This is a genomic window from Aquirufa salirivi, assembly GCF_045310485.1.
In the GTDB taxonomy this organism is placed as follows: domain Bacteria; phylum Bacteroidota; class Bacteroidia; order Cytophagales; family Spirosomataceae; genus Aquirufa; species Aquirufa salirivi.
In genome coordinates, this window is record NZ_JBEWZH010000001.1 from 173015 (window position 1) to 345039 (window position 172025).

The following is a 172025-nucleotide window of genomic DNA, read 5'->3' on the forward strand; positions in this document are numbered from 1 at the left end:
TGGAAGAAACGCCATGTTCAAAAGAGAAATCTTGTAAATGACATTCTCCTGCTTGATCACAAACAGGACAATCCAATGGGTGATTTAACAATAAAAACTCCACAATGCCTTTTCTAGTCTCCAATACCTGCTCATTGATGGTATTCTCCACAATCATGCCCTCTTGAACCGTAGTTATGCATGAAGGAACTAATTTAGGCATAGGACGAGGGTCTTTTTCAGAACCAGCCGTCACTTTCACCAAGCAACCGCGGCATTTACCACCAGTTCCTTTCAATGGCTCATAGTAACACATAGCAGGCGGAGCAATCTCCGGACCAATCATCCTTGCTGCCTGCATGATGGTAGTACCTGGTTCTACCTCTAAAGTGATATTATCAATTGTTACTTTCATTTTCTATTTTTAAGGGTTTAAGCCCTTGATCCATGTTCAATTAAAGATCTTTTTCTAGTTCAGCCCAACGTTCCATAAACGCTTTTACGGTATATTGAGTAGATCTAATTTTTAATTTTTCACCTGTTGCTAAGCGATCAGTTTCAGAAGCATTCAGCCAATGTATGATTAAATCCGCCATTTGACCTTCATCCATATAATCAACTAACAATCCTTCTAAACCCTGTGTGAAATCGGCTATGCCTCCACTCTCCTGAAAACCTAACACAGGTTTCGCTTGGTGGCCAGCTTCTAACATCACCAATGGAAAAGGATCTTCGCGAGAAGATAGAAAAAATAAATCCATGGCTTCAAAATAAGCTCTAGTATCTGCTTTAGCTGGAATCAAATGCACTTGTGCACCCACATCCCATTTTTCTTTTTCTTCTATAAGCTCTGCTGAATACAGGTTATCTCCCATCCCTAACCAGACAAAATGAACTTCAGGTTTCAAACGAATTACCTGTCTGGCAACTCGAATAAATACATCCGTTCCTTTTCTCCATTCGGCCAATCCGCAACCCAAAACCATAGGGCTGGAGGCTGGGATATTCAACTGTTCCCGAACTTGCTCGGAAGTGCTGGATTTAGCTTTGGCTAATTCAGCTACCGGAGGCAACAAGGCCAATTTTTCGCTAGATATTTCGTATTTCTCCTTCAATAATAGCCTCACTTGTTCTGAAACCGCATACACATGCTTCACTTTCTGAGCCAAAAACTGCATATCTTTTTCCGAGGCATACGTCTCGCAAGAAAATTTCAATTCATGCACATAAGCGCCAAAAGCAATTTTTAGGGAAGACAGCTGTTGCATCAAGGATAAAGATGCCACCGTATTTCCTAAAATTAAATCAAATTTTTGCTGGCGAAACTCGCTCAGCATTTTTTTAACTTCGGCTTTATTGGGTTCTCGATCTGGTGAACTTTCCTCTCTTTTGAGAAAAGGTATTTTCTTTAATATATTTCTAGTCTTGCTATGCTCTCTCTTCCAAATCCATACTTCCGCATATTTACGGTAGCTAGCGAGTAAATCCCCTCCTTTTTCTAATAACAAATATCCCTTATTCCCGTTCGCCGCATTTTCCTTAAGCCAATGCAATAAAACCAATTGTGCACCAGCACGGTTGGCATCATGCCCTACAAAAAGAATTTTGGCTCCCATCATTAATTAGACCAGCTAGCACCAGGACGCATATAAACAGCACCAGGTTGAGTCGCTAATTCAGGATGATCAATATGCCATTCAAACTCATCTCTAAAATGACGAATTGCTGCTGATACTGGCCAAGCAGCCGCATCACCTAATGGGCAAATCGTATTTCCTTCTATTTTCTTAGCTACATCCACTAACAAATCAATATCTTCTTTTCGTCCTTGGCCTAATTCAATTCGCTTAATAACTTTATCCATCCAGCCCGTACCTTCTCTACATGGAGAACATTGTCCACATGATTCATGGTGATAAAAACGGGCAAAAGTCAAGGTATTATGTACGATACAAGTCGTTTCATCCATCACAATAAATCCACCTGAACCTAACATGGTTCCTGTAGCAAAACCACCGTCCGACAAAGACTCATACGTCATTAATCGCTTTTCGCCTGTTGCGGTTGTTAAAATCATCTCCGCAGGCAGAATAGGCACCGAAGAACCTCCAGCTACGACTGCTTTTAATTTATGACCATCTCGTATTCCGCCACACCATTCATCTGAATAAATAAAATCTTCTACTGTAATTCCCAATGGAATTTCATACACCCCAGGCTTACGAATATGCCCTGAAGCTGAAATCAATTTAGTACCAGTACTTCTTCCCACACCAATCTGTGCATAGGCATCACCACCGTTATTCACAATCCAAGAAGTAGCGGCAATAGACTCCACATTGTTTACCACGGTAGGGCATTGCCACAAACCTTTTACAGCTGGGAATGGTGGCTTATTACGCGGGTTACCCCGTTTCCCTTCCAATGACTCCAATAATGCTGTTTCCTCACCACAGATGTAAGCACCTCCGCCCGACTGAACAAACAAGTCCAAATCGTAGCCAGAGCCTAAAATATTTTTACCCAATAAACCTTTATCATAAGCTTCTTGGATTGCTTTTTCTAAAATATGAATCACATACATCAATTCACCACGAACGTAGATATACGATGTATTGGCACCTAAAGCAAAGCTGGACACAATCATACCTTCAATCAAGGTATGAGGCGATTTCCACATCAAATAATGATCCTTAAAGGTACCTGGTTCAGATTCATCGGCATTACATACCAAATAACGAGGGACGCCTTCTGGTTTTGCCAAAAACGACCACTTCATTCCTACAGGGAAACCTGCTCCTCCACGACCACGCAAACCTGATTTTTTTACTTCTTCAGTAACTTCATCGGGAGTCATTTTTTTCAATGCTTTTTCCACCGCTTGGTACCCACCATGCTTACGATAAACATCAATCGTCTCTATTCCTGGTACCTCAATATGTTCGGTTAATATCTTCATCCTCGCTTATTTTCCTAATTCATCAATGATTTGATCTACCTTCTCCTTGGTCAAGTGCATGTAAAACTTCTCACGAATCTGAAATACAGGTCCCCAACCACAAGCTGCCAAACACTCTACTTCCTTCACCGTGAACTTTCCATCGGCGGAAGTTCCACCCGTTTCCACACCCAATCGTTTTTTCAAGTGGTCATAAACTTCTACTCCACCCATTAAACAGCAAGGACCAGTTCGGCAATACTCGATTACATGTTCTCCTACCGGTTCTAAATGGAACATGGTATAAAAACTAGCCACTTCATATACCTCAATAGGCTTGATGGACAACAAAGTAGCCACATAATCCATCACTTCTGGACTACACCATTTCCACTCAGCTTGGGCTAAATGCAAAATAGGCAGAAGTGCCGACTTCTGTTTCCCTTCTGGGTAACGAGCGATGATTTTCTTCACTAAATCCAGCGTTTCTGCCGGGAAAACTATGTTATTCTTACCTTCCATGTATTATGTATCTAACTCTCCTGCAATCACGTTCATCGATGACATCGTCACAATGGCATCAGATAAAGTTGAACCTTTGATCATCTCTGGGAATGCTTGGTAATATATATATCCTGGTCTACGGAATTTCAAACGATACGGTGTACGTCCTCCATCCGAAACCAAATAGAATCCTAATTCTCCATTACCCCCTTCTACCGAGTGGTAAACCTCACCTACGGGTGCATCAATTTCTCCCATCACAATTTTGAAATGGTAAATCAATGCTTCCATGTTGCGATAAACCTCTTGCTTAGCTGGCAAATAATAATGCGGCGCATCAGCGTGGTAAGGTCCTTCTGGCAAATTATCCATCGCCTGTTGAATGATGCGCAAACTCTGCCACATTTCCTCTTCACGAACTAAAAAACGATCGTATGTATCTCCTTTGGTGCCTACAGGAATTTCAAAATCAAAATCCTCATAGGACGAATATGAGTTTAATGAACGAACGTCATAATCCACACCAGCTGCACGTAAATTAGGTCCTGTAAAACCATAGTTCAAAGCACGTTCTGCTGAAATAGCACCCACGTTTTGTGTACGATCCATGAAAATACGGTTACGAACCACCATGCTCTCAAATTCCTTCAATGCCGCTGGTAACTCCGCCAATATTTTCTTGATTTTTTCAATGGCTACCGGGCTTAAATCCCTTTCCATGCCACCAAAACGACCCATATTAGTCGTTAGACGAGCTCCACATAGCTCTTCATAGATTTCGTAAATAAACTCTCTCCACTGGTATACATACAAGAAACCCGTTAAAGCTCCTGTATCTACTGCTAAAATGGAATTACAAATAATATGATCCGCCAAACGAGCCAATTCCATCATGATCACACGAATGTATTGTGCACGTTTAGGAACTTCAATCCCCAATAATTTTTCTACCGTCATGTGCCAGCCCATATTGTTGATAGGTGCTGAACAGTAATTCATGCGGTCAGTTAATGTGGTAATTTGATAGAAAGGACGACGTTCCGCAATTTTTTCAAATGCACGGTGAATATATCCCACCGTTTGTTCGGCATCCACAATGGTTTCCCCGTCCATCGTCAAGATATTTTGAAAAATACCATGCGTGGCTGGGTGCGTAGGCCCCAGGTTTAGGGTAGTCAACTCGTTCACATAAGGACCGCTTTTAGGCGTCCTATCTAGACCTACGTTGGGGTTATTTACAAATGCTACTTCAGACATGTTTCGCTGGTTGAAGGTAGATTATCTACCAAATAATTCATCTATTTTATCGTGACGAGTGGCATCCTCCAAGGGATATTCCTTACGCATAGGATGGTAATCCATGTCCTCTACGTTCAAAATACGGATCAAATTGGGGTGACCCTCAAAAATAATGCCATAAAAATCAAAGGCTTCACGTTCCATCCAATTGGCGGTAGCAAACAAACCTGTCACGGTAGGAACTTCTGGCTTTTCAATGGGTACATAAATTTTGATCCACAAACGCACATTATTCTCTAAACTATGCAAATGGTATATCACTCCCAATTCTTGTCCTTTTGCTTCAGGAAAATGAATTCCACCTAAATCAGTCAAAAATTGAAACTTCAATACCGGATGTTGATATAGAAAATGAAGCATTGGAACGATGTGTTCCACTTCAGTAGTTACTTGTAAGATTCCATGGGATTCAGCGATACCATAAATGGCCTCTTCTCCGAATTGCCCCTGTAAGGCATCTATAATTTGTTGATTACTCACGTTTTCCATGCTCGATTTACTTATTCAATACCATAAGATTCCAACAAAGCTTTATATTCAGGTTGGTTTCTACGACGAATAGACTCATTTTTTGCTAGCTCTTGGATTTGCATAAAACCATCCAAAATTTGCTCTGGACGTGGCGGGCACCCGGGTACATAAACATCCACAGGAATGATGCGGTCAATTCCTTGTAATACCGAATAGGTATCAAAAATACCTCCAGAACAAGCACAAGCTCCCACAGATAAAACCCAACGAGGCTCTGCCATTTGCAAATACACCTGCTTTACTACCGGAGCCATCTTCTTGGCTATCGTACCCATGACCATCAACACATCGGCTTGGCGAGCAGAAAAACTTAAACGCTCTGCACCAAAACGACCAATGTCGTAGTGAGAAGCCATCGTCGACATGAATTCAATACCGCAGCAAGATGTAGCAAAAGGCAATGGCCAGAGCGAATTTGCTCTAGCCATCCCTACTAATGAATCTAAACTGGTAGCAAAAAATCCCTGACCCTCTAAACCTGCCGGCGCTTCTACGATATTAATTTTTGCGTCACTCATATATCATCTTCTTTTCTATTAAAAATAAACCAAGCAAAAAGCTAAAAGTTTATTTTTCCCAGGTTAAAATACCTTTTTTAATTACGTAGATAAATCCAGCTAATAACAAGCCCATGAACACGATCATTTCATAAAAACCGTTCCATGCTAATTGCTTGAAATTTACTGCCCAAGGGTACATAAATACAATCTCCAAATCAAACAAAACAAACAAGATAGCCACCAAGAAATACTTCACTGAAATAGGTGTACGAGCATCTCCGATGGACTCAATACCACACTCAAATGAATCATCTTTTTTCGCGGAATGACGCTTAGGACCTAAGGAATGTGTCAGGACCATGACCAATACGATAAATGCCAAAGCCGCTGCTAATTGAACGAAAATGGGTAAAAAATCTTGAGGTTGATAGTTCATCTTGTACTTCGCTTAATTTGAAGCGGCAATTTACTCACTAAAATCTAATTTTGAAGATTATTTTATTAAAAATACTTGGTTTTCCCTGGCACAGCTACTGGGTACAAACCATTCGCATCTGGCTTCAATGGCATATCTGCATCCCATGCGAAGCGGCTTGGTGTAATATTGATCCCTGAGTTAATCGCCTTGTCCCACTCGATAATCTGTCCTGAATAGGTAGCCATCCTTCCTAAAATAGAAGTCATGGTAGAATAGGCCCCATTTTCAGCATCCGCAAATTTGTATTCTCCCGCTGCAACAGTTGCCCACAATTCATCATGTTCCGTTTGATATGGATTATTCTCTTTTGTCTTTTTATCAAAAGCATAATTCACATTCCCTTTCAAATCCAAAATTTTGGCTGAATCAAATAGCACTTTCCCCTTCGTTCCCACTAAATGCTCATCTACCTTTGTCCAGGTACCTGGAATATGACGGCATTGACTATTCAAAATGGTTCCATCGGCATATTCAAATTCGACGATATGGTGATCAAAAATTTCACCGTACTCTTTTCCTTTCCTCACTTCTCGTCCACCTGTACCTCTTGCTCGTACAGGATAACCATTTTTCGCCCAGTTGATAACATCAATATTGTGAATGTGTTGCTCAGTGATATGATCACCACAAATCCAATTGAAATAATACCAGTTTCTCATTTGGTATTCCATTTCTGTTTGCCCCTCCTTACGAGGCTTCACCCATACGCCATCATTATTCCACCAGCATGAGGCCGAAACCACATCTCCAATTTGGCCATCTTGCACCCGTTTCATCAAATCACGGTACGAATTTTGATAATGACGTTGTAAACCTACCACGACATTCAACTTTTTCTCTTTGGCGATTTTAGCTGCGGCTAACACCCGTTGTATACCGGCAGGATCCGTAGCCACGGGTTTTTCCATGAATATCTGCTTTCCTAAGCGAACCGCCTCTTCAAAGTGATAGGGACGAAAACCCGGAGGCGTTGTTAGAATTACCACATCAGCTAATGCCATAGCTTGCTTGTAGCCGTCGAAACCTACGAATTTATGATCCTCTGGTACGTTGACTTTCTGATTCACGGGCACGGCTTTAGCTGAGGTATCTTTGGCACGAGAATTCATGACACTCTTATAACAATCATCCAATCGATCTTTGAAGGCATCAGCCATGGCCACTAACTGGATATTTTCTTTCGTACTTAAAGCTTGAATAATTGCCCCTGTACCTCTGCCTCCACAACCAATCAAGGCTACTTTTAAGGTATCTCCCACATTACTTTGACTGAAACTGACACCTGGGTTAGCCTGAGCCACAAGCGGAGCGGCTAGTAGCGCTCCCGCACCAAGGCTCGACTGCACAATGAATTCTCTACGTGAATTTTTCATGTTATTTAGGTATATATTTTGAAGGTTAATAATCTTTTAAATACTTGTCAAAAAAGGCCCGAACTTCTTCAGGACTAGGTTGCTTAGCAGGTCGCATTATACGGAAACCCACGAAAGGGGCATCGGCATTCCACCATTTACTCTTAGGTTCTTGTGGATCTCTTCGGTTCCAAACAGGATCGGCAGCTAATCGACTTGCACTTCGGGCCATTTTGGCTTCATCCCGATAGCTACCACCTTTCACTACGGCATCCGCATATTTATCTTTAAAGATAGCTTGATGCGCTTGTTTATTAGTGGAATAGCTTGGTTCATAGTGATCTAATACCCATTCATGGACATTCCCCAGCATATCATATAATCCCCAGGCATTGGGTTTTTTCTGAGCCACTAAATGGTACTTATCTCCTGAATTGGACGCAATCCAAGCATAATCCTCTACTTTCTCATTGGCATTCTGAGAAGAATATGCGCCTTTGCCGCCTGCTTTACATACATATTCCCATTCCGCTTCCGTAGGCAAACGATAAAATATTTGGGTTTTGGCATATAACCATTTACAATACATGAGGGCTGCAAAATGCTGCATGGAGTTGGCAGGAAAACCTCCTACTTTTCCCATACCTAAAGTAAAATCGATGTAAGGTGGACTAGGGCGAGTAATGGCATCTGGGCCTTCTTTGGCTGGCTTAGGCGCAGGATCTCTATCTTCCTCAAAAAACAATTGGTATTCATCATAGGTCACTTCAGTTTTTCCCATCCAAAAAGCCTCTATGTTGATTTTTTGTTGAGGCCCTTCATCTACATTTCTACCAAGCTCAGAATTAGGACTACCAATGACCAAGGTTCCAGCAGGTATGGCCTGCATATCAAAAGCAACGGTAGAATTTGGAATGATTTGTCGGTAAGATTTTAATGTTTGCCCTTTCCCAATTTGACATATTCCCACACAGCAGGCAAGTACTAATACATGTATTTTTATATTCATTCTTACATTAATTCTAATCGACCTTCAAGATACCATGATTCAATAATATTTCCAATTCCCCTTTTTGGTATTCCCACACAAGTACTTGCACTTGAGGGAAGCTTTTAAGCATCACTTGTAATTCATCCAATTCCATGATGGTGGCAGCAGTAGCTATCCAATCGGCTCTAGCTCCATCAGGTGCTATGGCAGTTGCTGAACGAGCATGTTCTAAACCGATACCCGTTTTGGGATTAAGGACATGGGAATAATTTTTTCCAGCAATTTCAACTTGTTGGTACGTTTTGCCTGAACTAGCAATCGACTGGTTTTTGATTTCTATCAAATCAGTCGAGGTTTTTTTTGAATTAGGCAATTCCAATGCCACTTTCCACGCATCACCTTGAGGATTTACTTGACTTGCACTGATTTTTCCACCGGCATCCACCAAAGCATAGGGATATCCTGATTTCACTAAATAATCCAAAACCCGCTGAGCAACAAAACCTTTTCCAATTGACCCCACATCCAATTGACAATCAGAATTTGTTAATCGAATGGCACTACTATCGGCATTAAATTCCAAACAAGGACTTTGAATGGCTTTGGCCCATTTTTGAAGCAATGCTGGATCAGGCAAAATTTGAGCCTTGCGGGCAATTCGCCAAGCTGCGACTAATTTGCCTATGAAAATAGTAAGGTCTCCTCCACTTTGTTGCTTGGCCCACAAAGATTCTTTCAAAATGGCTTTAAATGGCTCTTGAATGGGGTAAAATTGGCCTGAACCAGCCCGTTGATTCACTTGACTTAGATCGGATTTTGCCTGATAATCACTCAGCTGCATTTCCAAATCTTGGGCCAATGATTGAGCCTTTTGTATGGTTTGTGAAAGGCCTACGGTATCTTGACAAGAAACAATGATGCGAAAGGGAGATCCCATTCGGGCCGTTTCGAATCGATATTTGGTCCATTGGGCTTGGGTTAAAAAGCCACAACAAATGAAGTAGAAGCTGATGAGAAGGGTTTTTTTATTCATCATTCAAATATTACAAAAAAAATCTGTACTTTTGTCTGGCAAATAAGGGTACGGTTCGCCTTCATCCGATAAATCCAATTCCCATTCAATTTATTTGCCATGCTTGATTCATCCAAATTTCTTTTCGAAGCACTTACTTACGACGACGTCCTGTTGCTTCCTGCCTATTCTGAAGTCTTACCTCGCGATGTAAAGACTCAAACTCGACTGACCAAAAACATCAGTTTGAATATCCCGATTGTTTCTGCCGCCATGGATACTGTTACAGAAGCTGATTTAGCCATTGCTTTAGCACAAGAAGGGGGAATCGGAATCATTCATAAAAACATGACCATACAGCAACAAGCAGCACAAGTTCGTAAAGTGAAGCGTTCTGAATCGGGAATGATTATTGATCCTATTACTTTACATGATACTCAAACTTTAGGTGACGCGCAGCGCATCATGAAGGAATTCAAAATCGGAGGTATACCAGTCATTGATACACAAGGAATTTTAGTAGGGATTTTGACAAACCGTGATTTACGTTTCCAAAAAGAAACGGCCAGACCGGTACATGAAATCATGACTAGGGTGAACCTGATTACAGCGAATGAAGGAATAAGCATGGAAGCGGCTGAAAGTATTTTGCAAGAGCATAAAATTGAAAAATTACCCATCATTGACAAGAATGGTCGATTGATTGGATTAATTACGTATAAAGATATTTTAAAACGCAAAAGCCATCCCTTAGCTTCTAAGGATCCTTTGGGACGCTTACGAGTTGGGGCCGCTGTGGGAGTTACACCTGATTTATTAGATCGGGTGCAAGCCTTGGTTCAAGTAGGTGTAGACGTAATTAGTATAGATACTGCCCATGGGCATTCCAAAGGAGTCATTGATGCCCTAAAAGCAGTAAAAACTTCGTACCCTAGCTTGGATGTGATTGTGGGAAACATTGCTACAGGCGAAGCAGCAAAAGCTTTGGCAGAAGCAGGAGCCGATGCCGTAAAAGTAGGTGTAGGACCTGGAAGTATTTGTACAACCCGCATTATTGCAGGTGTGGGAATGCCCCAATTAACAGCCGTTTATGAGGCAGCTAAGGCCCTAGAACCTTATAATGTTCCATTAATTGCCGATGGTGGTATTCGTTTTTCAGGAGATATAGCCAAAGCCATCGCTGGTGGAGCTAGTACTGTGATGATTGGTTCACTATTAGCAGGTACCGATGAGGCACCAGGTGAAATGATCATTTTGGAAGGCCGTAAATTTAAATCTTACCGAGGAATGGGTTCATTAGAAGCTATGGAAGATGGATCTAAGGACCGTTATTTCCAAGATGCAGAAGATGATATTAAAAAATTAGTTCCAGAAGGAATCGTTGGTCGTGTACCATTTAAGGGTTCTGTAACGGAGATTTTATACCAAATGGTGGGAGGTTTGAAAGCTGGAATGGGCTATTGTGGAGCTGGAACCATCAGCGACATGCAACAAGCCAAATTTGTCAAGATTACTTCTGCTGGAGTAAAAGAAAGTCATCCGCATGACGTTAGTATTTCCAAAGAAGCACCTAACTATAGTGCTAAGTAAAAAAAACAAGCTCTGGATTTAAATCCAGAGCTTGATCATAGAAAATAACTGAAATTCTGTACCGAATAGCAGATGGTTTAAAACCATGATTGACTTTATCAAACAAGCTCTGGATTTAAATCCAGAGCTTGATCATAGAAAATAACTGAAATTCTGTACCGAATAGCAGATGGTTTAAAACCATGATTGACTTAATCAAACAAGCTCTGGATTTAAATCCAGAGCTTGATCATAGAAAATAACTGAAATTCTGTACCAAATAGCAGATGGTTTAAAACCATGATTGACTTAATCAAACAAGCTCTGGATTTAAATCCAGAGCTTGATCATAGAAAATAACTGAAATTCTGTACTCAATGGTAGATGGCTTGAAACCATGATTGCCTTAAACAAACAAGCTCTGGATTTAAATCCAGAGCTTAATAATAGAAAATAACTGAAATTCTGTACTCAATGGTAGATGGCTTGAAACCATGATTGCCTTAAACAAACAAGCTCTGGATTTAAATCCAGAGCTTGTTTGTTTATCTACAAATTCAATTACTTATACAGGATAATTATGTACCGTATCCACAAAACATTTCACCTTATCCGGGTGAATATCGGGATAAACACCATGACCTAAATTGGCAATGTAGCGCTGAGTGCCGAATTGATCAATCATCTTTTTGGTCTCAGTTTCCACCGTTTTAAAATCTCCATATAAAGCACATGGATCCAAATTACCTTGAAGAGTTCTATTGGGTCCCACCAACTGTCGAGATTCCTGAATATCCATATTCCAATCCAAACCTATGGTAGCACAGTTTAATTGAGCCATTTCTTCTCTGGCAAAAAATGCACCTTTGGCAAATAAAGTAAGAGGAACTTCCGTCAAAGCATCACAAATTTGCTTGAGGTAAGGAGTAGAAAAAGCACTATATTGGACTGGGGATAAAATACCCGCCCATGAATCAAATACTTGAATCAAATTAGCACCAACTGCTACTTGTGCTTTCAAATAAGCGATGGTCGAGTCTGTAATCTTTTGTAATAATGCATGAGCCAATGCCGGTTCGGCATAAAGCATTTTCTTAGCTTGCGAAAAAGTTTTTGAGCCTTTACCTTCTACCATATAACAGAAAATTGTAAATGGTGCACCTGCAAAACCAATTAAAGGAATTTTGCCAGACAATTCCCGCTTGACAATTTTAATAGCATCTAATACATAAGCCAAATCCTCTTCAGGTACTGCCGTTTTCAAAGCATCAATATCCGCTTGTGAGCGAATCACCTGCGGAAAAATAGGTCCCTTTTGCTCCTCCATGACATAGGGTAAACCCATGGCTTCTGGAACAACCAATATATCAGAAAATATAATGGCAGCATCCACGTCAAAACGATTTACAGGCTGAATCGTTACCTCTGCTGCCCACTCTGGATGTGTCGCCAAACCAATGAAGGACCCAGCTTTAGCTCTCACCTCTCGATACTCTGGTAATATTCTTCCTGCTTGACGCATCACCCATACTGGGATTCTATCAACAGGCAATCCTTTTGCAGCCCTTATCAGGCGATCATTTTGTAAAACTTCCATATCTTTAATCAAGCCACAAAGGTAGGGAAGAAATGGTAAATGATAAATGATAAATTTTGAATTGTGAATGCCTGAATGACGTTGATCGTTTTGTCTACTTTTGGATTCTACATGTTTCTTAATTAGGTTAATCAAAACGAAAGATTGGAGCGAAGCGAAAGGCGGATATTTGACCTTGCGCATAGGCCATGAGCGTCGGCGTCAAAGATTAAAGCCGTAAGCGGAGAGACAATCGGTTCTTCCAAGCAGAATTCGTCTTGGATTAAACGTACACCTGCTTTTTTTTTGTTTCTTTTTTTTCGTAAAAAAAGAAAATCCTAAGATAGAGCTGTTACGGTAAAGATAATTTAGTACGATAAAGTAAGGTCTATTTCTTAACATTAATAAAATAGTATTTAATCCACTTTATCGTGTTATAATTCCCAAGACCTTTCTTTTTTTATGAAAAAAAGAAAGGCCAAAGGAAGTATTAGTAAATAAATCACTAAACTATTCAATTTTACGGAACATCATTTACTTAGGCTTTTCTCGATTATAATGTAATACAGCACGGCCAACTTCCTTGAATAGCGTTTCGAAATTATTGATTTTACGATGCCGTAAATAATATCTAATCCCTAATAACTACTAATATCCTTGTATCTTTGTGGTTCTTTAATATGTACCCTATGCAAGTTATTAGTGCTCAATTCATCACCAGTAATACCGATTACTTAAAATGCCCCCCCGACAAATTCCCTGAATTTGCCTTTATTGGCCGTTCAAATGTGGGTAAATCTTCCTTAATCAACTCCATCACCTTTCATAAAAAACTGGCTAAAACCTCTCAAACACCCGGTAAAACGCAGTTAATCAATCATTTTTTGATTAATGATAACTGGTATTTAGTGGACTTACCCGGCTATGGTTATGCACAGGTAAGCAAAGAAAAGAGAAAGGAATTCGAAAAAATGATTTTGGATTACTTAATCAATCGTAAAAGCCTAACTTGTTTGTTTTTACTGGTCGACTTACGTTTAAAGCCTCAACCCGTGGATATTGCTTTCATGGAAAGAATGGCAGAAGAGCAAATTCCTTTTTACCTCGTGTTCACTAAGGCTGATAAATTATCTCAAAAACAGGTAGATGATCATTTCAAGCATTACCAGGAATTCCTACTACAATCATGGGAGGCTTTACCAAGAATGTTCATCACTTCTGCTGAAAAACACCAAGGAAGAGAAGAAATCTTAGCCAGTATTCAGGAATTAATTGACACATCTCCCTATAAATCAAGGAAATCTTAATATTTTTGCGACCGAATTAAACATCACACATGGAATTATTAAATGAAATTGCCCACATCTCAGGCAAAAGCGGATTATTTAGAGTATTGAAACCCACACGTACCGGGGTTATTGTAGAAACATTAGATGCTCTAAAGCAAAAGTCTGTTGTTAGTGGTCAAACACGTATCTCGGTTTTAAAGGACATTTCCCTTTACCTTGATGATCATCAAGACAGCACATTGCCTTTAGGTGACTTATTTCAATTGATTCATTCCGTTTGTCAAGGTAATTTGAACATTGAACCTAAAAAAGCAAGTGATTCGGAATTATTTGGATTATTAGCTAGCATCGTTCCCAACTACGATTCAGACCGAGTATATGCTTCGGATATCAAAAAAATCCTTTCTTGGTATTTGATTTTGGTCAACAATACACCAGATATGTTTCAAACAGCTCCTGCTGTAGAGGAACCCAAAGCTGAAAAAGTGGCTAAAGCACCCAAAGCGGTGAAAGAAGTAAAAGTAGCGACAGAAGCAACAGAAGAAAAAGTAGCTAAAGCTCCTAAAAAAACAAAAGCGACTAAATAAGTCGCTCAGAATACATAAATAAAAAAATCCCGAGCTATTCGGGATTTTTTTATTTGATTATTTCAATGAGTTGATCCAAACAGCAATCTTCATGGCATCCGCCTTTGGCACATTTTTCAATGCCATCATCGGTGGATAACCTGGCCAGTTCTCAGGCTTTGGATTCGCGATTAATTCTACAATTTTTGCATTACTATACTTTTTCTTAGCTACATCCGTATAAGCCGGACCAACTAAACGAGCATCTACCTTATGGCAAGCAAAGCAAGTATATTTTTGCATTAATGGCTTGATATCAGCAGGAAAATCGTCGGCATTAGCTTGGAAACCAAATGCAAATGTTCCTAAAGTTACAGCCAAAATAAATTTTGATATTTTTTTCATTTTGATTGAATGTTTAATTGTACGCAAAATAAGGGATTAAAACGTTATTTTCTATATGCTCCTACGCATATTTCTCCCTTTTTATTAAATAGAAGCATGAAATGCATCCACTGCTGCTCTAACACTTCCATGCTGATCCAATAATTCGGATGCTTTATCCTCAGAAACTCCAGTGGCTTCTTTCACCATTCTAATAGCTCGTAATACCAATTTGTGGTTACTTAACGCCATATCCACCATTTTATTTCCTCTAACCCGTCCCAAACGAATCATCACCGCCGTAGAAATCATATTCAATACCAATTTCTGTGCAGTTCCTGATTTCATTCGTGTACTTCCCGTTACATATTCAGGCCCTACAACCACTTCAATGGGATATTGGGCTACTTGCGCTATGGCACTTCCTTTATTGCATACAATGCAGGCCGTTAAAACACCATGGGTATTAGCATCTCGTAAACCTCCTATGACATAGGGTGTTCTACCTGAAGCGGCAATACCAATTACGGCATCGTTTTCATCAATACCATATGCCTTCATATCCAACCATGCCTGCTTTTCATCATCTTCGGCATTTTCTACCGCCTTACGAATAGCTCCATCTCCCCCCGCAATCAACCCTATCACCCAATCGTGGGGAACACCATAGGTAGGCGGGCACTCAGAGGCATCTACAACGCCCAACCGACCACTTGTTCCAGCACCAATATAAAACAAGCGCCCCCCCCTTTCCATGCGAGCTACGACCTGCTCCACTACTTTTTCAATTTGTGGAATCACCATTTCCACCGAATAGGGAACAGTCTTATCCTCCGCATTGATTTGTCGTAAAATCGTATCAACAGACTGTTTATCCAAATCCAAATAATTGGAGTCAGATTCGGTTGCTAGCTTACTTAAATTCTCAGTCATTATTTCGTAGAAAGTGCGTAAAAGTGCTTGAAAAAGTGAGGGATGGTTTCAATCCCTTTATAAAAATTAAACAAACCAAAATGCTCATTCGGAGAATGTATCGCATCCGAATCTAAACCAAATCCCATCAAGACCGACTTGATTCCCAATTCCTTTTCAAAAACCGTAGGAACAGGTATACTTCCTCCTCCTCTAGTAGGTACAGGTTCTTTCCCAAATGTTTCTGCTAAGGCTTTAGAAGCTGCTTGGTATGCGATGGTATCTGTAGGCATCACATAAGCCTCCCCTCCATGATGTGGAGTCACGGTTACCTTTACTCCTTTCGGTGCAATGGACTTAAAATGATCCGTAAACAATTGAGTAATCTTTTCGGAACTTTGATTTGGAACCAAACGCATGGATATCTTAGCATGTGCTAAGGATGGTAAAACAGTTTTAGCTCCTTCTCCAATATATCCTCCCCAAATTCCATTCACATCCAAGGTTGGACGAATGGATGCTCTTTCCAATGTGGAATACCCTTTTTCTCCATGTACTGAAGCTATCCCTAAATCTTTTTGATATGCCTCTAAATCAAAAGGTGTCTGAGCCATAGCAGCTCTATCGGTAGCTCCTAATTCTTGTACAGCTTCGTAAAATCCAGGTATGGTTATTTGATTAAATTCATCATGCATCGAGGCAATCATCTCACACAAAATGTTGATGGGATTGGCCACCGCTCCTCCATAAACTCCCGAATGTAAGTCGCGATTAGGACCTTGTACCGTAACTTCCAAGTAACTTAAACCTCTCAATCCCACATCAATAGAAGGAATATCATTAGCTATAATGGCCGTATCTGAAATCAAAATGACATCCGCTTGGAGTAACTCTTTATTATTTGCCACAAAAATGGCCAAGTTATTGGAACCAATCTCTTCTTCGCCTTCGATCATAAACTTGATATTACAGGGCAAGTTATTGGTAGCTAACATAGCTTCAAAGGCTTTTACGTGCATGAAGACCTGACCTTTGTCATCGCATGAACCACGGGCATAAATAATTTCATCTTTGATAACTGGCTCAAAAGGTGGGCTTTCCCACAATTCCAAAGGATCGGCTGGCTGCACATCATAATGCCCATATACCAAGACCGTAGGAGCCTTGGGGTCAATCATCTTCTCTCCATAAACGACAGGAAAACCTGCTGTTTCTTCCAGTCGAACCTGATCAGCACCGGATTGACGTAAATTATTGGCTATAAACTCCGCTGCTCTGCGTACATCTCCGGCATAGGTTGGGTCCGCAGAAATAGACGGTATGCGTAATAAATCAAGAAGTTCTTCTAAAAATCGCTGTTGATTAGCTTGAATATAAGCTTGTGTTTTTTTCATATCGATAGGTGAATGGGAGTAAATCATCCACGTGCAAAGATAAAAAAAAACGACTTAGGATTGTTTCTTTCGGGGGATTAGATACATCCGATTTTCTGTACCTTGAAGGATGCGGGCAATATTTTTACGGTGCATAAAGATCACCAAAAAAGCGACTATGAAACCAAAATAGATCAAAATTGGGAATTCATCTCCAAATACCTTAAAAACCATCAAGAATGGAAAAACCAAAGAAGCAATCATGGAACCTAAGGAGACGTAATTTGAAACATAGAATACCAGTAAAAACACCGCTATACTGACTAAAGCTGCTTCTGGATGTAAGGCCAAGACCATACCCATCAATGTTGCTACGCCTTTACCTCCCTTAAAATCACAAAAAACAGGTAGTAAATGACCTAAAACGGCCAAAAAGCCAAACACGATTTTTAATGACACACAAGTTTGCCAATCAATCAAATGAAGGTAAAACAAAAAAGTAGAAAGAGAGGTGGCTAAAAACCCTTTAAAAGCATCCACAAATAACACAATGCTTCCCGCTTTTTTACCTAATACTCGGAATGTATTGGTGGCCCCAGCATTACCACTTCCTAAGGTACGTATATCCACCCCATGGTAGGCTTCACCATACCAAATGGCCGTTGGAATTGAGCCCAAAATATAGCTCAACAAACAAAGTCCAATGAGAATCAAAATCATAATAATATTAAAGGTCACCATAGTTCAAAAAGGCGCAGAACCCAAATATAGGGGTGCAAAAAGCCAAAATCAAGAAGATTAAAAACATTCTTGAAATGTTTAAATTTTCATCTTAATAATATACCAAAAATGCCTAAAATGAGAAATTAACCGAAGCCATCAAGCGAAAAGCCTTAGGTGAACCATGGTCCATATATGTCAAACGATGGAAGGCTTGAATCCTAAATAATTTAAAAATATTATCGATCCCATATCCCACCTCAGCATAGGGTATATTGGGATTTAGAGAATCAAAGGAATACATATCTAAAAACTTCGATTTCAATGGATTATTTACATCCTTCATGATGTCTTTATTTTCCTTTCTTTGACTACCCCAAAGTAAATTTCCACTGGCAATAAATCTCCATTTTAATTTCTTGATTAATGGAATTCGATTAAACAACAATCCTTCAAAATTATGATTGTATTGCAAGGAGACGAATTGATCGCTGACAAACTCAAAATAATTCATAGTAGAGAAGGCGCTTCTCACAAAAAATAAGGTCTCATTTCCTAAATGAGGAAATAATAAAGGGGCAGGTAAATTTGATGGTGTGTACCCTAAGGAGAGGGTATAATCAGACCGACCAAATGTTCCTAACCTAAATGTTTGATAGGCTTTCAAAGTAAAGCGCTCATAATCAAAATCACCTCCTAAAAAGCCTTTGAATCCTCGCTGGTAGCGGAATGTAACTACCGGAATCCGCTTAGTAGAAAGCGTAATTCGCTCATTCCCATTCATAATGAAGGTCTCCCCTTTGGCAAATCTAGCCTCTAAGGTGACGAAGGACTCTTGATAATAATCTTGTACAGGAGATGCATCTCCTAATTCCGGATTTAAACGATACTGGAATCTAAACAATGGATCAAATGAACGCGTGTTCATTTGTGCCATAAAACTCAATCCCTTGGTCACTTCTGTACTAAAAAACGCCTCACTTTCTCTTCTAAAAAAGGCACCAGAGAATGCACCCCAGCGAGTGAAAGCATAAAATAAGCGATTATCTCCAATCAACTCAGGCGTTAAACCAACCCGTTCTATATCATAGGAATGCCGCAAACCAGCAATTGTCCACTTAGCTTTAGAGAAAAGATAATTGACTTCAATTGAATATTTAGGAACTAAATCTCGGGTACCAAAACCCACATTGCCTCGTAAAATCCAATGCTTATCAAAATTGGAGTTTGTTCTAAACCCCAATCTAAATCGAGCTCCTTCCAATCGATTCACGGCAATACTGCTCAAATATGGCCCAACTTCAATATCATTGAATTTCTTGTAACCACTCAGTGCAATCTCCGCAATTTCAACATAAGTCCGAACAATCGGTAGATTCTTCACCGAATCAATTAAAGCAAAGGCCGTTAAATCTTGTCGACTCAAGGGCTCATACCGTGCATGTTTCCAAAACTCTGGGTCAGGTTCTTTAGCATCCTCGGCAACCTCCGAAGTTAAATCATAAAAATCCAGCGATTTAGGCTGATTCACCACAAAACCTTTATTGGAAATATACATCTTCAACAACATCCCAGCTGAACCTTTGGTCAGCTCTTCAATATCAATCAAAAAACGGGTACGGGAAGGTAACCAAGCTCCTTCTCCCACCTGTTCTAATTCCTGGGATATTTTAATTTTATCTATGAAATTCAAATTGGCTTGCTTATCGATAGCCGCATCTATTTGAACCAAAGCAAAACTCGTGGTATCTATCCACATTTGACCCGTAAACACTAAATCCTGTGGATTTCTAGGATCAAAATCCAATTGATAGCAAACATGGCCATCCACATTGACGGTATCCCCAAGAAAGAACTTGTAATTCCCTTTCCAATTATCTCCAATGGGACTGGCAAAATCCTTACCAAAAAAAGGAACATAATTTTGGTAAAAATTATAATTAGCTATCAAATTCCCCCCGACCAATTGGGAAATAAAACCTCCATCCTGAACACCAACACCTTTTATATTGGTCTTGATAATTTTCTCCTTCTTTCGTTTAGGCGACTCTCGATAATAAAATTTACTGATGGACTCGGATATATAGGTCGGAATGACAGGCTTTCCATCCTCCCCCGCTTCTTTCTCAAACTTCTTAATGGAAGATTCTATCTGTTTCATGATTTTCGAATTCCTCAATTTCTCCGAAATGTTATCCACATCCAGCTCCATTTTGGTATAAGAATCATACTCGTAGGCCGTCAATTTATTGCGATCATTCACGTCACGCTGCTTGACCACTTGACGTAATATTTTAAAAGCGGGATTCTCACCCGAATACACGATAACCTCTTGTAAGGACCTTTGTGCAGGATCCATTTGAAAATTTACTTCCTGAAATGCTTTCTTTTTGTCAATGAATTTGACACGTTTTTTATACCCAACAAAGGATACAAAAAGAGAATCCGTTAAGACTTTGGAATGAAAGGTATATTCACCTTGAAAATTAGTGGTCGTCCCTAAATTTAGACCCACCAAGCCCACCGATGCAAAGGGTACTGGATCTCCATTTGAAGCATCAGTTACTCTTCCCTTGATCACAAATTGTGCCTGAGCCCAATGTACACCCACCAAAAGAATCAGCAGAGCCAAAAATACACGACTGCTCCAATTCATTAATCTACCGTTGAACAAGGTTAAAGCTTATATGATACTGAAACAAAAATACAGATTGATTGGAACAATTCTACTATTTGTCGTGAGATTTTCGACTTTCGTCGACAAATATCTTGAATTTTTGTAAAGCGCGGGCTCGATGAGCCATTTGATTTTTCTCTGTCAAGCTCATTTCAGCAAATGTTCTTGACAATCCTTCGGGTTGAAAGACAGGGTCATACCCAAAACCTGATGTTCCTCGGGCTTCATGCGTGATTTGACCTTGTATTTCCCCCTCAAACTGCCTGTATTGTCCTTGAGTGTGGTAGGTCAGAACCGTAACAAATCGAGCATTCCGATGTTTTTCGGTACTCAAATTATGCAAAAGTAAATCAAGATTTCTTTGGTCATTTTTAGGCTCCCCAGCATACCTAGCTGAATAAACACCAGGAGCGCATCCTAAGGCTTCCACTTCTAATCCTGAATCATCCGATAAACAAGTAACCTGATAACGATTGGCTATGAATTGTGCTTTCAACAAGGAATTCTCTGCCAAGGTGCTTCCCGTTTCTGGTATTTCTTCGGTAAGTCCTAAATCTTGAACTGTTCTTACTTCAAAAAGTCCTTTCAATAAGGCCTCAATCTCTTCCACTTTATGGAGATTTTGCGTGGCTAGATACAATTTGGGCAGCATAAAATTATTGAATAGGAACTTCTATTTCAAAACACAATGGGGAGTTCGCAGGAATTGAACCTTGATTATTAGCACCATACCCCAATTTTGAAGGTATGATGATCATGGCCTTTTCACCCATTTTTAATTTCATGATTCCTTCATCAAAACCTGAAATTAGCTGACCCGCACCTACCAACATAGAAGCGCCCGTACGGGAATCAAAAATTGGATCAAAAATAACCTTTCCAGCAGCATCTAATTTTAAATAACTAAAGCCTAACCGTCCTGTATAATTTACCAAATAAGTTTGTGCAGGAGTTAATACTTTACCAGTAGGATTGGAAATTGTTTTTTGAAAAATCAAACCTGTGGCTGTCACTTCTGGATTATTGACATTATAGGTTTTCTTCATTTCTTCGATCACCTGATTTTCCGTTTGAATGGAAAGCAACTCTATATCTATTTTAATGACTGAAAAGGCGGGAATTAATCCATTACCATAAGAACTACCACCAAAGGCTAGATTGGCTGGTAAAATAAATACTCCCTTGTCCCCTTCTTTCATATAACGCAATGGAAGTGAAAAAATACTTTCAAAACTTCCGGTCACAAAGCCCCTGGGTTGTTTTAATACGCGTGAAGTGGAATCTACTTTAGAGCCATTTAATAAGGTCATCACATAGTGAAACTTAACTAAATCCGTATAATTGGCTTGCTTGCCAGAGGTTCCAGCAGATAAAATGGAATAATACATGCCTTCAGGTGACTTCTGGGCATTTAACTTATTATTCGTAATGTATTTTTGAATTTCACTATCGTTATTTTCAACTTGTTGGTCTATGGCATTAAAATTGCAACTTGAAAATCCGAAAATTGCCAGTATGAAAACTAAACTTAGGTAAATTGTACTTCTATTCATGGTAACTACTCATTAATTTTGGCTAAATAAACTTCAAACATCAGAGGTGTATAACCTGGAATGGATCCAGAACCTGATTGACCGTAACCCAAGGTGGAAGGAAATACTAAAATTGCTTTTTCACCCAAACGCATTTTTTCAATTCCTTTTTGGAATCCCTGTACTGTTTGTGTCCCACCAATGGTCACAGAAAGGCTATCCGTTTTCAACATATTACCATCAAAGGCAAAACCATTTAGGAATCTACCCGTATATTTAATCTTCACTACTTTTCCTGTAGCTGGTAATTCTCCCGTTCCTTTCACGAGCTGAATGAAACGTAAACCTTCTTCGGTAGTTTCTGTTACAACATATTTTCTTGCTGCAATAAACTCATTGATATTATCTGTTTGTGAGCGAACTTTGTAGGACTTAATCGTAACTTTCATGGGTGTATAAGCAGGAAGACCTGGAAAATCCTGAGATGTTCCTGGCAAAGCCATGACAGCTTCTTCCCCTTCCCGTACAAAAGCCATCAAACGACTAAACACTGGATTGGTAAAACCATAACGGTAAACGTAAGGCGCGTTTAACTTGCGATCTGTACTATCCAAAACTTGACCCGTGACCAAATTTGCGAATTCGTAATGGACCGAGAGCGTATCGCCTTTGGTCGCTAATTCGCCTCCTTGATTACTCTTGGTGACCACATAATAAGCCCCATTTTCCATGACAATCGGGCTTTGTCCAAGTTTAGAAAAATAAGAAGCAATCTGAGCTTGATTTTCTTTGGCTCTAATTTCATCTACCAATTCCACATTGCTTAAGCAAGCCCCCAAACCCAAAGTCAAAGCTAAAAAAGCACTAATTCTAACAAACATTCGATTGACCATCATCATATACATTCACTAATTCACTCCATTTTATTCCATACTAAACGAAAATGCTATCGGATTCGTATGGAATAAATAAGAAAGGGGACCGAAATCCCCTTAAAATTTATTTTTTGTTCAATAACTCTACTTCAAATACCAATACCGAGTTGGCTGGAATAGGACCACGCTCTTGATCTCCATAACCTAAGGCAGACGGAATCACAAATACGCCTTTCCCTCCTTTTTTCAATAAAGTCAACGCCTCATTAAAACCTGGAATCATTTGACCTAATGGCATTTCAGCGGCACTGCCTTTATCAAATTCTTTACCGTCTAAGAATGAACCACGGTAATTTACAGTCCAAGTCTCACCCATTTTAGCCGAAACACCAGCACCTGGGCTAAGGATAGAATAATATAAACCTGAAGCAGATTTTTGGAATGTCTTACCTGATTTGGCTACATAGTCAGCTATCACTTTAGGCTCTTGCGCTAATTTTCCTGCCGCAGCTTGCTTATTCACAGCAGCTTCTTTTTCCATTTCTTTTTCAAACTCCGCACGAGATTGCACTTTTAATACCTTCACGGTGTATTTCAAATCAGAACCTGGCTTCAAGAATGGAGGCAGGGGCGCTTGAATGTTCTTGGTTAAGCTATCAATAGGAACCAAAATGGTCGCACTGTCGCCTAATGCTAATAAACGTAAACCATTTTCAAAAGTTCCCTTGAAAGAACCTGGAGCGTTATTCGGCGCTTGGATCATTCCTTTACCTGGTTTTCCTTCTTTGTATGTGTCCTGCAAAACAGAATCCGTTGAATTTTTAATTACTAATCCAAAAGTAATGATGTCTCCATCTTTTAATTTTTTGGCTTTGTCGTCATGACTGTGAAATTGAATTTTCACTCCGTCGATCACCTCGACTTTGTTTTGATTACATGCAGACAATAATACGACTGCGGATAAAAGACCAATGAGTTGTTTACGCATGATTGTTTTGTTGAGACCTAAGTCTGTTATGGATTGTTTTAGATTGTTTCGTTTATAAATTTTTAACTCGATTTATTTCAGAAAGATACAAAGGTAACACTTCTTGCAATTTTTCCTTCGCTCCCTCGATGGAGCTAGAAGAAAATCGACCACCGGAAGCATTTTTATGCCCACCACCCTCAAAATACTTAGATGCGAATTCATTCACAGCAAATGGCTCAATGGAACGAAAAGACAGTTTAATCCCATCTGGCCTCTGAATCAATAAGATGGCCCAAATGGCACCCGCTATTTGCAGTCCATAATTCACAATTCCCTCTGTATCTCCAGCTTGTGAATTATATTGTTTCTGATCTTCCTCGGTGATCCACATCAAAGACAAATGATATTCTGGCAAATAATCCAATCGGTTCGCCAAGACATGTCCTAAAAATCGTAAACGATCTAAACTAGCTGAATCAAAAATCTTTCGATGGATGGCATTGGTATTGACTCCCTTTTGAATGAGCTGGGCAACGACTTCATGCACATGAGCCGTGGTGTTCGGATGTCGGAATGAGCCCGTGTCGGTCATAATACCAGAATACAAACATGAACCCATTTCTTCATTGATACAGGCATCATCTCCCCATTCTTGAATTAAATCAAAAATCAGCTCACAGGTAGAAGCAGCCGTGATGCGGTGGTAATAATAATCTCCAAAGTCCTCAGGATTTAAATGATGATCGATCACCACTTTTATTCCCCGCGCTGCCTTGATGGGGTGACTTAATCCATGCAAACGTTGCATACCTGAAAAATCCAAACAAAAAATAAAAGCGGCTCCCTTCAACAAAGCCTCGATTTGAACTCGATGCAAGGTATCTTCAAAATTCAGAATTTGCTCGGCACCTGGCATCCATGTTAAGTTCGCCGAAACCGCTGATGGTACGATGACACTTACTTCTAAACCCAATTGGTTTAAATAATTTTGCCAGGCGAGTGATGAACCGATGGCATCTGAATCAGGATTAAAGTGCGTCGTAATGACTGCCTTAGTACCAGAGGTTAATTGTGCGTGAAGCGCCGAAATGGAAGACATAAAATTAATAAAGCGCCATAATAAATTTGGGCGTTCGCAAAGTTAAAGATAAATTTGAATAAAAATTTTACTATGCCTACAAATCGCACCTTTACCATGATTAAGCCGGATGCTGTCGCTGATGGATTCACAGGACCCATCATTCAACAAATTGAAGCTGCCGGATTTAAAATCATTGCTCTTAAAAAAGTACAATTAAGTAGTGAAGAAGCAGGTGCGTTTTATGCCGTTCACGCGGAGCGACCATTCTTCCAAAGTTTGTGTGATTACATGTGCTCAGGAGCCATCATTCCCATGGTTTTAGAAAAAGAAAATGCTGTGGAGGATTTCCGCAAACTTATCGGTGCTACCAACCCAGCACAAGCAGCCGAAGGAACTATTCGTAAGCAATTTGCGAGATCTTTGGAATCCAATGCCATTCATGGTTCTGATTCAGACGAAAATGCAGCCGTTGAAGGGGCATTCTTCTTTACGGAAAAAGAATTAGTTTAACCTAAGTTCGGGTTAAGTCCAAAGTACAAGTTGGTTTGTTTTTTCAGTTTGAATATTCAAAGATGCCTTTGGGGGAAAGTAGCTTTAGGCCGTTGTATGCGAACATTATCTGGTAAATAAAATGGCTTAGTGTTAGACAATACAGGGCTGTGCTTAGAACATGGCATTTCTTATATTGATAGAGATTGGTCATTGGAAGGAATCAAAAAACACCACAAAGTTACCAAGCCCAAAGATGTTGTAGCCATAGATGAAGAAGGTATAGTGAGAGAACTAAAAAGACCATCAGAACTCGTTGGTTTAGAATTAGTAGAACTTACCGAAGAATTAGAAAGGATTTTCGTTTCTATCCCTAATGCGAAGAAGCCACAAATACAAATTTGTGGCTTCTTACTAATATATTCAAATCTTACCTCATTCCCCCTGAAATATCAATCTCTTGGCCTGTAATCATAGTAGCCTCATCAGAAGAAAGAAAAACTACTAAATCGCCTACATCTGTTGGTTTCGCTAATCGCCCTAAGGCAACCCTAGCAACTAATCCTTTAAGCATATCAGAATCTTTTTCAATACCTAAGTTAATCAAGCCTTCTGTATGAATCGTACCAGGCAAAATAGAATTCACACGAATATTTTTAGGCCCAAGTTCCTGTGAACTCGCCTTTGTCAACATACTTACAGCTGCTTTTGATGCTGAATATAGTGACACAAAAGGTTCAGGATTTTTGCTAACTACCGAGCTAATATTGATGATACTTCCACCCTTCCCTTCAAAGTGTTTTACGGCCTCTTGCGATGCAATCAGTGTTCCTAGCACATTAATATTAAACATTCTGTGGAATGCATCCTCCGTTGAAGCTTCATAAGATGCTACCTCAAATACCCCAGCATTATTTACTAAAATGTCTATGTTGCCAAACGCATTGTTGGTTTCTTCAAATAGCCTTTTTACATCAGTCGCTTTTGATACATCCGCTTGAATGGCCATAGCAGTGCCACCATTAGCTGTAATTTCACCAACTACTCTTTCGGCATCTGCCTTGCTCGATGCATAATTCACGATCACTTTTGCACCAGCTGTACTCAATTGTTTTGCTATTCCTACACCAATTCCTTTTGATGCACCCGTGACAATGGCAACTTTGTTTGTTAAATCTTTATTCATTTTTTTATATTATTTTTATTTGTTTCATAAAGGTACTTTTAATTGTTTCGTTATGATACTTATAAGAAAATAAAGTAGTTACTTTGCAGTAACATTTAAATAAAATCAAAATGAAAGATGAACGATTTAGTTTTTCGGATTGTACGCTTACAAGGTCAATGGCAGTAATTGGCACAAAATGGAAGCCCATCATTGTTTGGGTTATACAAGATAAAAAGGTTCGTTTTGGACAACTAGATGCTTATATTTCTTTAATTACTCGAAAAGTTTTAACAGAGCAGCTCAAAGAATTAGAAGAAGATGGTATTGTAATTAGGCAGTCATTTAGCGAAACCCCGCCACGAGTAGAGTATTCACTTACTCAAAAAGGTTTAGATTTATTACCCATCCTTGGCCATGTAGTAGCATGGTACGATACCTATGAACCTAATGAAAAGTACAAGTTGATCAAGAATTAGATTAAGACTATTGGGGCATTTCCCTGCGGGTCGGGCTATTCAAAGCAATCTTTGTTCGTACCTCAAAAAGGATTTTCATTACTATCCCTAATGCGAAAACTCACAATCCTCATTTCACCTACACAATACCCCAATTTGGCTACATGTAGGAAAGACAATCTTTTGACCTTTGCATATCAAATAGTTAAAAATATAATTAAAAATGACAAAGGAGAATAAAAAAGTAGCATTAGTCACAGGAGCTAACAAAAGCATTGGCTTAGAAGTAGCAAGACAGCTTTTACAAAACAACGTGTTTGTTTATCTAGGAAGCCGCAATTTAGAAAGTGGGCAGAAAGCCGTTGAAGAACTTAAATCAGCAGGGTTTAAGAGTGTTGAAGCAATTGCAATAGATGTTGACAATGACGAATCCGTGCAAAAAGCACGAAAAATAATTGGCGACCAAAGCAATGTATTAGACATTCTTGTAAACAACGCAGGTATTAATGGTGGAATGCCTCAATCAGCACTTTCTGCAACCATGCAACAATTTAATACTGTTTACGAAACAAATGTGTTTGGTGTTGTTAGAGTTACGCAAGCATTTATAGACTTAATGCAAAAGTCTGACGAGCCAAGAATTGTCAACGTAAGTTCCAGTCAAGGTTCTATAACCTTATCATGCGACCCAACATACAAGTATTACAATTTCAAAGGGGCAGTTTACCATTCATCAAAAGCTGCCCTAAACATGTACACGGTCATATTAGCTTATGAACTTAAAGACACGGCTTTTAAAGTCAATGCAGTTAGTCCAGGATTTACCAAAACTGATTTCAATGCACATCGTGGCACAGGTACAGTTGAAGATGCAGGAAAAAGAATTGTAAAGTATGCCTTACTTGAACAAGATGGTCCAACAGGGAAGCTTTTTTGCGAAGAAACCAATCCAGTAACAGGAGAAATACCCTGGTAGAAATTTTCATAATCTATTAAAAATAAAAATGAGTAAGAACACAAAACATAAAACAACATTTCTGATTTGGCTTGCGATATATCCATTAATAACATTGATTTTCTATGTTTTCGGAGAGTATTTAATAGAAATTCCTTTGCCTTTGCGAACATGTATACTTACAGGTTTTTTAGTTCCTGTTATGGTTTATATACTATTGCCATTTTATACTCGGATATTTTCAAAATGGTTGAATAAATAGGCATTACGTCCAGGGCAAGTGCATTCGAAAATATTAAATAATGTTTATGTCATTCAAAATTAAAATTTTACATAATGAAAAAGGAAGAAGATATACCATATAGATTTGAATCCTTGTCTCAATTACATAGGATGCTTGAGCTACCAAAGCCCAAGCATCCTCTAATAAGTTTAATAGAAAACTTAGACAATCGTTTTGATCTTTCAAAGCTACCAAAGTCATTTATTCATAACTTTTATAAAATTTCCTATAAAACAAATCTAAAAGGCAAAATCAAGTATGGTCAAAGCTTTTATGATTTTGATGAAGGTGGCATGTTATTCACCCAGCCTAATCAGTTAGGTGGCACAAATGGTGATCATAATAGCGACTATTCGGGATATACGTTGTTCATCCATCCCGATTTTTTATTGAAATACCCACTTTCAAAAAACATAAAACAGTATGGGTTTTTTTCATACGATGTAAGCGAAGCTTTGCATTTATCAGATAGTGAAAAAGATATCATCTTTTCTGTTTTTGAAATCATGCAAAAAGAGCTCAACGAAAGAATTGATGACTATAGCCAAGATGTCGTAGTGTCTCAAATTGAATTGTTATTGAATTATAGTAATCGTTTTTATAAACGACAATTCATTACTCGCAAAGCGATAAATAATGATTTAATACAAAAGTTAGAAGCTATTTTGGACGGCTATTTCAATTCCGATACATCTTTAATGCAAGGAATTCCAACAGTACAGGTCCTTTCTGAAAATCTACACCTTTCCCCAAATTATTTGAGTGATTTATTGCGTAGCCTTACAGGTCAAAACACTCAACAGCACATCCACAATAAACTCATCGAAAAAGCCAAAGAAAAACTATCAACGACTAATCTTACGGTTTCGGAGATTGCTTATGAATTAGGCTTTGAACATAGCCAGAGCTTTAGCAAGCTGTTTAAAAGTAAAACCAACGTGTCACCATTAGAGTTTCGGGCTAGTTTTAGTTAGAGTGGCCCCATCTCTTAAAGTGTGTAAGTAGAAAATAGTGTTGGTTTTGGCCTTCATTATTTTTTTTTACATTTAAACACATAATAGGATGGTACCGAAATGAGTAAAAAATTCTTGGAATAAGGTTGGAATAAGGATTGTATTCTGCAGTCCTATTCCCTTGTTTTCAAAATTAATATCTACTACCTACTGTATCTTTTGGAATAGATTTTTCAATCAATTCTAAATCAGATAAGGTTAGCTCAATATTGTATGCACCTAAATTTTCTTCCAATCTATGTATTTTTCTTGTACCAGGTATAGCTATGATTTCTTCATATTGGCTCAATATCCAAGCTAGGGCTATTTGGGCTTTAGTTACACCTTTGCCATTTGCTATTTGATCAATTATTTCTATAAATTTTAAATTTCCTTGAAAGGCTTCTTCGGTAAATCGGGGATTGTCCAATCTAAAATCGCCAGCTTCAAAATCGGCCCTACTTTTATAAGCACCTGTCAAAAATCCTCTACCTAGCGGGCTGTATGAAACAAAGGTTATTCCAAGCTCTTTACAAACTTCTAAAATCTCTTGTTCGGGTTCACGAGACCATAGTGAAAACTCACATTGGACTGCACTTATCGGATGCACCTTATGGGCTCTACGAATGGTTTCGGCATTTACTTCAGATATGCCTATGTATTTTACTTTTCCTTCTTTTACTAAATCAGACATAGCACCTACAATCGTCTCTATATCCACATCAGGTGCTTGTCGATGCATGTAAAATAAATCAATAGTTTCAACGCCTAAATTTGTCAAACTCAGCTCACAAGCTTCTTTGATATACTCAGGTTGTCCATTCAGTCCTAACCATTCGCCATTTGGCCCACGCAACACACCAAACTTAGTAGCCACCACTATATCGTTCCATTTGCCTGAAAAAGCTTTTCCAAGTAATTTTTCATTAGCCCCACTACCATACATGTGGGCTGTATCAAAAAAATTTACACCTAATTCAATCGCCTCCTGCAAAGTTTTTATAGACTCTGCTTCATCAAAAGCACCATAAAACTCTGACATCCCCATACAGCCAAGACCCAGTCGGTTTATTTGAAGTGTGCTATTTCCTAATCTTGTTGACTTGTTCATTTTTATATATTTTAGTTAAGTGCAAAGTTCAACCAAAATAAATAAGTAACCTTTGCAAAGGTCAATCTATAATTTACAAAATTCAATCATTTCTATATTTCAGTGGTGAAAAAAGAGTGTGTTTCTTAAAAAAATTAGAGAAATGGGCTACTTCTTCAAAACCAAGCGTATAAGCAATCTCAGAAATATTCCATTGGGTTTGTTTGAGTAGAATTTTAGCTTCTTCAGCAATTCTTCCATTTACTATTTCAGTAGTGCTTTTGCCCGTAGCTTCTTTCAATACTTTATTTAAATGATTGATATGTATACCTAACGTTTTAGCAAAATCAGTGGGTGTTTTGAGTTGAATTACCTGAGAATGATTTTCAATTGGAAACTGCCTTTCTAGCAGCTCAATAAAAAGCGAAGTAATTCTACTAGAAGCGTTTGTGGCGTTGGATAAACTATCTATGGGTTTCAATTTTTGGCCAGCATGAATAAGCTCTAACACGTAGTTGCGTATCAGGTCATACTTATATGCATAGTCAGCAGATAATTCTTCATCCATTTTTTTGAATATAATTTCAAGCTTAGCATACTGCTCGTCAGAGAGTTGATATACAAAATCACTATTGATTTTATAAATTGGAAAATCATCTAAACTCTGCCCAGTCAATGATTTTGACAAAAACTCTTTAGTAAAGACACAAAAAAATCCCCTTTGTTCCTTGTCTTGTGGAATGTATCTATAAGGTATCTTTGGTGTGGCAAATAAAATACCTTGGGTTTCTATGATTACCGATTTGCCTGCAAACTCTACAAGATTTCTCCCTTTTATTAAACTGATTTTATAATACAACCTTCGATTATAAGCCATTTCGGCCTTGTTTCTGCTGCTATGGTAAAACTTGGCACTATCAAAAACATTAAAATGCCCAAGATCCCTAGCATTTTTGGGATTGAAAAAATTCTCTAAAGTAAAGCCGATATCTTGATAAAAAGCCTTGATACTTATATTTTCCATTTTTGTAAAATTCAAATAATTGCAAATTTACACATTCTTAAAATACTTGGGGCATTCCTTTACTAACCTGAGTTCGGATTAAGCCCAAAATACAAGCTGGTTTGTTTTTTCAGTTTGAATATTCAAAGATGGCTTTGGAGGAAAGTAGCTGTAGGCCGTTAAAATTGAAATGATATTGAACAAAAAGCCATTAAGTGATCTATGTCTTGAATGTTCCAGTTAATAGAGATTTTTCAGTTCGTCATTAACAGTTTCAATAATTGCTCTTTTTCGGAGTAGTATTTTATCTTTCAGACACATCAAATGATTCTTCCAATTTTTCTTTACTTTGGTGTAGTGCTGTATTCCAGCTTTGAAATTGTGTCGAACAAGGCTTTGCTTAAATAACCCTTGTTTCAAATAATTTACCAAAAATGTTCTTAGTCAGTTCTTGAACAACTTTAATAATTCGATCATCAACATTGCCTTGCGAGAGGTGAAATGCAAATATTTTTTCCTTTTCATGGATGATTAAGTGCAATTTAAAACCATAAAACCAGCCCATACTACTCTTCCCTCTTTTGGCAGTGAAAGGTTTTGTGCCAAGTAATCCTTTGATTTCGACAAACTTTATATTGTTGTGGAGTCAATAAAGCTAACACTGCTACACTTTGCTAATCTACATTCTTTCAAAAAAAGCATAAAAGGCACTACCACCTTTACTTGAAATTCAATAAAACGATTGTAAAAACCAATTTTGGAAACAAATGGCCGTAATGCTCTTTAATGACTTGAAAGTATCATGTTTTAAACAACGATGGGCTCCAAGGCAAAATCCAATCATTATGGTAATAATTTCGGAATCCGACATTTGAGAAGCTCTATTTCTAGCTTTTTTCTTGGATTCTAAAGCCAATTTCTTTGCTTTTAAGATACTTTTTGAATTTTTTGACAAAATCATCACCTTCAACGAAGATTTCAATAATTTTATCTTGGTACATAAGAAGAATAAATACTGTTAATTAACTGATTATCAACTACTAATAAACACAAAAACCTCTTATGAACCAGCTTTTTTATTCTATTTCTTAACCCGAATTCAGGTTAGTTTTTTAGTTATTTGTGCTTAAAAAATAGAAATCCATTCTCCTCTTTCATAAAGGTGATGTTGGGATGATATTTCATCGCATCATCCACATCGTTTTTCATGATAAAATAGGTAGGCCTATCTACACGTTGAATCCTTAAGAGTGTTTCCCCATCTGGGGAGGCACTCAATTTTTGAAAATACAACAGGTGTGCAAATGATTTGAAACCAACGGTTTCAATGTACACGTTTTGTCCCACCTTGGATTCGTAAAAATCAATGACTGTCGCCTGGGTATAGCCTTCAATTTTGGGTACTACCAAAGCCATGTATAACATAATAATGGCAATCCCTGAAATCATCAATCCATAGATTCGCTTGGAAGAAACAGCTCCTTTGCGAGCAATCCAATAGATGATAGCCAAAGCAAAGCCTATTCCTATCAAGATTTCAAAACCTGACCAATAAACGGGTGCCTGCAAATTTCCTTGTACGAATTTGTCTTGAATCAAAGGAATAAATTCAAAAGAATGCGTTCCAATATAGGGTATTAAAGATAGGATGAAGGAAAAAAGCAAGCCAATAACCAAAAGGCCAATGCTATACCATTTTTTCCAAGTTCCCAAGCCCGTCTCCCAATCGCACAATACACGAGCAGAAAAAAAGCTCAATGGAATCCAACACATGGAGGAATAATGGACAATCTTGGTTTTAACCAAACTGAATAAAATCAAGACCACCCAAAATAATATTCGAAACCAAACACTTAGATCACGCTCTTGTAGAGTTGCCAAATTGACTTCCGATTTTCGAGAAATTAAAGGACTTATGGCCCAAATGGAGATTGGAAAACATCCAAAAAGTAAAACGAGTGCATGGTAATAAAAAGGTTGCCCATGACCTGCGTCACCCGTTGTTAATAGGCGAATTTGATAGGCAAAAAAGTCGGAAATAATCCCCGATCCAAATTTCAATGCGATGATTCCATACCAAGAAATGAAGAAAAGAATCGCAATGATGCTCACCCATGTCAAGGCTTTCAACCAGGCTAGTAGTCGGCTCCACTCCTTTGGATTCAATACCACATAAGTTAGGGCGCATAATCCCCAAATTAATAGCGCTACGGGGCCTTTGGTCAATAAAGCTAAACCGATGAAAATGGCTGAAATGAGAAGTTCTTTGATGGCAAAATTTTCCCAATAGGATAGAACCAAATGATAAATACCCAAGAAAATCAACAAATTGAATAAAGGATCGATGATTCCTGAGCTAGCATAAACATGAGGAGTGATGGCTGCAAGATAAGAAAAGGCCCACAAATGCCCCATTTTGGAGGAAAAATGTGTCGTTCCTATCCGATATAAGATTAAAAGTGTCGCTATTCCAATGAGGGCATTGGGAAAGCGAGCAGCAAATTCCATGCTAGTCCAAGCTGTGTCGGTAAAAGTTCCGAAAAACTGAAAACTCAAAGCCTGAAGCCATATAAATAAGGGAGGTTTCTCCCAAAAAGGCATAAAATTAATCTGCACACTGAGGTAGTCGCCCGTTTTAATCATTTCCCTAGCGGACTCAGCAAAATTGATTTCATCCCAATCGAATAAATGACTAGCACCTAGAAAAGGAATATATACCAAGGCGCCGATCATGAACCAAAAAAGGTAAGGTTTACGCAGAAGGATTGGACTCATGAGCCGATTTTTTAAAGATGGTCAAATAATATAGGATGGCAGAGCTAAGTACACCGATGATAGCTCCAACGGCCGTATCGATGGGAAAATGCTGAAAAAGGTAAACGCGCGACAGGGCTACTCCAGCGGCCAGACAGGCCAAGAAAACACCCCAGCGAGCTGATTTTGCCGCCAAAGCCATCCAGAAAAACATAAACCATGCTGCAGCTGTATGACCAGAAGGCATGCTATTAAATTCATTGATAAATACCCCAGGCACCATGTACCAGTCATAACTTTCATTTCGAAAATAGGCAAAGGGCCTCAAGTTCCCAGCAAAGACTAAATGCTTTAAAGCTTGGGTAATCAAGGTGGATAGCAAATAGGATCCCAAATAAGGTAAAACCCATTTACGCTTTTGGAAGTATAGAAAAAGAGCAAAAAGCAAGGGTAGGAATACTTCGGCTAAACTGGTAAAAAACTTAAAAATGAGATCCAACACAGGTTGATGCCACTCATTAATCCAGCGCATTTGATCAAACCGAGAAAAAGCAAGGACATAAATCCAAACAAGAACTTCAAAGAACAGCCAAGTGCGGATAAATGAACGGATAGAAGCAGGTAGTTGAATCATGAATTCAAAGGTCGTAAGATTTTATCAAATTGTTCCAGCTTGGCCTTGCTGTTTCCAAAAAAATGACTAATTTTGCAATCCTTTTTACGCAAGAGACAATGAAAGTATTGGATGCCTATCAGATACCCATCATTTCCCTAGAAGACAAATCGTACCGATATAGTTTTGAGGGCGGAGATGACTTCTTAAAGGCTTTTGAGCAGGAATGGGTACAAAAAGGCAAGTTTCAGGCAGAAATAGAGTTATCTAAATCGGCTACCATGATTCAGGTTTTGATGAAAATCAAAGGCTATTTGAATTTAATTTGTGATCGATCCAATGAGGAATTTGAATTTCCCATTGATATTCAGGAAAAGTTAATTTACAAATACGGGGATCATTTTGAAGACTTGGGCGACAACCTGTTTATGATTGACAGGAAGGAGCCAAAACTTAATTTATCGCAGGATTTGTATGATTTCATAGCCTTACAAGTACCTATGAAAAAATTACATCCTAGGTTTATAAAACCAGAAGATGAATTAGCAGAAAATGAATTTTTATATACCACAGTTAAGGATACAGATATCCCCAAAACAGAGGAAGAAAGTATAGACCCACGCTGGGCAGCATTAAAAAAATTAACAGACAATAATTAGAAATTAATTCAATTTACATACAATGGCACATCCTAAAAGAAAAATTTCAACCACACGCCGTGACAAAAGACGTTCTCACGATTTTAGCACTCCAAGACAATTATCTGTGGATAGCCAAACAGGAGAAACTCATTTATTCCACCGTGCACACGTTCACGAAGGAAACTTATTCTATAAAGGAAAGATGATTGTAGAAGGTTATTCTTCTTAGTCTTATTTCTCTTTATCAAGGAAAAGAACTTATTTTTGCTTCTAGCGAAAATATCCCGTTAAAATGCTATTTTTTGACTAAATTTAATACTATTTTTGCCTCAAGCTTTAGTAATTAAACATAATTAGATGAAAATAGCGGTCGACGTGATGGGTGGAGATTTTGCTCCAAAAGCAGTATTAGAGGGTATACTTTTAGCACTTCCCAGTCTTTCCAATAATGAAATAATTCTAGCCGTAGGTCCGCGTGATATCATTCAATCGATTTTGGATGAACATCAATATGTGGGAACGCAAATTCAAATCATTCACGCAGATCAAGTGATTGAAATGGGTGAACACCCTACTCGAGCTTTATCCCAAAAACCCAATTCCTCCATCGGAATTGGGTTTGGTCTTTTAAAGGAGGGCAAAGCCGATGTCTTTGCTTCGGCAGGAAATACAGGCGCCATGATGGTTGGCTCTTTGTTCTCAGTAAAAACCATTGAAGGCATCCAACGACCTGCGATCGCAGGTTATGTTCCACAAACAAATGGTCAATACGCGGTGATGTTGGACATTGGTGCCAATGCAGACTGTAAACCAGAAATGTTGGAACAATTTGCCTTATTAGGCTCCGTTTATTTCGAAGCCACCACAGGTATTAAATCTCCTCGCGTAGGTCTAATCAATATTGGTGAAGAAGAACAAAAAGGTTCTATTTTAGCCCAAGCTACCCACGCTTTATTGAAAGCAAACAACAGCATTAATTTTATCGGTAATATTGAAGGAAAAGATTTCTTCAAAGGAAAAGCTGACGTCATTGTGACGGACGGCTTTACGGGAAACATCATGTTAAAAATGGGTGAGTCCATCTATAACATCATGAAGGACCAAGGGATGACCAATGAGTTTGTAGAAAACACCAATTACGAAAAGTACGGAGGGAGTCCTATCATTGGAATCAATGGCAATGTGATTATTGCACATGGTGCATCAAGTCCAGTTGCCATTAAAAACATGATTGGACTGTGTAAGTCCGTTGTGGAATCGAAAGTCTGCGAGAAAATCAAGGGCATCATCGAGAACAAATAAAAAAAAGATTTAGGTTAAAGAAACATGACCCATAAAATAAACGCAGCCATTACCGGAGTAGCAGGATATGTACCGGACTATGTGCTGACCAACGAAGAATTAGAAAAGTTAGTAGAAACTAACGACGAATGGATCACCAGTCGTACAGGAATCAAAGAACGTAGAATTCTAAAAGGGGAAGGCTTAGGTACCTCCTACATGGGAGCCAAAGCCGTTACGGACCTTTTGGAGAAAACAAATACGAAGCCTGAGGAAGTTGATTTACTAATTTGTGCCACCGTCACGCCCGATTATTTTTTCCCTTCATGTGCCAATCTGATTTGTAAATCAGTCGGTATTCGTGAGACAGCTTCTTTCGATTTAGCAGCGGCTTGTTCTGGTTTTTTAAATGCATTAGGAACAGGTACTGCCTTTATCGAATCAGGTCGTTATAAGAAAGTCATTGTGGTGGGAGCCGATAAAATGTCGGCCATTGTAGATTACGCTGACCGTACCACCTGCATCCTTTTTGGAGATGGGGCTGGAGCAGTGATGTTGGAACCTACAGAAGAGGGTACCGGAGTTCAGGATTTCATTTTAAAATCAGATGGTGAAGGATGTGAGAGTTTGATGCAAAAAGGGGGTGGAAGTGCTTACCCTCCAACACATGAGACGATCGACCAAAAACTACATTATATTCGCCAGGAAGGTCAATCCGTTTTCAAATTTGCAGTAACTCGCATGGCAGATATTTCTGCTGAAATCATGGAAAGAAATCATTTGACTGGGGACGATATTGCATTCTTGGTACCTCATCAGGCCAATAAGCGTATTATTGATGCTACGGCAAATCGCATGAACATTGGGGAAGATAAGGTGATGTTGAATATACAGCGCTACGGTAATACCACGGCAGCCACGATTCCCTTATGCCTTTGGGATTATGAAAACCAATTAAAAAAAGGAGATAATTTAATTTTAGCAGCTTTCGGTGGAGGCTTTACTTGGGCCTCAGCTTATGTGAAGTGGGCTTACGATCCGAAATAATTTTACATTACATACATGGCAACTACAGCAGACATTAAAAATGGAATGGTCATCAAATACAACGATGACTTATTTTCCATTGTTGAATTTTTACACGTAAAACCAGGTAAAGGTCCTGCTTTCGTTCGTACGAAATTGAGGTCCTTAACTTCTGGTAAGGTGATTGATAATACCTTTAACTCAGGAGTAAGCATTTACCCGGTACGTGTGGAAAGAAGAAAGTTTCAATTCATCTACAAAGATGAATATGGATATAACTTCATGGACAATGAATCATTTGAGCAAATCTTGTTAAACGACAATTTGGTGGTGATGGCAGATTTGATGAAAGAAGGTCAAGAAGTTGAAATCTTAATTAACACGGAGAATGATGAAGCTATTTCATGTGAATTACCTCCCTTCGTTGAATTAAAAGTAACTTACACAGAACCTGGTGTTCGTGGAGATACGGCAAACTCACCTAAAAAACCTGCTACAGTAGAGACGGGCGCTACGATTACCGTACCCATTTTTATTGAACAAGACGAGGTGATCAAAGTAGATACACGTACTTATGCGTATGCGGAACGAGTAAAATAAACAGCTTATCTCATTTTTATTACATTTGTACCATAAGTACAAGCAGGTAAACCTAATACTATCAAGAATGGACACCAAAGAAATACAGCGATTACTGGATTATATCGCTAAATCACCTCTAGCAGAGGTTAGTATCGAAACTGAAGGATTAAAAGTTTCTGTTAAAAAACATGGAGAAGCTGCTCCAAGTGTATCATTTGTACATACTCCCGCACCAGTGGCGGCGGTAGCTGTGGCGGCACCTGCGGCAGCTCCAGCTCCAGCTCCAGTTTCAGACAATTTATATACGGTAAAATCACCCATGATCGGAACTATTTATTTAGCTCCTGGTCCTGATAAGGGAAATTATGTAGAAGTTGGATCAAGCATCGAACCTGGTAAAACAGTTTGTATGATTGAGGCGATGAAATTATTCAATGAGATTGATGCAGAAGTATCGGGTAAAATCGTTAAAATTTTAGTGGATACTGCCACGCCTGTTGAATATGACCAACCTCTTTTCTTAATAGAAAAAGCATAATAAACGCGCCACTTCTAGGAGTCAAGAGCGCGCCAAAAAAGAATTACTATGTTTAAAAAAATACTCATTGCGAATCGTGGGGAGATCGCCCTTCGTATCATTCGTACCTGCAAGGAGATGGGCATCAAAACGGTGGCTGTATTTTCCACGGCAGATCGCGATAGCTTGCATGTTCGTTTTGCGGATGAGGCGGTTTGTATTGGCCCCCCTCCTAGCAAGCTATCTTATTTAAGTATTCCAGCCATCATTTCAGCGGCAGAAGTTACTGGTGCTGATGCGATTCACCCTGGTTATGGCTTTCTATCAGAAAATGCGGAGTTTTCTCGTATTTGTGAAGAACATGGAATCAAGTTCATCGGAGCATCCGCTGAAATGATCAATTCCATGGGAGATAAAGCTACCGCTAAAGATACCATGAAAAAAGCAGGTGTTCCTGTCATTCCTGGTTCGGATGGTTTATTGGATACCGTTGAAGAAGCGATTGAATTAGCCAAAATAATTAAATATCCAGTCATCATCAAAGCTACGGCTGGAGGTGGTGGACGAGGAATGCGTATCATCCGGGAAGAATCGGAATTTGCCAAACTTTGGGATGATGCCAAAATGGAGGCAGCAGCTGCCTTCGGAAACGACGGTATGTACATGGAGAAATTCGTGGAGGAACCTCGTCATATTGAAATTCAAGTAGTTGGAGATAAATTCGGAACGGTTTGTCACTTATCTGAACGAGATTGTTCCATCCAGCGTCGTCATCAAAAATTATGTGAAGAAACACCTTCACCTGCCTTAACGGATGATTTGCGTACCCGTATGGGAGCTGCGGCTGTGGCTGGTGCTTCGGCTATTCGATATGAAGGCGCTGGAACCATCGAGTTTTTAGTGGACAAAAATGGCGACTTCTATTTCATGGAAATGAATACACGTATTCAAGTAGAACACCCGATTACGGAAGAAGTAACGGATTTCGACTTAATCAAGGAACAAATCAAAGTAGCGGCTGGAATTCCGATTACGGGTCAAAACTATTTCCCGAAATTATTTGCTTTGGAATGTCGGATTAATGCGGAAGATCCAGCCAATGGCTTCCGCCCATCACCTGGTAAAATTACCAATTTGCATTTACCTGGCGGACATGGCGTACGTATTGACTCACATGTTTACTCGGGCTATACCATTCCTCCCAATTATGATTCCATGATTGCGAAGGTTATTGTGAGCGGCCAAAGTAGAGAAGAAGTCTTGTTACGTATGAAACGGGCTTTACAAGAGTTTGTCATTGAAGGAATTAAAACGACGATTCCATTCCATATCAAATTAATGGATGACCCTGGTTTTCAATCGGGTAAGTTCACAACTGCTTTTATGGACAGCTTTGATTTAAGCAATCTATAAGAGCAAAAATAGTCATTCAAGGAAGGAGGCATGTGCCTCCTTTTTTGTTTATGTACATATATTATAATTTTTTGAGATGTCGCTTGGATATTAGTCTTTGAATTTCTAAATTTGCACTCCCATTTTTTCGATTGAATGCCCGTTTAGTTGCAAAATAGGTCATAATCAAATCCTTAAGACAAATTCCGTGGTCTTGATGGTACGATTCAACAGTTAAACAATACTATAGTGGATACTTTAAGTTACAAAACCATCTCCGCCAATAAGGCTACAGTACAGAAAGACTGGGTGGTGGTAGATGCTGAAAATCAAATTTTAGGACGTTTATGTTCTGAAATCGCAAAAATTATTCGTGGCAAGCACAAGCCTTCATTTACTCCACACGTAGATTGTGGTGACAATGTCATTGTGATCAATGCGGAGAAAGTTCGCTTGACAGGAAAGAAAATGACTGACAAGGTGTACATCCGTCACACAGGATATCCAGGTGGACAGCGTTTTGCTACTCCACGTGAGGTGTTAGTTAAGAACCCACGCGGTGTGATAGAATCTGCGGTGAAAGGTATGTTACCAAAAAATCGTTTAGGACGTGATTTATTCACTAACCTATTTGTATATGCTGGTACCGAGCACCCACATGCAGCTCAACAACCAAAAGAAATAAAGTTTTAACGGACAATATGACCCAAAAATAGGTCAATCCTCAATCAAATGGCAGAATTAACAAGCAAAATCGGTAGAAGAAAGACGGCAATCGCCCGTATTTCTATGACCCCTGGTAAAGGCCAGATTAAAATCAACGGCCGTACGATGACTGATTACTTCCCATCTGAAATTCTTCAGATTGTCGTTAATCAGCCTTTCGCATTAACCAACACATTAGGTTCTTTTGACGTAACCGCTAACGTAGATGGTGGTGGAATCAAAGGACAAGCTGAAGCTTTACGCTTAGCTATTTCTCGTGCATTGCAAACGCAAGACTCGGAATTACGTTCACCTTTGAAAAAAGAAGGTTTCCTGACGCGTGATCCACGCATGGTAGAACGTAAGAAACCCGGTAGAAGAAAGGCGCGTAAGAGATTCCAATTCTCTAAACGTTAATCCCAAATTGCGTGGAAAGGGCTTGTCTGTTGCCGATGCCTTTTCCACATTTTCATTTTTCCTCATTCTTAAACTCAAAAAATGGCACAATTAAGCTACAATGAATTATTAGATGCAGGTGTACACTTTGGACACCTTACCCGTAAGTGGGACCCTAAAATGGCTCCTTACATCTTCATGGAGAAGAACGGGATTCACATCATCGATCTTAATAAAACTCTTTCTTGTTTAGACGAAGCTACTGCAGCCATGCGTACGATCGTTCGTTCTGGTCGTAAGATCATGTTCGTTGCTACTAAAAAGCAAGCTCAAGAAGTGGTATCTGCTGAAGCAGAAAAATTAAAAATGCCTTACGTAACCGATCGTTGGTTAGGTGGTATGTTGACTAACTTCGCGACGGTACGTAAGTCCATCAAGAAGATGTCTAGCATCGACAAAATGTTAAAAGACGAAGTAATTGTTAAAACTCTTGCTAAGCGTGAGCGTTTAATGATGACTCGTGAAGAAGAGAAATTGAAGCGTGTATTAGGTGGTATCACTGAATTAACGCGTCTTCCAGCTGCTCTTTTTGTCGTTGACGTCAAGCGTGAGCACATTGCTGTTGAAGAAGCAAAAAAATTGGGTATCCCAGTTTTTGCGATGTGTGATACCAACTCTAACCCAGATTTAGTTGATTTCCCTATCCCTGCTAATGATGATGCTTACAAGTCAATCGCGGTTATTACGGCTGCTATTGGTAAAGCCATTGAAGAAGGTTTAGCTGAAAGAAAACAAGATAAAGATGACGCTCGTTTAGCTGAAGAAGAAGAATCAAAGCGTATTGCTGATGAGGAATCACAAGAAGCAGCTAAAGTAGCCGCTAAGTACGAAAAAGAAGCAGAACAAGAATAAACATATTCATAAAATGTCAATTACAGCCGCAGACGTTAATAAATTACGCCAAATGACTGGCGCCGGAATGATGGATTGCAAAAAAGCCTTGACGGAAGCCGATGGTGATTTCGAAGCAGCCATTGATTTTCTTCGCAAAGCTGGTCAAAAGGTAGCCGCAAAACGTGCTGAAAACGCAACCAACGAGGGAGTAGTACTCGTTGCTCTTTCAGCCGATCATTCTAATGGTAAATTAATCGCACTAGCTTGTGAAACTGAACCAGTTTCTAAAGTGCCCGATTTCAATAACTTAGCTCAAAGCATTTTAGACGCTGCTGTGAAATCACACGCTCCTAGTGTTTCTGCACTTTTAGCTGAACCCCTTTCAGATGGTCGTTCAGTAGAAGGTCACATCATTGAATTAACAGGTAAAATTGGTGAAAAAATCACTTTAGCTGCTTATGAAAACATTGATGCAGAGAAAGTTGTATCATATATCCACTCCAACAACAAAATCGGTGTTTTAGTAGCATTCGAAGGTGTTGAAGGAACAGACGTAACAGAAGTAGGTAAAGATATCGCGATGCAAATCACTGCGATGAAGCCTGTAGCTTTAGATAAAGATGGTGTTGATGCGGAAACGATTCAACGTGAAATCGAAATCGGAAAAGATCAAGCTCGTCAAGAAGGTAAGCCTGAAGCGATGTTGGAGAAAATTGCCGTAGGTAAATTGGAGAAATTCTACAGAGAATCTACTTTATTGAACCAACAATTCGTGAAAGATTCTTCGATCAACATTCGTCAGTTGTTAGAGCAAACTCAAAAAGGTTTGACTATCTCAACTTTCAAACGTGTGGCTTTGGCTTAATTCCAAAACTGTCGAAATATCAAAAGACCAGCTCTTGGAGCTGGTCTTTTTTTTGGGCTTTTACTTCTCAAAAATAGACTAAACAAATACATCATTCTTATATAAGTTTGACTAGCTGAACCACGATACTATTTGAAAGGGCTGGACTAAAAAATGGCAATTTTTATCCAGGAACTAAGCTCTTCTATTTTCATTAGTCCAAGACATTTTCTAACTTGTATTAGTTTATATCTTTAATTTTCCTTTCTTTTTTAAGCGAATGTCAAAAATCGTAGTCCTAGGCGGAGGTGAAAGTGGCGTGGGGGCTGCCCTGTTGGCCAAACATAAAGGCTTCGACGTATTTTTATCCGATCAAGGGCAATTAAAACCCGAATACCAACAAAGTTTATTGGATGCCCAAATTCCTTTTGAACAAGGAATGCATTCTATGGACAACATACTTGACGCTCAAGAGATTATCATCAGCCCGGGCATACCCGAGAAAAGCCCCATCGTCAAAGAAATTAAGCAAAAAAACATTTCATTAGTATCAGAAATTGAATTTGCTTCCCGATATACCCCAGCTAAAATTATCGCTATCACAGGTAGTAATGGAAAAACAACTACCACGCTTTTAACTTATCATTTATTGAAAGAAGCGGGTTTAAAGGTAGGCCTAGCTGGTAATATTGGACATAGTTTTGCCAAACAAGTCATGGAAAACCAACATGATTATTATGTCTTGGAGATTTCCAGTTTTCAATTAGATCGTTGTTTTCATTTTGCCCCAGATGTAGCTGTTTTATTAAACATTACACCAGATCATTTAGACCGCTACGAATACCAATTCGAAAATTATATTCAATCAAAATTTCGGATTTTTCAGAATGCCATTCCGCAAACTACTTGCATCTTTTGGTCTGATGATCCAGTATGGCAATCACATGCTAACTCGATGCCCCATCAAGCTCAGGTAAAAACCATTAGCTTCGACAATGAGCAAGCCGACATGCTGATTCGACCTGATGAAATCAAAGGATCTTCCCATTTCCAACTAACTCTCGATGACGCTCCACTAAAAGGACCTCACAATGCCATTAACATGTCGGCCGCCATCCTGGCTGCCGAATCTGTTGGTATCACTGCCGAGTCCATACATCAGGCTTTAAAGACTTTTGAAAATGCTCCGCATCGGCTAGAACCTTGCGGTACATGGAAAGGAATTCAATTTATCAATGACTCCAAAGCGACCAACGTCGATGCCGTATTTTATGCTCTAAATAGTTTCAAACAGCCTATTATTTTGTTGATCGGTGGAGTGGATAAGGGCAATGCGTATGAGGTCTTAGATGATTTGGTTAAAGAAAAAGTGAAAGGTATTATTTGCCTAGGAACAGACAATCAAAAATTAGAAACACATTTTGGATCCATCTGTTCTTCCATATTTTCAACAGACAATTTACAAGCTGCCGTAGAAAAAAGTTTGGAGTGGGGACAAGCTGGAGATATTGTATTGCTCTCTCCTGCTTGTGCAAGTTTTGATTTATTCAAAAACTATGAAGATCGGGGAAATCAATTTAAAGCAATGGTAAAATCACTCACCGATGGAAAATAGAATCACCGAATACATCAAGTCCAAACTCGCTGGTGATTACCAAATTTGGTTCATCGTCTTTGTCCTAAATGCCTTTGGATTACTGATTCAGTTTTCTGCCAAAGGAAGAATGGTCATGATGAATCCCATGGACCCTATTTTTAGTTTCATCAAATCCATGGTGATTTTGATTTTTTCTTTCATTTTGATGTCCTGGTTTTCTCGACAGAACTACCTGAAATTTGCCCAATACAGCCATGTTGCTTTGTTATTCTCTTGGATATTGATTCTTGTCGCCTTTGTTTTTGGTGAAAGTAAAGGTGGAGCCAGTCGCTGGTTAGAAATAGGCCCCATCTCCTTCATGCCTTCTGACATGGCTAAATTGTGCCTGATTGGGAGTCTTGCCAAAGATTTCTCCACACGCCAATCCAACCCTGAAGCCTATAATTGGCAGTTTTTCCTTTGGTTATTAATTAAAATTGGAATCACTTGCTTTCTCATTATGCTATCGAACTTCTCCACCAGCATTTTGATCTTCTTAACCAGTATCATTCTAATGATTTTCGGTCGGGTACCTTGGAAGCAAATTGGCTACATCATAGCCTCAGTAGCTATTTTAGCAAGTTTAGTCGTTACTTTAGAAATAGGTCAAAGAGCCAAAACAGTTAAAGCCAGAATTGCCAACTTTAGTAATCGTGTCGGAAAAAAAGACGGTAAATCCGTCGATAAAAAGGATGAGGATTACCAATTGTACCGCAGTTACTATGCCATTGCCACCGGCGCATTAAGCCCTAAAGGCCCTGGTCGTAGCCAGCAACGCTACTTCCTTTCTCAAGCTGAATCGGATTTTGTCTATGCGATCATCGTAGAAGAATATGGCATTGTTGTGGCCATTTTCATCCCGCTATTTTTCCTTTGGCTCATGTACCGAGGTGCCAATGCCGTCCGGCATAGCGGTAAACCTTTTGGGGGATTACTGTCGGCTGGCCTCACCTTTTCCATCGTATTTCAAGCATTCATCAACATGCTGGTAGCCGTTGGTGCTGGTCCCGTGACAGGTCAACCCATGCCCATGGTTTCTGCAGGTGGTACTTCCTTGATATTTACAGCCATTAGTATTGGACTTATCTTATCCGTAAGTCGGGATAAAGAACAAGAAACCAAAGATTTAAAAACAATTATTTAGTGAAACCAAAAAGAATCATCATTTCAGGAGGGGGTACTGGTGGACATATCTATCCGGCCATTGCGATTGCATCTGCCATACAAGAAATAGTACCTCGTTGTGAATTTCTTTTTGTTGGGGCAGAAGGCAAAATGGAAATGGAAAAAGTACCCAAAGCAGGCTTTAAGATTGTGGGTTTACCCATTGTGGGGATTAACCGACAACACATAATGAAAAACTTATTGTTTCCTTTCAAATTATTAAAAAGTCTAACCAAGGCCTTGGCCATTTTAAATGAATTCAAGCCTGATATGGCGGTAGGTGTGGGTGGCTATGCCTCCAGCCCCATGTTATTGGCTGCTTGGATAAAAGGAATTCCCTATGTGATCCAAGAACAAAATTCATTTGCTGGTATCACCAATAAGTTTTTAGCTTCCAAAGCCCAGCGCATATTTGTGGCCTATCCCAACATGGAAAAATTCTTCCCAAAAGAAAAAATCCAATATTTAGGTAATCCCGTACGAAAAGACCTTATTGATCAAGTTGGTAAAAAAGAAAAAGCCATTGTGCATTTTGGTTTACAGCCCAACAAGCCTTGTATTTTAATCATTGGCGGCAGCCAAGGGGCTAGAACCATCAATTTAGCTATTCAGGCAGGACTGGAGCCATTGACCAAATCTCAGGTGCAAATCATTTGGCAGACTGGTATTCACTTTGAGAAAGAAGCCCAAGCTTCTGCACAAAGTCAAGCCGGCCTACATGCTTATGTTTCAGCCTTCATCTATGAAATGGATTTGGCCTATGCAGCAGCAGATTTAGTCATTTCTAGAGCTGGAGCCTTGTCTGTTTCTGAAATCTGTTTGGTGGGGAAAGCCAGTATTTTAGTTCCTCTACCTAGTGCAGCAGAGGACCATCAAACCCAAAATGCTCAAAATTTAGTAAGTGAAGGAGCTGCTATTTTGGTCAAAGATGTCGAGGCAAAAAACTCCCTTGTTCATGAGGCTATTACTTGTCTTCAAAACAAAGAGCTCATGGCTCAAATAGAAAAACAAAGTAAATCCATGGCCAAACCATCGGCCGCTCACGATATAGCCACCAACATTCTAGCCTTGTTGACCCTACATGAAAAGTAATATTCAACTGAAAGATTTAAAATATGTGTACTTCCTAGGTATAGGAGGAATTGGTATGTCGGCCATAGCCCGTTGGTTTTTACACAATGGTTTTCCTGTGGCGGGTTACGATAAAACAGAAAGCCCACTGACTAAAATATTAAGTCAGGAAGGCATGCAAATTCATTATACCGATGATATTTCCTGTATCCCAAGCGACATTTTAGCCGATACTGCCCATAGTTTATTCATTTATACGCCCGCCATTCCGGCGAATCATGTAGAGAAAAACTACCTACTGGATTTGGGTATCCCTTTGTATAAAAGATCAGAAATATTAGGTTGGATCACGGAACAAATTCCTACTTTAGCCGTAGCGGGAACTCATGGAAAAACAACGACCTCTTCCCTATTGACGCATTTATTGATACATGCCAACAAAAATGTAACTGCTTTTTTAGGGGGTATTACACAAAATTATGGCACCAACTTTATTCCCAATAAGGAAAAAGATAACATTATTTGCGTGGTAGAAGCAGATGAATATGATCGTTCATTTTTAACTTTACATCCCTATGCGGCGGTGGTGACCTCCACGGATGCCGACCATTTGGATATCTACGGAGCTTCCGAACAAGTGCTTGAATCCTTTCAATTATTTGTCAGTCAAATTCAAGACAAAGGCTTTTTTATTCAAAAAGTAGGATTAGATTTAGGTTTCAACCATAAAAAAGCCACTTTTGGCATAGAATCAGGCGATTTCCAAGCAGTTAATATCCGTATTCAAAACCACCGAATGGTCTTTGATATGCTTTATCCTGAAGGTGAAATCAAGGACATTCCTATGCGCATTCCTGGATTTCATAACATCGAAAATGCCTTAGCTGCTGCAGCTTTAGCTATGCAAGTAGGTTTAACAGGTGAAGAGGTCAAAGAGGGGATTGCAAGCTTCATGGGGGTTAAAAGAAGATTTGAATACCATGTGGAGACGGATGAACATGTCATGATTGATGATTATGCACATCATCCTACGGAAATTGCGGCCTGCCTAAATTCAGTCAGAGCCTTATACCCCAATGAAAAAATTGTGGTCGTTTTCCAGCCCCACTTATTTTCTAGAACGAGGGATTTTTTAGCTGATTTTGCACAAAGTCTTTCTTTGGCAGATGAATTATATTTGCTAGATATTTATCCAGCTAGGGAGCTACCTATTCCAGGTGTCAGTTCTGAAAAACTATTGGAATTAATTAATTTAGAAAAGAAACAATGTATTAGTAAGGAAGCCTTAAAACTTGCGATTCAAGAGCAAAAGCCTCGATTATTGGTAACGATGGGAGCAGGTGACATTGACTTATTATTGGCCGACTTAAAAGGCTCATTACAATAAAATAAAACAGGACACATTACATGGCGCTAATCAACACAAGTAAGTGGGCACTAATCAAACGATTAATCAGCTTAATCATCTTGTTGGGTATGGGTATTGCAGCGGTCATTTATTCGGATCTGTCCTATCATGATATCAAATGCACGGGTATAGTAGTCAAATTAGATTCTGAAAATGAAAGACCGCTTCTTGGAAAAAAGGACATCAACCAGGTAGTCACTGAACAAGGAACTCGGTATTATGTCGGTAAATACTTACAAAATATTTCCTTGCACCAAATGGAAGAGCGCGTCAAACGTATCCCTTTGGTGAAATCCTGTGAAGCACATTATGATTTTTCGGGCAAAATCATCATTTCTGTTAAGGAATATAGTCCCATTGCCAGGATTCTAAGAAATACCGTAGGTGAGTCTATTATAAGTGACCAATACGTTACCCAAGATGGGAAATTCATTGGGACTAGTCCACTTTTTACTCCAAGAATTTTAGTTGTTTCAGGGGCATTTTTTAAGACAAACCGTAAAAACTTGAGTGATGTCAAGGGGAAACATTTGATTGAACTATTTGAATTCATCAATAACAATGAATTTTGGAGAGCCCAAATTTCTCAATTGGAAGTGGCTGAAGATGGTGGAGTGGTGATGATTCCTACATTGGGGATCACGCGAGTGGACTTTGGATTACCGATCAACATTGACACAAAATTTAAAAAGCTTGCCTTATTTTATAAGAAAATTATACCGAATAAAGGTTGGAATACCTATCGCTGGGTACGCTTAAAATATAAGAATCAGGTTATTTGCGATTATTAGGCAAAATAGCTATTTTTAAACCTTTATGGCTTCCTTGTAGGCTTGAGTAATCTTCAATAACAAATTATGCGGAACGATTTAATCATCGGATTGGACATTGGTAGCTCCTTCGTTAGAGCTGTAGCTGGCAGACAAAATGCCTCTGGAAAATTAGAGATCATAGCCTCTGGCAAAGCCAATACAGTTGGACATATTTTACGTGGTGAAATTGTTAACATCAATAAAACCTCTGCGGCAATAGCAGAAGCCTTAAAAAAGATTTCTGGAGCCCTTGAAGGGAAAAATACCGATTATTACTTCTCCTCAAATTTATCAGGAAGTCACATTAATGTGCAGCCCTATACGAGCATTAAAGTTCGCAAAAATCCAAGAGAAGCCGTTTCCATCCAAGAAATTCATGCGCTGATTGAAGAGGCTAAAAAGCCTGTTTTAGAAAAAAATCCATGCTTGTTACATACCCTACCGATTGGTTTTAAAGTAGATAATTTACCTACCACGACTGATCCAGTTGGACAAATTGGACAAAAAATCCAAGCCGATTTCATGGTGGTTACAGCTAATCCAGACAAATATGGTTTACTGGTACAATGCTTAGTAGCTGCTGAGTCTGACCATATCAAGAAGGGAAATGTGTATTTCAGTCCGATTGCCGCTTCTACGGCAGTTTTGAGCCCTGAAGAAAAAGAAGAAGGCGTTGTTTTAGTCGATATTGGAAGTGGTACAACTGAAATCAGTGTGTATCAGAATAAAGTCTTAGTTCAAGCCAGTGTATTAAACTGGGGGGGAGATCGCTTAACAGAAGACATTCGCATTGGTTTAAATGTTTCGCTAGAAAATGCCGAAGCATTAAAAACTACCTTTGGCTCTGCTATCAGTAAATTGATTGATATCAATGAAGTAGTCATGATTCCAGGCATTGCAGGTCGTAAACCTACACCTGTGTCTGTAAAAAACTTGGCTATCATTTTAGAAGAACGCTTGAAAGAATTAGCCGCAAAAATATTGGCAGAAATCAGTAAAATTGGCGACCCTCAATCCTTCAAAAGTGGTATCGTACTTTGTGGTGGTGGTGCTCAATTACCCGATATCGCTGAGCTTTTCCAAAAAATAACAGACCTAGAATGCCGTGTCGGTGTTCCCATGGTCGTTCAAAATTCACAAGCTTCTGAAGAAATCCATGATCCTTCCTTCGCAACTGCGATAGGCTTAGTTCAAGTGTATTATGAACAATTAGATCAAGCTATTCCAACAGAAGACCATGAACTTACTACCATAGGAGATGCCAGTGGAGACTCTGGAAAAGGGGGGAAAGGTAAACCAGGAATTAAAAACATTTTCTCTCGTGTGGTGGATGTCCTTATGGGAAGCAATGAAGCAGAAGGAGAATACTAGAAATTTTCAACTATCTCGAAAAGCCTCTGATGTAACAGGGGCTTTTTTATGGACAACATAGAAATTCTTTGACATAAAAAAGCCTTAGATCATCCAATCTAAGGCTTCATGTATCTGACTTCCTTTCTATTGTCGACCAAAAATATGATACTCCACCAATTGTATCATAATATGTATCACCTTGATGTGAATTTCTTGAATGCGGTCTGCAAAACCTTCATGCTCCACCCGTATTTCCGCATCTCCTAGATGAGCTAGTTTACCACCATCTTTACCCGTAAGTAAAACGACTTTCATTCCCTTTTGTTTTGCGGCGGCAACAGCCTCGATGATACTGGTTGAATTACCACTGGTAGATATACCTACTAAAACATCGCCCTCCTGTCCTAAACCTTCAATGAAACGAGAAAAAACATAGTTATATCCAAAATCATTACTCACACAAGTGATGTGAGATGGATCTGAAATCGCCATTGCCGCCAAAGCTGGACGGTTTTCACGGTAACGCCCCGAAAGCTCTTCAGCAAAATGCATGGCATCACAATGACTCCCACCATTTCCACAAGAAATAATTTTATGTCCATTTTTTAGCGCATCCACCAATACTTGTGCTGCTGCTTCAATGGCCTGTATTTGTTTAGGGTCATTCACAAATCGATCTAAAACCGACTGTGACTCTGCCAATGAATTTTGTATTATTTGTTGTACCATAATAAAGTCATCTTTTAAAAATCTCCTCCTGCTCCTCCACCACCAAAATCACCTCCCCCAAATCCACCAAAGTCAAAACCGCCACCGCCTCCATTTCCACCAAAGCCTCGACCTGAATGTCCCCCTCCTAAGAAAATAGGTGGGAAAAACATCCCGCCTCCACCGTTGGAGCCTGGACCAGAACCACCACCTCTATTTTTGATGGCCCGAATGATTGTGATGATAATAAATACTAGTAAAATAATGAATACCAGAGGTATTCCATCTTGTTTTTCTCCATCCCCTTCCGACTGAAAAGTACCACTCGCCCGCTGCATCATTTCCGTCGTGGCCGCATCGATACCCCCATAATAATCACCTTGTTTTAATGCAGGCTTCAATATTCGGTTGATGATACGTTTACAAGTAGCATCTGGCAATACAGATTCTAAACCTCTACCTGTAACAATCCTAATTTTACGGGTTTCTGAAGTAATCAACAATACTAAACCATTGTTTTTCCCCTCTTGACCTACACCCCAAGATTTTCCAATTTCCATGGCATAATCGTAAGGATCAGTATTGCCGGTAGTGGGTACAATGACTATTTCCAATTGAGTGGATGTGCTATCGGCATAGCCCCTCAATTTCTGCTCTAAGTTTTGTTTTTCCTCCGGACTTAATTTATTAGACAAATCAACCACATAGCCATTGGGCTTTTCGGGAATGCCAGATTGTGCCCAAAGTAAGGGCGTAGACAGGCTTATCAAAGCCATGCCCAACATAAATAAGCGTATAATTTTAAGCCCCAAAGGACAACTCATCCGTGAGCTCATTGATATCGTCTTTTTGGTAAGGAAAACTCCTGGTTAATACTTCGCCGATGCGACGAACACCCCAAGCTAATCCTGCTCCTATTTCATTCTTTGCCAAATATGGCCTCATTTCATCGCGTATTGTTTCCCAAAACTCTGGGGCTACTTGGGCATCTATACCTTTATCCCCGATAATGGCATATTTACGATCTTTAATGGCTAGATAAACCAAAACCCCATTTTGCAAATCGGTTTGATTCATGCCTAATTGAAAAAAGAGCACCTTCGATCGTTCGATCGGGTGCCCTTCACAATGACTCTCTATGTGCACACGAATTTCACCAGAAGTTCCTAATTCAGCTTCTTTAATGGCTTGGATAATCTCAGCTTGCTGTTCCTGGCTAATGTGCATCCTTATTTCTTCTCGTCAAAATTTACCTCTGGAGCTTTATCAGAACCAGCCTCTGCTTCGAAATATCCCTTCTCCGTAAACCCTGAGAAAGAAGCAATCAAATTATTAGGGAATGTAACCACCTTACTGTTATAAGATTTAACCGATTCATTGAAACGATCTCTTTCTTCTTTAATACGGTTTTCGGTTCCTTCCAATTGAGCCTGCAATTCTGAGAAATTCTCTGTCGCTTTCAACTGAGGGTAGTTTTCTGCCACAACCATCAAACGAGATAAAGCTCCACCCAAAGACGATTGAGCGGCTTGGTATTTCTGCATATTTTCAGGACTCAAATCCTTGGCATCCAATTTCATTTGAGTAGCACTAGCACGTGCCTGAATCACCGCGGTCAAGGTCGACTTTTCAAAATTGGCCACTCCTTGTACGGTCTTAACTAAATTAGGAATCAAATCAGCACGACGCTGATATGCTGACTGTACATTAGCCCATGACCCTTTTACTTCTTGGTCACTAGTAGCTAATCCATTACGCACTCCGACTCCCCAAAAAATCACAAGAGCAATGACGCCCAAAGCAATCCAAAGTTTTCTGTTCATTGTTGATATTGTTTTAAATTTTTTGCTCTGCAAAGGTATACAAATTAACATCTGTCCTTCGCAAATTTCCATTAAAATGCTTTTTAAAGGATAAATGTTCCATTTCCCTGACAAATGTAAGATTCCTTATTTAATTGTCCCTCTGGGCAATGACAAAACGATCTTTCCCATGAAAATCTTGTTTCAATTCCACCTTTTTCCATTGATTAGCTGAAAAAAGAGCTTTCGTTTCCTTACCCAATGCTTGATTAATCTCTAGCATGATCCATCCATCCTGTTTGAGATGCTTAGATGCCATCCTTTCTAATACTTGGTAAAAAATCAAAGGATTCGCATCCGGAACAAACAAAGCTAATCCTGGTTCAAATTCAGTCACATGTTTTTCCATTTGAGATGCTTCTTGAAACATCACATAAGGAGGATTAGAAACTATGATATCCCATGTTTCGGAATCACTACGAGTAGACCATTGAAACACATCTTGTAATTCGATGGAAACCTCTGCCCCAAGAGATTTCGCATTCTGCATCGCTTGCTTTTGGGCCTCAGGGGATATCTCCCAAGCCGATACCTGGGCTTGCGGAGCTTCCAATGCTAAGGAGATCGCAATACAACCTGATCCAGTACCCACATCTACTACCTTACAGGTGGTCTTATCAGGAGTTATTTTTTCCATAACCAAATCCACCAATTCCTCCGTTTCAGGCCTTGGAATCAACGTATGTGGATTTAATCCAAAAATACGATCTCGAAACCAGCCTTTCCCAAGCACATATTGCCAAGGTTCATGTGTGGCCAATCTAGCCAACACTTGTTCCCAATCCTTCGGCTGTTCCACTTCTTTACCTAGATGACAATTCATGCGTGTGGAACCCGTACACATTTCCACCAATAAATAGGCAATTGCTTCTACTTCTTGTATGGAATATAAGGATTGAATGGCTGACTTCACTTGGCGTACTAAATCAGCAGCTAAAATGGGCATATACATGAATTATAGCCACAAATTACGCAATATTTTTTTTAGAAATGACCTCCAAGACCCACTAGTATTTTTGCTATAATTGTATATATTTGAAATCCGTATGGAAAAAATTGAACTATTTCAATGCAATAACCTTGAATCCTTATAAATTAATTTGAATATGAACATTAACCGTAGAGAAGCTGTACAGCGTGTGGTCATGTTAATGGGTGGTGTTGTTTCTGCCCCTGCCATGGCTGGACTGCGTGGAGAAAAGTTAAACCAGGGTGCATTTGTCCGTGTTACTGCCGAACAAGAATCTTTGTTAGCTGAAGTGGCCGATGTCATTATCCCGAGCACGGGTACACCTGGAGCCAAAGCCGCTGGCGTAGAAAAATTCATTGTTCGTGTGGTACGCGATTGTTATCAGAAAACAGACCAAGAACATTTTTATGCTGGTTTAGCCAAATTAGAGGCTAATTGTCAGGCCAAAACAGGTAAATCATTTGCAAAAGCCAGTGCTGTTGAAAAGAAAGAAGCCTTAACAGGTATTATGTTGGAATCTGATGCAGAAAGAACCGCTAACCGGGGCAAAAAAGCGCCAACTCCTTTCTTTTTCATGATGAAAGAATTAACCACTACGGGTTATTTCACTTCTGAAATAGGCGCTACCAAAGCCTTGGAATACCTTTCTATCCCAGGAAAGTTTGATGGCTGCTTGCCAATGACACCAGGACAAAAAACGTGGGCTCTTTAATTTTCATGTCAAGACTAGAATAACGATGAACTTAAATATAGATTCAATAAAAAATCAAACCTACGATGCCATCATTGTAGGATCAGGAGTATCAGGTGGATATGCTGCCAAAGAATTAACGGAGAAAGGTTTACGTGTGTTAGTCCTAGACCGCGGTCGTCAAATGGAGCACGTAACCGGTTATACTCCGAGTTACAAAGACCCTTGGGACTTTAAATACAATGGTTTACTAACCAACGAACAAAAGGCTAGTCACCCGAAATTAGCGCGTGATTATCCATACAATGAGATGACGGAAACCTATTGGTTCAATGATTCCGACTCGATGTATAAAGAAGAAAAACGTTTCGACTGGTTCCGTCCGAATATCGTAGGAGGAAAGTCCATCATGTGGGGACGCCAGACCTATCGTTTAAGTGATATAGATTTTGAGGCTAATGTAAAAGATGGCATTGCGGTAGATTGGCCTATTCGTTATAAAGACATTGCGCCTTGGTATTCTTACGTGGAAAAACACGTGGGTATTTCAGGAGAAGCCTTGGGTTTACCTCAATTGCCTGATTCGGAATTCTTAAAGCCGATGGACATGTATTGCGTAGAAAAAGAAGTAAGAAAACGCATTGAGAAAAACTTCCCAGGACGTAACATGACGATCGGTCGTGTGGCAAACTTATCTGAAGCGAAACAAGCGCAATTGGGTATCGGACGTAGTGCTTGTCAATACCGAAATAAGTGCCGTTTAGGTTGTCCATATGGCGCCTACTTTAGCTCTCAATCTTGTACCTTGCCTCCTGCAGCTAAAACAGGTTTAATGACACTTCGTCCAGATTCATTGGTATCGGAGATTCTATATGATGAGCAAAAACAAAAAGCCAAAGGCGTACGTGTGATTGATACTGTTACCAAAGATGTGCGTGAATATTATGCGAAAATCATCTTTGTTTGCGGATCTACCGTAAGTACTACTGCCTTATTATTGAATTCTAAATCGCGCCGTTTCCCGAACGGTTTTGGTAATGATTCTGGAGAATTAGGCCATAACTTGATGGATCACCACTTTAAAATTGGTGCTAGTGGAGTTTGGGAAGGAGATGAAGATAAATACTACATCGGTCGTAGAGCCAATGGTATCTACATTCCTCGTTACCGCAACATTGGCAACGATAAGCGTGATTATTTACGTGGATTTGGATACCAAGGAAGTGGTTCTCGTCAGGGCTGGAACCGTGGAGTAGGTGATTTGAACTTCGGTATTGACTACAAAGAATCCATGACTAAACCAGGTCCGTGGATGATGGGCTTAAGTGGTTTTGGGGAGACCTTACCGTACCATGAAAACAAGATGTATTTAGATACAAATACCAAAGATAAGTGGGGTATACCGGTGGTGGTCTTTGACGCAGAATTCAAGGAAAACGAGAAGAAAATGCGTAAAGATATTATGGAAGATGCTCGTGAAATGTTGGAAAGCGCAGGCTTGAAAAACGTGAGAGCCTTTGATAATGGCTCATATCCAGGTATGGCCATCCACGAAATGGGAACGGCACGTATGGGTCGTGATCCTAAAACGTCGGTATTGAATGGCAATAACCAAGTACATGCGGTGAAAAACGTTTTTATCACAGACGGAGCAGCCATGACATCCGCATCTTGCGTAAATCCTTCCTTAACTTATATGGCATTGACAGCCCGCGCGGCCGATTTCGCTGTGAAGGAAATGAAGAAACATAATTTATAAGTTGATTTTTTCAATGAAATGTGGGCCATACCAGCCCACATTTTTTTTCACGAGACCATGAAAAAAAACATCTTTTACCTCTTTTGCTGTTTAACAGGCAGCCTTTTTAGCATGAATGCACAGGAAAAAAGCTATCCAACCATTGGTAAAATTCATCGATTGGATCCCGCATTGGACAAATTACTAGACATCAGTTCGCCCATTGAAATCTTAGGAACAGGTTATACGTGGTCAGAAGGACCAGTATGGGTGAAAAAGGGGAACTATTTACTCTTCTCGGATGTACCTGAAAATGTCATTCACAAATGGGCTCCTGGCAAAGAAGTAGAAGTGTTTTTAAAACCGTCTGGCTATACGGGAACTGTTCCATATTCGGAGGAGCCTGGAGCCAATGGATTGATTATCAACAAAAAAGGGAATTTAGTTTCTTGTGAACATGGCGACAGAAGGATAGCTGAAATGCCTTTGGACAATCCCGCCAAAAAGAAGACCTTGGCTCACTTATTTGAGGGTAAAAAATTGAATAGTCCAAATGATTTGGTGCAACACAGTTCGGGGGATTATTACTTCACAGATCCTCCTTATGGTTTACCCGGTCGTGGCAAAGATGAACCAGCCAAAGAATTGCCCTTTCAAGGAGTTTATCGATTAAACAAAAAAGGTGAGTTGAGCTTGCAAATCAAAGACATGACCCGTCCGAATGGCTTGGCCTTTAGTCCTGATGAGAAAATCTTGTATGTGGGCCAATCGGACCCGAAAGGTTTAATTTGGAAGGCATTCCCGGTTGACAAAGACGGTAATTTAGGCGAAGGAAAAATCTTTTTTGATGGTGCGGAATTAGCTAAAAGCGGCTGGCGCGGAGCACCTGACGGATTTAAGATTGATAAATCGGGTAATTTATGGGCTACAGGACCAGGTGGGGTGCTAATTATTAGTCCTGAAGGTAAACTTTTAGGCAGAATAGAAGCGGGCAGTGCCACGGCTAACGTTGCTTTTGGTGAGGATGGCTCTACCCTATTCATCACGGCAGATATGAATTTATTGAGGGTAAGAACGAAGACCAAAGGGATGGGCTGGTAGGAAATTATAGATTATAAGTTTTAGATGATTGGCTTGAGAGGTATCTCAAGCCATTTTTCAATTACCGCTGTTCGACATATGCTATTTCGAAAACAGATTCAAAGGATTTATAATCTATCGCTGTTCGACATATGTTATGTCGAACCACAGATTCAAGGGATTTATAATTCCAATCAATGGTAACATTAAACAGCTTCTACAAAGATGAAAGCGAATCAAAGATTCTTTTTTATCTATAATTCGACATGCCTTTCAGAACATGTCGAATAGCATACTAAGGAAATTATAATTTATAGATTATGAATGCCTGAATGAATCATTCATACCGCTGTTCGACATATACTATTTCGAACCACAGATTCAAGGGATTTGCAATCCCAATCAATGGTAACATAGAACAAAATCTATAATGATGAATGAGAATCGAACGAACCCGCTGTTCGACATATGCTATGTCGAACCACTGATTCAAGGGATTTATAATCCCAAACAATGGTAACATAGAACAAAATCTATAATGATGAATGAGAATCGAAGATTCTTTTTCATCAACAATTCGACATGACTTTTAGAATATGTCGAATAGCATACTAAGGAAATTATAATTTATAGATTATGAATGCCTGAATGATTTCATTCATATCGCTGTTCGACATATGCTATTTCGAAAACAGATTCAAGGGATTTACAATCCCAATCAATGGTAACATAGAACAAAATCTATAATGATGAATGAGAATCGAAGATTCTTTTTATCTACAATTCGACATGCCTTTCAGAACATGTCGAATAGCATACTAAGGAAATTATAAATTATAATTTATAGATTGTGAATGCCTGAATGATTCACACATCTAAAATTCAAGGTAGGTCTTTTGTGAAAAGGTATTGTTAAGTCATTTAATTCAAAATAACTTTAGAATGTTTTTTCATACCAAATCAAAGTTTTGATTTAAAGCGCTGAATTACAAACATTTAATTCTATTTTTAAGGATTATGCCAGCTTGGTCCTACCCATTTGGCCGATTGAGAAAATGCATTCAAACCCAGAGGATAACAAAAAAATATGTCTAAGAATCAAATCATAGCTAAGTGGAAATACATTTTAGCAGGTTCCCTCCTGTTTTTGTTGTCAAAATATACTTATGGACAAGGCTGTAGCGATGCTGGCTTTTGTACGATCAACAGCTTTAAACCGAATGGCGGAGAGCCAATTAAAAATCAATTTAAAATTGGGGCTTTTGTGGGCAAAGGAGACAACGCTATTTCTGTCTATGGAAATTATGTAGAGTATAATAGGCAGTTGAGCAAGAATTTTGGACTAGATGCAAAATTGACTACAATTGCGCAAAGCGGAAATGGAATATCCACTTTTGGAATATCCGACTTTTTTTTAAATTCCAATTATCAAGCAAGTGAAAAAGTGAAATTCACTTTAGGTGCTAAAATACCTTTGTCGAACGCCAATAAAACCTCTTCTCAAGTTCCTCTTCCGATGGACTATCAAGCTAGTTTGGGAACATTTGATGTGATTTTTGGGATAGCTTATGAATGGAAGAAAATTCAATTGGTGGCAGCTATTCAACAACCTGTAAGTCAAAACGACAATCAATTTATTGCGACTAATTTTCCAGCAAATTCCATGTTGAGAACATTCCAAACAACGAATAAATATCAAAGAAGTGGGGATGTTTTATTGAGGATATCCTATCCTGTACATGTAAGTTCGAAGCTAAAATTGACAACCAGTGTCTTACCTATTTATCACTTGGCTAATGACAAGTATAGCGATGAATTGAATGTGATAAAAGAAATTAAAGATTCACAAGGACTTACGCTCAATGGCAATGTTTATTTTGATTATGAAATAAACAGTAAAAATTTCCTTCAACTCAATCTGGGAGCGCCTTTCATTGTAAGAGATGCACGACCAGATGGTCTGACAAGAAGTTTTATCGCGAATATTGAATACAGGATAAAGTTTTAATAACCTTACTCCTTCTATTGATTATCAGGATTGGTGAATGATGCATTTAATTGCAAAAATTCCGCTGTTCCACATGTTCACCTCCCTACGTTTCGGTGTAAACCGCAGGGTCATGTCGAATGACAAATAAACGGGATTTGAAATCCAATTGTATTAATTTTAGAAACCCATTTATTACTCATCCCGGCTTTTCATTTCCATTCATTTTACCTCATCATGAAAATCAAATTTTGCTCAAACTTCTTTATTGGGATATTATTAATAAGCTTACCTCTCTCCGTATTTTCACAATCCACAGACATTGTCATTCAAGACATTAAGTTTGAAAGTCAGGGCATCACGCTTGCTGGCTCAGTTTTAATTCCTAAAAATCCATTTGCAGCCGTAGTCATTGTTCACGGTTCTGACCCGGTAAAAAGAGAAATGGAATTCGCAAAACGACTAGCAAAAGCAGGTATTGCCGTTTTAACCTATGATAAACGAGGAGTTGGAGAATCTGGTGGTATCTATGTAGGACCATCCGTTGGCACGAATAATATTGACACCACTAATCTTAATTTGTTATCTCACGATGCAAATTCAGCAGTAAATACGTTTCGTACCTATTGGAAAGGTAAAAAAATGCCCATTGGATTAGTTGGTTTCAGTCAAGCAGGATGGATCATTCCAATGGCTGCCAACAAAAATTCACACGTAGCATTTATGGTTTTATTTAGTTGTCCAACCATCACAACCTTGGAACAGCTCCGCTTTCAGTTTTATACGAATGGAAACAATCGCTTTTGGGAAAATCATACGGAAGAAGATGCTCGTGAGCATACTAAAAATGACCCAGACAAGTATCAATTCGTAGCAACTGACCCAAAAAAATCTCTAAATACGCTTTCCATTCCTGGACTTTGGCTTTTTGGCGAGAAAGACATACAGATTCCCGTCAAGTTGTGCATCGAACAATTAAATACGTTTAAAACTCAAGGCAAACCTTTTGATTATACTTTGTTTTCAAGATTAGGGCACAATACGGTATCTGATGACCGTGATACGGCACCTTTTGACATTTCTATACAATGGATAAAACAGAAAACCTTAAATATTAAGAAGGCTAAGGATTCAAAATAATGCGGTACCAGCAAACCCGCTGTTCGACATATGCTATGTCGAAAACAGATTCAAGGGATTTACAATCCCACCCAATTGTAACATAAAACAGCCTCTACACTGTTGAATGCGAATCCGCTGTTCGACATATGTTATGTCGAAAACAGATTCAAGGGATTTACAATCCCAATCAATGGTAACATAAAACAGCTTCTGCACCGATGAAAGTGAATCGAAGATTCTTTTATCTACAATTCGATTGAGCATAGAATACTATGGTCTTTCTTTTTTTCATAAAAAAAGAAACAAAAAAAACGGAAGAAACACGGTTAATCCAAAAACGAATTCTGCTACGCAGAACCGATGTACACTCCGCATACGGCAGTTAGAATGAAAAATGTAGAATGTAGAATGCTACATCCGTTTATAATTTATAATTCATCATTTACAATTTCCTTCCCGCCTGCCGCTTCGCTCATGCTGCGTTTCCATCTTTCGTTGGGATTAACCGTTCAACAAAGAATAAAGAATTTTAACTAGAAATTCTCGTCGGTCAGCACGACCCGCTGTTCGACATATGTTATGTCGAACCACAGATTCAAGGGATTTGCAATCCCACCCAATTCTACCATAAAACAGCCTCTACTCGGAAAAAAGCGAATCGAAGATTCTTTTTATCAACAATTCGACATGTCTTTTAGAACATGTCGAATAGCTTTAAAAAGTTTGGGAGAATTCTCAAGCCTTTTTCTTATTTCACCGTCAAGCGAATCATTGGATTCAAAAACATATTCATTTTAGTCTTTTGAAAATGAGGTAAATAATCCCCATTAAAATTCCATGAGCTGAATTCTGTCTTTGAAAATCCCAAATAACCCTTGCCATAATCTGCTAAACCCAATACTTGAGCTTCGTATTTTTCATGATAAAATCGCTGGTATACATCATCAAAATGATTCTCAAAATTCAACCATTCCATCGCCACTAAACAGCCTCCATCGGGTACAAAATAGGCATATTGACTTAAATCAAACTCATTCCAACCGCGGTGTTTGGCATGAACAATGATACTTTCCTGCGTAATTTCCTGGGCTGGTTTTCCATGTTGGAGGCTATATATTCTAATTCGAAATGGAAAATGTCTATTCCCTAAATTGCTGATGTAAAAGTGGGCCTTTTGTATCTGACGAAAAAACAATCGTTGATCTGTCAATAACAAACCACTTTGAGAGCCCATTCCACCTTGTTGAAATGAATGTCCCGTTTTTTTGATGGGTTTCATACTGGTGTAAGGCTTATTATCAGAAAATACCTTAACCTCAGCTAATATGAATGCTTTCGGTTTCAAAAACACCTTCATTTCGCCCTTCATTTCCGAATAATTAACAATCATCAAGGTATCTCGAAAACCAATAGCCCGAATCTATATGGTGTCAATGGACTGTTTAGACTTTAAAGTAAATTGCCCCAAATCATTTGAATGAAAGCCTATTTTTTTATGTTCAAATAATATAGAAGCAAAAGGTACAACAGCGCTATCGGCCCGACTAAGCAATTGGATAGAATGGTTCTGAGCATGAGCGCTTAGCCTTAGCAAGAGTAAAACAACATACATCAAGTATGTTCTTTGGGTGGAAATGTTCATCCGCATAACATCATTTTGAAATCCTAAAATTGATGAAAGTAATTTGAAGAATACTTGCTCTGGAGCAATAAAACCAATTCTATAAGTATCAACAAATTGATAATCCCCAAAAAATAAAAAAAGGCCTGAGATTACTCTCAGACCTTTATCAACTATCTATTTCAACTACAATTTCTTGATCTTGATATTTCTAAACCATACGGGATTGCCATGGTCTTGCAAAGAAATACGTCCTTTCATATTCACACCAAAACCTGGCATGTTTTTAAACTTAGAACCTGCAATCATCTTTTTCCAGTTCTCATCGTCATAGCGTGTCTCCACTACTTTCTCGCCATTTAAATACAATTGCAATAAACCATGGTTATTCACAATGCGTGCTGTATTCCACTCGCCTACTGGCTTAGCGGTCTCCTTCGAAGAATGAATTAAATCATATAAATCTCCTGCACGGTGATTGAAAATCTTTCCATCTGGGTGTCCATCACTGTCCAATACCTGCATTTCAGGGCCTGTATTATATGAACTATGGTATTTAGCATCTTCTGTTACATTGAAAATAATACCTGAATTTCCTTTGGGTGAAATCTTCCAATCCACTGATAAATCATAGTTTTCAAACTCCTGATCTGTGGTTAAATCCCCACCATCCTTTTTGGTCACATCAAATCCAATCTCTCCATTCGTTACTGACCAAGATGTCCCCACAGTACCTGGCTTATTATATGCATGCCATCCTTTTAAGCTAGTTCCGTCAAACAATAACTGATAACCTTCTTTCTTCTCCTGGCTAGTCAATGAATTAGCTGTCTGTGCCAAGCTAACAATGCCCAAGGCCATCAAAGAGCAGGTTAAAATAAATTTCTTCATAATTAACATTTAGATTTTGTGAACTGCAATACTATAAAAAGAATCTAAAATTTGTATCCCGAAAAGAATAAATTAAACAAAAAAGGTAAAAATCGAGGTTTCGTTCTTTCTTCGTAAATTGCATGTTCATTTAATCATGCTTCATGAAAACTAAAGTTGTCGCCAAACCTTCCATCAATATCATTACCCTAGGTTGTTCCAAAAACCTGGTTGACTCGGAAGTGCTATTTACCCAGTTAAAAGGGAATGGCTTGGAAGTAACACATGAAGCTAAAAAAGATAAGGCCAACATCGTCGTGATTAATACTTGCGGCTTTATTGATAATGCCAAACAAGAATCCATTGATACCATTCTTCGCTATGCCGATGCCAAAGAAGCGGGCAAAATAGACAAGCTCTATGTGACAGGCTGTCTTTCTCATCGCTACAAGGATGATTTGGAAAGAGAAATCCCGATGGTGGATTCCTTCTTTGGTACAAATGAATTACCTCGCTTACTGAAAGCCCTAAAGGCAGATTATAAACATGAATTAGTGGGTGAACGCCTGTTGACCACGCCTGCGCATTATGCCTATTTGAAAATCGCGGAAGGTTGCGACCGCCCTTGCTCCTTCTGTGCCATTCCTTTGATGCGTGGGAATCACGTTTCTCGTCCCATGGAGGAATTAATCAAAGAAGCTAGTTCCTTAGCTAAGAAGGGCACCAAGGAGCTTATCCTGATTGCCCAAGATTTGACCTTTTATGGTTTGGACTTCAAAGAGGCTGGAAGCTCAAGTGGACGCAAATTAAAAGAATTATTAGAGCGCCTTTCTGATGTAAATGGCATTGAATGGATACGTTTGCAATATGCTTATCCAGCAGGTTTTCCCGTAGAAATCTTGCAGACGATGGCAGAAAGAGAGAACATTTGTAAGTACTTGGATATGCCCCTACAAAGTGGCTCAGATGCCGTTTTAAAGCGTATGCGCCGTGGTATCACCCGAGAAAAAACAGAAGCATTGATTGAAACCATCCGTGGAACGGTGCCTAACATTGCTTTGAGAACTACTTTGATTTCAGGTTATCCGGGAGAAACGGAAGCAGATTATGAAGAAACCTATTCCTTCGTGGAGCGTATGCGTTTTGATCGTTTGGGGATTTTCAATTACAGCCATGAGGAAAACACCCATGCTTTCTCTGTTCAAGATGATGTACCTGAAGAGGTGAAGCAAGAGCGTTCGGACGAAATCATGGCTTTGCAGCAAGGCATTTCGGAGGAGTTGAACCAAGCTCGCGTTGGGAATACCTATCAAGTGATGGTTGACCGCAAAGAGAGTGGTTATTTCGTTGGCCGAACCGAATTTGATTCTCCCGAAGTGGATAATGAAGTATTGATTCCAGCGGAACAATATGCTCGATTAGGGGATTTTGTTCAGGTTAAAATAGATCGTGCAGAGGAGTTTGATTTATACGGAACCATCGTTTCTTAATAACGAGGAATGTCGGGATCAATGCGCCTTGACCAGGCGTCGATGCCACCGGCTAGATTAAAAACATGTTTAAAGCCCGCTTGCTGCTGCAAGTAAACTATCACATGGGCAGAGCGCATGCCGTGGTGGCAAAGCACTAGACCTTTGGAGGCTTTAGGCAATAATGACAGCTTGGAAGAAATGTCATTCATAGGAATGTGGATGGCTCCTTCGATGCGAGCAAAATCCCATTCATCTTCCTCACGTACATCCAACATATAGTCAATCTGTCCATCTTGCCATTGGGCAAATGCCTCCTCAGGACTTAATTCTTTGACTAGACTACTGTCTTCGGTGATTGGAAAAATCTTTTCTTCGGCCAGGGGATCTCTTTCTAAAGCAAAAAAGTAGCTTCGCATTTCCTGAGCATCCCAGGTCATCAAGGCCCCTTGGGCAGGAGAAGGCATACCAGCCAAACAAAAAATAGCTTCTTTAGCTTGCATAATGCCTAAAATACCCGGCAAAAAGCCTAATACACCCGCTTCATCACAGGTAGGGATTTCATTGGGGCCCGGTTCATTGGGAAAGAAACAGCGGTAGGTGGGGCTCATTTTACCCGATGCCATGCGCATATTGCACACACTTAAATGCCCTTCCCAGGTATGAATGGCGGCATAGATAAAAGGTTTCCCCATGGCTACACAGTGGTCATTAATTAAATACCTTGTTTTGAAATTATCGGTACAATCAATCACTAAATCCACGGATTGGATGAGCTTTTCCGCATTTTCTTCCGTCAATTTCTGTGCTATTCCTTGAACTTGGATACTGGGATTTAAGGCTTGTAGATAGGCTTCAGCCTTTTTTGCCTTAAACTCGCCCAAATCTGCTTGTTGATATATGACTTGTCGACCTAAATTGGATAGATCCACCGTGTCTCCATCGATGATCGCAATATGTCCAATGCCTGCCGCTGCCAAGTAAGGTAATGCCCCACTGGCGAGTCCACCAGCACCCACTACCAAGAGTTTTGCTCGAGATAGAGTTAGCTGCTGCGCTTCTCCCCAATCAGCCATTTTAAGCTGTTTTTGATAGCGTATGTTATCTTCAGATGAAAGCATGAGAAACAAAAAAAGCCTCTTTGATTTTCAAAGAGGCTCTAATTTCGTAAAAATTTTACAATCTATACAGATAAAGTTCCTTTACGTGCAGCAGCAATTAAAGTCTTTTCGAAACCATTCTTATTGATGGTACGAATTGCTTTAGCGCTTACTTTCATACGTACCCAAACACCTTCAGATTCTAAAAAGAATTTCTTCGTTTGTAAATTTGGGAAAAACTTACGTTTTGTCTTATTGTTTGCGTGAGAAACATGGTTTCCTACTCTTGTTCTCTTTCCTGTTAGTTGACAAACCTTTGCCATAATATTTGCTTTTTATTTGAGACTCGCTCTTGAATTATATTTGTTATCAAATCGGATGGCAAAAGTACTCATAATTTTATAAAATCACAATCATCATTCTAAAATTTATAAATTATCCCCGCTATATTCTTTCAATTGTTATCTTTGAGCATGGGTAAGCGCAAATCCTCTGAATCTCTTCCTAAGAAAATAATCTCCTCCATCATCTGGTTAGGTACTTTACCCTTGTGTTTATACACCCTATTAACCTATTTACTTAGCTATTCCCTCATCATAGATCACTGGTTGGCCGGATTCATCATGATGAGTATGCCGGTGGCTCAGATACTCTGTTTCGTTTCGCTGGTATATTGGATCTTCCAACGAGCTAAAAGGGCCTTATTACCCCTAACCGTCTTACTCTTAGGCATTAGTTTTATCCAGCGAAGCATAGCCATTAATAATCCAAAAGAAAGCCTAGAGAAGCCCATTAAAGTATTGAATTACAATGTATATGGGATGTATTCCAATGCCTATGAGGCCAATGAAGCCAATGTGGAGAAATTGAAAAAATTCATGTTGGATTATGAGGCCGACATCAAATGTTTCCAAGAGTTTTATTCCAATGCTGATCGGCCAGCCTATAAAAGCATTAGCATGATGAAGGAGCAATATCCTCATTATGCTATTCTACCTCTAAAAAAAGAGATTTTTGATTCACGTGAAAAAATGGGTCTAGCTATTTTTTCTAAATATCCCATCATTCATCAAGAAGGTCAACAGTTCAAAAACTCGGCCAATGGATATCTATTTGCGGATTTAGTCAAAGAAAAAGATACCATTCGAGTCATCAATTTACAGCTTTGGTCCATGGGAATCCGCGTAGGTAAAGTCACTGGAAAAATACGAGATCAAGATTACGAAGATGCCAAGAAAGAAGGACGAGGCATCATCGCTTCCCTTAAAAAAGGTTTCATTCGACACAAAGAAGAAATTAGCCAAATCAATCGCATCATACAACAAAGCCCCTATCCCGTCTTGGTTATGGGTGATTTAAATGAAACGCCTTATGGATGGGCCTATGGAACTCTGCGGGAAAGAATGGACAATGCTTTTGAAAGTGCGGGACGTGGGTTTGGATTTACGTTGAATCGCAGTCCGTATATGGTGCGGATCGACAATCAGTTTTTCTCGAAAGAATTTGAGATTTTACAATTCACAACCCTCCGAAAAATCACTTATTCAGATCATTTCCCGATTGTAGCTACTTACGTGATTAAGAAACATTAGAATAACCTTTTGAGGGTGATTTCCTTCAAATGAATTTCGGTTCCCCTTTTAACCAAAAACAATACTTTATCCCCTACTTTGGTTTGAAGTAATCGGTTCAACTCATCCAACCGGTATTCCGTTGCCTTACGATTATTCACCATCCAGATTTCATCCCCTGCCCTAAAATCGACATCGTCTGCGGGAGAACCGTCTTGTACGGATTCTACTTTAAAGCGTTTGAATTCGGGGGCGATGGACACCAGCGTGAGACCCGAAAGCCCTTCTTCAAAAGGTCGATTTAATCGAGAAGCGATCGGCTTGAAAACCACGTAGTTGTCTAAATAATGAAAGGTTAATTTAAATCTTCGCAAAAACTCTCCTCCTATACTTCCAGATACCGGGGATATACCTTGCATTTGTTTCACTTGATAGGATAAAGAATCAGGGAAAGAACTTACTACTTCTTTCCATTTCCATGGACCTAAGCCCACTTGTTTTATCCTTCCTAAATGCCCTAAAATTATCCCATTTAAGCCTTTACCTAGTTGAAACTGATACTCCGACAAATGAAATTTAGTGGTATCACCCGTTTGACCTTCAATGGAAAATGCATGACCTGCACCCGAATCTAGCAACAATAAATCAGAGGTTACACCTTGCTTATTCGTTAAATTTACGCCTCTTATATAAGGTTTATTATCCAGCAACGTGATGGGGAATTTGAGCCCTTTACTGGCCCTGTATTTATAATTAATTGGATAGCGTAGTTCAATTTTACGATTCAAATAATCCATCGTCACCACCAAATTATTGAATAAATCAGACCCAATAATCCCATGAATTTTAGTGCCAACAAAACTAGATAAATCCAATACATCGGTATCCAAAAAAATGATACTTTGTCGGTTCGCTTGTGCCTCTCCAATGCTCATTCGAACATCGATGACAATGTTGGCGGTAATAGGGTCTCCCATTCCCACGCCATTGACACGGATTTTTCGAACGGATTTCAAACCCAGTTTTTTAGCTACGGCAGGATCCGATAAAATGGTAGTTCCTACACCCGTATCTAAAATAAACTTGAGGGTATCTGATTCATTGATGATTAAGGGAATAATCACTAAATTGGAATACAAATCAAAAGGAATGTAAACGGTCTTTTTGGTTTTTTTCCAATGGAAACTAATGTACTCTTCCTTCACTACTTTAGGCTTTTGAGCAAAAAGAGCGGCAGAAATTAGTGATAGAACACACAGCTTAATGAAAAAGCTATTTTTCATTCATGTTAGGGTAAGCCTTGCAAGAAACTAAATTTATTTACTTTTGTTCTATAATGTCGAAAAATAAGCCAACAAATCAACTTTGGAAAGTTTTGGGTACGGGCTTCGGAGTGGCGGTCACTTTGGGTGGAACGGTGGGAACGGGAATACTCCGCAAGCCTGGACCTATTGCAGATCAGTTGGCTAATCCTTATTTAATTATCGGCTTGTGGATCTTGGTAGCGGCTTATGCCCTATTAGGCATCAGTTCTGTATTAGAACTAAGTTTATCTATTCCCAAAGCGGGAGCTTGGTATGGATATGCAGAAAGGGCATTTGGGCGATATATTGGATTTTTAGTCGGGATTAGTTCTTGGTTAGGCACAGTTACAGCCTTGGCCTTTGGCTCTTATACATTTAGCGAATATGTAGGGATCCTATTCCCATTTTTTGAACATCAGGAAAACTATGTAGCCGTAGGGACATTAATGCTCCTTTGGTTTTTCCATCAATGGGGTGTGGTCATGGCAGGGAAATCTCAAGAATGGCTCTCTGGAATCAAGGCAATAGCACTTCTTGGCTTTATTATCCTTTGCTTGGTGTATGGTTCTGGTGGCATGTGGCTTGAAACCCATGCTAGCCCTAAAGGACTTCCTCTGTGGTCTGGCATCACGACAGCCTTATTGTCTATTTTTTACGCCTTTGATGGCTGGCATACTGCCGCTTATTTCACGGAAGAAAATGCTGACCCAGTCAAAAGCATGCCGAAGTCGATGTATATCGGAGTCATTTCTGTGGCGACTATTTATCTATTCATCAACATCGCTATACTGTATGTACTTCCCTTAGAAGAGGTTCGACATTCCAAATTAGCTGCTGCAGAGGCCATCACTTTACTATTTGGCATTAGTACAGGCCAATGGATTACCGCTTTTTTAGCTCTCAGTATTTTTGGCATATTGAACACCCAAGTGATGTTTGCTCCTCGGGTGCTCTATTCGATGAGTCGCGATGGCCTTTTTTGGAAAAAAGCGAGTAAGGTCAATAGCTTAGGTAGCCCTAGTTTTGCTACACATTTAACCGTAGGTATGTCCTGCCTGCTCTTATTAACAGGCAAAACCTTGAATGAACGCTTGTCGGATATTGCTACCTTTTTCTTTGTAGCCAGTTATATTTCTGGTTTCGCTTCTTTGTTGAGATTACGACATACGGAACCCCACTTGCACCGACCTTATCAAGCATGGGCTTATCCCTATGTTCCTAGCCTTTTGTTAGTAGTTTCCATCCTATTTTTAGCGGGCACATTGGTCCAAAATCCTAGCAGTGGCATCTATGTACTCCTTTTCGTGGTGGGCACCTATGTTTTGTATCGAAGTCTATTTGAATCGAATAAGTTAGATTTTTAACACTATGATTTTTTCTTAACATAGATTTAATTCAACGATTCTCATGGCTTAACCTGTTGATTTTCATCTGTTCCATGATAGATTTCCCTGAATTGTTTATATTTAGTTGAACTTTAACCTAAAATCCCAGAAATAGGCCTAGGTTTCTATCTGTTTGATCCAACATATAACCTATTAATTATGTCAGATTTGTTTAAATCAATTTCTGAAAGTGAACATGTAGAAAAAGAATCGGTTGTTGACCTAAAGAAGAACAAACTTAAAAGAAAGCTTCTTCTACATCTTTATACGCATGACAGCTTTACCATAGCTCAATTGGCCAAACACTTACACACTAGCGTTCCTTCTGTAACCAGTTTGATTGAAGAGTTAATTACTGAAAAATGGATTGTAGAAATTGGGCCAGCCGAAGTACAGTTGGGCCGAAAGCCTGCTTTATATAGACTCAATCCCCGAGATAGGTTTGTTTTGGCGATCGACATGAACACCTATTCAAGTAAAGCCTATCTATTAAACTTACATAATGAGGTGATATTTAGTCAGGCGATTTCCCTCGTTATTGAAAATAAACCTATTATAGAATCCCTTACCAAGGAAATAAGTGCTATACTTCAAGCTGCTGCCTGTAAAATAACGGACTTGGAAGCCATCAGTATCTCCATGCCTGGATTAATCAATCCCAAAACAGGGATTAATTATACCTATCCCAATCTTTGTGTCAAAGGGAAAAGCCTTCCTTTGGAACTTGAAAAGTTCCTTCATGTACGTACCTATGTCATTCATGACACCAAAGCTATCACCCTAGGAGAGCATCATTTTGGCCTTGCTCAAAATATACAACATGCGATCACCGTCAACATGGACTGGAATGGTGTAGGATTTGGTTTGTTGGTGAATGGTCAAGTGGTATTAGGGGAGTCTGGATTTGCTGGAGAGTTAGCCCACATACAAGTTAGGCCTCAAGGTGAATTATGTTATTGCGGAAAAGTGGGTTGCTTGGACACCGTTACTAAGGCTTCTTATTTAATCAAGAGAATCAAAGAACTTATTAAAGAAGGAAATGTCTCTTTGCTGGCTAAAGAGAATTTTGAAAATATAGACATCGAGATGGTCATTGATGCGGCCAATCGCGGAGATGAATTAGCCATTGATTTATTGCAAGACATGGGTCATGAAATGGGAAAAGTACTAGCCATAGCTGTTCACTTATTAAATCCCAAAACCATCATCATCCATGGTGTATTAGCTCATGCAGGCAAGTTTATTAGTAACCCCATTGAACAAGCCATCTACAAATATTGCCTTGCCGATTACAAAGAAAATCTACAAGTAGAAATTTCTGAACTCGGTGAAAGGGCCAAAGTACTAGGATTGCAAGCTTATGCCATTCACAAGACCTTAGCTGAAAGTGATTGAGATCCTTAGCTAATTCAATACATTCAAAAATTCTAAGATTTGTTTTTTATTGACACTCACCGATTGATTCGCTAGATTGGTCATAACGGTAAATAAATACCATTTATCTTGAGCATTTTGGTAATAGCCAGACAAATTATAGGTATTTCCAAATGACCCAGATTTAGCCCAAGCATGAGATTGAGGATTGGCTAATTTCATGGATTTCAAGGTGCCTGACTTCCCTATTTCTGGCAAGAGGTATTTCCATTGAGAGTCACTCACCGTTTCATGCAAATGACTCAATATCAGAATAATATCTTTAGGTCGAAACAAATTATAACGCGACAAACCTGAACCATCCACCCATTTAATTTCCTTCAAAAACTCAAAACCAGGCTCCTGCAACAAATTGTGAATGATGTTAGCCGTAGGGCCATTCCAGCCCCTTTGAGTGCCCATCAAATAAATTAATTGTTCCCCAATCATATTGTCGCTGTTATGAAGCAAAGGAACCAATAAACTGTCCAATTTCCCGGCATACACCAATTTTGATTGAAGTGGATCGCGTTTGAGCGCACGGTAATGTACGGGTTTATGTAAGGTATCAGCCAACAATCTGGCGGTCAGCTCTGGCGAAGTTAAGTAAGGAATGGTGATGCTTTTGGGAGCATTTTTGGCATCTGTTGCGGGGAGAAAAAATTGATTACTTAATCTATCTCGTGATGCATCTTTCTCGGAAGTAATCCGAATGCTCGATTGAAAATAGGAAGGATGGGCCTTCCAAGCATTTCCTTGGTTCATAAAATAAACCAAGTTCCCATATAGCGGCAAGCTAGAAATTTCAGCCGCATAATAATCTTGATAATCATCCCAAGCCCAGCCCGCCCCTTGAGGAAGGGTTAGTTTAGCATCATCTGCATAGACCAAGTTTTTTTGTGAAGCTTGTAAAAAATCCAACATTGCCTTATTCTTTAATTTGGCATGTAAAGTTGATGGATCACCCGTTCCCCAAAAATACAAGCTATCTCCTTGCTCTTGATAAGCAAAAGCAGGAATTGAATCTGGCAGTATAGTTTTAGCTAAAAGAAAGGTCAGTAATTTAGCATTGGATGCCGGCATAAAATACTGATCCGCTTGTTGGGAAAACACCACCTTTCCATTTTGATCCTGAATGAGAATGCCTGTATGAAATTGATTCAGTCCGGATTTTACATATGCTTTTTTGATTTTAGCTGTTTGGCAAGAAGTAAAAAACAGGCAGGTCAAGAAAAGGAATAGGTAAGCAGGACTTTTGATAAACATACGTTTAAGGCTAAGGTGATTGGAAAGCTTACACGAAAATTACGTATTTTTAAGCTCATTCTTTTCATCATGTTAATCGCATTTGTTCTTTTTTATTTGGCATTGAACCTGGCAGTAGGCTGGTGGGCGAGTAAAAAAGTGCATACCACCCAAGATTTTGTTTTGGCAGGAAGAAACCTTCCCTTCGCCTTAGCCACCATGGTCACCTTTGCTACCTGGTTTGGATCTGAGACCATTTTAGATGCTCCCCGAGAATTTGTACACGGAGGGGTTTTATCCATCATTGAAGAGCCTTTCGGAGCAGCTTTGGGCTTAGTCATAGTAGGTACAATCTATGCCCGTAAATTATATCCACTCAAGGTCTTGACGTTTAGTGATTATTTCCGACAAAGGTTTGGCAATTTCTCAGAAAAGCTTTCTGCTATCGTGATGGTACCCTCCTATTTTGGCTGGATATCAGCCCAGTTGGTAGCCTTGGGATTGACCTTGCACTTGCTTTTACCTATCAGTACAGAATGGGGAATTGTCATGGGGGCACTCTTAGTCATGACCTATACCTTGCTAGGCGGTATGTGGTCCATTTCCATTACCGACTTTTTACACAACATCATCCTCATCATTGGATTGGTATTTTTGGCTTTTCTCTTGTATCAAAAAACGCCTGACCTAGGAGCCATTATACAACATCAGGAAGCTGATTTTTTTAAATTCACACCTAAAAAACACGATACTGTTTCTTGGCTTAGTTATCTGGCTGCTTGGATAACCATAGGTTTAGGGTCTATTCCCCAACAAGATATATTCCAACGAGTGATGTCGGCCAAATCCGCCCATGTGGCAGGAATAGCTAGCTTTTCGGCAGGAATTATGTATTTGAGTGTCGCCATGCTCCCTTTACTGATTGCCTTTTTAGGGGTGAGCTTATATCCTAGTTTATTGTCGGACGACATGCTCTTGATCCCACACCTGGTTATGAAATTCACGCCCACTGGAGTGCAAATTTTATTTTTGGGAGCTTTACTTTCAGCCTTATTGAGTACCACCAGTGGTGCCATTTTAGCCCCTGCTTCGGTATTGGGGGAAAACTTGATTAAACCGATGATGAGGAATCCTTCGGATCAAAAAGTGCTTCGCATCATCCGCTTCTCTGTGGTTATAGTCACCCTGTCTTGCATTTACATGGCCGTTAAGCGGCAAAACATTTTTGAGCTCGTGGGAGAATCCTCGGCTTTTGGATTGGTCTCCTTGTTCATTCCTCTCAATGCTGGATTATGGTGGAAAAAAGCCAGTTCCATGGGCAGCCACTTGAGTATGATATTGGGTTTAGGCGTTTGGGGCTATTTTCAGTTTGTTGCTCCCTCAGAAATCCCCTCTATTTGGCCAGGACTAGCTGCCAGTTTACTAGGCTTATTGCTAGGAACCTATGTGTGGCCTAATTCACCCAAGGCTGTTGAATAGCCCCAAGGTAAATTCCTTTCTTATGTAAGAAAACCAAATCTTGCAATGCCTCCCCAACGTTTGGATATAAATGAAGGCTAGATAGTTGAGCTATGGGAACCCAACAAACTTCTTGGGCTGTGGTTTCTTGTGCTTGTAGGAAGGGAATTCCTGAAATAATTTTGCCTTCAAAAAGAATGTGTAAGGCACTTTTTCTTTCCTCTTGACTGGGTATTTCGCCCATCAAGAGCATGCTCCCAACTTCTACTTCAACGGCTAATTCTTCACGACATTCTCGACGAATGGTTTCGGGGAAAATTTCTCCTGGATCGGGGTTGCCTCCCGGAAAATTATACACCATTCCTGAACCAAATTGGTAGCGCATTAATAACACATGATCATTTTCCATAATCACTATGGCGGGTCTACATCGCATATATTTAAATCAATTAGATAGGGTTTATCTGCTTAAATATAGCCATTTTTTTCAAAGCTCCCGAAAGAATTTTACCTTTGCTACACTAAAAAAAGAATATGAAGCTTGCAGACGTTTGCCGCAGTATGGAACAATGGGCGCCTTTGGCCTGGCAAGAATCCTATGATAATGCTGGATTGCTGGTGGGAGATCCTTCGATGGAGGTAAAAGGGGTATTAATCAGTTTGGATTGTACTGAAGAAGTAGTCGAAGAAGCCATCCAAAAAGGCTGCAATGTGATTATTTCACACCATCCCATCGTGTTTAAAGGTCTCAAATCTTTGACAGGAAAAAATTATGTGGAAAGAACCGTCATGAAGGCCATCAAACACGATGTAGCTTTATATGCTTCTCATACCAATTTAGATCATGCACCCAAAGGAGTTTCCTATCATTTAGCCCAACAATTGGGTATACGTGGGAAAGTATTGTTAGCGGCTGAAAATGCATTAAAACAAATTAGTTATTTTGTACCCATAGCCCAGCAAGAAGCAGTGAGGATTGCGTTACATGCAGCAGGAACAGGCAATATTGGAGAATATTCGGGATGTAGTTTTAGCTCCGAGGGCATTGGTCGATTTACTCCTTCAGCCGAGGCGAATCCGGTGATAGGCCATCAAGGCATTCCAACCGAAGTACAAGAAGTAAAAGTGGACATGATTTTCCCTAGTTATTTGGAATCTAATATCCTTCAAACTTTAAAGAAAGTACATCCCTATGAAGAGGTTGCCTATTACATTCAGTCCTTAGATAATAGCTGGAATGAGGTGGGGGCTGGTTTTATAGGTGAATTAGACGAGGCTATGTCGGGTGAAGATTTTATTCAATATGTCAAAAAAACACTGGGACTATCCGCCATACGGCATACTCCTATATTGGACAAAGCCATAAAAAAAGTAGCGGTATGTGGTGGAGCAGGAAGTTTTTTAATTTCGGAGGCCAAACGTCAGGGAGCGGATGCATTCTTGACAGGTGATTTAAAATATCATGAGTTCTTTGATGGTGAAAATAGCTGTATGCTTTGTGATATAGGGCATTATGAATCCGAAGTTATGATAAAGGATGCCATCCATACTTATTTATCAAATATTTTTAGTAATTTTGCCGTTCTGAAAAGCGAGACCTTGACCAATCCGGTCAGGTATGCATAAGAATAAAGAGAGTTAGACACTTTCAAACGTAACAATAATAATGGCTACAGCTACCGAAACTACGATTGCCCAAAAGTTAGAAGCATTATTAAAGCTTCAGACCATTGATTCAGCCTTAGATAATATCAAGAAAGTTAGAGGTGATTTACCCGAAGAAGTACGTGATTTAGAGGATGAGATTATGGGTTTAGAGACTCGTTTGTCAAAATTCCAACAAGAAATCGCGTCTTTTGAAGAGCAAATTTCTAACTACAAAAATTCTAAAAAGGATTCTGACAAGTTAATTGTGAAGTACAAAGAGCAACAAATGAACGTGCGTAACAACCGTGAATTTGAAGCTATTTCGAAAGAAATTGAACTTCAAGGATTAGAAATGGAGATCGCTGATAAGCGTATCAAGGAAATTGATTTCAAAGTTTTGAATAAAAATGACGAAATCGCTTCCGTAGAATCTACTTTGTTTGAACGCAAAAAAGATTTAGAACAAAAGCAAAAAGAATTAGAGGTTATCATCAACGAAAGTGAAGAAGATGAGCAAAAAGCGATGAAAGATCGTGAAAAGGCTTTGAAACTGGTTGACCCTCGTTTGTTTAAGTCGTATGAGAAATTACGTGACAACGCCCGCAACGGTTTAGCCGTAGTGATGGTGAAGCGTGGTGCTTGTGGTGGATGTTTCAGTTCTGTACCTCCACAAAGACAAACTGACATCAAAGACAAAAAGAAGATTATTGTGTGTGAGCACTGTGGTCGTGTTTTTGCCGGAGTAGAAGACGTTATTCCTCCTCCAGAGAAAGAAAAGAAAAGCCGTAGCAAGGCAGCGGTTGCCGCTCCTGTTGCTGCTCCAGCTGCTGAATAATAAAAAAGTCTCCCGAAATTCTTCGGGAGACTTTTTTTATAAGAATTGATTGGGAATTATTTCTGCAACATGCCCAACAAGGAAGTCAATTTATCTTTTAGGTCTTTACGATCTACAATAAAATCCAAAAATCCATGCTCCAATACGAAGTCGGCACTTTGGAATCCTTTCGGTAAATCTTTACCAATAGTTTCACGAATAACACGTGGTCCTGCAAAACCAATTAATGCTCCTGGTTCAGCAATGTTAAAATCCCCTAACATGGCAAATGAGGCTGTTACCCCACCTGTCGTTGGATCTGTCAACAAAGAGATATAAGGAATCTTCGCTTCATCTAGTAAGGCCAAACGAGCTGAAGTCTTGGCCATTTGCATCAAAGAAAAACCCGCTTCCATCATACGTGCTCCACCAGAACGGGAAATCATCAAGAAAGGTTGCTTGTGCTCCAAGGAGTAATCAATAGCTCTTGCTATCTTCTCTCCCACCACAGAACCCATGGAACCACCAATAAAACTGAAATCCATAGCTGCTACCGTAATGGGCAAGCCATTCATCTCACCATAAGCAGAACGAACCGCATCTTTAAGTCCGGTTTTTAATTCGGTGGCTTTTACCCGATCTGGATAATTTTTGGTATCCACAAAATTCAATGGATCACCTGAACTCATTAAGGCATCTAATTCAGTATATCGAGTTTGATCAAAAAGCAATTCAAAATAATCTTGAGAACCTATTTTCTCGTGGTAATTGCAATTGGAGCAAGTATAAGCAAATAAACGATGTTCTCTTGTATGGATAGCCTTCTTACAGGAAGGGCATTGATACCACAAACCATCTGGAGCTTCTCTTTTGAATTCGGTAGGAGTTTGAATTCCCTTATCTTTTCTGGTAAACCAAGACATATTTTCTTTTTTCTAAAGGACTGCAAAGATAATTAAAAAGAGGTGGCATGGAAAACTAATTCCCTATTTGATACTTATTTCAATAAAAATACTCGTTTTACAAACTGCTGTTTGCTTGTTTTGACCACACAAAAATAAGTCCCTGTTGGCCAATTGCCTGCCTGAATTTCCGTATCCAACATGGACCCTCCCACCGTCATATTTTCTTGATATACCACTCTTCCTTGCAGATCAATCACATGAAGCTCCACCGTTTGACCCATTTGTTCCAAAGGTAATTGCACCCGAAATAAACCTTGACTAGGATTAGGCCGAATGTGTAGGCCATCTGCTTCCGTTCCATTTTCTACCGCCAAAACCAATTTAGGTGGCGTGATTGCCTGAGCACCTTGGATATTTAAATTATCAATGGCCCAGCCCCAGCCATAAGCTCCTATATCGGAATGTAAGCGGAATCGTAACAATACTTTATCTCCCGGGTTAAATTTGCCCGAACCCAAAATATCAATTTCTCTTTTTTGGTATAATGCTGCTGATCCTTTTAAGGTTGAATTTCCATTTTTATCCACATTCGCTCCAGCCCATCCGCTTTGCCATTCGGTAAAATCATTGGAATCCCATCCATCCCGTAAATTACTCCAAGTTAATCCTCCGTCTTTGGAACCTTGTACTATGACATAATCATAAAACGAGCGATTGACTGAACCGTCTGCATTTAAAAAGGAAGTACCTGTTGTCTCGGCAGGTTCCACCAAAACGACTTCATCAAAAAAGATTCTAGCGGTATCAGCCCGCACAATGATGGGCTTCAATAAAATGGCATCGTAATTAGTAAACTTATCTGAGCCTCCTGAATTATCGTAGGATTCTTCCGAACCATTGGAATAAGGATGCTCTGTATTCAAACCTAAGGACGTAAAATTCGCAGGTTGATTGATAGCAAATCCTTTCAAATAAAAATCCGCTGAAGGCTTACTTTCAAAATCCGTTTTATAATTATTTACCGCATCCATGGAGGTCAAGACCACAAACTCGTAGTTACCCGTACTAGGGAAATAAACATAGTTAGCAAGCTTTGCTTTGTCTTTGACCACTACCCGATATTTAATAATATCACCTGCTTTAATTTGGCCTGTGGTAAAGTTAAATGCTCCATTAAAACTAAAAGACTCTGTTGCAGAACGCGTAAATCCCGTTTTAACCACGGCACCAGTACCAATACTGTATTCCATATAAACCGTATCGATACCAATGTTATCGTTGGCCAATAAGGTTGGCAAGGTAATTTTAGTCTGATTCGAAAAGATATATTTAAGTGGATTGGAATAAATCGCTATAGGTTTCACGGTATCCTGTCCAATCGTAAACTTATAAAAACTAGAAGTCGTGGTACCCGCTATCATGGGCGCTTGCGCAGGTGTGGTGAATTTCTTCCCACTGGCTTCTTCTGCCACCCAATAATAGGCTATGGTTCTTAATTTACTGTCTTTAGGTAAGGTATAAGAATAAGTGGTCCCAGATAAAGTCAGAGGCCGAGGTGTGACATTTTGAATATTTCCATCAGTAGAAAGCATCAATTTCAACGAATTATCTTTCACGAGCGTATCCGAATACACTTTAACACTGAATACGTAATCCTTGGTCACATCTTCTGCGTCTGTAAATAAATCAGCTGTGGGAACGATACTCGAAGAATACCATCCAAAATCATTGAATGCAGCGGGCACAATTGTCCCCAGTTCTCGCGTAATCTCTCCTTTGGCAATACTGGGCGTCATCAAAGCATTGGGGTCCTTAGGGCGGTATTTAGAGGCATCCACGTGGTAGATGGATGAACCTTGTGTGTAGCTGGTGGGGGCGTATAACTTGGCTTTTTCTTTATTATTAACGGCCAATACCTTGGAGGTACTAAGAAATAAATTGCCTGAAGTTAATTGAGCTTTTAGCTCTGGTGAGTCATTTTTAAAGGAAAGAGTGTCTGTCAAACTGCTTCCTGCACCATTCACCATAAACTGATCAAAAATTCCGGGATAGATGTAATAGGCTGTCGAATTATCCACCGATACCTGACCTATAAATCCAAGACCGTGGCCAAATTCGTGCAAGACAACCGAATATAAGTCGATTTGGTTAATGGTAGGCACGCCATCTAAACCTTTATACCAGTTGGCATAATCCGCATTAAAATTAGCGACTATATCATAATCCGTTCCATTGAGATTTTTATGAGCCATTTTTTCAGCCAGCGCAATCGGGTAAAAGGTATTCACTTTAGCTGCACCGGGGAAGTTGCGGACATTAGCCGTAGCTCCTGCACTTCCTAAAACATTTGTAGCTAAGTTTCTCCAGCGGCAAAGTATCTTAACTTCTACATCCGAATTTAATATGGCGGCCCAAGATTCAGCTGCTTTTTCAAAAATAGCTCTCACATCTGCTGGAGGTGGCGTTTCAAAACTTAGGGTAAACTTGGCGGCGGTAGCAGAGGTTCTATTTTGGGTGCCTTTACTTTCTATGTTCTTTTTCTTCACCCAGTCTTGCATCTCTAGGGTATAGCCTTCTGGAAGCTCACGTTTTATTTTAGTGAATTCAGGGGTATATTCCTCAATCATTTTGCCTGGAATCATTTCCATTTTATGATCTTGGGAATAGCTTACATGCCAGCTAGTCAGCACTCCTAATATGAGGTATACAATTTTCTTCATGAGTGGTAATTATCCCTAAATATAAAGATGTTCTGCTAATATATAAATCAAAAAAGTCCCTCAAATGGGGACTTTTTCGATTAACACACAAAATACGTCGATTAATAATTCGGATTTTGTTGAATATTGGAGTTAACACGCAATTCATTACTTGGTAATGGTAATTGCAAACGATAATCCGTAGCGGCTAAAGTCAAGAAACGAGCAGGAGTACCTGTTCCATCTGCTTTATCTCCACGAGAAGAACGAGAAATTCCAGCTCCTTTGCGCTTCAAATCAAACAAACGATGGCCTTCAAATGCAAATTCCAAGCGGCGCTCTAAGTCGATAGCTGATTTTAATGCATTTCCACTTTCTGCAAAATTACCTGCGTCAAAATCGGTATATCGGTTTTTACGAAGATTATTCAATGCCGTTAAAGCTTCTGCACTTTTACCCAAATTGGCTAAAGATTCTGCTAGGTTCAACCAAACTTCTGCTACACGAATTACTTTAGAATCCGTTACGTTGGCATTTCCTGTTGCTCTTCCAAACCATTTTGCAATGGAATTGTAGGGCTGACCGTTGAAGGTAGTCAAACGAAAGGACGCCGCTGTTCTAACATCATTCGCTTTGAATGACTGTAAGAATAAATGATCGACAACGTATTCATTACGAACGCCTGAAGCAGAGCTTTGACTGTATTCAACACCTGGAGTAATACGGTCTTTATCGACGATTTGTAATTTCAACAATACCCCTGTATTCACGGCATCTGTCCAAATTCTGGCATAATCAGCTAAACCACCAGGGTTTGAACTTAAAGCCAAAGAACGGGTGGCAGCATCCGCTGATTCTTGCCATTTACCTTCATATAAATACACGCGAGATAATAAGGCTGCAACAGCTGATTTATTGAAACGATAGATGCCATTCGCGGATCCGATCGCTGCCTCCGCTGCTTTCAAATCAGTCTCAATTTTACTGAAATTGGTTTTGACAGATTCACGACTTGGCTTCAAGGTAGCATCCGTAGACGTTACATAAGGAACACCTAAATCAGTATCTGATGCTTGTGTGTAAGCTTTTCCATACAAACGTACCAAATCGAAATGAGCCATAGCACGAAAAGCCAAAGCCTCTGCTTTGTAATTTTCTTTAGATGCTCCTGCAGGTAAACGTTCGATGTTTTCCAAAATAGCATTGGCACGACGAATACCTGAATAGGCCGTAGCGAATAATCCCCAGGTTCCATCGGCAGTATAACGCCACTCATGGAAAGAAAGGTTAGATAAACGACCCGTACGAGCTACTATAACATTGTCCGACAAAATATCGGGTAAGCTTATCATGGAACCACCATAGTAAGTGCCTCCCAAAGCTGATCCATACATACCTCTGACTGCATTAGCAAAATCAGAATCTGATTCAAACGCTTGTGCGATGGTTGCTGAGTTATATGGTCCCAGTTCCAATCCTTTTTCACAAGAGCCTAGTCCCACTAGGCAAACACTGCATATCGCTAGAATGAATTTTTTCATTTTCATGTCTCTACTAATTAAAATGTGATATCTAATCCTACATTGACTGTTCTTGTTTGCGGATAAGAATAAGCTGCAAACAATCCTTGAACAGTACCACCTGTGCTTTCCGCCTGGCCAAATCCAACTTCTGGATCTCCTTTAAATTCTGGAGTCCAATAGAACCAGTTTTGTGCTTGTGCATACACACGTACCGACTGCATCTTGGCTTTCTTTACCCAGTTGCTTGGTAAGTTGTAAGCCACAGTCACGTTACGCAAACGGATATAATCTCCTTTTTGCAAGAAGCGATCAGAAGAAAAGGATTGATATAATTGACGTGGATCTGGCAAGACATTTACATCTCCTGCTTTTTTCCAATAATTCAAAGCAGCTTCTGCTTGGTTTTGGTATACGTTTTCTCCATCTGATGTCAAGTCTTGCCATCTGTAGTTCATCACATAATGACCTCCTTGATACACCGCATCCGCAGACAAAGTCACTCCTTTGTACGTTACTGTAGTTCCTAAACCTCCGAAAAACTTGATTTGACGAGATTTGCCACTTAATATAACGGCATCTCCTGCGCTCCAAGTTTCTGTATTAGATCCGTTTTTATCAAGGTAAATAGGCTTACCGTTTTCTTTGTTTACACCTACATAACGGTTTAAATAATACACGTCGATAGGCTCTCCGATTTTCAACTTAGAAACTCCACCTGAACGGTTTAAGTTATCTTCTGTCAACTCCACCACCTTGTTATTGTTGTTCGTAAAGTTGGCTGAGATATCCCAATACAAATCTTTGGTTTGAATAACTTTGTAGTTCAACGTTAACTCAAAACCGTTATTTTCAACCGCTCCTACGTTTTCTGTACGACTAGAAAAACCAGTAGTAGAAGAAACAGGACGATCAAATAATAAGTTGGATGTTTTCTTTTGGTAGTAATCCACCGTACCAGTTAACTTGTTATTCAACAAAGCAAAGTCGATACCAATATTAGTCGAAGCTGACTTTTCCCAAGTTAAGCTAGAATTAGGCAATTGAGAAGGGAAAGTAGCTGAGGTAGTACCATAACTTGAGTAACGATACAAACCTAGGGAAGTATAGTTACCAATACGATCATTACCAGAGGTACCATAACTAGCACGCAATTTCAATTGGTTGACGAAAGTCAAGTCTTCCATGAAAGCCTCTTTACTGATTTCCCAACCCGCACTTACTGATCCAAACAATCCATAGCGGTTGTCCACTCCAAAGCGAGAAGAACCATCACGACGAATCGATGCGTCTAAGAAATAACGTTGGTTGAAATCATATCCAATACGACCGAACAAAGAGAACAATGACCAATCCGTTTTGAAAGAAGTAGCTGATACTGGAGTGGATGCATTGTCTTGTGTGCTAACTTTTCCATTGGGGAAACCTTTAGTTCCAAAGGAGAAAGAACGGTAGTTGTCGTTGGTATACTCCACACCCACTAAAGCACGAACATTGTGTTTATCAGCGATGGTGTTATTGTAATTAATGGTATTTGAAAACACATAATTGAATGACTGGTATCCATTATCTGTTTTAGAACCACGTGCTGCTGGGTCACCTACATATTGGTCTAGGATGGAGTTCGGCTTGATGTATGACTCACGGTAGTAATCTACCCAAGTAATACCAGCTTGTGATCTAAACTCAAAGTTTTTCACAGGAGTTAAAGAAACATAAGCACTAGAAATACCTGTATTAGTTGTTAGGATTTCAGGGTTGTTTTCTAAAGCTTCAGAAATAGGGAAACCTTGGTGAGTCAAGTTAAAAGTCCCATCATCTAAACGCTCAGGCTCATAAGGATTGTATGCATAAATAGCAAAAGCTGGGTTCTGTGCATTGTAACGGTCACGAATCTCATTCGTTTTGTTGTTAGAGAAATTCACATTGGTACCAATTTTGGCCCAACTGTTTGGTTTGAATTCCACATTCACACGACCTTGCTTTCTCCATAAATCAGAAGCTAATTTGAAGATACCTTCATTAATCTGATTTTCTAGAGACAAGTTATACGTAAATGTATCGCTTGCTCCGCTCACACCTAAACGGGTTACTTGATTCATTCCGCGACGCAACAAGGTATTGAACCAATCCGTTTTTTTAGATTCCAAGGTAGCCCACACTTTATCCAATTCGGATTGTGTTACACTAGCTGGACTGGTAATTCCAGCGGCATCTACGTATTCATTGGCATAATCCAAGTCTCTTTCATATTCCAATTTTTGACGCATATTCATCATTTGGAAATTGTCAGGAGTCTTTTCATTGATACCATAGGATGTAGAAAGAGTCACTTTAGCATTACCTTTCTTACCTTTTTTGGTAGTAACCAAAATAACACCGTTCGCACCACGGGAACCGTAAATAGCTGCAGATGAAGCATCCTTCAAAATGGAAATATCTTCAATGTCATTTGGGTTTAATGAACTAAGCACATTGACACTTCCGATAGTACCTTCGCTATTGGCTGTTGGCACACCATCAATCACCACTAATGGCTGGGCACCTGCAGTCAAGGTTCCTTCCCCACGGATACGTATAAACGCAGGAGCACCTGGGCGACCATTTTGAGCTGTTACTTGAACACCGGCTGCTTTACCTTGTAATAAATTTTCGAAGCTGGCCACGGGTTTATTTTCCAAAGCTTTGGAAGTAACATTCACCTGAGCACCTGTTAAGTTTTGCTTTTTGGCAGTACCGTAACCGATTACAACCACTTCGTCTAGGCTCGACGATTCTGATACAAGCGATACATTGATGACTGTTTTATTACCTACAGGGACATCTTGTTTGGCAAAACCTACAAAACTGAAGGATAAAACGGCGTTCTTTCCTGGTACGGAAAGACGGTAACTACCATCACTACCGGTAGTAATACCACGTGAGCTTCCTTTGATAGCAACACTCACACCTGGCAAACCTGCTCCATCTTCTGAGGAGCTTACTTTTCCAGAAATTACTTGGTCTTGGGCTAGTACTGGAACTATCCAGAGCAGCAGCAGTCCAAGGCTGAACAATAATTTTCTTTTCATAAGGTACGTTTTTGATGAAATAATAAATTTTAAACAAGAAACAGTAAAGAATAACCGTTTACTCACGTAAAGGTTTTGAAAATTAGGAAATATCCTTTTCTTACCAAAGAAAATTTAGATTAATCTAAAATAAACAGTGTATTATTTGGCTTGTAATAAGCTAAGCAGTCCTTCGAAATTAGGAACTTGAATCTGCGTATGGGATAATTCCGCAGCAGTATGTGAGGTGGTCATGCCCACGACTTGCATGCCGGCCGATAAGCCCGCTTGAATACCTTGAAGGGAATCTTCTACCACCCAGCAGTGGGCAAAGGGTACTCCTAATAAATCAGCGGCTTTCAAATAAATTTCCGGATCAGGTTTTCCCTTTGTCACTTCGGCTCCACCCACGATGGTTTGAAAAAAGTGACGGATACCTAAGCCATCCACGATGAAATCTATATTTCCTTGGCCTGCTGAAGTGGCCAAAGCACAAGCTATTCCTTGCTCTTGTAAACCTTCCAAAAAGGTGATTAAACCCAGTGCTGCAACTCGGTGAGTGGCATAAAAATTACGGTAAATTGTTTCTTTCTTTTCTTCAAAATGCGCTATTTCCTCACGAGACATGGAACGGCCATATAGCCATTCAAAGGTATCTTTGGAATTCATCCCATTCAGCTCTTGGTAAAACACTTCTCGAGTTAATGGAATACCGTGTTGCTCACAAAACAATAACCAAGCATCTACATGGTAGGGTAAATTATCTACCACGACTCCGTCCATATCCAATAAAATCGCTGCAATAGGCATCTTTATACTGTTAGTTGTAGGCCGTCATAAGCCAAATATACATGAGGAGGTAATTCTTTTTGAACTTCGGCATGCAAGCCCATTTGATGGCTAATGTGAGTAATGTAGGCACGCTCTGGCTGTACTTTTTCTATCACCTCTATGGCCTCATCCAAGGTAAAATGTGAAATATGGGATGTCTTTTTTAGGGCATTAATGACGAGTACTTTTGAACCTTTCACTTTTTCCAATTCCTCATCTGAGATATAATTGGCATCGGTGATGTAGGTAAAATCTCCAAAACGAAAACCTAGCACATCCAACATATAATGACGTACCAAAATAGGCTGAATCTTGACACCCATTATTTCAAAAGCATGGTGACTGATAGGGAAAGTTTCAATTTCTGGAACTCCAGGATATTTATTCTCTCCAAAAGCGTAAGCAAATTCTCTTTTCAGCTGATCAATTACATTGACCTGAGCATACAAAGGAATACTGGATTTTTGAACATAATTAAACCCCCGTAAATCATCCATGCCAGCGGTATGATCTTTGTGTTCGTGGGTATAAATGACGGCATCGACACGTTTAATCTGTGCGCGCAGCATTTGCTGGCGAAAGTCGGGGCCCGTATCAATGATAAAACTTTTTCCTTGGGTTTGAATGTGCATGGAAACCCGCAAACGCTGATCATGCTGATCTGAAGAAGTACAAACTTCACAAGAACAGGCAATCATGGGTATCCCTTGGGAGGTACCCGTACCCAAAAATTCTACCGAGATCGGCGACATGCCGTTATTCTGTTAATGCTTTAACTTGAGATACAAGTGCATCAAAATTCAAAGGTTTAGCTAAAAAGTCATTAAATCCTGCTTCTTTGAAATCTTCCATACTGTAATTTCTAGCATTACCTGTGATAGCAATCATCGGGATGTTGGATTTAGCTGAATCTCCCAAAGCACGTACGGCTCTTGCGCATTCCATTCCATCCATTACGGGCATGTTAATATCCAAAAGAATAATATCGAAATCAGCTTTGGCTAATTCGTCCAATACTTGTTGTCCATTCTTCACTGCATGAATTTCAAAGTTTTGAAACTCCAATATTTTTCTAGCTAAATTTTGAATGACCGAACTATCCTCTGCAATCAATACTTTTTTCATAACACAATCTTGTTAAAATGGCTTAGGGGCATATGCCCATAATGGGGTAAAAATAACCAAAGCATTGAGGAATTCAAATGAATTTTTGACATAAAAAAAGCGAACCTGTTGGGTTCGCCTTTTTTTATAATTCAATTTATCTATTTTACATAGAAAGAAACCGAAGTTTTATCCCAATCTAAGGTCACCTGACCTGTTTCTGAAACTCCAATGGTGAACTGCTCTGTCTTAGCATGCTCACTTGGTTTAGCTGTCACTCGTAAAGCATCTTTATCTGCTTTATATGTATAAGCTCCCCACATTTTTGCCTCTTTATTGAAAATAATTGTCCACTCGCTAGAACCAGGGATGGATAATAAAGAATAAACACCTTTAGCTAATGGCTTACCTTGAACTAAGACATCATTTGAAAATTCAATGGTCGTAGCTTCGTTGGCACCCGTTCTCCAAACTTCTCCATAAGGGACTAAAGCTTTTTGTTCTTTAGTACCAAATACCAAACGGTCTTTCACGGATGGTTTAGCGTACTTAATCAAAACCTGGGTATTTCCCACTTTTTGAGAAGCTACAGCTGGTGGCGAAGCAGGGCTTTGTGCCAAGGCTCCAAAACTTATAATACAAGAAAGAATAACAAGAAGTTTTTTCATGGTAGTGTTTGTTAATTTTTAGACCTACAAATTAAGCCAATAATTTAATTTTAATACTATGGAACGATTTCTAATATGAAAATTCTCGGGTAAATAGTTGTCCGTATATACTAAAAATAAGTCCGAAGCTGGTTTATAACGCCATTGTAAACGAGCATTTAAGTTCATGTTCTTGGTTTGTTGATTCAACTGAAAAAAGGTGGTTAAAAATAACTTATTCGTAAAAGTAATGTCCACTTTAGGTCTTACTATCCAAAATTCAGAGGCTGAAATGATTTTCTTCGTACTGCCATCTGCTTGTAATACAGGCACTTCGACGGCCCAAATATCATTGTAATCCAAGGCTACTGAAATCCCGACATGTGGCTGAAAACGGTATCCTAATTCACCCGTAATACCCGTTCTATATCCATTGCCATAATAACCCCCAAAACGAGAAGTCATGGAGTAGGTAAACAATTTGATGGGTGAAGAGATGTATCCCAAACCCACCGATCTCCAGGTGTGTTCAGACCCTTTTTTCATAGGAACATTTCCCATACGGGTAGGATCAAAATCATATAATAAACGAACGTAGTCGTAGCCATGGAAAGCAGAGAAGCTCGACTGATCTTTCATTCTACCTTCTAAGGCTATATAGGTTGTATTATCTGTCAAACCTCCCGAATTATTCCAAAAACTTAAGCTATTCAAACGAATTTGGGCATAAAACAAGGGGCTTATTTTACTTTTTGGATAATATATTTTTCCTATTTCCGGGTTGATATTGGTGTAATTTACACGAGGCACATAACCCACTTCAGGATTGTAACTATCCCCTACCCACTGGTGTTTCCAACTCATGATCCAGTTATTGTCTTTATATGCCAAAGAGGCTGCATGAGCAAAATTATTGGCTTTGGCATCTGGGCTTATCGACTGGTAATAAAAGATTTTTCCTGTCCAAAAATTATTGGATGAAGCTAAATTATACTCCACTCCTATGTTTCTATTGAATTCAGCGAATCCATTTTGACGCTGTAATTCAGTATCAATGAAGGATTGTTTATTGATCATGAATATTCCAATATTGGAACGAGCAAATAATTTTCTTTGCAAGGCCACCATGGAATAATTTTGCGTCGGTACTCCTTTATCGTCGATTCGCTGAGATTGCACATTCAATAAGCCGATTCTCCAGTCGTTGGTTAATTTACCACTCACGCGAGCTCCATAAGTAATGGGCGTTTGTTCATAAATCCCTGTGCGGGTGTTTAATGCTAAACCAATCCGACGAGAGAAAAATGGTCGAATGGTTTCCGTTCCAAAGCCATCAAACAAATCGGAATTTTCAATGAAGAATTGGCGTTTTTCTGGATAAAATAATTCAAAACGATCTAAATTGGTTTGTTGACGGTCCACATCCACTTGTGAAAAATCGGGATTGATGGTTAAGTCCATGTTCATACTGGAACTTAATGCCACCTTGATATCTCCTCCAATCTGTTTTCTAAAGCTCGTCGGGTCTTGGGTTTCATAATTACTGGTCAACCCGGATAAGACATAAGGAATCACTGAAATATTTTGCTTAGGAGCTGGAGGAGGCGTTTCCCACAACAAAACACCTGAATAGGCCAATGAGGCCGTAGGGAATTGTCGTGGTACAGGTGCCCATGCCGATTTTTCCTTGGCTTGTAAGTCCAATCGACTGAAATTGATTCCCCAGCGAGTACTGTTGTTTTTGTAACGAATGGATTTAAAAGGAATGGCTGCTTCCCAGATCCACGATTCTTTATTGTAGGAGGTAGAAGACTCCCACTTATTATCCCAGTTCAAGTTTACTTTGGCTCCTTCCGACATTTGCCCGTCCCACTGTGCGCCGGCGGCATTGGCACCAAAGGAAAAACCTGTGGTTTTATCATCAAAGGTGTCTATAAAGACCAAAAAATTATCATTAATCCCAAAACTAAAATCACGCTTTAGTGATTCTACCACGTAGCGAGATTGGTCTTTCAAAAAACATTCAGCAGAGATGTATAAGTATTTATCGTCATAGGTCATGCGAACATCGGTACGGACATTGGAACATAAGGTATCTGTCGGGTTGCACATCACAAAATCACTCACTTTGGCGGCTTCTAACCAAGCTGCCTCATCCAACTTGCCATCCATTTTCAGGGATCCTTTGGCTGGCTTAATGAGCATTTGAAATATTTCGTTTCGTTTGGCTGTTTGAGCTAGAGAAGAAAAAGTTGTCAGCGTAACTAGTAAGAGGAAAAGTTGCTTCATATATGGTTTTTGTAAATCAATCAAGCGCAATTTAGCCAAATTAAACGGAAGCCTAGGTAGGTCTTATGGGGCAAAGTCTGGCGGAACATGGAAATAATTCTAGAGTTTTTTTAATCCAATCGACAAAAATCCTTTTGCTTGTTTTATTTTTGTAGCTAGTACTACATTATCGCAACGAATTATGGGAAGAGCTTTTGAATTTAGAAAGGCAAGAAAGTTTAAACGCTGGGGTCAAATGGCCAAAACGTTTACAAAAATCGGTAAAGACATTGTTATAGCCGTGAAAGCTGGTGGAGCAGATCCAACTGGAAACTCACGCCTAAGAGCCATCATTCAGAATGCCAAGGCAGTGAATATGCCGAAAGACAATGTGGAACGTGCCATTAAAAGAGCCATTTCAAAAGATCAGGAGGATTACAAGGAAATTGTTTACGAAGGATACGCGCTGCATGGCATTGCTATTTTGGTAGAAACCACGACGGATAATATCAATCGTACGGTCGCGAATATTCGCTCATCCTTTACTAAATGTGGAGGTAGCTTAGGGACTCAAGGTATGTTGGATTTTATCTTTACCCGCAAATCTGCCTTCAAGATTGCTTCGAAGCCGGAGATTGATTTGGAAGAGCTGGAATTTGAATTGATTGATTTAGGTGGGGATGAAGTATTTTTAGATACGGAAACCAACCAAATCAATATCTACGGGGAGTTTACGGCTTTTGGTGCTCTTCAAAAATACCTTGAAGAAAAAGGATATGAATTGTTAGGGGCTGATTTTGAGCGTATCCCAAATGAGACAAAAGAATTAACAGATGAACAAGTGGCGGACGTTGAAAAATTAATTGAACGCTTGGAAGAAGATGATGATGTTCAAAATGTTTACCACAATATGGGCTAAACCAAGCCTTAAAAAGCACCTCCTGATAGGTGCTTTTTATTTTTTACCCTCTTGCATCTTGTTGGGTCAAGTCCCGACTTATCAATTTCAATCTTTAAGCGGCGTCAACACCGCCGCTCAGGCCTATTTTAAAAAACAGCTCTTAGGAACTAAGGGAAATGCAGATTTTTATCTGCAAATACTCCTCAAAGAATTCGACTTCCAATCGAAGGATACATTCAAGTTCCAAGCCGAAATTTATGTCACCCGTGATTCTATTTTAGGTCCGCAACTACTGTATACTTATAAAAGCCAATTTAAAACCCAAGGATTTAAAACGAAATCGGGTCATTGGGAAGAAATGGCACAATTAAGTTCTCAAAGTCTAAAATCACAATTTGCCATTTGGTGGAAGAACAATTGGGATAAAGACCCCAAATTAATCCAAGAAGTTCAGGTAGAATTTTTACCGGATTATGTACCAAAGTCCATGGACAAAGACACGGTATTTTTTGGACAAAAAAAATTGGATTGGACCGATTTTACCGCCAAACCCTATCCTGGATCCCGTTTTGCGGCACAAATTTTCAGCAACTTTGAGTACCATGCGGTACCCAGAATAGAACTAGGAATACTCTACCTACCTATACAAGTAAAAGTGTACATGCTTCGCTCCTATTCCTGGAAAAAAGAAAATCTTCCTGATAGGGCCTTGGACCATGAGTCTACCCATTTTAATATCACCCAAAAGGCTGCCAATCAATTTAAGGAAGAAATCAAGCAAAAGAAATTAAGACCGCTTTGGTATGAAAGTGAGCTACAATGGTGGTTTTTAGATGCCTATCGTTGGATGAACAGTATGCAAAAAATGTATGATGAAGCTACGCAACATGGCATCAATGCTTCAGAGCAAGAAAAATGGAATGAAAAATTTAAATAATTAGATAAATTTCTACATTATAGTTCTACTTCAGATAGATATGCTTTAGCTTTCTTCGCATCAAATCGGTATAAATACGGTGCTTTATGAGCCCCTCCCAGATAACGCTTCTCTAGTCGAACCAAAATATCCATGCTTAAAATCTTTCTTTGGAAATTAGTCCGCACCAATTTTTTTCCTAAAATGGTTTCATAGACCTGTTGCAATTCCGACATAGTAAAAGTTTCCGCCAATAAATTAAAGGCCAACAATTTTTGGTCCAAAGACCAGCGTAATCTTTCTAAAGCTCTATCGATGATGGCTCGGTGGTCCAAAAACATGGGAGGAATGTCGTAAATATCATTCCAAGAAAACTTATCAGACATTTGACCCAAACTAACCTTGACTTTGGAGAAATCGACCAAAGCATAATAACCAATGGAAATGTAGCGGTCAGAAAGAAAGGATGTATCTACGCCTGAATCGCCTATTTTCTCTTGAATTTTAGCATGCTGCTGGATCGCATCATGGTTTCTCTTAACATCACCAAAGGTATAAAACTGCTCCAGGTATATATCTTTTAAGCCTGTTCTTTCAAACAAAACTCTACTTGCCGCTTGATCAATATCTTCATTGGATTTCACAAATCCTCCAGATACAGACCAAACATCCGTATTCTTAAACTTTAAAAGAAGCACTTTTAGTTGATTTTCATGAAATCCAAAAATCACACAATCCACCGAAATATGAGGTAACCAATTCACTCCTGAATATTCTTTCGTCATAAACGTAAAATTTAAGGATGTTTTTGAATAAACTCATGAATTTGCTTCACGAATAGTAGGTATCCCTTTTCATTCAAATGCAAGCGATCCGCAACAAATACATCATCCATCAAACTGCCATCGCCACGAAAAAATGGGCTCTGCATATCGATATAAAAACGACTCTTCTCTTTGGAAACTATTTGTTGAATTCGGGAATTCAAATCTCTTTGCTTATCCAACATGCTTAAACGGGCTAAACTTGGTCTAGCAGCAATAAATACCAATTTTGTGTTTGGCAATTTTTCTTTCAGCCTTCTAGAAAACTCAACAAATTCTTGTGCGATAAATTCTGGGCTTTGGCCTTTGGCTAAATCATTATCTCCCTCATACATAAATACCCAAGCTGGTTGGTACTTGACTACCATGCGATCAAAGTAATACAAGGCTTCTTCTAAGGTAGAACCACCAAAACCTCGGTTGATGGAAGGATAGGCTGCCATGTCTTGATCAAAACTTTTCCAGAGTCTAAAGCTTGAACTTCCTAGAAACAAACGCAGGTTTTTAGCTGGCATAGCCAATGAATCTTGAACTTCATAGGCCTTTATTTCTTTTTCAAATTTGTTGATTTGTGCAAAAATGCTGGTGCTGATAAGTAAAAAGCAAGCAAGCAAAAGTTGTTTTTTCATGCTTATTCGTTAGGATAGACTAAACCTATCTGTTTTCTAATGTCATCTAATAATCCCATTAACTCTTGACTAAACTGATGCGTCATCCATTTGTTTTCTAGTCGATCTGCTCGTAAATCCGCTTGCACCGCTTCTGCTTCATAGGAATAACCCCAGCCCTTGCGCTCACATGCAAATTCTTCTACTTCTCCGTTTTCTAAGGTCAACGTGATACCAAAGGTCTCATGAAAGCGAGAATGCATCAATATTTTACCTTGACTACCATAAATAGCGCATGTGGTATCCGTCTGCGCTGCTAAGGTAGAAAATAAGGTCGCCGTAGCACCACTTTCATAACTCGTTGCGATGGAACAATTCATATCCACTCCCGTAGGTGCCATGGTTCCAGTCGCTAATAAGGTTTTAGGCTGTCCTAAAAGCAATTTGGAAATAAATAAAGGGTAAATTCCAATGTCCATCAAAGACCCACCCGTTAAAACGGGGTTGAATAAACGACTCTCTACATCGTATTCCGCTTTAAATCCAAAGTCGGCCGCCACATGGCGAATTTGACCAATCTTACCTGACTCGATGATCTCCAATACTTTGGCTACTGATGGATGGAATCTGGTCCATAATGCCTCCATTAAAAACAAGTTCTTTTCCTTGGCTTTTTGTATCATTTCTGAGACTTGTCGGCCGTTTACCGCAAATGCTTTTTCGCATAAAACGGGGATTCCTGCCTCCAGGCACAACAATGTATGTGTATGATGTAAACCATGTGGAGATGCCACATACACCACATCAATCAATCCACTGGAAAGCATATCTTCATATGAACCAAAGGCCTTTGAACCAGGATAATGAGAAGCAAATTCTTCTGCACGATGTATATCTCTAGAGGCCACAGCTGTGAGTTGGGCATCCGACACAAAAGCTAAATCATCAGCAAATTTGCGCGCGATTTTTCCGCAGGCGAGTATTCCCCAACGGATGGAATTTCCAGGATTAATCATTTTCTTCTAATTAAATAGCGTTCAAGGTTTGTATCAATATCTCCACCTGTTCACTAGAAACGGCAGGGAAATTTGCAATTCTTATTTGTGTTTCTTTCATTTTGCCATATCCTGCCCCCACGATCATACCAGAGGTATCTTTCACTTTTTGAATGACAGTCCCGGCTGCTTCATGGCAATTCAAAACTACAACAGTTTGAGAACGATGTGATTCATTCTCAACAAAGGCTTCAAAACGATCTGATTTCTTCGCAAAATCATAGAGAGCCTTCGCCTTGCGATCGGTTTCCTTGCGGATTTGGTCCACACCGATACGATTAAAATCTTCCGCCACTTTACCCAACACATAAATACCCATGACATTGGGAGTCTCAGGCGTTTCAAACTTCCTGTAATTTTCCCAAAGACTAGGTAATGAATGGTAGGTCCCTATCACACCTTCGTGTTTTTTCATTCGTTCTGCTTTCTCCAACATGGCCTCATTGGCTATCCATACCCCTAAACCAGCAGGCATACCAAAGGCCTTTTGAACAGAGAAAAAAGCCGTATCCACTACATTAAAATCTAGATTGGTATAAGGTGCTGAAGATACCATATCCACCGCCAAGAACTTATCCTTATTTGCTTTTTTCAGTTTATGGATTTCTTGAGATCGCATTTGCACGCCAGAACTGGTTTCATTGGCAGTTGCACAAATTAACTCGGCGTACTCGGGTACTTGCACATCAGAAGCATCGAAACCCTCACCAAATGGCTTGTGGGCAGCATGTGCATATTTATGAAGCTCGAGTGCAAAATCAAAAAACTTTTTAGAAAATGAGCCATTCACTAAGTGAAAACATTCATGCTCCACCGTATTCATGATGATACGTTCCCAAATTTCTGTAGCTGATCCCGTAAAAAGTATGGCATTGTTTTGCTTAGGTAAATTAAATAAAGTCCTTAATTGCTCATCGGCATGTTGGTAAATTTTCCTAAACTGGGCTGAACGATGCGAAATAGAACCAATGGACAAGCGAAAAGCCTCCTCATAATGTTTTTGAACAGTAGGGTAAAGTGCCGCTGGGCCAGGGGTAAAAAATACGGGCTGCATCATAAATTTTAATAAAGCATTCTAAACTTAATGGTATTCTCAATCAATTTCAATTCATTGACTATTTCTTCGGAATATTCTTTGGCTACATCCGTAATCACATAACCTGTTTTTTCGGTTGTTTTCAGGTATTGACCAATGATGTTAACCTGATATTTAGCAAACACATTGTTTATTTGTGCCAAAATTCCTGGCATATTATGGTGGATATGCAAGAGTCGATGTGCGTTTTCCAATGGAGGTAATTGTAATTCAGGGAAGTTCACCGACCCATAGGTACTACCATTGTTCATAAACTGCAACAATTTGGCAGGAACAAACTCGCCAATATTCGCTTGTGCTTCCTCTGTAGAACCTCCAATGTGCGGAGTCAAAATAACATTGGGTAAACCGCGCAGCTCATTGATGAATTCTTCATCGTTGGTCTTTGGCTCAAGCGGAAACACGTCAATCGCAGCTCCCCACACTTTACCCGATTTTATAGCCTCTACCAAAGCAGGGATTTCAACCACATGACCTCTCGAAAGATTCAAGAAAATCACATTGTCTTTCATCCAAGAAAACTCTTGCTGACCAATGATGTTGCTATTCACCTTTCTACCATCCACGTGCAAGCTCACAAAATCAGCCAAGTTCAATAATTCTTTCAAACTCGAACATTTTTTGGCATTACCTAAGGCCAATTTGTCGACGGTATCATAAAAATACACTTCCATACCTAAGGCTTCGGCAATCACGGAAATTTGAGTACCTATATTTCCGTAACCTACTAATCCTAATTTCTTTCCACGAATCTCGTAAGAATTTGTCGCTGATTTATCCCAAACACCAGCATGCATACGTGTGGATTTCTCGAAGATATTACGAGTCAGCATCACCATTAAGCCAATGGATAATTCCACTACAGAACGTGTATTGGAATATGGTGCGTTGAAAACAGCGATACCCCGATTTTCACATTCTGATAAATCAATTTGGTTAGTGCCAATACAGAAAGCTCCCACGCACATTAAACGAGCTGCGTTTGGATGTTCCAATACTTTTTTGGTCAAATTGGTTTTGGAACGTAAACCTAGAATAGACACGTCTTTGATTTTTTCAATCAATTCGGCCTCATCCAAAGCTCCTTTTAACAATTCTACTTGGAATCCTTCTTTCTTAAATGCTTGTACTGCATGAGGATGCACATTTTCCAAAAGGAGAACTTTGATCCTAGATTTTGGATAAGACTGAGCGCGGCTCAATCCATTGATATATAAAAACTCATCTAATGAGGGCACCACATGGTCAGCTTTCTCCACCACCACTTTGCGAGATACGTTTTCCGTAAAGGCAAAAAACTTATTGGCTAAACCCGCCTCACGCAATTCATAGTCGGTATACCCATCTCCAATCACATATACTTCTCCTTCTAATTGCAAGGATTGCAAAAGGCTTACTTTACCACGGTCCTTCGACAATAAATTATCGTGATCGTAGCCCGTGATATTGCCTTCAGCATCGTAATTAAAGGTATTGGCAAAAACATTGTCAGCCGGTATGCCTAATTCTCGAACAACAGGTACGATGAAATCCTTAAAACCGCTAGAGACAATTAGAATTTGCTCCGCATGTTCTTGAATAAACTCTTTATTTCGATTGAAAGAATCAGAAATTTTACCTTTCAAGAAAGTGATTAGTTGATCTACGTGGCTACGGTTGGCCGACAAAAGGGCCACACGATCCCGTAATGAATCAGCGAAAGAATAGGAACCTGTCATCCCTTTTTCGGTAATTTCCCGAATTTTGGAGACAATCTCCTTCTGTTTCGGGTTTCCTTGTAAGGCGATATTCGCCAACTCATCTAGCCCTTCTACTTGGGTAAAAGTGCTATCAAAATCAATCACAATGTGCAATGGCTCCAACTGTTTATTAGACATAATTAATCGTTTCTTTATTCAAAAACCAATTCATTGCCCGTTGTTCCGACCACAAGGTTCCTCGATAATCTGAAGGATAGAATCCACAATGCCCACCTTGAGTGGGTAATTCCAAAAAGACATTTTCCCAGTTTGATGCCTGAGATGCGGGAAGGCATTCGGGCGATAAAAATGGATCATTTTGGGCATTCACTACCAGTGTAGGAACCTGAATTTTATCTAAAAAATACAGCGCACTATTTTGTTCATAATAGTCTTCCGCATCTTTAAAACCGTGCAATGGACCCGTAATCACATCATCAAACTCCCTCAATGTTTTGATTCTTCTCAGAATAGCCACATCGACAGCCGTGGGAAATAGCACGGCTTTTTCTTTTGCTTTAGATAGAAGAGTTTGTAAAAATCGATGAGTGTAGAGTCCATTTTCTCGTCGTGCCAACTTTCGGCTACTACTTGAAAGGTGCAAAGGTACGGAAAATGCTACAGCTTTTCGAATCAAATTTGGATGATTTTGCCCCTGTTCACCTAACCATTTTAAGGTGAGATTTCCTCCCAAACTAAAACCTGCCAAATAGATATGTTTAGCACCTCGGTTAACACAGGTTTGAATCACTTCTTCTAAATCATCGGTGGCACCGCTGTGATAAAAACGCAACTTCGTATTCATCTCTCCAGAACAAGATCGAAAGTTCCAGGCCAAGGCATTAAAACCCTGAGCTACCATGGTTTTCACTAGTCCTCTCACGTATTGCGCTTGACTACTTCCTTCTAAACCGTGAGAAATAATGATCAAAGGCTTGTCTGACAAAGGTCCTTCGACATACCAATCCAGATCTACAAAATCCTGATCGGACAAAATCAATCTTTCCCGATGTGGAATCGGTTGGGAAATTTTACGAAATAAAGCCGTATACATACTTTGTGTATGTCCTTCGGGTAACCAAAAAGGTGGCTGATAGCTAGGTTCTGATTGAATTAAAGGCAAGGTATTAAATAAAAAAGTCAGGAATTAATTCATGGTCCCCTAAACTAGGATTGACTTTATAAACATCAAAATCTGTGTAATTGGCAGCCCGCAAAACCTCTTCATCAATAAAAAACTGACCTGTAGTGCTGACGTGATCTTGCTTAAATATCTCATAAGCGGCATCCGCCATGATGCTGGGTTTTCTAGCCCGATCCAACATATCTGAATTCCCCACGGCAAATTCAATGGCTGCGGTAGCTATGATGGTTTTAGGCCAAAGGGAATTAAAAGCTACTTTATTTTTAAACTCAGCTGCCATACCTAGGGTACAAAGTGACATGCCAAATTTGGCCATGGAATAGGCCACATGGTTTTCAAACCAACGGGCTTCTATGTTTAAAGGAGGTGAAAGCGTTAATACATGGGGGTTTTTCGACTTCAATAAATGAGGTAAACAGGCTTTGGAAGTCAAAAAAGTTCCTCGGGCATTCACTTGATGCATCAAGTCATACTTTTTCATGTCGGTCCAAAGAGTCCCCGTTAACGAGATAGCTGAGGCGTTATTCACCAAGATATCGATTCCTCCGAAGGTCTCCACTACTTTTTCTACGGCTTCAAAAACATGATTTTCATCACGAATATCTAAGACCAAAGGTAAGGCTCGACCACCTAAACGCTCAATTTCCTCGGCCGCAGAAAAAACGGTTCCTGGTAATTTGGGATGAGGTGTAGCCGTTTTGGCGGCTATAACCACGTTTGCACCCACAGAAGCCATTTTTTTGGCAATCTCAAATCCAATACCTCTTGAAGCACCGGTAATAAAAACTGTCTTGTTGCTGAAGTCCATCTTGTGTTATTTAAACTTTGTCTAATTTACTATTTTCTTGTCAAGACAGTATATAAAATAAATTTTGGTTTGTACTTTTGTTAATTATTTTTCAAAACCACCGAATGTCAATTCCGTTTAAGTCTATTAGTATATCTCATCGCTCTGCTCCTCTCACGATTCGTGAGCAAGTGGCATTAAATGAGGAAGAAAGTAGAGCCTTTGCTATTAAATGTAAAGACCTTTTTGGATTACAAGAAATGTTGATTGTATCTACCTGCAATCGTACAGAGGTGTATTACAATACTCCAGAAGATATTTCCCGCAATTTAGTCAAGAGTTTATTGATTGAAAAAGGCTTGCATCAAACCCAAGAATACACGCCTTATTTCCATCATGAAGCTGACGCGGAGGCATCTTTAAGGCACTTATTTGAAGTAGCTACGGGTTTACAATCCAAAGTGGTAGGTGATTTACAGATTCCCAATCAAATCAAAAAGGCCTATCAGCAATCGGCCGATTTAAATTTAGCGGGTCCGTATTTGCATCGTTTGATGCATACCATCTTTTATGCCAATAAAAGGGTGGCACAAGAGACTTCGTTCCGTGATGGAGCGGCTTCTGTTTCTTATGCGACAGTAGCCTTGGCAGAAGAGTTATCCCAAGCCATTGCTCAGCCGAAAGTATTGATTTTAGGTTTAGGGGAAATTGGTTTAGATGTGTGTAAAAACATGGAGGATAAAGATTTCGCGGAAATCACCATCATGAACCGTACCTTAGAAAAGGCAGAAAAAATTGCCCACGATAAACCTTTCCGTGTGGCTCCTATTGAAGATTTGTGGAAGGAAATTGCGCAGGCAGATATCATTATCTCTTCCGTACGCAATCAAGAGCCCATCATCACCCAAGCAGAATTAAAGAAATTATCCATTTTGACTTTCAAGTATTTCATTGACCTTTCGGTTCCAAGAAGTATCGAAGAAGGTATTGAAAAAATATCAGGCGTATTACTTTATAACATTGATACGCTGAAAGAACGGGCTGATGAAGCCTTGCGTATTCGGATGGCATCCGTGCCCGATGTTCGTAGAATCATCGATGAGTCCGTGATTAGTTTCAATGATTGGTCAAAAGAAATGGAAGTTTCACCGACCATCCATAAATTGAAAAATGCGCTAGAGCAAATCCGTAAAGAAGAAATCAATCGCCACTTGAAAGGTCTTAATCCTCAAGAGGCTGAAAAATTAGAAAAAATTACGGCTAGCTTGGTTCAAAAAATCATCAAACAACCCATCATTCATTTGAAAGCTGCCTGTAAACGAGGTGAATCAGATAGTATGGTGGATGCCTTGAATGATTTGTTCAATTTGGAGGCTTATGAGGCGGTCGATTCTAGCACTCCAAATCCATAAATTCCCATGAAATCGGAGGTTTTACAGAAACTGGCTCGCTACTGTGCCTATCAGGAGCGCTGTGTTTGGGAAATACAAGTCAAATTGGAAAGCTTTGCCATTTTACCTGAAGATCAAGCCACTTATTTGGATTGGTTAGAAGACAATAATTACCTCAATCAAGAGCGCTTTGCAAAGCTCTTTGTTCGTTCTAAATTCAATCAAAAATCTTGGGGTAGAAATAAAATTAAATTTGAGCTTAAACGATTACAAGTGAAAGACGCTTTGATTCAAAAAGCCTTGGAAGAGCTAAAAGAACTCCCTTATGATGCCAGGTTGGAATCCTTGTTGATTGAAAAATTCAACCATGTAAAAGACCCCAACGAATGGGCCAAGAAACAAAAGTGCTACCAATATGCGCTAAGAAAAGGATTTGAGCCAGATTTAATTTCCCTGTACATTCAGCAGCTTAATTAAAAAACTCAAATCCATTCCCATTATTTCGCTAATCGATTGATGTACACGAAAGTTCTAATATTAGGATACTTACCAAAAAAATCAACCATATAATAATAAGTCCCATCAGGCAATCTCCCATCGTTGGTCAAAATTCCTATGGTTTTATCCGTTAAACCTCCCCAATTATTCTGATAATTATCCATTTCAAAAACGACCTCTCCCCAACGGTTATAAATAACTAATCGATTGGGTTGCATCCTAAATATTCCAGGGATGACAAGCACATCGTTTAAACCATCTTGATTGGGTGAAATAGCTTGCGGTGCAAAAATCTCGCAAATGTCTGAATCCACTCGATTATCGATTCCATCATTGTCACAATCTGGTAATCCTCCATAATTGATGTCATTTTCTAAGGTGTCAATTATTTCATCATTGTCATCATCTGTATCTCGATAATCTGCGATTCCGTCTACATCCGTATCCAAAGGTTGTAATGGATTGGGGCCTGCCTCCACTGTATCCGTTAATCCATTATTGTCAGAGTCCACGTCTCGGTAATCAGGAAGCATATCCTGATCTGAATCTATCGGAATAAGCACATTAAGCCCGACTTCCACTTGATCAGGGATGCCATCATTATCAGAATCCACATCTCGAAAATCTTCTTTCCCATCTAAGTCGGTATCCCAAGGGTGATTCACATCTGGATCCACTTCCCGCATATCGGGAATCGTATCATTATCTGAGTCAAGATCCCAATAATCTGGGTAACTATCACCGTCGGTATCTACTGGATTTAATGGATTAGAGCCCGCCTCTACCTGATCAGGAATACTATCTCCGTCAGAATCCAGATCACGGTAATTGGCTAAGCCATCTTGATCGGTATCGACAGGTATGACAGGATCAAGCCCGGCTTCTATGGAATCTGGAATCGTGTCATTATCTGAGTCCATATCTCGAAAATCTTCTTGACCATCCTTGTCTGTATCCAAAGGATTCCTTGGATCTGAACCAGCCTCAACGGTATCAGGAATACCATCGTTATCCGAATCCTTATCGCGGTAATCCGAAGATCCATCTCCATCACTATCCACCGGTTTCGTCAAATCTTTCCCCGCTTCTAATCCATCCAGCATACCATCGTTGTCAGAATCAATATCTCGATAATCTACTCGTCCGTCTCCATCAGTATCCAAAGGTTTACTCGAATCAGGACCAACTTCTATGGCATCTAAAATACCATCATTATCAGAGTCAACATCGCGGTAATCTGGTTTTCCATCAGCATCGCTGTCTATAGGCTGCAAGAAATCACCTGCTTCCACTGCATCGGGGATGCCATCGTTATCTGAATCCAAATCTCGAAAATCTTCTTGACCATCTAAGTCACTATCGATAGGATTTTTGGGGTCCAATCCTGCCTCCAATTCATCCGACATCCCATCTTGGTCTGAATCCAAGTCTAGATAATCAGCCATTCCATCCGAGTCTGTATCTACTGGCTTAATTGGATTCAATCCGGCCTCTACCGAATCAGGTATCGTGTCATTATCTGAGTCAAGATCTTGATAATTCGCTTTTCCATCACCATCCGAATCCACAGGTTTGCTAGGATTTGATCCTGCCTCTACCGCATCTGGAATTCCATCCCCATCCGAATCCACATCCAAATAATCTGCTTTCCCATCCATATCCGTATCCACTGGATTAGTCGGATTTGGTCCAACTTCTACGCTATCTGGAATGGTATCATTATCCGCATCAGCGTCTTCAAAGTCATATAATCCATCCGAATCACTATCTCTAGGTTGTTGACAATCTCCTGCTTCTTGTGAATCCAACATTCCATCATTGTCCGAATCCAAATCTCGAAAATTCGGAATTTCATCCCCATCCCCATCGGCTCCCAATTCGATTCGATCAGGAATACAATCATTATCTGAATCCAAATCTAAAAAATCCGAAGTACCATCAGAATCAGTATCTATGACCTTAACATATTGCCCACGGTCGTCCCATCCATCATCTAAATCGTCTTTCATTTGTTGACACGTGGCACACTTATTTTTCCCTTCCCAGGCATCTGGAATACCATCGCCATCGGAATCCAAATCTAAGTAATTAGGAATTCCATCCAAATCATGATCAATATTCCGCTCATCTTGATCTCCTAACCAATCCCCATCTGAATCTAAATCACGGTAATTGGGAAAACTATCACCATCTATATCCTTAGTCCCCTCCGAGGCATCTAAAATTTGGTCATTGTCTGAATCGAGATCAACATAATCTGGCTTAGCATCTTTGTCTGTATCAGGTATGGGGGCAGGTCGACCGCCAAAACCTGTTTCTAAGAAATCCGCCAATCCATTTCCATTGTTATCTGGCAATAGTCCATTTTTATCCACGCGACCATCATAATTATCATCTAGATTCCCGCGGGAATTATTGCTGGCTTCCCAAACATCCATGATGCCATCATTGTCTGAATCCAAATCCAAATAATTGGGTATTCCATCTCCATCTGGATCAAATTCTGCTTCAATGGAATCCAATATCCCATCATTATCCGAATCTAGATCGAGGTAGTCAGCATGTCGATCACCATCCGAATCTCTGTTCTTTTCTCGTTCATCGGGTATCCCATCACCATCTGAATCGGTATCTCTGGAGTTCACTAAGCCGTCACCATCAAAATCTTGACAGTTCCCTTGTAGCGTAAAGGTTTGATAGCATTCCATGGCATTGGGGATTCCATCACCATCAAAATCTGCCATCAAGATTTCAATCAGATTACTCGTAATTTGAATACCCGAACTGCTTTTGAATGTAAAAAATCCTTTCCCCTCAGCACCTAAGTATAGCATCCCCAACGCACTCAAATTCGCAATTCCCTGCACAAAATCTCCGGAATTAGTTAATTGATCTCCACCAGAAAGGCCAAAGATAAATCCAGGCAAAGTACTCGTTACTTGAATAGGCTGTAAGGCTGCGTTAAAATCAGTAACAAGATTCCCGTAGGCATCCAAGGCACTCAATGTATTTACGCCCACAAATGGCGTTTCTGTGGTTTGAGGGCTAGTCATTTGCAAATCAAACTTGGCCAAAGGACCTGCTTTCACCAAGACAGGCAGAATACTTGAAATTAATGTATCTTCCAATATGTGAACTTGAATCTGGGCCAAAGAGGCATGAAATAATTTCATGGATATTTGGGCTATTCCTCCTACAAAATCAACATTCGTCACCGAACCAAAATTTCTGATTTGTGATTGATTGTCTAGAACCTGCGGAAAAAGAACAGGGTTGACGGAGTTCTGTGCTCCACTAAAAAGTAAGCTTTTGGTCCCTGTATAGGTATCAACTAGCTCCCCCAAATCATTCAAAACCTGTATGGTAACTAATTGCAAGCTGCCTGCCACTTGTACCGAATCGCCCGATAAATGTAATTGAGAAGGCTTAATTAGTTCCGACAAAATATCCATTCTCGCCTTGGTTCCCAAACCTGTTACAGGCTGAAAAATCAAGGTATCTGAACCTATATTACCTGTATAAGTTATTCCCAGTTGGGTTAAATTAGCTCTACCTAATTGAAAATCGCTGGAACTCGTTAATCGATTTCCTCCCGATAAGCCTGAAATTACTCCCCCTTGATTAGAACTGATCGTGATCGGGTTTAAGGATGCATTAAATGAGCTTACAGTATTATCATATTCATCTTGGGCTATCAGCGTATTGACCCCATAAAAAGGAATTTGATTGACTTGTGGACTTTGCAATTGAACGGCTAAATTATGAAATGCTTTGGCCGAAACCAGTACTCCCAACCTATCAGACCCATTGGTCTGAATATAGGTATCACGAGCGCTAATGGAATCCAAACCCGATTTGTATATCACTAAATTTGCCTGGGCAATACCATTGACAAAATCAAGGGCAGTATTTTGCCCAAAATCAATTCCATTCACCTGTGATTTATACGTTGGCGCTGAAGATGAATTAGTTCCAGAAAATAACAATGTCTTGGTTCCTGTATAATCCGTGACGATCGTTCCATTTTTGGTGGTAGCATGAATGGTCATTGTTTGACTCGTTCCTGCCACCTGACTAGCGCTGCCACTAAGAATAAATTTAGAAGCCTGCAAAGTATTTAATAGGACAACTTTAGCAGTAGCACAAATTCCTGTTGGGAGAAAACAAACCTGATAAGTCAAAGAAACAGAATCTGCATCTGCCACCGAAGGGGTATAAGTCATGAGGCCTGTAGAAGCTTGAAAAGCAACACTGCCCAAAGCCGTACCTGAAATCTTAGTAATGCTTAGGTTTGAACTTGGCAAAAAATCATCATTACTTAAAATATTAAGCGATATGGGACCTGCATTAAAATCTTGTTGGATGACATCATCATTGGCTAAGGCAATCAAAGGATTGGGATCTGTGCTATTGGGATTCCCATCATTATCTAGGTCATCATCACAAACATTTCCTAAGCCATCGTTATCTGTATCTAATTGATTGGGATTATAGGTACTGGGGCAATTATCTTCAAAATCCACTAAACCATCCCCATCGGTATCTGTTACATCTTGATAGAGTAAATTGGAAAAATAAGCCTTTTGACTGAAACCTATGGACTCGACCCCCACATTGACTACGCTCAATTCAGCTCCCGATTTTAACATATTTTGAGAATAAGCATACTGATTTAGTGTAAAATCATTCGCTGTAATATTTTGACCTATATCATAACCTAATCGAAGGGAACCCGTCCCATAAAAAGTACCTCCTGTCACTAAGGTGGTATAATTAGTAACGACACCTGCCTGAAAATTGGGGCCTATCCTCTGCATCGTGCTCGTAAAACGCATCGTACGATTTTTTACGATTCTGAATGGGCGTCTTAAAAGCCCATGATCAAAGAGTGTAGGACTTAAGTTCTCAATCACTACTTTTCCTGACTCTTGAATGATTTTTGAAGAGCGATTCGCTAAATAAAATGCATGTAATTCCTCTGGGTAATCGAATAAATTAATTTGATGCCTTTTCTTTACCGTGATGGTATAGGAATCTAATACTTGCTGATTGGCATCTTGCATTTCGATTGTCAGATTCACCTCATTTTGATTGCCCAAAATAGAATAAGGAATCTCGTTATTTCCATGTTGGCTTGATGAAACAAGGAGATTCCCTTTTTTAATCACATACCAATTTTGATTATTTAGATAGTTGATACTCCGAATATTGATACGAACTGTATGAAATGGAGACAGAAACCATAATACATTTTCATAAGGAATTAATCGATCTGCATGAATGGGTAAAGCATTTATAGCTGCTTCAGTGGATGCATTGAGGTTAAACTTGAGTACATGCTTAAAAAATGGCACTACATTGCTTTGGGTACAATTGGCAGTAGCTTGAGCTATATTACTTAGCGCATCTTCAATGGTATTGACTTTTGACATTTTTCTCAATTCCAGAAAGAATTTGGGAAAAATGGTGGACTTACCAAAGGTGTCAATAATGCCCTGCAAAAGCCCCACTGTTTTCCAGGCAGGTTCATCATCCGTATTGGTGCCAGTACCTCTATTGTAATCATTGTAACCCACACGATCCCATTTGGCCAAAACATTGTAGGGGTTTGCCTGTACATCATTGATATAGCCAATAAAATTCTCCTTAAACCAATGAATATTGATGAGTGACTCATTATAGCGTCTTTGATCAGAATCCGTTATGATTTGATCAAAGGCATACGCCGTAAATAAACTAGCAAAGGCCTCTGCCATTCCTCCATTTTTTTCATTGGTATTGGGAGAAAAAGGAAACAGAACTTTACTGCTAAAATCAAAGAAATTTCGACCAAATTCATAGGCTAAAATCACATCACGGTTAACATTGGTATTATTTTTTAGATTGAAATACATATTGTCAAAACCACTGACTTCAATTCCTTTGGCTCCTACCAATCCACAACCAGAACCACAAGAAGGAATCCCTAAAAACACACTGGTTTTGTAGCCAAAATTCGGGTTGCCTCCTGAGGGTTCATAACCTAAGCTATTTTTATAAAATTCATAAATAGCATCTGTTCTTTCTACTAATTTGGCCATGGTCTGAGAATCGGCCAGCTGTTCATTCGTGATTTTGCTCTTATCAATTCGTAAAACAACATTTCTCCCCTGAATGGACCAAACAGGGATTTGTCGAGCATCAAATGAGAAATAAATATCTTCCGTTACTTCATATTGATTCCCTGTTATTGGGTTGCTGACATTCCCTAAAACTACTTGAGTCACTAATTTATCTGAAGGCAAATCACTGCCTATGTATCCATCGTGGACATGTATGGTGTCTTTTATAGCCAAATTATACACGATTAACTCAACTGTGGCTGTGCCTTCAAAAAACTCAATGGGACTAATAGACCCAAAGGGTGTACCTTGAGTAGAGGCGATAGTGCCTGGATTGCCTGTGGCTGCTGATTCTGAAAATTGCAGGTTTTTTATTCCAGAATAGGTTCTTACTAAAACTCCTTGAGCATCTTTGGCTTGAATGTTGATATATTGACTTTTACCTGAAAAATGTAAGCTTGATCCTGTAATCACTAATCGCTCCTCTTGACCAGAAATGAGTACATTACTAGCAGAAGTACTTATCAAATTGGATTCAAAAGTCAATGAAAATATAAAACTAGGAGCAAAAGGATCTGCTTGACTATTTTTCGATTCTTGAACTTGTTTCGCGGAATTGACCCATTTATTGGCAATTTTAGAGGTAATAGAAGGACTATAATAGATCAGCCCTAAAGCTGTTAAATTGGCTACTCCATTCTCAAAATCCGTAGACTGATTTAACACATTTCCTCCTTCTAAACCTAATCCAGTGATACTAGCATTGGCAGAAGTCGTCACCATAATCGGAGTTTTTGAAGCATCAAAATCAAGGCAAATATTCCCATAAGCATCTTTAATCGTTAGGGTATTAACTCCTACAAATGGGCGACCATTGGTTTGTGGACTACTAATACTGGAAACTAGTTGAGCTACCTTGTTTGCTCTTACTTGAATTGCCCATGAATCTCCAGCAATGGCACCCGTATTAATAGACTCTCTTGTTGTTAAAAAAGCTGTTTCAGCCAAAAATAAGTTCATTTTTACACGCGCTTTTCCTCCTATAAATTGAACCAAGACAGGTTTTCCAAATTCTACTTGAATGTTACTTAATGAGTCCTGAATGGTTGGCACATATTGATTAGCAATAGTAATCCCCGCACCAAAAAACAAGAGCGATTTACTTCCTGCATAATCAGTTACTAGTTCATTGTTGGCATCAAGAGCTTGAATTTGAAACCACGAAGACTCACCCGCTATTTGGGTTGAATTACCTGAAATTTGTAAAAATACCGATTGGGCAGACTTAACTAGTTGAACGGGATTAATGGTTACTGTAATTCCTGTTTTACTAGTAAAAACAAAGCTCTTATTTCCCTCTAAACCTGAATAATAAAGGCCTAATTGGCTTAAATTGGCAATACCTTGACTAAAATCCGTTGTACGAGATAATATCTTTGTGTTACTTAAACTCTTAAAGCCTACACTTCCATCACTTGTCAAAGAAAGTGTAATGGGATTGTTTGCTGCATTAAATTCCAAACAAACATTACCATATTCATCCTTGGCTGTTAAGGTATTGGTTCCAGAAAATATTTGCCTTGTATATTGTGGACTCTCTAAAGCAGGGACTAATTGATATAAATCCGCTGCTTTAACTTGAATGGAGAGTTTATTCTCATCTAATGGAATGACATTCGTACCCATTTCTTTAGCTCCAATAGCAGCCAATTCCGCTCGATACAGGGTCAATTGTGCATGCGCAATCCCTCCTTCAAAATACAATGCAGTCCGATATCCAAATGAAATAGGTGTATTTAATTGGTTATAAACAATAGGTTTGACACTATTGGTAAGGGAAGCATTTGCACCTGAAAATATAACCTCTAGGTTTCCACTGAAATTGCTTAATGCATTTCCCAAGGTATCCTGAATAGCAATAGTTAGCACTTGACTTCTTCCTGCCACTTGAATAGATTCTCCCGATATTTTAAAGCGATAATTACTTTGCTTATTGGGGTAAACCACAACTAGAGCACTTTTGACTTGGATACCCGAAGCTGTTGAAAAAGTAAATGTTCCTTCTCCTGCCTCACCCAAATAGTTAAATCCTAATACTTTCAGATCAGCAATACCTTGTGCAAATTGTGTGGATTGATCTATGACAAGAGAGGAATTTCCCCCCATTCCTACAACGGTCCCTTGAAGGTCTGTACTTACTTTTATTGGATCTAAAGCTGGATTAAAACTAGTAGCCACATTTCCATACGCATCCAAAGCTATTAGTTGATTATTTTCTCCAACAACTTGATTTATTTGAAACTGATTTTGTATTGCTAGATTAAATTTATTTATGGGAGCCGCACTTATTTGAATTCCTAGTGGACTACTAGATAATATTCCATTCGAAACAGTAATGGCTGCCTGTTCTACTTTATACAATGTCAGGTCCACCAATGCGAGCCCTTGATTAAACAATACAATCAATCCTTGATTCAATGTTCCAGTAACATATCGACCTTTAACTAAAGGATTCAATATAGGATCAATGGAGGCATTTGCTCCCGAAAACGTCAAATTCACGTCAGAAAAACCACCCCTAAATCCTGCATCTACATTTCCATAGTCATCCACAGCTTTGATGCTTAAAGTCTGAACACTGCCTGCTTGCTGGGTGGTGTTGCCACTGACGTCAAATCGACTAGCTGAAGCTGGATTAACTTGAATGGATAAAGGGGAATTTGTTAAAATGTTGCCATCAATAGCTTTAATTTTAGCTTGTTCTGCCTGATACACTTTCAAATCCACCCGAGCTACTCCATTCGTAAACTCCACCTGAACAGGCTGACCTAATTCAATACCTGAAACCGTAGGTTTTCTTGTTGGATTACTCGTTGAACTCGCCCCAGAAATGGTCAATGTTTTCTTGCCAGAATATTGACTATCTACATTTCCATAAGCATCCAATCCTTGGATACCCAAAGTCTGAGAAGCTCCTGCTAGTTGAGTAGTACTTCCATTAATTTCAAAATAAGTAACAGTTCCCGAATTTACTTGAATGGATAAGGGGGAATTGGTTGACATGGAACCTTCGCTAGCTATGATTTTAGCTAGTTCTACCTTATATACTATCAAATCTACTTGAGCAATTCCATTCCTAAACTCCACCTGAACAGGCTGACCTAATTCAATACCTGATACAGTAGGTTTTCCCGTTGGATTACTCGCTGAACTTGCCCCAGAAAAGGTCAATGTTTTTGTTCCAGAATATCGATTATCCACATTTCCATAGGCGTCTACCACTTGGATATGCAAAGTCTGGGGAGTGCCCGCTTGTTGAGTTGTATTTCCGCTGATTTCAAATCGATCTGAGGTTGATAGAATAACTTGAATGGATAAAGAATTAGATGAAATTGTTCCATCACTAGTAATAATCGAAGCCTGCTCCACTTTATACAGCGTTAAGTCGACTTGAGCAACTCCACTGTTAAACATAATTAAGAGACTTTGATTCATCGTTCCAGTAGCATATCGACCTTTAACTAAAGGATCTAAAACTGGATTCATGGAGGCATTCGCTCCTGAAAAAACCATATTAACATCAGCAAGACCGCCCTTAAATCCTGTATCCACATTTCCATAATCATCCACAGCTTTGATGCTTAATGTCTGAACACTGCCTGCTTGCTGGGTAGTGTTGCCACTGATGTCAAATCGCCTGGCCAAACCTGGATTTACTTGAATGGATAAAGGAGAACTTGTTGTGATTGTCCCATCACTTACGGAAATAGACGCCGACTCAGCTTTGTATAAAATCAAATCTACTTGGGCTACTCCATTCGTAAATACTGCCTGAACAGCTTGTCCAAAATCTACCCCAGAAACGCTGGGTTTACTTGTTGGATTGTTCGCTGCGCTAGCTCCTGAAAAAGTCAGCGTTTGGGTTCCTGTATATAGTGAATTCACATTTCCTTCACTATCAACAAGTGCGATACTTAATTTCTGAGAAGTTCCCGCTTGATGAGTCGTATTTCCACTGATGACAAAATGATTCGACTGGTTAAATTTTACTTGAATCGACAAAGCAGATTTTGCAGATATGTTGCCATCACTTACATGGATATTCGCTGTTTCCACTCGGTATAATATCAAATCCACCTGCGCTACTCCATTGGCAAACGCCACTTGAACAGGCTGCCCAAATTCAATACCTGATACCGTAGGTTTTCTAGTTGGATTACTCGTTGAACTCGCCCCAGAAAAGGTCAATGTTTTTGTGCCTGTATATTCAATAGCATCATTACCATACTCATCAACTGCTTTAATACCCAAAGTCTGGGTGGCACCTACTTGTTGAGTGGTATTTCCACTAATGACAAAATGACTAGATTGGTTAGATTTTACTTGAATCGACAAAGCAGATTTTGCAGATATGTTGCTATCACTTACATGGATATTCGCTGTTTCCACTTGGTATAATATCAAATCCACCTGCGCTACTCCATTGGTAAACGCCACTTGAACAGGCTGCCCAAATTCAATACCTGATGCCGTAGGATTTCCAGTCGGATTACTCGTTGAACTTGCCCCCGTAAAGGTCAAAGTTTTTGTGCCTGTATATTCAATAGCATCATTACCGTAAGCATCTACTGCTTTTATACCTAAAGTCTGGGTGCTACCTACTTGTTGAATACTGTTTCCAGTAATTTTAAATCCGCTGGCCAAACCTGAATTTACTTGAATGGCTAAAGGAGAACTTGTCGTGATTGTCCCATCACTGGCGGAAATAGACGCCGACTCCACTTTATACAATGTCAGGTCCACCAAAGCGAGCCCTTGATTAAACAATACAAGCAATCCTTGATTAAATGTTCCTGTAACATATCGACCTTTAACTAAAGGATTCAATACAGGATCAATGGAAGCATTTGCTCCTGAAATCGTCAAATTCACATCAGAAAAACCACCCTTAAATCCTGTATCTACGTTTCCATAGTCATCCACAGCTTTGATGCTTAATGTCTGAACACTGCCTGCTTGCTGGGTAGTGTTGCCACTGATGTCAAATCGACTGGCTGAAGCTGAATTTACTTGAATGGATAAAGGAGAACTTGTTGTGATTGTCCCATCACTTACGGAAATAGACGCCGACTCAGCTTTGTATAAAATCAAATCTACTTGAGCTACTCCATTGGTAAATACTACCTGAACAGGCTGACCTAATTCAATGCCTGATGCCGTAGGATTTCTAGTTGGATTAATCGTTGAACTTGCCCCAGTAAAGGTCAAAGTTTTTGTGCCTGTATATTCAATAGCATCATTACCATACTCATCAACTGCTTTAATACCCAAAGTCTGGGTGCTACCTGCTTGCAGAGTTGTATTACCACTGATCAAAAAATGAGCGACTGAACCAGAATTTACTAGAATGGTTAAAGGGGAACTTGTTGTGATTGTCCCATCACTGGCGGAAATAGACGCCGACTCAGCTTTGTATAAAATCAAATCTACTTGGGCTACTCCATTGGCAAATACTACCTGAACAGCTTGTCCAAAATCTACCCCAGAAACGCTGGGTTTACTTGTTGGATTGTTCGCTGCGCTAGCTCCTGAAAAAGTCAGCGTTTGGGTTCCTGTATATAGTGAATTCACATTTCCTTCACTATCAACAAGTGCGATACTTAATTTCTGAGAAGTTCCCGCTTGATGAGTCGTATTTCCACTGATGACAAAATGATTCGACTGGTTAAATTTTACTTGAATCGACAAAGCAGATTTTGCAGAAACAATACCATCAGTTACATGGATAATTGCGGTTTCTACTTGGTATAGAATCAAATCTACTTGAGCGATTCCATTCGTAAAGGCTACCTGAACAGCTTGTCCCAATTCTACCCCAGAAACGCTGGGATTTCGAATAGGGTTGCTCGTGGAGCTGGCTCCTGAAAAGATGAGGGATTTAGTGCCCGAAAAGAAACTGGCTACATTACCATAGATATCTATCGCGCGGATACTTAAAGTCTGTACACTCCCTGCCTGTTGCTTGGTTGCCCCCACAATTTCAAAATGAGTAAGCGGGCCAGGTATCACTTGAACAGATAAAGGTGAATTCGATGCAATAGTACTATCAGTCACTATGATACTGGCTTGCTCTGCTTTTCTAAGAATTAAATTGACTTCAGCTATCCCAGAGATAAAATTCACTTCTATTTCCTCTCCAAAATTGACACCATTGGCTGTTGGATAATAAATCCCACTTGTAAGGGCTCCTCCAAACCGCAATTTTTTGATACCCACATAATTTGATTCTGTAAATCCCAATATATTTTTAGCCACTACTTTTATAGGGAGAACTTCACCCACATGGACCGAATTTGAACCTTCAAGAACAAAGTAATTGTTTTCCAAATCCTGAGGAAGTATTTCAACAGGCTCACTGTCCACATAAACTCCATTATCCGTAGAAACATTTAATACATCGGTATTAATATTTTGTCCAGAATAAATCATCCCTAAAGCTGTTAAATCAGCAATACCGTCAACAAAATCCGAAGATTGATCTAATACATTATTTCCTTTTGAACCCAATCCACTAATTACTCCATCTAATGCTGCACTCGCAATGGTTACAGGATTTTCACTTGCATCAAAATCTGGAACAACATTACCAAAACCGTCAACTGCTAAAATTTGATTTTCACCTCTGACAGGTGATTGATTCTTAAAATTGGGCTCTAATTTAATTTGAAAACTATACCATACTCCATGAATAACTTGAATGGAAAAAATATTGGAAACCATTCCAGAATCATTCGCTTGAATAGTTGTTAAACCTGCCCTAAAAAACACCAATTCGACTTGAGCTTTACCATTAATAAAATTAACAGATATAAGCTCTCCGAAGTTGGAACCATTAACTATTGCTGGATAATCCAATAATTGATTTTCAAAAACAGAAAATGCCACTTGTTTGGTGCCATGATACGTAAGATCAACTTGGCCTTGGGAATCAATAGCTTCGAGATTAACATTCAAAAAATCACCTGCCACCGAGGTAGAGTTTATGGAAGTTAATCTGAACTGTGTCGCAGCTTGACTTTTAGGCAAAGTATGCGATAAAGCCTGTTTGGGGAATTTATCATTTTTGTAAATTCCTACTGAATAAACTTTTTCCGAATGAAAAAGAAAAATCAAAAAAATCAGGTTTGTCAGAATAGCCCCCATTCTAAAAGAATAGGAAATTCTTAGTTTATTAGTGGTATACATCGCGATTAGAGCAACAAAGCTTTACACCTTGAATTCAGAAATTAAAAATAATTTGAAGCGGACAAATGTGGAGATTGAGCTATTAAACTCCTTGATTCACAGCGATAAGTCGACTAGAAAAACATCAAATTAATGGCTTTGAAATAGCCAAGGCTAATAAGCACGACATAGAAAACAACAAAACTCTTGTTGTTTAAAAGACCAAAATGCAAAAGTAGAGGTACCCATTTAGGGCTGAATGAAGAACTCATGGTATATATTTTAGTGGTTAGATTGCCATTAGGCAATGCTAAACTAGGAAATCACACGTATGAATCCAATTAATTGGCTAGAAGATTTGTACTCAATTTGGAATGTTGCTTTTTGGGTATCTCATTTACATGGGTTTGCATAAAAACTTTTTTTTTATACCTTTGACACATGATTATGCATTCAACTACTTATTACTACGCTTATTATTACGCAGGATATCCATCCTGCCAATAGGCTATTGTAGGTATAGATTTAATTTAAACTTATTATGAGCCGGCCCAAAGTCGGTTTTTTTGTTTTATGAGCTTCACCATTTCTCCAGCTTCTCGGTTACAAGTTGTACAAGAATACTACTTTTCTACCAAGCTAAAACAGATTGCAGCCTTGAAAGCATCAGGTATCCCTGTGCTTAATCTTGGTATTGGTAGTCCTGACCTAGCACCCTCAGATGTCACCATTCAGGCATTGATTGCTAGCGCCCAGAAAAAAGAAAACCATGCCTACCAAGGTTACCAAGGTATTCCCGCATTGCGTGAAGCTTTTGCTCAATTTTACGATAAACAATATCAAGTAACCCTTGACCCTAATTCCGAAATATTGCCTCTGATGGGCTCCAAAGAAGGCATCATGCACATTGCTATGGCCTATTTGGAAAAAGGAGATATCACCTTAATCCCCAATCCTGGATACCCAACCTACCAAGCTGCTTGTGCCCTAACAGGTGCAGAAGTGCAAAGTTATGAGCTGTCGGAAACCAATGGCTGGTTACCCGATTTAGATGCATTAGCGAAGCGGGATTTATCCCAAGTGAAAATCATGTGGGTGAATTATCCCCATATGCCTACGGGTGCTAAGGCCAACAAAGCATTTTTTGAAAAGCTGCGTGATTTTGCCGTCACTCATTCCATCTTATTGGTCAATGATAACCCATATAGCTTCATCTTAAATGAGGAGCCCATCAGTATGTTAAGTATACTAGGGATGAAGGATGTGGCCTTAGAATTAAATTCTCTTTCCAAATCCCATAATATGGCGGGTTGGAGAATTGGGGCTGTCATGGGAAAACAAGAATTCTTAGCGCCCATTTTGACTTTTAAATCCAACATGGACTCTGGTATGTTTTTACCGCTACAAGAAGCAGCGGCTGAGGCATTAAAAGCTGATTCTGCTTGGTTTAAACAACAAAATGAGATTTACGCTGCACGTCAAAACGTAGTATTTCAGTTAATGGACTTATTGAACTGTAGCTATGATCCGAAACAAAGCGGCATGTTTGTTTGGGCTAAAATCCCCCATACTTATGTTGATGGATATGAGCTTTCCGACAAAATTCTTAGCGAAAATGCTGTCTTCATTACCCCAGGTGGTATTTTTGGAAGTCAAGGAAATAATTACATCCGCATCTCACTATGTGCCCCCATTTTCCTTTTTGAAACAGCTATCAAGCGCATAAAATCACAGTCGAATGGAATCTAACAAAGTCGTAGGAATATTAGGTATAGGATTAATCGGTGGTTCCATGGCGCTAGGTCTACGTAAAAGTGGATGGGCCAAAGCGTGTATTGGTATTGATACGAATCGCCCGAACCAAAAAAGAGCTTTGGAATTAGGTTTAATCGATCAACTATTACCTTTGGAAGAAGCTTTACAAGTGATTGATATCCTTATTATTGCTATTCCAGTAGATAATTTGGTAGAACAATTACCCAACATGTTGGACCAATTCAACGATAAGCAAATCGTCATTGAAGTGGGATCAACCAAAAGCCCGATTTACGAAGCGCTAAAAAATCATCCTAGAAGAAAGCAATTTGTCTCAACTCACCCGATGGCTGGAACCGAATTTTCTGGTCCAGAAGCGGCTATTGATGGACTTTTTGAAGGGAAACGTTGTGTGATTTGTGACCAAGAACTTAGTGATCCTGATGCTGAAAAAACGATTGAAAGTTTATATCAAGACGGTTTACACATGAACTTAATCTATATGGATTCCATCAGCCATGATGTCCATACAGCCTATATTTCCCATATTTCTCACATCTGCTCATTTGCCTTAGCCAATACCGTTTTGGAAAAAGAAAAAGATGAAAAACGTATTTTCGAATTGGCTTCCACGGGTTTTGAGTCAACCGTCCGTTTGGCCAAATCATCGCCTGAAACATGGATTCAAATCTTTCACCAAAATCAAGAAAATTTGATGGATGTATTGGATGAATACATCAACACGCTATTGAAATACAAAGGCCTGATGCTTTCTGGAAGTTATGAAAAACTCAAAGAAGAATTGGCCAAGGCGAATGAAATTGGTCGGATTCTAAACCGTAAATAAAATATAAGCTCCAGACTTCTTGCGATGTCTGGAGCATTTTAGTTGTGCTGATGAAAGCATAAAACAAAAGTATTAATAAATAGAACACAGGATTTGAATTTCACAAATTCCTGTTAATTGGCCTTAGGTACTCGATAGGAATACGGTTTCCAAGTATTATTTTGAGGGTTCAAATCAGGAAATACATGATCTGGATCAATAGTAACTGATCTAATGGGCAAGGTGGTATTGGTCTTAAAATCCCAATTGCCTCCTCGCTGCCAGATCTCCACAGGGAAAGTATAACGCTCCTTTTTACCATCAGATAATTCTACCTCGACGATTCCCGGCATGATCATTTTATCCAAATTCTTAATCGTCACAATGGCTCCATTGGTAGGATTTTGATCCACATACACCACATCACTTACACTTTGATCCAGCTTCCATAATTCAAAAAACCACTGTCTCCAAAACCACGTTAAATCCTCTCCGGCTCCATCTTCCATAGCATGGAAAAAGTCGTAAGGAGTAGGGTGCTTAAAGGCCCAGTTCTTGATATAATTCTTAAATGCATAGTCAAAACGGTCGGCACCCAAGATTTGTTCACGCAAAATCTTTAATCCAAAACCCGGTTTGTTGTAGGCTTCCCATCCTAAGTTTCTAGGTTGAACCACATCAGGAATCGACATGATAGGATCGGCATTTTCTCTAAACATGGCTTTAGCGATTTGATGCATATCAAACTTGCGGTTCTTGTATTCCCCATCGTTGAATGCATCCGTGGAATAAAAATTGATGAAGGTATTAAATCCTTCATCCATCCAAGGAAACTTGCGCTCATTGGTTCCTACGATCATCGGGAACCAGTTATGACCAAATTCATGGTCTGTTACCCCCCACAAAGCTGCTGTTTGATCACGAAATCCGCAGAAGATTATTCCCGGGTATTCCATGCCTGATACGATACCTGCTACGTTAGTCGCGCTAGGATACGTGTACTCATACAACCATTTAGAATAATACTCAATAGATGCTTTTACATATTCCGTGGATCTTCCCCAGGAATTTTTACCATTGGACTCTTCTGGATAAACCGATATCGCCATGGATTTTTTTCCGCTAGGCAAATTGATTCTGGCCGCATCCATGATAAATGATTTTGATGTTGCAAAAGCCACATCACGGGCATTCTGACATTTAAATTTCCATGTCAAGCGGTCTTTTGCTGGTCGAGAAGCTGGATTTTTCACTTCATCTTCCCCACGAATGATAACTGTTATTTCAGAATTGGCTGCTGCATTCCAACGTTTTACTTGCTCGGCGGTAAATACCTCAGTTGGATTTACTAACTCTCCAGAACCCACCACTAAATGCGAAGCGGGTACATTAATGGCATATTCAAAATTGCCATATTCCAAATAAAATTCACCAGCACCTAAATAAGGAAGAACATTCCAACCCTCAATATCATCGTAGACACACATGCGAGGAAACCACTGAGCTACCTGAAATATCATGCCATTTTTAGTCTCCTGCAAACCCATACGATCAGATCCATTTTTAGGAGAAGTAAATGAATAAACAATCTTAATTTTAGCTTGACCTAATTTTTCTGCCAAAGGCTGCGCCAAGCGAATTTGCATGCGAGTATCTTCCACGATAAATGGACTTGCTTTACCATCCACCAATACGCTTTCAATTTTATAGCCTCCATCAAAACCCACATTACCAAAACGTCCACCAGAAATGGGAGTCGTTTTACCGCCACGTGATTGGGTATTAAAGGAATTTTGATCCAATTGTAACCACAGAAAACTTAATTTATCTGGAGAATTGTTTTTGTAAGTAATCTCTACATCTCCTGAAATTTTTCTAGCCTCCTCATCCAAACTCACTTGAATTTTATAATCAGCGGAGTTTTGCCAATAAGATGGACCTGGAATACCAGCACCCGAACGATACGGTGAGTTGGATTGAAAATTCCATAAAGGGTGAAATAATTCGTAAGCACTATATGTCGACTTTGTCTGGGCATTTGCTGCCCAAGTAATGCTCAATAAAAGACAAGCGTAAGCCAATATTCTATTCATATAAATCATCATTTTAAGATTCAAATACAGTTAAATTTTCCGTATCCAGTAATCGTTTATTTAATCCCAAAGCCTTAGGCACCTCATAGTGATAAAAGAACTTCATGGTATGTAACTTATCCTGATAAAACTCCTTATCTAGTGCAGAAGGGCTTTCTGCTAAAGCTTTACTAGCCACTGTTCCTTGCTTTAACCACTGCCATGCTACCACATTCAGTCCGAACAATTCCATGTATAAAGTAGAATCCGCTAGGAATAATTCTGGTTTTCCCCCGGCCGCTATTTTTAGTTTATGCATCGTCACTTGACCTAATTTGGCAACTTCATTCTCCAGCTCTTCTGCATAAGTATGGATAGCAGAATGTTTTTTAGCTTCCTCTATATCCTTCTGTATCAGATTCACCAATAACTTCAAGGCTTTACCTTGATTGGCTGGAATTTCTCTACCTAATAAAGTTAAACCATGAATACCGGTAGTCCCTTCGTAAATGGACATAATCCGCACATCGCGAGCCATTTGCTCCAAAGGAAAGTCTTCGGTATATCCATAACCACCTAATACTTGAACTCCTTGATTAACTGCCTGCAATCCCATTTCGGCAGGATATGTCTTAGCCACCGGCGTCATCAAATTCAATAAAGTATGGTAATTTTCAGCTTCTTCCCCTGTTAAACATTTGGAATAATCTTCCCACATAAAACTTTGAAATAACAATCCCATAGCTCCTTCTACGATGGCCTTCTGGAAATAGAGCATACGCTGAACATCCGGATGGTTTTTGATCAAAGTGGGTGGTGTTTCTGGGTCTTTATTACTCAACTTGCGTCCTTGAGAGCGCTCATTGGCGTATTGTTTGGAGAAATGATATGCCGCAGAAGCGATGTAAGCGCCTCCCATTCCTACTCCCAAACGAGCTTCATTCATCATTTGAAACATATAGGATAGTCCTTTGTTGGGCTCTCCAACCAAATAACCAATGGAATCTCCTTTATCACCGAAAGATAAATGCAATGCTGGCGTTCCTTTTTGCCCCATTTTATGGTAAAGTCCCAAAGAAGTCACTTCATTGGAAACCCATGCTCCATTTTCTTTTCTGCGCTTGGGAACCACAAATAACGAAATCCCCTTGGTGCCTTTAGGCGCTCCTTCTAATCGAGCTAATACCAAGTGAATGATGTTTTCTGAGAATTGATTATCTCCTCCAGAAATAAAAATCTTTTGGCCTTTAATGGCATAAGATCCATTGCCTAGATCTTTGGCTTGGGTAGACACATCATTCAGTGAGCTTCCTGCCTGTGGTTCTGTTAAACACATGGTTCCTGTCCAGCGGCCATTCAACATATTAGGTACATATTCCGCTTTCAATTCCTCGGATCCGAAAGAAGCAATTAAGTGTGCTGCTCCATTGGTTAATCCCGTAAACATGACAATGGAATTACTTGCCGCGCCACGAATAAACTCATGGGCACCTCCTACTGTACTAGGCAATTGCTGTCCCCCTTTTTCATACGAAAATGTGGCGCCTATCATTCCTGACTCACCCATTTCTTTAACATAGGCCTCTGTAGATGGATGTACGTGTACCGTTCCATCAATCAATTCAGCAGGATGCCTGTCGGTATCCACAAAATGAGGGCGTAAATAGCGCTCAGCAATGGATTCCGCTGAGTCTAAAACCATGTCGAACATGTCGGGTGTATAATCCGCAAAATAAGGGTGTGAACATAAGGAACCGAAGTCCAACACTTCTTTTAAAATAAAGTCGAGATTCCGACGATCATATTCTTTTGCCATATAGAAACACATTAGAAATTCAAAAATGCAGAAAAAAAATATATTATGCAAGCATACTAGTTTGTGTTTCAATGAGCCGATTCTCCAGACCTGTATGGATTGCCGAAATTAAAGGGGAAAATGAATATAAAAATGGTTAATGATTAATACACCGGTAAGGTCAATCCCACGTTGTACGGAATCCAAGCAGCAAGACGGCAATCCCACAAAGGGGTATTTTGATGTCTCAATTTGTTGAAATCGATATAACGAACCAGCTTTTGATACGATTCGGATGGAATCCCCTGATACCGATCTACGAACTTGCGCTCTTTCGATTTTCCAGCGACCATAAAATATCCTAATACCTGCCGATCTGGCTTGTTTAAACAGGTCAAATTTCCAATGATTTGCGCGGGTATCTTATCAAAAATCCCACCGTCCAAGATACGCTGGTCTTCCTGGCGTTTCCAGTACTGATACGTCAATTTATCTACGTGGTAGACCTCCAGCTGTACAAACCATTCCGTAAAATCATCATAGGGAATCGGTTCCAAGGGTAAATCTATTTCTCGTCCATCTAAAAAGGTATCTTCCGCTAATATGGGTTGCGTATTTTGGGTTGCCTGCCAGCACTTATTGTAACAAATTGGTACTGGAGCCGGTGGCGGTGGAGGGCTAGGGCAAGTAGTCAAAAACTGAATGAAATCTTGGCGTTTAACAAAATAATAATCTTCCGTTCCGCGAGTATCTTGTAAACTGGCCTGCAATTTAAAATACATGTCCTTTACCTGATCAGCATTTTTATAGGTGGAAGTAAATGACTTCATCCCAACAGGTACTGATAGTTGCTGCCAATTCGATACAATTTCAAGTCCGTCTGCTGTCCTAATTTCTAAGCGATATTTCTTCCCAATCTGACCCTGAAATGTCGCTGGTGTTTGATACATTCCTTTTTGCATCTCTTTTAACGCAATGACTGACCCGCTATCATCCACAATCCGTACAGCCGCACCGGGAATCGGCTGCCCCTGAAATTCGGTAGGATCAAATGGCGAGTAAGCAGAAGTATAGTTTAAACGAACGGTATAAGGGCCAGCCAAATTTGACATCTCTCCATATACAACAAGCGCGTCACTCAAGTTTTTCGTCTTGAAATCCGTGATTTCCGTCTCACAAGAGAACAAACCCAATAAGCCCAACAATACCAATAATCTCTTCATCAAAATTTAAAATTATAGGTCAGGGACGGAATTGCTGCACCCAACACGGATAATTGATACGTGCGCGCTTGGTTTATCAAACCTGTGGATGACCTAAAAAAAATCGAATAGGCATTTTCTCGGGCTAAAAGGTTATAGATGGAAAAATTCCAACTACCCTGCCATCGTTTAGCTTCCTTCGGTTCAATTGTGAACCCAATATCCAAGCGCATGTAATAAGGTATACGCTCTTGGTTACGCAAGGTGAAACTGGGACTCGAATATCCGTCCAACAAGGGCTGTATACTTGTACCTGTCAAAGAGGTATTGCTTGAACTTCCATTTGAATTAGTGGAAGGAGCCAAGCCCGGCCGAGGAAAAATTCCACTTGCATATCCATAATCAAATAAATCATTGAACGCATATACCTTATAGCGGGCGTTCGGATAGGTTATCGGCCGGCCGGAAGTATAGGTAAAATTCGCATTAAAAGAGATTCGTTTAGATAAACGATTATTCAACACAAATTTAAAATTGTGCGGCATGTCAAAGTTGGCCGGAAACTCCTTCCCAAAATTGGCCGCCAATTGATTTTCGTTGGCTTCAATCAACCGAAACGAGCGCGCATAGGTATAGGAAATCCAACCTGTCAAACGTTTTCCCCGCGCCTTTTTCAAGAAAAACTCAGCCCCATAGGCACGGCCTTCCCCTACTAATAACTCTGTCTCCACCGTTGGATTCAAATAAATAGCGGCCCCATCGATGTAATCAATAACATGAGATAAACGCTTGTAATATACTTCTGCTGATGCCTCGAAAACTGCGTTTTGTGCATTGCTGAAATTTCTAAAAATCCCGATCGAATATTGATCGGCTACTTGTTGGGGCAAATAAGGATTTGAATTCTTCCAAATATCCACGGGTGATACTGCCATGGTATTGGACAACAAATGCATAAACTGCTGCATGCGGTTGAAACCCATTTTAATGGACGTATTGGTGTCCAATTTTATGGCGAATGACAATCGCGGTTCAAAGCCTCCGTAAGATTGTATTACATCGTTTGACAGAAAGCCTAAAGTGTCTGTAATTGCGTTTATGGCACGGGGTAAACCTGGTTTATAGCGATAAAACTGCTGCGGACCGCGTAATTGATAATAAGCATACCTTAAGCCAACATCCAGACTGAACCGCTTATTAATCTGCAGGTTATGCCCAAGGTATACAGACATTTCACGCGAATATTCCGCTTGCATGGGAAAAGTATTCACAACAGAATTGTTTGTACTAGGCTGAAAAGTTCCGGCATCATTCCGGTAAGCTGTAAATTCTACTCCAAGATCACCCCGTCCCCACTTTTTCAAATCAAGGCTTAGATCTTCCCGCAGGGTCTTTTGAGCAATCGACGGTCGCCAAATAAACTCATAGCCTGATTTCAAGCCCTCAATACCATAAGCATATTCACTCGCAAAGGCAATGAAATGATGTGACCAATTTCGCCATAAGGCAACATGTTGAAAGCTTAAAGTCTTGGTTTGCCAAGCATAAAGGGTATCTGCCGCAAATTTGAAACCGTCATTACTAACATAAGCAGATAAGGAAAAACGCTGGTTTCTACCAATGCGGTGCGTCAATTTGACATTGACATCATAAAATTTGGCTTTACTTTTTTGAAGCGCTGGATTGGGAAAATAACCCAAATAAAAATCTGACAGCGACCCTCGGGCACCCAAAATCAAGGACGTTTTCCCCTTACTCAATGGCCCATCTACTAACAGTCGACTGGAAATGGGACTAATTCCCCCTTGAATTTGCCATTTTTCAAAATCACCTTCTTTCATGCGCACATCTAACACGGATGAAGCACGACCTCCATACTTACTTGGAATTCCTCCTTTGTACAAACTCAAATCTTGCACCATGTCGGCATTAAAACTCGTAAAAAAACCAAATAAATGGGAAGTATTAAACAGCGGCACTCCATCTAGCAAGACCAAATTTTGGTCCACGTTACCACCTCGCACATTAAAGCCGGAAGCCCCCTCTCCCACGGTTGAGACACCGGGAAGCAACATGATGCTTCGAATCACATCTGCCTCTCCCATCAAATTGGGCAATTTTTTCAGCGTCTTACTGGTCATCTTTTCCACCCCCATCAAGGTTCTGCTCACATTGGCATCTGACTTCTCCTCCGATATGACCACTTCATCTAACATTTGTTCCGACTTCTCTAAATAAATCGAAATCCGTATATTTTCTTTTAAATCAATTTTACTCGATTTAAATTTATACCCAAGGCTGCGAAAAACCGCTTGATAGGAACGGGAAGGCAATGTGAGTGAAAAATACCCAGATGAATCCGTTCTTGCTCCAATTGTAAGACCAGAAAAAAAGATAGAAGCCCCTTCGATAGGAGTCTTTGTTTCGTTATCTTGGATCGTTCCTGAAAAAATGAAATTCCCTTTTTTTTGACCCAAGGTGGCAAAGGATAACAGAAAACAATACACCAGTAATACCTGTTTCATCGCTTCTGATTTCGTAAAATCAAAACTCCTTTTGCTTGTTTCCAAGCAGGGTCAAAGCTTCCTTCTGGGAATTTAGCGACGGCATGACTGCCCAAAGTGATATCAACATCTCCATCCCCGTCTAGATCACCTACATCCATCACCGACCAGCGACCAAGATGCTGAATAGGTAAACTCTTTGTCTGGAAAGTATTACCCATATTTTCCAAATACAAAAATCCTTCTTCGCTTCGTTTCTGAACATCCGGAAAAAGAGCAATGGAAACTAAATCTTGATCTCCATCCATATCAAAATCAGAGGCCAGTACTTTCGTGGCGCCATTTTGAGGAAAAAATGCGCTCTGTTTAAACTGAAAATTCCCTTGATTACTGAATACATAAATACCATGATAAGGCTTCAAAACCGTAGAAAAATCAGCATTGTCTCCAGCTGTACAGACTATATCCCAATCTCCATCTTGATCCAAATCCGCGATATCAAAAGAACTAGTTCCATAAATAGGAGGAAAACGCAATAGGATTTTACGACGAAACTGTAGCTTACCTTGGTTCAAATAAAGGATTATCCGCTCATCTCCTTGAGCAAACAAAGCCAGCATATCTTGTTTCCCGTCTTGGTTAAAATCCTTTATAATAACTCGAGTAGCCCCAGTTTGCGCCTCTACTACTTGTTGCGCCCAAGTCCCTGATTTCCCTTTTTTCCAAATGGACAAGCCCCCCACTTGAAAGCCAAATTCACAAGAAACCAACTCTTCATCAGAATCTTCATCCATATTGGCAGCACTCACTTGCAATGGCCTATTTAAGTTTTTTAAATCCTGTTGATTGACCAGCGATTTGTTGGAAGCAAATGTCACCAATTGGCTTACACCATTCACATTGGGATTCGCCTGGGTCGTTGTGCCAATGTAGGTGAAACGGTATTTTCCAGCACTCCCATCCACATGGGTTAAGGCATTTTGGTCCTTCCATTGCTGAATAGCTTTCCCTTGTTTATCCAATAACCAAATGATACGGTTCGACTGGTCTCCAGCGATGATCTGTCGATGAGCCCCATCTATTTTTATTGCGGTAAAATTAGGGAAAGTTCCTCCTTCCAATTTCACAGGTAAATCTTCCACAGTAAACAGGTTTTTAAGTGGAGTAACTGGATTGGGTTTTGTTTCAGGAAATTTGGCAGGAGATTCCGCTAAATAGTAAGCCTTTATCTTATCCCAATCTTCGTCGGAAATGAGGGCTTGAGGAGATTTTAACATGGCATAATCCGACAAAGGCTTCTGCAATTGATCTATTTCTTTCTGAACCCCCATGAGTGTTCCCATGTATGGCAAAGTACTGTATTTCCAGACATTGTTGGGCAATACATCAGGACTTGGCAATGCATGGCAAGTAGCACAATGTTTTTGGGCTAATGCCTTACCCTCGGCCACTTGTGTATCTTGACAACTCCATTGGAATAGTGAAATATACACGACAGCCAAGCCAAGTAGGACCCTAAAGCATAGGGGCGAAAACCACAAAACAAGAAGTCTATCTTGGTTAAGCCCCATGGATTATTTCAGCTTTTTGAATATTTGCAATTGGTCGTTATTCCTACTCACCAAATATAATAGTCCCTTCGCCGTTTTGATTGGCTTGATATCTCGTATGTCGCCCTCTAAGAGTAAACCTGTATCGGTTGGAACCAAGGCTTTAAAATCTCCTCGACCATTTCCGGCTAAAATCAGTCCGAAGAATGCGTCATATCGAGCCTGATACATGGATGCTCCATTAAAATTTCCGCCAATAATCACATCTAAATTCCCATCCTGATTCACATCCTCGGTCTTGATCACCATGATTTTGGATACTTGGGCCAGGCTTGGCAAATCCTTTCTTTTAAACTTGCCTCCACCTAGGTTTTCTACGTAAATAGATTCAAAGGTATTAATTCGTTTTTCGAGAGCTCCTTCCAGCTCCTCCTTTTCAAATAGTTCATCAATGCTTAAACCCGCAAATTTCTTATAATCTGTAAAGCGTTTATTGATGATGCTTGGAATCTGTTTCCCCATTTCATCTTTACTGTTGATCGGATACCATGTATCTTTTCCAGCTCGGTTATAGGAAACAATATGTTCTTTGGTTTCATTATGATCAATATCCTTAATCAACATCTTCAGCTCTCCACCCGGATCTCGTCGTAGCTTGGAATTGGTTCCCAAATTACCCACCACTAAATCCATATCGCCATCTTTGTCGAAATCTCCCACACTTAATCCTCCCCAGAAGCCTGTCAAATCCGACAATTCATTTTCCTTCAATGTCAGTTTTCCGCGGTCATAATAAAACATTTTAATGGGCATCCAATCTCCGATGACTACCAAATCTTGATCCCGGTCATTGTCTAAGTCGACCCAAACGGCATCAGTGATCATACCTGCTTCTCTTAATTCAGGTGCTAACAACTGTGTTTTGTCCGTAAATCTCCCTTTCCCATCGTTGATCAATAAATAGGATTTAGGAGAAAGGCCATACTGATAAGCCAAAACCCGCCCACCTACAAACAAGTCTATATCCCCATCTCGGTCAAAGTCGATAGGTCGAACAACCGATTTATTATCAAACATGGGTGGTAGAGCCGCCAAATTACGCGTGAAGTTTCCCTTCCCGTCATTGATGTACAAGCGATCAAATTGCTCAGGCATGTTGTCATAAAACTCATTACCCCCGCTAACCACATACAAATCTAGGTCTTTGTCTCCATCTGCATCAAAAAACAAGGCATCCACATCCTCTTGCAAAGAATCTACTAAAAATGCTGTTTGCTTTGAAAGCACAAATCCTGTACTATTTTGTAAGTACAATTGTCCAGCTTGGTATTTGGCCCCTCCTACATAAAAGTCGTCTAATCCATCTCCATTGACATCACCAAGGGCCAATTTTGGCCCCTCGATGGACACTTTGAAAGGAATCAACAATTCGCGGTTAAAGTCGAAATAGGTGTTTTCTTGATGCTTGTAAGGAATATTCATAACCTTACTCATCTCTTCAAAAAGAGGCTTGGGCTTGGTCACAAATGAAAAATCTTTTACCCAGATAGTCGCATTTTTTTGTTCGACTGTCAAGGTCGTATTGATGCTAGGCTTGGTCAAGATTTGCATTTTTTCATTCTCCCATATTACCAATACCGAGTCTATTTGAGTTAGTTTTCCTATTCCAAACAACAGACTTGGCTCCACCGAACTCATAAATCCTCGAGTGGGTACTAATTGTTGCAATTGTTGACCATCTTTGGTTTTCAGAATAACCTTGGCCCCAATTCCAAAGGTGTTTTTACCTGAGCCCTTGAATTTGATTTTGATGTAATTATTCTTTAATAACTGTCGGGCATTATTTTGATAGATTCCTGCTGCCTCATTCAGGTTATTCGTAATTAAGTCCAAATCGCCATCATTATCTAAATCCGCATAAGAACTTCCATTGGATATACTAGCTGCTTCAAAACCCCATGCTGTAGATTTATCCTTAAATCGTAAATCTTTAGAACCTTGAAAAAGGTAATTGTGCCACTTTCCGCTAGGCATTAGATCGATGGCCTTTTGATCCAACTGATGCGAAGTGGGTAGACCATAATGCAAAGAATCTCCAATAACAAATTTGAGGTAATCTAAGTCATTCGGTCTGCGTAAAATACCATTGGAAACAAAGATGTCTTTGATGCCATCTCCATCATAATCGGCCATCAAAGTACTCCAAGACCAGTCGGTGGCAGCTACCCCCGAAGAAACAGCCACGTCACTAAATTTCTCCCCACCCATGTTTAACTGTAGGCAGTTGCGACTATACTGATTGAAATAGCCAAATTGTAATTTGTATAAATAAATATCTAATGGATCTTCTCCTACGGATGATTTTTCTACTTTTTCATCTTCTGGGTACATATCCAAGGTCATAATATCTTGGTATCCGTCGTTGTTGATATCTGCAATATCTGAACCCATAGAAAAGCGACTCAAATGCTTAAAATGCTCTTTGATACCCTCATGAAAAGTACCATTTTTCTGGTTGATGTAGTAGTAATCATCTTCATGAAAATCATTACTTACATAGATATCCATCCAACCATCATTATTCAAATCAGCCACTGATATTCCCAATCCATAGCCCATGGCTGCTTGGTAAATTCCTGCTTCTTTGGACACATCCACAAAACGCCCACCATCATTTCGGTATAGATAATCCCCCGCTTCATTGTCTTTCAGCATACGGGTATTTACACGGTCATAGGAACGTGTATTATGAACGGCATGATTCAATAAATAACAATCCAGATCCCCATCTTTATCGTAATCAAAAAAGGCGGCTTGAGTAGAAAAGCCTGTAAAATCCAAACCAAACTGACTCGCTTTTTCCGTAAATGTTAGGTCTCCATTATTGATGTACAATTCATTGGAACCTTCCATTCCTTTGAAATTACCTACGGCACAAACATAAATATCCAGCAAACCATCACCGTTGACATCAGCCATGGTTACACCCGTTTTCCAATCCGAAAATCCTTCGATGCCTGCCTTTTGAGAGATATCCTCAAACTGCATGTTGCCTTTGTTCAAATACAATTTGCTTTTCCCTTGATTTGAAACAAAAAATAGGTCAACTAATCCATCATTATTGATGTCGCCAGATGACACCCCTCCCCCATTATAAAAATAGAGGTAATCTAAAATATTAAAATCTTTCGTTTCAGTAATCTGGTTGATGAAGTTGATGTTGGTTTGACTAGGATCCAATTTCTCAAACAACACCACATCGGAATCATTCGTCCGACAAGCGAACAAGATATAAGATAAAAAAAGGGCTACTAAGGCTTTATTCACTACTTTCATGTAAAAAAAACAGGTCATTTATTCCATTGAAACAACTGAGCGGCTTCATTGTTTTTGGCTAAAACCAGTAAGGTTCCTTGTTTTGCCGATTTAATTTTGGCCATATTTCGAACCTGGCCTAAGGTCTTAAATCCAGAATTTTTGGATGTAAGCACATCGAATTTTCCTTGACCTTTTCCTAAAAGAAGAAGGCCATAATTGGCATCAAACCTTCCCCATTCTGGAAGAGTATCAAAGAAATTTCCGGCCAAGAGTATGTCCAGTTTGCCATCTTGATTAAAGTCTCCCGTTTCTATCGCTTTAATCGGAGAAAACTGTGCTTCCACCGGCATGGCCGCCAAGGTGAAATGACCTTTCCCATCATTAATCATAAAAGAAGAAGAAGTAGTCGTTATTTTTTTGGTCACCATATCTTGTCGCTGATCTTCATCAAACAATTCTTCTATGGTCTTATTGGCATAATCCTTGTACTTGATAAATTTCTTTTTAATCAATGGCAAAGCACGTTGAATTTCACCTTTAAGCACCATCGGATAGGTATTACCATCTTCTGTGATGCATGAAATGATTTGTTCATAGCTACCATTTTTGTCAAAATCGTTTATATGCAAAAAGGCCGGTTTCTCTACTGTGGCTTTAATCTTAGAGTTCAATCCCAAATTTCCTACGATTAAATCCATATCTCCATCACCATCAATATCCGCTGACTTCATGGAACTCCATAAACCTTCAGAGCCCTTCACATCTTCCATCAAGCTAAGCTGTCTTCCTCGTTCATTTTTAAATACCTTAATGGCACCCCAATCTTGAGCAACCACTAAGTCCAAATAATGATCTCCATTCACATCCACCCATTCGGCATCGGTAACCATACCCAGCGCAGATACATTTGGCAAATAACGCTTACTTTGATTTTTAAATCCACCTGTGCCATCATTGACATACAAATTACTCACAGGATTCAAGCCATATTTAGTGGAAAGCATGCGAGAACCTACAAATAAATCGAGGTCTCCATCATGGTCAAAATCTCCAGCAGCCACAGATGATCCATTTTCATTAATCGCTGGAAAGCGAGTATCTCGTTTAAACTGTCCTTTACCATCGTTTAAATACAATAAATCATGCAATTCAGGAGCATTGATCTCAAATTCATTACTGCCTGTTACTACGAACAAGTCTAAGTCACCATCTTTATCCGCATCAAAAAACAGCGCATCTGTATTTTCGGTGGTTCTGTCAAAAGCAAAATCAGCTTGTTGAGATTCTTTAAATGCACCAGAGGATTGCTGGATAAATAGTTTTTTATCCTGACCAGCCGCACCCCCCAAATAAATGTCATCCAGTCCATCTCCATTCACATCACCCACAGCCATGGCTGGTCCCATGGTAGAAAACTTTTGTTTCAATAATACGTCTCGGTCGTAGTCGTTGAAAATACTTTCTTGATGTACATAATTCAATTTACCAGAAGTCACATCTGCAAAAAGCAAATGCTTATTAGCTTCCTTCATGAACCACTTATCCTTGGCAGCTGATTGATTCAAAACGACCAATTGATCTACTTTGACTGACTTAATCACTTGATAGGAATCATCGGGCCAAACTACTTTTAGCGAATCAATTATTGATTTATTTCCGAGCCCAAAGACCATTTGATGGTCACAGGAAGACTGAAACCCCCGGTTAGGCATTTGTTGTAAAATTCTAGTTTGGCCTTGCTGATAAACTGTCACCGTAGCGCCAATTCCATTTAAGTTTTTTGCTTTGCCTTTGAGCGCAACGCGTAAAAAATGGTGCTTCAGCTTTTCGGTAGATTTATTTTTATAAACAGACAAAGGGGAATTCACATTATTCACGACCAAATCCAAATCACCATCATTATCTAAATCTCCGTAGGCCGAACCATTGGAAAATCCTGGACCTTCTAAACCCCAAGCTTTCACTTGATTGGTAAATTTTAGATCTCCTTGATTTTGGTAGGCATAATTTGGAATCGGTACCGAAGATATCTTATCGGTAAACTCTTTATAATCAAATTTCTTCCCATTCAGCATTTGTTGCATGGTGTTTCGGTCACCTAGAAAATCGACAAAATCCTGATCTGTCAAATCTTTGGCGATTCCATTGGCTACAAAGATGTCTTTTTTGCCATCATTGTCCATGTCAAAAATCAATGCTCCCCAGCTCCAATCCGTGGCATGTACTCCCGACAATTGGCCAATTTCACTGAAGGTTCCATCCCCATTATTTAAATGTAGGTTGTTTCGCATGTATTGATGCCAAAAACCTTGTTTCAGCTTCAGTTCCATGAGGTTATAGCCTTCAAAAATACTGGTCGTTTTTAAGCGACGATCATCCCCTGGCAACATATCTGTTACAAAAATATCCAGGTTCCCATCGTCATTGATATCCGCAATATCTGCTCCCATGGAGCTTAAGCTAATGTGGGGCATTGATTTCTCTAAGTCTTCCTTGAAAGTGCCATCCTGTTGATTGATGTACAAATAATCCCTTTCATAAAAATCGTTGGAAATATAAATATCTGGCCAATTGTCATTGTTGACATCGCCAATGGTGATTCCTAATCCAAAACCAATCAAACTTCCGTAAATTCCAGCTTCTTCTGAAACATCGGTGAATTTGATCTGACCCTCGCTATCATTTCTGAATAGTTTATCTCCTCCTAATTTATCGCGTTGTTCACGCAAATTCATATACCCTAATTTACCAATCGGAGTGAAGCTATTGTTGAGCAAATACATATCTAAATCCCCATCGCGGTCATAGTCAAAAAATGCCGCATGGGTAGAAAATCCACCATCTTCCAAGCCTGCCTCTTTGGCTATTTCCTTGTACTGAGGAATCCCCGCTTTAATGCCTTGGTTAAGATAAAGCTGATTCCCGCGTTGATCTCGTGAGCCTGAATTACACACATAAATATCCATCAGTCCGTCGCCGTTGATATCGGCAAAAGTGACACCGGTGGACCAAAATTTCTTTCCCGTAATTCCTGCTTGCTGAGAAATATCCTCAAAATGCATATTGCCTTTGTTGAGGTACAATTTATTATCCTCAAAATTGGATGTCACAAATACATCAGACAATCCATCGTTATTAACATCTCCGATGGCAACGCCTCCTCCATTATAAAAATTTCGGTAATTAAAGATATTGAAATCTTTTCTATCCAAACTTCGATTGACAAAATCGATCCCAGTTTCGGAAGCAGGTAGTTCTTCGAATAACGTGTCTTCTTTGGTAGAACAAGAAAACAGGACAATTGAAAAAGAAAAAAACAGGAAATACTGCTTCATGCTTAAGGATTTCTAATTAGGGCTGCAAATTACAAAGGGAATAGACAGAATAAAATAAAAAGGCAGAACCAGGGGCTCTGCCTTTTTATCATTAAATTATAAATTAATACCCAGGGTTTTGTTTCAACAATGGGTTCGCGTCAATACGTGGTTGAGGTATTGGGAATAATTCACGCGATTTATCCGTTACTTTCATGAATTTACGAACTTGAGAGAAAGTTCCGAAACGAATCATATCGTTACGTCTCCATCCTTCCCAAGCAAACTCACGTCCACGCTCAGCTAAAATATCTTCAGCTGTAATCGCTTTTAATGGATCTACACCAGAACGAGTTCTGATGGTATTCAAGTCAGCTAATGCCTGAGCCGTATTTCCTAAACGGAAAGCAGCTTCAGCACGCATCATGATCGCATCTGCCAAACGGAAAACAACGTAGTCATTCGACTGGTCTCCATTCGGGTTATTGCGTTGGATCTCATATTTCTGAGAACGAATACCCGCAATTTGGAATTCAGGATCCGCATCCGTCATCTGATCTTTTTGGAAATCAGCTACGAAAGCCAACGGTGCTCCTTTAGCGTCCGTCAAAGGAGCTCCAGAAGCAGCAAATTGCTGACCTTTGATCCACATCGATTGACGCAAATCTTTGGATTCAAATGAGTTATAAAAATCTGCTAAAGTACAGAAACCATTCCAAGGTGAGTTACCTAAACCGTATGTCTGCTGGTTCGCATAGTGTAGGGTTCTCATTTGGAAGTTCATACCACCTGCTTTGAAGCTATCAAAAGGAATAGTCCAAATATTCTCGCCTGAACCTTGGTTCTGAACAATGAAGTTAGAGGCCGTAGAAGATGATAAGCTGTAGTTGTTAGTTGATTTAATGACTGCATCAGCAGCATTAAAAGCACCTTGCCAATCCGCAGTTCCAGAATAAACAGCAGCATTCAACTTCAACTTGGCTAACAAAATCGTCGCTGCATCCTTTGTCATACGAGAATATGCCTTACCTGCAACTAAATTAGGAATCGCAGATTCCAATTCAGATTTGATGAAAGCGTACACTTGAGCACGTGGCTTAGTATCACTTTTCGAAGTAGGGTCGGTGATAATAGGTACATTACCAAATGCGTCAATGGCCATGAAGTAATAGAATGCACGGATAGCACGAAGCTCATCCACCGCTTTCTGATTTGTTTTTACAACTGGAATCAATTGATTCACTTGAGAAATGTTACCAAAAATGAATCCCCACATACCATTGATAGGACCGTGTTGTGGAGTCCAAGTATGACGTGAATAAGCTAACCAATCTCCTCCATCGTACCAGTCACCACCACGGGTAGGTACGATTAACTCATCAGAAGACGCTTCACTAGGATTGAACCAATCCCAAGTAATACCTCTCAAACCTCCATAAGCAGGTCCAAGTGCCGCCGCAATCTGTGCATCCGTTTTCAAGAATTGATCTGCCGGAATAGCATCATACACTGGCTCAGTTAAATCTGTACAAGACGATAGGGCTAACGATGAAATTACACCTACTGAAAGTACTTTATATATGTATTTTTTCATATTTCAATGATATTAATTAATGTCTATAACTAATCTATTTGTATATCTAGAACGTAAGATTAATACCCGCAGTTAATGCACGAGTTTTGTAATAGGTCTCACGAACGTCAATTCCCGGAGCAGCAGAACCGATTGATAATGCTTGACTAACCTCAGGATCTACACCAGTATAACTAGTGAATACAGCTAAATTATTACCTGCAACATAAATACGTGCTCTCTTAAATACTCCTTTTACCGGTAAAGTATAACCCAAAGAAGCATTGTTAATACGGAAGAAATCTCCTGACTCTACATAATAGTCCATTGGGATGGTACGCTCATCATTGATGACAGAGGTTAAAGCTGATTTCAAAGCTCCTGATTCAGCGATACGTCCATCCTGACGACCTAACAATAATGCGTTCGTATTAACAATTTTTGCACCTAGTTGACTAGTTACTTGGAACTGGAAATCAAAGGCTTTGTAACGAACGTTGGTCGTAAGACCACCCACGAAAGTTGGGTTTGGATTTCCTAAATACGTTCTATCTTTTGCGTTTGGATCTACAACTCCGTCACCATTAAGGTCTTGGAATATGTATTTACCATTCTCAATTTTAGCAATCTTAGCTCCGAAGAACTCTCCTACTGGGTGGCCCGCCTGTAACACCGAGAAATTAACAGCTGATGTACCACGGATAAAGCTACCTAATGAAGTGGATAAGAATACTTGGTCTGGCGCAGCAAACTGATCATTTCTTAAGCTAACAATTTCATTTTGGTTAAATGAACCTGCCAATGTTGAATAAATAGACCAATCTCCTTTGTCAATCCACTGGTAAGTTAAGGTTAACTCAAGCCCACGATTTTGCATCGTTCCAATATTGGCTAACATGGAAGGATAAACGTAACCTTGCTCTTGTGGCACGTTAACGGTGTACAACATGTCTTTTGTTTGACGTGTATACCAATCTAATGAACCTGTTAACTTTCCTTTGTAGATAGAGAAGTCAATACCTGCTCCGTAGTTTTCGTTTACTTCCCATTTCAAGTTCGGATTTGGGTTTGATTGAATGGCGTAAGCTGGCAAGAAGTCGTCCGCAGCTCCGTCATAATAAGAACCATTGGCTCCGTAAAATGATTTAGATAACAAGGGACGAATACCTTCCGAGTTACCAGTTCTACCCCAGCTAGCACGAATTTTCATGTTATCCAAAGTACTTGATCCTTTTAAGAAATCTTCTTCACTGATGGCCCAACCCACAGAAACAGATGGGAATAAACCCCATTTATTGTTATCTCCGAATTTAGTAGAACCATCACGGCGCACATTCATTGTAGCGAAATACTTGTTCATTAAGCTATATTGAGCACGAGCCAAGAAAGAAACCAATTTGTACTCATTCTTGTATGAACCTAATAAGTTCGGGTTAGAGCGGATACCTAAACCAGCTCCCAAATTGTTCGCTTCAAATGCATCGGTTAAGAAGTTATTGTTTGATGCACCAAAACCATCATTCACCACATCTTGATACGTATAACCAGCTAAAACAACCAAGTTAGACACATCGTTTAATTTCTTCGTGTAGTTCAATGTAGCCTCAAATTGCTGATCCGTAACCGAGTTCAAGAATCTTTGAGCCGAGTTACCTCCTACTGTTAACAACAAGTTACCTGGAGTAGAACGAGCAAAAGCCGAGTTATCTGCTGTCTGAGTACGTAAAGTACCTGACACGTTGAATACTAAACCTGGCGTAATGGTATAAGCAGCTTGTGCATTGAATAAAAAGTCATGCAAACGTTGCTTGTTCGATCTGTTTTCTAAAGTAGCCAATGGATTGAAGTTGGCAAATGTTCCAGGAATCTGGAAATATGTACCATCCGCATTGTACACAGGATCTGTTGGACGCATGTTCATGGCAAAACCAATCGCGCGGTTATCCGTAAATTGACCATCCGTTTGAGAAGCTGACATATTGAACTTCATGTTCAATTTTCCGTCCATCGCTTTGGCATCCAAATTCAAACGACCTGTTAAACGCTTTTTACCTGATCCAATCAAAGTACCGATTTGATCTAAATAACCTATAGAAGCACGGTATGCTAAATTTTCTGATCCACCAGAAACTCCTAAGTTGTGGTTCTGAGAAACTGCATTACGAGTAATCTCTTTTAACCAATCCGTATTGGCTCCACGATCATCAAAAGTCTGATTATATTTCTTGGCAGCAGCACGGAATTCAGCACCGTTCAACAACTCTGGACGCTGAGAAATAGACTCGCTACCTACGTAGGTAGAATAATCTACGGTAGGAATACCTGATTTACCCCGTTTTGTGTTGATCAAAATAACACCGTTAGCTCCACGAGAACCGTAAATAGCAGCCGCAGATGCATCACGTAACACGTCCATAGAAGCGATGTCCTCTGGAGCAATGTTTTCAATAGGAGCACCAATCACACCGTCAATCACATACAAGGGCTCAGAACCTGCGTTCAATGAACCTGTACCTCTCAAACGTACGGTAGGGCGAGCATTAGGATCACCACTCGATTGAGTAATTACCAAACCTGCCACTTTACCTTGCGCAGCAGCTAATGGGTTTGTTACAACCCCAGCATTAAAATCTCTAGCACCTAAACTAGTTACTGTTCCAGAAATTTCTTTTCTTTTTTGAGTACCGTAACCTACTACAACTACCTCCTCCAATGATCTAGCTTCTTGCGAAAGCTTTACTTCTAAAACGGATTTTCCTGCAACAGAAACTTCTTTAGAAGAATAACCAACAAAAGAAAATACCAAAGTCGCATTGGACGCAGCATTAATTTTGAAGTTACCGTTAACATCTGTTTGAGCACCTTTGGTGGTACCTTTGATTAAAACAGACACTCCAGGGATACCTGAGCCATCACTAGCATCAGTCACTTTCCCTGAAACTGCATCCTGAGCGTAAGAACTCAAGGATAATAATAGTGCAAATGCAACACCAAAAACCTGTAAAAGGCCAAGCTTGCATGCACCTGATCGCACTAGGCGACCCACTCTTTTGTAAGAATGCATCATAGGTGATTAATTAAGGGTTTAAAATGATAAATGATTATAAAACCTAGAACAACTAAGAGTTTATTGGGAATGATTTAACGTATTCAAACACCGGAGTAAGCTCGCAATAATGGTTCGTTGTTGTTTCTAAATTTTTACAAAAAAACTAAGAATAAATGAGAAAAAAAATGATTTAACGGTAAAAGGTAGAATAATTCGACAAATAAATTGTACAATAGGTATAGTAAAATGCCCCAGGGAAGAAATGAGCACATCCGAAAAAAAGAGCACTCGTAGTCTATATTAATCATTTAACCATCATAAAATGGGAGAAATCAATTAAAAATTTGACCAAAGACATCCCTTAATTATTATATACATTTTTTGAAAATGAATATAATTTTATCCTAATTCCCTACATTATTGATGGAAATTTGAGCCAAAAGCAATGCGGTATACACTAAATGATTGAAATATTAATCTTCCGGCACCGGATCATAGCCACTTCCTCCCCAGGGATGACAACGGGCTATGCGCTTGGCCGCCAGCTTACTTCCTTTCCAGATTCCATGCTTGATTAAAGCCTGTTTGGCGTATTCAGAACAGGTGGGAGTATAACGACAAGCATTGGGCAAAAAGGGAGAAATCATTCCTTGATAAATTCGAAGGAGGATTAACATGAATTGACGAATGAGGTTTGAAATTATTCCCATTTTGAACAAAGATTTCCCAAAATAAGTCTTTTTACTCCAATTTTATTGGTTTTTACTGTATTTGAGTTGAATTAACTATACATTTCTACTATATTGTGAAGCATAAAAAGACCCAACCGTTCATGAAATTGAATCTCACAAAATCCATCTTTTTATTCTCCCTAAGCGCATTTATCGGGATTCTGTCTTGTTCTCATCAACCAGGACACCTATTTGAATTCAGTTCTGCCACGGAAAAAAGAAATGATAGTATTGCTTCCTTATATAATCCCACGGTAGCGAAACAGAAGGCGGTTAAATTAGATACCTTTTTCCAAAAGCTTCATTCCAAAACTGGTTTCAATGGAGTCGTACTTGTATCCCAATACGGTAAAATAATTTATAAAAAGGCTTTTGGCTTTGCCAATTACTTCACCAAAAACCCATTAACTACTCAAACGCATTTTCAGCTGGCTTCGGTGTCCAAACAGTTTACCGCCGTGGCGATTATGCAATTGAAGGAAAAAAACCAACTGAATTACGATGATCCTATCTACAAGCATATCCCCGGATTCCCTTATGATTCTAGCTTAACCATCCGCAGTTTATTAACTCACCGCTCAGGTTTACCGAATTATGCCTATTGCTTGGATAAATTTTACGATAAAAAAAGCCCGCTCACAAATAAAATGGTGGTCGATATGATGATTCGTTTGAAACCTAGAATCGACTACCGACCAAATGCCAAATTTAGTTATAACAATACCAATTACCTGCTCTTGGCACATATTGTGGAGCGGTTAAGTGGGGAGGATTTCCGTGGATATTTGAAGAAACACATTTTTGAGCCTGCAGGAATGCACAATACTTTTGTGTATGACCCCATGCATCCAGAAATGTTAAAAACGGCTGCCACAGGTTATTCTCCAAGAAGAGGACAACCCGCTGTGGTGGGTTTTGACCATTTGGATGGCGTGGTAGGAGACAAAGGGATTTATTCGACAGTTGATGATATGCATCACTGGGATATGGCTTTAAATGATGAATCCATGGTCAAATTAAGTACGCTGGAAGAAGCTTTTTCTCCTCAGCATCGTACTCCCAATGTATTACCAAAAAACTATGGGTTTGGTTGGAGATTAACTCAATTAGATAATGGAGAATGGCTAACCTACCACACGGGCTGGTGGCATGGTTTTAAAAATTATTATTTACACAATGCCAAAGACAATTCGGCCATCATCATTCTTGGTAATATGGCTAACCATTCTTTGGGAAAAGTAAACATCGTTCAATCGATTCTATATCCCGAAAAAACAGCATTGTTCATGAAAGGTGAATCTCTGCCCATGGAATTTACGGGTGGCATATAATTAAATTTGACAAAATCATGAAAATCAAAACTACTTTACTCACCTGTCTAGCCTGCCTATGTTTTAGTACATTGGCTTGGTCGCAAGACGACGATGCCATTAAAAACACGGTCAATGCCTATTTGGATGGTATCACAAAAGGGGATACCGCTTCATTAGGTAAAGCCTTCCACCCAACCGCTATTTTACGAACCTTTAATGCTGGCACGGGTAAAATCCAAGATTTTCCTGTTAGAAACTTCATTCGAAATACACCGGTAGGTGGAGCTAAAGCCACCACCAAATTAGTAAGCTATTCCTATGCTGGTATTTCTGCTACTGCGACAGTTGAATTAGAATTTCAAGATTTCAAATACATTGACTTATTGAGTTTATTAAAAGTCAACGACGAATGGAAAATAGTATGCCGCGTATTCAGTCGGGTAGACCACGATGTACAAGTAAAAGGATCGGCTGGAACAGCTGGGAAGACTCCTGCTAGTGCGACAAAGAAAGTGGTAAAACCGAAAAAGGATGATGGCTGGTAAAATTACAGGTACTCCATAAAAAAAGGTCTGAAAAAATTCAGACCTTTTTTTATTTATATCTATGATGAAACTACCAATAGATAGGACCTTTTCCTAGGTACTTCTCTACGATTGGCTCATAATAGGGCTTCAATTCGTTGTAATCAGGTACTTTAGGAGATTTGGTATACAAATCGTATTTATTAAAATCCTTGATCCAATCTAGGTACTGCTCATCTTCGGCAGTCATAAACTGCTTGTAAGCACCACCTGTATGCCAAGGGTAGAATGAGTGATAACGAATCATCACCATACCTTCATGAGGGATTTTATTGTCTTTATGGTTTTTCAATACTTGGTACAGATACTCATCATGTCCCCAAGCTAATTCCAAATTATCTAAACCACAACCTGGAGCATAAACACCTAAATCAGTATTGTACAAATCCACTAAGGAATCAGGATTTAAGGCATTGAATTCTGGGTAAACACAAGAATCAGGGAATTTACATCCGACAGCAAAAACATCTCCTACTAGGCCCCACTGCTCGGCTTGAGAAGTACCATCTTCATCACTTCCGAATAAATACATGGCTTTCCCCAAGTCATGAATCAATCCTACTAATTGCATCCAATCAGGACGACCTTCTGCGCGAAGACCCTCAGCTGTTTGCAATAAGTGTATCACATTGGGAAGATTTAAATCTGGATCACTTACGTCCACCAAGGCATTTAAACGCTCCATCATGTCCCATAAGTCCATTGGACGTTCAAAAGTCAAATACTTTTTCTTCATCTTCTGAACATAATCATAGGTTTGACGCGAGCGCATCTTTCTATAATGCTCTTTGACAGCAGCAGTAATATCTCCCTGCTCGTAATTTCTAAATTCACTTTTTTCCTTGGCAATAGTAGTTTCCATGGTGCTTTACATAATTTGGATTACAAATTACTAACTAAGATTTTAAAAATAAAAATTAGGGATGTATTACTGATAAAATAATCGCACTGATTAACATCAGTATTCCAAGGATAAAAAACACATTTGGACTCAAAACAGGCACAGATTGCTCGTTTAATGATGCCTCATAAGGCTTTTCAGACAAATATCGAACTGGGATTTCCTGACCAATCTCATAATTTTTCATCAAACCTCTTTCGGCTTCCCGACGAAATTCTAGGCCATTAACATAATAAGATACGATGGGGAAATAAATAGGAAAACGACCCGCATGATCTCCGCGGGCGTAGCGACGAGAAATCTCAACCACCTTTCCGTAAGTTAATTTACTATGCTCAATCCAAGCTTTACGTTTTTGGTATAACCTTCCTCCTACTCCTAAAAGTACCAAGGCTATAACAGCAAACAGAGCCATGAACAAGGCTGTTGAACCCTGAAAATTGCCAGTTGGTCTTGCTGAAATCAAAAAAATGAAATTCAATTCCATGTGAAATTTAATCAAAAAGGGATTTTCTACCCTGAATTTTGGCCAAACTAACAACAAATATCACTGAAAATCAAATACTTAAGGAGTTGCCAACAAAAGGCTCATTATCCTTTTTAGGGCTATTTTTTGATATATTTTGATACATTTCAATTTTTGAGGTTTAAATTTTTGGTAGTGAAATCAAAAAAATGTAAAAACGGTAATTATTTCGTTCAAATTTATCACCGAATGAGTCTAAAAAATATTTTCTAAAAGAAGTAAAATTCATTCAAATTTGTATTTTTGGTTAACTCAAAATACGCTAAAATGAAAAACAGCACTCGAATTCAGTTGATGACCATGATGTTCCTTATGTTCTTTTCTTGGGGATCATGGTACGGTCAAATGAGTAAATACCTTTTAACCACCTTGCATGCCACTGGAGATCAAGTAGGTAATGCTTATACTACATTTTCGATAGCATGTATAACAGCCCCATTTTTTGTGGGATTAATTGCTGACCGATTTTTTTCTGCCCAAAAAGTGATGGGTGTTTTAAATATTTTGGGTGGTATCATCTTGTTTTTCTTAAGTCAAAATAAAGACCCTGAAACTTTCTTTTGGTATATCCTGGCCTATACGCTTTGCTTTGCTCCTAACCTAGCCTTGTCTAATTCTATCGCCATGAACCAAATGAACAATCCAGAAAAAGAATTCCCGAGTATACGAGTAACAGGAACTGTAGCTTGGATTGTGGTAACCAATATTATCGGATTTTTAGCTTTAGGAGATCAAGTGGCCATATTCCAAATCTCTATGATTAGTTCATTTATCTTGGGCATTTACGCCTTTTTCCTGCCCGACACACCTCCTAAAGCGGACAAAAACTCCTCGATTGCTCAAATCATAGGACTAGATGCCTTGAAATTATTTAAAGATCGCTCTTTCTTAATCTTCTTTGTCTCCTCCATTTTAATCTGCATTCCATTATCTTTTTACTATGCCATGGCTAATCCTTCCTTGACAGATTCACACATGCAAAATGTGGAGAACAAAATGTCATTTGGTCAGGCTTCCGAAGTCGTATTCATGTTATTAATACCTTTGGCATTTACTCGTTTGGGAGTGAAAAAAATGCTAATTGTGGGCTTGATTGCTTGGGTTATCCGCTTCCTTTGCTTTGGTTATGGAGATGGAATCAGTTCTGAATGGATTTTATTCATCGGTATTATTTTACACGGTGTTTGTTATGATTTTTTCTTTGTGACGGGCCAAATCTATACCGATCAAAAAGCGGGCGAGAAAGTGAAAAACGCGGCGCAAGGATTAATTACACTTGCCACCTATGGCGTAGGTATGGGTATTGGTTCCAAATTATCGGGAATCGTATTAGACCATTACACCGTAAATGGTGTACATGATTGGCAAGCCGTATGGATGGTTCCAGCGGCAATTGCAGGACTGGTATTAGTCTTGTTTATTTTATTCTTTAGTGATAAAAAAGAAGCCGCGAGTGCTTAAGTATTTTTGATCTTTCTGATCATCCAAAACAATAATGATGGACTGAGGCGCTTGACGAATAAACCGAGCGCCTCCAGTTTTCCTCCGATAAAATATTCCTTCTTTTGAACAAAAACAGCCTGAACGATGCCTTGAGCAGTGATGCTAGGCTCTAAACCTTTCGCTTGATTGGGATCCATTTTACCATAGGCTTCTCCATGTTCGTTCATGGCATTCAAGGAGATATTCGTTTTGATATAGCCTGGCAATATGGTACAAACGTGTATTCCATAGTCGTAAACTTCTGCCCGAACCGAATCAAAAAAACCAATCAAAGCATGCTTGGATGCCCCATAGGCTCCTCTCCTTGGAGTTGAGATTCTTCCTGCTACGGAAGCGATCGGGACAAAAGTCCCAGAACCTTGTTTTTTAAATAAGGGTAATAACTTCTGGGTCAAAGCCACGATGGAAAAGAAATTGATTTCAAACAATTTCCGATATACTTCCAAATGTGTATCCTCTACAAAGGATCGTTGACTCACTCCTGCATTCAAGACCATGACATCGATACGTCCAAAGGTAGCCACGACCTTTTCTAGCATCAAATCATGTTGATCCAATTGTGTCATATCAAAAGGCAAAACCAACACGGAATGTCCATACACTTGACAAAGATTCGCCACACGCTGGAGCTCATCCTCTCTTCTCGATGATAAAACCAAATGTGCTCCTTCTTGCGCAAAGGCCTGAGCTAAAGCTTCACCAATGCCGGAAGAAGCACCCGTGATCCAAACAACTTGATCGGTAAATTTCATGATTAAGAAGCGTAAGAAATATGTCTAATTTCTAATTCTTTGAAAAATTCGGCCATAGGGTTCACTTCCAAACGAAGTAACTTTTGCCAAAGGCGTATCGCCTTGGTCATCAAACCACTTTCGATTAAAAAACCATCATGACCATAAAGGGAATCGATCACTTGAAAAGATGCCCCAGGGATATGCTTGGCCAAATATTCTTGTTCAACAATTGGGAACAAGGCATCTGATTTGATACCAATGACCAAGGTTTTGGACTTCACAGACTTTAAGGCTTTAATGACACCTCCCCGGTTTCTCCCTACATCTTGAGAGTCCATCATTTTCGACAAAATATAATAGGAATAGGCATTAAATCGGCCAGCTAATTTTTCTCCTTGATAACGTTGATAGGATATCGCACGAAGGGATTCGCCAGTTGTATTTTCTTGTCGTGCCTGAGTAATTTGATAAGTTTCATAATTACGGTAAGAAATCAAGGCCGTAGCACGTGCCGCCTTCATGCCTTCAATACCCGCTTTGGGCTGAGATTCTTTCCACGTAGGATCCACTTCGATGGACATTCGTTGGGACTCATTGAAAGCGATTCCCCAAGGTGAATGAACGGCATTGGTGGCAATTAGGATAAGATTTTCAATTAAATCTGGTTGGATGATAGACCACTCTAAGGCTTGTTGACCACCCAAAGATCCTCCAATACAGGTTTTGATACGATCTATACCTAAATCCTTTCTCAGTAATTCAAAACTATTGACCACATCCCGAATGGTGATGCTTGGAAAGGTATGGTAATAAGGCTCGCCAGTCAAGGGATTAGTGGATAGCGGGCCGGTGGAACCGTAATGAGAACCCAAAATATTGCAACAAACAATAAAATGGTTTTCCGGATTAAACAGTTTGCCTGAACCTACGAGTCCTTGCCACCAATCAGACACTTCATGACTTCCGGTGAAGGCATGACAAATCCAAACCACATTATCTTTTTGGGCATTTAATTTGCCCATGGTTTCATAGGCCAATTGAACGGAAGGAAGAACGCCACCCATTTCTAGGTCAAAAGAAAAAGAAGAATGAAAATGATGAAATTCAGCTTGCATGAACTAATCGTTTATATTTCCCTAAACAGGCATTTGCCTGGGGTAGGAGTTAGCACCTTAGTTTTTCAACTGGTTGCCAGAAGTTCGTTGAGCCTAGTCTCTCCCTTCTTCTTTATAAATCAATGCTGCTTGTGCGATTGACTTGGGACTGCAAAGTAAAGGATGAAATGGAAGAATTCCAAAAGGATAAGATTTGTCGGTTTAGATTTGTCGGTTTTGCTGAGACGATTTTGCTTCGACGGTTTAGCTTCATTCAGTATTGCGTACATTTAATTCATTACTTGATAATTATTACCTACCTATTGGCAAAAGAATAATTAAGTATGGTTATGGAATAACATTCTAAGACATAATTCAGATATTTGCAGCATGCTTAAATTAGTCAGTTTTTACGGAGGATTAGGTTTGGTACTTTGGGGACTCCATCAAAGTAGTTTAGCGAGCTGGTTACATTCAGATGTAAAATTCATTTGGGCCTTCTTCTTCTTTTTAGCCTATTTAAGTCATGCATTACATCAACTGGGTTGGAAAAATGACCGTGAAAAATTTATTCCTTTCCACATGGCTTCCCTAGCCATCCGCTTCATAGCTAGCCTTATTTTTATCGGTGTTTTTGGATATATGGGTACTCCTGAAATGATCTTATTTGTGGGGAATTTTTTTGTACTCTATTTATGTAGTACAAATTTTGAAATAATTGGTTTGCTTCGTAACTTGCGACGTTTTTAGAAAAGACTAAGGCCAAAAGTCATAAAAATCCTTTTCTACATCCAGCTAATCAACGAATTAGCTTTATTAATCAAAGAAATTAAAGTAAAAGCGAGCATTAAGATGTCGGGTAAGTCCATTTTCAAAAAAGTGTATTTTTCAAATATAATCCTCGGATTATTCATTTCCCTTTTTAGTTTCTCCGCATGGGCCAATGAGCCTGCTGCTGCAGAAGCGACCGAACATGCTCCTCAGCAAGAGGAGAAGTTCGATGCAGGAAAAATGATCTTACACCACATTGCCGATGAGCACGAATGGCATTTCTTTACCATCGGACATTTTCATGCTACTATACCTCTCCCGTGCATCGTATACACTGAATCGGCTGGCTTACAAGTATTTTCTTCTTCTAATTTCAAAAACGAACATCATGAAGAAGTGCCTTACCAAGGTTTAAAATTAGAACATGGAAAAATCCATGCGGAAAATGGTGAGACCGTTTATGATATATCCATCACTAAAAACGTAGCTTCCTTATTACTTTCTGCCGTTTTATTACTCAGTATTTTCATCGGTATCGGAAAAACCTACAAAGAAAATCCTCACCGTGCACCTAAAGGAATTCAATCCCTATTTGAACCCATCATCATTTTTGTGCGCGATGAAATCGCTAAAAACAACATTGGCGAAAAACACTACCGTCGTTTTATGCCTTATTTATTGACGGTATTTTTCTTCATTTGGTTCAACAACATGCTGGGCTTAATTCCAGGTGGTGCTAACGTTACAGGAAATATTGCGGTAACAGCTGTTATGGCTATTATTGCCTTTTTTGTAACGAACTTAAATGGTAAAGCGACCTACTGGACACACGTTTTTGCTATGCCAGGTGTACCAAAATGGATGTTAATCATCATGACTCCGGTAGAAATAGTAGGAGTTTTCATGAAGCCATTCTCTTTAATGGTGCGTTTATTTGCTAACATGACAGCAGGTCACATCATTTTATTAAGTTTGGTTTCCTTAATTTTCATTTTTGAAAATGCAGCTTTAGGAATTGCAGTTGTACCGTTCTCTTTATTCATGAACGTGATTGAATTGATTGTGGCCTTCATTCAAGCCTTTATTTTCACCATGTTAGTTTCTACTTACATTGGTGCAGCCATTGAAGAACACCATCACTAGAATTTGTATTTTAATTTTTATTCATAAACCCAATTAGTATGTCTCTTTTATCAATTTTATTGGAAGTTTCTGTAGGAACTGGTCTTGCAGGTGTTGGAGCTGGTTTAGCTGCAGTTGGTGCTGGTTTAGGTATCGGTAACATCGGTGGTTCTGCTATGGAATCTATCGCTCGTCAACCAGAAGCTTCAGGAAAAATCCAAGGTGCGATGTTGATCGTAGCTGCTTTCGTTGAGGCGGTTGCTCTTTTCGCAGCAGTAATTTGTTTGTTGGTTACTTTAAAGTAATTCAACACCAGGTCATGCCTCGGGTTAGCCTTGGCAAATGACTCCCTTATTTTCAAACGCAATTTGGTCGCACTAGGCACCAAATTGCGTTTTTAAGAAGATTCTAACATCTTAATTATACACAAGTATGGAGTTAATTACCCCAGATTTTGGACTTATCTTTTGGCAAATTCTCGTATTCGGAATTTTGTTTTTTCTTCTAGCAAAATTTGCTTGGAAGCCCATCATTCAATCATTACATGAGCGCGAAGAGTCGATCGACCAAGCAATCAAACTTTCGGAGGAAACAAAGAAAGAAATGGCTGAGCTTAAAGCAGGAAATGAGCAATTGCTAGTTTCTGCACGTGCTGATCGTGATGCTTTAATCAAGCAAGCAAAAGAAGCTGCTGATGCCATGATTTCTCAAGCTAAATTAGATGCTCAAACCGCCGCTAATCAAGAAATTGAAAAAGCGCGTGTCGCATTTGAACAAGAAAAAGTAGCCGCTGTAGCCTCTATTCGTAAAGAAGCAGCTAGCCTATCCCTTGATTTAGCGGAAAAAGTATTAAAAAGCCAATTGAAAGACAAAGCTGCTCAAGAAAAATTAGTTTCTGAGTGGATAGCCGATGTCACATTAAAATAAGAAGCAACACCTTAAATTTGATCAAATGTCTGAGTTAATTGTTGCCCACCGTTACGCTAAATCTTTGCTGGATTTAGCCATTGAAAAAAAGGTGGTGGAAGATGTTTACCAAGATATGGTGAGCTTCCAAGAAACCTGCCAAAACAGTAAAGAATTGGTACTAGCGTTTAAAAGCCCTATTATCAAGCACGGCACGAAAATGACTATCTTGAGTAAATTATTCAAAGATAAATTCCATGCTGTGTCTTATTCTATCTTTGAAATTATCACACGAAAAAATAGAGAAAAATTCTTGCCTGCTATTGCCAAACAATTCATTGAATTATATACTTCTTATAAAGGAATCCAAAAAGCAGATGTGGTGACATCTTCTACTTTAACAGAAGAACAACGTAAACAAGTGATTGCCATTGTAAAAGAATATTCTGGCAAAGATGTTCAATTGCATGAGTCCATTGACGAATCATTAATCGGTGGATTTATCCTACGTGTAGGAGACAAGCAAGTCGATGATTCTATCCGACGGAAACTAAATGATTTAAAAGTTTCTTTCGCCTCATAAATTAAAAAGCCTTGTTCATCAAGGCTTTTTTTATCCATTTATCATGAAACGATTTTGCTTACTTTCAGGATCTATCCTAGCAACTTTATCCGTAGCCATCGGTGCCTTTGGCGCGCATGCTTGGAAAACATATTTAGTGTCGACACAGCGACTAGATACCTTTGAAACGGCCTCTACCTACCAAATGTATGGAGCTTTAGCATTATTGCTTTTAGGTATTTGGCAAATCAATTCAGGAAATCGCTTTTTGAAAATAGCCTCTTATCTCATGTTGGCAGGGAGTATCATTTTCCCAGGTGCTTTGTATTTGATATGCATCACCCAACAAAACATCTGGGGAGCTGTAGCTCCGATTGGCGGACTTTCCTTGATTTTAGGATTTTCTTGTATGGCCATGGCAGCCTACCAAAAAGCTTAATGACGCATGACCAGCTCTAAACTACTCCAGACAATTTCACCCATCGTTTTACAGTTCAAAAAACGATCATCATTGTAATGTCGAGCTAATTCCAAACGTAATTGCTCCATATTTTCTACGGGTGCGATATCATCCTTGGCCATCACTGTCATCAAATCATATACCCGCTGACTCTCCGATTTCAATCGACTAGCAATCATCGATCTTTCTTCAATTTGGTACTGCCAAACAGATTCGGGCGTCATGAACTTCATGCCCAACTCAACCAAACGATTGTTTTGTTTGAAATATTGCGGCAAATACACCGACCGCTTGCCTTCATAGCATTGCTGGTCAAAGTCGATCGGTCTAATCCGATAATAAATATCATCAAAATCCGGGGTGGTAATAACCACATAATTGGTACTGTGCATATCCCCCAAAAGCTGCACCAAACAGCGCTCATTGAATTTCACAAACTCCTTGGCCAAGCGAATCGGCGACTCCAAATCATTCTCCAAATCTTGCTTTAAAAAAACATCTCCCGGCACACCTGCGATATGTTCTTCTACCAAGGTATTGTCGTAAGTCACATAATTGATTCGATTGGGAGAAAGAATATGCTCTAATTCCAAACCATAAACCCGAGAAGCATCCGCCACTTTGATGTAGAAATAATCAAAAATGTCATTGACCTTATTGACAATCCGAATGCGAAATGGATGCGTATTCCCATAAGTACAATAGTCCACTCGATCGATCACCAAGTGCTTAATAACTCCCTCATTACCGTCGGTCTTTAAATCCGCATAAATATTTTTCAATGACTCATGGACTTCTTCTTGATCGGCTGGAGAATAAAAAACCGTTTCCCATAAGGTATCAAGGCCATTTTTATCATACAAAGTAATCGCATTATCATAACGAATTAAATCCTGATAACTAATATTCATCGCATGCTCACGACCATACTTATGCAAGTAGCGCCTCAGCTGGTTATTAATCCGATACAGGTTTTTCTTCCTAGATATTAATGCCATTATTCTTCTATAAAATCCAATGATTTACCAAATGTCTCTTTCAATTGACTAACAGACCAAATCGATAATCCAAAACATAAAGCACCCACGATGGCCGCCGAATTCACCATACCCACGCTAGGTATCAAAAACTTAAACAATAAACTAATGGGAATTAAAGCTCCGCGTACAAAATTTGGGACAGTGGTGGTCACTGTCATACGCAAATTAGTGCCAAACTGCTCAGATGAGCTAGTCAAAAATACTGCCCAATATCCCCCAAAGAATCCTAATAGTGTGATCATGATGTTTCCATAAACGACAGAAATGTCCGACATCGCATATAGGAAATAAATGGTCAAGACCCAAGCTATAATTAGGTAGCTCATTACGGCCTTATTCCTACTTTTCAATACCTGACTTAAATAGCCACTAGCAAAATCCCCCACAGATAAGCCTAAATAACAATACATGATAGCATCACCTCCTGTTATCACCCCCTTCAAACCCATACTCTGTAATAATTCTGGTGATGAAAAAACCAAAATGCCTATGATGTACCAAATCGGCAAACCCATTAGAATACAATACAGGTATTTCTTGAAAATTTGTCCATGGGAAAACAATTGGAAGAAATTACCTCGCTTAACATCCTTTTCCAATTCCAAAAACATACCAGACTCAAAGGTGCCTAATCGCAACAGCAATAAAGCTAATCCCATACCACCTCCAATGTAATAACATGTTCTCCACCATTCAGGATCCGAACTAAAATTAGAAACAATCGGAGCAAAAATAGCCCCTGAGGCACCAACCCCTGCAATGATTAAGGTTCCTATACCGCGCTTAGAAGGAGGAAGTGTTTCGTTGACTAAGGTAATTCCAGCTCCTAATTCACCTGCCAAACCTATCCCTGCCAGAAATCTTAACCAGGCATAAGTATCTAGATCATGTACCATTCCATTCAAGGCATTGGCCACAGAATACAATAAAATAGAGCCGAATAAAACCGACTTCCTGCCCTTTTTATCGCCATAAATTCCCCACAAAATACCTCCTAACAACATTCCTCCCATCTGAATATTCATCAGATTCAGTCCTTGATTCAATAAATCAGGGCCCACCAAGCCCAAACTTTTTAAGCTGGGATTACGTACCACTGAAAACAGAATTAAATCATAGACATCTACAAAATATCCTAGGGCTGCAACAGCAATTAACAGTTTAGCTTTAGAACTTAGTTTTTCTTCTATCATAGGTTTAGGTAATTAACGCGAAAGCATATCCGAACGATGCGAATCTAATTTTAGAAATATAAACAATAGTATGGTAAATGACCAAAGAGAAGAGCCTCCATAACTAAAAAATGGTAAAGGGATACCAATGATGGGCATTAAGCCTATGGTCATACCAATATTCACTAAAAAGTGGAAAAAGAGAATTCCTACCACGCCATAACCATAAGCTCTAGCAAATCGGGACCTTTGCTGATCAGCCAAATACATGAGTCGCCATAAAAATGCCATGAACAAAACTATCACTACCAATACACCAAAAAATCCTTGCTCCTCACCGATGGTACAAAATATAAAATCAGAGCTTTGTGCTGGCACAAAATCAAATTTAGTTTGTGTCCCTTGAAGGTAACCCTTACCCCAAAAACCACCCGAACCAATAGCAATTTTGGATTGTGTTAGCTGATAACCCAAACCTCTAGGGTCAAATGAAGGATCAATCAACACTTTAATTCGATTTCTTTGATGCTCTTTTAATACCGTATTTACTGCGAAGTCGACCAAAAAAACCATGAACATGATTCCTACAATGAACATGGCTGCTTTCATGTAGGTTTGTTTCAAGCGTTGTACATAAATTGGAGATAGTCCAATGATGCAACCTGCGATAACGATTAGCGTAACAAGAATGGTCCAGGGGCTCAACAACAAAGCTGACACAAAAATAGTCACAGAAGCAATGAATAAACCCGGGTATTCACCAGGCAATCCTTCTCGATAAAGCAAGATTAAAAATGAGGCAAATACCAATGCGGAACCCGTTTCATTGGAAGCAATAATCAATATCATGGGTAATCCTATGATAGCCGCCGCAAACCATTGATTTTTCCATTTGGTCAAATTCACTTGGGGTTCATTGATGTATTTCGCCAATAACAAGGCCGTGGCTGTCTTGGCAAATTCAGCAGGTTGAATGGTGATAGAACCAAACTTAAACCAAGAATGAGAACCGTTGACGGTCACTCCCAAAAATGGCACTAAGATTAATAATCCAATAAAACTTGCATAAATGATGGGTGCAAAAGCCTCAAAAAAACGAAAATCAATGGCAAAAATACATATGATGAGTATCAGACTTGTACCAATCCAAATCAGTTGTTTTCCAGCATTGGAATCATAAAACTTAGCATCAAAAATCCAGTTGTGTGTTTCTGGATTGTAAACCGCCGAATAAATATTCATCCAGCCCGCTAATACAAATAATGCGTACAAGGATATGGTAATCCAATCAACCTTACTCACTAATTGGTTTTGATTACTCATTTCAAGCTGTCTTTTTTAGTTTTTGAAGGCCTTGGACCTGTCACGGATAACACATTTGGAAGATAACTTTTATTCATAAATTTCTCCTCCACGGCCTTACGATCAACCTTACCTTTCAAATATTTCTCAATGATTAAAGATGCAATAGGCGCTGCAGCAAAACCTCCAAAACCTGCGTTTTCGACAAAAACAGCAATGGCAATTTTAGGATTATCCTTGGGGGCAAAAGCAATAAATACCGAGTGGTCTTCTCCTTTGGCATTTTGTGAGGTCCCTGTTTTACCACACATGACAATATCTGGAATTTTACCATCGCCACCCACCGTTCCATGCAATACCGCATCTTTCATGCCCTCAATGACTACCCCAAAATGCTTTGAATCAATACCCACATAAACGGGTGTTTTATAAAATGGATCCACCACTTTATTATCCCCAATGGCTTTTACTAAATGAGGAGGTTTATACCAGCCCCGATTGGCTATAATAGCCGCAACATTAGCCATTTTTAAAGGATTTACTACCAATTCACCTTCCCCAATACTCAAGGAATAAATATTGGAAAACTTCCAAGTATTTTCTCCTTTATACACCTTATTGTAATATTCAACATTGGGCAATATCCCCTTTTTCTCATTGCCTAAATCCACGCCTAACTTCCTTCCAAATCCAAAATTGGCCACTAACTCTGACCACCGCTGAAGACCTTGAGCCGATCGCTCATAGGTATTCCCTTGTGTATCTTCATACAAGATCTTCCGAAATGCATGGTAAAAATAGGGGTTACAAGACCATTGTATGGCATTGTGTAAATCATTGTGTGAGGTATTGTGCGAGTGACACTTGACTGGAGCGCCTGCATGTGTAAATACGCTACTGGGTGTAATGATGCCTAATTGTAAACCTACCAAGGCTTGAATCAATTTAAAGGTAGAGCCTGGTCGATAATACGCTGAGGGTGGACGATTCAGCAAGGGTTTCATCGGATCCAATGCCAAATCCTGGTAATACGTAGAAAAATTACGGCCTGCTAATAAGCTTGGGTCATAAGAAGGGGCTGAAACCATAGTCAAAATCTCCCCAGTAGCTGGCTCTATGGCCACCACGGAACCTACCTTATGTTGCATTAAACTATCGGCATATTCCTGTAATCGAATATCTACTCCCGTATATAAATTCTTCCCCGCAATGGGCTGAATATCTAGACGTCCTTCTTTGAAATCGCCCTTTTCTACTCCATTACTATTGACCATTCGATATTTGACACCCCTTTGTCCACGCAAATCTTCTTCATAAAAACTTTCTATTCCAGAAACTCCCACATAATCTCCCTGCCGATAATAATCATCTTTTTGATTCTGCAAGGTATTGGGATTGATCTCTGCCACATAACCCAATGCATTGGAAAATGCTTTAGATTGATAGGTTCTAAAGGCCGTTGTGGTAAAAGTAAATCCCGGAAAATCCACCATGGCATCTTGTACACGCGCAAAATCTTCTTTCGACAAATGTTTCAAAAACAAATAAGGCTTCACGCGAGAATAAGCTTTGGCTTGTTTACATGTAGAATCAAAATAAGCCCTCGTTATTCCAAAAAGTTGACAAAACTGCAAGGTATCACGAACGTGTGCCTTACGCGGTGTCATATATAAATCATACACAGGCGTATTATAAACGATGAGTTTATTGTACCTGTCATATACTTCCCCTCGAAAAGGAATTTGTATAATTTTACGAATGGCATTATTGTCGGCCGCCTTTTCGTAACTATCATCGATTACTTGAAGGAAAAACAACTTCCCTATAAACACCAACCCAATGATGATAAAGAACAACAAAAGAATTTGTCTGCGACCCTCGAACACGGAAAATTTGAGTTAATATGGAAAATCTCAGCAATTTACAGAAATATATCGGCTTATAAATCGAGCTAATTCGCAATTATTTTGGCAGACTTCGAATCAATCCTACCATAGAAATGGCAATGGAGCCTAAAGAGAAAACAATGGTTAACCAAGGCTTTTCCATGTGAAAATACCCATCCAAATACCGACCCAACCAAACTCCCAATAAGATGGTTACCAACATTTGAAAAGCTGCTCCAATGTATTTTTGGTAAGAGTTCATCGGTTTGAATTAAATTAATCGTAAAGCCACGCTAAATTTATCCCTTTTTCGTTGAGATAAATTGTAAATTTGAACAATTTTGGTTTTCTGCATGATTAGAAGATATTGGCTTCTCGGATTATTGGCACTTGTAAGTGCCTGTTCTCAACAGAGCACAAAGCCTGCTGCCGTGGCATTTCATAATCTAAATGCCAAGTACAATGCCATTTGGCAAGCTGATCGCTTAAAAAAGACGATCCAAAAGAAGTTTTGGGAAGAACATAAGGAGGATTACAAATCCCTACTTCCCATCATTCCAGCCATTGATTCTGCCTTTGGTCAACAGCATGCTGCTGATATTGACTTAGTCATTAAGAAAGCCTCCTTGGTGATTGACCGCCACCAAAATTCCCATTTTGTGGATGATGCCTATGCCTTGATTGGTTGGGGTCGCTACATCAAAAAAGACTTTAAAAATGCCCTAGAGACTTTCAAATTTGTCAATTCCATTGATAATGACCCTCGTTCTCAAAGTACTTCGTTGATCCATTTATACCAAATTTACATTCATCAGCATGATTTCACTTCGGCAGAAAAAGTAGGTGAATTCATCCAAAGTCTAGACCTCAATCAGACACAAAAAAACAATTATCTCTTATCCAGAGCATATTTCCACCAAAGTAAAAACGAAATAATCCCGACCATTGCACTCTTGGAGGAAATCCTACCTTCGCTTTCATCAGGAGAAGAAAAAGCGCGACTTCGCTATATTTTGGGTCAATTATTTGAGTCGCAAGGAAAAAATAAATTAGCTCTGGAAAATTATGCTGCTGTAAAAAAATCCAAGGCTAGCTATGATTTACAATTCCATGCGACTTTGGCAGTACATCAATTAAACAATGCACCCGAAGAATTAGAAAAAATGATTCGTGAACCTAAAAACGAGGATCAGGTCCCTGCCTTATACGCAGCTTTAGGAGAAATCTATTTTAGAAATAAGGAATTTGATAAAGCCAAAGACTATTGGACCAAAGGTGGTAAAAGCGGTAGCGACCGAGGAGAACTTTATTTACAATTGGGAAATCTTTTTGCCAAACAACTGAAACGTTTTGATGAAGCTGCCAAATACTATGATAGTGCCGCCACTTACCTTAACCCAAATCATCCAGCTTACACCAATACGCAGAAATTAAAAAAGACGTGGTCTAGCTATTTACAATTAAGCAAAGCACTAAGTCAGGAGGACTCTTTACTAAAATTAAGCAATATGTCCTTGATGGAATTAACGGACATGTACCAAAAGACACAAAAAAAGCAACAAAGAAAAGCGGATTCATTATTGAGCAAATCGGTGCAAATTCAAAGTAATGTCGTTTTTACGCGCAGACCTCCAAGTCCAGAGCAACAAAGTTTTTACTTTAACAATGACCAAGCTAGAATCCAAGGTCAGCAAGAATTCAGCAATAAATGGGGAGTTAGGACCTTAGAGGATTTTTGGAATCGTAAAAATAAAAATAACAACCTAAGTAACCGGATTGTGGATTTGACACAAAATACGGCCAATGCCCCTTCAGAAAATGCGAAGACAAACAGCCCTAATCCTGTTGAAAACGATTCTTTGAAAATTTGGCTAAACACCATTCCTAAAAGTCCGACTCAGATAGCTCAAGTAAAAAAACGGGAAGAAGATGCCTTATTTGAGTTAGGTAAATTTGTGCGATTGGAATTGGGAGAAAAGGAACAAGCCAGTAGCTTATTGAAAAAATTATTGGCCAATTATCCAGGTACAAGCCATGAAGCGGAAGCGCTCTACTTGTTATATTTAAGTAGCGACAAAGATTCCCCAGATCAAAAAAACTACCGTATTCAATTATTTGATCGCTTCCCAACGGCCTATTTCAAACAATTAATTTTAAAAATTGAACATGGCAGTTTGACAGAAAGCAATGAATTGGCAGCACAAAAAGCCTACGAATTGGCCTATGAGCAATTTAAAGCTCATCATTATACCGAGGCCTCGCGTCAATGTCAACAAATCTTACAACAGTTTCAGGGTAGTAACTTAGAAGATAAAGTCGTATTTTTAAAAGCGCTTTGTTATGGTGGATTAAAGGAATTCACCAGCTACCAAGATAATTTGAGAAACTTCATACAGGCTTTCCCAAAAAGTCCATTAACAACGGAGGCTGAAGCTTTATTAAAAGCCTACACCAAAAATAAAAACTAACATGTTCGAATTTGAAGAGGGAAAATATCTAAAACTGATTCGATTTACCTATAAATTTCTATTGGGTTCCACGCTGTTTGTTGTTCTGTTTATTACAGCTGTCAACTTTAATTTCCTTTGGCTCTTTGGTGGAATGCCTAGTCTCTATGAATTAGAAAATCCCAAAAGTCAGGAAGCTTCTCTTTTGATTTCAGAAGATGGACAGGAAATAGGTAAATACTTTAGAGAAAATAGAAATCCTGTGGAATTCGAAGATCTCTCTCCTACCATTATCAATACCTTGATGGCCACGGAAGATGCTCGATTTACCACGCACTCTGGCATTGATATGCGTTCCATGATGAGGGTTGTGTTAAGTTTTGGAACATCGGGTGGAGGAAGTACCATTTCGCAGCAGCTGGCCAAAAATCTATTTCATACCCGTTCGGTGGAGTTTGGAGAAGATGATCCTCTTTACATGGGTTTACTCATGAAAATTGGAGGATTAAAAACAGCCATAGCTAAAGTCAAAGAGTGGATTTTAGCCATCAAATTAGAAAGACGCTACACCAAACAAGAAATCATGGCCATGTACCTCAATGAGGTGAGTTTTGGAAATAATGCCTATGGTATACAAGTGGCTTGTCGGACTTATTTCCAAAAAGATGTTAAAACAGTTTCCTTACCTGAAGCTGCTACCTTGATAGGCTTATTACAAAACCCATCTCTTTATGATCCGCGGATCAGACCGGAAAAAACATTAGAAAGACGCAATGTGGTCCTAGGACAATTAGCCAAATACGATTATTTGCAGGAAGATGACGCTCGTAGCATGATGGAGAGTCCTTTGAACTTGAAGTTTAAAGTAGAAAATCAAAATACAGGCGCCGCTCCTTATTTCAGAGAAAGTATCCGAAAACAGATTTTATCAGTCATCAAAGAAATCAATGCCGACCGTCCGGAAGACCAACAAATCAACCTGTATACTTCAGGATTACGCATTTATACCAGTATTGATTCCCGCATGCAAAAATATGCAGATGAATCCATTCGAGAGCATATGAAGGCGGAGCAAAGCTTGTTCTATTCACATTGGAAAGGAAGAAACCCTTGGGTGAATGAAGAAATGAAGGAAATTAAAGGCTTCCTGAGAGATGCCATGAAACGTACTGACCGTTACCGTGAGTTAATGGCAGCATACAACAATGATGAATTCAAAGTTTGGGAAGAATTGAATAGAAAAGTAAAAATGACCGTATTCTCCTACCAAGGGGATATTGATACGACCATGAGTTCCATGGATTCCTTAAATTACTACAAGCGGATTTTAAATTGTGGCTTTATGGCCATGGACCCAACTAACGGCCACGTGAAGGCTTGGATTGGTGGCATTAATTATAAGTATTTTAAGTTTGATCACATTACCCAAAGCAAAAGACAACCCGGCTCTACTTTCAAACCCTTTGTTTATGGAGCTGCCATAGAAAATGAGATTGCTACCCCATGCGATGAATTAATTGATGAACCGGTAACTTTTGGAGAAGAAGACGGACTTACTAATGGGACATGGACGCCACAAAACTCCGATGGAAAATACAGCTATGAAAAGCTCAAATTAAGAAGAGCCATGGCCTTGTCCATCAATACCATTTCTGCCAAATTAATGAAAGAAATGGGTCCACAGAAAATTGCTGAATTTGCCCATAAAGCTGGGATTTCAAGCGCCCTGTATGAAGGCCCATCCCTTTGCTTAGGAGCCTCAGAAGTATCTGTATTTGAGCAAGTGTCTGCCTACAGCACTTTTGCTAACGCAGGCGAGCGAATTGAACCCATTTTGATCTTGAAAATAACAGATAAGGTAGGAAATGTCCTGCGTGAATTCTCTCCAACGGCCAAAGCAGCTATTAAACCCGAAACCGCCTACCTCATGACCTACATGTTACAAGGTGCTGTGCAGGAACCAGGTGGAACAGCAGAAGGATTAAAAAGAACTTCCATTGTAGCGGGTAATGAAATAGGGGCAAAAACAGGTACAACTTCCAACTACTCCGATGGCTGGTTCATGGGAGTAACGCAGAAATTAGTGGCGGGTGTATGGGTTGGTGGTGATGACCGAAGCATCCACTTTAGATCATTAGCCCTTGGTCAGGGAGCCAAAATGGCCATGCCAGCCTATGCCAAATTCATGGAAAAAGTATATTCCGATCAATCATTAGCCATTGAAGGGTATCGAAAAATGCCTTTCATAAAGCCTGAAAAAATCGTATTCGATTTCACCTGTAGTGGAAAAGTGGACATCGATTCTACGGCTGTTCAAAATACCAATGTTCAATAACATGCGATTAATTGCCGCCTTAATTCTTTTTTCAACCGTATTTACGGCATGTCAACAAAGTGCTGAAGAAAAAAGTGAAGCTCTAGCCAAAGAGACCTGTTCGTCTTGCCATAAATTCCCTGACCCTTCTTTACTCGATAAAAAGACCTGGAAAGATGGTGTGTTACCCGAAATGGGCTACCGTCTTGGAATTGGTGATCGTTTTCAACTAATGACACGTATCTCCGAGGAGCAATACCAAAGCGCATTGGCCATGGACATATACCCACTAGACCCTAAAATCAGCGAAGAAGATTGGCAATCCATTGTGGATTATTATGTCAAAAATGCTCCTGAAAAACCGCTTCCTCAAAAGCAAAGAAGTCCAATTAGTACTTCCACCTTGCATTTTAAAGAGGAATCATTTATTTCTAAGACTGACCAACTAGGCGTGGTTATTTCTCTTCGAATTCATCCCAATAAACCAGAAGTTTGGGCTGGAACGCGTAACCGCACACTATGGGTCTTGGATGCCAATAAACAAGTAAAAAAGACCATTGAAACCAAAAGTCCAGTGGCTCTAACTCAAATTTTAGCCAACAAACCTTACTTATTGGCCATTGGTAAAATGTATCCCAATGATGAGAAAATTGGAACCATGTATGGAATCAATCCACAAGGTAAAATGGAAGCGGAGGTCGATTCGCTCAAAAGACCTGTGGATATTCAAATCAGTGATTTTAATAGCGATGGTGTACAAGATTTTGTCATCTGTGAATATGGTTTTGAACGAGGTCAATTAACCTGGATTGATGGTAAAAATAAAAATCGACATGTATTAAAAGCCCAAGCAGGAGCTCGTAATGTCGTGATTAAAGATTACACCGGTGACGGAAATCCTGATTTATTGGTATTAATGGCTCAATCGCGAGAGGGAGTGTCCTTATTCATCAATAAAGGCCAAGGTATTTTTGTGGAAAAACCTTTATTACAATTTGACTCAGTATTTGGCAGTAGCTATATGGAAGTGGCTGATATGAATAAAGATGGGCATGATGATATCATTGTTTCCAATGGGGATAATGCCGATTACTCCAGATCTAAAAAAGCCTTTCATGGAGTACATGTATACCTAAACGACGGAAGAAATAATTTTAAAGAAGGCTACTTTTACCCTTCCTATGGTGCATCCAAAACGGTAGCTAGGGACTTTGACCAAGATGGTGATTTAGATTTAGCTATGATTGCTTTTTTTGCTGAAAACGACAAAGGACGAAATGAGAATTTTCTCTATTTTCAGAACCAAGGAAATATGACCTTTCAAGTTAGTAATTTAAATATTGGAGCAGGAGGGCATTACATCTGCATGGATGCAGGTGATGTGGATAAAGACGGAGATATCGATATCATCTTAGGGAATTATCAATTCGGTGCAGTGAAACCAGGAACCAAATTGACTCCTGGACTTCAACTGACCTATTTCAAGAATTTAATTCGCTAAACTAGCCCCTTTAGGTACAAAACCCTGAGCAGAAGCACTTTGACTCAGGTAAGATGAGCCATAATTCCAGTTTACTTTTTGCTTCTTACCCATGAACTGGTAAGTAAAATCTTTACCTGCCTTGGCTAAAGGAACAAAGCTTTTAACAGGTTTAAATACATGCATAGCCCCTCTATTTTGGAGCGCAATAAATCCTAATTGATCCTTACCTAACTGAATACTTACTAAAGATTTAGCATCACTTGGTACGAATAAACCTGAATTAGACTGGTATCTAAATTTCCCTTTCCCATCTCCCAATAACACTCCTCCATTGGAAGCATCATATCTTCCCGTAGAAACTTCATTCCCATAATTATTTCCTACAAACAAGACATCTAAATAACCATCTTGGTTAATATCAATCACTTGCATACCATTCAAAGCCGAAACCTGTGCCATAACGGGCAATTCATGCATTACAAACTTTCCTTTTCCAGCATTTTCAATATAGACGGAGGCATTTTCTGTTATAGAAACTTTAGACGATTTCTTCTTTTCGGCATCCGTAAAGAGGTTTTCTTGTTTGGCCTTAGCAAAGTCTTTATAATACACATAGCGAGCACGAGTGGCATTCAATTGCTTATGTGTATCATCTTTACCAAACAAAGGATAAGACTCGAATAAACCTTTAGGACCTTGGAAATAGACAAAAGGGAATATATCGTATAAGCCATTTCCATCTAAGTCACCATGGACAATTTCTACTGGTTGTTTATTAGAAGCCCTTAAAATAGTGTTTTTACCCATATTCCCCGCTATAAAATCCATATCGCCATCTTGGTCAAAATCAGCACTTGTAATGGATGCCCACAAGCCCGTATATTTTTCTAATCCCGTTTCATTCAGTTTTTTCAATTTAGCTTTCTGGTTTTCAAATATCTGAATCGGTGCATACTCTCCCGCTAATACCAAATCTACCCAACCATCTTGATTGACATCGGTCCAAATAGCATCACAAATCAAAGATTCCTGCAATAATTCGGGAGCCCATTGAGCCGTTTGATCGGTAAATTTAATTTGGCCAGACTTCGAATCATTCCGTAATAATCGCGAAACGGTTCCTTTAGGATACTCGAATGGCACATTTCTTCCACTGACAAATAAATCCAAGTCGCCATCACGATCAAAATCGATGGACCTAACCGCTGAATTACTCTCTAAAAAAACAGGCAATGCTGCTACATCTAACGTGAAGTTCCCCTTGCCATCATTCTTGTACAATACATCTTGAAAACTTGGTGAGTTGGCCTTATCCTCTGTTCCTCCTCGAGTGATATATAAATCTAAATCCCCATCTCGGTCAAAATCAACTAATAAAGAGCCTAAATCTTCCCCCATCTTTTTGGGCTGATCAACAATTCCGTCCAATGGTTTCGATACAAATTTGCCATTAGCTTGCTGTATATAAAACAGTCCTGAATAAAACTTAGCCCCACCTACAAAAAAGTCTTCTAAGCCATCCCCATTGATATCTCCTACCGAACAACCCGGACCTAATTGAGATAATTTAAAAGGTGTTAAAGTTTGAAAATTAAAATCAACAAAATCGTATTCTTTATGTACATCTGTCACTTGTAGGCTTTTACTTATATCTTCCAAAAGAGGCTTTTCATAATCAAACATACTTTGAATAGGCATTTTGGCTTCCCCTATTTTCACGGTCATCACCTTATTTTTACCCGGGTTTTTAATCACCTGCATGGAATCATTCGGCCAAAAAATACGCATTTCTTTGATGGCTAATTTAGATCCTAAACCAATATGGGCAACTGTTTCTACACTAGACAAATATCCTCGATAGGGTGTATTTTCGTAATAAAAGCGAGATCCATCCGCAAAAACACCTTCAATTTTTGCTCCAATACCTAACACATTTTTTCCTTTTCCCTCAAACTTAACCCGTAAAAACTGTGACTTCTCTTTTTCTTGATCGATGGTATTGTTTTTATAAACAAAGGCTTCATCGTTGATATTGTTGACAACATAATCCAAGTCGCCATCATTATCCAAGTCGCCATATACGGCTCCGTTAGAAAAAGAGGCAATATTGATTCCCCAATTGGCACTTACATCCTCAAATTTCAAGCCTCCCATGTTTTTAAAGGCATAATTATTGATTTTAATAACGGGTAACTTTTCCAACATGATAGCTTCCGAAGTCAAGCGCTTTGATTCAGCTTGATACGACATAAAATCCCTATCTGTTACATCTTTAGGGAAACCATTGGTAATCAATAAATCTCGGTAACCATCATTATCAAAATCGGCTAAAGAAGGGCACCAGCTCCATTCTGTCTCGGCAACACCAGCCATCAAACCGATCTCTTGGAAGGGATAAGGTTTTCCATTCGCTTGTTTACCAGCATTCAATTGCAAGGAATTGCGCATGTATTGGTAAGTATAACCATAGGTATCACTGTTCAAATAAGTTTGATAATGATTTCCTGGGGCTAACTGCTTTTTACGATCATTACTTTTAGGAAGCATATCTAAGGCAATGATATCAGCCAAACCATCATTATTGATGTCGGCCACGTCATTACCCATAGCACTTAAACTAGTATGCTTAAAATAGGCCTTAGATTGATCCGTAAAAGTCCCATTTTGGTTATTGATATACAGTATATCATCCGATACATAATCATTGGTCACATAAATGTCCGGCCAATTATCTTGATTGATATCGCAAATATTAATCCCTAATCCAAAACCCTCAATGGTAATTCCTGCTTCTTTGGATACATTCGTAAAAACAGGATGTTTCAATGATGCTGACCAATCATTTCGATACAAACGATCCGTGTTAGGATAAGAGCCATCCGTGACTTTAGGACGGAAGAGAGAAGGGAATTCCGTGATTTTATCTGTTAACACATATAAGTCTAAATCTCCATCTTTGTCATAATCAAAAAATGCGGCGTGTTGGCTATGACCAGAATCATTGATACCATATTCCATGGCCATTTCCTTAAAGGTTGGAATACCTTCTTTGATACCTTGGTTAACAAACAATAGATTCTCTCGATCTTTGTCGCCATTTTTCAAGGTTACTGACACATACACATCCAGCAATCCATCTCCATTGATATCCACCACACTAACTCCAGCACACCAACGGTTCTTGGTATCAATTCCCGCTTTTTTAGAAACATCCTCAAACTTCATTTCCCCTTTATTGAGATACAAAGCTCCATTGGCTTGATTGCCTGAAAAGAACAAATCCAATAAACCATCATTATTAAAATCACCCATTCCAACCCCACTACCATTATACAAGTATTCATACTTCAAAATGCTCAAGGTGTCGTTTTCAACAATTTGATTTGAAAAATGAATGCCAGTTTGATCACTAGGCAGTAGTTCGAAAGTGGTCTTACTTTTACAAGAAATAATTCCAAAAAAAAGTAGACTAAAATAAAGTAGTTGTCGAGAATTCATCATTTTATAATTACTAGGCTAAAATTAAAAAAGGTGGGAACAAGTTCCCACCTTTTCAAGAATAAAATACAATCAATTAATAACTAGGGTTCTGCTTCAAGATAGAAGATCCTTGGATATCAATTTGAGCTTGTGGGATAGGAAGATATTCCTTGCCAGTATTGAATTTTGCACCACCAAACATTGTAACTAAAATACCACCTTCGTAAGCTAGGTATGCATTTAACACTTTGCTGGCATCACCCCAACGAACTAAGTCGAAGAAACGGTGACCTTCTGTTGCTAACTCCAACATACGCTCCATTTTAAGCGCTTTCATAGCTTCATCTGCGTTAGCAAATGCTGCATAAGGAGCGATTGAATAATTTGCCTCTAACTCACCAGACTTAGCATTTCTAACAAAGCTAGCTGGGTTAGCTGCACGGTTACGAACTTGGTTGATATAACCTAAAGCAGTAGCTAAACTTCCACCACCTTTGATTTCAGCTTCTGCAGCCATTAACAATACATCAGAAAAACGAATGATGTTATAGTTAAGTGTTGCATAACCACGTGTCCAACCAGAACCATCAGTCAATGTGTTCTCCTGAGTTTTATAATACACATATTTCTTAGGAGAATAAGGACCTGCATAAGTTTGGTCACGAATCCAGTTTTTACCTGGGTGCTCGATCCAGTCTAAGTACTGAATACCACGACGACCGATCGTATGGTCAATACGTGGATCCAAAGGACCTTTATCTTCTGTAAATGATTCACTAGAAGCTAACTTATAGTCATGTTTTACTGCATTTTCTGGAGCATTATAAACTGGAGCACCATTCGACTCAGTCAATAATGGTAAACCATCTTTCGTACGGTAAGCATTCGCTAAAGAGAATGAAGGTTGGAAGAATCCACAGCAGTTACCTGGACCATCAGTACCTGTGTTATACGGGTAGTTCAATACGTCGAAAGCATTCGAGTTAGTAACACTACCCGAATTCATAGATGACTGAATGGCAAATATGGCCTCTTCATTGTTATCGTTCGCTGCATTGAATACATCTTGGAATCTTGGAACCAAGCCGTATTTCTTACCATTGGTTGTTTTGCCACTAGCAATTACAGTAGTGAATAGAGCTTTAGCCTCTGCAAATTTTCCTTGGTACAACAAAGACTTAGCTAGGTAAGCACCTGCTGCCCATTTGTTAGCACGACCTGCTGAAGACTGAGTCTCAGGCAAATTATCGTATGCAAATTTAAAATCTGTATCGATTTTACCCCAAACATCTGGAGTATTACCTACCTTCTCGATTCCTTTACCATAATCCATTGTCTCGTCAACGTATGGAACTGAATTGAATAAACGCTTCAATTCAAAGTAAAAGTGAGCACGTAAGAAACGAGCTTCCGCAATGATACGAGTTTTTTCTGCAGCTGAAAGAGCCTTAGACTCATTTGCTAAATTAATCGTAGCATTAGCACGCGCAATACCTTCGTATTTTGCTTGCCAAGTACCATTTACCTCTCCTTGTACTGGTGAGGTTTCATAGCGCTGCATTGGGTTAATCGCAGAAAAGTCTCCAGCATCTGTTCCTTTGTTGTTCTCTCCACCAAGGATTGAACCCCAAAGCCAGTTGTTAGAAGCGGCTACCTGAGTAAAGTTTTTTGCTGCTAAAGCAGAATAAGCTCCAATCAAAGTACCCTCAACACCAGCCTTAGAAGTCAATTGCGCCTGAGCTAATGAGCCAGTAGGCAAAACCTCTAAAAACTGATCCTTACAAGCGAATGTCAAGGTAAATGCCGATGCACTTACTAAGGCTAATCGTTTTAAAATATGATATTTTTTCATTTTATTTTAATTTAAATTGGCTTTCGCGGATTAAAATGACAAGTTGATAGCAGCGTTGAATGAACGAGTAACAGGGTAGTTACCTACGTCAATACCAAAACTAGTATCGGCTGCACCACCAACACCTGGATCTAAACCTTTGTACTTAGTAAAGGTTAACAAGTTGTTAGCAGAAAGAGTCAACTTCGCACGTTTGATACCAAGCTTAGAAGAGAATTTCGAAGGAATGTTATATCCGAAAGAGATATTCTGGAAACGGATGTAATCTCCGTCCTCTACATACCATGAGTTCTCTGCACCGTTGGTTGAGATATTAGATGCTGATTCCCAAATTGGAGCTAAAGCACTGTTTCCTAAAGCTGGAGTCCAAGATTGCTTAGCACGCTCTCCTTTACCAGAACCTTCGAATGAACCGTGGAAATCAGTAAACCACTTAGACTGGTTCCAGATTTTGTTACCAGCAGAAGCATATACATACATGTTCAATTCAAACGCTCTGTAAGTTAAACCTACGTTGATACCTCCTGTATAAGTTGGTACTGGAGAACCTAAATAAGTACGGTCATCTGGAGTGATTTTACCATCTCCATTCATATCAGCATAACGGAAACGACCTACACCTGCACCTGATTGAGACGGTGCACTAGTCACCTCAGCAGCTGTATTGAAGTATCCAAGTACTTTGTAACCATAGAAAGAAGACAATGAACGTCCAATTTCCATACGAACTGGAGTAATACCACGGAAACCACCACCTGTTAAGTTAGTAATACCTGGAGCAAATGCGATGATTTCGTTTTTCAAGAATGAATTATTGAAAGTCAATTCGTATTTCAACTCGTTAGTAATGTTACCACGGTTAATCACTTGGAAGTCGATACCCTCGTTACGCATTTTTGCTACGTTAACGGATGGTGCTGATGCGTTAGGACCAACAACCGCAGGAAGAGGTACGTTGAATAACAAATCACGTGTATCTTTTCTCCATAAATCAAATACCAATTCCCACTTACCATTTAAGAAAGTCGCATCAATACCGATGTTAGTTGTTTCTGAAGTTTCCCATTTAGCAGCTGGGTTACCAATACGTGAACGGATATAACCTTCGTTAGCTCCTGAGCTCTGACCATCTATTGGATAGAAAGAAATATCACGTCTTGCAGCGTACAATGAATACTGGTTAGCTGGGTCTACGTTGTTTGAGTTACCCATTTCTCCCCAACCTCCACGAATTTTCAAATCCGTAATACCTGGAAGATCTTTCATGAACTCCTCCGATGTTACACGCCAAGCTGCAGAGAATGCAGGGAAAATACCATAACGGTTTTGAGAACCGAAACGAGATGAACCGTCACGACGAACCACAGCTGTTAAATAATACTTCTCATTGAAGTTATAATCAGCTTTACCGAATAATGAGTAGAAATTAACTCCACTGAATAAGTTAGAGTTAACTACTGGCGACTGAACAGCATTCAATGTAACGAAGTCTAAGTCCATCGAGAATGGGTTGATACCCGATCCTGAGATACCGCGACCACGGCCTGTGTTCAATGACTCAATACCAGCTAAAGCTTTAATACCATGTTTTCTCCACTGGTATTTGTAAGCAGCCGTATTTGAGAATACCCATGCAAAAGAATAACCTGAACCTTCAGAGAAACTATCAGAAGCCTCTGGCTCTGAATCTCCTAAGTACTTGTAGTTGTAGTTAACAAAGTATGAGTTATTATACTGACCTCCGATACTAGATTTGATAATTAAATCTTTAACGGGCTCAAATTCAACATAAATATTACCTACAGCGTTAGCATTGTAGTTCTGGTCATTGATTTGGTTTGTCATTAATGAACGAACCGGGTTACGAGGGTTGTTGAAACCTGCAGCTCTTGTCGATGCAAAACTTCCAAAATCATCATAAACAGGAATAACGGTTGGCATACGATAGGCTGATAAGATCACTGACTCATCACCAGCAATACCTAATCCACCATTACCACCTGCTTGACCTCTTACTGAACGGTAAGTGAACTGTAAGTTCTCTCCAATTCTTACGTGCTTTCCTAAATCAAACTCAGAGTTAAAACGAGCTGAATAACGACGGAAATCATTTTCTAATAAGATCCCTTGTTGCTCTTGAGCAGATAAGCCAATGTAGAAACGACCGTTGTCTGTTCCGCCAGAGAATCCTAACGAATGACGTTGTGTATTACCAAAACGAGTAATCTCGTCATACCAGTTAGTACCAGCTAAGTTTGGACGAATAGCGAAAGTAGTTCCTGGACTTGCAGCATAAGCAGCTTGTGCAGCAGCCATGTCAACAGCTCCTCTTACACCGTTTGCTCCATTAAAGTGCAAATAAGTTGGTAAAGATGCCTGTGCTGATGTACCATATTGTGGGTGAGAATAAGACGCTGCCGTTCCGTTCGCTGCCGCATTATTACGGTATGCTACGTGAGTCCAATCTGCTTGCTCTTGTGGAGTTAACATTTTTGGAGCTCCTCCAACGTTAGGGTCTGTACCTCCGTACAATCCATCATAAGTAATCTGTAAAGGTTTCTTTCCTTTAGTACCACGCTTCGTAGTATAAACGATTACACCGTTAGCAGCACGTGCTCCATAGATAGAAGCTGCAGCTGCATCTTTTAATACGGTAGTACTTTCAATATCATCTGGTGATAAGAAATCAGTAGATCCTACTGGTACTCCATCAACAATGTACAATGGCTCATTACCACCGAATGCACCAAAACCACGTACACGAATAATACTGTTCGTTCCTGGCTGACCGTTCGTGATCAATGTAACACCGGCTACACGACCTTGTAATTGTTGCTCAACGTTTCCTGAAGGGGCAATTTGTAAATCTTTTGCTTTAACAATAGATGCTGCAGCTGTCGACTCTTTTTTGTTAGTTACTGAATAACCTGTTACGATAACCTCGCTCAATTGGCTAACATCTTCTTCCAATGTAACCGAAATAGAGGCTTGTGAACCTACAGTAACATCTTTCGTTTTGTAACCTACAGCAGAAATAGATAATACTGCGTTTCCAGATTTAACTGAAACCGAGAATGCCCCATTAATGTCAGTAGTAGTTCCTGTATTGGTTCCTTTTACCAATATACTCACGCCCGGGATACCTTGTGAATCAGTACCAACCACTTTACCCGAAACCTTGCGGTCTTGAGCAAATGACGCAAAGCTTCCAAGCACCATAATGGCTAGCAATAAGAAGCTTTTGAAAATTTGATAATAATTGTGTTTCATAAGTAATAGTTGATTAATTATTTATTTAAAATTATGCGTTTAGTTAATCGCCATTTTTTAAACCATTAGACCTCCTTTCATTTTTTTATCATTTACCATGTTAGAACTAGAACAGATTCTTTAAAAAATACCAGAAATATGCCTGTCACTAGTTGACATTTGACATTACTTAAGATATAATTCTTCTAAGAACTTAACTATCCTACACTATCCTACTAGGTAGGACACTTCCAAATATGTATAATTCAATACTTATCTGCAAATAATAAATGCAAATTTTTAGCGGTAAAATATCATTTGCCACCATACGCTTCAAAATAGCTATATATTATATTATGTTGATACAATAGGACTGTGTTAAGAATACATTATTTTATGATTATGAGTTAACGTAGTACCCACCTTAACTTTTGTAGCAAAAAAATAAACTAAAAAAGCAAATAAAAGTTTACATCAAAATAAAGATTCTTTGAAAAATCCTAAAAACGATATTCGAAATGAATTTATTAAATTTGAGATATGAATAGCTTCGACCCTAAAAGCATACTTCCTTCTCTACCAGAGGAACCTGGTGTATATCGATATTTTGATGTGAATGATACCATCATCTATATAGGGAAAGCCAAAAACCTAAAAAATAGAATAAGTAGCTATTTCGTCAATCCAAAAAACCACGATACTAAAACAAGGAGGCTCGTCCAGCAAATCAACAAATTAGAATTCACCATTGTGCATTCTGAATTTGATGCTCTTTTATTGGAAAATACCCTCATCAAGCAATTTCAGCCCAAATACAACATTCTCTTACGAGATGATAAAACCTATCCTTTCATCTGCTTGAGCCATGAACGCTTCCCTCGCCTATTGACAGCCAGAAGAATCGACCACAAGATGGGAACCTATTATGGGCCTTTTGCTAATCCTAAATCCATGAATGCCCTACTGGAAATGTTGCACCAGCTATTTCCAATCAGAACCTGTTCTTTGGTATTAAAACAAAGTTCCATCAATGACGAAAAGTTTAAAGTCTGTTTGGAATACCATATTGGCAATTGCAAAGGACCCTGTGAAAATTTGCAAAGCGAAGAAGACTATTTGCAGTACATCGAACAAATAACTCAAATACTCAAAGGGCACTACCAAAAACCCAAACAGTTTTTTGTGGAGAAAATGCAAGCCGCAGCAGAAAAGCTTGCTTTCGAACAAGCCCAAGAATGGAAAGAAAAGTGGCAACTCTTAGAAAACTTTCAAGCGAAGTCCACTGTCGTGAATCCTGCCATTCATGATGTCGATGTTTTTTCCATCGTTTCAGATGAGCAGCTTTCCTACATCAATTTCATGAAGGTAATCAATGGTACGATTACTCAATCCCAAACTTGGGAAGTAAAGAAAAAATTAAATGAAGAGGAAGCCGATGTATTAACGATGCTCATCTGGGAAAAAAGAGATGAATTTCACAGCAGTGCCAAAGAAATCATTTCCAACATTCCCATGGCCATTGAATTTCAAGGTGTCAAAAACAATATTCCTCAAATGGGGGATAAAAGAAAGCTGCTAGACATGTCTTTAAAAAATGTCTTGTATTTCAGAAAAGAAAAAGCTGATCGGAAAGCTGCTGAAGAAAGTGGAGGAGACCGAAAAATGCGCATTCTCTTAACCCTTAAGAACGATTTGCACCTAAGTAAACTACCTCAGAGAATTGAATGCTTTGATAACTCCAATTTACAAGGTACAAATCCTGTTTCAGCTATGGTCTGCTTTTTGCAAGGGGTCCCTGCCAAGAAAGAGTATCGACTGTTTACGCCAAGAACCGTGGAAGGACCTAATGACTTTGCCACCATGACGGAAGTAGTGGGTAGAAGATATTCTCGCGTATTAGAGGAAGAAGCTGAGCTTCCTGACCTAATTATCATCGACGGAGGAAAGGGTCAATTAAGCGCCGCTTGTGATGCCTTGAAAGCCATTGGAATATATGGACAGATTCCCATCATTGGTATTGCGAAAAGGTTAGAAGAAATCTATTTCCCTGAGGACAGTCTTCCTTTATACATTGATAAAAAATCAGAATCCCTTAAACTCATTCAGCAATTACGTGATGAGGCTCACCGCTTTGGGATTACTGCCCATCGAAATAAACGGAGTAAACATTTTATCGTAAGTCAATTAGAAGAGTTGGATGGGATAGGAAAATTAACGGCACAAAAACTATTGAAGAAATTTGGCACGATCAAACAAATCAATGAAGCACCCATGGAAGAGCTAGAAAAAGTCTTAGGAAAAATGAAGGCCTTAAACCTAAAGAACCAAATCAAAAATTGGGTCGATTAAAACCTAGATTTCTCCGCTCCTAAATCTATGTTTTTGAAATGACGATAAATCTGTAAAATGATCGCCAAGGCTACCGTCATTTCACATACACCAATCACTAAGACAAATACAGAAAAGACCATTCCTTGTAATTGATCATCCTGACGAGAAAAAGCAATTAAATTTAAGTTTGCGGCATTCAGCATTAACTCGATCCCCATCAACACAAAAATCATATTACGTTTCAACAGCATAATGCCTACTCCTATGGAAAACAAGAAGGCACTTACAATCAAAAAATAGCTTAATGGAATATCATTCATGGTGTTTCGCAATATATGTGGCCCCCACTAAGGCGATTAAAAGAAATACCCCCGCTAATTCAAATGCAAAGGAATATTCCGTCAATAAAGCCAAGCCTAGTTGTGTCAATTTAGAAGATCGCTGTATCTCCCCAGAAAGCATGCCAAACGAGGCCATGGATTGATTTAGAATCCAGAGTAAACCTAGGAATATGGAAAGACTAATCGACAAAGCCCAAAAACGACCCGACTGCTTGGTCCACAAATCATTTGAGGCCTCATATTGGTGGGTTCGAGGAGTATGCGTTAACATGATTCCAAATAGAATCAATATCAAGACTCCCCCAACATAAATAAGTAAATGTGCCACGGCCATCACATCAGCATAGGCCATCACGTATAAACCTGCCATGCCCAACATGCACAGAAACATAGCTAAGGCAGCATGTAATAAATTTTTTGTCCAAGCCATAGCCAAGGCGCTTGCGCATGTCAATCCAGCCAATACCAAAAACGAGGCGATCATTGGATTCATGATTCTGTGGTGGGTGGCTTAGGTTTGAAACTTGGTCTAAATACAGGTTTAACAACTGGTTTTTCTTCGTCGATCGACTTTTCCTCCTTCGGAATCTCGGTCTTCGGTTTAAAGCTTGGTTTAAAAGCAGGCTTTGCCACAGGTTTTACTTCTTCGGTAGCTGCCTCCTCCGAAATGACTTCTGCCTTCGGTTTAAAGCTTGGTTTAAAAGCGGGCTTTGCCATAGGTTTTACATCTTCGGTAGCTGCCTCCTCCGTTTGAGCTTCTGCCTTAGGTTTAAAGCTTGGTTTAAAAGCAGGCTTTGCCGCAGGTTTTACTTCTTCTGTCTTTACTTCCTCTGAACTAGTTTCTGCCTTAGGTTTAAAGCTTGGTTTAAAAGCAGGCTTTGCCGCAGGTTTTACTTCTTCTGTCTTTACTTCCTCTGAACTAGTTTCTGCCTTAGGTTTAAAGCTTGGTTTAAAAGCAGGCTTTGCCG

The 172025-nt window shown here is 39.4% G+C and carries 137 protein-coding genes, 2 pseudogenes and 1 riboswitch (1 of these 140 cut by a window edge); of the genes and pseudogenes, 56 read left to right on the top strand and 83 right to left on the bottom strand.

Annotated features, from left to right (window positions below; all coding sequences use genetic code 11):
• From U0R11_RS00660 to U0R11_RS00710, 11 genes are all read right to left on the bottom strand, one after another.
• Nucleotides 1–394, bottom strand: partial view of a 2Fe-2S iron-sulfur cluster-binding protein gene (locus tag U0R11_RS00660; protein WP_406749331.1) — the 5' portion only. The gene continues 638 nt to the left of window position 1, outside the view; only the first 394 of its 1032 coding nucleotides appear in the window; its start codon is at nucleotides 392–394; its stop codon lies beyond the left edge, outside the window.
• 40 nt (nucleotides 395–434) lie between these two features.
• The gene (locus tag U0R11_RS00665) at nucleotides 435–1595 is read right to left on the bottom strand and encodes a glycosyltransferase (RefSeq protein ID WP_406749332.1); all 1161 of its coding nucleotides are present in this window, start codon (nucleotides 1593–1595) and stop codon (nucleotides 435–437) included.
• Between the two features lie 2 nt (nucleotides 1596–1597).
• Complete coding sequence (gene nuoF, locus U0R11_RS00670; RefSeq protein WP_406749333.1) at nucleotides 1598–2938, bottom strand: NADH-quinone oxidoreductase subunit NuoF; 1341 nt, start codon at nucleotides 2936–2938, stop codon at nucleotides 1598–1600.
• 6 nt (nucleotides 2939–2944) lie between these two features.
• Complete coding sequence (locus U0R11_RS00675) at nucleotides 2945–3439, bottom strand: NADH-quinone oxidoreductase subunit NuoE family protein (RefSeq protein WP_406749334.1); 495 nt, start codon at nucleotides 3437–3439, stop codon at nucleotides 2945–2947.
• Nucleotides 3440–3442: 3 nt separating this feature from the next.
• Nucleotides 3443–4678, bottom strand: coding sequence for an NADH-quinone oxidoreductase subunit D (locus U0R11_RS00680; protein WP_406749335.1), 1236 nt, complete (start codon nucleotides 4676–4678; stop codon nucleotides 3443–3445).
• A gap of 21 nt (nucleotides 4679–4699) precedes the next feature.
• Entirely contained in the window at nucleotides 4700–5209 is a 510-nt protein-coding gene (locus U0R11_RS00685; protein WP_269002543.1) for an NADH-quinone oxidoreductase subunit C, read from the bottom strand.
• An 11-nt stretch (nucleotides 5210–5220) separates the two neighbouring features.
• On the bottom strand, nucleotides 5221–5769 hold the full coding sequence (locus U0R11_RS00690) for an NADH-quinone oxidoreductase subunit B (RefSeq protein WP_109322264.1): 549 nt from the start codon (nucleotides 5767–5769) through the stop codon (nucleotides 5221–5223).
• A gap of 49 nt (nucleotides 5770–5818) precedes the next feature.
• Nucleotides 5819–6187, bottom strand: coding sequence for an NADH-quinone oxidoreductase subunit A (locus tag U0R11_RS00695; protein ID WP_166374667.1), 369 nt, complete (start codon nucleotides 6185–6187; stop codon nucleotides 5819–5821).
• Nucleotides 6188–6252: 65 nt separating this feature from the next.
• Entirely contained in the window at nucleotides 6253–7602 is a 1350-nt protein-coding gene (locus U0R11_RS00700) for a Gfo/Idh/MocA family protein (RefSeq protein WP_406749336.1), read from the bottom strand.
• Between the two features lie 25 nt (nucleotides 7603–7627).
• The gene (locus U0R11_RS00705) at nucleotides 7628–8590 is read right to left on the bottom strand and encodes a formylglycine-generating enzyme family protein (protein WP_406749337.1); all 963 of its coding nucleotides are present in this window, start codon (nucleotides 8588–8590) and stop codon (nucleotides 7628–7630) included.
• Between the two features lie 13 nt (nucleotides 8591–8603).
• A complete protein-coding gene (locus U0R11_RS00710) occupies nucleotides 8604–9605 on the bottom strand; it encodes an FAD:protein FMN transferase (RefSeq protein WP_406749338.1) in 1002 nt (333 codons plus the stop codon).
• 99 nt (nucleotides 9606–9704) lie between these two features.
• On the opposite strand from U0R11_RS00710, the gene guaB reads away from it, so the two are divergent.
• Nucleotides 9705–11174: an IMP dehydrogenase gene (guaB, locus tag U0R11_RS00715; RefSeq protein WP_406749339.1), complete on the top strand. Its 1470-nt coding sequence runs from the start codon at nucleotides 9705–9707 to the stop codon at nucleotides 11172–11174.
• A 544-nt stretch (nucleotides 11175–11718) separates the two neighbouring features.
• Here guaB and hemE read toward each other — a convergent pair.
• The gene (hemE, locus tag U0R11_RS00720; RefSeq protein ID WP_406749340.1) at nucleotides 11719–12750 is read right to left on the bottom strand and encodes a uroporphyrinogen decarboxylase; all 1032 of its coding nucleotides are present in this window, start codon (nucleotides 12748–12750) and stop codon (nucleotides 11719–11721) included.
• Nucleotides 12751–13418: 668 nt separating this feature from the next.
• On the opposite strand from hemE, the gene yihA reads away from it, so the two are divergent.
• Nucleotides 13419–14036, top strand: a complete 618-nt coding sequence (yihA, locus tag U0R11_RS00725; protein ID WP_406749341.1) for a ribosome biogenesis GTP-binding protein YihA/YsxC — start codon at nucleotides 13419–13421, stop codon at nucleotides 14034–14036.
• 29 nt (nucleotides 14037–14065) lie between these two features.
• Nucleotides 14066–14605: a DUF5606 family protein gene (locus U0R11_RS00730; protein WP_406749342.1), complete on the top strand. Its 540-nt coding sequence runs from the start codon at nucleotides 14066–14068 to the stop codon at nucleotides 14603–14605.
• A 57-nt stretch (nucleotides 14606–14662) separates the two neighbouring features.
• On the opposite strand, the gene U0R11_RS00735 is transcribed toward U0R11_RS00730, so the two are convergent.
• The 10 genes from U0R11_RS00735 to U0R11_RS00780 form a co-directional block, all read right to left on the bottom strand.
• The gene (locus U0R11_RS00735) at nucleotides 14663–14989 is read right to left on the bottom strand and encodes a c-type cytochrome (RefSeq protein WP_406749343.1); all 327 of its coding nucleotides are present in this window, start codon (nucleotides 14987–14989) and stop codon (nucleotides 14663–14665) included.
• 84 nt (nucleotides 14990–15073) lie between these two features.
• Nucleotides 15074–15901 carry an N-acetylmuramic acid 6-phosphate etherase gene (gene murQ, locus U0R11_RS00740; RefSeq protein ID WP_406749344.1) on the bottom strand — a complete coding sequence of 276 codons (828 nt, stop codon included), beginning with the start codon at nucleotides 15899–15901 and terminating at the stop codon, nucleotides 15074–15076.
• On the bottom strand, nucleotides 15901–17274 hold the full coding sequence (locus U0R11_RS00745; RefSeq protein ID WP_406749345.1) for a dipeptidase: 1374 nt from the start codon (nucleotides 17272–17274) through the stop codon (nucleotides 15901–15903). Before U0R11_RS00745 ends, murQ begins: the two co-directional genes overlap by 1 nt.
• A gap of 54 nt (nucleotides 17275–17328) precedes the next feature.
• Nucleotides 17329–17973 (bottom strand): glycerol-3-phosphate 1-O-acyltransferase PlsY, encoded by a 645-nt coding sequence (gene plsY / locus U0R11_RS00750; RefSeq protein ID WP_406749346.1) that lies wholly within the window; start codon nucleotides 17971–17973, stop codon nucleotides 17329–17331.
• A gap of 133 nt (nucleotides 17974–18106) precedes the next feature.
• The gene (locus U0R11_RS00755; protein WP_406749347.1) at nucleotides 18107–20629 is read right to left on the bottom strand and encodes a DUF5686 and carboxypeptidase-like regulatory domain-containing protein; all 2523 of its coding nucleotides are present in this window, start codon (nucleotides 20627–20629) and stop codon (nucleotides 18107–18109) included.
• A 73-nt stretch (nucleotides 20630–20702) separates the two neighbouring features.
• The gene (gene rdgB / locus U0R11_RS00760) at nucleotides 20703–21302 is read right to left on the bottom strand and encodes an RdgB/HAM1 family non-canonical purine NTP pyrophosphatase (protein WP_406749348.1); all 600 of its coding nucleotides are present in this window, start codon (nucleotides 21300–21302) and stop codon (nucleotides 20703–20705) included.
• A gap of 4 nt (nucleotides 21303–21306) precedes the next feature.
• The gene (locus U0R11_RS00765; RefSeq protein ID WP_406749349.1) at nucleotides 21307–22203 is read right to left on the bottom strand and encodes an FKBP-type peptidyl-prolyl cis-trans isomerase; all 897 of its coding nucleotides are present in this window, start codon (nucleotides 22201–22203) and stop codon (nucleotides 21307–21309) included.
• A gap of 5 nt (nucleotides 22204–22208) precedes the next feature.
• Entirely contained in the window at nucleotides 22209–23063 is an 855-nt protein-coding gene (locus U0R11_RS00770) for an FKBP-type peptidyl-prolyl cis-trans isomerase (protein WP_406749350.1), read from the bottom strand.
• A gap of 118 nt (nucleotides 23064–23181) precedes the next feature.
• Nucleotides 23182–24045 (bottom strand): FKBP-type peptidyl-prolyl cis-trans isomerase, encoded by an 864-nt coding sequence (locus U0R11_RS00775; RefSeq protein ID WP_406749351.1) that lies wholly within the window; start codon nucleotides 24043–24045, stop codon nucleotides 23182–23184.
• A 52-nt stretch (nucleotides 24046–24097) separates the two neighbouring features.
• On the bottom strand, nucleotides 24098–25126 hold the full coding sequence (locus U0R11_RS00780; protein WP_406749352.1) for a DHH family phosphoesterase: 1029 nt from the start codon (nucleotides 25124–25126) through the stop codon (nucleotides 24098–24100).
• Nucleotides 25127–25198: 72 nt separating this feature from the next.
• On the opposite strand from U0R11_RS00780, the gene U0R11_RS00785 reads away from it, so the two are divergent.
• Together U0R11_RS00785 and U0R11_RS00790 are read left to right on the top strand one after the other, a co-directional pair.
• Nucleotides 25199–25618, top strand: coding sequence for a nucleoside-diphosphate kinase (locus tag U0R11_RS00785; RefSeq protein ID WP_406749353.1), 420 nt, complete (start codon nucleotides 25199–25201; stop codon nucleotides 25616–25618).
• 129 nt (nucleotides 25619–25747) lie between these two features.
• Nucleotides 25748–26068 carry a hypothetical protein gene (locus U0R11_RS00790; RefSeq protein ID WP_406749354.1) on the top strand — a complete coding sequence of 107 codons (321 nt, stop codon included), beginning with the start codon at nucleotides 25748–25750 and terminating at the stop codon, nucleotides 26066–26068.
• Here the strand turns inward: U0R11_RS00790 and U0R11_RS00795 are convergent.
• Complete coding sequence (locus U0R11_RS00795) at nucleotides 26028–26783, bottom strand: SDR family NAD(P)-dependent oxidoreductase (RefSeq protein WP_406749355.1); 756 nt, start codon at nucleotides 26781–26783, stop codon at nucleotides 26028–26030. The genes U0R11_RS00790 and U0R11_RS00795 overlap by 41 nt on opposite strands.
• A 110-nt stretch (nucleotides 26784–26893) precedes the next feature.
• On the opposite strand from U0R11_RS00795, the gene U0R11_RS00800 reads away from it, so the two are divergent.
• From U0R11_RS00800 to U0R11_RS00810, 3 genes are all read left to right on the top strand, one after another.
• Nucleotides 26894–27241 carry a winged helix-turn-helix transcriptional regulator gene (locus tag U0R11_RS00800; protein ID WP_406749356.1) on the top strand — a complete coding sequence of 116 codons (348 nt, stop codon included), beginning with the start codon at nucleotides 26894–26896 and terminating at the stop codon, nucleotides 27239–27241.
• Between the two features lie 202 nt (nucleotides 27242–27443).
• Entirely contained in the window at nucleotides 27444–28196 is a 753-nt protein-coding gene (locus tag U0R11_RS00805) for an SDR family oxidoreductase (protein ID WP_406749357.1), read from the top strand.
• A gap of 315 nt (nucleotides 28197–28511) precedes the next feature.
• On the top strand, nucleotides 28512–29432 hold the full coding sequence (locus tag U0R11_RS00810; protein WP_406749358.1) for a helix-turn-helix domain-containing protein: 921 nt from the start codon (nucleotides 28512–28514) through the stop codon (nucleotides 29430–29432).
• Nucleotides 29433–29604: 172 nt separating this feature from the next.
• On the opposite strand, the gene U0R11_RS00815 is transcribed toward U0R11_RS00810, so the two are convergent.
• From U0R11_RS00815 to U0R11_RS00835, 5 genes and pseudogenes are all read right to left on the bottom strand, one after another.
• Nucleotides 29605–30561, bottom strand: coding sequence for an aldo/keto reductase (locus tag U0R11_RS00815; protein ID WP_406749359.1), 957 nt, complete (start codon nucleotides 30559–30561; stop codon nucleotides 29605–29607).
• Between the two features lie 82 nt (nucleotides 30562–30643).
• Entirely contained in the window at nucleotides 30644–31564 is a 921-nt protein-coding gene (locus U0R11_RS00820) for a helix-turn-helix domain-containing protein (RefSeq protein ID WP_406749360.1), read from the bottom strand.
• A 219-nt stretch (nucleotides 31565–31783) separates the two neighbouring features.
• Nucleotides 31784–32108: pseudogene (locus U0R11_RS00825) on the bottom strand (transposase).
• A 551-nt stretch (nucleotides 32109–32659) separates the two neighbouring features.
• Complete coding sequence (locus U0R11_RS00830; protein WP_406749361.1) at nucleotides 32660–34318, bottom strand: ArnT family glycosyltransferase; 1659 nt, start codon at nucleotides 34316–34318, stop codon at nucleotides 32660–32662.
• A complete protein-coding gene (locus U0R11_RS00835) occupies nucleotides 34296–34931 on the bottom strand; it encodes a phosphatase PAP2 family protein (RefSeq protein WP_406749362.1) in 636 nt (211 codons plus the stop codon). The genes U0R11_RS00830 and U0R11_RS00835 overlap by 23 nt, the downstream gene beginning before the upstream one ends.
• A 62-nt stretch (nucleotides 34932–34993) precedes the next feature.
• Between U0R11_RS00835 and U0R11_RS00840 the strand changes: the two genes are divergently transcribed.
• From U0R11_RS00840 to ftsA, 17 genes are all read left to right on the top strand, one after another.
• Nucleotides 34994–35569 carry a YceD family protein gene (locus U0R11_RS00840; protein ID WP_406749363.1) on the top strand — a complete coding sequence of 192 codons (576 nt, stop codon included), beginning with the start codon at nucleotides 34994–34996 and terminating at the stop codon, nucleotides 35567–35569.
• 22 nt (nucleotides 35570–35591) lie between these two features.
• Nucleotides 35592–35780, top strand: coding sequence for a 50S ribosomal protein L32 (rpmF, locus tag U0R11_RS00845; protein ID WP_109322243.1), 189 nt, complete (start codon nucleotides 35592–35594; stop codon nucleotides 35778–35780).
• Between the two features lie 128 nt (nucleotides 35781–35908).
• Nucleotides 35909–36853 (top strand): phosphate acyltransferase PlsX, encoded by a 945-nt coding sequence (plsX, locus tag U0R11_RS00850; protein ID WP_406749364.1) that lies wholly within the window; start codon nucleotides 35909–35911, stop codon nucleotides 36851–36853.
• A gap of 24 nt (nucleotides 36854–36877) precedes the next feature.
• A complete protein-coding gene (locus tag U0R11_RS00855) occupies nucleotides 36878–37879 on the top strand; it encodes a beta-ketoacyl-ACP synthase III (protein ID WP_406749365.1) in 1002 nt (333 codons plus the stop codon).
• Nucleotides 37880–37894: 15 nt separating this feature from the next.
• On the top strand, nucleotides 37895–38458 hold the full coding sequence (gene efp / locus U0R11_RS00860; protein ID WP_109322240.1) for an elongation factor P: 564 nt from the start codon (nucleotides 37895–37897) through the stop codon (nucleotides 38456–38458).
• A 67-nt stretch (nucleotides 38459–38525) separates the two neighbouring features.
• Nucleotides 38526–38978 (top strand): acetyl-CoA carboxylase biotin carboxyl carrier protein, encoded by a 453-nt coding sequence (accB, locus tag U0R11_RS00865; protein WP_406749366.1) that lies wholly within the window; start codon nucleotides 38526–38528, stop codon nucleotides 38976–38978.
• A gap of 48 nt (nucleotides 38979–39026) precedes the next feature.
• The gene (gene accC / locus U0R11_RS00870; protein WP_406749367.1) at nucleotides 39027–40370 is read left to right on the top strand and encodes an acetyl-CoA carboxylase biotin carboxylase subunit; all 1344 of its coding nucleotides are present in this window, start codon (nucleotides 39027–39029) and stop codon (nucleotides 40368–40370) included.
• 228 nt (nucleotides 40371–40598) lie between these two features.
• Nucleotides 40599–41042, top strand: coding sequence for a 50S ribosomal protein L13 (rplM, locus tag U0R11_RS00875; RefSeq protein WP_406749368.1), 444 nt, complete (start codon nucleotides 40599–40601; stop codon nucleotides 41040–41042).
• A 39-nt stretch (nucleotides 41043–41081) separates the two neighbouring features.
• Nucleotides 41082–41471: a 30S ribosomal protein S9 gene (gene rpsI, locus U0R11_RS00880; RefSeq protein WP_109322236.1), complete on the top strand. Its 390-nt coding sequence runs from the start codon at nucleotides 41082–41084 to the stop codon at nucleotides 41469–41471.
• 81 nt (nucleotides 41472–41552) lie between these two features.
• Nucleotides 41553–42362, top strand: coding sequence for a 30S ribosomal protein S2 (rpsB, locus tag U0R11_RS00885; protein ID WP_166374641.1), 810 nt, complete (start codon nucleotides 41553–41555; stop codon nucleotides 42360–42362).
• 13 nt (nucleotides 42363–42375) lie between these two features.
• Entirely contained in the window at nucleotides 42376–43209 is an 834-nt protein-coding gene (gene tsf, locus U0R11_RS00890; protein ID WP_406749369.1) for a translation elongation factor Ts, read from the top strand.
• Nucleotides 43210–43468: 259 nt separating this feature from the next.
• On the top strand, nucleotides 43469–44803 hold the full coding sequence (gene murD / locus U0R11_RS00895; RefSeq protein WP_406749370.1) for a UDP-N-acetylmuramoyl-L-alanine--D-glutamate ligase: 1335 nt from the start codon (nucleotides 43469–43471) through the stop codon (nucleotides 44801–44803).
• Nucleotides 44793–45968, top strand: a complete 1176-nt coding sequence (locus U0R11_RS00900) for an FtsW/RodA/SpoVE family cell cycle protein (protein ID WP_166374638.1) — start codon at nucleotides 44793–44795, stop codon at nucleotides 45966–45968. The genes murD and U0R11_RS00900 overlap by 11 nt, the downstream gene beginning before the upstream one ends.
• Nucleotides 45968–47080 carry an undecaprenyldiphospho-muramoylpentapeptide beta-N-acetylglucosaminyltransferase gene (gene murG / locus U0R11_RS00905; protein ID WP_406749371.1) on the top strand — a complete coding sequence of 371 codons (1113 nt, stop codon included), beginning with the start codon at nucleotides 45968–45970 and terminating at the stop codon, nucleotides 47078–47080. Before U0R11_RS00900 ends, murG begins: the two co-directional genes overlap by 1 nt.
• Nucleotides 47070–48446 carry a UDP-N-acetylmuramate--L-alanine ligase gene (gene murC / locus U0R11_RS00910; RefSeq protein WP_406749372.1) on the top strand — a complete coding sequence of 459 codons (1377 nt, stop codon included), beginning with the start codon at nucleotides 47070–47072 and terminating at the stop codon, nucleotides 48444–48446. Before murG ends, murC begins: the two co-directional genes overlap by 11 nt.
• 20 nt (nucleotides 48447–48466) lie before the next feature.
• On the top strand, nucleotides 48467–49258 hold the full coding sequence (locus tag U0R11_RS00915) for a cell division protein FtsQ/DivIB (RefSeq protein WP_406749373.1): 792 nt from the start codon (nucleotides 48467–48469) through the stop codon (nucleotides 49256–49258).
• Nucleotides 49259–49324: 66 nt separating this feature from the next.
• Entirely contained in the window at nucleotides 49325–50650 is a 1326-nt protein-coding gene (ftsA, locus tag U0R11_RS00920) for a cell division protein FtsA (RefSeq protein WP_406749374.1), read from the top strand.
• Nucleotides 50651–50776: 126 nt separating this feature from the next.
• Here ftsA and lpcA read toward each other — a convergent pair whose 3' ends face one another.
• The 5 genes from lpcA to prmC all read right to left on the bottom strand — a co-directional run bounded on the left by lpcA (nucleotide 50777) and on the right by prmC (nucleotide 54148).
• The gene (gene lpcA, locus U0R11_RS00925) at nucleotides 50777–51361 is read right to left on the bottom strand and encodes a D-sedoheptulose 7-phosphate isomerase (protein WP_406749375.1); all 585 of its coding nucleotides are present in this window, start codon (nucleotides 51359–51361) and stop codon (nucleotides 50777–50779) included.
• A 14-nt stretch (nucleotides 51362–51375) separates the two neighbouring features.
• Nucleotides 51376–52116 carry a TPM domain-containing protein gene (locus U0R11_RS00930; protein WP_406749376.1) on the bottom strand — a complete coding sequence of 247 codons (741 nt, stop codon included), beginning with the start codon at nucleotides 52114–52116 and terminating at the stop codon, nucleotides 51376–51378.
• Nucleotides 52117–52141: 25 nt separating this feature from the next.
• Nucleotides 52142–52567, bottom strand: coding sequence for a TPM domain-containing protein (locus tag U0R11_RS00935; protein ID WP_406749377.1), 426 nt, complete (start codon nucleotides 52565–52567; stop codon nucleotides 52142–52144).
• A 2-nt stretch (nucleotides 52568–52569) separates the two neighbouring features.
• On the bottom strand, nucleotides 52570–53163 hold the full coding sequence (locus U0R11_RS00940; RefSeq protein WP_406749378.1) for a LemA family protein: 594 nt from the start codon (nucleotides 53161–53163) through the stop codon (nucleotides 52570–52572).
• A 130-nt stretch (nucleotides 53164–53293) separates the two neighbouring features.
• Nucleotides 53294–54148 (bottom strand): peptide chain release factor N(5)-glutamine methyltransferase, encoded by an 855-nt coding sequence (prmC, locus tag U0R11_RS00945; protein WP_406749379.1) that lies wholly within the window; start codon nucleotides 54146–54148, stop codon nucleotides 53294–53296.
• 166 nt (nucleotides 54149–54314) lie between these two features.
• On the opposite strand from prmC, the gene U0R11_RS00950 reads away from it, so the two are divergent.
• The 5 genes from U0R11_RS00950 to U0R11_RS00970 all read left to right on the top strand — a co-directional run bounded on the left by U0R11_RS00950 (nucleotide 54315) and on the right by U0R11_RS00970 (nucleotide 60808).
• Nucleotides 54315–54884 (top strand): gluconate 2-dehydrogenase subunit 3 family protein, encoded by a 570-nt coding sequence (locus tag U0R11_RS00950; protein WP_406749626.1) that lies wholly within the window; start codon nucleotides 54315–54317, stop codon nucleotides 54882–54884.
• Between the two features lie 25 nt (nucleotides 54885–54909).
• Nucleotides 54910–56622 (top strand): GMC oxidoreductase, encoded by a 1713-nt coding sequence (locus U0R11_RS00955; protein WP_406749380.1) that lies wholly within the window; start codon nucleotides 54910–54912, stop codon nucleotides 56620–56622.
• Between the two features lie 57 nt (nucleotides 56623–56679).
• The gene (locus tag U0R11_RS00960) at nucleotides 56680–57702 is read left to right on the top strand and encodes an SMP-30/gluconolactonase/LRE family protein (RefSeq protein ID WP_406749381.1); all 1023 of its coding nucleotides are present in this window, start codon (nucleotides 56680–56682) and stop codon (nucleotides 57700–57702) included.
• A 1066-nt stretch (nucleotides 57703–58768) separates the two neighbouring features.
• Nucleotides 58769–59689 carry a hypothetical protein gene (locus U0R11_RS00965; protein WP_406749382.1) on the top strand — a complete coding sequence of 307 codons (921 nt, stop codon included), beginning with the start codon at nucleotides 58769–58771 and terminating at the stop codon, nucleotides 59687–59689.
• A 216-nt stretch (nucleotides 59690–59905) separates the two neighbouring features.
• Nucleotides 59906–60808, top strand: coding sequence for an alpha/beta hydrolase (locus tag U0R11_RS00970; protein ID WP_406749383.1), 903 nt, complete (start codon nucleotides 59906–59908; stop codon nucleotides 60806–60808).
• A gap of 730 nt (nucleotides 60809–61538) precedes the next feature.
• Here U0R11_RS00970 and U0R11_RS00975 read toward each other — a convergent pair.
• Together U0R11_RS00975 and U0R11_RS00980 are read right to left on the bottom strand one after the other, a co-directional pair.
• The gene (locus U0R11_RS00975) at nucleotides 61539–62180 is read right to left on the bottom strand and encodes a hypothetical protein (RefSeq protein WP_406749384.1); all 642 of its coding nucleotides are present in this window, start codon (nucleotides 62178–62180) and stop codon (nucleotides 61539–61541) included.
• Between the two features lie 417 nt (nucleotides 62181–62597).
• Nucleotides 62598–63302, bottom strand: a complete 705-nt coding sequence (locus U0R11_RS00980; protein ID WP_406749385.1) for a 3-keto-disaccharide hydrolase — start codon at nucleotides 63300–63302, stop codon at nucleotides 62598–62600.
• 143 nt (nucleotides 63303–63445) lie between these two features.
• Between U0R11_RS00980 and rimO the strand changes: the two genes are divergently transcribed.
• Nucleotides 63446–64771, top strand: coding sequence for a 30S ribosomal protein S12 methylthiotransferase RimO (gene rimO, locus U0R11_RS00985; protein WP_406749386.1), 1326 nt, complete (start codon nucleotides 63446–63448; stop codon nucleotides 64769–64771).
• Here the strand turns inward: rimO and U0R11_RS00990 are convergent.
• A complete protein-coding gene (locus U0R11_RS00990) occupies nucleotides 64768–65871 on the bottom strand; it encodes a ThiF family adenylyltransferase (protein ID WP_406749387.1) in 1104 nt (367 codons plus the stop codon). The genes rimO and U0R11_RS00990 overlap by 4 nt on opposite strands.
• A gap of 62 nt (nucleotides 65872–65933) precedes the next feature.
• On the bottom strand, nucleotides 65934–66173 hold the full coding sequence (gene rpmB, locus U0R11_RS00995) for a 50S ribosomal protein L28 (protein ID WP_166230339.1): 240 nt from the start codon (nucleotides 66171–66173) through the stop codon (nucleotides 65934–65936).
• Nucleotides 66174–66323: 150 nt separating this feature from the next.
• Between rpmB and U0R11_RS01000 the strand changes: the two genes are divergently transcribed.
• Complete coding sequence (locus tag U0R11_RS01000; RefSeq protein ID WP_406749388.1) at nucleotides 66324–67442, top strand: endonuclease/exonuclease/phosphatase family protein; 1119 nt, start codon at nucleotides 66324–66326, stop codon at nucleotides 67440–67442.
• Here U0R11_RS01000 and U0R11_RS01005 read toward each other — a convergent pair.
• A complete protein-coding gene (locus U0R11_RS01005; protein WP_406749389.1) occupies nucleotides 67439–68704 on the bottom strand; it encodes an aspartyl protease family protein in 1266 nt (421 codons plus the stop codon). The genes U0R11_RS01000 and U0R11_RS01005 overlap by 4 nt on opposite strands.
• Before the next feature lie 53 nt (nucleotides 68705–68757).
• Between U0R11_RS01005 and U0R11_RS01010 the strand changes: the two genes are divergently transcribed.
• Both U0R11_RS01010 and U0R11_RS01015 read left to right on the top strand, forming a co-directional pair.
• Nucleotides 68758–70089, top strand: coding sequence for an APC family permease (locus U0R11_RS01010; RefSeq protein WP_406749390.1), 1332 nt, complete (start codon nucleotides 68758–68760; stop codon nucleotides 70087–70089).
• 180 nt (nucleotides 70090–70269) lie between these two features.
• Nucleotides 70270–71505, top strand: coding sequence for an ROK family protein (locus tag U0R11_RS01015; RefSeq protein ID WP_406749391.1), 1236 nt, complete (start codon nucleotides 70270–70272; stop codon nucleotides 71503–71505).
• 9 nt (nucleotides 71506–71514) lie between these two features.
• Here the strand turns inward: U0R11_RS01015 and U0R11_RS01020 are convergent, their stop codons facing one another.
• Nucleotides 71515–72789, bottom strand: coding sequence for a D-alanyl-D-alanine carboxypeptidase (locus U0R11_RS01020; RefSeq protein WP_406749392.1), 1275 nt, complete (start codon nucleotides 72787–72789; stop codon nucleotides 71515–71517).
• A gap of 69 nt (nucleotides 72790–72858) precedes the next feature.
• Between U0R11_RS01020 and U0R11_RS01025 the strand changes: the two genes are divergently transcribed.
• Nucleotides 72859–74247, top strand: coding sequence for a sodium:solute symporter family protein (locus U0R11_RS01025; RefSeq protein ID WP_406749393.1), 1389 nt, complete (start codon nucleotides 72859–72861; stop codon nucleotides 74245–74247).
• Here the strand turns inward: U0R11_RS01025 and U0R11_RS01030 are convergent.
• Nucleotides 74222–74662 carry an NUDIX domain-containing protein gene (locus U0R11_RS01030; protein ID WP_406749394.1) on the bottom strand — a complete coding sequence of 147 codons (441 nt, stop codon included), beginning with the start codon at nucleotides 74660–74662 and terminating at the stop codon, nucleotides 74222–74224. The two genes, U0R11_RS01025 and U0R11_RS01030, sit on opposite strands and share 26 nt — an antisense overlap.
• A gap of 98 nt (nucleotides 74663–74760) precedes the next feature.
• Between U0R11_RS01030 and U0R11_RS01035 the strand changes: the two genes are divergently transcribed.
• Together U0R11_RS01035 and U0R11_RS01040 are read left to right on the top strand one after the other, a co-directional pair.
• Complete coding sequence (locus U0R11_RS01035) at nucleotides 74761–75852, top strand: Nif3-like dinuclear metal center hexameric protein (protein WP_406749395.1); 1092 nt, start codon at nucleotides 74761–74763, stop codon at nucleotides 75850–75852.
• Nucleotides 75853–75892: 40 nt separating this feature from the next.
• A complete protein-coding gene (locus tag U0R11_RS01040; protein ID WP_166374606.1) occupies nucleotides 75893–76708 on the top strand; it encodes a zinc ribbon domain-containing protein in 816 nt (271 codons plus the stop codon).
• 56 nt (nucleotides 76709–76764) lie between these two features.
• On the opposite strand, the gene accD is transcribed toward U0R11_RS01040, so the two are convergent.
• The 9 genes from accD to U0R11_RS01085 form a co-directional block, all read right to left on the bottom strand.
• Nucleotides 76765–77610 carry an acetyl-CoA carboxylase, carboxyltransferase subunit beta gene (gene accD / locus U0R11_RS01045; RefSeq protein ID WP_166374605.1) on the bottom strand — a complete coding sequence of 282 codons (846 nt, stop codon included), beginning with the start codon at nucleotides 77608–77610 and terminating at the stop codon, nucleotides 76765–76767.
• 74 nt (nucleotides 77611–77684) lie between these two features.
• Nucleotides 77685–80312 carry a T9SS type A sorting domain-containing protein gene (locus U0R11_RS01050; protein WP_406749396.1) on the bottom strand — a complete coding sequence of 876 codons (2628 nt, stop codon included), beginning with the start codon at nucleotides 80310–80312 and terminating at the stop codon, nucleotides 77685–77687.
• A gap of 101 nt (nucleotides 80313–80413) precedes the next feature.
• Nucleotides 80414–81832 (bottom strand): RagB/SusD family nutrient uptake outer membrane protein, encoded by a 1419-nt coding sequence (locus U0R11_RS01055; RefSeq protein ID WP_406749397.1) that lies wholly within the window; start codon nucleotides 81830–81832, stop codon nucleotides 80414–80416.
• Between the two features lie 17 nt (nucleotides 81833–81849).
• Nucleotides 81850–84882 carry a SusC/RagA family TonB-linked outer membrane protein gene (locus U0R11_RS01060; protein ID WP_406749398.1) on the bottom strand — a complete coding sequence of 1011 codons (3033 nt, stop codon included), beginning with the start codon at nucleotides 84880–84882 and terminating at the stop codon, nucleotides 81850–81852.
• A 141-nt stretch (nucleotides 84883–85023) separates the two neighbouring features.
• The gene (locus U0R11_RS01065; protein ID WP_406749399.1) at nucleotides 85024–85671 is read right to left on the bottom strand and encodes an HAD family hydrolase; all 648 of its coding nucleotides are present in this window, start codon (nucleotides 85669–85671) and stop codon (nucleotides 85024–85026) included.
• Nucleotides 85672–85673: 2 nt separating this feature from the next.
• Complete coding sequence (locus U0R11_RS01070; RefSeq protein WP_406749627.1) at nucleotides 85674–86435, bottom strand: MBL fold metallo-hydrolase; 762 nt, start codon at nucleotides 86433–86435, stop codon at nucleotides 85674–85676.
• A 13-nt stretch (nucleotides 86436–86448) separates the two neighbouring features.
• On the bottom strand, nucleotides 86449–86817 hold the full coding sequence (locus U0R11_RS01075; RefSeq protein ID WP_406749400.1) for a response regulator: 369 nt from the start codon (nucleotides 86815–86817) through the stop codon (nucleotides 86449–86451).
• A 140-nt stretch (nucleotides 86818–86957) separates the two neighbouring features.
• Nucleotides 86958–87464: a DUF2911 domain-containing protein gene (locus U0R11_RS01080; RefSeq protein ID WP_406749401.1), complete on the bottom strand. Its 507-nt coding sequence runs from the start codon at nucleotides 87462–87464 to the stop codon at nucleotides 86958–86960.
• Between the two features lie 24 nt (nucleotides 87465–87488).
• The gene (locus tag U0R11_RS01085; RefSeq protein WP_406749402.1) at nucleotides 87489–89732 is read right to left on the bottom strand and encodes a DUF5916 domain-containing protein; all 2244 of its coding nucleotides are present in this window, start codon (nucleotides 89730–89732) and stop codon (nucleotides 87489–87491) included.
• A 181-nt stretch (nucleotides 89733–89913) separates the two neighbouring features.
• On the opposite strand from U0R11_RS01085, the gene U0R11_RS01090 reads away from it, so the two are divergent.
• The gene (locus U0R11_RS01090) at nucleotides 89914–90630 is read left to right on the top strand and encodes a YebC/PmpR family DNA-binding transcriptional regulator (protein WP_406749403.1); all 717 of its coding nucleotides are present in this window, start codon (nucleotides 89914–89916) and stop codon (nucleotides 90628–90630) included.
• Nucleotides 90608–91549 carry a hypothetical protein gene (locus U0R11_RS01095; protein ID WP_406749404.1) on the top strand — a complete coding sequence of 314 codons (942 nt, stop codon included), beginning with the start codon at nucleotides 90608–90610 and terminating at the stop codon, nucleotides 91547–91549. The genes U0R11_RS01090 and U0R11_RS01095 overlap by 23 nt, the downstream gene beginning before the upstream one ends.
• Before the next feature lie 17 nt (nucleotides 91550–91566).
• Here the strand turns inward: U0R11_RS01095 and U0R11_RS01100 are convergent, their stop codons facing one another.
• Genes U0R11_RS01100 through U0R11_RS01130 form a run of 7 tightly spaced genes read right to left on the bottom strand, consistent with a single transcriptional unit; the run spans nucleotide 91567 to nucleotide 98802 of the window.
• A complete protein-coding gene (locus tag U0R11_RS01100) occupies nucleotides 91567–92313 on the bottom strand; it encodes an NUDIX hydrolase (protein WP_406749405.1) in 747 nt (248 codons plus the stop codon).
• An 11-nt stretch (nucleotides 92314–92324) separates the two neighbouring features.
• Nucleotides 92325–92981, bottom strand: coding sequence for a GDSL-type esterase/lipase family protein (locus U0R11_RS01105; RefSeq protein ID WP_406749406.1), 657 nt, complete (start codon nucleotides 92979–92981; stop codon nucleotides 92325–92327).
• A gap of 2 nt (nucleotides 92982–92983) precedes the next feature.
• A complete protein-coding gene (locus U0R11_RS01110; RefSeq protein WP_406749407.1) occupies nucleotides 92984–93976 on the bottom strand; it encodes a Gfo/Idh/MocA family protein in 993 nt (330 codons plus the stop codon).
• 10 nt (nucleotides 93977–93986) lie between these two features.
• Nucleotides 93987–95069, bottom strand: a complete 1083-nt coding sequence (locus U0R11_RS01115; protein ID WP_406749628.1) for an aminotransferase class V-fold PLP-dependent enzyme — start codon at nucleotides 95067–95069, stop codon at nucleotides 93987–93989.
• An 8-nt stretch (nucleotides 95070–95077) separates the two neighbouring features.
• On the bottom strand, nucleotides 95078–96988 hold the full coding sequence (gene serA / locus U0R11_RS01120) for a phosphoglycerate dehydrogenase (protein WP_406749408.1): 1911 nt from the start codon (nucleotides 96986–96988) through the stop codon (nucleotides 95078–95080).
• Nucleotides 96981–97973 carry a YheT family hydrolase gene (locus U0R11_RS01125; protein ID WP_406749409.1) on the bottom strand — a complete coding sequence of 331 codons (993 nt, stop codon included), beginning with the start codon at nucleotides 97971–97973 and terminating at the stop codon, nucleotides 96981–96983. Before U0R11_RS01125 ends, serA begins: the two co-directional genes overlap by 8 nt.
• Nucleotides 97974–97977: 4 nt before the next feature.
• Nucleotides 97978–98802 (bottom strand): SDR family oxidoreductase, encoded by an 825-nt coding sequence (locus U0R11_RS01130; RefSeq protein ID WP_406749410.1) that lies wholly within the window; start codon nucleotides 98800–98802, stop codon nucleotides 97978–97980.
• A 104-nt stretch (nucleotides 98803–98906) separates the two neighbouring features.
• Between U0R11_RS01130 and hemA the strand changes: the two genes are divergently transcribed.
• Nucleotides 98907–100193, top strand: a complete 1287-nt coding sequence (gene hemA, locus U0R11_RS01135; protein ID WP_406749411.1) for a glutamyl-tRNA reductase — start codon at nucleotides 98907–98909, stop codon at nucleotides 100191–100193.
• Nucleotides 100194–100199: 6 nt separating this feature from the next.
• Nucleotides 100200–100649: a regulatory protein RecX gene (locus U0R11_RS01140; protein ID WP_406749412.1), complete on the top strand. Its 450-nt coding sequence runs from the start codon at nucleotides 100200–100202 to the stop codon at nucleotides 100647–100649.
• Between the two features lie 20 nt (nucleotides 100650–100669).
• On the opposite strand, the gene U0R11_RS01145 is transcribed toward U0R11_RS01140, so the two are convergent.
• The gene (locus tag U0R11_RS01145) at nucleotides 100670–113944 is read right to left on the bottom strand and encodes a T9SS type B sorting domain-containing protein (RefSeq protein WP_406749413.1); all 13275 of its coding nucleotides are present in this window, start codon (nucleotides 113942–113944) and stop codon (nucleotides 100670–100672) included.
• A 185-nt stretch (nucleotides 113945–114129) separates the two neighbouring features.
• The gene (locus U0R11_RS01150; protein ID WP_406749414.1) at nucleotides 114130–114267 is read right to left on the bottom strand and encodes a hypothetical protein; all 138 of its coding nucleotides are present in this window, start codon (nucleotides 114265–114267) and stop codon (nucleotides 114130–114132) included.
• Nucleotides 114268–114568: 301 nt separating this feature from the next.
• On the opposite strand from U0R11_RS01150, the gene U0R11_RS01155 reads away from it, so the two are divergent.
• Complete coding sequence (locus tag U0R11_RS01155) at nucleotides 114569–115744, top strand: pyridoxal phosphate-dependent aminotransferase (RefSeq protein ID WP_406749415.1); 1176 nt, start codon at nucleotides 114569–114571, stop codon at nucleotides 115742–115744.
• The gene (locus U0R11_RS01160; protein ID WP_406749416.1) at nucleotides 115734–116597 is read left to right on the top strand and encodes a prephenate dehydrogenase; all 864 of its coding nucleotides are present in this window, start codon (nucleotides 115734–115736) and stop codon (nucleotides 116595–116597) included. The genes U0R11_RS01155 and U0R11_RS01160 overlap by 11 nt, the downstream gene beginning before the upstream one ends.
• 113 nt (nucleotides 116598–116710) lie before the next feature.
• Here the strand turns inward: U0R11_RS01160 and U0R11_RS01165 are convergent, their stop codons facing one another.
• The 10 genes from U0R11_RS01165 to yidD all read right to left on the bottom strand — a co-directional run bounded on the left by U0R11_RS01165 (nucleotide 116711) and on the right by yidD (nucleotide 137630).
• Complete coding sequence (locus tag U0R11_RS01165) at nucleotides 116711–118669, bottom strand: M1 family metallopeptidase (RefSeq protein WP_406749417.1); 1959 nt, start codon at nucleotides 118667–118669, stop codon at nucleotides 116711–116713.
• A 13-nt stretch (nucleotides 118670–118682) separates the two neighbouring features.
• On the bottom strand, nucleotides 118683–120464 hold the full coding sequence (locus tag U0R11_RS01170) for an acyl-CoA dehydrogenase (protein WP_406749418.1): 1782 nt from the start codon (nucleotides 120462–120464) through the stop codon (nucleotides 118683–118685).
• A gap of 143 nt (nucleotides 120465–120607) precedes the next feature.
• On the bottom strand, nucleotides 120608–121666 hold the full coding sequence (locus U0R11_RS01175) for a DUF4249 domain-containing protein (RefSeq protein WP_406749419.1): 1059 nt from the start codon (nucleotides 121664–121666) through the stop codon (nucleotides 120608–120610).
• Complete coding sequence (locus tag U0R11_RS01180; RefSeq protein ID WP_406749420.1) at nucleotides 121666–124170, bottom strand: TonB-dependent receptor; 2505 nt, start codon at nucleotides 124168–124170, stop codon at nucleotides 121666–121668. The genes U0R11_RS01175 and U0R11_RS01180 overlap by 1 nt, the downstream gene beginning before the upstream one ends.
• Complete coding sequence (locus U0R11_RS01185) at nucleotides 124167–125642, bottom strand: FG-GAP-like repeat-containing protein (protein ID WP_406749421.1); 1476 nt, start codon at nucleotides 125640–125642, stop codon at nucleotides 124167–124169. The genes U0R11_RS01180 and U0R11_RS01185 overlap by 4 nt, the downstream gene beginning before the upstream one ends.
• An 81-nt stretch (nucleotides 125643–125723) precedes the next feature.
• A complete protein-coding gene (locus U0R11_RS01190; protein ID WP_406749422.1) occupies nucleotides 125724–129035 on the bottom strand; it encodes a VCBS repeat-containing protein in 3312 nt (1103 codons plus the stop codon).
• 14 nt (nucleotides 129036–129049) lie between these two features.
• Nucleotides 129050–132352, bottom strand: a complete 3303-nt coding sequence (locus U0R11_RS01195; RefSeq protein WP_406749423.1) for a VCBS repeat-containing protein — start codon at nucleotides 132350–132352, stop codon at nucleotides 129050–129052.
• A 103-nt stretch (nucleotides 132353–132455) separates the two neighbouring features.
• Nucleotides 132456–133925, bottom strand: a complete 1470-nt coding sequence (locus U0R11_RS01200) for a RagB/SusD family nutrient uptake outer membrane protein (RefSeq protein WP_406749424.1) — start codon at nucleotides 133923–133925, stop codon at nucleotides 132456–132458.
• 46 nt (nucleotides 133926–133971) lie between these two features.
• Complete coding sequence (locus U0R11_RS01205) at nucleotides 133972–136971, bottom strand: SusC/RagA family TonB-linked outer membrane protein (RefSeq protein ID WP_406749425.1); 3000 nt, start codon at nucleotides 136969–136971, stop codon at nucleotides 133972–133974.
• 455 nt (nucleotides 136972–137426) lie between these two features.
• A complete protein-coding gene (yidD, locus tag U0R11_RS01210) occupies nucleotides 137427–137630 on the bottom strand; it encodes a membrane protein insertion efficiency factor YidD (protein ID WP_406749426.1) in 204 nt (67 codons plus the stop codon).
• 155 nt (nucleotides 137631–137785) lie between these two features.
• Here yidD and U0R11_RS01215 point away from each other — a divergent pair, with 155 nt between their 5' ends.
• Together U0R11_RS01215 and U0R11_RS01220 are read left to right on the top strand one after the other, a co-directional pair.
• Nucleotides 137786–139015 (top strand): serine hydrolase domain-containing protein, encoded by a 1230-nt coding sequence (locus tag U0R11_RS01215; RefSeq protein WP_406749427.1) that lies wholly within the window; start codon nucleotides 137786–137788, stop codon nucleotides 139013–139015.
• A 17-nt stretch (nucleotides 139016–139032) separates the two neighbouring features.
• Nucleotides 139033–139542, top strand: coding sequence for a nuclear transport factor 2 family protein (locus U0R11_RS01220; RefSeq protein ID WP_406749428.1), 510 nt, complete (start codon nucleotides 139033–139035; stop codon nucleotides 139540–139542).
• Between the two features lie 70 nt (nucleotides 139543–139612).
• On the opposite strand, the gene U0R11_RS01225 is transcribed toward U0R11_RS01220, so the two are convergent.
• Together U0R11_RS01225 and U0R11_RS01230 are read right to left on the bottom strand one after the other, a co-directional pair.
• Nucleotides 139613–140443, bottom strand: coding sequence for an inositol oxygenase family protein (locus tag U0R11_RS01225; RefSeq protein ID WP_406749429.1), 831 nt, complete (start codon nucleotides 140441–140443; stop codon nucleotides 139613–139615).
• A gap of 55 nt (nucleotides 140444–140498) precedes the next feature.
• Nucleotides 140499–140969: a DUF3592 domain-containing protein gene (locus U0R11_RS01230; RefSeq protein WP_406749430.1), complete on the bottom strand. Its 471-nt coding sequence runs from the start codon at nucleotides 140967–140969 to the stop codon at nucleotides 140499–140501.
• 306 nt (nucleotides 140970–141275) lie between these two features.
• Here U0R11_RS01230 and U0R11_RS01235 point away from each other — a divergent pair, with 306 nt between their 5' ends.
• A complete protein-coding gene (locus tag U0R11_RS01235; RefSeq protein WP_406749431.1) occupies nucleotides 141276–142469 on the top strand; it encodes a nucleoside permease in 1194 nt (397 codons plus the stop codon).
• Here the strand turns inward: U0R11_RS01235 and U0R11_RS01240 are convergent.
• Both U0R11_RS01240 and U0R11_RS01245 read right to left on the bottom strand, forming a co-directional pair.
• Nucleotides 142466–143263 (bottom strand): SDR family oxidoreductase, encoded by a 798-nt coding sequence (locus U0R11_RS01240; RefSeq protein ID WP_406749432.1) that lies wholly within the window; start codon nucleotides 143261–143263, stop codon nucleotides 142466–142468. The two genes, U0R11_RS01235 and U0R11_RS01240, sit on opposite strands and share 4 nt — an antisense overlap.
• 2 nt (nucleotides 143264–143265) lie before the next feature.
• The gene (locus tag U0R11_RS01245) at nucleotides 143266–144360 is read right to left on the bottom strand and encodes a homoserine O-acetyltransferase family protein (RefSeq protein WP_406749433.1); all 1095 of its coding nucleotides are present in this window, start codon (nucleotides 144358–144360) and stop codon (nucleotides 143266–143268) included.
• 8 nt (nucleotides 144361–144368) lie between these two features.
• A riboswitch (SAM riboswitch) is annotated at nucleotides 144369–144481 on the bottom strand.
• Between the two features lie 248 nt (nucleotides 144482–144729).
• On the opposite strand from U0R11_RS01245, the gene U0R11_RS01250 reads away from it, so the two are divergent.
• The 6 genes from U0R11_RS01250 to U0R11_RS01275 all read left to right on the top strand — a co-directional run bounded on the left by U0R11_RS01250 (nucleotide 144730) and on the right by U0R11_RS01275 (nucleotide 148139).
• On the top strand, nucleotides 144730–145089 hold the full coding sequence (locus U0R11_RS01250; RefSeq protein ID WP_269002616.1) for a hypothetical protein: 360 nt from the start codon (nucleotides 144730–144732) through the stop codon (nucleotides 145087–145089).
• A 102-nt stretch (nucleotides 145090–145191) separates the two neighbouring features.
• Complete coding sequence (gene atpB, locus U0R11_RS01255) at nucleotides 145192–146253, top strand: F0F1 ATP synthase subunit A (RefSeq protein WP_166374841.1); 1062 nt, start codon at nucleotides 145192–145194, stop codon at nucleotides 146251–146253.
• A gap of 38 nt (nucleotides 146254–146291) precedes the next feature.
• Nucleotides 146292–146537, top strand: coding sequence for an ATP synthase F0 subunit C (atpE, locus tag U0R11_RS01260; RefSeq protein WP_109322163.1), 246 nt, complete (start codon nucleotides 146292–146294; stop codon nucleotides 146535–146537).
• Nucleotides 146538–146664: 127 nt separating this feature from the next.
• Nucleotides 146665–147159: a F0F1 ATP synthase subunit B gene (gene atpF / locus U0R11_RS01265; protein WP_166230238.1), complete on the top strand. Its 495-nt coding sequence runs from the start codon at nucleotides 146665–146667 to the stop codon at nucleotides 147157–147159.
• Nucleotides 147160–147184: 25 nt separating this feature from the next.
• Nucleotides 147185–147721: an ATP synthase F1 subunit delta gene (atpH, locus tag U0R11_RS01270; RefSeq protein ID WP_406749434.1), complete on the top strand. Its 537-nt coding sequence runs from the start codon at nucleotides 147185–147187 to the stop codon at nucleotides 147719–147721.
• 43 nt (nucleotides 147722–147764) lie between these two features.
• Nucleotides 147765–148139, top strand: a complete 375-nt coding sequence (locus tag U0R11_RS01275) for a DUF423 domain-containing protein (protein ID WP_406749435.1) — start codon at nucleotides 147765–147767, stop codon at nucleotides 148137–148139.
• Here U0R11_RS01275 and U0R11_RS01280 read toward each other — a convergent pair.
• The 5 genes from U0R11_RS01280 to U0R11_RS01300 all read right to left on the bottom strand — a co-directional run bounded on the left by U0R11_RS01280 (nucleotide 148136) and on the right by U0R11_RS01300 (nucleotide 153822).
• The gene (locus U0R11_RS01280) at nucleotides 148136–149158 is read right to left on the bottom strand and encodes a hypothetical protein (RefSeq protein ID WP_406749436.1); all 1023 of its coding nucleotides are present in this window, start codon (nucleotides 149156–149158) and stop codon (nucleotides 148136–148138) included. The genes U0R11_RS01275 and U0R11_RS01280 overlap by 4 nt on opposite strands.
• Complete coding sequence (locus U0R11_RS01285; RefSeq protein WP_406749437.1) at nucleotides 149158–150393, bottom strand: MFS transporter; 1236 nt, start codon at nucleotides 150391–150393, stop codon at nucleotides 149158–149160. Before U0R11_RS01285 ends, U0R11_RS01280 begins: the two co-directional genes overlap by 1 nt.
• A gap of 12 nt (nucleotides 150394–150405) precedes the next feature.
• Nucleotides 150406–151695: a rod shape-determining protein RodA gene (rodA, locus tag U0R11_RS01290; RefSeq protein WP_406749438.1), complete on the bottom strand. Its 1290-nt coding sequence runs from the start codon at nucleotides 151693–151695 to the stop codon at nucleotides 150406–150408.
• Nucleotides 151692–153560 (bottom strand): penicillin-binding transpeptidase domain-containing protein, encoded by a 1869-nt coding sequence (locus tag U0R11_RS01295; RefSeq protein WP_406749439.1) that lies wholly within the window; start codon nucleotides 153558–153560, stop codon nucleotides 151692–151694. The genes rodA and U0R11_RS01295 overlap by 4 nt, the downstream gene beginning before the upstream one ends.
• Nucleotides 153561–153636: 76 nt before the next feature.
• Nucleotides 153637–153822 (bottom strand): AtpZ/AtpI family protein, encoded by a 186-nt coding sequence (locus U0R11_RS01300; RefSeq protein ID WP_166230224.1) that lies wholly within the window; start codon nucleotides 153820–153822, stop codon nucleotides 153637–153639.
• A gap of 91 nt (nucleotides 153823–153913) precedes the next feature.
• On the opposite strand from U0R11_RS01300, the gene porW reads away from it, so the two are divergent.
• From porW to U0R11_RS01315, 3 genes are read left to right on the top strand one after another with little or no spacing between them, the layout of a single operon-like run.
• Complete coding sequence (gene porW / locus U0R11_RS01305; RefSeq protein ID WP_406749440.1) at nucleotides 153914–156028, top strand: type IX secretion system periplasmic lipoprotein PorW/SprE; 2115 nt, start codon at nucleotides 153914–153916, stop codon at nucleotides 156026–156028.
• A 1-nt stretch (nucleotide 156029) separates the two neighbouring features.
• Complete coding sequence (locus tag U0R11_RS01310; RefSeq protein WP_406749441.1) at nucleotides 156030–158342, top strand: penicillin-binding protein 1A; 2313 nt, start codon at nucleotides 156030–156032, stop codon at nucleotides 158340–158342.
• Nucleotide 158343: 1 nt separating this feature from the next.
• Nucleotides 158344–159822: an FG-GAP repeat domain-containing protein gene (locus U0R11_RS01315; RefSeq protein WP_406749442.1), complete on the top strand. Its 1479-nt coding sequence runs from the start codon at nucleotides 158344–158346 to the stop codon at nucleotides 159820–159822.
• Here the strand turns inward: U0R11_RS01315 and U0R11_RS01320 are convergent.
• The 3 genes from U0R11_RS01320 to U0R11_RS01330 form a co-directional block, all read right to left on the bottom strand.
• Complete coding sequence (locus tag U0R11_RS01320) at nucleotides 159811–163305, bottom strand: VCBS repeat-containing protein (RefSeq protein ID WP_406749443.1); 3495 nt, start codon at nucleotides 163303–163305, stop codon at nucleotides 159811–159813. The genes U0R11_RS01315 and U0R11_RS01320 overlap by 12 nt on opposite strands.
• A gap of 73 nt (nucleotides 163306–163378) precedes the next feature.
• On the bottom strand, nucleotides 163379–165136 hold the full coding sequence (locus U0R11_RS01325; RefSeq protein ID WP_406749444.1) for a RagB/SusD family nutrient uptake outer membrane protein: 1758 nt from the start codon (nucleotides 165134–165136) through the stop codon (nucleotides 163379–163381).
• Between the two features lie 30 nt (nucleotides 165137–165166).
• Nucleotides 165167–168406: a SusC/RagA family TonB-linked outer membrane protein gene (locus U0R11_RS01330; RefSeq protein WP_406749445.1), complete on the bottom strand. Its 3240-nt coding sequence runs from the start codon at nucleotides 168404–168406 to the stop codon at nucleotides 165167–165169.
• 519 nt (nucleotides 168407–168925) lie between these two features.
• On the opposite strand from U0R11_RS01330, the gene uvrC reads away from it, so the two are divergent.
• Complete coding sequence (gene uvrC, locus U0R11_RS01335) at nucleotides 168926–170734, top strand: excinuclease ABC subunit UvrC (protein ID WP_406749446.1); 1809 nt, start codon at nucleotides 168926–168928, stop codon at nucleotides 170732–170734.
• Here the strand turns inward: uvrC and nuoK are convergent.
• From nuoK to U0R11_RS01350, 3 genes and pseudogenes are all read right to left on the bottom strand, one after another.
• A complete protein-coding gene (gene nuoK / locus U0R11_RS01340; RefSeq protein ID WP_406749447.1) occupies nucleotides 170731–171036 on the bottom strand; it encodes an NADH-quinone oxidoreductase subunit NuoK in 306 nt (101 codons plus the stop codon). The two genes, uvrC and nuoK, sit on opposite strands and share 4 nt — an antisense overlap.
• Nucleotides 171029–171550: an NADH-quinone oxidoreductase subunit J family protein gene (locus U0R11_RS01345; protein WP_406749448.1), complete on the bottom strand. Its 522-nt coding sequence runs from the start codon at nucleotides 171548–171550 to the stop codon at nucleotides 171029–171031. The genes nuoK and U0R11_RS01345 overlap by 8 nt, the downstream gene beginning before the upstream one ends.
• A pseudogene (locus U0R11_RS01350) lies at nucleotides 171547–172025 on the bottom strand (hypothetical protein); the annotation flags it as partial. The pseudogene U0R11_RS01350 and the gene U0R11_RS01345, both read right to left, overlap by 4 nt.

Coding starts and splice junctions, on each gene's coding strand:
- U0R11_RS00785 (WP_406749353.1), top strand. CDS start 25,199: ATGCCTACAAATCGCACCTTTACCATGATTAAGCCGGATGCTGTCGCT.
- U0R11_RS01280 (WP_406749436.1), bottom strand. CDS start 149,158: ATGGCATTAATATCTAGGAAGAAAAACCTGTATCGGATTAATAACCAG.
- U0R11_RS00840 (WP_406749363.1), top strand. CDS start 34,994: ATGACTAATTTTGCAATCCTTTTTACGCAAGAGACAATGAAAGTATTG.
- U0R11_RS01105 (WP_406749406.1), bottom strand. CDS start 92,981: ATGAAAAAACAACTTTTGCTTGCTTGCTTTTTACTTATCAGCACCAGC.
- U0R11_RS00855 (WP_406749365.1), top strand. CDS start 36,878: ATGACCCATAAAATAAACGCAGCCATTACCGGAGTAGCAGGATATGTA.
- U0R11_RS00710 (WP_406749338.1), bottom strand. CDS start 9,605: ATGAATAAAAAAACCCTTCTCATCAGCTTCTACTTCATTTGTTGTGGC.
- U0R11_RS01050 (WP_406749396.1), bottom strand. CDS start 80,312: ATGAAGAAAATTGTATACCTCATATTAGGAGTGCTGACTAGCTGGCAT.
- U0R11_RS01055 (WP_406749397.1), bottom strand. CDS start 81,832: ATGAAAAAATTCATTCTAGCGATATGCAGTGTTTGCCTAGTGGGACTA.
- U0R11_RS00940 (WP_406749378.1), bottom strand. CDS start 53,163: ATGAACAGAAAACTTTGGATTGCTTTGGGCGTCATTGCTCTTGTGATT.
- ftsA (WP_406749374.1), top strand. CDS start 49,325: ATGCGGAACGATTTAATCATCGGATTGGACATTGGTAGCTCCTTCGTT.
- plsX (WP_406749364.1), top strand. CDS start 35,909: ATGAAAATAGCGGTCGACGTGATGGGTGGAGATTTTGCTCCAAAAGCA.
- atpE (WP_109322163.1), top strand. CDS start 146,292: ATGTCTCTTTTATCAATTTTATTGGAAGTTTCTGTAGGAACTGGTCTT.
- U0R11_RS01195 (WP_406749423.1), bottom strand. CDS start 132,352: ATGAAGCAGTATTTCCTGTTTTTTTCTTTTTCAATTGTCCTGTTTTCT.
- U0R11_RS01275 (WP_406749435.1), top strand. CDS start 147,765: ATGAAACGATTTTGCTTACTTTCAGGATCTATCCTAGCAACTTTATCC.
- U0R11_RS01025 (WP_406749393.1), top strand. CDS start 72,859: ATGTTAATCGCATTTGTTCTTTTTTATTTGGCATTGAACCTGGCAGTA.
- U0R11_RS00765 (WP_406749349.1), bottom strand. CDS start 22,203: ATGAATAGAAGTACAATTTACCTAAGTTTAGTTTTCATACTGGCAATT.
- U0R11_RS00935 (WP_406749377.1), bottom strand. CDS start 52,567: ATGCACATTAGCCAGGAACAGCAAGCTGAGATTATCCAAGCCATTAAA.
- U0R11_RS00805 (WP_406749357.1), top strand. CDS start 27,444: ATGACAAAGGAGAATAAAAAAGTAGCATTAGTCACAGGAGCTAACAAA.
- rodA (WP_406749438.1), bottom strand. CDS start 151,695: ATGAGTAATCAAAACCAATTAGTGAGTAAGGTTGATTGGATTACCATA.
- U0R11_RS01065 (WP_406749399.1), bottom strand. CDS start 85,671: ATGCCTATTGCAGCGATTTTATTGGATATGGACGGAGTCGTGGTAGAT.
- U0R11_RS01220 (WP_406749428.1), top strand. CDS start 139,033: ATGAAAATCAAAACTACTTTACTCACCTGTCTAGCCTGCCTATGTTTT.
- U0R11_RS01190 (WP_406749422.1), bottom strand. CDS start 129,035: ATGAAAGTAGTGAATAAAGCCTTAGTAGCCCTTTTTTTATCTTATATC.
- U0R11_RS01285 (WP_406749437.1), bottom strand. CDS start 150,393: ATGATAGAAGAAAAACTAAGTTCTAAAGCTAAACTGTTAATTGCTGTT.
- U0R11_RS00665 (WP_406749332.1), bottom strand. CDS start 1,595: ATGGGAGCCAAAATTCTTTTTGTAGGGCATGATGCCAACCGTGCTGGT.
- U0R11_RS01140 (WP_406749412.1), top strand. CDS start 100,200: ATGAAATCGGAGGTTTTACAGAAACTGGCTCGCTACTGTGCCTATCAG.
- U0R11_RS00775 (WP_406749351.1), bottom strand. CDS start 24,045: ATGCGTAAACAACTCATTGGTCTTTTATCCGCAGTCGTATTATTGTCT.
- accB (WP_406749366.1), top strand. CDS start 38,526: ATGGACACCAAAGAAATACAGCGATTACTGGATTATATCGCTAAATCA.
- U0R11_RS01245 (WP_406749433.1), bottom strand. CDS start 144,360: ATGCAAGCTGAATTTCATCATTTTCATTCTTCTTTTTCTTTTGACCTA.
- U0R11_RS01165 (WP_406749417.1), bottom strand. CDS start 118,669: ATGAATAGAATATTGGCTTACGCTTGTCTTTTATTGAGCATTACTTGG.
- uvrC (WP_406749446.1), top strand. CDS start 168,926: ATGAATAGCTTCGACCCTAAAAGCATACTTCCTTCTCTACCAGAGGAA.
- murD (WP_406749370.1), top strand. CDS start 43,469: ATGTCAAAAATCGTAGTCCTAGGCGGAGGTGAAAGTGGCGTGGGGGCT.
- U0R11_RS01170 (WP_406749418.1), bottom strand. CDS start 120,464: ATGGCAAAAGAATATGATCGTCGGAATCTCGACTTTATTTTAAAAGAA.
- U0R11_RS00820 (WP_406749360.1), bottom strand. CDS start 31,564: ATGGAAAATATAAGTATCAAGGCTTTTTATCAAGATATCGGCTTTACT.
- U0R11_RS01115 (WP_406749628.1), bottom strand. CDS start 95,069: ATGCAGCCCGTATTTTTTACCCCTGGCCCAGCGGCACTTTACCCTACT.
- U0R11_RS01345 (WP_406749448.1), bottom strand. CDS start 171,550: ATGAATCCAATGATCGCCTCGTTTTTGGTATTGGCTGGATTGACATGC.
- U0R11_RS00955 (WP_406749380.1), top strand. CDS start 54,910: ATGAACTTAAATATAGATTCAATAAAAAATCAAACCTACGATGCCATC.
- U0R11_RS01085 (WP_406749402.1), bottom strand. CDS start 89,732: ATGAAGCAACTTTTCCTCTTACTAGTTACGCTGACAACTTTTTCTTCT.
- U0R11_RS00975 (WP_406749384.1), bottom strand. CDS start 62,180: ATGATTGTTAATTATTCGGAAATGAAGGGCGAAATGAAGGTGTTTTTG.
- U0R11_RS01315 (WP_406749442.1), top strand. CDS start 158,344: ATGCGATTAATTGCCGCCTTAATTCTTTTTTCAACCGTATTTACGGCA.
- nuoF (WP_406749333.1), bottom strand. CDS start 2,938: ATGAAGATATTAACCGAACATATTGAGGTACCAGGAATAGAGACGATT.
- yihA (WP_406749341.1), top strand. CDS start 13,419: ATGCAAGTTATTAGTGCTCAATTCATCACCAGTAATACCGATTACTTA.
- nuoK (WP_406749447.1), bottom strand. CDS start 171,036: ATGAATGATATTCCATTAAGCTATTTTTTGATTGTAAGTGCCTTCTTG.
- U0R11_RS01010 (WP_406749390.1), top strand. CDS start 68,758: ATGTCGAAAAATAAGCCAACAAATCAACTTTGGAAAGTTTTGGGTACG.
- U0R11_RS01230 (WP_406749430.1), bottom strand. CDS start 140,969: ATGGAATTGAATTTCATTTTTTTGATTTCAGCAAGACCAACTGGCAAT.
- U0R11_RS00970 (WP_406749383.1), top strand. CDS start 59,906: ATGAAAATCAAATTTTGCTCAAACTTCTTTATTGGGATATTATTAATA.
- U0R11_RS01215 (WP_406749427.1), top strand. CDS start 137,786: ATGAAATTGAATCTCACAAAATCCATCTTTTTATTCTCCCTAAGCGCA.
- U0R11_RS00690 (WP_109322264.1), bottom strand. CDS start 5,769: ATGAGTGACGCAAAAATTAATATCGTAGAAGCGCCGGCAGGTTTAGAG.
- U0R11_RS01205 (WP_406749425.1), bottom strand. CDS start 136,971: ATGATGCATTCTTACAAAAGAGTGGGTCGCCTAGTGCGATCAGGTGCA.
- U0R11_RS00795 (WP_406749355.1), bottom strand. CDS start 26,783: ATGAATAAAGATTTAACAAACAAAGTTGCCATTGTCACGGGTGCATCA.
- U0R11_RS01000 (WP_406749388.1), top strand. CDS start 66,324: ATGGGTAAGCGCAAATCCTCTGAATCTCTTCCTAAGAAAATAATCTCC.
- rimO (WP_406749386.1), top strand. CDS start 63,446: ATGAAAACTAAAGTTGTCGCCAAACCTTCCATCAATATCATTACCCTA.
- accD (WP_166374605.1), bottom strand. CDS start 77,610: ATGTCTTGGTTTACCAGAAAAGATAAGGGAATTCAAACTCCTACCGAA.
- U0R11_RS00830 (WP_406749361.1), bottom strand. CDS start 34,318: ATGAGTCCAATCCTTCTGCGTAAACCTTACCTTTTTTGGTTCATGATC.
- yidD (WP_406749426.1), bottom strand. CDS start 137,630: ATGTTAATCCTCCTTCGAATTTATCAAGGAATGATTTCTCCCTTTTTG.
- U0R11_RS01330 (WP_406749445.1), bottom strand. CDS start 168,406: ATGAAACACAATTATTATCAAATTTTCAAAAGCTTCTTATTGCTAGCC.
- U0R11_RS00730 (WP_406749342.1), top strand. CDS start 14,066: ATGGAATTATTAAATGAAATTGCCCACATCTCAGGCAAAAGCGGATTA.
- U0R11_RS00695 (WP_166374667.1), bottom strand. CDS start 6,187: ATGAACTATCAACCTCAAGATTTTTTACCCATTTTCGTTCAATTAGCA.
- U0R11_RS01130 (WP_406749410.1), bottom strand. CDS start 98,802: ATGGACTTCAGCAACAAGACAGTTTTTATTACCGGTGCTTCAAGAGGT.
- U0R11_RS01080 (WP_406749401.1), bottom strand. CDS start 87,464: ATGAAAAAACTTCTTGTTATTCTTTCTTGTATTATAAGTTTTGGAGCC.
- U0R11_RS01020 (WP_406749392.1), bottom strand. CDS start 72,789: ATGTTTATCAAAAGTCCTGCTTACCTATTCCTTTTCTTGACCTGCCTG.
- U0R11_RS00900 (WP_166374638.1), top strand. CDS start 44,793: ATGGAAAATAGAATCACCGAATACATCAAGTCCAAACTCGCTGGTGAT.
- U0R11_RS01200 (WP_406749424.1), bottom strand. CDS start 133,925: ATGAAAAAATACATATATAAAGTACTTTCAGTAGGTGTAATTTCATCG.
- U0R11_RS00780 (WP_406749352.1), bottom strand. CDS start 25,126: ATGTCTTCCATTTCGGCGCTTCACGCACAATTAACCTCTGGTACTAAG.
- U0R11_RS01320 (WP_406749443.1), bottom strand. CDS start 163,305: ATGATGAATTCTCGACAACTACTTTATTTTAGTCTACTTTTTTTTGGA.
- U0R11_RS00800 (WP_406749356.1), top strand. CDS start 26,894: ATGAAAGATGAACGATTTAGTTTTTCGGATTGTACGCTTACAAGGTCA.
- U0R11_RS00735 (WP_406749343.1), bottom strand. CDS start 14,989: ATGAAAAAAATATCAAAATTTATTTTGGCTGTAACTTTAGGAACATTT.
- rpsB (WP_166374641.1), top strand. CDS start 41,553: ATGGCACAATTAAGCTACAATGAATTATTAGATGCAGGTGTACACTTT.
- rpsI (WP_109322236.1), top strand. CDS start 41,082: ATGGCAGAATTAACAAGCAAAATCGGTAGAAGAAAGACGGCAATCGCC.
- U0R11_RS00755 (WP_406749347.1), bottom strand. CDS start 20,629: ATGAATTGGAGCAGTCGTGTATTTTTGGCTCTGCTGATTCTTTTGGTG.
- U0R11_RS00675 (WP_406749334.1), bottom strand. CDS start 3,439: ATGGAAGGTAAGAATAACATAGTTTTCCCGGCAGAAACGCTGGATTTA.
- U0R11_RS01100 (WP_406749405.1), bottom strand. CDS start 92,313: ATGACGAAAGAATATTCAGGAGTGAATTGGTTACCTCATATTTCGGTG.
- U0R11_RS01030 (WP_406749394.1), bottom strand. CDS start 74,662: ATGCGATGTAGACCCGCCATAGTGATTATGGAAAATGATCATGTGTTA.
- U0R11_RS01015 (WP_406749391.1), top strand. CDS start 70,270: ATGTCAGATTTGTTTAAATCAATTTCTGAAAGTGAACATGTAGAAAAA.
- U0R11_RS00965 (WP_406749382.1), top strand. CDS start 58,769: ATGTCTAAGAATCAAATCATAGCTAAGTGGAAATACATTTTAGCAGGT.
- murQ (WP_406749344.1), bottom strand. CDS start 15,901: ATGACTGAGAATTTAAGTAAGCTAGCAACCGAATCTGACTCCAATTAT.
- U0R11_RS01325 (WP_406749444.1), bottom strand. CDS start 165,136: ATGAAAAAATATCATATTTTAAAACGATTAGCCTTAGTAAGTGCATCG.
- U0R11_RS01090 (WP_406749403.1), top strand. CDS start 89,914: ATGGGAAGAGCTTTTGAATTTAGAAAGGCAAGAAAGTTTAAACGCTGG.
- atpF (WP_166230238.1), top strand. CDS start 146,665: ATGGAGTTAATTACCCCAGATTTTGGACTTATCTTTTGGCAAATTCTC.
- U0R11_RS00705 (WP_406749337.1), bottom strand. CDS start 8,590: ATGAATATAAAAATACATGTATTAGTACTTGCCTGCTGTGTGGGAATA.
- U0R11_RS01075 (WP_406749400.1), bottom strand. CDS start 86,817: ATGAAAAAAGTATTGATTGCAGAGGATAGTTCGGTCATTCAAAATTTA.
- U0R11_RS01155 (WP_406749415.1), top strand. CDS start 114,569: ATGAGCTTCACCATTTCTCCAGCTTCTCGGTTACAAGTTGTACAAGAA.
- U0R11_RS01095 (WP_406749404.1), top strand. CDS start 90,608: ATGTTTACCACAATATGGGCTAAACCAAGCCTTAAAAAGCACCTCCTG.
- porW (WP_406749440.1), top strand. CDS start 153,914: ATGATTAGAAGATATTGGCTTCTCGGATTATTGGCACTTGTAAGTGCC.
- U0R11_RS01180 (WP_406749420.1), bottom strand. CDS start 124,170: ATGAAACAGGTATTACTGGTGTATTGTTTTCTGTTATCCTTTGCCACC.
- hemE (WP_406749340.1), bottom strand. CDS start 12,750: ATGGAAGTTTTACAAAATGATCGCCTGATAAGGGCTGCAAAAGGATTG.
- guaB (WP_406749339.1), top strand. CDS start 9,705: ATGCTTGATTCATCCAAATTTCTTTTCGAAGCACTTACTTACGACGAC.
- U0R11_RS00915 (WP_406749373.1), top strand. CDS start 48,467: ATGGCGCTAATCAACACAAGTAAGTGGGCACTAATCAAACGATTAATC.
- serA (WP_406749408.1), bottom strand. CDS start 96,988: ATGTCTAATAAACAGTTGGAGCCATTGCACATTGTGATTGATTTTGAT.
- U0R11_RS01240 (WP_406749432.1), bottom strand. CDS start 143,263: ATGAAATTTACCGATCAAGTTGTTTGGATCACGGGTGCTTCTTCCGGC.
- U0R11_RS01160 (WP_406749416.1), top strand. CDS start 115,734: ATGGAATCTAACAAAGTCGTAGGAATATTAGGTATAGGATTAATCGGT.
- atpH (WP_406749434.1), top strand. CDS start 147,185: ATGTCTGAGTTAATTGTTGCCCACCGTTACGCTAAATCTTTGCTGGAT.
- plsY (WP_406749346.1), bottom strand. CDS start 17,973: ATGATTTTGATTCTCATTGGACTTTGTTTGTTGAGCTATATTTTGGGC.
- U0R11_RS01310 (WP_406749441.1), top strand. CDS start 156,030: ATGTTCGAATTTGAAGAGGGAAAATATCTAAAACTGATTCGATTTACC.
- U0R11_RS00960 (WP_406749381.1), top strand. CDS start 56,680: ATGAAAAAAAACATCTTTTACCTCTTTTGCTGTTTAACAGGCAGCCTT.
- U0R11_RS01005 (WP_406749389.1), bottom strand. CDS start 68,704: ATGAAAAATAGCTTTTTCATTAAGCTGTGTGTTCTATCACTAATTTCT.
- U0R11_RS01300 (WP_166230224.1), bottom strand. CDS start 153,822: ATGAACTCTTACCAAAAATACATTGGAGCAGCTTTTCAAATGTTGGTA.
- U0R11_RS00680 (WP_406749335.1), bottom strand. CDS start 4,678: ATGTCTGAAGTAGCATTTGTAAATAACCCCAACGTAGGTCTAGATAGG.
- U0R11_RS01150 (WP_406749414.1), bottom strand. CDS start 114,267: ATGAGTTCTTCATTCAGCCCTAAATGGGTACCTCTACTTTTGCATTTT.
- U0R11_RS01225 (WP_406749429.1), bottom strand. CDS start 140,443: ATGGAAACTACTATTGCCAAGGAAAAAAGTGAATTTAGAAATTACGAG.
- U0R11_RS01040 (WP_166374606.1), top strand. CDS start 75,893: ATGGCTACAGCTACCGAAACTACGATTGCCCAAAAGTTAGAAGCATTA.
- U0R11_RS00815 (WP_406749359.1), bottom strand. CDS start 30,561: ATGAACAAGTCAACAAGATTAGGAAATAGCACACTTCAAATAAACCGA.
- hemA (WP_406749411.1), top strand. CDS start 98,907: ATGTCAATTCCGTTTAAGTCTATTAGTATATCTCATCGCTCTGCTCCT.
- rdgB (WP_406749348.1), bottom strand. CDS start 21,302: ATGCTGCCCAAATTGTATCTAGCCACGCAAAATCTCCATAAAGTGGAA.
- U0R11_RS00745 (WP_406749345.1), bottom strand. CDS start 17,274: ATGAAAAAAACACAAGCTTATATTCAAGCTAATCAACAGCGATTTTTA.
- U0R11_RS00810 (WP_406749358.1), top strand. CDS start 28,512: ATGAAAAAGGAAGAAGATATACCATATAGATTTGAATCCTTGTCTCAA.
- U0R11_RS00930 (WP_406749376.1), bottom strand. CDS start 52,116: ATGGCTTTGATAAGCCTGTCTACGCCCTTACTTTGGGCACAATCTGGC.
- U0R11_RS01250 (WP_269002616.1), top strand. CDS start 144,730: ATGCTTAAATTAGTCAGTTTTTACGGAGGATTAGGTTTGGTACTTTGG.
- U0R11_RS01235 (WP_406749431.1), top strand. CDS start 141,276: ATGAAAAACAGCACTCGAATTCAGTTGATGACCATGATGTTCCTTATG.
- U0R11_RS00835 (WP_406749362.1), bottom strand. CDS start 34,931: ATGATTCAACTACCTGCTTCTATCCGTTCATTTATCCGCACTTGGCTG.
- lpcA (WP_406749375.1), bottom strand. CDS start 51,361: ATGGTACAACAAATAATACAAAATTCATTGGCAGAGTCACAGTCGGTT.
- efp (WP_109322240.1), top strand. CDS start 37,895: ATGGCAACTACAGCAGACATTAAAAATGGAATGGTCATCAAATACAAC.
- prmC (WP_406749379.1), bottom strand. CDS start 54,148: ATGCCCATTTTAGCTGCTGATTTAGTACGCCAAGTGAAGTCAGCCATT.
- rpmF (WP_109322243.1), top strand. CDS start 35,592: ATGGCACATCCTAAAAGAAAAATTTCAACCACACGCCGTGACAAAAGA.
- U0R11_RS01110 (WP_406749407.1), bottom strand. CDS start 93,976: ATGATTAATCCTGGAAATTCCATCCGTTGGGGAATACTCGCCTGCGGA.
- rpmB (WP_166230339.1), bottom strand. CDS start 66,173: ATGGCAAAGGTTTGTCAACTAACAGGAAAGAGAACAAGAGTAGGAAAC.
- accC (WP_406749367.1), top strand. CDS start 39,027: ATGTTTAAAAAAATACTCATTGCGAATCGTGGGGAGATCGCCCTTCGT.
- murC (WP_406749372.1), top strand. CDS start 47,070: ATGAAAAGTAATATTCAACTGAAAGATTTAAAATATGTGTACTTCCTA.
- U0R11_RS01175 (WP_406749419.1), bottom strand. CDS start 121,666: ATGAAGAGATTATTGGTATTGTTGGGCTTATTGGGTTTGTTCTCTTGT.
- U0R11_RS01035 (WP_406749395.1), top strand. CDS start 74,761: ATGAAGCTTGCAGACGTTTGCCGCAGTATGGAACAATGGGCGCCTTTG.
- U0R11_RS01060 (WP_406749398.1), bottom strand. CDS start 84,882: ATGAAAAGAAAATTATTGTTCAGCCTTGGACTGCTGCTGCTCTGGATA.
- U0R11_RS00700 (WP_406749336.1), bottom strand. CDS start 7,602: ATGAAAAATTCACGTAGAGAATTCATTGTGCAGTCGAGCCTTGGTGCG.
- U0R11_RS00990 (WP_406749387.1), bottom strand. CDS start 65,871: ATGCTTTCATCTGAAGATAACATACGCTATCAAAAACAGCTTAAAATG.
- atpB (WP_166374841.1), top strand. CDS start 145,192: ATGTCGGGTAAGTCCATTTTCAAAAAAGTGTATTTTTCAAATATAATC.
- tsf (WP_406749369.1), top strand. CDS start 42,376: ATGTCAATTACAGCCGCAGACGTTAATAAATTACGCCAAATGACTGGC.
- U0R11_RS00685 (WP_269002543.1), bottom strand. CDS start 5,209: ATGGAAAACGTGAGTAATCAACAAATTATAGATGCCTTACAGGGGCAA.
- U0R11_RS00980 (WP_406749385.1), bottom strand. CDS start 63,302: ATGAAGAAATTTATTTTAACCTGCTCTTTGATGGCCTTGGGCATTGTT.
- U0R11_RS00770 (WP_406749350.1), bottom strand. CDS start 23,063: ATGTTTGTTAGAATTAGTGCTTTTTTAGCTTTGACTTTGGGTTTGGGG.